This is a genomic window from Kitasatospora hibisci (genome assembly GCF_043950205.1).
GTDB classification, from domain to species: Bacteria; Actinomycetota; Actinomycetes; order Streptomycetales; family Streptomycetaceae; genus Kitasatospora; species Kitasatospora hibisci.
Map to the genome: position 1 here is coordinate 7807978 of NZ_CP171642.1, position 230686 is coordinate 8038663.

The 230686-nt window shown below is 73.4% G+C and carries 175 protein-coding genes and 7 pseudogenes (2 of these 182 running past the window's edge); 92 read left to right on the top strand and 90 right to left on the bottom strand.

Annotated features, from left to right (window positions below):
- Nucleotides 1-788 carry the 3' end of an MFS transporter gene (locus tag ACF9IK_RS33925; protein WP_395297897.1) on the top strand. 820 nt of this gene lie to the left of the window's left edge, so 788 of the gene's 1608 nt are visible here — the last part of the coding sequence; its start codon lies off the left edge, out of view; its stop codon occupies nt 786-788.
- Nucleotides 789-903: 115 nt separating this feature from the next.
- On the opposite strand, the gene ACF9IK_RS33930 is transcribed toward ACF9IK_RS33925, so the two are convergent.
- From ACF9IK_RS33930 to ACF9IK_RS33975, 10 genes are all read right to left on the bottom strand, one after another.
- On the bottom strand, nt 904-1773 hold the full coding sequence (locus ACF9IK_RS33930; protein ID WP_395297898.1) for a lysophospholipid acyltransferase family protein: 870 nt from the start codon (nt 1771-1773) through the stop codon (nt 904-906).
- Complete coding sequence (locus ACF9IK_RS33935) at nt 1770-2723, bottom strand: GNAT family N-acetyltransferase (RefSeq protein WP_395297899.1); 954 nt, start codon at nt 2721-2723, stop codon at nt 1770-1772. Before ACF9IK_RS33935 ends, ACF9IK_RS33930 begins: the two co-directional genes overlap by 4 nt.
- Before the next feature lie 425 nt (nt 2724-3148).
- Nucleotides 3149-4528: a serine hydrolase domain-containing protein gene (locus tag ACF9IK_RS33940; RefSeq protein WP_395297900.1), complete on the bottom strand. Its 1380-nt coding sequence runs from the start codon at nt 4526-4528 to the stop codon at nt 3149-3151.
- A gap of 56 nt (nt 4529-4584) precedes the next feature.
- The gene (locus ACF9IK_RS33945; RefSeq protein ID WP_395297901.1) at nt 4585-6975 is read right to left on the bottom strand and encodes a restriction endonuclease; all 2391 of its coding nucleotides are present in this window, start codon (nt 6973-6975) and stop codon (nt 4585-4587) included.
- Nucleotides 6976-7063: 88 nt separating this feature from the next.
- Nucleotides 7064-8392, bottom strand: a complete 1329-nt coding sequence (locus ACF9IK_RS33950; protein WP_395298760.1) for a M1 family metallopeptidase — start codon at nt 8390-8392, stop codon at nt 7064-7066.
- A 140-nt stretch (nt 8393-8532) separates the two neighbouring features.
- Nucleotides 8533-12549, bottom strand: a complete 4017-nt coding sequence (locus ACF9IK_RS33955; protein ID WP_395297902.1) for a Pls/PosA family non-ribosomal peptide synthetase — start codon at nt 12547-12549, stop codon at nt 8533-8535.
- Between the two features lie 394 nt (nt 12550-12943).
- Nucleotides 12944-13798 (bottom strand): NmrA family NAD(P)-binding protein, encoded by an 855-nt coding sequence (locus tag ACF9IK_RS33960; RefSeq protein ID WP_395297903.1) that lies wholly within the window; start codon nt 13796-13798, stop codon nt 12944-12946.
- Nucleotides 13799-13944: 146 nt separating this feature from the next.
- The gene (locus ACF9IK_RS33965) at nt 13945-14400 is read right to left on the bottom strand and encodes a hypothetical protein (RefSeq protein WP_395297904.1); all 456 of its coding nucleotides are present in this window, start codon (nt 14398-14400) and stop codon (nt 13945-13947) included.
- A 144-nt stretch (nt 14401-14544) separates the two neighbouring features.
- The gene (locus tag ACF9IK_RS33970) at nt 14545-15087 is read right to left on the bottom strand and encodes a MarR family winged helix-turn-helix transcriptional regulator (protein WP_395297905.1); all 543 of its coding nucleotides are present in this window, start codon (nt 15085-15087) and stop codon (nt 14545-14547) included.
- A gap of 106 nt (nt 15088-15193) precedes the next feature.
- A complete protein-coding gene (locus tag ACF9IK_RS33975; RefSeq protein ID WP_395297906.1) occupies nt 15194-16393 on the bottom strand; it encodes an FAD-dependent monooxygenase in 1200 nt (399 codons plus the stop codon).
- Nucleotides 16394-16523: 130 nt separating this feature from the next.
- On the opposite strand from ACF9IK_RS33975, the gene ACF9IK_RS33980 reads away from it, so the two are divergent.
- From ACF9IK_RS33980 to xdhC, 12 genes are all read left to right on the top strand, one after another.
- On the top strand, nt 16524-17183 hold the full coding sequence (locus ACF9IK_RS33980) for a TetR/AcrR family transcriptional regulator (protein ID WP_395298761.1): 660 nt from the start codon (nt 16524-16526) through the stop codon (nt 17181-17183).
- Nucleotides 17184-17576: 393 nt separating this feature from the next.
- The gene (locus tag ACF9IK_RS33985) at nt 17577-18293 is read left to right on the top strand and encodes a flavodoxin family protein (RefSeq protein WP_395297907.1); all 717 of its coding nucleotides are present in this window, start codon (nt 17577-17579) and stop codon (nt 18291-18293) included.
- 1162 nt (nt 18294-19455) lie between these two features.
- Nucleotides 19456-19761, top strand: coding sequence for an urease subunit gamma (locus ACF9IK_RS33990; protein ID WP_395297908.1), 306 nt, complete (start codon nt 19456-19458; stop codon nt 19759-19761).
- Between the two features lie 3 nt (nt 19762-19764).
- Nucleotides 19765-20478 (top strand): sirohydrochlorin chelatase, encoded by a 714-nt coding sequence (locus ACF9IK_RS33995; protein ID WP_395297909.1) that lies wholly within the window; start codon nt 19765-19767, stop codon nt 20476-20478.
- A 47-nt stretch (nt 20479-20525) separates the two neighbouring features.
- Entirely contained in the window at nt 20526-20960 is a 435-nt protein-coding gene (locus tag ACF9IK_RS34000) for an urease subunit beta (protein WP_395297910.1), read from the top strand.
- A complete protein-coding gene (ureC, locus tag ACF9IK_RS34005; protein WP_395297911.1) occupies nt 20960-22684 on the top strand; it encodes an urease subunit alpha in 1725 nt (574 codons plus the stop codon). Before ACF9IK_RS34000 ends, ureC begins: the two co-directional genes overlap by 1 nt.
- Nucleotides 22681-23373, top strand: a complete 693-nt coding sequence (locus ACF9IK_RS34010; protein ID WP_395297912.1) for an urease accessory protein UreF — start codon at nt 22681-22683, stop codon at nt 23371-23373. The genes ureC and ACF9IK_RS34010 overlap by 4 nt, the downstream gene beginning before the upstream one ends.
- Before the next feature lie 51 nt (nt 23374-23424).
- Nucleotides 23425-24045, top strand: coding sequence for an urease accessory protein UreG (ureG, locus tag ACF9IK_RS34015; protein ID WP_395297913.1), 621 nt, complete (start codon nt 23425-23427; stop codon nt 24043-24045).
- Nucleotides 24042-24986 carry an urease accessory protein UreD gene (locus ACF9IK_RS34020; RefSeq protein ID WP_395297914.1) on the top strand — a complete coding sequence of 315 codons (945 nt, stop codon included), beginning with the start codon at nt 24042-24044 and terminating at the stop codon, nt 24984-24986. Before ureG ends, ACF9IK_RS34020 begins: the two co-directional genes overlap by 4 nt.
- A 461-nt stretch (nt 24987-25447) precedes the next feature.
- Nucleotides 25448-26917, top strand: a complete 1470-nt coding sequence (locus tag ACF9IK_RS34025) for a xanthine dehydrogenase small subunit (RefSeq protein WP_395297915.1) — start codon at nt 25448-25450, stop codon at nt 26915-26917.
- Nucleotides 26914-29310 carry a xanthine dehydrogenase molybdopterin binding subunit gene (gene xdhB, locus ACF9IK_RS34030; protein ID WP_395297916.1) on the top strand — a complete coding sequence of 799 codons (2397 nt, stop codon included), beginning with the start codon at nt 26914-26916 and terminating at the stop codon, nt 29308-29310. The genes ACF9IK_RS34025 and xdhB overlap by 4 nt, the downstream gene beginning before the upstream one ends.
- A 1-nt stretch (nt 29311) precedes the next feature.
- Complete coding sequence (gene xdhC / locus ACF9IK_RS34035; RefSeq protein WP_395297917.1) at nt 29312-30121, top strand: xanthine dehydrogenase accessory protein XdhC; 810 nt, start codon at nt 29312-29314, stop codon at nt 30119-30121.
- Between the two features lie 144 nt (nt 30122-30265).
- On the opposite strand, the gene ACF9IK_RS34040 is transcribed toward xdhC, so the two are convergent.
- Nucleotides 30266-30982, bottom strand: coding sequence for an SDR family oxidoreductase (locus ACF9IK_RS34040; protein ID WP_395297918.1), 717 nt, complete (start codon nt 30980-30982; stop codon nt 30266-30268).
- A 144-nt stretch (nt 30983-31126) separates the two neighbouring features.
- Between ACF9IK_RS34040 and ACF9IK_RS34045 the strand changes: the two genes are divergently transcribed.
- Nucleotides 31127-32080 (top strand): AraC family transcriptional regulator, encoded by a 954-nt coding sequence (locus tag ACF9IK_RS34045; protein ID WP_395297919.1) that lies wholly within the window; start codon nt 31127-31129, stop codon nt 32078-32080.
- Between the two features lie 70 nt (nt 32081-32150).
- Here the strand turns inward: ACF9IK_RS34045 and ACF9IK_RS34050 are convergent, their stop codons facing one another.
- From ACF9IK_RS34050 to ACF9IK_RS34060, 3 genes are all read right to left on the bottom strand, one after another.
- The gene (locus tag ACF9IK_RS34050) at nt 32151-33395 is read right to left on the bottom strand and encodes an aspartate aminotransferase family protein (RefSeq protein ID WP_395297920.1); all 1245 of its coding nucleotides are present in this window, start codon (nt 33393-33395) and stop codon (nt 32151-32153) included.
- A 446-nt stretch (nt 33396-33841) separates the two neighbouring features.
- The gene (locus ACF9IK_RS34055; protein ID WP_395297921.1) at nt 33842-34519 is read right to left on the bottom strand and encodes an NUDIX domain-containing protein; all 678 of its coding nucleotides are present in this window, start codon (nt 34517-34519) and stop codon (nt 33842-33844) included.
- Complete coding sequence (locus ACF9IK_RS34060) at nt 34516-34899, bottom strand: DUF4406 domain-containing protein (protein ID WP_395297922.1); 384 nt, start codon at nt 34897-34899, stop codon at nt 34516-34518. The genes ACF9IK_RS34055 and ACF9IK_RS34060 overlap by 4 nt, the downstream gene beginning before the upstream one ends.
- Before the next feature lie 49 nt (nt 34900-34948).
- On the opposite strand from ACF9IK_RS34060, the gene ACF9IK_RS34065 reads away from it, so the two are divergent.
- On the top strand, nt 34949-35707 hold the full coding sequence (locus ACF9IK_RS34065; protein ID WP_395297923.1) for a DeoR/GlpR family DNA-binding transcription regulator: 759 nt from the start codon (nt 34949-34951) through the stop codon (nt 35705-35707).
- Nucleotides 35708-35899: 192 nt separating this feature from the next.
- Here ACF9IK_RS34065 and ACF9IK_RS34070 read toward each other — a convergent pair whose 3' ends face one another.
- Both ACF9IK_RS34070 and ACF9IK_RS34075 read right to left on the bottom strand, forming a co-directional pair.
- Nucleotides 35900-36697, bottom strand: a complete 798-nt coding sequence (locus ACF9IK_RS34070; protein WP_395297924.1) for an N-formylglutamate amidohydrolase — start codon at nt 36695-36697, stop codon at nt 35900-35902.
- 80 nt (nt 36698-36777) lie between these two features.
- On the bottom strand, nt 36778-37371 hold the full coding sequence (locus ACF9IK_RS34075) for an ester cyclase (RefSeq protein ID WP_395297925.1): 594 nt from the start codon (nt 37369-37371) through the stop codon (nt 36778-36780).
- A 117-nt stretch (nt 37372-37488) separates the two neighbouring features.
- Here ACF9IK_RS34075 and ACF9IK_RS34080 point away from each other — a divergent pair, with 117 nt between their 5' ends.
- Complete coding sequence (locus ACF9IK_RS34080; protein ID WP_395297926.1) at nt 37489-38103, top strand: TetR/AcrR family transcriptional regulator; 615 nt, start codon at nt 37489-37491, stop codon at nt 38101-38103.
- 228 nt (nt 38104-38331) lie between these two features.
- Here ACF9IK_RS34080 and ACF9IK_RS34085 read toward each other — a convergent pair whose 3' ends face one another.
- The 10 genes and pseudogenes from ACF9IK_RS34085 to ACF9IK_RS34130 form a co-directional block, all read right to left on the bottom strand.
- Nucleotides 38332-39585: an MFS transporter gene (locus tag ACF9IK_RS34085; RefSeq protein ID WP_395297927.1), complete on the bottom strand. Its 1254-nt coding sequence runs from the start codon at nt 39583-39585 to the stop codon at nt 38332-38334.
- Between the two features lie 94 nt (nt 39586-39679).
- Nucleotides 39680-40945: a KamA family radical SAM protein gene (locus ACF9IK_RS34090; protein ID WP_395297928.1), complete on the bottom strand. Its 1266-nt coding sequence runs from the start codon at nt 40943-40945 to the stop codon at nt 39680-39682.
- 124 nt (nt 40946-41069) lie between these two features.
- Nucleotides 41070-41285: an MbtH family protein gene (locus ACF9IK_RS34095; protein ID WP_395297929.1), complete on the bottom strand. Its 216-nt coding sequence runs from the start codon at nt 41283-41285 to the stop codon at nt 41070-41072.
- 96 nt (nt 41286-41381) lie between these two features.
- Nucleotides 41382-42608, bottom strand: a complete 1227-nt coding sequence (locus tag ACF9IK_RS34100) for a cytochrome P450 (protein WP_395297930.1) — start codon at nt 42606-42608, stop codon at nt 41382-41384.
- The gene (locus ACF9IK_RS34105) at nt 42605-49966 is read right to left on the bottom strand and encodes an amino acid adenylation domain-containing protein (RefSeq protein WP_395297931.1); all 7362 of its coding nucleotides are present in this window, start codon (nt 49964-49966) and stop codon (nt 42605-42607) included. The genes ACF9IK_RS34100 and ACF9IK_RS34105 overlap by 4 nt, the downstream gene beginning before the upstream one ends.
- Nucleotides 49963-57873 carry an amino acid adenylation domain-containing protein gene (locus ACF9IK_RS34110; RefSeq protein ID WP_395297932.1) on the bottom strand — a complete coding sequence of 2637 codons (7911 nt, stop codon included), beginning with the start codon at nt 57871-57873 and terminating at the stop codon, nt 49963-49965. The genes ACF9IK_RS34105 and ACF9IK_RS34110 overlap by 4 nt, the downstream gene beginning before the upstream one ends.
- Nucleotides 57870-64136, bottom strand: coding sequence for an amino acid adenylation domain-containing protein (locus ACF9IK_RS34115; RefSeq protein ID WP_395297933.1), 6267 nt, complete (start codon nt 64134-64136; stop codon nt 57870-57872). Before ACF9IK_RS34115 ends, ACF9IK_RS34110 begins: the two co-directional genes overlap by 4 nt.
- Before the next feature lie 710 nt (nt 64137-64846).
- A complete protein-coding gene (locus ACF9IK_RS34120) occupies nt 64847-69154 on the bottom strand; it encodes a trypsin-like peptidase domain-containing protein (protein ID WP_395297934.1) in 4308 nt (1435 codons plus the stop codon).
- Nucleotides 69155-69162: 8 nt separating this feature from the next.
- Nucleotides 69163-69498, bottom strand: a complete 336-nt coding sequence (locus tag ACF9IK_RS34125) for a CU044_2847 family protein (protein ID WP_395297935.1) — start codon at nt 69496-69498, stop codon at nt 69163-69165.
- 205 nt (nt 69499-69703) lie between these two features.
- Nucleotides 69704-70461, bottom strand: a pseudogene (locus ACF9IK_RS34130) (ISL3 family transposase); the annotation flags it as partial.
- Between the two features lie 222 nt (nt 70462-70683).
- On the opposite strand from ACF9IK_RS34130, the gene ACF9IK_RS34135 reads away from it, so the two are divergent.
- From ACF9IK_RS34135 to ACF9IK_RS34145, 3 genes are all read left to right on the top strand, one after another.
- A complete protein-coding gene (locus ACF9IK_RS34135) occupies nt 70684-71103 on the top strand; it encodes a helix-turn-helix domain-containing protein (RefSeq protein WP_238859328.1) in 420 nt (139 codons plus the stop codon).
- Between the two features lie 82 nt (nt 71104-71185).
- Nucleotides 71186-71734, top strand: a complete 549-nt coding sequence (locus ACF9IK_RS34140; RefSeq protein WP_395297936.1) for a ParH-like protein — start codon at nt 71186-71188, stop codon at nt 71732-71734.
- A complete protein-coding gene (locus ACF9IK_RS34145; protein ID WP_395297937.1) occupies nt 71727-72956 on the top strand; it encodes an MAB_1171c family putative transporter in 1230 nt (409 codons plus the stop codon). The genes ACF9IK_RS34140 and ACF9IK_RS34145 overlap by 8 nt, the downstream gene beginning before the upstream one ends.
- 111 nt (nt 72957-73067) lie before the next feature.
- On the opposite strand, the gene ACF9IK_RS34150 is transcribed toward ACF9IK_RS34145, so the two are convergent.
- On the bottom strand, nt 73068-75293 hold the full coding sequence (locus ACF9IK_RS34150) for a tetratricopeptide repeat protein (protein ID WP_395297938.1): 2226 nt from the start codon (nt 75291-75293) through the stop codon (nt 73068-73070).
- 89 nt (nt 75294-75382) lie between these two features.
- Nucleotides 75383-76588, bottom strand: coding sequence for a hypothetical protein (locus tag ACF9IK_RS34155; RefSeq protein ID WP_395297939.1), 1206 nt, complete (start codon nt 76586-76588; stop codon nt 75383-75385).
- A 645-nt stretch (nt 76589-77233) separates the two neighbouring features.
- On the opposite strand from ACF9IK_RS34155, the gene ACF9IK_RS34160 reads away from it, so the two are divergent.
- Nucleotides 77234-77812, top strand: a complete 579-nt coding sequence (locus ACF9IK_RS34160; protein ID WP_395297940.1) for a DUF3105 domain-containing protein — start codon at nt 77234-77236, stop codon at nt 77810-77812.
- A 153-nt stretch (nt 77813-77965) separates the two neighbouring features.
- Entirely contained in the window at nt 77966-78241 is a 276-nt protein-coding gene (locus ACF9IK_RS34165; protein WP_395297941.1) for a hypothetical protein, read from the top strand.
- Between the two features lie 109 nt (nt 78242-78350).
- On the opposite strand, the gene ACF9IK_RS34170 is transcribed toward ACF9IK_RS34165, so the two are convergent.
- Nucleotides 78351-79073 (bottom strand): ABC transporter ATP-binding protein, encoded by a 723-nt coding sequence (locus tag ACF9IK_RS34170; RefSeq protein WP_395297942.1) that lies wholly within the window; start codon nt 79071-79073, stop codon nt 78351-78353.
- A 361-nt stretch (nt 79074-79434) separates the two neighbouring features.
- On the opposite strand from ACF9IK_RS34170, the gene ACF9IK_RS34175 reads away from it, so the two are divergent.
- The 3 genes from ACF9IK_RS34175 to ACF9IK_RS34185 all read left to right on the top strand — a co-directional run bounded on the left by ACF9IK_RS34175 (nt 79435) and on the right by ACF9IK_RS34185 (nt 86844).
- Nucleotides 79435-82782, top strand: a complete 3348-nt coding sequence (locus ACF9IK_RS34175; RefSeq protein WP_395297943.1) for an FtsX-like permease family protein — start codon at nt 79435-79437, stop codon at nt 82780-82782.
- Nucleotides 82779-85748, top strand: a complete 2970-nt coding sequence (locus tag ACF9IK_RS34180; protein ID WP_395297944.1) for a hypothetical protein — start codon at nt 82779-82781, stop codon at nt 85746-85748. Before ACF9IK_RS34175 ends, ACF9IK_RS34180 begins: the two co-directional genes overlap by 4 nt.
- Before the next feature lie 109 nt (nt 85749-85857).
- Complete coding sequence (locus tag ACF9IK_RS34185) at nt 85858-86844, top strand: ABC transporter ATP-binding protein (protein WP_395297945.1); 987 nt, start codon at nt 85858-85860, stop codon at nt 86842-86844.
- A gap of 35 nt (nt 86845-86879) precedes the next feature.
- On the opposite strand, the gene ACF9IK_RS34190 is transcribed toward ACF9IK_RS34185, so the two are convergent.
- Nucleotides 86880-87104, bottom strand: coding sequence for a hypothetical protein (locus tag ACF9IK_RS34190; protein ID WP_395297946.1), 225 nt, complete (start codon nt 87102-87104; stop codon nt 86880-86882).
- Between the two features lie 220 nt (nt 87105-87324).
- The gene (locus ACF9IK_RS34195) at nt 87325-88869 is read right to left on the bottom strand and encodes an AMP-binding protein (RefSeq protein WP_395297947.1); all 1545 of its coding nucleotides are present in this window, start codon (nt 88867-88869) and stop codon (nt 87325-87327) included.
- A 192-nt stretch (nt 88870-89061) separates the two neighbouring features.
- Between ACF9IK_RS34195 and ACF9IK_RS34200 the strand changes: the two genes are divergently transcribed.
- From ACF9IK_RS34200 to ACF9IK_RS34210, 3 genes are all read left to right on the top strand, one after another.
- Nucleotides 89062-89754, top strand: a complete 693-nt coding sequence (locus ACF9IK_RS34200) for an AAA family ATPase (protein ID WP_395297948.1) — start codon at nt 89062-89064, stop codon at nt 89752-89754.
- 108 nt (nt 89755-89862) lie between these two features.
- Entirely contained in the window at nt 89863-90615 is a 753-nt protein-coding gene (locus tag ACF9IK_RS34205; protein ID WP_395297949.1) for a thioesterase II family protein, read from the top strand.
- Between the two features lie 317 nt (nt 90616-90932).
- A complete protein-coding gene (locus ACF9IK_RS34210) occupies nt 90933-92708 on the top strand; it encodes a S8 family peptidase (RefSeq protein ID WP_395298762.1) in 1776 nt (591 codons plus the stop codon).
- A gap of 115 nt (nt 92709-92823) precedes the next feature.
- Here ACF9IK_RS34210 and ACF9IK_RS34215 read toward each other — a convergent pair whose 3' ends face one another.
- A complete protein-coding gene (locus tag ACF9IK_RS34215; protein ID WP_395297950.1) occupies nt 92824-93309 on the bottom strand; it encodes an FBP domain-containing protein in 486 nt (161 codons plus the stop codon).
- Between the two features lie 71 nt (nt 93310-93380).
- Between ACF9IK_RS34215 and ACF9IK_RS34220 the strand changes: the two genes are divergently transcribed.
- Nucleotides 93381-93950 carry a TetR/AcrR family transcriptional regulator gene (locus ACF9IK_RS34220; protein ID WP_395297951.1) on the top strand — a complete coding sequence of 190 codons (570 nt, stop codon included), beginning with the start codon at nt 93381-93383 and terminating at the stop codon, nt 93948-93950.
- 33 nt (nt 93951-93983) lie between these two features.
- Here the strand turns inward: ACF9IK_RS34220 and ACF9IK_RS34225 are convergent, their stop codons facing one another.
- Nucleotides 93984-94445, bottom strand: coding sequence for a DUF1348 family protein (locus ACF9IK_RS34225; RefSeq protein ID WP_395297952.1), 462 nt, complete (start codon nt 94443-94445; stop codon nt 93984-93986).
- An 87-nt stretch (nt 94446-94532) separates the two neighbouring features.
- Between ACF9IK_RS34225 and ACF9IK_RS34230 the strand changes: the two genes are divergently transcribed.
- Nucleotides 94533-95099 (top strand): TetR/AcrR family transcriptional regulator, encoded by a 567-nt coding sequence (locus ACF9IK_RS34230; protein ID WP_395297953.1) that lies wholly within the window; start codon nt 94533-94535, stop codon nt 95097-95099.
- Between the two features lie 65 nt (nt 95100-95164).
- Here the strand turns inward: ACF9IK_RS34230 and ACF9IK_RS34235 are convergent, their stop codons facing one another.
- Nucleotides 95165-95734 (bottom strand): GNAT family N-acetyltransferase, encoded by a 570-nt coding sequence (locus ACF9IK_RS34235; protein ID WP_395297954.1) that lies wholly within the window; start codon nt 95732-95734, stop codon nt 95165-95167.
- Nucleotides 95735-96049: 315 nt separating this feature from the next.
- On the opposite strand from ACF9IK_RS34235, the gene ACF9IK_RS34240 reads away from it, so the two are divergent.
- The 3 genes from ACF9IK_RS34240 (at nt 96050) to ACF9IK_RS34250 (ending at nt 98454) form a co-directional block, all read left to right on the top strand.
- Nucleotides 96050-96535, top strand: a complete 486-nt coding sequence (locus tag ACF9IK_RS34240) for a hypothetical protein (RefSeq protein WP_395297955.1) — start codon at nt 96050-96052, stop codon at nt 96533-96535.
- 287 nt (nt 96536-96822) lie between these two features.
- Entirely contained in the window at nt 96823-97533 is a 711-nt protein-coding gene (locus ACF9IK_RS34245; RefSeq protein ID WP_395298763.1) for a 2OG-Fe(II) oxygenase, read from the top strand.
- 255 nt (nt 97534-97788) lie between these two features.
- On the top strand, nt 97789-98454 hold the full coding sequence (locus ACF9IK_RS34250) for a hypothetical protein (protein WP_395297956.1): 666 nt from the start codon (nt 97789-97791) through the stop codon (nt 98452-98454).
- Nucleotides 98455-98474: 20 nt separating this feature from the next.
- Here ACF9IK_RS34250 and ACF9IK_RS34255 read toward each other — a convergent pair whose 3' ends face one another.
- The 7 genes and pseudogenes from ACF9IK_RS34255 to ACF9IK_RS34285 form a co-directional block, all read right to left on the bottom strand.
- Nucleotides 98475-99305, bottom strand: a complete 831-nt coding sequence (locus ACF9IK_RS34255) for a DUF4389 domain-containing protein (protein ID WP_395297957.1) — start codon at nt 99303-99305, stop codon at nt 98475-98477.
- Nucleotides 99306-99525: 220 nt separating this feature from the next.
- Nucleotides 99526-99843, bottom strand: a pseudogene (locus ACF9IK_RS34260) (bile acid:sodium symporter); the annotation flags it as partial.
- Nucleotides 99844-100072: 229 nt separating this feature from the next.
- Entirely contained in the window at nt 100073-100984 is a 912-nt protein-coding gene (locus tag ACF9IK_RS34265; RefSeq protein WP_395297958.1) for an isocitrate lyase/PEP mutase family protein, read from the bottom strand.
- Nucleotides 100985-101226: 242 nt separating this feature from the next.
- Nucleotides 101227-102126, bottom strand: a complete 900-nt coding sequence (locus tag ACF9IK_RS34270; protein ID WP_395297959.1) for an acyltransferase domain-containing protein — start codon at nt 102124-102126, stop codon at nt 101227-101229.
- Nucleotides 102127-102277: 151 nt separating this feature from the next.
- Nucleotides 102278-102445, bottom strand: a complete 168-nt coding sequence (locus ACF9IK_RS34275; protein WP_395297960.1) for a hypothetical protein — start codon at nt 102443-102445, stop codon at nt 102278-102280.
- A gap of 17 nt (nt 102446-102462) precedes the next feature.
- Entirely contained in the window at nt 102463-103389 is a 927-nt protein-coding gene (locus ACF9IK_RS34280; protein ID WP_395297961.1) for a class I SAM-dependent methyltransferase, read from the bottom strand.
- A 328-nt stretch (nt 103390-103717) separates the two neighbouring features.
- Complete coding sequence (locus ACF9IK_RS34285; RefSeq protein WP_395297962.1) at nt 103718-104263, bottom strand: PadR family transcriptional regulator; 546 nt, start codon at nt 104261-104263, stop codon at nt 103718-103720.
- 134 nt (nt 104264-104397) lie between these two features.
- Between ACF9IK_RS34285 and ACF9IK_RS34290 the strand changes: the two genes are divergently transcribed.
- Entirely contained in the window at nt 104398-105759 is a 1362-nt protein-coding gene (locus tag ACF9IK_RS34290; RefSeq protein WP_395297963.1) for an MATE family efflux transporter, read from the top strand.
- Nucleotides 105760-105817: 58 nt separating this feature from the next.
- On the opposite strand, the gene ACF9IK_RS34295 is transcribed toward ACF9IK_RS34290, so the two are convergent.
- From ACF9IK_RS34295 to ACF9IK_RS34315, 5 genes are all read right to left on the bottom strand, one after another.
- Nucleotides 105818-107215, bottom strand: coding sequence for an MFS transporter (locus ACF9IK_RS34295; protein ID WP_395297964.1), 1398 nt, complete (start codon nt 107213-107215; stop codon nt 105818-105820).
- Nucleotides 107212-107826 carry a TetR/AcrR family transcriptional regulator gene (locus ACF9IK_RS34300; RefSeq protein ID WP_395297965.1) on the bottom strand — a complete coding sequence of 205 codons (615 nt, stop codon included), beginning with the start codon at nt 107824-107826 and terminating at the stop codon, nt 107212-107214. Before ACF9IK_RS34300 ends, ACF9IK_RS34295 begins: the two co-directional genes overlap by 4 nt.
- Nucleotides 107827-108123: 297 nt before the next feature.
- Entirely contained in the window at nt 108124-109479 is a 1356-nt protein-coding gene (locus tag ACF9IK_RS34305) for a cation:proton antiporter (RefSeq protein ID WP_395297966.1), read from the bottom strand.
- 4 nt (nt 109480-109483) lie between these two features.
- Complete coding sequence (locus tag ACF9IK_RS34310; RefSeq protein WP_395297967.1) at nt 109484-109999, bottom strand: cation:proton antiporter regulatory subunit; 516 nt, start codon at nt 109997-109999, stop codon at nt 109484-109486.
- A gap of 199 nt (nt 110000-110198) precedes the next feature.
- Entirely contained in the window at nt 110199-110375 is a 177-nt protein-coding gene (locus ACF9IK_RS34315) for an antitoxin (protein WP_395297968.1), read from the bottom strand.
- A gap of 266 nt (nt 110376-110641) precedes the next feature.
- Here ACF9IK_RS34315 and ACF9IK_RS34320 point away from each other — a divergent pair, with 266 nt between their 5' ends.
- The 5 genes from ACF9IK_RS34320 to thrS all read left to right on the top strand — a co-directional run bounded on the left by ACF9IK_RS34320 (nt 110642) and on the right by thrS (nt 117989).
- Entirely contained in the window at nt 110642-112147 is a 1506-nt protein-coding gene (locus ACF9IK_RS34320; RefSeq protein ID WP_395298764.1) for a M28 family metallopeptidase, read from the top strand.
- 232 nt (nt 112148-112379) lie between these two features.
- A complete protein-coding gene (gene lpdA, locus ACF9IK_RS34325; RefSeq protein WP_395297969.1) occupies nt 112380-113792 on the top strand; it encodes a dihydrolipoyl dehydrogenase in 1413 nt (470 codons plus the stop codon).
- 195 nt (nt 113793-113987) lie between these two features.
- Entirely contained in the window at nt 113988-114719 is a 732-nt protein-coding gene (locus tag ACF9IK_RS34330) for a leucine-rich repeat domain-containing protein (RefSeq protein ID WP_395298765.1), read from the top strand.
- Between the two features lie 259 nt (nt 114720-114978).
- Nucleotides 114979-116466, top strand: coding sequence for a rifampin monooxygenase (gene rox / locus ACF9IK_RS34335; protein WP_395298766.1), 1488 nt, complete (start codon nt 114979-114981; stop codon nt 116464-116466).
- Between the two features lie 203 nt (nt 116467-116669).
- Nucleotides 116670-117989, top strand: coding sequence for a threonine--tRNA ligase (gene thrS, locus ACF9IK_RS34340; RefSeq protein WP_395297970.1), 1320 nt, complete (start codon nt 116670-116672; stop codon nt 117987-117989).
- Nucleotides 117990-118212: 223 nt separating this feature from the next.
- Here thrS and ACF9IK_RS34345 read toward each other — a convergent pair whose 3' ends face one another.
- From ACF9IK_RS34345 to ACF9IK_RS34370, 6 genes are all read right to left on the bottom strand, one after another.
- Entirely contained in the window at nt 118213-119481 is a 1269-nt protein-coding gene (locus ACF9IK_RS34345) for a vWA domain-containing protein (RefSeq protein ID WP_395297971.1), read from the bottom strand.
- A 5-nt stretch (nt 119482-119486) separates the two neighbouring features.
- The gene (locus ACF9IK_RS34350; RefSeq protein WP_395297972.1) at nt 119487-120422 is read right to left on the bottom strand and encodes an AAA family ATPase; all 936 of its coding nucleotides are present in this window, start codon (nt 120420-120422) and stop codon (nt 119487-119489) included.
- Complete coding sequence (locus ACF9IK_RS34355) at nt 120419-121357, bottom strand: XdhC family protein (RefSeq protein ID WP_395297973.1); 939 nt, start codon at nt 121355-121357, stop codon at nt 120419-120421. Before ACF9IK_RS34355 ends, ACF9IK_RS34350 begins: the two co-directional genes overlap by 4 nt.
- Nucleotides 121358-121430: 73 nt before the next feature.
- Complete coding sequence (locus ACF9IK_RS34360) at nt 121431-123806, bottom strand: aerobic carbon-monoxide dehydrogenase large subunit (RefSeq protein WP_395297974.1); 2376 nt, start codon at nt 123804-123806, stop codon at nt 121431-121433.
- Nucleotides 123803-124306, bottom strand: coding sequence for a (2Fe-2S)-binding protein (locus ACF9IK_RS34365; RefSeq protein WP_395297975.1), 504 nt, complete (start codon nt 124304-124306; stop codon nt 123803-123805). The genes ACF9IK_RS34360 and ACF9IK_RS34365 overlap by 4 nt, the downstream gene beginning before the upstream one ends.
- A gap of 22 nt (nt 124307-124328) precedes the next feature.
- Nucleotides 124329-125210 carry an FAD binding domain-containing protein gene (locus ACF9IK_RS34370; protein ID WP_395297976.1) on the bottom strand — a complete coding sequence of 294 codons (882 nt, stop codon included), beginning with the start codon at nt 125208-125210 and terminating at the stop codon, nt 124329-124331.
- Between the two features lie 172 nt (nt 125211-125382).
- On the opposite strand from ACF9IK_RS34370, the gene ACF9IK_RS34375 reads away from it, so the two are divergent.
- The 3 genes from ACF9IK_RS34375 (at nt 125383) to ACF9IK_RS34385 (ending at nt 128434) form a co-directional block, all read left to right on the top strand.
- Nucleotides 125383-126390: a LysR family transcriptional regulator gene (locus ACF9IK_RS34375; RefSeq protein WP_395297977.1), complete on the top strand. Its 1008-nt coding sequence runs from the start codon at nt 125383-125385 to the stop codon at nt 126388-126390.
- Between the two features lie 120 nt (nt 126391-126510).
- The gene (locus ACF9IK_RS34380) at nt 126511-127254 is read left to right on the top strand and encodes an SRPBCC family protein (RefSeq protein ID WP_395297978.1); all 744 of its coding nucleotides are present in this window, start codon (nt 126511-126513) and stop codon (nt 127252-127254) included.
- Nucleotides 127247-128434 carry an XdhC family protein gene (locus ACF9IK_RS34385; RefSeq protein WP_395297979.1) on the top strand — a complete coding sequence of 396 codons (1188 nt, stop codon included), beginning with the start codon at nt 127247-127249 and terminating at the stop codon, nt 128432-128434. Before ACF9IK_RS34380 ends, ACF9IK_RS34385 begins: the two co-directional genes overlap by 8 nt.
- A 295-nt stretch (nt 128435-128729) precedes the next feature.
- Here the strand turns inward: ACF9IK_RS34385 and ACF9IK_RS34390 are convergent, their stop codons facing one another.
- Nucleotides 128730-129863 (bottom strand): FAD-dependent oxidoreductase, encoded by a 1134-nt coding sequence (locus ACF9IK_RS34390; protein WP_395297980.1) that lies wholly within the window; start codon nt 129861-129863, stop codon nt 128730-128732.
- A gap of 109 nt (nt 129864-129972) precedes the next feature.
- Here ACF9IK_RS34390 and ACF9IK_RS34395 point away from each other — a divergent pair, with 109 nt between their 5' ends.
- Complete coding sequence (locus tag ACF9IK_RS34395) at nt 129973-130701, top strand: TetR/AcrR family transcriptional regulator (protein WP_395297981.1); 729 nt, start codon at nt 129973-129975, stop codon at nt 130699-130701.
- 229 nt (nt 130702-130930) lie between these two features.
- Here the strand turns inward: ACF9IK_RS34395 and ACF9IK_RS34400 are convergent, their stop codons facing one another.
- Nucleotides 130931-131806 (bottom strand): LysR family transcriptional regulator, encoded by an 876-nt coding sequence (locus tag ACF9IK_RS34400; protein WP_395297982.1) that lies wholly within the window; start codon nt 131804-131806, stop codon nt 130931-130933.
- 122 nt (nt 131807-131928) lie between these two features.
- Here ACF9IK_RS34400 and ACF9IK_RS34405 point away from each other — a divergent pair, with 122 nt between their 5' ends.
- Nucleotides 131929-132927 (top strand): NADP-dependent oxidoreductase, encoded by a 999-nt coding sequence (locus tag ACF9IK_RS34405; RefSeq protein ID WP_395297983.1) that lies wholly within the window; start codon nt 131929-131931, stop codon nt 132925-132927.
- Between the two features lie 439 nt (nt 132928-133366).
- Here the strand turns inward: ACF9IK_RS34405 and ACF9IK_RS34410 are convergent, their stop codons facing one another.
- Complete coding sequence (locus tag ACF9IK_RS34410; protein ID WP_395297984.1) at nt 133367-134245, bottom strand: GNAT family N-acetyltransferase; 879 nt, start codon at nt 134243-134245, stop codon at nt 133367-133369.
- Between the two features lie 128 nt (nt 134246-134373).
- Complete coding sequence (tnpA, locus tag ACF9IK_RS34415; RefSeq protein WP_395297985.1) at nt 134374-134874, bottom strand: IS200/IS605 family transposase; 501 nt, start codon at nt 134872-134874, stop codon at nt 134374-134376.
- A 25-nt stretch (nt 134875-134899) separates the two neighbouring features.
- Between tnpA (ACF9IK_RS34415) and ACF9IK_RS34420 the strand changes: the two genes are divergently transcribed.
- Both ACF9IK_RS34420 and ACF9IK_RS34425 read left to right on the top strand, forming a co-directional pair.
- Nucleotides 134900-136114 (top strand): RNA-guided endonuclease InsQ/TnpB family protein, encoded by a 1215-nt coding sequence (locus ACF9IK_RS34420; RefSeq protein WP_395298428.1) that lies wholly within the window; start codon nt 134900-134902, stop codon nt 136112-136114.
- A gap of 163 nt (nt 136115-136277) precedes the next feature.
- The gene (locus ACF9IK_RS34425) at nt 136278-136631 is read left to right on the top strand and encodes a ribosomal protein L7/L12 (protein WP_395297986.1); all 354 of its coding nucleotides are present in this window, start codon (nt 136278-136280) and stop codon (nt 136629-136631) included.
- A 260-nt stretch (nt 136632-136891) separates the two neighbouring features.
- On the opposite strand, the gene ACF9IK_RS34430 is transcribed toward ACF9IK_RS34425, so the two are convergent.
- Entirely contained in the window at nt 136892-137485 is a 594-nt protein-coding gene (locus ACF9IK_RS34430) for a TetR/AcrR family transcriptional regulator (protein ID WP_395297987.1), read from the bottom strand.
- Nucleotides 137486-137606: 121 nt separating this feature from the next.
- Here ACF9IK_RS34430 and ACF9IK_RS34435 point away from each other — a divergent pair, with 121 nt between their 5' ends.
- Nucleotides 137607-138716: an FAD-dependent oxidoreductase gene (locus ACF9IK_RS34435; protein WP_395297988.1), complete on the top strand. Its 1110-nt coding sequence runs from the start codon at nt 137607-137609 to the stop codon at nt 138714-138716.
- A 232-nt stretch (nt 138717-138948) separates the two neighbouring features.
- On the opposite strand, the pseudogene ACF9IK_RS34440 reads toward ACF9IK_RS34435, so the two are convergent.
- Nucleotides 138949-140158: pseudogene (locus ACF9IK_RS34440) on the bottom strand (RNA-guided endonuclease InsQ/TnpB family protein).
- A 25-nt stretch (nt 140159-140183) separates the two neighbouring features.
- Between ACF9IK_RS34440 and tnpA (ACF9IK_RS34445) the strand changes: the two are divergent.
- The 4 genes from tnpA (ACF9IK_RS34445) to ACF9IK_RS34460 all read left to right on the top strand — a co-directional run bounded on the left by tnpA (ACF9IK_RS34445) (nt 140184) and on the right by ACF9IK_RS34460 (nt 145070).
- Nucleotides 140184-140600, top strand: coding sequence for an IS200/IS605 family transposase (gene tnpA / locus ACF9IK_RS34445; RefSeq protein ID WP_395292292.1), 417 nt, complete (start codon nt 140184-140186; stop codon nt 140598-140600).
- A gap of 175 nt (nt 140601-140775) precedes the next feature.
- A complete protein-coding gene (locus ACF9IK_RS34450) occupies nt 140776-142224 on the top strand; it encodes an IS1380 family transposase (RefSeq protein WP_395292754.1) in 1449 nt (482 codons plus the stop codon).
- A gap of 285 nt (nt 142225-142509) precedes the next feature.
- Nucleotides 142510-143958, top strand: a complete 1449-nt coding sequence (locus ACF9IK_RS34455) for an IS1380 family transposase (protein ID WP_395292486.1) — start codon at nt 142510-142512, stop codon at nt 143956-143958.
- Between the two features lie 299 nt (nt 143959-144257).
- Nucleotides 144258-145070: a DUF4037 domain-containing protein gene (locus ACF9IK_RS34460; protein ID WP_395297989.1), complete on the top strand. Its 813-nt coding sequence runs from the start codon at nt 144258-144260 to the stop codon at nt 145068-145070.
- 1040 nt (nt 145071-146110) lie between these two features.
- On the opposite strand, the gene ACF9IK_RS34465 is transcribed toward ACF9IK_RS34460, so the two are convergent.
- The gene (locus tag ACF9IK_RS34465) at nt 146111-146518 is read right to left on the bottom strand and encodes a glyoxalase/bleomycin resistance/extradiol dioxygenase family protein (RefSeq protein ID WP_395297990.1); all 408 of its coding nucleotides are present in this window, start codon (nt 146516-146518) and stop codon (nt 146111-146113) included.
- A 74-nt stretch (nt 146519-146592) separates the two neighbouring features.
- Here ACF9IK_RS34465 and ACF9IK_RS34470 point away from each other — a divergent pair, with 74 nt between their 5' ends.
- A complete protein-coding gene (locus ACF9IK_RS34470; protein ID WP_395297991.1) occupies nt 146593-147162 on the top strand; it encodes a MarR family winged helix-turn-helix transcriptional regulator in 570 nt (189 codons plus the stop codon).
- A gap of 94 nt (nt 147163-147256) precedes the next feature.
- A pseudogene (locus ACF9IK_RS34475) lies at nt 147257-148251 on the top strand (IS5 family transposase).
- Between the two features lie 19 nt (nt 148252-148270).
- Here ACF9IK_RS34475 and ACF9IK_RS34480 read toward each other — a convergent pair.
- Nucleotides 148271-148933 (bottom strand): C40 family peptidase, encoded by a 663-nt coding sequence (locus tag ACF9IK_RS34480; RefSeq protein ID WP_395297992.1) that lies wholly within the window; start codon nt 148931-148933, stop codon nt 148271-148273.
- Nucleotides 148934-149123: 190 nt separating this feature from the next.
- Between ACF9IK_RS34480 and ACF9IK_RS34485 the strand changes: the two genes are divergently transcribed.
- Nucleotides 149124-149528: a RidA family protein gene (locus tag ACF9IK_RS34485; RefSeq protein ID WP_395297993.1), complete on the top strand. Its 405-nt coding sequence runs from the start codon at nt 149124-149126 to the stop codon at nt 149526-149528.
- A gap of 80 nt (nt 149529-149608) precedes the next feature.
- Here ACF9IK_RS34485 and ACF9IK_RS34490 read toward each other — a convergent pair whose 3' ends face one another.
- The gene (locus tag ACF9IK_RS34490) at nt 149609-149851 is read right to left on the bottom strand and encodes a hypothetical protein (protein WP_395297994.1); all 243 of its coding nucleotides are present in this window, start codon (nt 149849-149851) and stop codon (nt 149609-149611) included.
- 121 nt (nt 149852-149972) lie between these two features.
- The gene (locus tag ACF9IK_RS34495; RefSeq protein WP_395297995.1) at nt 149973-150929 is read right to left on the bottom strand and encodes an acyl-ACP desaturase; all 957 of its coding nucleotides are present in this window, start codon (nt 150927-150929) and stop codon (nt 149973-149975) included.
- A 446-nt stretch (nt 150930-151375) separates the two neighbouring features.
- Between ACF9IK_RS34495 and ACF9IK_RS34500 the strand changes: the two genes are divergently transcribed.
- The 3 genes from ACF9IK_RS34500 to ACF9IK_RS34510 all read left to right on the top strand — a co-directional run bounded on the left by ACF9IK_RS34500 (nt 151376) and on the right by ACF9IK_RS34510 (nt 156734).
- Nucleotides 151376-152857: a class I adenylate-forming enzyme family protein gene (locus ACF9IK_RS34500; protein WP_395297996.1), complete on the top strand. Its 1482-nt coding sequence runs from the start codon at nt 151376-151378 to the stop codon at nt 152855-152857.
- Nucleotides 152858-153120: 263 nt separating this feature from the next.
- Nucleotides 153121-156375, top strand: a complete 3255-nt coding sequence (locus tag ACF9IK_RS34505; protein WP_395297997.1) for a non-ribosomal peptide synthetase — start codon at nt 153121-153123, stop codon at nt 156373-156375.
- A complete protein-coding gene (locus ACF9IK_RS34510; RefSeq protein ID WP_395297998.1) occupies nt 156372-156734 on the top strand; it encodes an acyl carrier protein in 363 nt (120 codons plus the stop codon). The genes ACF9IK_RS34505 and ACF9IK_RS34510 overlap by 4 nt, the downstream gene beginning before the upstream one ends.
- Nucleotides 156735-156825: 91 nt before the next feature.
- Here ACF9IK_RS34510 and ACF9IK_RS34515 read toward each other — a convergent pair whose 3' ends face one another.
- Nucleotides 156826-158289: a hypothetical protein gene (locus tag ACF9IK_RS34515; protein WP_395297999.1), complete on the bottom strand. Its 1464-nt coding sequence runs from the start codon at nt 158287-158289 to the stop codon at nt 156826-156828.
- A 161-nt stretch (nt 158290-158450) separates the two neighbouring features.
- Between ACF9IK_RS34515 and ACF9IK_RS34520 the strand changes: the two genes are divergently transcribed.
- Complete coding sequence (locus ACF9IK_RS34520; RefSeq protein ID WP_395298000.1) at nt 158451-159398, top strand: ornithine cyclodeaminase family protein; 948 nt, start codon at nt 158451-158453, stop codon at nt 159396-159398.
- 317 nt (nt 159399-159715) lie between these two features.
- Nucleotides 159716-161203 (top strand): annotated as a pseudogene (ligA, locus tag ACF9IK_RS34525) (NAD-dependent DNA ligase LigA); the annotation flags it as partial.
- A gap of 206 nt (nt 161204-161409) precedes the next feature.
- On the opposite strand, the gene ACF9IK_RS34530 reads toward ligA, so the two are convergent.
- Complete coding sequence (locus ACF9IK_RS34530) at nt 161410-162042, bottom strand: DJ-1/PfpI family protein (protein WP_395298001.1); 633 nt, start codon at nt 162040-162042, stop codon at nt 161410-161412.
- A gap of 635 nt (nt 162043-162677) precedes the next feature.
- On the opposite strand from ACF9IK_RS34530, the gene ACF9IK_RS34535 reads away from it, so the two are divergent.
- Complete coding sequence (locus ACF9IK_RS34535) at nt 162678-164519, top strand: histidine decarboxylase (RefSeq protein WP_395298002.1); 1842 nt, start codon at nt 162678-162680, stop codon at nt 164517-164519.
- A 314-nt stretch (nt 164520-164833) separates the two neighbouring features.
- Nucleotides 164834-165823 (top strand): DUF4238 domain-containing protein, encoded by a 990-nt coding sequence (locus ACF9IK_RS34540; RefSeq protein ID WP_395298003.1) that lies wholly within the window; start codon nt 164834-164836, stop codon nt 165821-165823.
- A 117-nt stretch (nt 165824-165940) separates the two neighbouring features.
- Here ACF9IK_RS34540 and ACF9IK_RS34545 read toward each other — a convergent pair whose 3' ends face one another.
- Complete coding sequence (locus ACF9IK_RS34545) at nt 165941-167134, bottom strand: ISAs1 family transposase (RefSeq protein WP_395292209.1); 1194 nt, start codon at nt 167132-167134, stop codon at nt 165941-165943.
- A 357-nt stretch (nt 167135-167491) separates the two neighbouring features.
- Between ACF9IK_RS34545 and ACF9IK_RS34550 the strand changes: the two genes are divergently transcribed.
- Complete coding sequence (locus tag ACF9IK_RS34550; RefSeq protein ID WP_395298004.1) at nt 167492-168883, top strand: S8 family serine peptidase; 1392 nt, start codon at nt 167492-167494, stop codon at nt 168881-168883.
- An 84-nt stretch (nt 168884-168967) separates the two neighbouring features.
- Nucleotides 168968-169225: a hypothetical protein gene (locus ACF9IK_RS34555; protein WP_395298803.1), complete on the top strand. Its 258-nt coding sequence runs from the start codon at nt 168968-168970 to the stop codon at nt 169223-169225.
- 150 nt (nt 169226-169375) lie between these two features.
- Here ACF9IK_RS34555 and ACF9IK_RS34560 read toward each other — a convergent pair.
- The 4 genes and pseudogenes from ACF9IK_RS34560 to ACF9IK_RS34575 form a co-directional block, all read right to left on the bottom strand.
- Nucleotides 169376-169528 (bottom strand): annotated as a pseudogene (locus ACF9IK_RS34560) (IS21-like element ISAau2 family helper ATPase IstB); the annotation flags it as partial.
- Complete coding sequence (locus tag ACF9IK_RS34565) at nt 169525-169995, bottom strand: Mu transposase domain-containing protein (RefSeq protein ID WP_395298005.1); 471 nt, start codon at nt 169993-169995, stop codon at nt 169525-169527. The gene ACF9IK_RS34565 and the pseudogene ACF9IK_RS34560, both read right to left, overlap by 4 nt.
- A 39-nt stretch (nt 169996-170034) precedes the next feature.
- Nucleotides 170035-170637 carry a hypothetical protein gene (locus ACF9IK_RS34570; protein WP_395298006.1) on the bottom strand — a complete coding sequence of 201 codons (603 nt, stop codon included), beginning with the start codon at nt 170635-170637 and terminating at the stop codon, nt 170035-170037.
- Complete coding sequence (locus tag ACF9IK_RS34575) at nt 170625-170849, bottom strand: hypothetical protein (RefSeq protein ID WP_395298007.1); 225 nt, start codon at nt 170847-170849, stop codon at nt 170625-170627. Before ACF9IK_RS34575 ends, ACF9IK_RS34570 begins: the two co-directional genes overlap by 13 nt.
- 283 nt (nt 170850-171132) lie before the next feature.
- Between ACF9IK_RS34575 and ACF9IK_RS34580 the strand changes: the two genes are divergently transcribed.
- Entirely contained in the window at nt 171133-171906 is a 774-nt protein-coding gene (locus tag ACF9IK_RS34580; RefSeq protein WP_395298008.1) for a hypothetical protein, read from the top strand.
- A 248-nt stretch (nt 171907-172154) separates the two neighbouring features.
- On the opposite strand, the gene ACF9IK_RS34585 is transcribed toward ACF9IK_RS34580, so the two are convergent.
- The 8 genes from ACF9IK_RS34585 to ACF9IK_RS34620 all read right to left on the bottom strand — a co-directional run bounded on the left by ACF9IK_RS34585 (nt 172155) and on the right by ACF9IK_RS34620 (nt 181946).
- Entirely contained in the window at nt 172155-172895 is a 741-nt protein-coding gene (locus tag ACF9IK_RS34585) for a hypothetical protein (protein WP_395298009.1), read from the bottom strand.
- Between the two features lie 39 nt (nt 172896-172934).
- The gene (locus tag ACF9IK_RS34590; protein ID WP_395292217.1) at nt 172935-173939 is read right to left on the bottom strand and encodes an IS3 family transposase; all 1005 of its coding nucleotides are present in this window, start codon (nt 173937-173939) and stop codon (nt 172935-172937) included.
- 20 nt (nt 173940-173959) lie between these two features.
- Nucleotides 173960-174343, bottom strand: coding sequence for a transposase (locus ACF9IK_RS34595; protein WP_395295430.1), 384 nt, complete (start codon nt 174341-174343; stop codon nt 173960-173962).
- Nucleotides 174344-174376: 33 nt separating this feature from the next.
- On the bottom strand, nt 174377-175516 hold the full coding sequence (locus ACF9IK_RS34600) for a TniQ family protein (RefSeq protein ID WP_395298010.1): 1140 nt from the start codon (nt 175514-175516) through the stop codon (nt 174377-174379).
- On the bottom strand, nt 175513-176772 hold the full coding sequence (locus tag ACF9IK_RS34605; protein ID WP_395298011.1) for an AAA family ATPase: 1260 nt from the start codon (nt 176770-176772) through the stop codon (nt 175513-175515). Before ACF9IK_RS34605 ends, ACF9IK_RS34600 begins: the two co-directional genes overlap by 4 nt.
- Nucleotides 176769-179045: a transposase gene (locus ACF9IK_RS34610; RefSeq protein WP_395298767.1), complete on the bottom strand. Its 2277-nt coding sequence runs from the start codon at nt 179043-179045 to the stop codon at nt 176769-176771. Before ACF9IK_RS34610 ends, ACF9IK_RS34605 begins: the two co-directional genes overlap by 4 nt.
- An 11-nt stretch (nt 179046-179056) precedes the next feature.
- Nucleotides 179057-179935: a TnsA-like heteromeric transposase endonuclease subunit gene (locus tag ACF9IK_RS34615; protein ID WP_395298012.1), complete on the bottom strand. Its 879-nt coding sequence runs from the start codon at nt 179933-179935 to the stop codon at nt 179057-179059.
- Nucleotides 179936-180215: 280 nt separating this feature from the next.
- The gene (locus tag ACF9IK_RS34620; protein ID WP_395297160.1) at nt 180216-181946 is read right to left on the bottom strand and encodes an IS1634 family transposase; all 1731 of its coding nucleotides are present in this window, start codon (nt 181944-181946) and stop codon (nt 180216-180218) included.
- A gap of 235 nt (nt 181947-182181) precedes the next feature.
- Between ACF9IK_RS34620 and ACF9IK_RS34625 the strand changes: the two are divergent.
- From ACF9IK_RS34625 to ACF9IK_RS34635, 3 genes and pseudogenes are all read left to right on the top strand, one after another.
- Nucleotides 182182-182793: pseudogene (locus ACF9IK_RS34625) on the top strand (helix-hairpin-helix domain-containing protein); the annotation flags it as partial.
- 432 nt (nt 182794-183225) lie between these two features.
- Nucleotides 183226-184017, top strand: a complete 792-nt coding sequence (locus tag ACF9IK_RS34630; protein WP_395298013.1) for a putative protein N(5)-glutamine methyltransferase — start codon at nt 183226-183228, stop codon at nt 184015-184017.
- A gap of 166 nt (nt 184018-184183) precedes the next feature.
- On the top strand, nt 184184-184993 hold the full coding sequence (locus ACF9IK_RS34635) for a GNAT family N-acetyltransferase (RefSeq protein ID WP_395298768.1): 810 nt from the start codon (nt 184184-184186) through the stop codon (nt 184991-184993).
- 105 nt (nt 184994-185098) lie between these two features.
- Here the strand turns inward: ACF9IK_RS34635 and ACF9IK_RS34640 are convergent, their stop codons facing one another.
- Nucleotides 185099-186217: a chitinase gene (locus tag ACF9IK_RS34640; protein WP_395298014.1), complete on the bottom strand. Its 1119-nt coding sequence runs from the start codon at nt 186215-186217 to the stop codon at nt 185099-185101.
- A 415-nt stretch (nt 186218-186632) separates the two neighbouring features.
- Here ACF9IK_RS34640 and ACF9IK_RS34645 point away from each other — a divergent pair, with 415 nt between their 5' ends.
- A complete protein-coding gene (locus ACF9IK_RS34645) occupies nt 186633-188081 on the top strand; it encodes an IS1380 family transposase (protein ID WP_395292754.1) in 1449 nt (482 codons plus the stop codon).
- A gap of 161 nt (nt 188082-188242) precedes the next feature.
- On the opposite strand, the gene ACF9IK_RS34650 is transcribed toward ACF9IK_RS34645, so the two are convergent.
- From ACF9IK_RS34650 to ACF9IK_RS34660, 3 genes are all read right to left on the bottom strand, one after another.
- The gene (locus ACF9IK_RS34650; protein WP_395298015.1) at nt 188243-189898 is read right to left on the bottom strand and encodes a TolB family protein; all 1656 of its coding nucleotides are present in this window, start codon (nt 189896-189898) and stop codon (nt 188243-188245) included.
- Between the two features lie 259 nt (nt 189899-190157).
- Nucleotides 190158-191207, bottom strand: a complete 1050-nt coding sequence (locus ACF9IK_RS34655) for a TIGR03617 family F420-dependent LLM class oxidoreductase (protein ID WP_395298016.1) — start codon at nt 191205-191207, stop codon at nt 190158-190160.
- 85 nt (nt 191208-191292) lie between these two features.
- The gene (locus ACF9IK_RS34660; protein WP_395298017.1) at nt 191293-192018 is read right to left on the bottom strand and encodes a TetR/AcrR family transcriptional regulator C-terminal ligand-binding domain-containing protein; all 726 of its coding nucleotides are present in this window, start codon (nt 192016-192018) and stop codon (nt 191293-191295) included.
- A 120-nt stretch (nt 192019-192138) separates the two neighbouring features.
- On the opposite strand from ACF9IK_RS34660, the gene ACF9IK_RS34665 reads away from it, so the two are divergent.
- The 3 genes from ACF9IK_RS34665 to ACF9IK_RS34675 all read left to right on the top strand — a co-directional run bounded on the left by ACF9IK_RS34665 (nt 192139) and on the right by ACF9IK_RS34675 (nt 194574).
- On the top strand, nt 192139-193056 hold the full coding sequence (locus ACF9IK_RS34665) for an alpha/beta fold hydrolase (protein WP_395298018.1): 918 nt from the start codon (nt 192139-192141) through the stop codon (nt 193054-193056).
- A gap of 107 nt (nt 193057-193163) precedes the next feature.
- A complete protein-coding gene (locus tag ACF9IK_RS34670) occupies nt 193164-193784 on the top strand; it encodes a flavodoxin family protein (RefSeq protein WP_395298019.1) in 621 nt (206 codons plus the stop codon).
- Between the two features lie 172 nt (nt 193785-193956).
- Nucleotides 193957-194574: a flavodoxin family protein gene (locus ACF9IK_RS34675; RefSeq protein WP_395298020.1), complete on the top strand. Its 618-nt coding sequence runs from the start codon at nt 193957-193959 to the stop codon at nt 194572-194574.
- 18 nt (nt 194575-194592) lie between these two features.
- Here the strand turns inward: ACF9IK_RS34675 and ACF9IK_RS34680 are convergent, their stop codons facing one another.
- Nucleotides 194593-195477: a universal stress protein gene (locus tag ACF9IK_RS34680; RefSeq protein WP_395298021.1), complete on the bottom strand. Its 885-nt coding sequence runs from the start codon at nt 195475-195477 to the stop codon at nt 194593-194595.
- A 400-nt stretch (nt 195478-195877) separates the two neighbouring features.
- Here ACF9IK_RS34680 and ACF9IK_RS34685 point away from each other — a divergent pair, with 400 nt between their 5' ends.
- From ACF9IK_RS34685 to ACF9IK_RS34700, 4 genes are all read left to right on the top strand, one after another.
- On the top strand, nt 195878-198637 hold the full coding sequence (locus tag ACF9IK_RS34685) for a LuxR C-terminal-related transcriptional regulator (protein ID WP_395298769.1): 2760 nt from the start codon (nt 195878-195880) through the stop codon (nt 198635-198637).
- A gap of 144 nt (nt 198638-198781) precedes the next feature.
- A complete protein-coding gene (locus tag ACF9IK_RS34690; RefSeq protein ID WP_395298022.1) occupies nt 198782-199633 on the top strand; it encodes an NAD(P)H-binding protein in 852 nt (283 codons plus the stop codon).
- An 85-nt stretch (nt 199634-199718) separates the two neighbouring features.
- On the top strand, nt 199719-200282 hold the full coding sequence (locus ACF9IK_RS34695) for a DUF1772 domain-containing protein (RefSeq protein WP_395298023.1): 564 nt from the start codon (nt 199719-199721) through the stop codon (nt 200280-200282).
- Between the two features lie 177 nt (nt 200283-200459).
- Nucleotides 200460-200918: a hypothetical protein gene (locus ACF9IK_RS34700; RefSeq protein WP_395298024.1), complete on the top strand. Its 459-nt coding sequence runs from the start codon at nt 200460-200462 to the stop codon at nt 200916-200918.
- 114 nt (nt 200919-201032) lie between these two features.
- Here ACF9IK_RS34700 and ACF9IK_RS34705 read toward each other — a convergent pair whose 3' ends face one another.
- Entirely contained in the window at nt 201033-201533 is a 501-nt protein-coding gene (locus ACF9IK_RS34705; protein ID WP_395298025.1) for a DUF1772 domain-containing protein, read from the bottom strand.
- A gap of 153 nt (nt 201534-201686) precedes the next feature.
- On the opposite strand from ACF9IK_RS34705, the gene ACF9IK_RS34710 reads away from it, so the two are divergent.
- Both ACF9IK_RS34710 and ACF9IK_RS34715 read left to right on the top strand, forming a co-directional pair.
- Nucleotides 201687-202691 carry an AraC family transcriptional regulator gene (locus ACF9IK_RS34710; RefSeq protein ID WP_395298026.1) on the top strand — a complete coding sequence of 335 codons (1005 nt, stop codon included), beginning with the start codon at nt 201687-201689 and terminating at the stop codon, nt 202689-202691.
- A 211-nt stretch (nt 202692-202902) separates the two neighbouring features.
- Nucleotides 202903-204438, top strand: coding sequence for a glutamate synthase subunit beta (locus tag ACF9IK_RS34715; protein ID WP_395298027.1), 1536 nt, complete (start codon nt 202903-202905; stop codon nt 204436-204438).
- Nucleotides 204439-204546: 108 nt separating this feature from the next.
- Here ACF9IK_RS34715 and ACF9IK_RS34720 read toward each other — a convergent pair whose 3' ends face one another.
- Nucleotides 204547-205557, bottom strand: a complete 1011-nt coding sequence (locus tag ACF9IK_RS34720) for an NADP-dependent oxidoreductase (protein WP_395298028.1) — start codon at nt 205555-205557, stop codon at nt 204547-204549.
- Between the two features lie 231 nt (nt 205558-205788).
- On the opposite strand from ACF9IK_RS34720, the gene ACF9IK_RS34725 reads away from it, so the two are divergent.
- The 10 genes from ACF9IK_RS34725 (at nt 205789) to bla (ending at nt 216538) form a co-directional block, all read left to right on the top strand.
- Complete coding sequence (locus ACF9IK_RS34725) at nt 205789-207102, top strand: DUF3533 domain-containing protein (RefSeq protein WP_395298029.1); 1314 nt, start codon at nt 205789-205791, stop codon at nt 207100-207102.
- A 65-nt stretch (nt 207103-207167) separates the two neighbouring features.
- A complete protein-coding gene (locus ACF9IK_RS34730) occupies nt 207168-208175 on the top strand; it encodes an MsnO8 family LLM class oxidoreductase (protein ID WP_395298770.1) in 1008 nt (335 codons plus the stop codon).
- Between the two features lie 222 nt (nt 208176-208397).
- On the top strand, nt 208398-208811 hold the full coding sequence (locus tag ACF9IK_RS34735; protein WP_395298030.1) for a cupin domain-containing protein: 414 nt from the start codon (nt 208398-208400) through the stop codon (nt 208809-208811).
- Between the two features lie 293 nt (nt 208812-209104).
- Nucleotides 209105-210061 carry a DUF4129 domain-containing protein gene (locus ACF9IK_RS34740; RefSeq protein ID WP_395298031.1) on the top strand — a complete coding sequence of 319 codons (957 nt, stop codon included), beginning with the start codon at nt 209105-209107 and terminating at the stop codon, nt 210059-210061.
- A complete protein-coding gene (locus ACF9IK_RS34745; RefSeq protein ID WP_395298032.1) occupies nt 210058-210603 on the top strand; it encodes a hypothetical protein in 546 nt (181 codons plus the stop codon). Before ACF9IK_RS34740 ends, ACF9IK_RS34745 begins: the two co-directional genes overlap by 4 nt.
- Nucleotides 210604-210751: 148 nt before the next feature.
- Nucleotides 210752-211825, top strand: a complete 1074-nt coding sequence (locus ACF9IK_RS34750) for an AAA family ATPase (RefSeq protein WP_395298033.1) — start codon at nt 210752-210754, stop codon at nt 211823-211825.
- Nucleotides 211822-213420: a DUF58 domain-containing protein gene (locus ACF9IK_RS34755; RefSeq protein WP_395298034.1), complete on the top strand. Its 1599-nt coding sequence runs from the start codon at nt 211822-211824 to the stop codon at nt 213418-213420. The genes ACF9IK_RS34750 and ACF9IK_RS34755 overlap by 4 nt, the downstream gene beginning before the upstream one ends.
- A complete protein-coding gene (locus ACF9IK_RS34760; protein ID WP_395298035.1) occupies nt 213417-214118 on the top strand; it encodes a hypothetical protein in 702 nt (233 codons plus the stop codon). Before ACF9IK_RS34755 ends, ACF9IK_RS34760 begins: the two co-directional genes overlap by 4 nt.
- Nucleotides 214119-214335: 217 nt before the next feature.
- On the top strand, nt 214336-215394 hold the full coding sequence (locus ACF9IK_RS34765; RefSeq protein WP_395298036.1) for a phosphatidylinositol-specific phospholipase C domain-containing protein: 1059 nt from the start codon (nt 214336-214338) through the stop codon (nt 215392-215394).
- A 190-nt stretch (nt 215395-215584) separates the two neighbouring features.
- Nucleotides 215585-216538: a class A beta-lactamase gene (gene bla / locus ACF9IK_RS34770; RefSeq protein WP_395298037.1), complete on the top strand. Its 954-nt coding sequence runs from the start codon at nt 215585-215587 to the stop codon at nt 216536-216538.
- 481 nt (nt 216539-217019) lie between these two features.
- Here bla and ACF9IK_RS34775 read toward each other — a convergent pair whose 3' ends face one another.
- Nucleotides 217020-217655: a TetR/AcrR family transcriptional regulator gene (locus tag ACF9IK_RS34775; RefSeq protein ID WP_395298038.1), complete on the bottom strand. Its 636-nt coding sequence runs from the start codon at nt 217653-217655 to the stop codon at nt 217020-217022.
- A 146-nt stretch (nt 217656-217801) separates the two neighbouring features.
- Here ACF9IK_RS34775 and ACF9IK_RS34780 point away from each other — a divergent pair, with 146 nt between their 5' ends.
- Nucleotides 217802-219109, top strand: coding sequence for a YncE family protein (locus tag ACF9IK_RS34780; RefSeq protein WP_395298039.1), 1308 nt, complete (start codon nt 217802-217804; stop codon nt 219107-219109).
- A gap of 69 nt (nt 219110-219178) precedes the next feature.
- Nucleotides 219179-219781: a dihydrofolate reductase gene (locus ACF9IK_RS34785; RefSeq protein ID WP_395298040.1), complete on the top strand. Its 603-nt coding sequence runs from the start codon at nt 219179-219181 to the stop codon at nt 219779-219781.
- 16 nt (nt 219782-219797) lie between these two features.
- Here ACF9IK_RS34785 and ACF9IK_RS34790 read toward each other — a convergent pair whose 3' ends face one another.
- From ACF9IK_RS34790 to ACF9IK_RS34800, 3 genes are all read right to left on the bottom strand, one after another.
- On the bottom strand, nt 219798-220685 hold the full coding sequence (locus ACF9IK_RS34790; RefSeq protein ID WP_395298041.1) for an MBL fold metallo-hydrolase: 888 nt from the start codon (nt 220683-220685) through the stop codon (nt 219798-219800).
- 234 nt (nt 220686-220919) lie between these two features.
- Entirely contained in the window at nt 220920-221558 is a 639-nt protein-coding gene (locus ACF9IK_RS34795; protein ID WP_395298042.1) for a hypothetical protein, read from the bottom strand.
- A 59-nt stretch (nt 221559-221617) separates the two neighbouring features.
- Nucleotides 221618-222388 carry a glycoside hydrolase family 25 protein gene (locus ACF9IK_RS34800; protein ID WP_395298043.1) on the bottom strand — a complete coding sequence of 257 codons (771 nt, stop codon included), beginning with the start codon at nt 222386-222388 and terminating at the stop codon, nt 221618-221620.
- 264 nt (nt 222389-222652) lie between these two features.
- Here ACF9IK_RS34800 and ACF9IK_RS34805 point away from each other — a divergent pair, with 264 nt between their 5' ends.
- Nucleotides 222653-226636 (top strand): helix-turn-helix domain-containing protein, encoded by a 3984-nt coding sequence (locus ACF9IK_RS34805; RefSeq protein ID WP_395298044.1) that lies wholly within the window; start codon nt 222653-222655, stop codon nt 226634-226636.
- A gap of 89 nt (nt 226637-226725) precedes the next feature.
- On the opposite strand, the gene ACF9IK_RS34810 is transcribed toward ACF9IK_RS34805, so the two are convergent.
- Nucleotides 226726-227532 (bottom strand): SDR family NAD(P)-dependent oxidoreductase, encoded by an 807-nt coding sequence (locus ACF9IK_RS34810; RefSeq protein WP_395298045.1) that lies wholly within the window; start codon nt 227530-227532, stop codon nt 226726-226728.
- Nucleotides 227533-227837: 305 nt separating this feature from the next.
- On the opposite strand from ACF9IK_RS34810, the gene ACF9IK_RS34815 reads away from it, so the two are divergent.
- The 3 genes from ACF9IK_RS34815 to ACF9IK_RS34825 all read left to right on the top strand — a co-directional run bounded on the left by ACF9IK_RS34815 (nt 227838) and on the right by ACF9IK_RS34825 (nt 230327).
- Nucleotides 227838-229019, top strand: a complete 1182-nt coding sequence (locus tag ACF9IK_RS34815) for a serine/threonine-protein kinase (protein ID WP_395298046.1) — start codon at nt 227838-227840, stop codon at nt 229017-229019.
- Nucleotides 229020-229118: 99 nt separating this feature from the next.
- Nucleotides 229119-229829 carry an SMI1/KNR4 family protein gene (locus tag ACF9IK_RS34820; protein ID WP_395298047.1) on the top strand — a complete coding sequence of 237 codons (711 nt, stop codon included), beginning with the start codon at nt 229119-229121 and terminating at the stop codon, nt 229827-229829.
- 195 nt (nt 229830-230024) lie between these two features.
- Complete coding sequence (locus tag ACF9IK_RS34825) at nt 230025-230327, top strand: hypothetical protein (RefSeq protein ID WP_395298048.1); 303 nt, start codon at nt 230025-230027, stop codon at nt 230325-230327.
- A gap of 56 nt (nt 230328-230383) precedes the next feature.
- Here ACF9IK_RS34825 and ACF9IK_RS34830 read toward each other — a convergent pair whose 3' ends face one another.
- Nucleotides 230384-230686, bottom strand: partial view of a VOC family protein gene (locus ACF9IK_RS34830; RefSeq protein WP_395298049.1) — the 3' portion only. Its footprint extends 108 nt past the window's final position; only the last 303 of its 411 coding nucleotides appear in the window; its start codon lies off the right edge, out of view; it ends in the stop codon at nt 230384-230386.

The following is a 230686-nucleotide window of genomic DNA, read 5'->3' on the forward strand; positions in this document are numbered from 1 at the left end:
GCGGGTTCATGATCAGCTTCGGGATGTTCGGCGCACTGTTCTTCCTGCCTCTGCTGATGCAGGGCGTCCTGGACTGGTCGCCGACCGCGGCGGGGATCGCCGGGCTGCCGATGACCGCGATGATCGTCGTGGCGGGTCCCGTCTCCGCCCGGCTGGCCGGTCGTCACGGCCCCGGACTGCCGGTGGTGCTGGGACTGGCGCTCTGCGCGGCCGGGCTCGGCGGCCTCTCCTGCTACGGCCAGGACGCCAGGTACCCCGCGTACGTGTGGACGCTGCTCACGCTGGGCCTCGGGATGGGGCTGACCTTCGCCCCGGTCTCCATCGCCGTGCTCCAGCGGGTCACGCCGGACCGGACCGGGATGGCCTCGGCGACCGTCAACACCCTGCGCGAGCTCGGCGGCGTGATCGGCATCGCCGTCCTCGGTGCCGTCCTCACCCACCGGATGACCGAGAGCCTGACCGGCTCCCTGGTGCGGCTCGGCCTCCCGGGCGGGACGGTCGGGCAGGTCACCGACTCGGTGACCGGCTCGCTCTCCGGACTCGGTGACGGCCGGGCCGTGGACGCACCGCTCCCGGTGCTGGTGGCCGTGGAGGGCGCCTTCACCGACGGGGTACAGCTCGCGCTGCGTTGCGGGTCCGGCGCCCTGGCCGTCACGGCGGTGGCGGTCGCCGTACTCCTGCGGTCCGTGGGCGGGCGGGCCCCGATCGCCGGGCCCTCGCCCGACGCCGGCACGTCCGCCGGGCCTGCGGCGCGCCCGGAGATCCTGGTCGACGCCCGGACGCGGTGACGACCCCGGCCGGCCGCCGACCACGACCGGGGCCGCCGAAGACCGTCGGATCCGTCGAAGGCCGCCCGAGGCTGCCGCCGGCCGGCACCACGCGGTGCCGGCGGCTCACCGGCCGTCAGCGCACCCCCTCGACGGCGGCCTGCGCGGCGCGCGCCAGCTCCCGGCGCGGGCCCCAGCGGGTGTCGTGCGAGGCGCGGACAGGGACCGGGATCGCAGGTGGGAAGGTCAGTTCGGCGACCAGCCCGCGTACCGCGACCACCCGGGAGAGCGAGGCGAGCAGGCCGTCCTCGCCGACGAACGCGGCCGCGCTGGTCGGCCGGCCGTCCGCCAGCCGGTAGCGGATCGTCGCCGGCTGGACGGGGGCCCCGGCCTGGACGGCGGCCTCGAAGAGCGCCGGGCGGAACCGCCCGCTCTCCCGCCCGCACCAGGTCGACCCCTCCGGGAAGACGATCATCGGCCGGCCCGCCCGGAGCTGGGCGGCGACGGCGCCGACCGTGTCCGGGAGGGCGCGGAGCCGGTCGCGGTCCAGGTAGACCGTGCCTCCCCAGGCCGTGACGGGCCCGAGCACGGGCCAGTGCCGCACCTCGGTCTTGGCGATCGAGCGGCCGGGCAGCGCGGTCGCGATCAGCGGGATGTCCAGCCAGGACACGTGGTTGGCGACCACCAGGACCCCGGGCTCCGGTTCCCCGGTCGCCCGGCCCGCGGTCGCGCCCGTCACGCCGCCCGCCGCACCGGCGGTGGGCGACGGCGTCGAGTGGACGGTCACGCCCAGCGCCCCGAGCAGCGTGCGGGTCCAGAACCGCACCAGCCGGGTGCGCGCCCGGCCGGGAAGGGCGCGCACCGGCAGGGCGAGGGCGATCCCGACCAGCAGGACCGTCAGGCAGGCGGTCAGCCGGAGGATCCGCCGGGGAAGGGCCACCACCGGGGCCTGCTCGGTCAGGCAGGCCTCCGGGGTGCAGGTCGCCGTCGGCAGCCAGACGCTCATGCCGACGGTTCCCGTGAGGCCGCGGCCGGGCCGCCGGCGGCGTTGCCCCCGGTGCCACCCGTGGCTCCACCGCCACCCGGGACCGCGTTCACCCCGGAGAGGAAGTGCCGCAGGTAGCGCGGGTCGGTGCGCTCCAGGGAGAGCAGTACGTACAGGTCGGCGGTGGCGAAGTCCGGGTCGTGCGCCGGGGCTCCGCAGACCCAGGCGCCGAGCCGCAGGTAGCCGCGGAGCAGGGCCGGCAGCGGGGCGCGGTCGGCCCGCCGGATCCCGGTGGCGTCCCAGAGCCGGTGCGGCGTGACCCGGTACTCCTCGGGGGCGAGGTGTTTGGCGCTGACGGTGTCCCAGACCCGGGCTGCGGTGGCGCCGCCGTCGTCCAGCGGGATGGAGCAGCATCCGCCCACCCAGGTGTTGCCGGTGTCGGCGAGGTAGCGGGCGATGCCTCCCCACATCAGGTTGATCACGGCGCCGTTGCCCCGGTGGTCGGGGTGGATGCAGGAGCGGCCCAGTTCGACCAGGCCGTCGCGCAGCGGCGTCAGGTTGCTCAGGTCGAACTCGCCGTCGGAGTAGAGCCGGCCGGCCCGCCGCGCGGCGTCCGGGGGCAGCAGCCGGTAGGTGCCGACCACCGGGCCGTCCTCGCCCTCGCGGACCAGCAGGTGGTCGCAGTGCTCGTCGAACGGGTCGACGTCCAGGCCCGCCGTCGGGCTGTGCAGGACGGCGCCGAGCTCGGCGGCGAACACCTCGTGGCGCAGCCGCTGGGCGGCGCGGACGTCGTCCTCGTCGCGGGCCAGCGCCACCGTGTACGTCTGGGCGGGCGCGGCGGCGGCCGGCCCGGAGCCGGGGCTCCGGGCCGGCCGGGCGGTGGACGCCGACCGGGCCGTGCGCGGGGCGGGGACCACGACGGCGTGGTCGGGGGCGACTGCGGGAGGAGCGTACGTGGGGACGACGGTCATGGCGGACCCTCCAGGGCAGCACGGACGACGGCGGCCACGTGGGCCGTGGCACCGACCGGTCCGCTCGGTCGTGGGTGCGAACCGGTCACCGTATGTCTGTCCGAGTCGGCTGGCGTCCACGTTGTCGTTCGGTGGAGCGCAGATGTGCACCTGCTGAATGGGGCCACCCGGTGTCTGCCGTCCACCTGCTCGGTGCCGGGGCGCCGCCGGATGCTCCGCCCCCGGGGGTGGAATCCGTCGCCGAGCCACCCGCCGCACCGGCGCACTCCGGGCGTGCGCGGCGGCTCGCACGAATCCGGACCGACGACCCGAACGTTCCGGCAACGCCCCGGCCCCCGGCGCCGAAGCGCCGGGGGCCGGGGGCCGGGTCCGTCATCGGGACGACCGCGCAGTACGGCCGAGGTCGGCGCCGGGCGCCCGGGGCGTCAGCCGGCCCGCCACCCCTGCGGGTCGATCCCGCCGGGGACGGCGTCCGTCGGTCCGTACGGCTCGCGGGTGAGGACGAAGGAGTTGAGGTCGAGGTGGCTGACGGAGCCGTCGGCGGCCCGTACCACCCGCAGCGTCTCGCCCGCGTAGTAGCCGTCCAGCCCCGTCCAGGTGCCGTCCGGCTCGGCGCGGAACCGGGAGGCGCGCGTACCGGCTGCCAGCGGGGCCAACTCCAGCCCGCGGTCGGCCCTCAGCCGCAGGACGTGGGCCGCGGCGCCCCAGTACCAGGGGCCGGTCAGCGCCAGCAGCTCCTCGTCGACGGACGGCAGCGGGTGCCAGGGCTCGGGCAGCCGAGGCTCGTGCTCGGCGGTGATCGCGATCAGGTCCGCCGCGACGAGCGGGGTGTTGGGGCCGCTGGTCGCGTTGGAGAGGGCGACGGCGGCCAGGCCGTCGTCCTCGCTGATCCAGAGCCCGGCGGTGAAGCCCGGCATCGAACCGCTGTGCCCGAACAGCACGCGGCCGTCGCGTCGCAGCAGTTGGAGGCCGAGCCCGTAGCCGCCGGACCAGTCTGCGTCGTCCGGGCCGACGGCCGGCCGGCGCATCTCGGCGAGGCTCGCTGCGGCGAGCACCTTCGCGTCGCCGCGGGCCAGGAAGGCGGCCCAGCGGGCGAGGTCGGCGGTGGTCGACCAGAGCTGGCCGGCCGGGCCCATCAGCCCGGTGTCGGTGAGCGGCTCCGGCAGCATGACGTCGGCCCACGGGTGGACGGCGAAACCGCCGGCGTGCGGATGTTGCGGGAGCAGGGTGGTGCGGTCCATCCCGAGCGGTTCCAGCAGCTCGCGGCGGAGGACCTCGCCCCACGGCTCACCACGCAGACGCCCGACCAGGGCGCCGAGCAGCGCGTAGCCGGGATTGGAGTAGTGGTGGCGGTGACCGGCCGGGTGCCGGAGCGGGCGGTCGTCCTCCAGGATGTCGGCGAGCTCCGGCCGCAGCGTCCCCTCGGTCCGTTCCCACCAGGGCCCCGGCGTCTCGGCGGTGAGCCCGGACGCGTGGGAGAGCAGCTGGGCGACGGTGGCCTCGTCGGCCGGGGTGCCGGGCAGGTGGCGCCCGAGCGGGTCGCCCAGGTCGAGCAGGCCCTCGTCGCGCAGTCGGAGCACCAGGACGGCGACGAAGGTCTTGGTGAGCGAACCGATCCGGTACTGCACGTCGGCGGTGGGCGCGTGGTCGGCGATCATGCTGCGGGCGCCGGTCCAGACCACCTTGCCGTCCCGCACCACCGCGGCGACGAACGAGGGGGTGCGGCCCTCTGCCTGGGCGACCGCGACACGGTGCAGCAGAGCGCGGCGGGTGGTGGGGAGGAGCTCGTCGTGCAGGTCGGTCATCTGAATCCTCTGAAAGAGTCGGACGGACCCGCGGTCGGGCGGGCGGTGCGCCCAACCTAGCCCGGCCGTCTGCTCGGATCCACCGAGAATTCAGGCCCGTGCCGAGAGGCCGTGGGCGTCCCGCCGGCCCTCGTCACGACCGGAGCGGTGACTCTCCCGGCGGGCGATCGGTCCACGGGAGGCGCCTGGTCCAGCCCGCGCATCAGTTCGGCCACCACGGCGTGATCGCGGGTGGCGTCACGCTCGCGCTGACTCAGCAACTGCCCGCTGCCGAGCGGTAGGACGGCGGCCGACCTGACGCGGCGCTCCTTCCGGGCGTCGGCGAGACGCCGAGCCATCGCCGTGACGCGCTCGAACTCCTCCGGCAGGTCGTCCTGCGCCTCGTGGTCGACCAGGAAGTCGAGCAGCTCGTCGATCACGTCGAGATGCCCGTCCGTGAGACGGTCCTCGGTGAGTCCGGCCAGTTCCCGCAGCTCGTCCAGGGCCCCCTCCAGCAGGCTCTCCTGCAGCGCCGGGTCGTCCAGCGTGTTCGTCGGCAGGTGTTCGGCGAGGTCCATGGCGTAGCCCCAGCCGCCGGCGGCGAGACGCTCCTCGACCGCTTCGCGGATGCGCTCGTCCACCATCGCGCTGAACTGCTCCGCATGCTCCAGGGGGATCAGCGAGCTGTGCTGCATCGCCTCGGCGAGCGCGGCGAGGCGCTCGTCGGGGCCGGTCCAGTACAGGTGGTCCCTCGTCTGTTCCAGCACGACCGCTGCGAGCGGGCCCGCGCCCAACAGCTCGGCCGTCTCCAACACCCACTGCAAGTGGGCCGCGAGGCCGTCGTCCTCGGGGGAGAGGGAGTCCTCGACGGTGTCCAGGGTGCTGCGCACGGCGTCGGCCAACGACTCCGGTGCCGCCCGGAGCTGTTCGCGGATGGCGCCGCCGTCGGGCAGCCGGGCCGCCTCGATGGTCCGGTAGAGCTGCCGCACGTCGACGAAGGCCGCGAGCAGCGCAGGGATCCGGGTCCGGCCGGCGTTGAGATGGAAACGCAGGTAGTCGGCGATCGACGGGTTGTGGAAGGCGGCGTTCCCGCCGTCCAGGGTCACCATCGTGCCCTCCAGGACCTGCAGCGCCCGCCGGAAGAGCCGGCCGTCGGCGTCCCGGTCCAGTTCCTTGCGGTACCACGACCACGACTCCTCCAGTTCGGACAGCGTGGCCGTCTGGAGGGTGAGGAGCACTTCGAGCAGGTGGACGGCCTCGTCGGTGAGTTCGTGCTCGACGATCCGCTCCCAGATCCGCTGCGGATCGTCGAGGTTCGCCACCATGGCCGCAGGAACGTCCTGCTCCCGCCGGGCGGCCAGCCGCAGCGTCTCCTCGATCAGCCGGGGATTGAAGTTCCGGTGCGTCACGACCGGCTGCCAGACGGCCCGGTCGGCGAAGCGGCGCTTCTGCGCCGCGGGTACCGCCGAGTGGTGAACGTGGTTGTGGAGGATCTGCCCGCGGATCCGGAGCCCCAGGTCGGTCAGGTGGATCACGCTCGCGGCCTCGGTGACGTCCGCCGCCGCCAGGCGGTCGTGCTTGAGCCGGGCGTGTTCCAGGATGTAGTCGCGGGTGGTCATGATGAGCGCTTTGCCCGGTGTCTCCCGGATCTCGCGGACGACGGCGAGCAGCCGGGAGTCCTCGTTCTTGTTCAGCTGCGACTCCAGCGTCGTCTGGCCGAGGAAGTCGTCGTAGAGGAAGACCTGCGGGGTGTCGTCGAGCCAGAGCGCGCCGACCTCGTCGATGTCCTGCGAGACCTCGTGCAGCTCGTAGCCGTTGCCCATGAGCCAGGCCGAGAGCATGAGCGCGACCGTGGTCTTCCCCACCCCCGGGATGCCGGCGACGACGCAGACCCGCTGCTCGTCCAGGACCTGCTTCGCCCGGTCGAAGCCCTCGTGCGGGACGAACGTCTCCGCGACCCGGGGCAGCCGCCTGCGGAGCCAGGAGGACCGCAGGTGCCGCTCCTGGTGGAGTACCGTCTGGAGGACGCTGGTGCTGCTCAGCCAGAGCCGGAAGTGCCGCCGGACCAGCGTCGGCCGGCTCCGCAGCTCGGCGACGATCTCGTCCACCCCGTGGATGTCGCCGGTGCTCCGGACGAAGGGGGCGAAGGCGTCGCGGAGCCGCTCCTTGCCGTCGACGCTCAGGCCCACCGTGGTGGCGATGACGTACCGGTCGGGCTTGAGCTGAGCGACCTTCGGCAGTTCCTCCCGGACCAGGCGCCGGATCAGTCCGTTCTGGTCGCCGCGCGGCCAGTGCTTGCACTGCACGATGGTGGACCTGCCGGCGGCGTCGGTGTGCCGGAGGTCGACCCCCCGGTCCCGGCCGCGCGGGAAGAGCTCCATCGGAACGCCGAGGAGTTCACCGAAGAGGTCGCGGCAGACCAGCTCGAAGTCGTGGTCCGTCAGCCGCCCAAGGTCGAAGGAGTCCATCCACCGCCTTCCCGAGGAGTCACCGCCGGGACGGGTCGTCCCGGTGGGTGGCATTCTCCACGAAGGGTCGGACAGCCGGTGGGAGGGCTCAGAGCACCGGCGGCCGCTGCGAGGACGGGAACGCGGGCAGCGCCGGGTCCTGCAGCCAGGCGGCGAACAGACCGTCCAGCGGGTCGCCCGCGTACCGGGCGCAGTGCGTGCGGAAGTCGGCGGTGGTGACCACGCCGTGCCGGTTGAGGACGGCCCAGTCCTTGAGCAGGCGGAAGAAGGCCCGGTCCCCGACGGCGCAGCGCACCGCGTGGACGGTGAGGCCGCCGCGCTGGTAGAGGCGGTCGTCGAACATCAGCTTGCGGCCCGGGTCGCCGAGCCGGAGGTCCTGCGGGAGCCCGGCGAGCAGGGCGTGGGCGGCGGCGGCGTGCTTCGCGGCGGACGGGCCTCCGCTGTACTCGGACCAGAGCCACTCGGCGTACTTGGCGAGGCCTTCGTTGAGCCAGATGTGGCTCCAGTCGGCGATCGACAGGCTGTTGCCGAACCACTGGTGGGCCAGCTCGTGGGCGATCAGGCGCTCGCGGCCCCAGCCGCCGCCCAGGTGGTTGGCGCCGAAGGTCGCGATGCCCTGGGCCTCCACCGGGACGTCCAGTTCCTCGTCCGCGACCACCACCGTGTACTCGCCGAACGGGTACGGCCCGAAGACCTCCTCGAAGAAGGCCATCATCTGCGGCTGGCGCCCGAAGTCCGCGGCGAAACCGCCGGCCAGCCGCTCCGGCACGTAGCCGGTCTGCGGCACCGCCGGGCGCTCGGCGAGCTGCACCGGCCGGTACTGGCCGATCGAGACGGTCACCAGGTACGTCGAGGTCGGCGCGCTCTGCTCGTACACCCAGGTCGTGCTGGACGCCCGGGTGGTGCGGGTGAGCAGCCGGCCGCCGATCACCACCGCGTACGGCGACGGCGTGGTCACGGCTATCTGGTAGGTGGCCTTGTCGGCCGGCCGGTCGTTGCACGGGAACCAGGACGGCGCGCCGACCGGCTGGCTCGCCACCAGCGCACCGTCGGTGAGCTCCTCCCAGCCGAGGCCGCCCCACGGGCTGCGCACCGGGCGCGGGTTCCCCGTGTAGTGCACCTCGACGGTGAAGGCGGCCCCCGCCGTGAGCGCCTTGGCCGGGCGCACCCGCAGCTTGCCGCCGCGATGGGTGTACCGGGCGGACTTGCCGTCCACCAGCACCCGGCCGATCCGGAACTCGGCCAGGTCGAGCGCGAACTCCGGCAGTGCGGTGCCCGCGACGGCGCTCAGCCGCGCGGTACCGCCGAGCCGGTTGGGCCCCGGCCGGTAGTCGAGCGCGAGCTCGTAGCGGTGCACCCGGTAGCGGGGATCACCGCTGTTCGGGAAGTACGGGTCCGGGCCGGCGATGGGGGACACCGGGGTGTGCTGGTGGTTCACCGGGCGGGATTTCACCGGGTCGTGCGCTCCCTGCGAGTACGGGTCGGGGACGGGCGGGACGTGGCGGGCATGGCGGGTCGGTGGGGCGGACGGGACGGACCCGGCGGGCACCGCGCCCGTCACGAGGTGGTCTGCCACACCTCGATCGGGTTGCCCAGCCACCGGGTGTCCGCGGGAACGGACTCGGCGCGCATCACCAGTGAGGCCGGGCCCAGCGTGCTGCGCGCACCCACCGTACTGCCGGGCAGCACGATGCCGCCCGGGCCCAGGGTGGCACCCTCGCGGAGGACCACAGTATCCATCCGCATGATCCGGTCGTGGAAGAGGTGGGTCTGCACCACACAGCCCCGGTTGATGCTGACGCCGTCGCCGAGGGTGACCAGGTCGGCCTCGGGCAGCCAGTAGCTCTCGCACCAGACGCCCCGGCCGACGTCGGCGCCGAGCGCCCGCAGCCAGAGGTTGAGCACCGGTGTGCCCGGCACCGCGCCGACCAGCCACGGCACGGCCAGCACCTCGACGAAGGTGTCGGCAAGCTCGTTGCGCCAGACGAAGCCGCTCCACAGCGGGTGCTCGACCGCCCGGAACCGTCCGACCAGCAGCCACTTCGCGGCCACCGCGACCAGGCAGGCCGCACCGCCGGCGGCCAGCAGCACGAGTCCGGAGAGCAGCACCGCCGCCAGCGGTGACCAGGCCGTCGTCAGCCAGCAGAGCGCCGTGAGGGTCAGCGCGCCGAGCGCGCCCGAGGCCAGCACCGGCACCAGTCGGCCGAGCTCCACCAGCCCGCGGGCCCAGAGCAGCCGCGCCGGCGGCTCGTAGGTGAGGCTCTGGTCGGCCTCGTCGGCCGCCCGCGGCAGCTTCATCGGCGGCATGCCCAGGTACGAGCTGCCCTTCTTGGCCTTCGCCGGTGTCGCGGAGAGCACGCCGACCAGGCCGCGCTTGGGCACCGAGCGGCCCGGCGCGGTCATCCCGGAGTTGCCGAGGAAGGCCCGCTCGCCGACCTTCGCCTCGCCGAGCCGCACCCAGCCGCCGCCCAGCTCGTACGGGGCGATCAGGGTGTCGTCGGCCAGGAAGGCGCCGTCGCCGACGGTGGTCAGGCTCGGCAGCGCCAGCACCGTGGAGACCTCGGCGCCGCGGCCGACCTTCATACCCAGCGCCCGCAGCCACGACGGCGTGACCAGACCGGCGTACAGCGGGAACAGGACCTCGCGGGCCTGGTCCATCAGCTGGGTCACCGTCCAGGCCTGCCAGCCGATCCGCCCGTGCAGCGGGTGCGTCCCCGGCGCCAGCCCGATGCTCAGCACCCGGACGGCCGCGACGAGCTGCGCCGCGTAGACCGCCCCGTAGGCCAGGGTGGCCGGCAGCAGACCGAGCAGGGCGCCGCCGAGCGCGGCGGCGAGCCCCTCGCCGGGGTGGACGAAGCGGCTCAGCACGGCCAGCCCGGCGATCGCCGGGAGCACGGGCAGCAGGCTCAGCACGGCGCCGCTGGCGCCGTAGAGCGCGGCCCAGCGGGCCCGGCGGTGCGGGCGGTCCTTGGGCCAGGTGCGCTCGGCGCGGCCCAGCTTGACGGCGGGCGCGCCGCCCCAGCGCTGTCCGGTCGGGACGTGCCCGGTGACGCTGGAGCCGGCCACGACCTGGGCCCGCTTGCCGATCCGGGCGCCGGGCAGCAGCGTCGACCGGGTGCCGACCACGGCGCCGGAGCCGACCTTGACCTGGCCGACCTCCAGCCGGTCGCCGTCCAGCCAGTAGCCGCAGAGGTCGACCTCGGCCTCCACCGCGCAGCCCCGGCCGAGCTTGAGCATGCCGGTCACCGGCGGCAGGGAGTGCAGGTCCACCTCCGGGCCGACCTTGGCGCCGAGCGCCCGGGCGTAGCGGGTCAGCCACGCCCCGGAGAGCGACGTGGCGCCGCTGGACTCGGCAAGCCGCTCGGCCGCCCAGAGCCGCAGGTGGGTGGAGCCGCCGCGCGGGTAGCTGCCGGGGCGCAGGCCGCGCAGCAGCAGCCGGGCGCCGCCGGCCCCGATCGCGAGGCGGCCCACGGGGCTGAAGAGCGCCAGCGCGCCGGCGCCGACCGCCCACCAGGAGGCGGTGGGCGCCCACGGGTAGTCGCCGAACCAGGACAGTACGTTGCCGAGGGTCAGCAGCGCGACGCTCCAGCGCAGTCCGACCACGGTGAAGAGCGGGATCAGCAGGAGCAACTGGAGCAGCTTGGCCCGGGTGGGCACCAGCGCGACCGTCCGCGACTCGCCGCCCTGCGCGGCGGTGCGTTCCAGGTGGCGGGCGAGCTTGCGCAGCGTCGGCTGCTGGTAGAGGTCCAGCACGGCGACGTTCGGGTAGCGGGTGCGCAGCAGGGTGGTCAGCCGGGCGGCGGTCAGGCTCCCGCCGCCGATGGCGAAGAAGTCCTCGCGCGGCCCGCTCACCGGCACCCCGAGGATCTCGGTCCACTGCTCGGCCAGCCAGGCCTCGGTGCCGTAGAGCTGCTCGGTCGGGCCGGCGGTGTCCAGATCGGGCAGCGGCCAGGGCAGGGCGTTGCGGTCGACCTTGCCCGAGGTGCGGGTGGGCAGCGAGTCGACCGGGGCGAGCAGCGGCACCAGGGCGGCGGGCAGTTCGGCGCGCAGCCGCTCGACGGCGGTCTCGCGGTCCCAGCCGTCCTGGGTGACCAGGTAGCCGACCAGCAGCTGGTTGCCGCCGCGCGCGGTCCGGACGGCGGCGGCCGCACCGGCGACGCCCGGTAGTGCCTGAAGGGCGGCGTCGACCTCGCCGAGTTCGATCCGGCGCCCGCCGAGCTTGATCTGCTCGTCGGCACGCCCGAGGAAGAGCAGGCCGGCCGGGTCGGCCTGGACGAGGTCGCCGCTGCGGTAGGCGCGTCCCCAGCCGAGCGACGGCAGCGGGGCGTACTTCTCGGCGTCCTTCTCCGGGTCCAGGTAACGGGCCAGACCGACGCCGCCGATCACGAGCTGGCCGGTGGCGCCTGCGGCGACCGGCTCGCCGGCCTCGTCGACCACGGCGAGGTCCCAGCCGTCCAGCGGCAGACCGATCCGCACCGGGCCGTCGCCGGTCAGCAGCGCCGCGCAGGCGACCACGGTGGCCTCGGTCGGCCCGTAGGTGTTCCAGACCTCGCGGCCCTCGGTGACCAGCCGCTGCACCAGCTCGGGCGGGCAGGCCTCGCCGCCGAAGATCAGCAGCCGGACCTCGTTCAGCGCCTCGGCCGGCCAGAGCGCGGCGAGCGTGGGCACGGTGGAGACGACGGTGATCTCCTGCTCGGCCAGCCACGGGCCGAGGTCGGCGCCGCTGCGCACCTGGGAGCGGGGGACGGGCACCAGACAGGCGCCGTAGCGCCACGCCAGCCACATCTCCTCGCAGGAGGCGTCGAAGGCGACGGAGAGGCCGGCCATGACGCGGTCGCCGGGGCCGATCGGCTCGTCCTGGAGGAAGAGCGCGGCCTCGGCGTCGACGAAGGCGGCCGCGTTGCGGTGGCTGACCGCGACGCCCTTGGGGCGGCCGGTGGAGCCGGAGGTGAAGATGATCCAGGCGTCGTCCGCCGGGGTCGGCCGGCCCGCGGTGGCGGAGGGGCGCGACGCTCCGGTGACGGTGAGTGCGCGGTCGGCGCCGAGCACGGCGGCGACGGCGGCCTCCTCGAAGACCAGCTGGGCGCGCTCGTCCGGGTCCTCGGCGTCCACCGGGACGTAGGCCGCGCCGGCGGCCAGCACGGCGAGGATGGCCACGTAGAGGTCGTTGGTGCCGGAGGGGACGCGGACGCCCACCCGGTCGCCGGTGCCGATCCCGGCGGCGGCGAGCCTGCGGCGCAGCTGCTCGACCTCGGCGGCGAGCGCCCGGTAGCTGAGCACGGTGCGGCCGTCGTCCAGTGCCGCCTCGTGGGGGTGGCTGCGGACGGTGGCGTCCAGGATGTCGACCAGGGTGCGCGCCCCGGGGGCCTGCCGGCCGGGGAACAGCGCCCGCGAGGGCCCGGCGGGCGCCTCGGCCCCGGCCGGGGCCGACGTGACTGCCGCGACGGCCGGGGGTGCGGTGACCGGCGCGACGGCCGGGGGTGCCGCTGACCCCGCCGGGGCCGGCCCGGCGTCGGGGGCCTGCGGTGCCTCCGGTGCCTGCTCTGTCTGGGTCTGGATCGGTTCAGCTGTCATGGCAGCCCGTGTGCTCCTCGTCCTAGCCCCTTGGATCCGACCGTTTCCGGCCCTTGGGGGCGGTGGGAGCACTCACCTGGTTCGCTCGGTCGGGTGATCCCACTCCGGGGCCGGAGCAGACAACCCAACCGATGGTACTCCGGGGCGGTGAACCGGGAGCTGCCCGACACTCCGCCCAACTCGCCCCGGGACAGCCTTATCTGACGACGTGTCAGGTAACAACTGAGCCTTCGTGAGTAGATGGTGACGGGGCGTCAGTCGTTTTGACGGATCGTCAGGCGCAATCTCCGATTGTGGTCCACGCCACACCGGATCGGTACTCCCTCCGGGTGGCGGCCGCCCGGACCGGCCCGGTCCGGGGCTCTCCGGGCGGCAGCCTTCGCGCCGCTGCGGATCAGCGGAAGCGGGCGAGGTGCTCGTTCAGGAACGCCTCCAGGGTACGCGGAGCGCGTCCGACGAGGTGGGTGACCGAGCCGTCGGGGCGCTCCGGGCGGTCCACCGCGAGCCGCTGGATCTCGACCACGTGGGCGGCCAGCCACGCGGGCATCCCGGCCCGGCTGACCAGGTGCGCGTGCAGCTCCGCGGGCGACAGGTCGATGTACCGGACCGGCCGCCCGAGCAGCGTGCCCAGCAGTGCGGCGAGCTCCGGGTGGCTGTACGCGCGCCCGCCGGTCAGCTCGTACGTCCGGCCGGCGTGCTCGGGTCGGGTCAGGACGGCGGCCGCGGCGTCTCCGATGTCCCGGCAGTCGATGTAGTTGCAGGGCGCGGTGCCCGTCGTGCCGTGGATCAGCCCGGCCGCGGCTATTCCCGGGGCGAGGAGCAGGAGCTTCTGCATGAACGCGTACGGCCGCAGCACGGTCGCGGTGACGCCGGAGGCGTGCAGGTGCTGCTCGACCAGGTGGTGGCCGCGCGAGACGGCGACCGGTGAGTCCGGCTCGGCGGCCGGTGCGGAGATCTTGGCGATGTGCTCGACGCCGGCGGCCGTGGCCGCGTCGATGGTGCGCAGCTCGTGTTCGACCTGCTGCGGACCGTTGGCCATGGTGAGGAGGAGCCCGCGGGCGCCGCGGAAGGCCGCCCGCAGCGAGTCCGGGTCGCCGGCGTCGGCGTACACCGGCTCGACCAGGGTGCGGGTGTGCTCGTCCAGGCCGGCCAGGAGCCGGCCGGGGTCGCGGCTGAGCGCGCGGGCCGGGACGCCGAGGCGGGTCAGGCTGTGGAGCGTGGCGCCGCCGGTGGCGCCGCTGGCTCCCATGATGGCGATCATGTCGTCTGCCTTTCGGGTTGCGGGTTTCGGTTGCTGGTGGACGGGCTTGGTGGGTGGGCCCGGTGTGTCGGGGCCGGCCGTCCGCTCCGGCCGTCGGTCTGGAGGTCGGATCCTGGGCGGAAGGCTCGGTCGGGTCAGTGCCGTCGGTGGTGGCGCTGACGGCTGCCGCGCCAGCGCCACGTGATCACGGTGGCGGCGATGGCCGCGGAGACCGGGAGGTCGATCCGGAGCCGGGCGGGCCACGGGCTGTCCGCCAGGGCCGGTATCCGCGGGAGCCAGTGCGCGCCGGACCAGCCGGCCAGCAGCGCGAGGGCGGCGGCGGCGATGCCGAAGCCGGTGGCCAGCAGAGCGCGCGGCGGGCGGAGCGTCCAGGAGCTGTCCGGGCGGCGGAGCAGCCGGGCGCCGAGCAGGGTGGCGACCGCGGCGGAGGTGCCGCCGATGGTGGTGGCCGCTGCGATCGCGAGCTCGGACCGCCCGGTCACGGCGCCGCCGATGCCGGCCGTGACGGCCGGCATCGCGTAGGCGGCCAGGGCCTCGCGCCAGAGGACGAACGGCGGTGGCTCGGAGGGGGAGGCGGGCTTCCTCGGCATGGGTGGCTCCTTCTGCTTTGATTAGGCAGCTAATCATTAGTGGTTAGCTAGCTAACTATGTGGACATGGTGAGGGGCTGGGGGGGCGGTTCGCCGGTGCGCTTGAGCGGTCCCGGTCCCGGTCCCGGTCTCGGTGGCGGGTCGGTCAGTCGGCGGTGAGGGCGGACATGCCCTCGACCAGCCGGGCCAGCAGATCCAGGAACGCCGTGCGCTCCTCGACCGTGAGGCCGCCGACCATGGCCTCCATGCGGGCGAAGTGCTCGGGCGCCAGCTCGCGCAGGCGCTCGGCGCCGGGCTCGGTCAGGACGACCACGTTGCCGCGGCCGTCCTCGACGGACGGCCGCCGGGCGACCAGGCCCTCGCGTTCGAGCCCGTCGACCAGGCCGGTCACGGTCGCCCGCGAGACCCCGAGGCTCGCCGCCAGCTGGGACGGTGACTTCTCGCCGCCGTGGTCCTCCAGATCGGCCAGCAGTCGGTAGCGGCCGGTGGAGAGTCCGAAGCGGGCGAAGTGTGCCTCCCCGGCCTGTCCGAGCCGTGTGCCGGCCGCCATCAGCCGCGCGGCGACCAGGACGGCCTGCGGGTCGGACGAGAGGCCGTACCGGTTGAGCTGACGGCGGGCCTGGTCGAGCGTGGGCGCGCCGTGGTCGGCGCCCTGGGTGGAGTCGTGGGCGGGGCGGTGCCGGGTCATGAAAGTAATATGGCGGCTAATCACTTCGCTCGTCAAGCGCGGCGGCCTCGGCCGCGGCCCCCGCCGGGATCGCGTGCCGGCGCTCGGCGATCGTCGGTGCGGACGATCAGGTCCGCCCGGTACCGGTGGTGATGCGCGGCGGGGTCCAGTCGGCGTGGCGGAGGGCCGTGCGGACCATCACGCCGGGTGGGGTCAGCCGGATCGCCGCGTTGCGGACGGCCACCGCCAGCGGATGCGCGAGCTGCTGGCCCATCCGGCCCGCGCGCCGGGCGTCGCGGGCCACCGCCTGGCTGCGCGGGCGCCGCTCGGCGTCGTACCGGTCGAGGGCGGCCTCGACGGTGGCTTCCGCCCCGACTGCGGCGGCCAGGGTCACCGCGTCCTCCAGGGCCTGGCACGCTCCCTGGCCGAGGTGCGGGGTCATCGCGTGCGCCGCGTCGCCGAGCAGGGCGATCCGGCCCGCGGTGAAGGAGGGCAGCGGGGTCGCCAGCTCGTGGACGTCGTGGTGCAGCACGGCCTCCGGGCGGGTCGCCGCCAGCAGCGCCGGGATCGGGTCGTGCCAGTCGGCGAAGCGCCGGCGCAGCTCCGCCAGCGGGTCCGGACGGCGGACCCCGGCCGGGGCGTTGAGCACCGCGTGCCACTCGGCGCGCCCGTCGGGGAACGCGATGTGGCCGAACTCGGCTCCATGCCCCCAGGTCAGCTCGAAGTCCGCGTCCAATCCCTCGACCGGATGGGCGGTGATCGCCCGGAGCACCGTCGAGCCGCTGTACGCCGGCCCCGGGTGGTCCGGGAACAGCCGGCGGCGCAGGGCGCTGCCGATCCCGTCGGCCCCCACCACCAGGTCGGCGTCGAGTGCGGCGCCGCCGTACTCGACGCGGACCCGCGAGCCGTGCGAGGTGTCCACCGCCGTGACGTCGGCACCGACGACCAGGGCCCCGGCGGGCAGCGCCGCGCGCAGGATCCGGTGCAGAGCGGCGCGCGGTATGCCGATGATCGGCGCGCCCAGCTCGCGTTCCAGCGCGGCGCCGTCCATCCGGGCCAGTCGCCGTCCGTCCGGGGTGCGGGTGCCGCCGGTGTACTGCCGGCGCGAGACGGCCTCCACCGCCTCGCCGACGCCGAGCGCCGTGAGTGCCCGCAGTCCGTTGGCGGCGAGCGAGATTCCGGCCCCCGCGTCGTCGAGCTCCGGCCTGCGCTCGACCACGGTGACCTCCCACCCTGCCAGCCGGAGCCCGACCGCGGCGGCCAGTCCGCCGATCCCTCCCCCGACGACGACCGCGGTCCCATCGCCCCTGCCGCTCGTGCCGCCCATGGCTGCCCTCCCTGCCTCGACGTGCCGACCCTTGCCGCGCCGGCCTTCTACAGCTGTAGAAGGACAGTACTCCGGCCTACTACGGGTGTAGAAAGAGGGGGTGCTTGAAGCGGAGAACCAGAGCCCGGGTGTGACGGCCGGCGGCGGGACGGGCGCGGGCGGCGCCGGACGCCCGGACCGCCGGACCGTCCTGGCGGACGCGGCGATCGGCGTGCTGGCCGACGCGGGCATGCGCGGGCTCACCCACCGGGCGGTCGACGCGGCGGCCGGGGTGCCCCTCGGCACCACCTCCGCGTACCTGCGCACGCGGCAGGCGCTGCTCACCGCGCTCGTCCGGCGGTTGGTCGAGCTGGACCAGGGTGAGCTGCAGGAGCTGGGCGAGCAGGTGCCCGCCCTCCGGACGGTCGGGGAGCTGGTCCACGGCATCGCGGCGTTGACCGACCGTCGTCTCACCGGTGAAGGGCGGCGGCGCTCGCTCGCGCGGTACGCCTGCGCGGTGGAGAGCGTGCGCGATCCGGAGCTGCGCGAGATCCTCGTCCCCCGGGAGAACGCCGGTCGGGCCGTCGTCCGCGCCTTCGTCGCCGCCCGGGGCGTGCCGGACCCCGAGGGACGCACCGACACCCTGCTGGCCTGCATCGACGGGTTGGTCTTCGACCGCCTGGTCTGCGGGGGCGGTGTCCGGCAGGACGAGATCGAAGGGCTGGTCGCGGCGGCCCTGCGCGGCCCCGGCGGCGCTCCGGAGCAGCCGTCCGCGCGACCTGCGGGGCCGTGGACGCCGCCGCCGGAGTGAACGGACGCGTCCGCGTAGTGGCTGTGACGGTACCGCGACGCCGGTTGCCCGGTCCCGGGTGAGGGCGCCGGCGGTGGGACAGGTGCCGTCCGCGGGCGTTTCGAGGCGCTCCGCCGCCGTCTGCCGCCAGGAGGGCGGGGCGGACGGCTCGCCCCGGTAGTCGGTCACCCGGACCGCCATCCCGTCTTCGAGCTCGGCGCTGGAGACGTTCCCGTACACACCCGGCCGTCGCCGCGGCCGGCGCTCCACCCCGAACCGGTCGATCGGTGCTCCGGCTGCTTCGTCCACCCGGTCGACGCCCGCCGCGTGTCGGCCGGTCTCCGCTCACGCGAGCCACCCCCGCCTGGTGGAGTGTGCAGGACCCGTGCCCGCCCGACAGCAGGAGGCGCACCCATGCCGGACACCGCGACGTCCTACTCCGACCTACGTGCCCTGATCTTCAACTGCACTCTCAAACGCTCACCCGAGCGCAGCCACACCCAGGGGCTGATCGACGTGAGCCGCGGCATCCTGGAGCGCCAGGGGGCCACGGTCGACGTCATCCGCGCCGTCGACCACGACATCGCCACCGGCGTCTGGCCCGACATGACCGAACACGGCTGGGAGACCGACGAATGGCCCGTCCTGTACCCCCAGGTGATGGCCGCGGACATCCTGATCATCGCCGGACCGATCTGGCTGGGAGACAACTCCTCCGTGACCAAGCGGGTCATCGAACGCCTCTACGCCTGCTCCTCGCTCCTCAACGACGCCGGCCAGTACGCCTACTACGGCAGGGCCGGCGGCTGCCTCATCACCGGCAACGAGGACGGCGTCAAGCACTGTGCCATGAACGTGCTCTACAGCCTCCAGCACCTGGGCTACACGATCCCGCCGCAGGCCGACGCGGGATGGATCGGCGAGGCCGGCCCGGGCCCGTCCTACCTCGACCCCGGATCCGGCGGGCCGGAGAACGAGTTCACCAACCGCAACACCACCTTCATGACCTGGAACCTGCTTCACCTGGCCCGGATGCTCAAGGACGCCGGCGGCATCCCCGCGCACGGCAACCAGCGCTCCGAGTGGGACGCGGGCTGCCGCTTCGACTTCGAGAACCCCGAGCACCGCTGACCACCCCGACCCGCCTCGCCCGTCTCGTCGCATCCTGGCGGCAGCAGGAACCGGACACTCCGCCCGTCACCCGGTGGTGATCCGGCGCCGACCGCGTCCAGGCGCAGCGCCCGCGCTGCGATGAACCGGTCCCGGGCTCCGGGCGCCCCGGTCACGGAGGGCGCGTGAGGCCTGCCAGGAGCGGCGTCCGGCGGATGCCGACGGCCGGGCCGTCTCCACCGGGGCGGCCCGGACCGGGCCACCGCGAACACCGGGCCGAGGGCCGGTCAGGGTGTGGCCCGACAAGGGCAGCGGATCGACCGGGGGGATCGTCAACGGCATCGACCGCACCACCCGCGACGTGCCGTCGAGACACCCGGGTAGGGGGACTCCCAGAAGTACGTCCGCGAGGACAGGGCCGTTGCCCGCCCGCACGACGCCGGGCAGCTCGGGAACGGCGGAGCCTGCTCCGCGCCGGCGGTCCCCGTGCCGGCGGGCAGGGCAGGCCCGGCGACGGATGAATGACGACCAGTCGGATTCCTCCCCGCCCCGCGCGCGTCGCCCGTGGCGGGTGTGACCGGCCGCGTGTGGCGCAGAAGCGCGTGCCGGAGGCCGCGGAGCACCGACCGGGCGCCGCGTGGCGCCCGGTCGACCTGGTCGAGCGGGGCGGACGTCGGGCCAGTGTTTCCGGACCCGCTCTGCAAGGACATCGGTACCCCCGGTTTCGTACACACGGAGGTGCCGTGCCGGGGTGGGCACGCGTGGTCGGCGCGCCGTCTCGCGGCTGCGGCACCAGGAACGGAAGACGTCGGGCGGCGGCCCGTCCGGGCGGTGACTCCGCCCCGGCCGTGGGTGCCGGCATCCGAATGCCGGGAGTCTAGGACGCCGGAGGGAGATCACCACAACTGTGCGATCGACCAGGGAACCGGGCCGCTCGGCGGCACCCGACTGTGGGGTCCGCCAGAACCGGGGGCCGGTCCGTCGGCCGTGACAACCCGAAAATCTCCACGAAACACAGTGGTGCTCCGATGTGCAGGACTCGACGGGCAGGGGCCCGACCGTGCTCCCGGAACGGGCACGGTCGAGCCCGGCCCAGTGGCGACGCCGCCGCTGGGCCGGCCCGCCGCCCCTGCCCGCCACGACGGCGCGTACCCGCACCTCGCGAACCACCCAGGAGCGTCCGATGAACCTCGCCCCACGAGAGATCGACAAGCTGTACGTCTACGTGGTGGCCGACCTCGCCCGCCGCCGGCGCGAGCGGGGTGTGAAGCTCAACTACAGCGAGGCCGTCGCCCTGATCAGCGAGGCGCTCCTGGAGGGGGCCCGGGACGGCCGCACGCTGGCCGAGTGCATGGAACTCGGCAGGACGGTCGTCAGCGCCGACCAGGTCCTGCCCGGGGTGCGCGAGATGCTCCCGCTGCTGCAGGTCGAGGCGGCGTTCGCGGACGGCACCAAGCTCGTCTCCTGCCACGACCCGATCGGTGCCTGAACCGTGCCGCCCACGCCCCGACCGCAGGGGCGTCCCGTAGCCACCCTCGTCCTGGTCGGCGGCCACGAGAGCCGTACCGCCCGCGACCTGACCGACCTCGCCGACCGGGCCGGCGCGCGCCGCGCCGTCCCGGTCGGGCGCGAGCTCACCCGGGTCGTCGCGGACGCCCTCGCATCCGGCACGGAGCCGGTGTGCGTGGTCCCGATGACCCTGGGCCGCGACCGCGCGCTCGTGGCGGACACGGCACGCGCGATGCAGTGGCTGACCCGGTCGGCCGTAGCCGGACGGGTCGCCCTCACCCAGCCGTTCGGCACGACGACGCATCTCGTCGGCTGGCTCCGTGCCGCCGCCGGCGCCCGCCGCGACGCGGACGCCCTGCTGGTCACCGCCCGCTCCGCCGGACCCGACGAGGATGCGGAGCTCTACCGGATCGGCCGGCTGGTGCGCCAGTACGGCACCCACCGCACGGTCGAGGTCGCCTTCGACGACGGTGATCCGGACGTCGCCGAGGGCATCGATCGCTGCCGCCGCCTCGGTGCCCGCCGCGTGGCCCGGGTTCGCGCCGGGTTCGACGGAGGGCTGCTCAGCACCCGGGCGGTGACAGAGGTGCTGCACGCCCGGACCGCCCGGGCCCTGCACCTGCTCGGACACGGCGACGACGGCATCGCGTCCGCGCTCGCCGGCGATCACGGCCACTCCCACCCCCATCCGCACTGACCCCCACCCCGCACATGTCGCAGACGCGCGACCGGAGGACGAACACCATGGCAGGAAGAGCCGCATACCTCTACGGCGACGGTCCGATCGAGATCAACGCCGGCCGGGCGAGAGCCGCGCTCACCGTGAGCAACACGGGGGACCGCGCCGTCCAGGTCGGCTCGCACTACCACTTCTTCGAGGTCAACCGGGCGCTGTCGTTCGACCGCTCCCAGGCCTACGGCATGCACCTGGACCTGCCGGCCGGGACCGGCCTCCGGTTCGAACCGGGCGACACCCGCGAGGTCGAGCTGGTGGCGTACGGCGGCCAGCGGCGGCTGGTCGGATTCAGCGCGCTGGTCGACGGGGGGCTCGGCGCGGCGGACACCAGAGCCTCGGCGCTGCGCCGCGCCGAGGCGCGCGGATTCCTCGGCGCCCGGAGCGAGGACCCGACGGCGACGACGGCACCGGTCCGCAACCAGGGCGAGGAGGACGGGGTCTGATGGCGATCATCTCCCGCAGGCAGTACACGGACCTCTTCGGACCCACCGTGGGCGACCGCTTCCACCTGGCCGACACCAACCTGGTCGTCGAGGTCGAGAAGGACTTCAACGAGGGCCACTACGGCGACGAGGCGGTCTACGGCGGCGGCAAGGCCATCCGCGACGGCATGGCGCAGGACCCGGCGGCCACCTCCGTGCAGGGCGCGCTCGACCTGGTCATCACCAACGTCGTCGTGCTCGACCCGGTGCTCGGCGTCGTCAAGGGCGACATCGGCGTCAAGGACGGCTTCATCACCGCCATCGGCAAGGCCGGCAACCCCCGCCTGCAGAACGGCGTGCACCCGAAGCTGGTGATCGGCCCCGGCACCGACGTGATCGCCGGCGAGCACCTGATCGCCACCGCCGGCGGCATCGACACCCACATCCACTTCATCGCCCCGCAGCAGGTCCAGGAGGCGCTGAGCAACGGCATCACCACCCTGATCGGCGGCGGCACCGGCCCGACCGACGGCACCAACGGCACCACCTGCACCCCCGGACCCTGGAACATCCACCGGATGTACCAGGCGGTGGACGACCTGCCGGTCAACGTCGGTCTGCTGGGCAAGGGCAACGCCTCGCTGCCGCAGGGACTGCGCGAGCAGGTCGAGGCCGGGGCCTGCGGGCTGAAGGTGCACGAGGACTGGGGCACCACGCCGGCCGCGATCGACACCGCGCTGCGCGTCGCCGACGACTACGACGTGCAGGTGGCCATCCACACCGACACCCTCAACGAGTCCGGCTTCTTCGAGGACACCCTCTCGGCGATCGACGGCCGCACCATCCACACCTTCCACACGGAGGGCGCCGGCGGCGGCCACGCCCCGGACATCATCCGGATCGCCGGAGAGCCCAACGTCCTCCCCTCCTCGACCAACCCGACGCTCCCGTACACGGTGAACTCGATCGACGAGCTGCTCGACATGGTGATGGTCTGCCACCACCTGAGCCACCACATTCCCGAGGACGTCTCGTTCGCCGAGTCCCGGGTGCGCGCCGAGACCGTGGCCGCCGAGACCGTCCTGCACGACGAGGGCGTCATCTCGATCTTCTCCTCCGACTCGCAGGCCATGGGCAGGGTCGGCGAGTCGTTCACCCGCGCCTTCCAGACCGCCCACCACTGCAAGGACCAGCGCGGCAGGCTCGCCGGCGACACCGAGCGCAACGACAACGCCCGCGTCCTGCGCTACCTCGCCAAGCTCACCATCAACCCGGCCGTCGCCGCCGGGATCGCCGACCACGTCGGCTCGCTGGAGCCCGGCAAGCTCGCGGACATCGTGCTCTGGCCGATCAACTCCTTCGCGGCCAAGCCGAAGTCGGTGGTCAAGGGCGGCATGCTCGTCTGGGCCCTGATGGGCGACCCGAACGCCTCGCTGCCCACCACCCAGCCGATGTACTACCGGCCCATGTTCGGCGCGTTCGGCCGAGCCCGGCAGGCCACCCGGGTGTCGTTCATGTCCCGGGCCGCCGTGGACCGCGGGGTCCCGGCCGAACTCGGCCTGGAGAGCCGGGTACTGCCGGTGCGGGGGTGCCGCACGGTCGGCAAGCAGCACATGGTGCGCAACGACGCCCTGCCGGACATCCAGGTGGACCCGGAGACCTACAAGGTCACCCTGGACGGTGCGCCCGCCACCATCGAGCCCGCCCGCGAACTGCCGCTCAACCACCTGTTCTACCTCGCGTGAGCGCGGACCTCGACACGCTGCTGGTCTGCCTGCAGCTCACGGACTCGGCCTTCCCCAGCGGCCTGTACACGCTCTCGCACGGGCTGGAGGGCTTCGCCCAGGCCCGGGCGGTGGACCAGGAAGGCCTGCCCGGCCTGCTCGCCGACCTGCTGCGCCACTCGGTCGGCCCGGCGGACGCCACCGCACTCGCCCTGGCCCACCGGGCGGCCGGCGAGGCGGACTGGGCGGCCGTGGCCGAGGTGGACCGACGGCTGTTCGCGAGCAAGCTCAACCGCGAGCAGCGACTGGCCGCCACCCGTACCGGTCGCCAGCTGCTGGACACCGCCCGGCTCACGCTCGGCGGTGAGGCGCTGGACGCCTACGCGGAGTTGATCGCCGACCGGCGGGCCCCGGGTTGCCATCCGGTGGCGGCCGCAGTGGCGTACGCCGCGGGCCGGGTGCCCACCGAACACGCCGTGGCGAGCGACCTGTTCGCCTTCGCCGTCAGCTTCGTCGGTGCCGGCCTCCGGCTGCGGCTGACCGACCACCGAAGGGCCCAGCGCACCCTGCGGGAGACCGCCCCGGTGATCGCCGAGGTCACCGCGGCCGCGCTGGAGCGGGACCTCGCGGACCTGGGCGGCTGCGTCCCGGTGGCGGACGTGATGGCGGGCCACCACGAACGGGCGCACGCCCGGTTGTTCGCGAGCTGACGCTCGTTTCGCGACGACACGACGACGACACGTCAAGGGAGTTGGACGGACATGACGGACGAGGTACTGCGCGTCGGGATCGCGGGCCCGGTGGGCTCCGGGAAGACGGCGCTGATCGAGGCCCTGGTGCCGGTGCTGATCGCCCGGGGACGGCGGCCCGCGGTGATCACCAACGACATCTACACCCAGGAGGACGCCCAGCACGTGCGCCGCAATCTGGCCGGGCTGCTCGACCCCGAACGCGTGGTCGGTGTGGAGACCGGGGCCTGTCCGCACACCGCGGTCCGGGACGACCCGACCATGAACCTGGCCGCCGGCGCCGAACTGCTGGAACGGTTCCCGGACATCGACACGCTGCTGTACGAGTCCGGTGGCGACAACCTCACCCTGACCTTCAGCCCGGTGCTGGTCGACATGTTCTTCTTCGTGCTGGACACCGCCGAGGGCGAGAAGATGCCCCGCAAGCGCGGCCCGGGCATCACCGACTCCGACGTGCTGGTGATCAACAAGATCGACATCGCCCAGTACGTCCGCACCGACCTCGCGGTGATGACCGGCGATGCCGACCGGGTGCGCGAGGGCCGCCCGGTGGTGCTGACCAACAGCCTGACCGGCGAAGGCCTGGACCGGGTCGCCGACCTGCTGGAGTCGTACCGCCGGGTGGCCGTGTGATCGGCGGAGACGGGCTCGACAGGCTCGCTCCGGCCCACTACGAGCCCGGGAGCGTCCCCCGTGCGGTGCGCCGCCACGCCGGGCGGCCGGACGCGCTGCCGGTGGGCCGGCCCGGCAAGATCGGCCTGCTGGAACTGGACTTCGAGCGGATCGGCGGGCGGACCGAACTGGTCCACCGGTACCAGAAGTCCCCGCTGCAGATCATGCGCCCGCTGCACTTCGACCCGGCACGCCCCGACCTCGCCGTCACCTTCCTGATGTCCACCGGCGGCGGCATCGTCCAGGCGGACCGGCTCCGGCTGGACCTGCGGTGCGGGGCGGACAGCGCCGTCCACCTCACCACCCAGGCCGCCACCAAGCTCCACCGGATGGACGCCGACTACGCCACCCAGCAGGTCCACCTCACGGCGGCGGACGGCAGCTTCGTCGAGTACCTGCCCGAACCGACCATCCCCTACCGCGATTCGCGCTTCTACCAGCGCACGGTGATCACCACCGCGCCCTCGGCCACCGTGCTGGCAGGGGAGACCGTGCTGGCCGGCCGGCTGGCCCGCGGCGAGCGCAACGCCTACCAGGTCTTCGCCACCGACCTCGAATGGCGACGACCCGACGGCCGGCTGTTCGCCCTGGACACCGTCCGCCTGGAGCCTGGTGGCAGCGGGGTCACCGGCCCCGCCGTGCTGGCCGGGCACGACCTGGTGTCGACCTTCTACGCCGTCAGCCCGGCGGCCTCGGCCCCGGAGATCGCCGACACCCTGTACCGGTCGCTGGCCGGCAGCGGTCTGCCGTACGGGGTCAGCGTCCTGCCCGAGGACAGCGGCGCGTGGCTCCGCGTACTCGGCAGTGACCCTCCCGCCGTCGCCGGGGCGGTCCACCGGGCCTGGGACGCCGTCCGCCGACTCCTGATCGGGGCGCCGGCCCCGGCGCTGCGCAAGTGCTGACCGGTGGCCGGAGCGCCGGCGCCGGGTTGATCGGCCGGCGGAGCACCCGCGCACCGGGCCGCGAGTCCACAACTGCGCGGCCGCTGTCCCGGCCCCGGACGATCGACCGAGGTCGACTCCTTGACCTCGGCGGCCCCGACCGCTAGCTTGCGACGAACGTGGATCCGTAGCGACCGAAGAGGGGGCGACCAGCAGATGCACACCGACTCTGATCTCGGTCGCCTCGCCCGCCGCACGGCCTGGGCTCCCGGTCGAATCGCGCACGGCTGCTGATCACGCCGTTCTGACGTGCCCGCCGTCCGTGGCACGTTCCGCAAGTCCCGTCACATCCCCTCGGCAGGTCGCTGTCGCCTGCCGTTCTGCGCGCGCTCTTCCCACACGGCGCGTCTGCACACAGAAAGCTGCCTGAAATTGGCGAACATGCCGAATCGACCGATCGCGCTCCGGAAAGAAGGCCCGTCATGGTAGCGGCGCGGATCACGGTCAACGGGAAAGAGACACCGATCCCACCGGTCGCGCCCCACACCACGACACTGGACTTCCTGCGTGAGCGTGGCCTCACCGGCACCAAGGAAGGCTGCGCCGAGGGTGAATGCGGCGCCTGTGCGGTCCTGGTGGCCCGCCCCGGGGTGCACAAGCCCACCGACTGGGTGGCGGTCAACGCCTGCCTGATCCCCGTCGCAGCGCTCGACGGTCAGGAACTCATCACCGCCGAAGGTCTCGCCACCCCGGGCGAACCCGGCAGACCGCCCACCCTGCACCCGGTACAGGAGGAGATGGCGGCCCGCGGCGGCTCCCAATGTGGCTACTGCACGCCGGGATTCATCTGCAGCATGGCCGCCGAGTACTACCGCCCCGACCGCTGTGCGCCCCCCGGCCCGGCCGGCATCGCCGATTCCGACGCCGAGCACGGCCCGAACGGCTTCGACCTGCACGCGCTGAGCGGGAACCTGTGCCGCTGCACCGGCTACCGCCCGATCCGCGATGCCGCGTTCGCCGTCGGTGCGCCCACCGACGAGGACCCGCTGGTGCGGCGTCGTGAGCAGTCCCCGCCCGTACCGGTCGCCACCGAGTGCATCCGGGAGGGCAGCGCGTTCCTGCGGAAGACGAGCCTGGCCGAGACGCTGAGGTTGCTGCGGGAGCGGCCCGACGCGGTGGTGGTCGCGGGCTGCACCGACTGGGGTGTGGAGGTGAACATCCGTTCCCGCCGGGCGGACTGCGTGGTCGCCGTCGACCGGATCCCCGAATTGCGGGAGCTGCGCGTCGAATCCGACCGCATCGGGATCGGGGCGGCGCTGACGCTCACCGAGATCGAACGCCGACTCGACGGAGGCGTCCCGCTCCTGGCAGAGCTGTTCCCGCAGTTCGCCTCCCGGCTCATCCGCAACGGTGCGACCCTCGGCGGCAACCTGGGCACCGGCTCCCCCATCGGCGACGGCTCGCCGGTCCTGCTCGCGTTGGAGGCGTCGGTGGTGCTCGCCGACGCCGACGGTGAGCGCGAGGTCCCGCTGGCGGACTACTTCATCGGCTACCGGCAGAGCGTGCGCCGCCCCGGCGAGCTGATCCGCACGGTGCGCATCCCGTTGCCGCTCGCACCGGTCACCGCCTTCCACAAGATCGCCAAACGGCGCTTCGACGACATCTCCAGCGTGGCGGTCGCCTTCGCGCTCGACGTCGAGGGCGGGATCGTCCGCAAGGCACGCATCGGCTTGGGGGGCGTGGCCGCCACCCCGATCCGTGCCCTCGCCACCGAGGCGGCCCTGGAGGGAGAGCCGTGGGCGGCGGAGACCGTCGAGGCCGCGGCCCGGGTGCTGCAGGCCGAAGGCACTCCGATGGACGACCACCGTGCGAGCGCCGACTACCGTTCCGCGATGCTCGGCCAGAGCCTGCTGAAGCTGTACGCACGGACCACCGGGGCGGTGTCGTCATGAGCCGGTTGTCCGAGCGCCCGGAAAGGCCCGTCGTCGGCCTCCCGGTGCCGCACGAGAGTGCCGTCCTGCACGTCACCGGCACCGCGCTCTACACCGACGACCTGATCCACCGCACCAAGGACGTGCTGCACGCCCACCCGGTCCAGGTCATGAAGGCCCACGGCAGGGTCACCGCCCTGCGCACCGGGCCCGCGCTCGCCGTGCCCGGTGTGGTCCGCGTGCTGACCGCCGCCGACGTACCCGGCGTCAACGACGCCGGGATGAAGCACGACGAACCGCTCTTCCCCGACGAGGTCATGTTCCACGGCCACGCGGTCGCCTGGGTGCTCGCCGAGACCCTGGAGGCGGCCCGGCTCGGTGCGGCGGCCGTCGAGGTGGACCTCGACGAACGGCCCTCCCTGATCACGCTTCAGGAGGCGATCGCGGCCGGCAGCCTCCACGGCGCTCGGCCCGTGATGCTGACCGGCGACGTCGACGCGGGCCTCGCGGACTCCGCGCACGTGTTCACCGGCGAGCTCCAGTTCTCCGACCAGGAGCACTTCTACCTCGAGACGCACGCCGCACTGGCCCACGTCGACGAGGCCGAGCAGGTGTTCGTCCAGAGCAGCACCCAGCACCCTTCGGAGACCCAGGAGATCGTCGCGCACGTCCTCGGCCTGCACAGCCACCAGGTGACCGTGCAGTGCCTGCGGATGGGTGGCGGCTTCGGCGGCAAGGAGATGCAGCCGCACGGGTTCGCGGCCGTCGCCGCGCTCGGCGCCAAGCTGACCGGTCGGCCGGTCCGGGTGCGGCTCAACCGGACCCAGGACCTGACCATGTCCGGCAAACGGCACGGGTTCCACGCCGAGTGGAAGATCGGCTTCGACGCGGACGGCCGCATCCAGGCCCTGGACGCCACCCTGACCGCGGACGGCGGCTGGAGCCTGGACCTGTCCGAGCCGGTGGTGGCCCGCGCGCTGTGCCACATCGACAACACCTACTGGATTCCCAACGCACGCATCACCGGTCGGATCGCCAGGACCAACAAGGTCTCGAACACCGCCTTCCGCGGCTTCGGCGGACCGCAGGGCATGCTGGTGATCGAGGACATCCTGGGCCGCTGCGCGCCGCTTCTCGGCCTGGACCCGACGGAGCTGCGGGAGCGCAACTTCTACCGGCAGGGCCAGTCGACGCCGTACGGACAGCCGGTCCTCCAGCCCGAACGGATCGCCGCCGTCTGGCGGCAGGTCAAGGACGACGCCGGCGTCGCGGATCGGCGGCGCGAGATCGAGGCCTTCAACGCCGCGCACCCCGACACCAAGCGGGCGCTCGCGATCACCGGCCTCAAGTTCGGAATCTCGTTCAACCTCACCGCCTTCAACCAGGGCGGCGCGCTGGTGCTGATCTACAAGGACGGCTCGGTCCTGATCAACCACGGCGGCACCGAGATGGGCCAGGGCCTGCACACCAAGATGCTGCAGGTGGCCGCGACCACGTTGGGCGTCCCGCTGCACAAGGTGCGGCTGGCCCCGACGCGGACCGACAAGGTGCCCAACACCTCCGCCACCGCCGCCAGTGCCGGGGCGGACCTCAACGGGGCGGCGGTGAAGAACGCCTGCGAGCAGCTGCGCGAGCGGCTGCTGCAGGTGGCCGCCACCCGGCTGGGTGCGAGCGCCCCGGACGTGCGCATCGTCGAGGGCGTCGCGCGCGTCCTGGGCGGCGACCAGGAGCTGGCCTGGGACGATCTGGTACGCACCGCGTACCTCCAGCGGGTCCAGTTGTCGGCGGCCGGCTTCTACCGGACCGAGGGGCTGCACTGGGACGCGAGGACGTTCAGGGGCTCGCCCTTCAAGTACTTCGCCCATGGCGCCGCCGCGGCCGAGGTGGAGGTGGACGGCTTCACCGGCGCGTACCGCATCCGGCGCGTGGACATCGTGCACGATGTCGGCGACAGCCTGTCCCCGATGATCGACATCGGTCAGGTCGAGGGCGGCTTCGTGCAGGGCGCGGGCTGGCTGACGCTGGAGGACCTGCGCTGGGACGTCGGTGACGGGCCGGGCCGCGGCCGACTGCTGACCCAGGCCGCGAGCACCTACAAGATCCCGAGCTTCTCGGAGATGCCGGAGGAGTTCAACGTCACTCTCCTGAAGAACGCCGGTGAGGAGGGTGCGGTGTACGGCTCCAAGGCGGTGGGTGAGCCTCCGCTGATGCTGGCGTTCTCGGTGCGCGAGGCGCTGCGGCAGGCCGCAGCCGCGTTCGGGCCGAGCGGGGTCAGCGTCGAGCTGGCCTCGCCCGCCACACCGGAGGCGGTGTACTGGGCGATCCAGGCGGCCCGCCGGGGCGGTGTGTCCCGGAGCGGTTCCGCCGCCGACGGTCGGATCCGAACCGACACGGGCGTGTCGAAGGGTGCCTGACATGACGTGGGTCACCGCGGTTGCACGGTTGCGAGCACGCCGGGAGCCCGGCGTGCTTGTGACCGTCGCGGCCGTGCGCGGCCACGCCCCGCGCGAGGCCGGTGCGAAACTCGTCGTCGGAGGGGTCGGCACGTGGGGCTCGATCGGCGGCGGCAACGTCGAGGCCGTCGCGATTGACCGGGCCCGGGAGATGATCGCCGCGTCCGCGCCGGAGCCGGAACTGATGGACTTCGCACTCAACGACAAGGTGACCAACCCGCACGGTGTGCAGTGCTGCGGCGGCACGGTCTCGGTGCTGCTCGAACCGCTGCCGGTGGTACGGGCGGTGGCGGTCTTCGGCGTCGGTCACGTCGGGCTGGAACTGGCACGCATCCTGGCACGCCAGGACCTCGACCTCCACCTGGTCGACACCCGTCCCGACATCCTCTCCGAGGAACGGCTCGACGTGCTGGCGGACGCGGTGGCGCAGGTGCACGTCCACCACACACCGCTGCTGCCCGAGGAGGTGCTGGAGGACCTGCCGCGCGGCACCCACATCCTGATCATGACCCACGACCACGCCGAGGACGCCGCCCTGTGCGACGCCGCCCTGCGCACCACCCACCTCGGCTCCATCGGGCTGATCGGTTCGGCGGCCAAGTGGACGCGGTTCCGCAGGCGCCTCGCCACCGAGGGCGGTCACGACGACGCCACCATCGGCCGGATCAAGACCCCGATCGGGCTGACCAACATCACCGGCAAGGCACCCGCGACCATCGCCCTGAGCGTCGCCGCCGACCTGCTGCGCACCTTCGAAGCCGACGGGAACTGACACCCCGACCGATCGTCACGGACCCCCGCGCCGATGCGAACCCGTCTGCGCGGGGGCCGGGGGCCGGGGGTCGTCGACCGCCGGGGCAGGGAACGCGTCGCGCCGGTGCGGCGCCGCTCCGTCGGCTGCCGTCCGGCACCCGTGTCACACCAGTGCCGCGCCGCCGTCCACCGCGAGCGTGGTGCCCGTGACGTAGGCGTTGGCCAGGACGAAGAGGTAGGCCGCCGCGGCTTCCTCGGCAGTTCCGACACGCCGCGTGAGCAACTCGGACCCGGCGTCCCGGAGGAACGCCTCCGGGTCCGGGACACTGCCGTCCCACAGCTCGGTGCGGATCACACCGGGCTGGACCACGTTGACGCGCAGAGGGGCGAGCTCGACGGCGAGTGCCCGGGACAGGGCCTCGACACCACCGGTGATGCCTGCCGTGAGCGCGGTTCCGGAAAGGGGCCGGACCGCGAGGACGCCTGAGCTGAAAGTGATCGAGCCGCCGTCACGCAGCCGCGGTGCAGCGTACTTGGCGGACAGGAACGCGCCCCAGAACCGGCGCTCGAAGACGGCCCTGGCCTCCTGCGGGGTGGTGTCGACCAACGACTTGATCAGCAGGGATTCGCCCGCGGTGTAGACGAGGTGGTCGAACTCCCCGACCTGCTCGAAGAACGCGGCGATGGCGTCGCCGTCGGCGACGTCCAGGCGGCGGCCTTCGGCGGGCCCGCCCAACCGCTTCGTCGCGGCGTCCACGCGGTCCTGACTGCTGGAGGCGACCACGACGTGCGCGCCGGCCGCCGCGGCCTGTCGGGCTACCGCGAAGCCGATGCCGGAGGTTCCGCCGATGATCACGATCTTCTTGCCGGCCAGGGACATGGGATCCGCTCCTTCGTCGATGCGGTGCCGGGGGTTCGGCAACCGTCATGACATGAACGTAAGCCTCCACGTTGAGACGGTGAATGGCTTGAAGTCTCGATTCCCTGTCATATCGTCTCGCCCGGCGGGCGCTAGGGTGTCGCCATGGACATCCTGAGCGACACCCTCGAAGTCCTGCGCACGGGACGCCCGATGGTGACCCGCACCGACGCGCACGCCCCGTGGGCCCTGAAGTTCCAACCCGTCTCAGGAGCCGGGTTCCACGTGGTCGTGGAAGGGCGCTGCCACCTGCTTCCACCGCACGGCCGCCCGCTCGCGCTCGGACCCGGCGACATCGTGTTCCTGCAGCGCGGCAGCGGACACACCCTGTGCGACGTGCCGGACCGCGATCCGGTGGACTTCGTGCCGGAGCGCGTGGACCGTTCCTCGCCCATCGGCCAGGTCACCGTGGACGGACCGGGGCCGCGCACGGTGCTGGTGTGCGGCGCGTACGCGATCGACGTCGACCGCCCGCATCCGCTGTTCGGCGATCTGCCGGAGGTCGTCCACCTCCCCGCGGTTCCCGGCCGCCACCCGGTGCTGCGCTCGGCGGTCGATCAGCTGTGCGCCGAGTTCCACGCGCCGCAGCCGGGCTCGGACGCGGTCGTCACGGCGCTCGTCGATCTGCTGCTGCTGTACATCCTCCGGTCGTGGTACGCCGAACTGCCGAAGGAGCGGACCCGGGGGTGGGCGGCCGCGCTGACCGACCCGGCAGTCGCCCCGGCCCTGAAGGCGATCCACGACGATCCCGGCCATGCCTGGACCGTGGAATCCCTGGGCACCTGTGCCGGGCTGTCCCGCGCGACGTTCGCCCGCCGCTTCGCCTCGGTGGTCGGTGAGCCGCCGCTGACCTACCTGACCAACTGGCGGATGGCCACCGCTGCGCGGTTGCTGCACCGATCGCCGACCCCGCTGAGCACGATCGCACAGCGCACGGGGTACACGTCGGAGTTCGCCTTCGCCAAAGCCTTCAAGCGACACTTCGGGACGCCACCGGGGGCCTACCGCAGGCAGGTCCGGACGGTAGGGGACGAACCGGGCGGACAGCGCGGACGGTGAGGGCCGGGACATCACGCGGCGGATCGGCAACCGGGGCGTCCGCGGCGTCCGCCGGCCGCACCGGGGGAGGTCAGCAGGCGGCCGCGAGCGAGTCGCGGAGGATGCCGAGTCCCTCCCCGGCCTCGTCCTCGGTCAGGGTGAGCGGGGGAGCCATCCGCAGGGTGTGGCCGTAGAGGCCGCCCTTGCCGATGAGCAGGCCGCGTTCCCTCGCGTGTTCCATCACCCGGGCGGCCAGCGACGGGCTCGGAGCTCCGGTGCCGGGGTCGATCAGGTCGACGGCGAACATCAGGCCCTTGCCGCGGACGTCCCGCGCGATCGGGAGCCGTCCCGCCGCGCTCCGCAGGCCGTCGACCAGCAGGCGGCCGAGCCGGTCCGCGTTGGCCTGGAGATCGTGGGCGAGCAGGTAGTCGAGGGTGGCCCCGGCGGCCGCCGTCGCGATGGGGTTGCCACCGAAGGTGGAGATGCCGTTCGCCGGAAGCGCGTCCATCAGCGTGCCCTCCGCGACGACACCGCCGATCGCGAAGCCGTTTCCCAGGCCCTTGGCGAAGGTCATGACGTGGGGTGTCACGCCGTGGGCCTGGATGCCCCAGAAGTGCTCTCCGGTACGGCCCCAGCCCGTCTGCACCTCGTCCGAGACCAGCAGGATCCCGTACCGGTCCAGGATCTCCCGGTATCGCGCGAGGAGTCCGTCCGGTGCGGCGGTGAAGCCTCCGACGCCCTGGACGGGCTCCACGATCAGGCAGGCGACGTCGGTGGCGGTGGCCGTGTCGAGGACGTGCTGCAGATCGTCCGCGCAGAAGGCCAGGAACTCCTCGTCCGACAGGTGCGGGAAGCGCGCGCGGTCGGTGCCGTGCAGGTAGTGCACGTTGACGGGCGAGAGCGAGGAGTTCTTCCAGCTCCGGTTGCCCGTGACGGCCGTGGCCGCGTACGAGCGTCCGTGGTAGCTGTTGCGCAGGGCGAGCACCTGGTCGGACCGGCGGGCATGGGTGGCGAGCAGCAGCGCTGTCTCGTTGGCCTCGGTGCCGGAGTTGGTGAAGAAGACCTTGGCGTTCGCGATGCCCGACAGCTCCGCGATCCTCTCGGCCAACTCCACCTGGGCGCGGATGAGGTACAGCGTCGAGGTGTGCGCGACCCCGGTGCGCAGCTGCCGCTCGACGGCCTCCCGGACCTCGGGCACGTCGTATCCGAGCATGTTGGTGAGGATGCCGCCGAAGAAGTCGAGATAGCTGCGCCCGTCGGAGTCGGTGACGCGACGCCCCTTGCCGCTCACGATCTCGATCGGGTCGTCGTAGTAGAGCGACACCCACCTCGGCATGACCGCACGATGGCGGCCGAGCAGGTTCGACATGCGCGGCTCACTCTCTGCGGCAGCACCGACCCGGCGGGTCCCGGGCGGCCCGGGACCCGCGGACGGCTTGCAGGCAAGCTACCCGACCCCCGGTGCGGAGGACGGGCAATCGGAGGGCGACACGGGCGGCGACCCTACGGGTGCGACCCGCAGCGCTTCCTCCTGGTGGTGCCGGCCCGCCGAACCCTCCTACAGGGGGACAGTGGGACGCGAGCCGGTTGCGGCCGGCACCGACGCCGCCGCCGGACTCGGACTCGCGGCGGGCACCGCCGAACCCTCCACGGCGAGCAGCTGTGCCTCCCGGGGCGCCGACCGAGCCGGCGCGGGTGCCCGGACCCGGGACGGTCCGGCCGGCGGTGTCGGCGGATGCGGCGGTGTCGGCGGATGCGGCGGTGTCAGCGGGTGCGGCGGTGTCAGCGGGTGCCCGCCGGGGCGGCGAAGGGCCCGTTCAGGGCGGCCCATTGCAGGAGCAGGATGGTCTTGCCGTCGGTGATGCGTCCGTCGTGGACCATGGCGAGGGCGTCGGCGAAGGGCAGTTCGAGCACTTCGATGTCCTCGCCGTCCTCCTCCAGGCCGCCGCCGTTGCCGGTCCGGTCGGCCGGGGTGTAGGGGGCGGCGTAGAAGTGCAGCCGCTCGGTGACCGAGCCGGGGCTCATGTAGGCGTCGAGGACGTGGGTGAGCGGGCCGAGCGTGACACCGAGTTCCTCGGCGCTCTCGCGCCGGACCGCGGCGAGCGGGTCGTCGCCGTCGAGCAGCCCGGCCGCGGCCTCGACGAGCATGCCGTCCGGGTGGTCGTTGACGTAGGCGGGGTAGCGGAACTGGCGGGTGAGCAGTACGCGGCGGCGTTCGGTGTCGTAGGGCAGGACGACGGCGCCGTTGCCGCGGTCGTAGGTCTCGCGCTGCTGGGTGACCCAGCGTCCGTCGCGGCGCCGGTAGTCGTAGGTGGTGCGGCGCAGGACGTGCCAGCCCTGGGAGGTGAGCTCGACGTCGCGGACCACGACGGCGGGGTTGCGGGCCAGGTCCCGGCCGACGCGGTCGAGGCCGGTGCGGCCGCGGTGGTCGGGGGTGTCGACGCCGGGGCGGGTGTTCACGCGCTCTCCTGCGGGGTGCGCCGCGGGATCTCGTCCACGGTGCGGTAGACGGGCAGGCCGCGACGGCGGGCGGTGGCGACGTCCTGATCGGCGCCGGCGGAGTCGCCGGGGAGCCGGAGCACGGCGTCGCAGTGGGCGAGCAGGCGCTCGGCGGCCGGATAGAGCACCTGCTCGGCGAGCGGGTCGGCGGGGCCCGCGCCGGCCGAGCGCAGGACGGGCAGGGCGATCCACTCCCCGATCACGGGGATGTGGCCGGCGGCGAACACGGGCCAGGCCGCGGCTTCGAGGCGGGCGAGGTTCGCGGCCATGGCCTGCGGATCGCCGTCGGTGCCGGAACGGTAGGGGCCGGCGATGAGGACGAGCATGGGCTTGTCGGTCATGGCGCGCTACACTACACGCAGAAACGTGCAAGAACAGGAGAGAGTGCGAATGCTGGCTGCCGAGAGGCGTGACCACCTGCTGGGTCTGCTCGCCCGCGAGGGCAAGATCGTCGCCAAGGACGTCGCCGCGGACCTCGGCATCTCCGAGGACAGCGTGCGCCGCGACCTGCGCGACCTCGCGGCCGAGGGGCTGTGCCAGAGGGTCTACGGCGGGGCCCTGCCCGTCTCCCCGGCCGTCGCGGACTACGCCGCCCGGCAGGCCGTCACCCCCGACGGCAAGCGGCAGGTCGCCGCGGCCGCCGCCGCGCTGGTCCGGCCGGGCAGCGCTCTGATCCTGGACGGCGGCACCACCGCCCTCGCCGTCGCCCGTGCGCTCGCGCCGGACCTGGCCTGCACCGTGATCACCCACAGCCCGACGATCGCGGCCGCCCTGCTCGACCACCCCCGGGCCGAGGTCTTCCTGCTCGGCGGCCGCATCTTCAAGCACTCGGCGGTCGCCTGCGGTGCGGCCGCGGTCGAGGCCGCCCAGAACGTCTCGGCCGACCTGTGCCTGCTCGGCGTCACCGGCGTCCACCCGCAGGCCGGACTGACCACCGGCGACGCCGAAGAGGCGGCGATGAAGCGGGCCCTGGCCGCGCGGGCCGCGGACACCTACGTCCTCGCCTCGTCCGAGAAGATCGGCACAGCCTCCCGGTTCCGCGTCCTGCCGTGGGAGGACATCAGCGGACTGGTCACCGATGCCGACCGCCGCCACCCGGTCGTCGAGGAACTCGCGGCGCGCGGCGTGGAGATCCTGGCGGCCGGCTGACGGCCGCGACGCGGGCCCGGGAGGGCAGCCGGGCGAGACGCCGATCGGTCGCTGTGGTCCAGCCGTCCACGGGAGTCGACGAACGCCCCGCCGGCCGGGGGCGGCCGTGGGTGACGGTGGCGATCCCGACGGCCGGCCTCACCGGGTTCCTCGCCGCGGTGTGCGGCCCGGCCCCGGCCGGCCGGAGTGCCGTCAGGCGGACACGCGGTCGACGAGGTCGGCCAGGGCGTCCGCCAGGGCGCCGAGGCCGGGGCCGGCCGGGCCGCCGGGCTCGGCCATGTAGAGGTCACGGCGGATCTCCACCATGAGCGCACTGACGTTCGCGGCCTTCCCGTAGTACCGCAGCGGCACGTAGGTTCCCGCGAACGGGCTGTCGAGGCCGGTGCCGCCGAAGCCCCCGAACGCCTGCTGCGCCGCGTCGAGCAGGGCGGCGGGCGTGTGGAAGGGGTCGGTGCCGAGGCAGATCGGCGGACGGGGGCCACCGCCGTGGAGCTCGTGCGGCAGGGCCTTCGTCGGGTACGAGTGGACGTCGACGATTACCGCGCGCCCGACCGCCTCGATGCGCTCCGCGACGGCTGCCGTCACCGCCTCGGCGTACGGGCGGAAGTAGCGATCCAGCAGTGACCGCCCGTCGAAGCCGGCCGGGCGGAGCTCCTCGCGGTGCGTGGTCCGGGTGTAGACCGCCCCCATTCCGGCGGCCAGCATCTCCTCGCGCTCGTCGGGGAACCGCTCGGGGTCGACGACCAGGCGGGAGAGCCGGTTGACGAACCGCCAGGGCGTGAGGCGTGCTGCTGCCGCCGCGCCGGCGGCGATCTCGGCCGTGTGCGCGTCGGTGATGCGGTCCAGCTCCAGCGCGAGCGCCCGGTCGTCGGGCACGATCCCCGCGCGGACGTCGGCGGGTATGGCGCGGGCGGAGTGCGGGACGTGCAGGATCACGGGGGAGTCCGGCGATCCGGGGTGGAGCCGGAAGGAGGCGGGGGTGTCGGTCATCTGTTCCTCGCTGTGTCGTGTGTCTTGATGAAGTGTCACCTTCCCGACCTCCGCCCCGCTCCCGGGGGATCGGGTGGTGATCACCCGGCCTGCCCGGTGTTTCCCGGGCCGGGTGCGTGCCCGCGGGCGGTGGCTGCCGCCTGTTCGGCTGCTTCGGCGATCTGGAGTGCGGCGCGGGCGGCGTGTCCGGTGTCGTGCCAGTCCTGGATGCGCGGGACGGCGGGGCCGTTGGGAAGGGCGCCGAGCTGCCCGAGCAGGGCGAGATCGTCGCGTACCGCCTCGTGCCGGACGACCTTGCCGTCGCGCAGGTGCAGGACGTGCACCTGCTCGGAGTCGATCCCGGCCCCGGTGGGCGGGATCGCCTGGAGGAGTTCGCCGTCGCGGTAGTGGACGAAGGGGCCGGTGTGCCGGCCCTGCATGTGCAGCCGTATCCACACCTGGTCGCCGTCGTGGGCGAGGTCGGTGACGGGGAAGCGCAGGTCGGAGAAGGCGGAGCGCAGCCACGCGCCCGAGGCCAGCACGCCGGCCGGTCCGGGGAGCGAGCAGGCGGCGGGGGAGACGACCGCCTCGCGGTTGGTGAAGTCCTCGTGCACGACCGCTGCGGCCAGTGCCACGTCTCCGGTCGCCAGGACCGTGAAGAGTCCGCGGGCCACGTCCTCGGCTGGCATTGCCATCGGAATCGGTTCCTCTCGCGCATGGGTGCGGGGCGGCCGGGTCGCCGCCCTGACAGATATTCAGGTTACACATCGCCTATTGAATAGGTCTAGCATTTCTGCGGCTAGGCTGGCCTCATGCCGACCAAACGCAGGTACGTCTCGCCCCGGCGGGAGGAAGCCGCTGCCCAGACACGTGTGCAGATCCTCCAGTCGGCGACCCGGCTGTTCGCCGAACGCGGCTACGGGCGGGTGACCGTCGCGGACATCGCGGCCGGGGCGGGCGTCTCCTCGAAGGCCGTCTTCGCGAGTGCCGGGAGCAAGGGCGACATCCTCAACGAGATCGTCGACACGGCCGTGCAGGCCTCCGGTCACGAGCAGGCGATGCGCACCGTGCTCGCCGAGCGGGACCCGGAGTGCGTGCTCCGGGCGCTGGCCCACGGCACCCGGGCGGGGAACGAAGGCATGTTCACCGTCCACGAGGCGATCCACAAGGCGCTGCCGTCGCACGAGGACGGCGAGGCCCTGTGGGAGCGTGCCACCGCCGACTACCGCGCCGCGCTCCGCGCCGCCGCGGGCCATCTGCACAGCCTGGCGCCGCTCGCCAGGTCGGAGGAGGAGACGGCGGACCTCCTGTGGTTCTGGTTCGGTCCGAGCGGCTGGCGCACCCTGGTCGCGGAGAACGGCTGGCCCTGGGACCGTGCCGAAGCCTTCCTCCTCCGCACCGCCCTCGCCACCCTGCGGATCTCGTGAGCCCCTGAGCCCCACCGCCTGCACGGCCTCGGCCGGCGCCTGCCGGTCGATCCGGTGCGGGAGCACCTCGTCGCCGGGGCGGTGCGCCGTCGCGGATGGCTGCCGATGACGGTTCGTGGGACTCCCGGACGGCGGTTCAGCCTGCCGGAAGCCTGGGGAACGCAGGCCGACGCGCTGCCGGGTGCCCGCAGGCCGGTGCGCCCGGCGCCGCGAGGGCCCGACGGGGGCTCAGGGCTCGGTGGACATCGACCTGATGCCGGTGCTGAAGGTGGCGGTGACGGCGCCGATGGAGACGATCAGGGCGAAGACCAGCATCGCCGCCGCGCTGGACAGGCGGTCCAGCAGGATGCCCGCCACGGCGGGGGCCAGGGCCGCGGCGGAGGTGGCGGCCAGGATGATGACGCTGAAGACGCGGCCCTGGAGGTGGTCCGGGGTGATGGCCGCCTGGTACCCGAAGAGGGCCGCGTTGGCGGTGGGACCGAGGAAGACGGCGGCGGCCAGCGGGACCGCGGCCAGCACGCTGGTGGAGAACAGTGCGCCGGCCGCCATCAGCGCGGCGGTGGCCCAGCTGAGGACCAGGATCAGGGTCGGCAGCCGCAGCCGGCGCTGGAGGGAGGGGGCGGCGAGGGCGCCGAGGAGGCCGCCCGCCGCGAAGATCGTGCTCGCCAGGCCGACCAGGTAGGACGAGGTCCCGGAGCGCTGGAGCGAGACGATGATCGCGAAGATCATGCCCGTGAACGCCATGTTGAGCGGGGCGGCGATCAGCAGCAGGGCGCGCAGGAAGGGGTTGGCCAGGACGAACCGCAGGCCCTCGGTGCCGGCCGCCGCGCCGGAGGACTCGGCCGTCTCCTTCCGGGGCTCCTGCATCGGCTCGCGGATCGCCAGCAGGGCGGCCAGCGAGAGCAGGTGGCTCAGCGCGTTGCCGAGGAACGGCAGCGACCGGCCCAGCCCGAACAGCAGGCCGCCCAGCGGCGGGCCGGCCAACTGCGTCCCGTACGAGCGCGCCTCGTTGCGGGCGACCGCGTCGGAGAGCTGGCCGGGACGGACCAGGTTGCGCACCGCCGCGTGCTCGGCGGTGCTGAACACGGCGTTGGCGGCGGCGCCGGCGACCACCAGCACCAGCACCATCGCCATACCGGCGGCGTCGGCGAGCACGGCGGCGCCGAGCGCGCCGTAGGCGGCGGTCCGCAGGACGTCGCAGATCACCATCAGCCGCCGCCGGTCGAAGCGGTCGGCCAGGACGCCGGCCGGCAGCCGGCAGACCATGCCGGCCACCAGGGCGGTGGTGCCGACCAGACCGGCCTCGGTGGGCGACCCGGTCAGCTGGAGCACCAGCAGCGGCAGGGCCAGGTTGGCCATGGCACTGCCGAGGTCCGAGAGGCACTGGCTGGTCCAGAGCAGGTTGAACGCGCGGTTGCGCCAGAGACCGGGTGGCGGCTCGGTTCCGGTGGCGGGGACGGTGCCTTCGGTGGTCGGCCGCACTACTGCCTCGCTTTCGGAGCACGTCGGGTACGGCGAGCGGATGCCTCTGGACGCGGGAGGGCCAGGGCGGACGGGGTGGGCGGCACGCGCGGCGTCACCGGGGCCACCAGGAGCCGAGGGCGGGGCGAAGGTCGTCGAACCACTCGGCGGCCGGGTCGTGGTGGGCGAAGAACTGGCGGCCCACCTGCCGTGCGTCACGGGCCTGGAGCAGTCGCAGTGAGAACACCTCGGTGCCGCCGATGTCCGTGACGGCGTCGATGAGCACCTTGCCGGGGGCGGCCGACATCACCGGCCCGCGGGCGCTGCGGGCCAGGCCGGAGACGCCCCGCACGGAGTCCGTGTAGATCCGCAGGGCCCGGGTCAGCGGGACGCCGAAGTAGTTGCGGGCACCCGTGTCGCGCTCGACGAACATGTAGTAGGGCACCACGCCGAGTTCGACGAGCCGCTGCCACATCGCGGACCAGTCCTCGGCCCGGTCGTTGACGTGCGCGATGACCGGCGCCTGGGCCCGGATCACCGCCCCGGTGGCCCGGATGCGCCGGATCGCCTCCCCGACCTCGGGGTGCTCCAGTTCGCGGACGTGGGAGAAGTGGGCCATCACCGCCACGTGCCGGCCGCCGGACACGATGCGGTCGAACAGCCGGAGCATGTCGTCGGCGTCCTGGTCGGTCGTGAAGCGGGCGGGCCAGTAGGACAGCGCCTTGGTGCCGAAGCGGATCGTCCGTACGTGCTCCAGCTCCGGGGCGAGCAGCGGGTTCACCCACCGCTCCAGCACGGTGGCGCTCATGATCATGGGGTCGCCGCCGGTGAAGAGGACGTCGGTGACCGAAGGGCTGGCGGCCAGGTAGGAGACCAGCCGGGAGACGTCGGACGCGGCCTGCCGGATGTCGGCGTTGCCGACGAACTGGGACCAGCGGAAGCAGTACCCGCAGTAGGAGTGGCAGGTCTGTCCCTGTGAGGGGAAGACCAGGACCGTCTCGGCGTACTTGTGCTGCACCCCCGCCAAGGGGATGCCCTCGTGGAACGGCACGTTCGCGTCCACCTGGGCGCCCGGGTTGGGGTTGAGCAGGGCGTGGGCCGCCCGGGCGGCCTTGCGGATGACGCCCGGGGAGGCGGCGGCCAGGTGGAGCGCCGACAGCGTCTCGAACACGTCCGGCGGCAGCATGTCCCGGTGCGGGAAGGTGAGCCGGAAGATCGGGTCGTCGGGGACGGCGGACCAGTCGACCAGCTCGTCCACGACGTACTGGTTGACCTTGAAGGGTAGGACCGAGGAGACCACCCGCAGTTCGTGCAGGTACTCCGCGGGCATGCCCCGCTCGGCGGCCAGCCGCTCCAGCCGCTCGTGGGAGTAGACCTTCATCACCACCACCTCACGCTCTGTCCTGCTTTCTCGTGGATGCCCGGAGCTCCCTCGGCCGCCGGGTGCCCGGGGCCGCCGCGTCGGCGCGGCGACCCCGGGTGCGGATGGGTCGGGTGCGGACGGGTCAGGGCCGCTCGGCCGCGGCCATCCGCAGCCGCAGGCTCAGCGGACGCATGTCCGTCCACACCTCGTCGATGTGGGCCAGGCAGGCGCTCTTGACGCCCTCGAAGCCGGTGGCCGTCCAGCCGGTGGGCAGCTCACGGCCGGCGGCCCATATGGAGTACTGCTCCTCGTGGTTCACCACGACCTGGTAGACGGTGCCGTCCTCGGTGTCGGACATCTCACGTGGTCCTTTCGGGTATCGGGTATCGGGTCTTGGGAAACTGGACTGGGTGTCTGTCGGTCCCGGGTCCCGGGTGGATCGGCGGCGGGGCGGTCAGAGCCGGACCGGCAGCGACCGGAGGCTGCGGTTGAGCAGCGAGGGCTGCCAGTTGACCTCGTGGCCGGCCAGGGCGAGGTGCGGCGAGGCCGCCAGCAGGTCGGTGAGCGCCGCCCCGGCGACCAGGCGGGCCAGCGGTGCGCCCAGGCAGAAGTGCTCGCCGTGGCCGAACCCGAGGTGCGGATTGGGGGAGCGGCCGATGTCCAGCTCGTCGGGGCGGTCGAACCTGGACGGGTCCCGGTTGGCGGCCGCGGTGACGAGGTAGAGCCGGTCGCCGGCCCGCAGGGTGCGGTCGCCCAGGGCGAAGTCGGCCGCGACCTGGCGGACCGACAGCTTGGAGGGCCCGTCGAAGCGCAGCAGCTCCTCCACGGCGCCGCGCGCCGACTCGGGATCGGCGCGCAGCAGTTCGAGCTGGTCCGGCCGGCGCAGCAGGTTCCACACGCCGACGGCGATCAGGTTGCTGGTGGTCTCGCCGCCCGCGAACGCGATGTGGGTGAGCATGGCGACGAACTCGTCCTCGCCGACCTCCTCGCCCACCAGGCCGCCGGCCAGGGCCGCGCTGATCAGGTCGGACCCCGGCTCCTCGCGGCGCCTGCGGACCAGTCGGCGGAGGTAGCCGAAGAGGTCCAGCAGGGCCCGGTGGGAGTTCTCGGTCTCCTCCGGCGACTGCACCGAGCCGAGGGCGAGGTCGCCCACCAGGATCGCCCAGCGCTGGAAGTCCGCGGTGTCCTCCGGCGGCACGCCCATCCAGGCCGCGGCGACGGTGGCGGGCAGCGGGCGGGCGAAGTCGGCCACCAGGTCGGTGACCGGTCCGCCGGCCGAGGCCCCGGCGGTCAGCCGGGCCACCGCCTCCTGCACCATCGGGCGGTTGCGCCGGACCTGCCCGGGGCCGAAGGCGCCCCGGAAGACGCTGCGCAGCCGGCGGTGCTCGGGCGGGTCGACGAAGACCATCCACCCGGCCATGATCTGGAAGGCGCGGGCGGCCTCCGGGCCGAGCAGGTGCAGGGGCGTCTGGGCCAGTACCGGGGTGATCCGGTCGGCGGACACCGCGGGCTCCGCGAAGCACGCGGCCACCTGGTCGTATCCGGTCACCAGCCAGGCCCGGTTGGCGGGGCTCCAGTGCACGGGCGCGGCCTCGCGCAGCCGGGCGAGGTGGGGGAACGGGTCGGCGACGACCTCGTCGTCCAGCAGGTAGGGGTCCAGGGCCCGGTCGGTCGCGGTCACGGCGTGTGCTCCATCAGGTCGGCGGCGATGGCGGCGACGGCGGCCACGTCCGGATCGGTGACCATGCTCCGGTGGGTGCCGGGCAGGTGGTGGACGGTCAGCGCGCCGGGGAACAGCTCCCGGCAGCGCCGCTCGTACGCGGGGTAGCTCTCGCCGGCGGCGACGGACCTGTGCTCCGGGGCGGCGTCGACGGCCTCGGCGCTGACCACCAGGTGCACCGGGCCCCGGTAGGGCTCGGGGCGGTAGCCGGCCGCGGCGCGCAGCAGGGCCGTCCACATCGCCACCGGCCAGTCGGCGCCCAGGCGGGCCTCCGCCTCGCCGACGCCGGCGGCGAGCAGGGTCGCCACCAGCTCCCGCTCCTGGCTGAGCCTGGCCGGGGTGCCGGGCGAGAGTCCCCGGACCGCCTCGCGCAGGGTGATCGCGCGGTCCAGCAGGTCGAGCGCCTCGGTGACGGCGAACATGCCGTCCTCGTCGGGCACGGCGGGCTCCAACAGCAGCAGCACCTCGACCCGCTCGCCCGCCGCCGTCAGCTGGACGGCCATCTCCTGGGCGATGTTGCCCCCCATCGACCAGCCGAGCAGTGCGTACGGACCCTGCGGCCGGTGGGCCCGTAGCTGCCGGACGTAGTCCTCGGCCAGGGCCTGCATCGTGTCGGCGTCGGTGCCGCCGTCGAGGCCCCGGGCCTGGAGGCCGATCACCGGTCTGCCGGGCGGCAGCGCCTTGGCGAGCGGGAGGTACCAGGCGACGCTGCCGCCGCTCGGGTGCACGCAGTACAGCGGGTTCCCGCTGCCCTCGCGGAGCACGACCAGCACCTCGCCCTCGCGGCGCCGCGCCGGGGCTGCGGCGTCCGCGAGCCCCGCCGCGCCGTCCGGGCCGGCCTGGGCCCGGGCGGTGACGGCGGCGGCCAGCGCGGCCACGGTGGGGTTCTCCAGCAGGTCGGCCACCCCGACCGGGAGGCCGAGGTCGCAGGCCCGGGCGGCGACCCGGACGGTAGCCAGCGAGTTGCCGCCGAGGTCGAAGAAGTCGTCGTGCACCCCGACCCGGTCCAGCCGCAGGACCTCGGCCCAGAGCTTGGCCAGCGTGGTCTCCGCCTCGGTGCGCGGTCCCACGTAGGGGTGCTCCGGCTCGACCAGCCCGTCCGGCGCGGGCAGGGCCGCGCGGTCGAGCTTGCCGTTCGCGGTCACCGGCAGCGAGGCCAGCGGCACCAGCGCCGTCGGCACCAGGTAGGCCGGGAGGCGGTCGCGCAGCCATCGGCGCAGCTCGGCGGTGCTGGGCAGGGCGGACCCGGCCGCCGGGACCAGGTACGCCACCAGGACGGCGTCGCCCGGCCGGTCGGTGCGGGCGAGCGCGGCGGCCGCCGCCACGCCCGGGTGCGAGGAGAGGACGGCCTCGATCTCCCCCGGTTCGATCCGGCGGCCGCGGATCTTCACCTGACCGTCCAGCCGACCGCCGAACTCCAGTTCGCCGTCGGCCCGCAGGCGCCCCCGGTCGCCGGTGCGGTAGAGCCGCCGGCCGTGGCCGGCCGGGTCGGGGAGGAACCGCTCCGCGGTCAGACCGGGCTGGCCGACGTATCCGAGGGCCAGGCAGTCGCCGCCGACGAAGATCTCCCCGGACACCCCGGCCGGGACGGGGCGCAGCGCCTCGTCGAGGACCAGGACGGTCGTCCGGGCCAGCGGCCGGCCGATCGGGACGGCGACCGCGTCGGGGGCGACGGAGCGCACTTCGTGCCGGGTGACGATGAAGGTGCACTCCACCGGGCCGTACCCGTTGATCAGGCGCAGGGTGCTCAGGCGGGTGCGCAGCTCGCGCAGATGGGCCGGGGAGGCGGCCTCGCCGCCGGTGATCAGCTGGCGCAGGCCGGACAGCGCGTCCGGGTCCTGTTCGACGACCAGGTTGAGCATCGTGGTCGTGAGGAAGGCGGTGGTGACGCCGTGCTGCCGCAGCGAGGCGGCGATGCCGGCCGGGGTGAGCGGTTCGGCCGGGTGGAGCGCGCAGGTGCCGCCGGTCAGCAGCGGTCCGAGGATCTCGAAGACGGCGGCGTCCCAGCTGAAGCTGCTCAGGTGCAGGACCGTCTCGTCCTCGTCCAGGCGCAGGAAGTCCTGGGCGACCAGGGAGTCGACGACCGCGCGGTGCGGCAGCGCGATGCCCTTGGGGCGGCCGGTGGAGCCGGAGGTGTAGAGCACGCAGGCCGCGCCGTCGGCGTCGGGCAGGGTGAGGACGTCGTCCGCGGGGCCGTCGCCCGCCGGGTGGTCCGCCTCGGGGACGTCCTCGGTGAGGTGCAGGACGGTGCCCACCCGCGCGGGCACGACCTCGCGCCACGCGGGCTGGACGAGCACCACGTCCGCGCCGGTCTCCGCGACCATCCGGTCGAGGCGCAGGGCCGGGTCGCGGGGGTCCAGCGGCAGGTACGCGGCGCCGGACCTGAGGATCCCGAGGATGCCGGCCACCAGCTCTGCGGAGCGTTCCGCGCACAACCCGACGACCCCGCCGGGTCCGGCGCCGTGCCGGCGCAGCCGCCGGGCGATCCGGTCGGCCCGCGCCCGCAGCCCGGCGTACGTGATCGCGCGGCCGTCGGCCGTGGCCAGCGCCACCCGGTCGGGGTGCGCGGCCGCCCGCTCCTCGAACACCGCCACCACGCTGCGGTCGTCCCGTGCCGCGGCGGCGTCCCGCACCGACCGGAGGTCCGGCGCCTCGACGGGCAGGCCGGGGGCCGCCTCGGGGTCGGCGACCATCGCGGCGAGCAGCGCGCAGTACGTGTCGGCGAGCCGTTCCACCTCGCTCCGGGACATCCGGCCGGCGTCGGCCTCGAAGGAGACGCCCGTCGGGCCGGTGGTGACCATCAGCCCGAAGTTGGTTCGGGCGATCTCCTCGATGTCCTCCTTGTGCTCGCTGCCCAGGCCGTGGAAGTGCACGTAGTTGAAGGCGGTGTCGACCAGCACCTCCCCGGCCCACCGGCCGCTCTGCAGCTCGGCCAGCGGGAAGCGGCGGTGGGGGATCACCTCCCGCTCGGCGGCGAAGACGTCCCGCAGCAGGCCGAGCCAGCTGGTCGCGGCGGAGTGCGCGCCGAAGGGCACCACGTTGAGGAAGACCCCGCGCATGCCGTCCGCCCCGGCCCGTTCGGGGCGGCCGTTGGTGGCCATCCCGGTCGAGTAGGCGTCGCCGTCGGCGAGCCGGCGCATCAGGTGGTGGTAGGCGGTGAACAGCACCGTCCGCCGGGGCACCCCGGCCCGGGCGGCGAGCGCGTCGATGCCGGCCCGCAGGTGTCCGTAGGAGCGCAGCGCCTCGCAGGTGGACTTGTCCGCGAGGTCGCCGCCGGCGGCGCGCGGAAGGCGCACCGGTGGGAAGGCCTCCACCATGGCGTCCCAGAACGCCCGGGCGGCCGGGTCGGCGACCGCGGCGCGCTCCAGTGCCACGTACTCGGCGAAGGCGGGCACCGGCGGCCCGTCCAGCGGGTCGGGGTCCGTTCCCGGTGCGCCGGGGGCGAGGTCGCCGCCGGTCGCAGGGGCTCCGCCCGTCGCGGGGGCGCCGCCGGTGGCGAGGTCGCCTCCGGTACGGGCCCGACGGTGCCGCTCGACCAGCTCGGCGATCAGCGACGTGAGGCTCCAGCCGTCCAGGACGGCATGGCAGTCGGTGATGGTGAGCCGGTACTCGGCCTCGTTGAGCACGTGTACGTGGAGCCGGATCAGCGGCGGTACCGCCAGCTCGAACCAGCGCCCGGCCTCGGCGCGCAGGTACGCGCGGACCCGCTCCGCCCCGGCGTCCTCGCCCAGGTCCCGCAGGTCGTCCACCCCCACGGGCAACTCGGCCGAGGGGTGGACCAGTTGCAGCGGCTCGTCGTAGCCGCTCCAGTCGAAGCCGGTCCGCAGGATCTCGTACCGGCGCACCACCGCCCGGGCGGCCTCGCGCATCGCCCCGGCGTCGAACCCGGCGGGCTCCTGGATCCGGAAGCTGGTCACGTTGTGGTAGGCGCCCTTGCCGGCGTCGGCGAGCAGCTCGTAGAGCATGCCCTGCTGCATCCGGGTCAGCGGATACGCGTCCACCAGCCCGGCGGGCAGCCGCTCACGGTCAGCCGCCGACACCAGGGCGAATGGCTCCACCGGTCCGGCCCCCGCCGGAACGTCCCGCCCGGCGGCGGCCGCCGCGAGTGCCCGCCCGGCGGCGTCGTCCACGGCGCCGGCCAGCTCGCCCAGCCCCTGGTGGGCGAAGACGTCGCGCAGCGCCACCGTCAGCCCGCGCTGCTCCGCCAGGCCCACCACGCGCAGTGCCAGGATCGAGTCCCCGCCGAGGTCGAAGAAGCGGTCGGTGACGCCGACCCGGTCGACACCGAGCGCCGCGCACCACACCCCGGCGAGCGCCCGCTCGGTCGGGGTGGCCGGCGGGACGTGCGCCCGGACGCTGTCCAGGCCGGCACCGTCGGCCGCCGGCAGCGCCCTCCGGTCGACCTTGCCGTTGGCGGTCAGCGGCATCGCCGCGAGCACCGTGAACGAGGCCGGCACCATCGGTTCGGGCAGCCGGTCGAGCAGCCGGCGCCGCAGTTCGTCGCGGTCCAGCGCCCCGCCCGGGACCAGGTAGGCGTGCAACCGGTGCTCGCCGCTGCGCGTCCCCCGGGCCACCACGGCGGCCTGCTCGACGGCCGGGTGGCCCAGCAGCGCGGCCTCCACCTCGCCGAGCTCGATCCGGTGGCCGCGGATCTTCACCTGGTCGTCGGCGCGGCCCCGGTACTCCAGGGTCCCGTCGGGCAGCCGGCGGGCACGGTCGCCCGTGCGGTAGAGCCGGGCCCCCGGCCGGGTGCCGAACGGGTCGGGGACGAAGCGCTCCGCGGTCAGCCCGGGCCGGCCGAGGTAGCCGCGGGCCGGACCGGCGCCGCCCACGTACAGCTCGCCGACCACACCGGGCGGGACCGGCCGCAGGTGCCGGTCCAGGACGTGGACGCTCAGGTCGCCCAGGGCCCGGCCGATGGGGGAGAGCGCCGCGCCCGAGAGGTCCGCCGAGGTGACGGTGTGGTGGGTGACGTGCACCGTGGTCTCGGTGATGCCGTACATGTTGACCAGCCGGACCCCGGCGCCCGGGCCGTCCAGCCAGCCGTCCAGCTCGGGCAGGTCCAGCTTCTCCCCGCCGAGCACCACGGTCCGCACGCCCAGCGCGGCCGGCGGCCGCCCGGCGAGGGCGGCACGCAGGTTGCGGAAGGCGCCGGGGGTCTGACTGAGCACCGAGACCCGCTCGGCCTCGACCAGGGCGGCGAACCGGTTCGGGTCGCGCGCGGTGTCCCGGTCGACCAGCACCACGCTGCCGCCCCGGGCCAGCGCGCCCCACAGCTCCCAGACCGAGAAGTCGAAGGCGTACGAGTGGAACAGGCTCCAGACCCCGCCCGGGGCCAGCTCCAGCGCCTCCTCGCAGGCGTCCAGCAGCCGGACCACCTGCCGGTGCGGGACGCAGACGCCCTTGGGGCGGCCGGTGGAGCCGGAGGTGTGGATGACGTACGCCAGCGCGTCCGCGTCGCCCAGCGGCTCCGGGTCCCGGTCCGGTTCGGCGTCCAGCGCCGGGTCGTCCAGCCGCAGCTGCGCGCCGACCGCGGCCGGGACCCGGTCGCCGAGGCCGGGAGAGACCACCGCCAGGGTGACGCCCGCGTCCGCCGCCACGTACGCCAGGCGCTCGCGCGGGTGCTCCGGGTCCAGCGGCAGGTACGCGCCGCCGGCCTTGAGGATGCCCAGGATCCCGACCGCCAGGTCGGCGTTGCGCTCCACGCAGAGCCCGACCACCGTCTCGGGGCCCACCCCGGCGGCGCGCAGCCGGTGGGCGAGCCGGTTGGCCCGCCGGTTCAGCGCCGCGTAGCCGAGCCGTTCGCCCCCGGCGACCACCGCGGGGCCGTCCGGCTGCGCCGCCGCGTGCCGCTCGAAGCGCCGGTGGAGCAGGTCGCCGCCGTCGTACGAACGTTCCGGGGCCGCCCAGGCGGCCAGCCGGCGCCGCTCCTCCTCCGGCAGCAGATCCAGCGCCGACAGCGGGGTGTCCGGGTGCGCGAGCGCCTGCTCCAGCAGGTGCGTGTACTGCTCGGCCCAGCGCCGTACGGTCTCCCTGCTCCACAGGTCCGCCCGGTGGAAGAAGGCGGCGACCACCCCCTCGGGCCGGCGGGCGGCCTGGAGCACCAGGTCGAACTTGACGGCGTCCAGGTCCAGGTCGTAGCGGGTGCCGGTCAGCCCGGCGAGCCGGACCGGGCGGTCGTCGGCGTCCTCGTCCAGGCTGAACATGGCCTGGAACAGCGGGGTCCGGTGCAGTTCGCGGTCGGGGGCGAGCTCGTCGACGATCCGCTCGAACGGGACGTCCTGGTCCTCGTACGCGTCGAGGGCGTCCGCGCGGACCCGGTCCAGCACCTCGCCGAAGGACGGGTCCCCGGACAGGTCGGCCCGCAGGACCGAGGTGTTGACGAAGAATCCGATCAGCTGCTCCACCTCGGGGCGGCTGCGTCCGGCGACCGGGGTGCCGACGGCGAAGTCGTCCTGGCCGCTCCAGCGGGACAGCAGGACCTCGAACCCGGCCAGCAGGGTCATGAACAGCGTCGCCCCGTGCCGGCGGCCGAGCCCTTCCAGGCCGGCCACCAGCTCCGGCGCCAGTGTGAACGCGCGGACCGCGCCCGCGGTGGAGCGCCCGGCCGGGCGGGAACGGTCGGTGGGCAGCTCCAGCGGCGGCAGCCCCGCAAGCCGTCCGCGCCAGCGGTCCGGCCGGTCGGCCTGCCGGTCCGTGGCCGCGGTACGGCGTTGCCAGGCGGCGAAGTCGGCGTACCGGACGGGTGGCTGGGGCAGTGTGCCGCCGGCGTAGCAGACCTCCAGCTCGCGCACCAGGACGCCCATCGACCAACCGTCGGCGGCGATGTGGTGCAGCGCCACCAGCACCACGTGCTCCTCCTCGGCGAGCCGCCAGAGGGTGACCCGCAGGACCGGGCCGGACGCCAGGTCGAAGGGCTCGTCGGCGGCCTCCCGGACGGCCCGGGCGAGCTCCCCGGCCGGGACCTCCCCGCGCCAGTCGACGCCGGGCCAGCCGGGGTCCACGTGCTGGCGGACGGCGCCGTCGGCCACGGTGAACCGGGTGCGCAGCGGCTCGTGCCGGGCCACCACCCGGTCGAAGGCGGCGGCCAGCCGCGCGCGGTCCAGGGGGCCGGTCAGCCGCCAGGCCACGGGGATGGTGTACGCCGGGCCCGGTCCCTCCAGCCGGTCCAGGAAGACCAGGCGCTCCTGACCGAACGAGACCGGGAGGTCCGCGGTGCCGGCGACCGGGGTCATCGCGTCCGCGTCCGGGCCGGGGCCCGCCAGTCCCGCCAGCCGTCGGCGGAGCAGCTCCCGCTGAACGGGGGAGAGGTCGTTCATCCGTTCTCCTCCAGCTTCCGGGCGAGCCCGGCGATGGTCCGGGCCTCGAAGAAGGCGCGGAGCGTGACCGTGGCGTCGAGTCGTGACCGCAGCCGGGAGATCACCCGCATGGCGGTCAGGGAGTGGCCGCCGAGGTCGAAGAAGTCGTCCTCGACCCCGATGTCCGGCCGGCGGAGCAGTTCGGCCCACACCTCGGCGAGGGCCTTCTCGGTGTCGGTGCGCGGGGCGACGTGCGCGGCACCGCCGGCGGCCACCGGCTCCGGCAGCGCGGCCCGGTCCACCTTGCCGTTGCCGAGCAGCGGCATGGCGTCCAGGACCACCAGCGCGGCGGGCACCATCGCGTACGGCAGGACGGCCTCCAGGTGGGCCCGCAGCGCGGAGACCGTCACCGGGGAGCCCGGCGCCTGCTGGGCGTAGCCGATGAGCCGCCAGCCGTTCGGGCCGTCGGGGCGGGCGACGACGGCCGCCGCGCCCACGCCGGGGTGCGCGGCCAGGGCCGCCTCCACCTCGGCCGGCTCGATCCGCACGCCCCGGACCTTCACCTGGCGGTCCAGGCGTCCGGCGAACTCCAGGGAGCCGTCGGCCAGCCAGCGGCCGCGGTCGCCGGTGCGGTACATCCGGGCACCGGGCGCGCCGAAGGGGTCGGGGACGAAGGCGGCCGCGGTCGGGCCGGGCCGGCCGTGATAGCCCCGGGTGGGGCCGGAGCCGCCGATGTACAGCTCGCCGAACACGCCGGTCGGCACCGGACGCAGCGCGCCGTCCAGCACCTGCACGCCGGTGCCCGGCATCGGCCGGCCGATGGACACGGTCCGGACCGGCACCGCGGGGTCGAGGTCCTCCACGGTGGTGGTCAGGGTGCACTCGGTCGGGCCGTAGTGGTTGACCACCCGGCGCAGCCCCGGCAGCGCGCGGTGCAGCCGGGCCAGCAGCTCCGGGGTGCAGGGCTCGCCGCTGAGCACCAGCAGGCGCAGCGCCGGCAGGTTCGCGGGGGTGAGGTCGCCGCCGTCGATCAGCTGGTGCAGCAGCGACGGCACCATGCTCAGCACGGCCGTCGGGACGGGCCGGCCCTCCCCGGAGAGGTCGTCCGCCAGCCCGGACAGGTCGGACTGGCCGGCCACCAGTACGGTCGCGCCGACGGTGAGCGGGCCGATGCAGTCGCGCAGGAAGGCGTCGAAGGAGGGCGAGGCCCGCTGCAGGACCACGTCCTCGGAGCTCAGCCGGTAGTGGGTGAGCACGGTGTCGAGGTAGGCGGTGACGGTGTCGAAGGAGGCCAGCACGCCCTTCGGCGTCCCGGAGGATCCCGAGGTGTAGACGACGTACGCGAGCCCGTCGGGCGCCGGGACGGTGTCGGGGGCGGTGTCCGGACGGCGCTCCAGCGCGGGGTCGGCCAGGGTGGCTCCGTCGACCACCAGCCGGATCCCGGCGTCCTCGGAGATCCTGGCCGTCCGGGCCTCGGGCAGGTCGGGGTCGAGCGCGACGAACGCGCCGCCCGCCTTCCAGACCCCGAGGACGGCGACGACCGTGTCGGCACCCCGGTGCAGCCGCAGCCCGACCCGGGTCTCCGGCCCGACGCCGAGGGCGATCAGGTGGTGGGCGAGCCGGTTGGCCCGCCGGTCCAGCTCGGCGTAGCCGATCCGGACGTCCCCGCTGACCACGGCCGTCGCGTCCGGGGTCGACCGGGCGTGGTCGGCGATCCGCTCCAGCAGCGGGCGGGCCGGTGCGGTCCGTGGCAGGGCGCCCGCCCGGGGCGGCGTCGGCAGCAGGTCGCCGATGCGGGTGGAGGGGGCGACGGCGGCCTCGCGCAGGATCGCGGTGTACGCCTGCGCCATCCGGCCGACCGTGGCCGCGTCGAGGATGTCGGTGGTGAAGTCGAGGGTGCCGGTCAGTCCGTCGGGTCCGTGCACGAGCTCCAGGGTGAGGTCCAGCTTGGCCGCCCCCCGGTCGACGGGCACGGCCGTGCCGGTGGCGGGGCCGAGCCGCAGTGCGTCCAGGTTCCAGTCGTTGAAGCTGAACATGGCCTGGAACAGCGGGGAGCGGTTGAGCTCCCGTTCCGGGTGGAGCTCCTCCACCAGGCGTCCGAACGGGACGTCCTGGTGCTCGTAGGCGCCGAGGGCGTCCTCGCGGACCCGGCCGAGCAACTCGGCGAAGGACGGGTCGCCGGCCAGGTCGGCCCGCAGGACGAGGGTGTTGAGGAAGAATCCCACCACGTCCCGGACCTCTGGCCGGCCGCGGCCGGCGACCGGGGTGCCGACGCCGAAGTCCCGTTGCCCGCTCCAGCGACCGAGCAGCACCTGATAGGCGGCCAGCAGGGTCATGAACAGGGTCGCGCCGTGCTCCCGTCCGAGCTCCTCCAGCCGGGCCGTCAGCTCGGGGCCGACGGTGAACCCGACCGAGCCGCCGGCGCCGGTGCGGACGGCCGGGCGGGGCCGGTCGGTGGGCAGCTCCAGGGCCGGCAGCCCGGCCAGCCGCTCCCGCCGGTGGGCGAGCTCCCGGGCCGGCCCCTCGCCGCCGAGCCGCTCGCGCTGCCAGCGCGCGAAGTCGGCGTAGCGCACCGCGGGGCGGGGCGGCTCCGCCCCGTCGTGGCAGGCCTGGAGGTCGCGGACCAGCAGCCCGGCGGACCAGCCGTCGGAGACGGTGTGGTGCATCGCCAGCAGCAGCACGTGTTCGTCGGCGCGGACGCGCCAGAGCACGGCCCGGAACAGCGGCCCGCCGACGACGTCGAAGGGCACCCGGGCCTCGTCCCGCAACGCCCGCTCTGCCTCGGCACCCGACCGGGCCGCCCGCAGGTCCAGCCCGGCCCAGCCGGGGCGGATGTTCTGCGACACCACGCCGTCGGCCAATGAGAACCGGGTGCGCAGCACCTCGTGCCGGTCCACCAGGGTGTCGAGGGCGGCGGCCAGCCGGCCGGGGTCCAGCGGCCCGGTCAGCCGCCAGGCCACCGGGACGGTGTAGGCGGCGCCGGCGCCCTCCAGGCGGTCCAGGAACACCAGGCGCTCCTGCCCGAAGGAGGCCGGCAGCCCGGCGTCGCCGGTGCCCCGGAGGATCGGGGCGTCCTCGGCGGGAGCGGTGCCGGCGAGCAGCCGGGCCAGCCCGGCGATGGTGCGGGCGGTGAAGAGGTCCCGGAAGGTCAGCTGCCGGCCGGTCCGTTCGGCCACCGCGCCGACCACCTTGACGGCGAGCAGCGAGTGCCCGCCGAGGGCGAAGAAGTCGTCGTCCGCGCCCGGGTCGTCGACGCCCAGCACCTCCGACCAGACCGCGGCGAGCTGCTGCTCCGGTCCGGGGGCCGGGCGGCGGCCGCGTACGGCCGGGGTGCGGGCCGGCGCCGGGAGGGCGGCCCGGTCCACCTTGCCGTTGCGGGTGAGGGGCAGTTCGTCGAGCACCACCACGGCGGAGGGCACCAGGTACGCCGGCAGGTGCTCGCCGAGGAACCCGGGCAGCCCGTCCAGCCCGGCGCGGTCGCCGACCACGTAGGCGACCAGGGCGAGGGCGCCGCTGCGGTCGGGACGGGCGACCACCACGGTGTCCCGGACCGCCGGGTGACGGCGCACCGCGCCCTCGACCTCGCCCGGCTCGACCCGGAAGCCGCGGATCTTGACCTGCCCGTCGGCCCGGCCGACGAACTCCAGCCGGCCCCTGGCGTCCCAGCGCACCAGGTCGCCGGTGCGGTAGACCCGGCCGCCGGGCGGCCCGAAGGGGTCGGGCAGGAACCGCTCGGCGGTGCGGCCCGGCGCCGCCGCGTACCCGCGGGCCAGTCCGGCGCCGCCGAGCAGCAGTTCCCCGACCACCCCGACGGGCACCGGCCGCAGCCGTTCGTCGACCACGTACGCGGTGGTGTTGTCCACCGGGCGGCCGATCGGCACCCCGCCGGCGCCGCGGTCGTGGCCGTCCACCCGGTGCCAGGTGGCGAAGGTGGTCGACTCGGCCGGACCGTACATGTGCAGCAGCCGGTCCGGGCCCGCCCCGCCGAGCAGGGCGCTCACCGCCGACGGGTCGGCGGCCTCGCCGCCGAAGAGCACCGTCCGCAGGGCCGCGAGCGCCCGCGGCCGCTCCCGGACGACCTGGTTGAACAGCGCGGTGGTGAGGAACAGGGTCGTGACCCCGTGCCGGTCCAGGTGCCCGGCCAGGGCGTCCGGCGACAGCACCACGTCGGGCGGGGTGATCACCAGGGCCGCCCCGGCGACCAGGGTGGCCCAGACCTCGAAGGTCGCCGCGTCGAACACCGGGCTGGCCGCGAAGGCCACCCGGTCGTCCGGGCCGAGGGCGAGGTGGCTGCCCGCGCGGACGGTGCGCACCAGCGCCCGGTGGCTGACGGCGACGCCCTTGGGCCGTCCGGTGGAGCCGGAGGTGTAGACGAGGAAGGCGAGGTTCTCCGGGTCGACCGCCTCCTCGGGTGCGGTGCCGGGCCGCCGACCGATCCCGCCCGCGTCGCGGGCGAGGTCGACCACCCGGCAGCCCAGGGCGTCGAGTTCGGGCCGCCGGCCGGAGGTGACGAGCAACCGTGCCCCGCTCTCCCCGGTCAGGTGGCGGCTGCGCTCCACCGGCTGGTCGGCGTCCAGCGGTAGGTAGGCGGCTCCGGCCTTGAGCACCGCGAGCTGCGCCGCCACCAGCTCCGCGCCTCGGGGCAGGCTGACCGCCACCACGGTCTCCGGGCCGGCGCCGAGGGCGATCAGGTGGTGGGCGAGCCGGTTGGCCCGCCGGTCCAGCTCGGCGTACGTCCAGACGGCGGCACCGTCCACCACGGCCGGGCGGTCGCCGTGGGCGGCGGCCCGGGCGGCGACCAGCCGGTGCAGGGCGAGCGGTTCGATCGGGGGAGTGGGGGCGGTGCCCGCCGCCACCAGCCGGGCCGCCTCCTCGGGGCCGAGCAGGTCCCAGTCGCCGAGCCGCCCGCCGGGGTCCGCGGCGAGCGCCAGCAGCAGCCGGTGGTAGCCGGCGGCGATCCGCTCCACCGTGGCGGGGTCGAACAGGTCCGTCGCGTACTCGATCAGACCGGTGCAGGTGCCGTCGGCGGCCCGGTCGACGAAGAGGGTGAGGTCGAACTTGGCGGTCCGCCAGCCGAGCGGGATCTCCGCGGCGGCGAGACCGGGCAGCCGCAGCTCCGCGGTGGCGTCGCGGAGCGCGAACATGGTCTGGAACACCGGGTTGCGGCTGAGGTCGCGGTCCGGCCGCAGCTCCTCCACCACGCGCTCGAACGGCACGTCCTGGTGGTCGTACGCGCCGAGGACGGCGTCCCGAACCCGGCGGAGCAGGTCGGGGAGGGTGGGATCGCCGTCGAGATCGGCCCGCACGGCAAGGGTGTTGGCGAAGAAGCCGACGACGTTCTCCACCTCGGCGTAGGAGCGGCCGGCGGCCGCCGTGCCGACGGCGAAGTCGCGCTGCCCGCTCCACCGGCCCAGCAGCACCTGGAACGCCGCCAGCAGCAGGGTGTGCAGGGTGGTGGAGCCGTCCCGGGCGTACCGGTCCAGGGCGCGCAGCGCCTGCTGCGGCAGGTCGAAGCGGTGGGTGGCCCCGTCGGTGCCCAGGACGGCCGGCCGGGGCCGGTCGGTGGGCAGCTCCAGGACCGGGACGCCGGCCAGCGCGCCGTGCCACCACTCCAGCAGGGCGGCCTGCCGCTCCGGCGTCAGGTCGGCGCGCTGGCGGCGGGCGAAGTCCGCGTAGCGCACCGGCGGCAGCGGCGGTGTGCCACCGGCGTACAGCTCGCCCAGCTCGCGCGCGACGACGCCCAGCGACCAGCCGTCGGCGACCAGGTGGTGCAGCACCAGCAGCAGGACGTCGTGCCCGGGGAGCCGGAGCAGCAGTGCCCGCCAGGCCGGCCCCGCGGCGAGGTCGAACGGCCGGCGCAGCTCGGCGGCGATCTCCTCCGCCCACCCCTCGGCGTCGGCCAGGCGCAGGTCCACGACGGGCTCGGGGGCGGTGACGGGCGGGTGGTCGCCGCCGGGGAAACGGGTGCGCAGGGCGTCGTGCCGGGCCGCCAGCCGCTCCAGCGCGCCGCGCAGGACGGCTGCGTCGAGCCGGCCGTCCACCCGCCAGGCGATCGGGATGACGTAGTTCGCGCCGTCGGCGTGCAGCCGGTGCAGGAACAGCAGCCGCTCCTGGCCGAACGAGGCGACCACCGGCTGGTCGTCGTCGCCCCGGGTGAGTGCGGGCCGTGCGGGGCCGGTGCCCGCCCGGTCGAGCACGGCCGCGAGTCCGGCGACGGTCGGCCCCTCGAAGAGGTCGCGCAGCGAGACGTCGGCGCCCAGCTCCTCGCGCAGCCGGGCGATCAGCCGCACCGCGAGCAGCGACTGGCCGCCGAGGGCGAAGAAGTCGTCGTCGGCCCCGATCCGTTCGAGGCTGAAGACCGAGGCCCAGACCGCCGCCAGCCGCTCCTGGAGCCCGCTCTCCGGCGCCCGGTACGCGGTGGCCAGCTCGGGCCGGTCCGGGACGGGCAGGGCCTTGCGGTCGAGCTTGCCACTGGGCGTCAGCGGCAGCGCGTCCAGCAGGACGAAGGCGGACGGGACCATGTAGCCGGGCAGCCGGGCCGCCAGCCGCTCGCGCAGGTCGGCGAGGTCGAGGCCGTCGCCGACGGCGTACGCGACGATCCGCCGCTCGGTGGCCGACCCGGCGGCCACCACCACGGCCGCGCGTACGCCCGGCTGGTCGTTCAGGACGGCCTGGATCTCGCCCAGTTCGACCCGGTTGCCGCCCAGCTTGAGCTGGTCGTCGGTCCGGCCCAGGTACTCGACCACGCCGGGCCGGTGCCAGCGCGCCAGGTCCCCGCTGCGGTACATCCGTCCGCCGGGCTCCCCGTACGGGTCGGGCAGGAAACGCTCCGCGGTGAGGCCCGGCTGCCCGAGGTAGCCCCGGGCGAGCTGGACGCCGGCCAGGAACAACTCGCCGGTGCCGTCGTCCGGGACGGGGCGCAGCTGCGGGTCGAGGACGTGCAGCCGGGTGTTCGCGACGGCCGCGCCGATCGGCACGGTCGGGCCCGGCCACTCGGGCCGGCACTGCCAGGCGCTGACCTCGATGGACGCCTCGGTGGGCCCGTACAGGTTGTGCAGCTCGACGTGGGGCAGCAGCCGCAGCACCCGGTTCTGGAGGTCGGTGGGCAACTCCTCGCCGCTGGTCAGGACGCGGCGCAGGCTGTGGCACTCCCCGGCCCCGCGCTCGCCGGCGAACAGGCCGAGCATGGTGGGGATGAAGTGGACGGTGGTGACGGCGCGGCGCCGGATCAGCTCGACCAGGTAGCCGCCGTCGCGGTGCCCGCCCGGCCGGGCGACGACCAGCCGGGCGCCGACGGTGAGCGGCCAGAACAGCTCCCACACCGACACGTCGAAGGCGTACGGGGTCTTCTGGAGGACCCGTTCGTCGGGAGTCATCCCGTACTCGTGCTGGCCCCAGCGCAGCCGGTTGCACACGCCGCGGTGCTCGACCACCACGCCCTTGGGCCGCCCGGTGGAGCCGGAGGTGTACATCACGTAGGCGGCGTTCCGCTCGTCGACGACCACGCCGCACGGGCCGTCGGCCGCGTCGGAGGCCTCCGGCCGCTCGGCGGCGTCGGCCAGGACGACCTCGGGCAGCTCCGGCCGGCCGAGGTCCAGCTCCATGCCGGGACCGCGGACCAGGGCGACCGGGCCGGCCCGGCCGACCATCGAGGCGAGCCGGTCGACCGGCAGCTCCAGGTCCAACGGCAGGTACGCCGCGCCGCTCTTGAGGATGCCGAGCAGGGCCACGACCAGCTCCGGGGAGCGCTGCGCCCCGACGGCGACCACCTTCTCCGGCCCCGCGCCGAGGGCGCGCAGCCGGTGGGCGAGCCGGTTGGCCAGGCGGTCCAGCTCCCGGTAGGACAGTTCCTCGCCCTCGAACTCCAGGGCGACCGCGTCGGGACTGCGCCGGGCCTGTGCCTCGACCAGTCCGTGCACCGTGCTCATGGCTGCTGCCCCTTCAGTGCCTCGGCGAGGTCCTCGCCGCTCATCCCCGCTATCTCCCGGGTCAGTTGCTCCTCCACGGCGACGGCGAGCCGCGCCACCGTCGGTCCGTCGAAGAGCGCGCGCACGCCGATGTCGGTGCCGAACGCGCTGCGCATCCGGATGGCGACCCTGGTGGCGAGGAGGGAGTGGCCGCCGAGGTCGAAGAAGTTGTCGTGGATGCCGATCCGGTCGAGTTGCAGTACTTCCTGCCAGACCTCGGCGATGGTTTGTTCGGTGGGGTTGCGTGGGGGTGTGTGGTCGTCGGACGGTTCGGGCCGGTGGTGGTCGGGGTCGGGCAGGCGTGTGCGGTCGGTCTTGCCGCCGGCGGTGCGGGGGAGTTCGTCGAGGGTGATGAGGGTGCTGGGGAGCATGTAGTCGGGCAGTCGTCGGGCGAGCCATTCGCGGATGTTCTGGGTGGTGGTGTCGGGGGTGGTGGTGAGGTAGGCGATGAGGCGGTCGTGGTGGGTGGTGACGGCGGCGTCGTGGATGTGGGGGTGTTCGCGGAGGCGGGTTTCGATTTCGCCGGTTTCGATGCGGTAGCCGCGGATCTTGATCTGGTGGTCGGTGCGGCCGTGGTAGGTGAGGTGGCCGTCGGTGGTCCAGCGGGTGAGGTCGCCGGTGCGGTAGAGGCGGGCGCCGGGTTGGTCGGTGTGGGGGTCGGGGCGGAAGTGGTCGGCGGTGAGGGCGGGTTGGCCGAGGTAGCCGCGGGCGAGTTGGGTGCCGCCGATGTGGAGTTCGGCGATGGCGCCGAGGGGGGCGGGGGTGAGGTGGTGGTCGAGGAGGTGGAGGTGGCGGTCGCCGAGGGGGCGGCCGATGGGGATGCCGTCGGGGTGGTGGGTGCTGTCGGGTGTGATCTCGAAGAGGGTGGTGGTGATCGTCGCCTCGGTCGGCCCGTAGGTGTTCACCACCGTCATGTCCGGGAACCGTTTGGTCCACCAGGCGAGATCGGCCGGCCGGGCGGTGTCGCCGCCGAGGACCAACAGCCGCAGCCGTGCGGGATCCCGGTGGGCGTGCGGGGAGTCCGGCGCTGTCAGCTCGGCGATCAGCTCCGTCAGGTACCCGGGAACCACCTCCAGCACCGTGACGCCGTGGTGGTCGAGGTCGGTGAGGAGGCGGGTGGGGGTGATGAGGCCGTGGTCGGGGAGGACGAGGGTGGCGCCGCAGGTGAGGGCGGGGAAGATCTGTTCTGCTGAGGCGTCGAAGGCGAGGGCGGCGAACTGGAGGACGCGGTCGGTGGGGCCGAGGGCGAAGCGGCGGCGTATGCGGGTGGTGTGGGCGGTGAGGGCGGCGCGGGGGATGCCGACGCCTTTGGGTCGTCCGGTGGAGCCGGAGGTGTAGATGATGTAGGCGAGTTGTTGGTCGTGGTGGTGGGGTGGGGGGTTGTCGTCGCGGTCGGTGGTGGGGAGGGGGCCGTCGAGGATGAGGTGGGCTCCGGCGTCGGTGCGGATGTGGTCGACGCGTTCGGTGGGCCAGGCGGGGTCGATGGGGATGTAGGCGCCGCCGGTTTTGAGGATGGCGAGGACGGCGGTGAGCATGTCGGTTCCGCGGGGGAGGCGGACGGCGACGGGTGTTTCGGTGGTGACGCCGTGGTCGTGGAGCCACCAGGCGAGGCGGTTGGCGCGGGTGTTGAGTTCGGCGTAGGTGAGGGTGGTGTCGCCGGTGCGGACGGCGACGGCGTTCGGGGTGCGGTGGGTCTGGTCCTCGAACTGGGTGATGGTGTCCTTTGCGGGGGTGGGGAGTTCGCCGGTGCCGAGTTGTCGTAGTGTTCGGGTCTCGTCGGCGGGCAGGTGCAGTCCGCTGAGGTGGGTGTCGGGGTCGGTGGCGACGGTGGTGAGCAGGGTGCGGCAGCCCTGGATCAGCCGGTCGATCGTCGCCGCGTCGAAGAGGTCGGTGCGGTAGACGAAGGTCATCGCCACCCCGTCGGCGCGCGGCTGGGCGAACAGGGACACCGCGAAGAGGGCCCGGGGCCGGTCGGTGCCGAAGTCGGTGAACCGCAGCGCCCCGGGGGACCGGGCGGCGTCCGGGCCGGCCGCCGGGTCCTCCGGCAGGTTCTGCATGGCGAACCAGGCGTCGATCAGGGAGTCCGTGTCCGGTCGCTCGGGCCGCAGCTCGCGGACGATCCGCTCGTAGGGCACGTCCTGGTGGTCGAGGGCGTCGAGGGTGTGGTCACGGACGCGGGTGAGGAGGTCGGTGAAGGTCGGGTCGCCGGTGAGGTCGGCGCGCATGACCAGGGTGTTGACGAAGAGGCCGATGAGGTGTTCGACCTCGGGGCGGCCGCGTCCGGCGACGGGGACGCCGATGCCGAAGTCGCGTTGTCCGCTCCATCGGCCGAGCAGGATCTGGAACGCGGTGAGCAGGGTCATGTAGAGGGTCGCGCCGTGGGCCCGGCCGAGGCGTTCCAGTCGGGCGACCAGCTCGGGTTCGAGGGTGAACTCGCGGGTGGCGCCGGCCCAGGAGGGCTCGGCGGGTCGGGGCCGGTCGGTGGGCAGTTCCAGGGCCGGCAGTGCCGCCAGCCGCTCGCGCCAGTAGCCCAGGCCCCGTTCCAGGGTCGCGCCGGTCAGCTCCCGGCGCTGCCAGTGCGCGAAGTCCGCGTACTGGACGGCGAGCTCCGGCAGCCCCCGGCCGTCGTACAGCGCGCCGAGCTCGCGGACCAGCACGCCCAGCGACCAGCCGTCCGAGACGATGTGGTGCAGAGCCAGGACGAGCAGATGGTCCTCGGGGCCGAGCCGCCAGGCCGTCACCCGGACCAGTGGGCCGGCCGCCAGGTCGAAGGGGCGGTGCAGCTCCTCGCCGGCCTGCCGGACCGCCTCGCCGTACGGGTCGTCGAGTCCGGCCAGATCGTGCCAGACGGCGGCGACGTCCGGTGCGGCGGCCACCCGCTGCACGGGCTCCGTGTCGACCAGCGGGAAGGTGGTGCGCAGCGACTCGTGGCGGGCGGCGAGCTGGCCCAGCGCCCGGTCCAGGCGTGCCCGGTCGAGTTCGCCCTCGACGCGCCAGGCCAGGGCCGCCGTGTAGTCGGGGGCTTCGGGGGTGAGCCGGTGGAGGAACCACAGGCCCTCCTGCGCGAAGGAGAGCGGGAAGTCGCCGCTGCGGACCATGCGGCCGATCTGCGGCGCGGGGCGCGACGGCGCGGTCGGCAGGGCGGCGGCGAACTCGGCGATCGTCGGCCGCTCGAAGAACAGGCGGACGTCGACGGGCCGCTCCAGTGCCTTCGTCAGGCGGGCCACGGCCAGGGTGGCGAGGAGGGAGTGGCCGCCGAGGTCGAAGAAGTTGTCGTGGATGCCGATTCGGTCGAGTTGCAGTACTTCCTGCCAGACCTCGGCGATGGTTTGTTCGGTGGGGTTGCGTGGGGGTGTGTGGTCGTCGGACGGTTCGGGCCGGTGGTGGTCGGGGTCGGGCAGGCGTGTGCGGTCGGTCTTGCCGCCGGCGGTGCGGGGGAGTTCGTCGAGGGTGATGAGGGTGCTGGGGAGCATGTAGTCGGGCAGTCGTCGGGCGAGCCATTCGCGGATGTTCTGGGTGGTGGTGTCGGGGGTGGTGGTGAGGTAGGCGATGAGGCGGTCGTGGTGGGTGGTGACGGCGGCGTCGTGGATGTGGGGGTGTTCGCGGAGGCGGGTTTCGATTTCGCCGGTTTCGATGCGGTAGCCGCGGATCTTGATCTGGTGGTCGGTGCGGCCGTGGTAGGTGAGGTGGCCGTCGGTGGTCCAGCGGGTGAGGTCGCCGGTGCGGTAGAGGCGGGCGCCGGGTTGGTCGGTGTGGGGGTCGGGGCGGAAGTGGTCGGCGGTGAGGGCGGGTTGGCCGAGGTAGCCGCGGGCGAGTTGGGTGCCGCCGATGTGGAGTTCGGCGATGGCGCCGAGGGGGGCGGGGGTGAGGTGGTGGTCGAGGAGGTGGAGGTGGCGGTCGCCGAGGGGGCGGCCGATGGGGATGCCGTCGGGGTGGTGGGTGCTGTCGGGTGTGATCTCGAAGAGGGTGGTGGTGATCGTCGCCTCGGTCGGCCCGTAGGTGTTCACCACCGTCATGTCCGGGAACCGTTTGGTCCACCAGGCGAGATCGGCCGGCCGGGCGGTGTCGCCGCCGAGGACCAACAGCCGCAGCCGTGCGGGATCCCGGTGGGCGTGCGGGGAGTCCGGCGCTGTCAGCTCGGCGATCAGCTCCGTCAGGTACCCGGGAACCACCTCCAGCACCGTGACGCCGTGGTGGTCGAGGTCGGTGAGGAGGCGGGTGGGGGTGATGAGGCCGTGGTCGGGGAGGACGAGGGTGGCGCCGCAGGTGAGGGCGGGGAAGATCTGTTCTGCTGAGGCGTCGAAGGCGAGGGCGGCGAACTGGAGGACGCGGTCGGTGGGGCCGAGGGCGAAGCGGCGGCGTATGCGGGTGGTGTGGGCGGTGAGGGCGGCGCGGGGGATGCCGACGCCTTTGGGTCGTCCGGTGGAGCCGGAGGTGTAGATGATGTAGGCGAGTTGTTGGTCGTGGTGGTGGGGTGGGGGGTTGTCGTCGCGGTCGGTGGTGGGGAGGGGGCCGTCGAGGATGAGGTGGGCTCCGGCGTCGGTGCGGATGTGGTCGACGCGTTCGGTGGGCCAGGCGGGGTCGATGGGGATGTAGGCGCCGCCGGTTTTGAGGATGGCGAGGACGGCGGTGAGCATGTCGGTTCCGCGGGGGAGGCGGACGGCGACGGGTGTTTCGGTGGTGACGCCGTGGTCGTGGAGCCACCAGGCGAGGCGGTTGGCGCGGGTGTTGAGTTCGGCGTAGGTGAGGGTGGTGTCGCCGGTGCGGACGGCGACGGCGTTCGGGGTGCGGTGGGTCTGGTCCTCGAACTGGGTGATGGTGTCCTTTGCGGGGGTGGGGAGTTCGCCGGTGCCGAGTTGTCGTAGTGTTCGGGTCTCGTCGGCGGGCAGGTGCAGTCCGCTGAGGTGGGTGTCGGGGTCGGTGGCGACGGTGGTGAGCAGGGTGCGGCAGCCCTGGATCAGCCGGTCGATCGTCGCCGCGTCGAAGAGGTCGGTGCGGTAGACGAAGGTCATCGCCACCCCGTCGGCGCGCGGCTGGGCGAACAGGGACACCGCGAAGAGGGCCCGGGGCCGGTCGGTGCCGAAGTCGGTGAACCGCAGCGCCCCGGGGGACCGGGCGGCGTCCGGGCCGGCCGCCGGGTCCTCCGGCAGGTTCTGCATGGCGAACCAGGCGTCGATCAGGGAGTCCGTGTCCGGTCGCTCGGGCCGCAGCTCGCGGACGATCCGCTCGTAGGGCACGTCCTGGTGGTCGAGGGCGTCGAGGGTGTGGTCGCGGACGCGGGTGAGGAGGTCGGTGAAGGTCGGGTCGCCGGTGAGGTCGGCGCGCATGACCAGGGTGTTGACGAAGAGGCCGATGAGGTGTTCGACCTCGGGGCGGCCGCGTCCGGCGACGGGGACGCCGATGCCGAAGTCGCGTTGTCCGCTCCATCGGCCGAGCAGGATCTGGAACGCGGTGAGCAGGGTCATGTAGAGGGTCGCGCCGTGGGCCCGGCCGAGGCGTTCCAGTCGGGCGACCAGCTCGGGTTCGAGGGTGAACTCGCGGGTGGCGCCGGCCCAGGAGGGCTCGGCGGGTCGGGGCCGGTCGGTGGGCAGTTCCAGGGCCGGCAGTGCCGCCAGCCGCTCGCGCCAGTAGCCCAGGCCCCGTTCCAGGGTCGCGCCGGTCAGCTCCCGGCGCTGCCAGTGCGCGAAGTCCGCGTACTGGACGGGGAGCGCGGGGAGCGCGTCACCCGCGTACAGCGCGGCCAGCTCGCGCAGCAGCACGCCCAGCGACCAGCCGTCCGAGACGATGTGGTGGACGGCGACCAGCAGGACGTGCTCGGTCGGACCCAGGCGCCAGACGACGACCCGGATCAGCGGCCCCGAGGCGAGGTCGAACGGCCGGTCCGCCACGGTCTCGGCCTGCCGCGCCACCTCGGCGTCGTCGGCGGCATCGCGCCACTCGATCCGCACGTCCGACCGGTCGGCGACCACGGCGCGTGGCACGCCGTCGCGTTCGACGAAGCGCGTGCGCAGCGACGCGTGCCGTTCCACCAGCCCGGCCAGTGCCCGCTCCAGCACCGGTCCCTCCAGCGGACCGTGGACGTACCACATCGGTGACGCGGTGTACTCGGCGCCTCGACCGCCCCCCAGCCGGTCGAGGAACCACATGCGGTGCTGCGCGAACGACGGTTCGTACTCGCCCTCGGCCCGTCCTTCCGGCCGGAGGTCCTGCGTTCCTGACTGCACGGTGGATGCCCCCCTCACGCCGATGCCCGATCTCTCGGCTGTCGTCTACGCATGCGTCGGTGATATCCCGGAGCGACGGGCGAGGTATAGAGAATGTGCAGGAGGTGTGGTGGCGTTGGGGGCGCATGGTGGAGTAAGGGGGCGCATTATGTGCACTTGCCTGACGGCAGGTGCGCTCTGTGCATGCACCTGGCGCCATTCGCCTCCTGTGGTGCATCGGACGGCCCTCCGTCCCCGGCAGCCCGCGCGACGCACGGGCGCGCGGCGTCCCACGCGACGCCGGTGGCAACCGGGCTGCCCCCAGCCGTCGCCGGACACCCGGGCGGGCTGCCCCCGGGTGACGAAGGAGCGGGTGAAGGACCACGGAGAGATGGGGCATCTCCCGGTTCTGCCCTGAGCACTCCAAGATCCTGAGGTCGCCGTCGAGGGCACGTATCTGCGGTGCCTCAAGTATCGCACCGACGACGCGCCTTCGCCTCAACGGTTCCAGCACGACGCGGCGCTCTATGCCGGGTAGCCCCCACGTCTCTGATCGAGCCGCAGTTCGACTCGTTCAACCATCGCAAGCAGCGTCGGACGAGCTGCCGAAACGGCCCGATGAACCGGCTGGCCCCGCTCGTAGCGTAGTCCTCGCCGCGAGTGGGGCCAGCCGGTGGGCGGTCCTGAGAGCAGGTCCTCTGCTGTACCGATCGCAAGGCTCGGCGTCGACTTCACCGGCTGATGGCGTCGCACGGTGGTTCGCCCGGTGTCCCCGTGGGGAGGAGTGCGCGCTCGGCGGGGGTGAAGTCCCTTGCCACGGTCGCGCACAGGGAACGGGCCATCTCCTCCGGGTGCAGGTCCAGGTCCTGGAACCAGCCGTCGCCTGCGACGAGCAGACGGTCGCCGACCACCAGGACTGCGAGTTGGTACGACAGCGGCAGAGTCGCGGACGGCGTGCCGGCCGGGAGCGTCCAGAACTGCAGTGCGTTCACGTTGTAGGTGATCAGCCGGCCGTCTGGGTCCAGGGCGAGCGGGACGCTGAGGTCCGCAGCGGCCGAGGTGATCGGCCGCTCCTTGAGCGTGCCGGAGTCCACGTCCCAGTGCCGTGTGGTGTGGTCCGGGTGGCTCGTGAAGAGTTCCTTGCCGTCCGGGGTGAAGAGCAGGTGCGGCCGCGCCCCGGCTGTGGTGCCGCCATACCCAAGCTTGCCCACGGCCAGTGTCCGGATGCGGGAGCCGGTCCGGATGTTCCACAGTTCCACGGTGCCGCCTGCCCGACCGGAGCCGGTGACCACCGCAATCTCGTCAGGGTGCCGGGGGCGTGCCCGGAGCTGGCCGTAGCTGGCAGAGGGGTTGGCGGTCTGTGAGGGGGTTTTGCGTTCCACCTGGATGGGGGGCGCGATCCGCCGCCCGGTGGCGGCGTCCATCAGCAGGAGCCTGCCGTCCGTGGTGAGGACGGCCATCTCGCTGCCCTGCAAGGCCTCGACAGACTCCACGCCCTTCTCGTGGGCGGGCGCATCACCGTCCTCCCAGTGGAGGTCAACCCGTCGGCCGGCGGGGTCGTCGGCCGCGAACGCCGTGAGCGTGCCGCCGGGTTGTGCCAGCAGGATCCACCGGGAGTCCGCCGACCAGAACGGCTCGGGTTGCTCCGAGGATCGCTCGGGCCGGTAGGTAACGGACTTCCTGGCGTTGGTAGCCGTGTCGGCGACGGTCAGGACGGTGTCCCCGGCCTCCGCGAGCCATCTACCGCTGGGAGCAAGTGCGCCACGGGTGTCGATGTCGTCCCGCAGCAGCCGGCTCGCCCCGTCGACCGGCACGGTCACCGCGGTCAGCAGGGTGTCGGAGGTGGGGAGTAGGAGCGAGACCGTACCGTCGGGCCGGGGCACCACCGCCACGGTCTGCCGCAGGCCGGGACCGTCGTCCGTGGCCGCCGGGATCCGGCTCCGGTAGACCCGGCCCGTGCGCACCTCGGTGGCGGAGATCTCGCGATAGCCCCCCTGCTTGTTCCCCTGGTCCAGGAGGACGAATCCGCCCGTCAGATCGAGTGCGTCGAGCCCGAAGGGCAGGGTGGTGACCTGGTCCGCTCCGGCGCGTGTGGAGAACGCCCGAGCAGGCCCCTCTGTGCCGTCGGTCACGACGATCCACTCGCCGTTGGCGGCGAGTGAGGTGACGCCCTCGGGCGAGACTTCGAAGGTACGGACGTCCTTGCCGGAGGCGATGTCGCGGACCACTCCCGGTTCGCCGGTGAGCGGCCGGCCTTCGAGAACGATGCGGTCTGCGTCGCCCGCGAACGCCAGGGCGACGAAGCGTCCACGCAGTAGGTCAGGAGCTGTCGGGACGGACTGCCCGTCGGCGGTCTCCCAGACGGAGACCCAGAGTGGCTCGGGGGCCCCGGTGGAATCGAACGTCACGTACGTCCGCAGCAGGCGGCTCCCGTCGCTGCTGAAGCTGAGCCCGAGGCTCTCGATCTTGGTATTGGGCTCCGGCAGCCCGTCGAAGACCCGTGGTGCGTCCGTGGTGTGCAGGTCCCAGAGCCGGACGCGGAGCTCGTTGTCGAGGGAGGCGAACCACCGCCCGTCCGGGCTCAGTGCGTTGGCGAAAGCATTCCGAATGTCCACGGGGATGTCGTTCAGCGGCCGTTGGCGGGGGGTGCCGTCGGCCAGCCCGGTCACCACCGTCACGCGGTACTCGTCCGTGCCCTCGATGGAGAACACCACGGCCGTCCTGGCGTCGGGGGTCACCTTCATGTCCTGGAAGCGCCCGGGCCACTGGCCCGGCCGGCTGGCCGAGAGCTGTTGCCCCCGGGTGTACTCGCGCAGAAGAGCGTTGTAGGCCTCCGGCGTCCGACCGGCGCTCCACGCCGCGAGCGCCAGCTGTAACGAGACCGCCGGCTCGTCCGCCGCGTGCTGGCCGGAGACGGTGGCGAGCAGCCGCGACGCCTGGATCCGCAGCTGCGCCCGGGCTTCCTGATTGCTTTGCCTGGCCCAGGCGGCCAGCCCCCCGGCCAGGAGGACCAGGGATGTGAGGCAGACGACGATCGAGCGCAACACCCGGACTTCACGTCTGCGGCGATGGTGGCTGACCCGAATGAACCTGGCCTCGTCTGCTGTGATGTCCTCAGGACGCTCGGCCAGCCGGTCCACGGCCATGGTCAGTGCCCCTCCGCGGAGGAGTTGACCGGGATCCCTCCGGTGCTTCTCCCAGCGCCCCAGTGCCGCGCGCAGTTCCTCCTGCCAAACGCGGAAGTCCCTGGAGTTCTCCAGCCACTCCTCAAGCCGGCGCCACAGGGTGACCAGGGCCTCATGAGCGAGGTCGACGATCTCCTCTCCGCCGGCGGTCCGGCTCAGCACGACGAGCCTGGTGGGAGCGAGCCGCAGGGCGAGGTCCCGTAGGGCCGGGTCGAGGGCTGCGAGCCTGGCGGGATGCCGGGTGAAGCCGCGCACGTTCGGCCGGGCGAGCTGCGTGAAGAGCCTTCGCGCCAGGTCCTCCTCGCCCGCACGCAGGCTGGTCCGCATGCACTCGTCGGCGAAGCCCACCAGAGCACCGGCCAAGCCCCCTAGCTCTTGGTAGGCCGCATGCGTGAGTGTCGATCCGTCCCGGAGATCCCACAGACGGGTCAGGGCGAACTGGACCAGCGGCATTCGCCCCGGTTCGTCGGCTGCTTCCGCGACGATGCGCGCGGGCAGTCCAGCTTCGAACGAGAGACCCGCCACTCCCGCTACCGGGATGGTGACGGCCTCCAGGAGCTGTTCCGGGGACAGCTGCGCCAGGTACTGGGTTGCCGAGCTCAGCAGGTCGGCGTTGGTCGCGTCTACCAGGACGTCCAGGGACTCCGGTCGCGCGGTGGCCACGATCTTGAGGGCGGGGAGTCGTCCGGTGCCTGCACCGGGCCCGCAGAGGGACATCAACAGGCACATCAGCTCCCGGGCCGCCGTGGGATCGGCGGTGACATACTCCTCCAGTTGGTCGATGAAGATGACGAGACCGTTCTCGCCGACCGCCTCCAGGACGTGACCGCGCAGCTCGGCCGTCAATTCGTCGAGCTCCAGGCCGGGTCTGTTCAGCCGGTCGGAGAACAGGTCGGTCAGTTCGGTGACGGCCCGGATCCGTTCGACGGTGGTCCGGTCCGCCGTTAACAGGGGAGCGAGTGTCTGAGCCACCACCGCAGGGGCGCGGACTCCCGGCACGGCGCGCAGTTCGGAGACCGCCAGGGCCGCGCGGGTCCGTAGTCGTGGTATCAGCCCGGCGCGGACGAGGGAGGACTTTCCGCAGCCCGAGGGGCCGACCACGAGGGTCAGCGGGCGTTGATGAACGGCCGCAAGAATGCGCTCCGTGTCCTCATGGCGGCCGTGGAACAGGTCCGCCTCGGCTTCCGTGAACGAGGCGAGGCCGGGGAACGGACACGGTGGCGGGAGTAGCTGCTCGTCGAGCAGGGCGCCGGAGGGGATCAGGTAGGCGGTGGTGGAGTCTGTGCCGCGTTGGACGGCGACCGTCATGCCGACGACGCCGCCCCGGGCTTCGTCCCAGACGGGGGAGCCGCTGAAGCCGCGGGCGATGCGCTGACCGGCCAGACCGGACTCCATCTGTAGCCATCCGGTGCCCTGGCGGCTGCGCAGGCTGCCCGACGCCCACACTCCGTCCTCGGCTCCGCGCGGGAAGCCTATGACCCGGAACGGGTGGTCCCAGACGTTGTCGCCGTCCACCAGCGGCACCGGTCGGGTGTCGGGAACGGGCCGCTCCAGCCGCAGCAGTGCGACGTCGTCGCGGTTCGTGGCGGTCACCGGTCGCCAGACCTCGACCGTGGCGGAGCATCCAGGCACCGCACCGTTCCCGCCACGGATGAGGGGGAACTCCACGAGGACCGGGGCCGCCGGTGCCCGTTCGGCGGATTCGGGTACTCCGACGGCCATGGCGACGACGTGGGCGCAGGTGCAGACGACGTCGGCGTCAATCAGGAACCCGGCGCCCACCACCTCGCCGGACCGGGAGCGGATGCGGACCAGACCGCCGGTCAGGGAGCCGTCGCCGGAAGCTGGTGTCATCGCCAGGCTCAAGTCTGGTCTCCGGTACGGGGCCGCCACTCCACGCTGACCGTGAAGTTGGCCTCCGAAGCGGCCTTGGCCACCACGACACCGGCTTCGGCGGACAACTTGATGCCGAAGTCGACGCGTACGGTGTCCGGAGTGTGGACCATCCCGCGCAGGCCGTCTGCGATGACGTCCAGCGCCGGTCGCAGGTGGCTCATCGCGTCCTGGAGTGTTTCGGAGGTCGCACGGGCCAACGAGGAGGCCCGCCCTACCCGGTCGAATCCCGAATCGTCCCCGTCGGAGACCTCCACCCAGATCCCGCTGCCATCCGCGAGCCGAAGCTCACCCGTGTGGGCCATGGTGCCATTCCCTCCCTAGTCGGCCCACTGATGGTAGTCGAACTCCGCTATTTCGCAGGCGACTTGTTTGACTTCCCTGGCTGACCGGCTCGGACTGCCCGAGGCGTGGTGTCACCGGGCCGGGAAGCCCGAACGGGTTGCGCTACGGCGGACTCCGGTCCGGCTGGAAGCTTGTTGAAGAACACCGCTGGCGCATCTCTCCTGTATGGGCGAGGACCTCGGCCGGGACCCGGTCGGACAGGTTCGACCAGAGGTGCCACCTGTCGCTGACCTGTGCCGCTTCGGGCTGGGCCCGGCGGATCGCCTCGCCGTAGCAGCCGGAGCCGTCGCGGCAGACATACTCGACGCCGGGGTGCTCGCGCAGTCACACGGTCAGCGCCGCGGCGGTGCGGCAGGGTAGGGCGTCGATCCGCTCGCCGGTCTCGGCGTCGATGATCGCGGTTGCGTAGCGGTGCCGGCGCTTGAGGGCGAAATCGCCGACGCCGATCACGCGAGGCACGCGTAGCGGCGTTGCTGCCAGGCGCATCAACAGGCGCAGAGCGGTCGAACGGGAGGTCGCGCAGGCCAGCGAGCGGGAGAGGCGGGCGCCCGTTCGGCCCGCTAACTCCTCGACTAACGAGCCGAGTTGGTCGGCCAGTCGTCGAGTTCGGCGCTGGTAGCGCTCAACGACGTCGGGGGCCTGTTCCCGGAACGTCTGCCGCGAGCAGCCGAGCACCGGGCACACCAGCCGCCGCAGCCTCACCGACAGCACGACCCGGCGTCCGTCGACCGGAACGTCCGCGACCCTCCGCCCGTGGAAGCCGTGCACCCGCCCCGTCGGGAGCCCGCATACCGGGCACGGCACCGGATCGTCCCGGGTCCGCGCCGACACCCGGATCAGCTCGCCTTCGTCCACCACGTCCTCGATGACCAGGGCCGACGGGCCCGAAACATCGCGCTCACAAGCTCGTTGACATCACGCACACCATGCCAACGACGGGCCGTCACACTTGGTCACCACCGATTACGGGACAGAGCCCAGCAGTCGGCGGCCGGGCCGGGCCGGTGCTCGCGGCGCTCGACGGCCGCTGCCGCGGCACGCCCGCACTCGTACGGACCCGATCGGGTCCCACTAGGATGAGGCACCGTCGCGAGTGATCCATCCGCGCACGAAGCGTGCGCACGGCGTGAGGGAAGAGGTGTGTCGTGCCCGAAGCGGAATCCGGTGCGTCCACGCTCGCAGCGAAGCTGGACCGGTTGTTCGACGTGGTCCGCCGTCCCGACCGTGAACAGTACAGTCACGAGGAGGTCGCCCGGGCCTGCCGCGAGGCGACCGGGGAGAGCTTCTCGGCCACCTACCTCTGGCAGCTCCGGACCGGTCGCCGGGACAACCCGACGAAGCGGCACCTGGAAGCGCTGGCACAGTTCTTCCAGGTGCCGCCCGTGTACTTCTTCGACGACCGGCAGAGCGCCAGGATCGCCGAGGAACTGGCGCTGCTCGGAGCGCTGCGCAACGCCGGGGTGCGGGACGTGGCCCTGCGTGCGGTGACCCTCTCGCCCGAAGGCCTCGGCACGATCAGCGACATGATCGAGGCCATCGCCCGCCGTGAGGCCGGGGGCAGGTAGCGGCCTTCGCGGTGCGGCGGATTCCCACGGCGTTTCCGCGTCCGTAGGATCGCCTCCCGATCGAACGCCAGGGGGGCGAATCGTGGGGTATTCGGGTGGGGTTGAGCACGGGCTCTGGCAGCGGTGCAGAGGGGTCGCGGAGTCGATTCCGCTTCCGGAACCGTTCGGCATACCGGCGCTGGCCGAGGAGCTCGCCCTGCGGCGCGGCCGCCCCATCGAACTGATGCCGCTCTCCGGCCCGGCGCCCGCACTCTGCGGGGTGCTGATCAGTACCGACCGGGCGGACTACATCGGCTATCCGGTCGCCACGACGGCACTGCATCAGCAGCACATCGTGCTGCACGAGATCGGGCACCTGCTCTGCGGGCACACCGGGGACTCCGGGACGGGCGGCCCGCCGTCGCACGCCTTGAAGGCCCGGCTGCCGGAGGAACTGCTGCGCAGGGTGCTCGGCCGGTCCGGATACACGGAGCGACAGGAGCAGGAGGCCGAGCTCGTCGCCTCGCTCGCACTGCACCGCGCACTGCACCGCCCCCGCTTCAGGGCGGTCGGCCAATTCGCCGACCAGGTGGCACGGTTGCGATACGTGTTCGGGCTGCCGTCGCGACGCGACGCAGCGCGCCGTGGGTGACCGGACGGCCGCCGTCGCCGGGTGCCTCGCCGGTGCCGTCGCGCTGCTGGGCACGCTCTTCAAGGCCCTGACGGACCGGGGCCGCCGGTCCGACCCGGCGCTTCACTACGGCTACGCCTGCGGGGCGCTGATCGGGGCGGGGATGGCGGCGAGTGCCCCGGCCGCGGCGCCGGCGCTGGTCACCGTGCTGTCCGACCCGAGCCATCTCACCCTGATGGCGGACCAGTTGAAGGTGGCCGCATCCGGAGCACTGGCCATGATGGCCTACTCCACCCGACCGGCCGCCACGGCGCGACGCGCCGTGCGGCGGCAGGCCGCCCTCACGGCCGCCTCCGTGGGGCTGGGCATCGCCGCCTTCCTGGCCGCCTCGCCCGTCCGGGAGGGGGCCACGGTCGTCGTCGGCGGCGCGGGCAGGCCGGTGCTGGCCGCGTACGTCGTGCTCTTCGCCGTCCACACCTCATGGTGTCTGGCGGTCTTCGGGTTCCTGATCGGGCGCTGCGCACGGTGCCTGCCGCCCGGGGCCCTCCGGCTGGGCCTGCGCCTGATGGCGCTCAGCGCGCTGGTGGGCCTGCTGTGGACGGCCGACAGCCTGCACGATCTGGCGAACATCCTCACCACGGGCCGTGAGAACGGTGCGGAGAGCAGGGTGTCCGCGGTGGCGGGCGCCGTCTGTCTCGCACTGGGTTTCGCCGGAGCGACCGCGTCGGCCTGGGCCGACTGGGCCGGCCGCGCGCGGGCGTGGCGCGACCACCGTCGGCTCGGTCCGCTCTGGGCGGCGATGCGGACGGCGCTTCCGGAGATCGAACTCGTCTCCCCGGAGCGGCTGTTCGGTGGACTGCCGGGCCGGCGGCGGGGCGATGTCCGGTTCGCACTGTACCGGCGGATCATCGAGATCCGGGACGGCCAGCTCGCCCTCCGCCCCCATCTCCACCCGGCGGTACCCGTCTGGGTGGGGGAGGTCGCCGGCCCCGCCGGAGCGGAGGAGCTCGCAGCCGTGGTGGAGGCGGCGGCCATCGCCGCCGGTCTGGAGGCGGCCCGGGCCGGGCACCGCTTTCCCGTCGGTCCGGGCGAGGGGTGCGTGCCGCACCCGGTGCCGGCGGACATCCACGAGGAGGCGGCGTGGCTCGTCAAGGTGGCCGCCGCGTACACCGGTTCGCCCGCCGTGACCCACGTCCGCAGCCTGGTGCGCGCTGAGCTGGGCCGCGCCGCGATGCGGCGCTGACCTCGGGGGTACCGCCCCGCCGCCCGGCGTCCAGGGCCGGGGGCGGGGGCGGGGCGGTGCCGATGGGCCGGCCGTGGACGCCGGGCGGGGCCCGATCAGGCTTGGGCCCGATCAGGCTTGGGCCAGCTCCGGCATCAGCGTGTACACCTGGTCGGCCGACTGCGGATCGGCTTCCAGGCAGGCGAGCAGTTCCTCCTTGGCGGTGTCCGTCCGGTCGAGCCCGATCAGGCAACGGGCCCGCTGCAGGCGGGCGTCCACGTCCTCGGCCGAGCCGGGTATCCCGTCGAGCAGCCGGAGCGCCTCGCCGTAGCGCCCGGCGTCGTGGTGGACCACGGCCAGGTTGAACCGCATGCCGGGGTCGCCCGAGAGCTCGACCGCCTGGGCCAGATCGGCGCTCGCGCCGTCCAGATCGCCCTGGCGGTAACGGAGTTCACCGCGCATGGCCCACGCCTGGGGGTATTCGGGGGCGACGGCGAGGGCGGCCTCCCAGGCTTGCGACGCCGCGGCCGTGTCGCCGTCGGCTGCCAGCAACTGGCCTTTGAGGCAGAGGAGTTGTGGGCTGGTCGGGGTGGCCGCGAGGCCGGCCCGGACCTCGCTCCAGGCAAGCCGGTGCTCCCCCGATTCGACGAGCAGCGCTGCCCGGTTGAGACGGGCGTCGGCGAACTGCGGGTCGAGCTGGAGGACGTAACCGAAGTCCGCAACCGCCGCGTCGGTGTCGCCGAGCTCGGCCCGGACGTCCGCGCGGTTGAAGAAGGCCTCGGGAAACGGCGGCGAGAGCCGGATGGCCCGGTCGTAGTCGGCCAGCGCCTGCTCCGGACGGCCCAGGTCGCGCCAGAGCATGCCCCGGTCGAAGTAGTACTCGGCGTAGTTCGGGTCGCACTCGATCACCGCGGTGTAGTCGGCCACGGCCTCGGTGTGGCGGCCGAGGCCCGCGTACACCTGCGCACGGTTGTAGCGCAGTACGGATCGGTGCAGCGCGTGCTCGTGGGGCTCCAGGGTCTCGTCGAGCCGGGCGATGCAGGCGTCCAGCAGTGACAGCGCCTCCTCCAGACGGCCCTGGTGGACCTCGATGAGCGCGAGCCCGTTGCGGTTGAACACCACGCGCGCCTCCCGCTCCTTCGGCTCGGGATGCCACTTGGCGAAGGCGATCGCCTGGTTCACCCAGCTCCGGGCCAGCTGGTGGTCGCGCCGCTCGGCGTCGAAGTGCCGGGTGTGGAGCATGGCCGTGGCGTACGCGGCCTGCATGTGGACCTCGGGTGAGCTGCTGAGCGCCCGGGCCTCGTCGTACAGGGGCAGTGCCAGCTCGGCGAGGCCCAGCGCGGCGTAGGAGGTGGTCATCTTGGTGGTGAAGGCCCACCAGTGGTCCGGGTTGCTCTCGTGGGTGACCAGCCGCCGGCCTCGCTCGCCGAGGTCGAGGACGGCGTGGTAGTAGCCGAGGTCCATGCAGTGGTCGAGGGCGTGCCGCAGGGTGTCGGCTCCGGTGCCGGACGGGTCGCCGCCGCGTTCCGCGTGCCAGGCGATGGCGCCCAGCCGGAGGGAGGACTCACCGGTCGTCTCCAGCTCCGCGCGCCGCAGATCGTGCAGCCTGGCGCGCTCGCTGGGCGGCAGACCCAGGTAGGCGGTGAGCTCGTCCGGGTCGTCGCCGACGCCGTCGCCGTCGATGTAGCGGCGGCCGAGTGCGGCGTCGGCCGGGGCGGTGGAGGGGCCCTCCGCCGGCCGGGCCCGGTCGGACCGGCTGCCGTGGTCCGGCGGCGCGAGCACCTCGCACCAGGTGGCGAGGGCGGTCGGGAGGTCCTCACCCCCGATGCCGGCCGGGCGCTCCGGCGGTTCGCTGCCGGTGCTGACGACCACGGTGAGCAGCACGGGGTCGATGCGGCGCAGCAGGACGGCGAGGAACTCGGCGTCGGTGGGGTCGGCCCGGTGCGCGTCGTCGATGATCAGTGAGCGCGGGCCGGACCCGAGCGAGCCCAGGTACGCCTCCAGGAACTCGACCAGGCCGTGGGCGATCCGCAGCGTGCGCAGCGCGGAGTAGAAGCGGGTGCGCTCCTTGGGCACCGCGAGGGACGTCAAGGTCTCGCGGGTGGCGGGCACCAGGTTCCGTAGCTCCGGCGTGGTGGAGAGGATTTCGATGTCGTGGCCGGTGACGGCCTCGGGGCAGCGCGCGAGCGCGTCCGGGACGATCGCCCGCAGGATCGAGCCGACGGCGGTGTAGGGCCCGCGCAGCCGGCGGTCGGCGTTCACCGCGGCCAGCACGGGCGGCAGGCCGAGCCGCTCGCGGACGTCGACGCGGGCGGGGCGCCCGGCGGCGCGGACCCAGTGGTGGCGGTGTTCGGCCATGACACGGCTGCCTTTCGTGCGGGTGGCGCGGGGGCGCGGGGGCGCAGGGGTGGAGGTGCGTAGGTGTGCGTAGGTGCGGCGTGCGGGGCTCAGGCCGACCGGGAGGAGCGCCGCTCGCGGGCGGCGAGGACGACGACGGCCGCGGTCTGCCCGAGGCTGAGCAGCATGAGGGCGAGCGAGTCGAGGCGGCCGGCCAGGGAGGCCTGGCCGGTCAGGCGCAGCCACATGTCGTGCAGCATCCGGTACGCCGTCGGTAGGACGACTCCGGCGAACATCGTGAGGGTGAACGCGTAGCCCACCAGCATCAGCCAGGCGTACCAGCGCGCAACCCTCCGGTCCGCCGGGTGGTGCGCGGAGAGGTCCAGCGGCGGCCTTCCGGTGGCCCGGCGAACGGCGTTGCGCAGGACGTCGGTTGCGGCGGCATGGAGGTCCACGCAGCCGAGGACCGTACTGAGCAGGACGTAGACGTCGGTCCGCAGGTAGAAGAATCCCTGCCAGGCGAGGCGCAGTGCCGTGGCGTAGGCCATCGCGAGACAGAGCGACGCGGCCGGTTCGCCGGCGTCGAGGGTCGCGTCGGCGACCAGGGTGAGCACGGCGATCACCAGGGCGTCGGCCAGCATCCCGGCCATGATGGGCAGATAGCGCTTCCGGCGCGGCACGCCGACCAGTCCGTCGAGGGAGGTCTCCAGCACCAGGTAGACGAGGCGGCGGCCGATGGAGAGCCGTGAGCGCAGGCCGAGCCGGCGGCCGGCCAGGGCGTGGAACGCCTCGTGCAGGGCGAGCAGTGGAACCTGACCGATGAACAGCATCAGCACGACGAGGGTGTAGGACGAGCTGAAGAACAGGTTGTCGATGCGTGGGACCAGCTCTGGCACCCGGACCATCTCCGCCACGGCGAAGGCTGCCACGAGCGCGTAGCCCACGAGTGCCGGTGGACTGAACACCAGGCGGCCCAGGCGCTGCCAGCGCACCGGCGCGGCCGCTCCGGCGGCCGGGTCGTCGCCGCCGGGGCGGACGAGGTCGAGATCCACGAGCGTCTCGACCAGGTCGGCGATGTCGACGCTCTCGCCGTGGGCCGTCCGGTGGTTCTCGGCAGCCTCGCGGGGAGTGAGGCCCTCGTCCAGCATCCGGACCAGCTCGGCGCCGTCGGCGGGGAAGACGGCGTAGGTGTCGGTCTCCGGGCTGCCGATGGTGACCTCGTCGGCCTCCGGCAGGTACACGAGTCGGCGGAGCGGTACCGGCTGGTCCAGATCGAAGCCGGGGGCGGTGGAGCCGCTGTCCGTGGGGGAGTGCACGGATCCTCCTGCGCGAGGTGGGCGGGGGCGGGGTGGAGCGGCGCGGTGCGGGCCGGACCTGGTGGCCCCCCCCCCGCGTTCCCCCTCTGCCCCGGGGGAGGGGGTCGGTCAGTTCTGCACGGCGCAGGACCACGGCAGGTACAGCGCGCGGGCCGCGCTGGTCAGGCGGACCGGGCCGGCCTTGCGGACGACGATCTTCTTCATCGCACACACCTCCTTCGGTGACTGGGGTTCAACGGCGCCGTCAGCTGGTGTGAATGCAAGCCATCGCTCAATTCACACCAGCTTTGGCGATGAGCCAAGGGTGATGAGCGTGTGATGATCGTGTCAATGGATCGGAATTCCCTGACCGGGAGCCCTTCTCGGCATTCGTCAGGAACTTCCAGCTCGCTGGCCGTGCGGAGGTCTCGGCGGCCCAAGGGCAACTAATAAACTGAAAGAAGTGGTCTGATTCACGCCATCCACATGAGTTGACCACGCGCCCCACGGGGCGCAGGAATGCGCGGTGAGGGCCCCGGGCGCCCTGCGGGCGCGACGGCGATACTGGAGCTGAACGCCGTGCGCCCGCGCGGCGGCGAGAGGGGCCCGGCCATGGCTGCTGCTCCCAGGAAACCCTCCGATGACCGGCGTGCCAGAACCGAGGCGATGCACCAGGAGGACCAGCGGCGCAAGCGCCGCCGGAAGATCGTGTACTCGGCAGTGGCCGGTCTCATCGTGGCCGGCGTGCTGGCGGGCGGCATCTGGGCCGTCACCACCGCCGACGACGGCGCGCCCACGGGCAAGGCCCCGATCGCCGGGGTGCAGACCTTCGGGATGCTCGGGCGCACGCACGTGCAGACGCCGGTGGCGTACCCGCAGACCCCACCCGTCGGGGGTGACCACAGTCCGGTCTGGCTCGACTGCAACGGAGACGTCTACACCGAGCCCGTCCCGAACGAGAACGCCGTCCACTCCCTGGAGCACGGCGCGGTCTGGATCACCTACAACGACCGGGCCTCCCCGGCCGACGTCGCCGCACTCGCGGCCAAGGTCCAGGGCAGGCCGTACACCTTCCTGAGCCCCTACCCGACGGAGCAGGGGAAGATCACCCTCACCGCTTGGGGCAACCAGCTGGTGGTGGACGGCCCGGCCGACCCCCGCGTGGATGCCTTCCTCGCCCAGTACGTGCAGGGGCCGCAGACGCCGGAGCCCGGCGCCCCGTGCACGGACGGGCTCGTGCCGTAGCCACCCGGGGCGCGTCCGGCACGTCGCCCCTGGGTGCTGCCGCCGCGTGCCGGCGCCCCCCCGTGCCTGCGGGTGCCGCCGGGTGCGGGCCGCGCCGGCCGCGCCGGCCGGGGCTGGGATGCGGCGGGCGCGGTCCGGGCGCAGGGTCGAGGTATGAGCGGAGTCATCGTGCTGGTCGAGCTGGAACCGTCGACCGAGGTGCTGGACGCGGGCGAGGTCGACGTGGGAGCCCGGATCCGGTGGGTGCACGCGGCGCCGTCCGATCCGGACGTGCCGGAGGACCCGGGGCCGGTCACCTTCTGCGGGATCGACACCCGGGATCTGGAGCGGGAGCCCTACCGGCCGGCCGGGCCGGGGGATCCGTGGTACCCGCCCTCGCAGCGGACCAGGCGCTGCCGCGAGTGCGAGGCCGCACTCAAGGCGCTCTGAGCCGGGCGGGGGCGCGTGCCCTGACCGCCCCTGGGCGGGGCGTGCGCGTGCCCGGGTGGGCGGGCCGGGGCCGCCCGTCCGGGCGGTGGGGCCTGCCCGTGCGGGCCGTTCAGGACGCCGCCTCGACGATGTGGCCGTCCTGGAGCTCGATCACCCGGTCGGCGAGCTCCATCAGGGTGGGGTCGTGCGTGGCGACCAGCGCGGTGACGCCCTCGCCGCGGACCACCGCGCGCAGCAGCTGCATGATCGCGCGGCCGGTCTCGGAGTCGAGCTGGCCGGTGGGTTCGTCGGCGATGATCAGATCGGGCTCGTTGGCCAGGGCGCGGGCGATGGCGACGCGTTGCTGCTGCCCGCCGGAGAGTTCGCCGGGGCGCTGGTCGGCGTGGTCGGCGAGCCCGACCATGGCCAGCAGCGTGCGGGCCCGCTCCTCGCGTCGGGCGCTCGGGACCTTGCGCAGCCGCATCGGCACGCCGACGTTCTCGGCCGCGGTGAGGACGGGGATCAGACCGAAGGACTGGAACACGAAGCCGATCCGGTCCCGGCGCATCGCCAGCCGGGCCTCCTCGTCCAGGCCGGCCAGCTCGGTGCCGTCCAGCGCGATGGTGCCGCCGGTGGGGTTGTCCAGGCCGCCGACCAGGTTGAGCAGGGTGGTCTTGCCGGAGCCCGACCGGCCCTTCAGCGCGGTCAGTTCGCCCCGGCCGATGGTGAAGGAGACGCCGCGCAGCGCGTGCACGGCCCGCTCGCCGGTGCCGAAGCTGTGGCGGAGGTCGGTGACGGCCACCATCGGCGCGGTCGTGGGTGTGGTCACGGTACCGACCGGTTGCTGTGTCATTCGGCGTCCCCCTGGCGGTCTGTCGCTTCTGCGGTTCTGCGGTTCTGCGGTCGGAGCGGCGTCCTCGGCCTGCCGTACGGGCCGCCGTGAACGTGAATTCGGTGACGTGTCCATGGCCTTTTGATGGCCCGTCACCTGGGCGTGCACGCTCAACGGGAAGAATTTGCTCACCGGTTACATGATTCGCGCAAGTCCCTTCCGTTCCGAGTACGAATCTGACAGCATCGTCCGCTATCCGGTGATCAAGTGCCGGTGATCATCACTCCGGCTCGTGACGGGCGCTCATCCCCGGCCGGACCCTGTCCGGGTCGGCCGGGCCGCTGCGCGGAAGCCGGGGCGATTCGTCAGGGGGAGGAACGGGATGCTCGGCTTCGTCGTGCGCCGGTTGCGCGGGCGACTGCCGCTGGCCGGCGCCGTCCTGCTCACCGTGCTGATCACCACGGCGGTGCTCACCGCACTGGTGGCGTTCAACCGTACGGTCGGGGAGGCCGGGCTGCGCCAGTCCCTGCAGGGGGGTGGTCACGCGCGGACCACGGTGCTGGTGACCGGCGAGCACGGTCTCGACAAGCGGGCGGCCGACGACGCGGCGGTCACCGCCTACGGCAGCGGCCTCTTCGGCGGCCTCGCCGTGCGGACGGACAGCGTCGCCCGCAGCCGCTCGTACGGTCTTCCGGCCGCGGGCCCCGTCGGTGATGCCACCGGTGCACCCACCCTCACATCCGCGGGCACGCCCACCGGCGCGAAGACCCCGGACCTCACGTTGCTCGCCTCCCTCGACCGCGGCCGCGTCCGACTGCTGGCCGGCGCCTGGCCCGCGCCCGTCGAGCGCCGCGCCCCGGGCGGCTCCGCCCAGGACGGCTCAACCCCGGGTGCCGCGACCCCGACGCCCGTCGAGGTCGGTGCCCCGCAGACCACGCTGGCGCGGCTCGGCCTCGACGCCGGGGCCCTGCCCGCCGAGGTCCGGCTCGACGACCGCCTCGACGGCCGGGCGCTCACCGTCCGCATCACCGGCGTCTACCGCGCCGAGGATCCCGCCGACCCCTACTGGCGGCTCGACACCCTGGGTGGCCGGGAGATCCAGACCGGCGGCTTCACCACCTTCGGCCCGCTGCTGGTCGACGACTCCGCCTTCACCACCGCCGCCGTCCCGCAGAGCAGCCGCGGCTGGCTGCTCGGCGCCGACTTCACCGGCATCCGGGACTCCGGGGCCGCCGCCGTCCGGGACCGCGCCCCCGGCCTGGCGAGCGACCTCACCGGTGCGACCGGGCTGCAGGTCCGGACCGAACTCCCGGCGGTCCTCCGGGAGGTGGAGTCCAGCGCCCTGGTCGCCCGCTCCACCCTGTTGATCGGCGCCCTCCAACTCGCCGTCCTGGCCGCCGCCGTGCTGCTGCTCGTGGTCCACCTGACGGCCGCCCGGCAGGAGGGGGAGAACGCCCTGCTGGCCGCTCGCGGCGCCTCCGGAGCCCGCCTCGGCGTCTTCTCCGCCACTGAGGCGCTGCTGCTCGCCCTGCCCGCCGCGCTCCTCGCGCCACTCTGCACGCCGCTGCTGCTCGGCGTGCTCGCCCGCCGGGGACCGCTCGCCCGGGTGCCGCTCGACACCGGGCCGAGTTGGACGCTCTGGCCGATCGCCGCCGTCTGTGCGCTCGCCTGCGTCCTCCTCACCACCGCGCCGACGCTGGTGCGCGGGGCCGGCGGCGCGGTGCTGCGCCGCGCGGGGCGGCGCCAGGCGCTGGTCGCCGGTGCGGCGCGCTCCGGCGCCGACCTCGCGGTGGTCGCCCTCGCCGCCCTCGCCTACTACCAACTGGCCCACTACGAGGGTGGACTGTCGGCGGGCGCGGACGGCCGGCTGAACCCCGACCCGGTCCTGATCGCCGCCCCCACCCTGGCGCTCGGCGCCGGCACCCTGCTCGTGCTGCGCCTGCTCCCGCTCGCCGCCCGTCTCGGCGGCCGGATCGCCGCCCGCGGCCGAGGCCTGGTGCCCGCCCTGGCCGGCTGGCAGCTCGCCCGCCGTCCCGGCCGGGCCGCCGGCCCGGTGCTGCTGCTGGTCCTGGCGGTCTCCACCGGCGTGCTGGCGCTCGGCCAGCAGAGCACCTGGTCCGCCTCCCAGCACGACCAGGCGGCCTTCGCCACCGCCGGCGGCCTGCGGATCACCGGGTCGCAGCTGCCCGCGATGGGCCAGGCCGGCCGGTACGGCGCGCTGCCCGGGGGCGACCGGCTGATCCCCGTGATCCGCCAGGAGCACTCGCTGGCGGACGGCTCCCCTGCCCAGGTGCTCGCCCTCGACGCCGCGGGCTTCGCGGCCCGCGTCCCGGTCCGCCCCGACCTGCTCGGCGGGCAGAACCGACGGGACCTCTACGCCCCGCTCGCCGCACCCGCGGCCGGGCCCGGCCCCGTGCCCGCCGGGGCCGCCCAGGGCGGTGTGCCGCTGCCGGGCGCGCCGGCCCGGATCGACCTCGACCTCAGCAACGGACCGTCGGCGGCGGGCGGCCTCCCGCCGGAGGCCTGGGTCCTGCTGCGGGACCGCTTCGGCGACACCTTCCGCGTCCCGCTGACCGGCGTCCCCGCCCGCGGCAGCGCGGTGGCCACCGCCGACCTCGCCGCCGTCGCCGGGGCCCCGGTCGGCACGCCCGCCGCCCCGCTCACCCTCGCCGGCCTGATCCTCGCCCTCGGCACGGAGCAGGGCCCGCCCCTCGTGGGGGAGCTGAGCGTCCGGGGGATCGCGGTCGCCGACAGTGCGGCCGGGCCGGCCACCGCCGTCCCCGCCCCGGCCGGCCCGGCCTGGAGGACGAGCACCGCCCCGGGCGAGGCCGGTTCCGGCTCCGAGGTCCTGCCGGACCGGCCCGGACGCCTGCTCGGGCTCCGGTACGCACCCGGGAGCAGCGGCGTCCGCCAGGCCGTCCTGGTGCCCTCCGGTCCGGAGACCCCGGCCGTGCTGCCAGGCCTCGCCACCCGCGCCTACCTCGCCGGCCTCGGCGCGGCCGTCGGCGACACCGTCCAGGTGACGCTCGGCGCCAACGGCCTGAAGGTCAGGATCACCGGGGTGGTCGACTCGGTGCCGGTCGCCGGCAGCACCGCCCTGGTCGTCGATCTCGCCGCCACCGGACGCCTCCTCGCCGCCGGCGGCCGCCAGCTGCCCGCCGTCACCGAGTGGTGGCTGCCCGCCACCGGGCCGGACGATCCGGTGCCCGCCCGAGCGGCGGCCGCGCTGCGCGACACCCCCGGTGGACAGCAGCTGCTGCTCGACGCCGAGGTCGCCGACGGCCTGCTCGCCGACCCGCTCAGCGCCGCCCCGCAGAGCGCGCTCGCCGCCATCGCCCTGGCCAGCACCGTGCTGGCCGCCATCGGCTTCGCCGCGGCCGCCGCGGCCTCCGCCCGCGAGCGCGCCGCCGAGTTCACCGTGCTGCTAGCCCTCGGCACCCCCAGGCGGTGGCTGCTCCGCACGGCCGCGGCCGAACAGGCCGTGCTGGTCCTGCTGGGCAGTCTCGTCGGCCTCGGCCTCGGCGCCCTGATCGTCCGCCTGATCGTGCCGCTCCTGGTGCTCACCCCGGCGGCCCGCCGGCCGGTCCCCGAGGTCCTGGTGGACCTGCCGCTCGGCTGGTCGCTGCTGCTCACGGCCGCGATCGCCGTCGTACCCCTGCTGTCGGCCTTCCTGATCGGGCACAGCCGTCGAGACGTGGCCGCCCGGCTGCGGCACGTGGAGGAGATGTGAGCACCCAGGCCGACACCCGCACCCCCCGCCCCGCCGGGGCCGGGCCGACGGCCGTCCACCGGCCCGCGCCCTGGGTCCGCACCCGGCTGCGGTCGGGGCGGCTCGCCGCCCTGCTCATGGCGGCGCTCGCGTTCGGCACCGTCCTCCTCGCCGCGGCCTTCCCGCGCGCCCTCGACCGTGGGACGGACGACGCGCTGCACCGCTTCCTGCAGGACCGCGGGCCGTCCTGGAACAGCCTGGTGGCCACCGCCGCCCACCGCAACGACGCCGCCGACCTCGACGAGGTGGCCCGCAGGCTCGCGGCCCGCCCCGGCACCACGTTCCACTACGGCGAGCCCGGCCCGGTGTACGGGGCGCGCGGCGACAAGCCCCGCCCGCTCGCCAACCACGGCTACGCCCGCCCCGACGGCCTCCCGCCGAAGATCGGCCTGACGTACCTGCACGGGATCGCCGACCGGGCCACCGTGGTGGCGGGCGTCTGGCCGACCGAAGCCGGCGGCCCGGACGGCCCGATCCCGATCGCGCTCAGCAGGAACGCGGCCGACAGCATCGGCATCCGCCTCGGCGACGTCCTGCTCGGCGGCGAGGAGGGCGGGGACACGGTCCGGGCGAAGGTGGTCGGCCTCTACACCGTCGACGACCCGCACGACCCGTACTGGGCCGACGCGGGCTGCCTCGACCGCGCCTGCGCGCAGGGCAACCCGCACGTCACCCTCGTCGCCGACGGCGTCGTCGCCGCCGGGGCGCTGGAGCGGATCGCCGAGTGGGGCGTCCGCACCACCGACTTCTGGCGGCTGCCGGTCGACTCCGGCGCCCTGCACGCCCGCAGCCTGCCCGAGACCGGCCGGGAGATCTCCGGCTACCTGAGCGGCCCCACCGCCGTCGCGCTGGCCGCCCACACCGGCCGGGACGACCTCAGCATCACCTCCCAGCTGCCCGCGGCGTTCAAGCAGGCCGCCGCCCGGCAGGACGCCGCGGCGCCGCTCGCCGCGATCGGTCCGGCCGGCCTGGCCGGAGTCGGCGCCCTGGTTCTCTTCCTGGCCGCCGGCCTCGCCACCGACCGCCGCACCACCGAACTGCGGCTGCTCCAGGCCCGCGGTGGCTCCCGCGGCGGCGTCCTGCTGCGTCTGCTCGGCGAGGGCGCGGTGACCGTGCTCCCCGCCGCCGTGGTGGCGACCGCACTCGCCCTCCGGCTGGTGCAGACCCCGCGCTGGACGGAGGCCGTGCTGGCCGCCCTCGCCGTCACCCTGATCGCCCTGCTGGGCTTCCCCGTCCGCGCGGCGACGTTCTGGTCCAAGCCGCGCCGGAGGAACGGCGGGCGCCGACTGGTCGGGGAACTCCTGGTACTGGTCGCCACCGCCGCGGCCGTGCTGGAGGTCCGCCGGCGCGGCGTGGCACCGGACGGCCAGGGGCTGGACCTGCTGCTCGTCACGGCCCCGCTGCTGCTCGCCGCCACCGGCGGCCTCGTGCTCGCCCGGCTCCAGCCCGTCGTGGTCGGAGCACTCGCCCGGGTGGCCGGCCGGCGCTCCGGACTGATCGGCTTCCTCGGCCTGGCCCGCGCCGCCCGCGGCTCCGGGGGCCGGGCCCGGCCCTCGCTGCTGCCCCTGCTCGCGCTGACCCTCGCCGTCACCACGGCGGGCTTCGGTGCCACCGTGCTGGACGCGGTCGACGGAGCCCGGCTGCGCGCCGCCCGCGGCGTGGTCGGCGGCGACGCGGCCGTGGGCACCCCCACCGGTGTCTCGCTGCCGTCGCAGTTCACCGAGGCCGCCGCCGCCATGCCCGGCGTCCGGCTCGCCACCAGCGTCTGGTGGGAGAGCGAGGTGTTCCTGCTCGGCAGCGACGCCGGGCCGGTCCGGGTCAGCGCCCTGGTCGTCGACCCGTGGTCCTACGCCGAGCTCTCCAGGAGCGTCGGCCGCGGGGCGTTCGACCCGGCCCTGCTCGCCGGCGGTGCGGGCGGTCCCGACGCGCCGCTGCCCGCCCTCTTCAGCACCGCGTTGGGCGAGCGGCTCGGCGGCGACGGCTACCGGCTGCGGCTGCCCAACGGCTGGGAGCTCAAGGCCGCGGTCGCCGGCCGGATCGGCGCCACGCCCGCGCTGGTCGGGGACGGGCGCAAGTTCGTCGTGCTGCCGTCCGGGCCCGCGGTCGCGCAGCGCTCCGAACTCGGGCAGCCCAACCTCTGGTTCGCGGTGGGCGACATCGACGAACGGCAGCTGAAGCGGCTGGTGCGGGAGCTGGCGCCGCCGGCGGCCTGGCGGGTCGCCTTCGGGGAGCACCCCGGGGCGGTGCTCCCCCCGGCGGCGACCGGGGTCGAGCCGTCGCCCGCCTCCGGAGCGGTCTCGGCGGGCGCTTCCGGGGCGGTCCGCGCGCCCGCTGCGCCGGCCTCCCCGCCCGCGTCCGGGACGGCCGCGCCGCCGGCGGGCGCCGGCCCGGGGGCCGCTGCCGCCGGCGCAGCCGCCGAGGCCGACACCGTGCCGAGCGGCTTCCAGGTGCGCACCGGCGGCACGCTGGCCGCCGAGTTCGCGGCCGACCCGCTCCAGCGCTCGGCCGGCCGGCTGTTCTGGGCCGCCGTGATCGGCGCCGCCGGCTTCGCGCTGCTCGCCGTCCTGCTGACGCTGGTCCGGACCGCACCCGAACGCGCCGCCCTGCTGGCCCGGCTGCGCACCATGGGCCTGCGCCCCCGGCAGGGCCTGGCCCTGATCCTCGCCGAGACCGTGCCGCAGACCCTCGTCGCCGCCGTCGGCGGCGGGTTGGTGGCACTGGCCGCGTCCGCCCTGCTCGGCCCGGCGTTCGACCTCTCCGTGCTGGTCGGCGCGGAGGTCCCGCCGGGGCTGGAGCCCGCGGTGCTGCCGGTGCTGCGCCAGGTGCTCGGACTGGTGGCCCTGGTCACCGCCGGCGTGCTCGCCGAGGCGCTGATCGCCGGACGGCGGCACATCGCCACCGAGCTGCGGGTGGGGGAGCAGCGTTGACGCACAGTGGACGGGCCCGGCCGTACGGCTGGGCGGACGGCAAGGGAATCGGTCCGCGGCGATCGCGGCCACAGGCGCGCCCCGGCGCGGCGGCGACAGGAGACCAGCGGTGAACAGCCTCCCCCAGAGCCGGACGGTCGAGCCGGCCCCCACCCTCCAGGAGCTCCAGGAGCGCGCGCTCGCCGCCGCCCGGCCCAAGGCCCCCGGTGTGGACGCGGCGATCGTCTGCGACCGCCTGGTGCGCATCTTCTCCGCCGGGGGAATCGAGGTGCAGGCTCTCCAGGGCCTGGAGCTGACCATCCGGCAGGGCGACCTGGTGGCTCTGGTGGGCGCCTCCGGCAGCGGCAAGTCCACCCTGCTCACCATCCTGGCCGGGCTCGACGTGCCGACCGCCGGCACCGCCACCGTCGCCGGCCGTGACCTGCTGGAGATGTCGGCCCGCGACCGGCTGCGCTACCGGCGCGAGGTCGTCGGCTTCATCTGGCAGCAGACCGCGCGGAACCTGCTGCCCTTCCTGACCGCCGCCGAGAACATCGCCCTGCCGATGCAGCTGCGTGGCCGCACGGCCGGACTCGGGGCCAGGCAGAAGGCCGCCCGGGTCGCCGAGCTGCTGGAGGCGCTGGAGATCGGCGACCTGGCCCACCGGCGCCCGCGCGAGATGTCCGGCGGCCAGCAGCAGCGCGTGGCCATCGCCGTGGCGATGGCCAACAACCCGCCGGTGCTGCTGGCCGACGAGCCCACCGGCGAGCTCGACTCGGAGACCGGCGCCGCGATCTTCGAGGCGTTCCGCACCGTCAACCGCGAACTCGGCGCCACCGTCGTCATCGTGACCCACGACCCGATGGTGGCGGGCGAGGTCCGCCGCACGGTCGCCATCCGCGACGGACGCACCAGCAGCGAGGTGCTGCGCAGGACGGTGACGGACGAGCACGGCGAGGAGTCGGTCAACGAGCGCGAGTACGTGATGCTGGACCGGACCGGCCGGGTGCAGCTGCCGGTGAAGTTCCTGGAGGCGCTCGGCATGGAGCACCGGGTCGCGGTGGACCTGGCCGCCGACCACATCGAGGTCCGCCCGGACGACATCCCCGGTCACTGACGTCACCCGGGCGGGGCGTCCGGGCTGCGGGTCGCTCAGCTCTCGCCGGGGCGGCGGAACAGACCGCTGCGTTCGGCGTCCTCGCGCAGGGTGTCCCGCGCGCCGCCCAGGCCTCTGCCGTCCTCCTCGTCGGCCGCGCCGCCGTCGCCGCGCGCGGTGCGGTCCCCGCGGGCGGCGGCCGTGCAGAGGGCGAAGACGAGCAGGGCGCTGGCCGCCACGGCGAGGATGCCGAGCGCGGTCAGGACGCGGAGCCAGGTCACGGAAGGTTCCTCCTGGGGACGGACGGTGCGAGAGGGGTATCGGCACGTCGGACCGGGAGGTCGAGCGGACACGGGCGGTTTCGCCGGACGCCCGCCGTACAGTCGGGCGCGCACGCGGGCGCCGGAGGCGTCCGGGCGCGCGCCTCCGTCCTTCGTGCGCCCCCGAACCGCCCGCACGCTGACCTGCGCGCCCGGCGCCCTGCCTTGGCCCCGCTCCCGCTCAGGCGCCAGGCCCGGCCTCCGGGAGCAGGGCCCGCAGCGCCGCGAGATCCGGCTTCCCCGTCTCGGCCAGCGGCAGCGCCGGAAGCACCAGGATCGTCGCCGGATCGCAGAGCGGACCGCCGTGCTCCTGCATCCACCGGTGCAACTGCCGCTCCGTCACCGGCGACCCGGGCACGGTGGTCACCGCGGCGTGCACCCGCTCCAGCCGGTCCCGGCCGGTGGTCGCGAACATCACCGCCTCCCGCACCGCCGGATGCGCCAGCAGCGGCGCCTCGACGTCCTGCGGGTAGATGTTGTGTGCGTCCACGATCGCCATCGCGTCCCGCCGCCCGGCCACGGTCAGGTAGCCGGACCGGTCCAGGCGGCCGAGGTCGCCGGTGTGCAGCCAGCCGTCCCGCAGCACCCGCGCGGTCAGCTCCGGGTCCCTCCAGTAGCCCGTCATCGCCGTCGGCGTCCGGACGCAGATCTCGCCGAGGGCGCCCACCGGGAGCTGCGTGCCCTCCTCGTCCACGATCCGCACCTCGGTGTCGGGCAGGGGCCGCCCGGCGGTGCGGAGCAGCCGCGGATCCAGGTGTTCGTCCGGCGTCAGCCTGGTCACCGGACCGGCCTCCGTCAGGCTGTAGGTCTGGTGCATCACCCGGCCCAGCCGGCGGGTGGCCTCGGCCAGACGCTCCGGCGCCGCCGCGCAGCCGGTGTAGGTGACGCGGCGCAGGCTCCCGGTGTCGGTGCCGGACAGCGCGGGGTGGTCGAGGACCTGGTAGAGCAGGTGCGGCGGCAGGTAGACCCGCGACACCCGGAACCGCTCGATCGCCTCCAGCACCGCCCCCGCCGAGAACCCGTCCTGCAGGACGACCGCGCCGCCCGCCGCCAGCGCCAGGTCGGCCGTGGTGCCGCCACCGTGGCCGAGCGCGGTGCAGAGCAGGAAGGTGGACGCGGCGATCAGCTCCGGTCGCGGCGGGCGGGCGAAGCGGCGCTGGACGCCTTTGGGCCGGCCGGTCGAGCCGGCGGTGAACCGCACCGCCATCACGTCGTCCGGCCGGTAGGCGGGGGCCAGCGGGGCGGGGGAGAGCGGGGCGGCCAGCTCCAGCAGGTCGGCGCCGAACGCGCTCGGACCGAGCGCCAGCACCGGCGCCCCCGGCAGCGTGGCGGAGATCCGGCGTGCCGCGTCGCCGCCTCGGGCCGGGTCGAAGACGAGCGCCGCCGTGCGCGCGACCTCGGCGAGGGCGATCCGGTCCGCCACCGGGCGGTCGGCCTGCAGCACCGCGACCCGGCAGCCGATCAGGTTCGCGGCCGTCCGTACCAGCAGCGCCTCGGGGGTGTTCCCGGCCAGCAGCGTGACCCCGTCACCGCGCCCCAGCCCGGCGGCGGCCAGCGCACGGGCCAGCCGGTACACCGTCTCCAGGCACTCCCGGGCGGTCACCGCCTCCTCTCCGTGGCGGATCGCCGCCCGCTCCGGTGCGCGGGCCAGCCCGTCCAGCACCATGGCGGTGTACGTCGCCACCCCGGGCCCGGCGCCCGCCCCTGCCACCAGCGTCCCCGTCACGTCCCGTCCTCCGCCGGTACCCGTCCGTCCGAATCGGCTGACAGTCCATCACATCCGCGGCGGGCGCCGACGCCGGGTGCGGGGTGGCGCACCCGCCGGGCCTCCGCAGGCGTGCACGCGGGACCGGGCGTGCCGGCGGCGGTCCGGTGTTGTTAAGGTTCCGGCTCGGGCAGAGACGGGGATGTGACCACCATGAACAGGCCGACCACGCCGACCACGCCGGGTGGGCAGACCGCGGGGCGGCAGGGGGCGCAGGCGACGATGGAACCGCGGGGCCTGGTCGACCTCCGGGGCGAGGCGGGCGCCGCGTTCGCCGTCCACTACCCGCCGGACGCCGTGGTGGTCGTCTCCGGCCTTCCCGGCAGCGGCAAGAGCACCCTGCTGCGCCGCTGGTCGGCGCAGGCCCCCGCAACCGTCACGGTCGACCCCCGCGCCGTCCACGAGGCCTGCGAGGCGCTGATGCCGGCGGCCCTGCCGTACGCCGTCTACCGGCCGTGGGCGCGGCTGGAGCACTTCCGACTGCTGCGCGCCTCGGTCCGCCGGGGTGGACCGCTGCTGGTGCACGACTGCGGCAGCCGGGCCTGGATGCGCCGGTGGCTCGCCCGCGAGGCCGCTCGCCAGGGCCGCGTCCTGCACCTCGTGCTGCTGGACGTGGGCGCCGTGACCGCCCTCGCCGGGCAGCGCGAGCGGGGCCGCTGGGCGCCGCGCAGGGCCTTCGCCCGGCACCGCCGCGGGCTCGACCGCCTGATCGCCGGGCTGACCCGGCACGCCCGGAGCGGGGCCCCGACCCCTGCTCCCGAGGCGGCCTCCGTCCTCCTGCTCGACCACGTCTCCCGCTCGCGGGCCGCCGTCGCCCGCTTCGGCCCGCCACCTGCCGGGCGGTAGCCGGCTCGGACGGACGGTCAGGAGGGCGCCGCAGTGGCGGGAGTGGGCGGGGGGGAGACTGGGGAGGAAGTGATCAACCGATCCCCGTTCGCAGAGAGGCCGCTCAGCATGCCCGGCAGCATCGCCACCACGAACTCCTGGTTCCGCCGCTTCCACCCCGCCGACACCGCGCCCGCGCGACTCGTCCTCTTCCCGCACGCGGGCGGCACGGCGACGTACTTCTTCGACTGGGCCGCCGAGCTGTCGCCGTACGCCGACGTGCTCGCCGTCCAGTACCCGGGCCGGCAGAACCGCTACCAGGAGCCGGTCGTGGACTCGGTCGCGGAGCTGGCCGACGGCATCCACCGGGCGCTGCTGCCGTGGGCCGACCGGCCGCTGACCCTCTTCGGGCACAGCATGGGTGCGGCGGTCTGCTTCGAGGTGGCCCGCCGGTTCGCCGCCGCCGGCGGGCCCGCGCCGGTCCGCCTCTTCGTCTCCGGCAGCCGGGCGCCCTCCCGGCCCCGGGAGGACGCCGTGCACAAGCTCTCCGACGAGGAACTGCTCTCGCGGGTGGCCGCGCTCGGCGGTACCGACCCGCGGGTGCTGGACGACCCGGAGCTGCGGGCGCTCGTCCTGCCGTCGCTGCGCGCGGACCACGCCGCGATCGAGACCTACCGCTGCGCGCCGGACGCCTCGGTGCCGCAGCCGATCACCGCGCTGACCGGTGATGCGGACCCGCGCGCCAGCCTGGAGGAGGTCCAGGACTGGGCCGGGCACACCACCGGCGGCTTCGAGATGCGGGTCTTCCCGGGCGGTCACTTCTATCTGGCGGAGCAGCGCCGCGCGGTGCTGGACGTGCTGGTGGAGCACCTGGCGGGGTGAGCGCGGGGCCCGGCCGGTCGCGGGCCGGTCCGGGCCCCGACCGGGGGGTTCCGGAGGGTCCCTGACGTGGCGGTCGGTGCACGCCCGGTGGCGGTCGGTGCGTAAAAGGGGTGGCTGGCCGTCATGACATCAAAAGTTGACACTGTTGTGACAAGTCGTCATGCGTAAAGCCTTCCCCAAGTGTGCACGGTTCTGGCATGTTGCGTTCAACACCTGCGTGATCCCCTCACATGCAGGCCGATCGGAGGACGCACTTGTCACCCCTGATATCCCGGCGGCTGGGCCGCCCGGCCGCCGCTCTCGCCGTGCTCTCGGCGATGGCGCTCGCCGCCCCCGCCACCGTGGCGACCGCCGCCCCCGCCGGCACCACCCCCACCCCCTCGGCCGGTGCCGACCGGGTTCCCGGCGCCCCCACCGCCGCCCCGGCCGCCCCGGCAGCCCCCGTCGCGGCCGGCTGGGCCGCCGGGACCCGCTCCTACCTGGTCATCAGCGCCCCTGCCGACATCGCCGCCGCCAAGGCCGCCGTGACCGCCAACGGGGGCACGGTCTTCGCGAGTTACGACGCCATCGGCGTCGTCGTCGCCCACTCGACCTCGGCCTCGTTCGCCACCGCCCTGCGCGGCGTCGCGGGTATCCAGAAGGTCGGCGCGACCCGCACCTCCGACGTGCCGGCCGACGCCTACGCCCCCGCCCTGCCGGCCAACCCCGCCCAGTCGACGACCACCCTCACCGAGTCCAACCGTTGGGACATGACCCAGATCAAGGCCGACCAGGCCTGGGCCGTGAGCACCGGTTCGCCCACCGTCAAGGTCGGCGTGCTGGACACCGGTGTGGACGACCGGCACCAGGACCTCGCGCCGAACTTCGACGCCGCCGACTCCGCCTCCTGCGCCTACGGCAAGGCCGACACCCGGACCGGCGCCTGGCGCGACGTCGACACCCACGGCACCCACGTCGCCGGCACCATCGCCGCCGCCAAGAACGGCAAGGGCGTCGTCGGCGTCGCTCCGGGCGTGAAGATCGCCTCGGTCCGGATCGCCGAGCCGAGCTCCACGCTGTTCTACGCCGAGAACACCGTCTGCGGCTTCGTCTGGGCCGGCGACCACGGCTTCAGGGTGACCAACAACAGCTACTACACCGACCCGTGGCAGTTCAACTGCCCCGACAACCTCGACCAGGCGGCCATCATCGAGGGCGTCAAGCGCGCCCAGGAGTACGCCGAGGGCAAGGGCTCGCTCCAGGTCGCCGCCGCCGGCAACTCCAACTACGACCTGGCGAACAAGACGACCGACTCGGAGAGCCCCAACGACTCCACCCCGGTCACCCGGACCATCACCAACGCCTGCATCGACATCCCGACCGAACTGCCCGGCGTGGTGACGGTCGCTGCCACGGGCAGCGGCAGCGGCAAGGCGTCCTACTCCAACTTCGGCCGGGGCGTCATCGACGTCGCGGCCCCGGGCGGCGACGGCTCGACCGGCGTCTACTCCACCCTGCCCGGCGGCAAGTACGGTTCGAAGAACGGCACTTCGATGGCGTCCCCGCACGTCGCCGGTGTGGCCGCGCTGATCGCGAGCGCCAACCCGGCGTTCACCCCGGCCGACATCCGGGCCGCGCTGGCCGCCCAGGCCAACGACCTCGCCTGCCCCTCGGACAGCCGCTGCACCGGCACCACCGCGAACAACGGCTTCTTCGGCGAGGGTCAGGTCGACGCGCTGAAGGCGGTCGGCGGGAGCATCCCCCCGACCGGCAAGTACTTCGAGAACCTCGCCGACGTGGCGATCAGCGACTACAGCACCGTGGAGAGCCCGATCGCCGTCACCGGCGTGACCGGCAACGCCCCCGCCGCCCTCAAGGTCGGCGTGGACATCAAGCACACCTACCGCGGTGACCTGGTGATCTCGCTGGTCGCCCCCGACGGCACGGTCTACCTCCTGGAGGACTTCCCGAACGGCGACAGCGCCGACAACGTGGCCAAGACGTACACCGTGAACGCCTCGGCGAGCGTGGCGAACGGCACCTGGAAGCTCCGGGTCACGGACGGCGCCTCGGGTGACGTCGGCACCATCGACGCCTGGAACCTGACCTTCTAGCCGACCCGGCAACACCACCCACCCGCGCTCCGCCGCCCCCTCGGGCGGCGGAGCGCACGCCGTTGCGGGCGCCTGCCCGGTCGTGGCGCGTGCCCGGTCGTGGCACCGGCCGCGGTCACGCGGTGACCCGGGCGACGAAGGCGGCGAGGTTGGCCTCCGTGCGCCGGATCTTCTCCTCGACGGTGAGCGACTCGTGCAGCCGGGTGCCGACCTCCCGCTTGCCGCGAACGTAGAGGGAGCAGGCGAGGTCGGAGCAGATGTACGCGCCGACGGAGTTGCCCTGCTTGCCGGCCCTTCCGGCCCGGGGCGCGACCAGCAGTGAGACGCCCCCGGTGTGGGTGGTCACGCAGAGCGAGCAGATGCTGCGCCGGGCCTGCCAGGCGGCGGCACCGGAGGAACGCAGCGCGACCGCCACCGTACGGCCGTCCAGCTCGGTCGCGAGGTAGGCGCGGTCGGGGGCCTGCGGGTCGCGCCAGCCGAGGAAGTCCAGGTCGTCCCACGGGCTCTCGGCCAGATCGCGGGGGACGTTCAGGCGTGACGCCTCGCCCTTGGTGCAGTTCACGAAGGCGGAGCGGATCTCCTGCTCGGTCAGCATCTTCATAGGTGGCAACGTAAATTACCTAGGAGCATTAGGCAAATGTATTATGACCTCAGGCGATCGAAGGGAAGGGCATGGCGCGGGTAGGGCTGAACGCGGAACGACTCACCAGAGCGGGCGCGGAGCTGGCCGACGAGGTCGGCTTCGACGGGGTGACGGTCTCCGCGCTGGCGCGGCGCTTCGGCGTCAGGGACGCGAGCCTCTACTCGCACGTCAAGAACTCGCAGGACCTCAAGACCAGGATCGCCCTGCTCGCGCTGGAGGAGCTCGCCGACCGCGTCGCCGTCGCCCTGGCCGGGCGGGCCGGCAAGGACGCCCTGACCGCCTTCGCCAACGCCTACCGCGACTACGCCCGCGAGCACCCGGGCCGCTACGCCGCCGCGCAGCTGCCGCTCGACCCGGAGGTGGCGCGCGCCGGCGCGGGCGTGCGGCACTCGCAGATGACGCGCGCGATCCTGCGCGGCTACGACCTCGCGGAGCCGGACGAGACCGACGCCGTCCGCCTGCTCGGAAGCACCTTCCACGGCTACGTGGCCCTGGAGCGCGCGGGGAGCTTCCGGCACACCCCGCGCGACACCGAGGACACCTGGTCGCGCATCCTGGACGCCCTCGACGCCCTGCTGCGCGCCTGGCCGAAGGCCTGACCGCCCGCCCCGCTCGCCGTCCGTCCGTGCGGGTCACCGGAGCGGGAAGTCGCCCCCGAACTCGTCCGCCGGCCGGGGGCCGTGGATGCGGCGCTCGGCTGCGGTGATGGCGACGTCGTCGATGCTCGCCTCGCGCCGCCGCATCAGGCCGTCCTCGTCGAACTCCCACAGCTCGTTGCCGTAGCTGCGCCACCACCGGCCGTCCGCGTCGTGCCACTCGTACTGGAAGCGGACGGCGATCCGGTTCCCGTCGAAGCTCCAGAGGCTCTTGCGCAGTGCGTAGTCCAGTTCGCGCTCCCACTTGCGGGTCAGGAACGCGACGATCTCCTCGCGCCCGTTGACGAACGCGTCCCGGTTCCGCCAGGCCGAGTCCGGCGTGTAGGCGAGGGCGACCCGCTCGGGGTCGCGGGAGTTCCAGGCGTCCTCGGCGGCCTGCACCTTCTGCAGCGCGGTCTCGTGCGTGAACGGCGGATAGGGCGGGCGGGCTTCGGTCATGACGGCCTCCTCGTGTCGAGAACGTACGTTCTCAATGGCTTGCGCCTACGATAGGAAACGATCGTTCTCAACGTCAAGGAGTCCCGCATGCCGGCCCCGATCACCGAGGAGCAGGCCCGTCTCGACCGCACGGCCCTGCTCGACGCCGCGGAGCGGCTCTACTACGAGAAGGGCATCCAGGCCGTCGGCATGGACGAGGTGCGCGCGGCCTCCGGCCTGCCGCTGAAGCGCATCTACCGGCTCTTCGCGGCGAAGGAGGACCTCGTGGTGGCGGTGCTCCGGCGCCGCGACGAGCGCTGGCGCGGTCAACTGGCCGCCCACGTGGAGCGGTTCGGCGATCCGCGCGAGCGGGTGCTCGCCGTCTTCGACTGGCTCGCCAAGTGGTTCGCGGAGCCCGGCTTCCGCGGCTGCGCCTGGATCAACGCCTTCGGCGAACTCGCCCCGTCCTCCGAGGCGGTCCTGGCCGAGGTCCGTTCGCACAAGCAGGCGTTCCGCGACCAGATAGCACTCTGGGTCCGTGCCACCGGCCGGCCGGTGGCCGAACCGGTCCACCTCCTCGCCGAGGGCGCCATCGTCACCGCCGCCATCACCGGTAGTTCCACCCCGGCCGCCCACGCCCGCGCGGCGGCGGCGGCACTGCTCGCGGCGCCCTGACCCGGGGGCGCACAGGCCTCCGATCCCGGGTCGGGGAGGTCCGGTGCGACGCAGGACAGGCCGGGTCAGGAGACCAGGTCGCTCGGGCGGATGCGGTAGACCTGCAGGTTGAGTCCGTAGTACTTGGTGGTCTCACCCACCCACTCCATGCCGAGCCGCCGCGCCATGGCGATGGCCCGGGTGTTGGTCGGCCGTGCGACGGCGAACAGCTCCTCGGCGTCCTGGGTGAACGCCCAGGCGATCAACGCGCGGCCGGCCTCGGTCGCGTAGCCCTTGCCCCACGCGTCGGGGGCCAGCTGCCAGCTCATCTCCAGATCGTCCTCGAACGGCGGCAGCAGCCGGATCCCGAGACCGCCGACGACCGCGCCGTCCTCCTTGCGCACCACCGCCCACCGCCCGCGGGGCGGCGGCAGGTTCGGCTGCGCCTCCTGCCAGGCCTGGAGGACGGACCGCATCGCGGCGACGTCCCCCACCCGGTCCATCGCCGGGGTGAGCCAGCGAGCCACGTCCGGCGAGCCGTAGATCGCCAGCGCCTGCTCGGCGTCGTCGACGGACCAGTTCCGGACGATGAGCCGGTCGGTGGTCAGCGAGACGTCCATGGTCCGCACCTCCTCGCACTCCCTGCTGGTCATCATGCCTTCGGCGCTCCGTGCCGGCGAGAGGAGAGGGCGGAGCCGACGGCGTCGGGCGCCGGCCGGTCCGGCGTGCACCGCGACACGCTGTGGCCGGGACGCCCCCTCGGCGACGGAGCGTGACTGTGCGGGCCGCACCGCCTCCGCAGGCCGCCCGTCGTGGATGACAGCGCCGCGCGGAGTGGTTGTTCCATCGGAGTGGTTGTTCCGGGGGCATCCGCCGTAAGCGGCTCGCCCGCCGGACCGGGCGGCGTCGCAGAGGGAGCCCCGGCGACGAGGGCCGCTGCCCAGGAGGCCGGGCGGCTCGTTGGAGTGGGCATGGTCGGTGATGGCGACGACGGCGCGGCCAGGGCGCCGATGGTGTGGGCGCTCGCGGTGCGCGAGGCCACGGACGGGCTGCCCTTCGCGGAGGTGATCGTCGAGGTGGGTCCCCGCCTCCATGGCGAGCTGCTGGAGAACGTCGTGGACAGCGGCTTCCTGCTCGCGGCCGGTGATCCGCCGGAGACCACCGCCGTGGTGGAGGTACGCGGGCCGTTGCTGGCCCGCCTGGTGCTGGTGGGCGGACGGCAGATCTGGGAGCCGGCCTCCCCGGTGGTGGCCTCCCCGGGCTGGCTGGCGGCCGCCGGGGAACGGCAGGCGGTGGCCGTGATCGTGGTGCCGCCGGGGACATGGCCGCCCGGGCTGATGTCCCTGCCGCCGCAGGAGCGGATCGACGCCTTCACCCGGAGCCTGGAGGAGGCCCGGGAGGACGGCCAGGCGCTGCACGGCGCGGCCCGCCTGGACGCCGGCCCGGTGGAGGACTGAGCAGGTCGGGCGGGGCCGGCCGGCGGTGCGGCCCGGTGCGGCCCTCCACAGCCGGAGCGCCAGGTCCGAATCCCGCCGGACTCGGGCCGCCCGGTGGCGCAGATTGGACGGTGCCGGGGGAGTGGAGCCGACCGGCCCACCCCGTGCCGGCCGTCCCGCCGCCCGTCGCAGTCGAAGGAACACCCACCGTGATCACCGACCGAGCCGCCGACCCGTCCGGCGGTCGTCCGACCGACCCCACGGCCGAGCCGAGGGCCGAGTGCGGCGCCGGCCGCATCGCCGACCGCATTGCCCAACGGCTCCGCCGGCGGGTAGACGCGACCGACTGGTCCGCCCTCGCCGCGGAGCTCGACGCCCACGGGTGCGCCCCCACTCCGCAGCTCCTCACCCCCGCCGAGTGCGGCGAACTGGCCGCGCTCTTCGACGACCCGGGGCACTTCCGCACCACGGTCGACATGGCCCGCCACCGCTTCGGATCCGGTCGCTACCGCTACTTCACCCACGAGCCTCCCGAGGCCGTCCGCGTGCTGCGCGAGGCCCTCTACCCACACCTGCTGACCGTCGCCCGCACGTGGGCCGACCGGCTCGGCCGCCCGGCGCCCTGGCCGGACACCCTCGACGAGTGGCTGGCGCGTTGCCATGCCGCCGGGCAGGGCAAGTCGTCGCAGATCCTCCTGCGCTACGAGGCCGGGGACTGGAACGCGCTGCACCGCGACCTCTTCGGAGACCTGGTCTTCCCGCTGCAGGTGGTGATCGGCCTCGACCGGTACGGCCGGGACTACACCGGCGGGGAGTTCCTGTTGGTCGAGCAGCGCCCCCGGGCCCAGTCGCGCGGTACGGCGGCCGTCCTCGCGCAGGGCCACGGGCTCGTCTTCACCACCCGTGACCGGCCGGTGCGCTCCGCGCGGGGCTGGTCCGCCGGTCCGGTCCGGCACGGCGTCAGCACGGTCCGGTCCGGTCGCCGCCACGCGCTCGGCCTCGTCTTCCACGACGCCTGAGGGCGGGCGTCGGTGACCGCCGCGACGGGCCGGGACCGCACGGCCCCGGTCGCTCGCCCGCCTTCCGGAGAGCGTGTGCCGGCCACCTGCGGCCGCCGCCCCCGCTGGGCGCGGACGGCCGTCCGTACCGCAGCGAGACGCGCGGTACCCGCACCGGCCACCGACGCGGCCGGCTCCACGGCCGTCCCGGCTGCCCGCGCACGGTGGTGGAAGGCGTCGAACCAGTCCCGGACATCCGTACCACAGGAGACTGTCGTGACCCGTACCCAGAGCCCCTTCACCGCCACCGCCGCCGCGAGCGGCCGGGGCCGGTCGCCGCTGATCCGCGGCGCCGAAACCACCGCCTACGGGTCGCTCCCGGCGCCTGCCCCGCACACCGGTGCCGAGACGGCGGCACTCGTCGGCCTGCTCGCGGCGCAGCGGCCGCGGGTCCGCACGGTCGTCCTCGGCCACAGCCGCGACGGCGCCTCCCGCACCGCCGCCGAGGCCTTCGCCGAGGCCTGGTGCGAGCAGGAGGGCCGGGAGGACGGGGACGCATCGGCCGGCGATGCGGTGCTCGCCGTCGTCGACTGGCCGGAACAGGCGGCCTCTTGGCTGCGTCCAGCCCGGCGCTTCACCGGCCCGGCACCGGACGCCTGGGTGGTCGCGGCCGCGCCGCTGGGCTGGGCCCAGCTGGCCCGCCGCCTCGCACAGAGCACCGACTGGGATCCGGCGCGGACCTTCGGCTTCGCCTCCCTGGCCGAACCGCGCACCATCGCCCTGGCGGGTGCCGCCGTCCTGGACGGCGTGCGGGGTGCCGCCGCGGACGGCGGCACCTGGGCGATCCGCGGCGGCTGGCTCAGCAGCGATCCGGCCGGTCCAGAGCTCCGGCGCCGACCGGGGGAGCGCCGGTCGCAGGAGGGCGTCCGCCACCGTCCCTGATCAGCGCCGGACGCCCGACCTCAGCGTGGCGCGTCCGGCGAGACGCGCCCGAACGGGTCGGGCACCAGCGGCTCCGGCACCAGGGGGCCGCTGACGTGCTTGTCGTCGTCCGAGTCGAGCGATGCGGTGATCGAGCCGGTGCCCCACGAGGCGATGCCGAGGATGATGAACAGCACCAGGAGCCCGCGCCCGGCGCCGCTCAGCACCAGCGGCCGGGTCGCCGAGACGGGACCGCCCTCCGCCTCGCCCGGCTCGTCGCCGAACAGCCGCTTCGGGTAGGCCGGGGTGAGCATCAGCAGGTACGCCATGTACCGCATCCGGTAGCGGAGGATCGCCGCGGTCGACTCGAACAGCGGCTCGGGCATCCGCCCGAGCACCAGGACCACGACCCAGCTGATCAACGCCACCGCCCACCACCCCGCCAAGACCAGCCCCTGGACGATGGCCGCCGGGATGACCAGGACGAGCCGGAAGAACACGGCAAGCCGGTTGAGCTCACCCGGCCGCAGCTCGACCTGGACGGGGTACTCCGGGGTGCGGAACCGGAACGGCGGGTAGCTGTCGTGGGTGAGCATCAGGTAGGTGGCCACCCGGGTCTCGTACGGGACGTAGCCGGAGAGGTAGTCCGCCGCGAACATCGGCAGCCGGCCGAGGAAGAGCGCCCCGAACCAGCCGATCACGGCGACGAAGAACGCCACCACGGACAGCACCCAGACCACGATGAACTGAGGGATCAGCAGCAGGATCCGGAACAGCACGGTCAGCCGGTTCTGAGGCCCGGACTTGGGCATGTCCAGCACCGGCAGCCACTCGGTCGCAAACGGTGGGGGTGCGGGGGGAGCCTGCCACATCCGGGCCTCCAGGTCTCGACACCAGGCGGGCGGCGGTCTGCCGCGACCTGCTCCGAAGATCGCAGCCATCCGGCGGTTCTGCTCGCCGCACTGCGCCGCCCGGGCGATCCGGACTCCGTCGGTGCGGCCCGTGCGGCGTCCGCTGACCCGGATGATTCGGACCGGATGCGTCGGCCGGACCGAGGAGCTGCCCGCAGCCCCCGCGCCGCCCGAGCCGCCTCACCGCCCGACCGAGCGTGGAGGGCACTAGGCAGAGGAACAGCACGCCGGTGTGCAGCTGCTCGGTCAGGGGAGCGGGCGTCAGGACGGCGGTGGCCAGCCCGAGCAGTGGGAAGAGGACGAACGTGCAGGTGAGGACGAGCCCGTGGAGCCGCGCCCGGCGGAGCCCGGCCAGCGTCTCGGGGGTGGACAGCCGGGCTCCGTAGAGGAAGAAGAGCAGGCCGACCGCGAGCTCGCAGGCGATCTCGGCCGCGTGGGCGGCCCGTCCGGTGGCGGGCAGCAGCGCGGCGAGCAGAATCGTTCCGACCAGCGCTGCCATGTACGGATCGAGCCAGCGCCGCTGCCGCTCCGAGCGCAGATCCGAGCGCAGGCCGGACCAGCGCGGCAGGGGAAACACGCGACGTCGGAGCTTTCCCGACTGCCCCGGTAGGCGTGGACCGCCGGTCTGCGTCGGCCGGTCCCGTACGGCCGGCGGAGCCCGGTGCCCGGGGCCGCCGCTCATCGCCGATCTCCTGTAGTCCGCCCGGCTCGCCGGACCGGTGCCGACCTCACGCCCGCACCGCCTCGCGCAGGAGCGGCTGGGCGATGTTCCGTTCCAACAGCTCGGTCGACTCCCGGACACCGATCGGTCGACTCCCGCCGACAGCGGCCGGCAGCCGGCCGTCGGCGACCTTCAGCCCGGCCAGCGCCTCGTCCATCGCGTGGTGGGCCGCGAACAGACAGGGCGTGCTGTAGATGGCGACATCCACGCCGAGCGAGGCCAGCTCGGAGAGCGACAACCGCGGCGACTTGCCGCCGGCGATCTGGTTGAAGAGGAGCGGTTTTCCACCGACGACCTCGCGGATGCGCCGGATCCACTTCTCGCTGCGCACGCCGTCCACCAGGACGACGTCCGCGTCCGTGGCGGCCAGCGCCTCGGCCCGGCGCAGGATGTCCTCCTCCTCGGTGGCGTCCGTCCGGGCGACGACCACCAGGTCGGTGCGGCTGGCGAGGACCTGGTCGAGCTTCTCCAGGTACTCGTCGAGCGGGAGCACCTGCTTGCCGTCGGCGTGGCCGCACCGGCGCGGGCGCTTCTGGTCCTCCAGGATCACGCCGGAGGCGCCGATCCGCTCCAGCCTGCGCACCACGTGGCAGGCGACCTCGGCGTCGACGTAGCCGTCGTCGATGTCGACGAGGAGGTGGTGACCGGGGAAGGCGCCGCGCAGCCGCTCGACGAAGGCGACCATGTCGGGCCAGGCGATGAATCCGATGTCGGGCAGGCCGTAGTAGGACGCCGCGAATCCGAAGCCGGATACGAACATGCCGTGGTAGTGCCCCGCCGCGATGGACGCCGAGTACATGTCGTAGACGCCGATGAGCGGCGTCGTCCCGGGGGCCGCGATCTCCTCCCGGAGCCGCTGTCCGTAGCCGCGGACCGGTTCCGTCCGTCCGTGAAGCAACGCCTTCTCCTCTGCTCGCAAGGGCAGGACTTTGCCTCGACTTGGCCGTTCCTATGGCCAACTGAGGTGTTATCACTATGCGACCTTTAATGTTCCGTGGGCAAATCTTTAAAGGAAGTTCGCTCGCGTGAGTGATATGCCGTCAGTTCATAGGAATGCCTTACCGGGTGGCGGATGCGGCGGATACGACGACGGCGCGGCCGGGCAGGCCCCCGCCCCACCGACCGACCGCCGACCGCCCACCGACCGGCCCGCCGTCCGTGTCAGAGCCGCAGCCAGCCTCCGACGACGTGCCAGTGGCCGCCCGCCCGTAGGTGGTCGACGACGGCCCGCTGGAGGACCGTGTCCCGCGGCAGATCCTCCAGCGGGCCCTCGGCGGTGCCGAACACGAACCGCAGCGGGTTGTCGTCCTCGGGCTCGCCGGGCGGGCCGAGCGGGGCGAACCGCCGCTGGAACCGGACGATGTTGGAGTCCGCCGGCAGGTAGTCGGCGAGTTGCGGGTCGAGCAGCCAGGAGAAGACGCAGGCGGTCGGGTACGGCTCGGTGGGGTGGTGGCGGGCGAAGAAGCCGCGGGCCCGGGCGAACGAACGCTCGCAGGCCTCGGGGGAGAGCGGGCCGCGGTGCGCGGGGACGTGCAGTTCGAGGGTCCACGGGCCGAATCCCGCGGCCGCGGCGGCCTCGGCGTCCGGACCGGTGAGCCGCTTGCGCTGGAACTGGAGCCGCCCGAGCTGGTAGAGCTCGCCGCGGAAGTGCAGGGTCAGCCAGGCGGGATTGTGGAGACCGCCGGGGCCGCCCCGCCGCCGGGCGAGGGCGAGGTGACGGCCCAGGTCGGCCAGGGTCGCCCGGGACACCTCGGGCCGGATCCCGAGCGCGCGGTGGTACGCCCGGGTGTGGGGCGCGAGCGCGACCAGGAGCAGGGTCGAGAGGTAGTCGCTGCCGTCCGAGCCCGCCGGCCACCCGCGCCAGAGCCCCGACGGCCGCCCGACCGTGCCGATCGCCGCGACCTGGGTGCGCAGCTCGCCGCCGAACTCGCCTCGGAGGCCCGGGTCGCGCGCCAGTCGGCGGTGCGCGGCGAGCAGGCCGTTCACGTCCTCGAAGGGCACGCCGAGGGCGAGCAGCGCCTCCGGCAGTGCCTCCGAGTCCGGCAGTCCCTTCGGCTCCAACCCGCCTCCTCCTGGCCTGCCGCGCTGTCGGCTGCCGCCCCGGTCGGCGGACCCGGCCGCCGACCCGGCCCCGTCGGCCTGCCGGTCCGCAGACCCTACCGGGGAACCCCGCCGCGCTGGAGGCCCGCGGCCGAGCGGGCGAGCGCGGGGCTCAGCGCAGAAGGGTGAGGAACAGCGCGCACACGCCCCCGAGCGCCGTTCCGGCGAGGACCTGCGCCAGCGTGTGGGCCTTGAGCACCAGCCGGGCCCGGCCCGCTGCCGGCGGAACGGCGGCCGCCGGTGGCAGCACGCCGGGCCCGAGCGCCGGCGCGGGGATCACGGCCGTGCCGCCGGTCGCTACGCCGACGGGACTCGGCTGCGCCCGCGCACCGCACGTGCCGTCCGCAGCGCCCGCCGGACGGCGCGGGTGGCGATCGGCGGCAGCAGGTCGAGCGCGAGCCGCCGCGGCGCGGAACGGGACGGCGCCGACGGTGCGGCTGCGGCGGGCCGGTTCAGGCGCACGACGCGGGCGCCCGCGATGGCGTCCTCGTCCACTGTGTAGCCCTCGGCCCGCCAGTCCCGGGCGAGCAGGGTCCGTTGGGCCGCCTCGGCGTCGCCCCACGTCCCGTAGAACTTCATCGGCGTGAGCAGGACCGGCTTCAGGCCGCCGGTGAAGACCGCCTGCCAGACCGCCGCGGAGACGCCGGGGGTGTGCTCCGAGCGGTAGTCGTCGAGGGCCACCAGCCCCTCGTCCGCCAGCGCCGCCCGGGCCACCTCGATGTCCCCGGCCACGTGCTCGTACAGGTGGGAGGCGTCGATGTGGACGAACCGGCAGCTTCCGGCGGGAATCCGGCCGTCCGCCAGGACGGAGGTGGGCGCCTGGACGATCTCCGGCAGCTCGGCGTGGAAGGCGAGGTAGTTCGCCTCGAAGGCCGTCCGGGTGAGGGTCTTCCGGTACGACATGGTCATCTCGGCGGCGTTCTCGGCGTCCCCGGCCTCGGAGTCGAAGAGGTCGCAGACGGTCAGGCGCTCGCCCGGTTGCAGGTGGTCGCCGAGCAGGACCGCGCTGCGGCCGAGGTAGGCGCCGAGTTCGAGGATGTCGCCGGTGCGGCCGGCCGCCGTCTGGGCGGCCAGGAGATGGCCGAAGGCCTCCTGGTCGACCCGGAAGAACCAGCCGGGGATGGCGTCCCGCGTGAGCGGTGCGGGGCGGACGGTTGCGGGATCGGCAACGGGCACGGCGGCCTCCAGGGGTGCGGGCAGTGCCCGGACGCGCAGACGGCTCACCCCGCGGGGTGCCGCGGGTGTGAGGCGGATCATCATAGCTACGGCGGGGCCGCGTTGCGCCAGACCCGGAACCCGGTTCACCGCACTGGATTTCGCGCGTTCCGGCAGGGTGCGCCGTGCGCGGTCCGCCCGGGACCGACCGCACCGCCGGCCCGGACCCCTTCGCAGGCCCGCCCCGTCCCGCGGACCGGGGCCCGTCCGCCCTCCGGGCCGTGGCCCGACGCCCCGGCCCGCACCCCCGAGCCCGGCGGCAGCGGCTTCACGCGACCGGGTGCCCGGCGACCGGCCGCGGGCGGGCCGCGGCGCGGCGGGGGAACCGCCCCCGTGGTCAGCGGGCCGTGGCGGCGCCGCCCTCCAGCTCCGCGATCGTGTCGGCCAGCCAGGCCCGCTCGGCCGTGCCGGAGGCCCGGGCGACCAGCAGCATGCCGCGCCGGAAGGGGTTCGGTTCCCGCTCGGCGGTGACGGGGCGGCCGTCGGCCTCGTAGAAGAAGCTGCTCGGCGCCTCCAGGAAGGCCAGCCGCCGGCGCAGCACCACGGCCTGACGGGCCGGGTCGGTCAGGCGGTCCAGGAAGGTCGCGACGGTGAAGAAGCGGATCTGGTCGGAGATCTCCACCTCCTCCGGATCGGAGAGCCGGCGCTCCAGTTCGGCCCGTCCCTCGGCGGTGAGTTCCAGGACCTGCCGGGCTGCGCCGCCGCTGCCCGGCTCGCTGTGCCGGACCAGCAGTCCGGCCTTCTCCAGGCGGGTGATGGCGGGGTAGAGCGCGCCGTCGCTGACCGGGCGCACGTGGCCGGTCAGGCCGGTGATGCGGGACTTCAACTCGTAGCCGTGCAGCGGCTCGTCGTACAGGAAGCCGAGGATCGCCAGGGTCAGCACAGTCGAGGCCCTTCCGTCGTCGCAGGCTCTGTCCGGGGCGTCATGATACCTCTTGCCGAGGTGCCTCGCTTAGAGGTATCTCTATTCGAGGCACTGACGGCGCCGGGCCGATCGGCCCGCCGAAGGGGGGAATCATGCGCGGACACCTGCCGCGACTGATCGGACTGGCCGGGCCGGTCTACGGGGAACTGCTGTCCGGGGTGGTGGCCTCCGTCATCGGCACCTTCTGGGTGGCCGGCCTCGGCGGCTCCGCCGTCGCCGCCGTCACCCTCGCGGGAACCGTGGAGAACCTGCTGCTCGGCCTCGTCCTCGTGGTCTCCTCCGGCACCACCGTCCGGCTCTCGCGGGCCCTCGGGGCCGGCGACCCCGCGGCCGCCGGCCGCACCGCGCGGGCGGCCTGGCGGCTCTGCGCGGTCGGCACCCTCCTGCTCGCCGTGCCCGGCTTCCTGCTCCGCGAGCACCTCGCCGGGGTCTTCCTGGACGGCGCGGCGGCCGGCCTCGCCGCGGACTACTTCGCGGTGGTCTTCCCCGCGTTCGGGCTCTTCTTCGGCCAGCGCGTCGCCGACGAGCTCTTCAAGGGCGCCGGCGACACCCGCACACCCATGCGCACGGCACTGCTCTCGAACGCCCTGCTGCTGCTCCTCGACCCGCTGCTGATCCTCGGCCCCGGTCCCCTCCCCGCCCTCGGCGTCACGGGGGCGGCCCTCGCGCTGACCCTGTCGCGGGCCGCCGCCTTCTCCGTCACCCTGCTGATCCGCCGCCGCCGGCGGATACCCGCCCCGTCCGGCGGGACGGGCTCGACGATGCGCGGGATCGTCGCCGCCGGGGCGCCGCTCGGCCTGGACTTCACCGCCCGGATGGGCGTGGGCACGGCCCAGCTCGGCCTGGTCGCGGCCTTCGGCGTCCCGGCCGTGGCGGGCTACGGCGTCGGCTACCGCGTCCTGCTGATCGTCACCATGTCCTTCTACGCCGTGCGGCAGGCCGCCGTGATCGAGTCCGCCCGGCTCGCCGGCGGGGGCGACACCGCGGCGCTGCGCACCCTCGGCCGGGACACCGCGCGGCTGGCCGCGGCGCTCGGCACCGGCGCCGCCGTGCTCTGCGCGGCGCTCGCCGTGCCGGTGACGGCGCTGTTCACGGACGACCCTGCGGTGGCCGGCGAGGCGGTCGGGTTCCTGCGGATGGCGGGCCTCTACCTGCTGCCGTACGCGATGGTGGTGGCGCTCGGCGGGGTGTACCAGGCCTCCGGCGCGGGCCGGCCGCTGGTGGCGGCCGTGCTGCTCGGCCTCGGCGCCCAGCTCGGCGCCGGTGTCGCCCTGTCCGGCCCGCTCGGTGTGGACGGGCTCTGGGCCGGCATGACGGTGGGCGCGGTTGCGCAACTCGTCCTGATGCGGCTGCTGGTCGGCCGCCGCCCGGCCGCGCCCGCAGGGGCCGGGGCGGAGTGGGCGGCCGGCGGGCCGGCGGTGCCGGCCGAGCGGGCGCCGGAGATGGCGGACTGACCGGGCGGGCGGCGCTCCCGACGCCGCATCGCACCCGTGCGGGGCCCGCGGCCCCGCGTTACGCCTCGACCGCGGCTCTGGCCGGCTCGGCCTCCGCGGTCCCTTCCGCCTTGGCGGCCGAGGCCGGGAGCCGCAGGGCGAGCAGGGCGCCGGCGGCCGCGGTGGCGGTGAGGGCCAGCAGGGCCGGGCCCATCGCCGTCGCGAGCGGCCGGCCCGCCGTCAGGGTGGTGGCGACGGCCACGCCGAGGACGGGGCCGACGTTCATCGCGGTCTGTTGCAGGCCTCCCGCCACGCCCGCGTCGGCCACCGACGCGTCGCGGACGAGGACGGCGGTGGCGGTGACCATCACCGTCCCGAACCCGGCGCCCAGCAACAGGAAGCAGCCGCAGATCACCGCCGTGTGCGAGCCCTCGTCGAGCCGGGAGGCCAGCAGGGCGCCCAGCGTGACGAGCAGTGTCCCGGCGACCACCGTGCGGCGCGGCCCGTGACGGCGCATCAGCGCGGCCGAGGCCGGGGCGGCCAGCACCATGGCCACCGCGAGCGGCAGCGCTCGGAGCGCGCTGCCGAGCGGGTCCAGGAGGCGTACCTCCTGCAGGTAGTACGTCCCCAGGAACAGGGTGCCGAAGATCGCCGCGGAGGTCGCGAGGAGGACTCCGAGCGCGGAGCCGACCGTCGCCGAGCCGAGCATGCGGGGCGGCAGCAGCGGGCGGGCCGTCCGGCGCTCGTGCCGGACGAAGGCGGCGCCGAGCAGGGCGGCGGCGAGGAGCCCGAGCCACGTGGCCGCGGACCAGCCGCGGTCGGGAACGCCGACCAGGGCGTGCACCAGGCAGACCAGCGCCGCCGCGAGCAGGCCCGCACCCGGCAGGTCGAGTCCGGCGGCGCGGTCGGCGGGCGGCTGCGGTAGCCGGACCAGCAGGGCGGCGACCCCGACCGCGACGGCGGGTGCGACGGTGAGGAAGAAGACGGCCCGCCAGCCCAGGTGGGCGGTCAGGGCCCCGCCGACCACGGGCCCGGCGGCGGCTGCCAGGCCGATGGCGCTGGTACGCAGCGCGATCGGCAGGGCGAGCCGGTCGGCGGGGTACGCTGCGCGCAGCATGCCGAGAGTGGCGGGTTGCAGCAGTGCCCCCGACACTCCCTGGACGGCGCGCAGGGCGACGACCCACCCGATGCCGGCCGCCAGGCCGATCCCGGCGGAGGAGGCGGCGAAGCCCAGCACGCCCACGGCGAAGACCCGTTGGTGGCCGTAGCGGTCGCCGAGGCGGCCGGCGAGGACCAGCAGGCCGGCCACCGCGATGAGGTAGGCCGTGCTGCTCCACTGCACCTGGGCGAAGGTGGCGTGCAGGTCGCGCTGCATGCTGGGCTGGGCGACGGTGAGCACGGTGCCGTCGAGGGCGACGATCGCCGCGCCGGTGATGCTCCCGGCCAGGGTGAGCCGGCGGCGCGCGGCCGGTGTCACCGGGGCTCCGGGCCGAGGTGGGCGGTGAGGGCGGCGTCCAGCAGCGGGCCGATGTCGTCGCTGCCGGAGGCGAGTCGGAGGCTGCCCCAGGTGCGCAGTTGGGCGAGCCCGTGCAGGTTGGCCCAGAACGCGGCGGTGGCGTCCGCCGGTCGGACGCCGGCGGGCGGGCCGACCTCCTCGATGAGCCGGACGAAGATCTCGAACAGCGGCAGCGTGGTGGCCCGCAGGCCGATGCCGCTTCCCTCCAGGACGTCGTGGCGGAACATCAGGTCGAACATGCCGGGCTGTTCGGCCGCGAAGTCGAGGTAGGCGCGGGCGAGCGCGGCGATCCTGGCGCGCGGGTCGCGGCCGGTGCGCCCGTTCCGGTCGCCCGGGTCGGTGACGGCGTCGTCGGCACGGGCCAGTGCGGCCGCCAGTTCGCCGAAGCCGCGTCGTGCGATGGCCGCCAGCAGCTCGACGTGGGTCGCGAAGTGGCGGCGGGGTGCGCCGTGCGAGACCCCGGCCCGCCGGGCGATCTCGCGCAGGGTGAGTGCGTGCACGCCTTCGAGGGTCACCAGCTCGACCCCGGCGGCCACCAGCCGGGCGCGCAGGCCCGTCTCTTGATCATTCATGGACACTGTCTACCAGCCTGCGTAGACAGTGTCTACTCGGTGGCTCGCGGCGGCCCGGGGACGGAATCTCCGCAGGGGCGAGGGTGGAGAGGCGGCGTGCCGGCCGGACCGGGTGTGCGAGGAGTGCGGCCGCCTGCGCGAGCGGTCGGCCCCGGGCCGTGCGGGCACTGCGGCGCGGCGGGCGGCGGGCGGCGACGGCGGCGACGGCCGGACCGGCCGCGGAGACCTCCGGGGCCGGTGCCGCCGGGTGCCCCTGGCCGGACCGGCGGTCCGCCCGGTGGCACCCGGCGATGGTGGTCAGCTCGCGACCCCGTTGACCGCCTCGTCCGGGGTTTCCGCGACCGTGCCGCCCCCGACCGTGGCGCTCGCGACCGTGGCGCCCGCCACCGCACTCGCCGCCGGCGCCGCGCCCGCGCCCGCCGTGCTGCCCGCGACGACCGCCGCGTCCGCCGAAGCCGCCGTCCCGGCGGGCGCCCACCGGGCGGCCCGCCTGCGCCCGGAGAGCGCGCCGAGCCGCTCCACCGCCGGCTGGGTGTAGCGTGCGGCGAGCGGCCCCGTGACCACCAGGATCAGCACGTACGCCGTGGCGAGCGGCCCGAGGGCCGGCTCGATGCCCGCCGTGACGGCGAGGCCCGCGATGACGATGGAGAACTCGCCGCGCGAGACCAGCGCGCCGCCGGCCCGCCAGCGCCCGCGTGCGGCGATCCCGGCCCGGCGGGCCGCCCAGTAGCCGGTGGCCACCTTGGTGAGCGCGGTGGCCACGGCGAGCAGCAGCGCGGGCAGCAGCACCGGCGGGATGCTGGTCGGATCGGTGCTCAGTCCGAAGAAGACGAAGAAGACCGCGGCGAAGAGGTCCCGCAGTGGGCTGAGCAGGATGTGCGCGCCCTCGGCGGCCTCACCGGACAGCGCGATGCCCACCAGGAAGGCGCCGACCGCGGCCGACACCTGGAGCTGCTGGGCGAGGCCGGCCACCAGCAGGGTCAGCCCGAGCACGACCAGCAGCAGCTTCTCCGGGTCGTCGTGCGAGACGAAACGGGAGATCAGGCGCCCGTAGCGGAGCGCGGCGAAGAGCACCGCGCCCGCCGTGGCCAGGGCGATCGCCAGGGTGATCGAGCCGGCGACCAGCCCGGCGCCGGCCAGGACGGCGGTGAGGATGGGCAGGTAGACCGCCATCGCGAGGTCCTCCAGCACCAGGATGCTCAGGATCACCGGGGTCTCGCGGTTGCCCAGCCGCCCGAGGTCGCCGAGCACCTTGGCGATGACTCCCGAGGAGGAGATCCAGGTGACGCCGGCCAGCACCACGGCGGCCACCGGGCCCCAGCCGAGCAGCAGGGCGGCCGCCGCACCGGGCAGCGCGTTGAGCAGGAAGTCGACGGCGCCGGCCGGGTACTGGGCCTTGAGGTTGGTCACCAGGTCGGCGGCGGTGTACTCCAGGCCCAGCATCAGCAGCAGCAGGACGACGCCGATCTCGGCGCCGGTGGCGACGAACTCCTCGCTGGCGCTGAGCGGCAGTAGCCCGCCCCTGCCGAAGGCCAGCCCGCCGAGCAGGTAGAGCGGGATGGGGGAGAGTCCGTACCGGCCGGCTATCCGTCCGAGCAGCCCGAGGACGAGGATGACCGAGCCGAGCTCGATGAAGACGCTCGCAGTGTGCACCCGATCACTCCCGGTCCAGGATCGCGGCGGCGGCGTCGACGCCTTCGCGGGTGCCGATGACGATCAGGGTGTCCCCGCCCGCCAACCGGAAGTCCGGCGCGGGGGACGGGACGGCGCCGGTGCGGCGCAGCACGGCGACGACCGAGGCGCCGGTCTCGGTCCGCATCCGGGTCTCGCCGAGCGTCCGGCCGTTCCAGTGCGAGGCGCCGTCGACGGGCAGCCGCTCGGCGACGAGGCCGAGGTCGGTGGTGTGAAGGAGGCCGGGGTGCGGCTGCCCGTCGGCCTGCTGACCGGGAGTCCGGTGAACGGGCGTCAGGGCGTCGACCAGGGCTGCGGACTCCTCGGAGGTCAGCCGGAAGGCCTGGGAACAGGCGTCGGGGTCGTCGGAGCGGTAGACGTTGAGGCTGCGCGAGCCGTCCCGGTGGGCGATGACCGACAGGTGCCGCCGTTCTCGTGTCGTCAGGTCGTACTGGACGCCCACTCCGGGCAGGGGGGTGGTCCGGACACGGGGGATCGACACGGCGGCTGTCCTCTCGTCAGGGGGCTTTCCGCAAGCGTGTCCATGGTAATGAATGTGCAAAGCCCCCTGCTCGGGGGTTGGTCGGGACGTCGCGGCAGCGCGCGGCACGCCGGTCCGGCACCGCCTTCCGACGGGAACCGGACCGGGGTGCGGGGCTCACCGGCGCGGGTCGGCGCACGGCGGGGCCACGGGCCGGCCGCTACTGCGGCGGCTGGTCCCGGAACTGGTCCTTGGCCTTCTCCTGGGCGGTGTCCACCTGTCCGGCGTACTTGCCCTGCGTCCGCTCGTCGACGGCGTCGCCCGCTCCGTCGACGGCCTTCTCGGCCTGCGCCTCGTGGCCCTTCAGCATCTGCCTGAGCCTATCCATCATGGACATGCGGTCACGCTCCCGGATGAGATGCCCCCACCTGTCCAGGATCACCGCCGGTGCCGGTGTCCGCATCCTGTCAGCTTGCGCGCCGGGGTTGGCAGCCCGGCGCCGAGCATGTCAAATCGGGAGTCCATCGTCTGCCGAAAGGACGCGCCTTGAACGCTCGGACACCCCGCCGGACCGCTCCGACCGCTCCGACCGCTCCGACCGCCTCGACCCCGCGGACCGGGCGCGCCCCGGCCCCTTCGGCCCGGCGGGTCGCGGGCACCTCGCTGGCGGTGGCCGCCCTGGTGGCCCCGTTGCTGCTGGTCGGCACCGGCAGCGCGTCGGCCGACCCGGACCCGGCCCACAAGGGGGCCAAGCTGGCCGCCCGACTGGTCGAGGAGAGCACTGCCGACGGTGCGTACCGGACCCTGCGGGAGTTCCAGCGGATCGCCGACCGCAACGGCGGCCACCGGGTGGCGGGCTCGCCCGGCCACGACCAGTCGGCCCGCTACGTGTACGAGCAGGCCCGCCGGGCGGGCCTGAAGGTGTCGCGGCAGGAGTTCGAGTACACGTTCTTCCAGGGGCTCGCGGAGCGGCTCAGCGTGGTCTCGCCACGGGCCGAGGAGATCAGGATCAAGGCCATGACCTACTCGGCCGGCGGCCCCGAGGGCGGCCTGACGGCCCAGCTGGCCGTGGTCCCGGTGGACGCCACCACCGGGTGCGAGGCGGCCGACTACGCGGCCGGCGCGTTCGCCGGGCGGGTCGCGCTGATCAAGCGCGGCGGCTGCAGCTTCGCCGTCAAGCAGGCCGCTGCGGCCGACGCCGGCGCGCTCGCCGCGGTCGTCTACAACAACGTCGACGGCGACCTCAACGGCACCCTCGGGGACCCGGGGTCCGGACGGATCCCGACGGCCGGCACCACCAAGGCGGCCGGCGAGTCGCTCGCCGCCGAGGCCGCCGCCGGCCCGGTCACCGTCACCCTGGACCTGCGCACCTTCATGGAGAAGCGCACCACCTGGAACGTCATCGCGGAGACCCGCGGCGGTGACGACGCCGACACCGTCGTGGTGGGCGCCCACCTGGACTCCGTGGTGGCGGGCCCGGGCATCAACGACAACGGCTCCGGCTCCGCCGGCATCCTGGAGGTCGCCAGGAACATCGCGAAGCGGCCGGTGAAGAACAAGGTCCGGTTCGCCTGGTGGTCCGCCGAGGAGTTCGGCCTCAAGGGTTCCGAGGCCTACGTGAAGTCACTCTCCGAGGCCGACAGGAAGAAGATCAGGCTCTACCTGAACTTCGACATGATCGCCTCGCCCAACTCCGCCCAGTTCGTCTACGACGGCGACGACTCCGACCACGTCGGCTCCGGCCCCGGCCCGGACGGCTCGGCCCAGCTGGAGCGGCGCATCACGGACTACCTGGACCGCCGCGGGCTCCCGCACGAGGGCACCGACTTCACCGGCCGCTCCGACTACGGACCGTTCATCGACGCCGGGATCCCGGCCGGTGGCACCGACACCGGCGCCGAGGTCATCAAGTCCGCCGCCCAGGCCGCCCGCTACGGCGGCACCGCGGGCGTGGCCTTCGACACGTGTTACCACCAGGCCTGCGACAACCTCGGAAACCTCGACCTCAAGGCCTTCGACGTCAACATCGACGTCATCGCCGACTCGGTCGGCACCTACGCCTGGGACCTCTCCTCGCTGCACGTGCCGGTGCCGCCGCAGCACACCGACGGCCAGGCCGGAAGCGGCGGCGGCCTGCACGAGGGCCACGCGCACGAGGTCGATGCCTGACGACCCGGCCTCACGCCCGGCCCGCGCGGTACGGGCGTGAGGCCGGGGCCCGTCCCCGCCCCGCCCCGTCCCCCCGCCTCGGCCCGGTACGGCCGCCGGCGGCCTCGCCCCAGGGGCCGCCGGCACCCGGTCGCGCGGCGCTCGTCCGGGGTCCGGTGGGTGCACGAAGCCGGGGCCTGACACCATGGCACCGAGATCACGTGACCGTGACACCCTCGGAGGAGCTAGCACCATGAGCAGCACGCACTACGACGTCGTCGTCCTCGGCGCGGGCCCCGGCGGCTACACGGCCGCCGTCCGCGCCGCGCAGCTGGGCCTGCGCACCGCCGTCATCGAGGCCAAGTACTGGGGCGGCGTCTGCCTGAACGTCGGCTGCATCCCCTCCAAGGCCCTGCTGCGCAACGCGGAACTGGCGCACATCTTCACCAAGGAGGCCAAGACCTTCGGCATCAAGGTCGAGGGCCAGGTCAGCTTCGACTTCGGTGAGGCCTTCCGTCGCAGCCGCTCGGTCGCCGACGGCCGGGTCAAGGGTGTCCACTACCTGATGAAGAAGAACGGCATCACCGAGTACGACGGCCGGGGAACCTTCGTCGACGACCACACGCTGCAGGTCGCGCTGACCGCCGGCGGTTTCGAGATGGTCACCTTCGACCACTGCATCATCGCCGCAGGCGCCACCACCCGGCTGCTCCCCGGCACCAGCCTGAGCGACCGCGTGGTCACCTACGAGGAGCAGATCCTCACCGAGGAGCTGCCCGGCAGCATCATCATCGCGGGCGCCGGCGCGATCGGCGTCGAGTTCGCCTACGTGCTGCACAACTACGGCGTCAAGGTGACCATCGTCGAGTTCCTGGACCGGATGGTGCCGCTGGAGGACGCCGAGGTCTCCGCCGAGCTGGCCAAGCAGTACCGCAAGCTCGGTATCGAGGTGCTCACCTCGACCCGCGTCGACTCGATCGACGACAAGGACCCGGCCGGCCCGGTCCGGGTCACCGTCACGGCGAAGGACGGCCAGCAGAAGGTCCTGGAGGCCGACAAGGTGCTCCAGGCGATCGGCTTCGCGCCGCGCGTGCACGGCTACGGCCTGGAGAACACCGGCGTCAAGCTCACCGAGCGCGGCGCGATCGCGGTCGACGGCCGCGGCCGTACCAACGTCGAGCACATCTTCGCGATCGGCGACGTCACCGCCAAGCTGATGCTCGCCCACGCGGCCGAGTCGATGGCCGTCATCGCGGCCGAGACCATCGGCGGGGCCGAGACGATGGAGCTCGACTTCGTGATGATCCCGCGCGCCACCTACTGCCAGCCGCAGATCGCCAGCTTCGGCTACACCGAGGCGCAGGCCCGCGAGCTCGGCTACGACGTCAAGGTCGCCAAGTTCCCGTTCACCGCCAACGGCAAGGCGCACGGCCTCGGCCACCCGACCGGCTTCGTCAAGGTGATCTGCGACGACAAGTACGGCGAGCTGCTCGGCGCCCACCTGATCGGCCCCGAGGTCACCGAGCTGCTGCCCGAACTGACCCTGGCGCAGCAGTGGGACCTCACCGTGCACGAGGTCGCCCGCAACGTCCACGCCCACCCGACCCTGGGCGAGGCCGTCAAGGAGGCCGTCCACGGCCTGGCCGGGCACATGATCAACATGTGACGCGGCCGCGGGCACACCCCGCCGCCGGGGCCCGGACGGCCGTACCCACCACCGGTGGCGCGGCCGTCCGGGCCCCGGCGGTCCGCGTTCGGGGAGCACCGGGTCGTCCGGAAGAATGCGGGCGTGACCGAAGCGACCGAAGCAAGCGAAGTGTCCGCCGAGAACGCCGCGACCGACACGGGCGACACAGGCGACATGGGTGACGTGACCGACGTGACCCTGAGCCTCTGGCGGCAGCGGCTCGGCGAGGTGCCCGCGACCGTCTGGGAGCGCACCGACCTGACCGTGCTCATCCTCGCCGACACCGGCCTGACCGAACTGCCGCCCGGCATCGGCCGGTTGCAGCGGCTGCGGACCCTCGACCTCGGGCACAACGCGCTCGCCGCCGTGCCCGAACAGCTCGGCGACCTCACCGGCCTGGCCGACTTCCTCTACCTGCACGACAACGCGCTGACCCGGCTCCCGGACGGGCTCGGCCGCCTCGCCGCCCTGCGCTACCTCAATGTCGGCGACAACCGGCTCACCGAACTCCCCGACTCGGTCGGCGACATGACCGCCCTGGTCGAGCTGCGGGCGCAGAACAACCGGCTCACCGCGCTGCCCGACACCCTCGGCCGGCTGACCCGTCTGCGAGAACTCTGGCTGCGCGGAAACGCGTTGACCGCGTTGCCGCCCTCCGCCGCCGGGCTGACCGAGCTGCGCGAGCTGGAGCTGCGGGACAACGCCCTCACCGAGATCCCGGACGTCCTGGCCGCACTGCCGCGACTGCGCCGACTTGACCTGCGGGGCAACCGGATCACCGCGCTGCCGGACTGGCTGGCCGAGCTGCCCGCCCTGGAGAAGCTCGACCTGCGCTGGAACGACGTGGTGCTCCCGCCCGCCCTCCGCACAGCCCTGACGAACCGCGGCTGCACGGTCCTGCACTGAGGCGGCGCCCAACGCCGGGCGGCGAGGAGCCGGAACCCGTCCGCAGCGGCCGGAGACGGTAGTGGCAAGGAGTCCTGAACTCCTTGCCACTACCAACCTATAGCGCACCGGGGGGCTTGTGGCAAGGCCCGGGTTGGGGCGCAGAATGGTCGGCCTCGGCCGGAACCTGCGGAATTGCCGGATTGGCCAGGTTTGCGTGCATCCGGGCTGCGCGCAAGGTGGTCGGCTGAGGACCGATCTCGTGGAACGGGGGCTTGTGATGATCGACGTCATCGTGGTCGGCGGAGGGCCGACCGGTTTGATGCTGGCATGCGAGTTGCGACTGCACGGCGTGCGCACGGTCGTGCTGGAGCGGCTCGCCGAGCGGTCCGCGCAGTCCCGCGGGCGAGGCCTGCACGCGCGCAGCGTCGAGCTGATGGACCAGCGCGGGCTGCTGGACCGGTTCCTCGCGGTCGGCGAGAGGTTCCAGGTCGGCGGCTTCTTCGGCGGCATCCACAAGCCGTGGCCGGAGACGCTGGACACCGCCCACCCGTACGGCCTCACCGTTCCGCAGGCGGTCACCGAGCGGCTGCTCTCCGAGCGGGCCCTCGAACTGGGTGCGGAGATCCGGCGCGGCTGCGACGTGGTCGGGGTGAACCAGGACGAGGACGGGGTGACCGTCGAGCTGGCGCGTACGGGTACCCCGGCAGGCGGGGGCGTGGCCGATGACGGCGGAGCCGGTGGGGGAGACGTGCGGCTGCGCGCGCGCTACCTCGTGGGCTGCGACGGCGGACGGAGTGGGGTGCGCAGGCAGGTCGGCATCGCGTTCCCAGGTGAGCCGTCCACGGTCGAGACGCTTCTGGGCGACATGGAGGCGACCGAGGACCCGGCGGTGATCGCGGCCGTCGTGGCGGAGGTCCGTCGGACCCAGCTGCGCTTCGGCGCCGTCCCGGACGTGGACGGGCAGGTGGGCGTGTACCGCATCGTGGTGCCCGCCGACGGGGTGGCCGAGGATCGCGCGGTCCCGCCGACCCTTGCGGAGTTCCGGCAGCAGCTGCGGACCGTCGCGGGCACCGATTTCGGCGTGCACACGCCGCGCTGGCTCTCCCGCTTCGGTGACGCCACCCGGCAGGCCGAGCGCTACCGGGTCGGCCGGGTGCTGCTCGCCGGCGACGCGGCTCACATTCACCCGCCGACCGGCGGGCAGGGCCTCAACCTGGGCGTCCAGGATGCGTTCAACCTCGGCTGGAAGCTGGCCGCAGAGGTCGACGGCTGGGCGCCGGAGGGGCTGCTGGACAGCTACCACACCGAGCGGCACCCGGTTGGCGCCCGCGTGCTGGACAACACCCGGGCGCAGATGACGTTGCTGGGCCCCGACCCGGGGCCGGCCGCGCTGCGGGAACTGTTGTCGCGGCTGATGGACATCGAGGAGGCGAACCGGTACGTGACCGAGATGATCACCGCGGTCGGGGTCCGCTACGACTTCGGCGGGGGCCACGAACTGCTGGGCCGGCGGATGCGGGACGTGCAGCTGAAGCGGGGTCGCCTCTACCAGCTGATGCACGGCGGCCGCGGACTCCTGCTCGACCGGACCGGCCGGCTCTCGGCGGAGGGCTGGGCCGACCGGGTCGACCACGTCGTCGACGTCGGAGCGGAACTGGACGTGCCTGCGGTGTTGTTGCGGCCGGACGGACACGTGGCCTGGGTCGGCGAGGACCAGGAGGACCTGGCCGGTGCGCTGCCCACATGGTTCGGCGCCGCCGTGTGAAAAGTGATCGCGGGGGACGCCGCCCGCCTGCTAGCGTGGGTGACATGAAGCGCGCTGCTGCCGTCCTCACGACGACGCCGGAGAGAGTCCCGGCGCGCTGACTGCTGACCAAGTCCGAAGCCCCGGGGCGAGTGCCCCGGGGCTTCGTCGTACCGGTCCCGCCACTCGCCCGCGGATCCCGACCCGAGTGGAGACCGACCGCCATGAACGACGCCGTCAACGCCGCCAGGAACGCCGCCGCCAACGCCGACGGGCAAGCCGTCGAAGCCGCCGCTGACGTCGCCTCGCGCGACCACCGCAGACTCGGCCGCGACCTCGACCTGTTCGACACCGACCCGCTGATGGGCTCCGGCCTGCCCTACTGGCTGCCGGACGGCGCCGCGATCCGGCACACCCTGGAGGAGTTCGTCCGCGGGCGCGAACGGCGGGCCGGCTACCGGCACGTGTACTCGCCCGTGCTCGGCAAACGCGAGCTCTACGAGATCTCCGGCCACTGGGCGCACTACCGGGAGGACATGTTCCCGCCGATGGACCTCGGCTCGGAGCAGGTCGTGCTGCGGCCGAGCCTCTGCCCGCACCACGCGCTGATCTACCGCTCCCGCGCCCGCAGCTACCGCGAGCTCCCACTGCGGATGGCCGAGCTGGGCGGCATGTACCGTTCCGAGCTGTCCGGGGTACTGGGCGGCCTGACCAGGGTGCGGGCGATCCAGCTGAACGACGCGCACGTCTTCTGCACCCCCGAGCAGGCCGCCGACGAGGCTGTGGCCGCACTGGAGCTGATCCGGGAGGCCCACCGTGCGCTCGGCATCAGGCCCGTCCGCTACCGCCTCTCGCTGCCCGGCGCGGGCGGCAAGTACGTGGCCGACCCGGTGCTCTGGGAGCGGGCCACCGCTCTGCTGGCCGGCGTCCTGGAGCGGTCCGGAGTGCCGTTCGAGGCCGCCGAGGGCGAGGCCGCGTTCTACGGCCCGAAGATCGACGTCCAGATCGCCGACGCCGCCGGCCGCGAGTCCACCCTCTCCACCGTGCAGGTCGACTTCCACCAGCCGGAGCGGTTCGGCCTGCAGTACGTCGGCGCGGACGGTGCCAAGCACCGCCCGGTGATGGTCCACCGCAGCGTCATCGGCAGCGTGGAACGGGTGGTCGCGCACCTGATCGAGCTCCACGGAGGCGCCTTCCCGGCCTGGCTCGCGCCCACCCAGCTGGTCCTGCTGCCGCTCTCCGAGGCCGAGGCGGCGCAGGCCGAACGGCTCCGGCAGCGATGTCTGGACCGGGGGCTCCGGGTGGAGGTCGCCGGACCCGAGCGCGGCAGCCTCGGTGCCCGGATCCGCGAGGCGCGGTTGGTGCCGTACCAGGGGGTCATCGGCCCCAGGGAGGCGGTCGACGACCGGGTGGCCCTGCGTCTGCGCGACGGCCGCCGCCTGGATCCGCTGCCCGCCGGGGAGGTGCTGGACGGGATCGGTGCGCTGGTGGGAGCGTGCAGTGCCGAGCTCTGGGCCGGCGGGCCGGTGGGCGCGGGTGCGTGACGGGCTCCGGGGCCCGGAGTCCATGCCGTCGTGGACGTACGACTGGCGGGGACGTGCGGTGCGTCAGGTCCGCCGGGGCGGGGTGCACGCCGTTCGAACGGGGCCCGGCGGCCCGGCCCCGGCGGATTGCCGAACTGGCTTTCGCGATGTGTGAGCGGTGGCGGATGCTCCGGAGCGCCCTGTTCGGTGCCGCATCCTTGCAGTGCAGTCGGAGCCGCCCATGTCACTCGCTGTCTCTCCGGGGCTGTGTGCCTGTCCGTAGTGGGTGGCGGCCGGCGATGGCGTCGAAGACGTCCGCCATCGCGGCGAGGGTGTGCCCGCTCACGAAGGCGTCGCAGTGCGGGAGCGCTGCCGCGATCCCGGCGGCGAGCGGGGCGTAACCGGGCGCAGCCTTGCGGGGGTTGACCCAGACGACGCGGTGGGCGAGTCGGCTGAGCCGGGCCGTCTCCCGGCCGACGGCTGACGGGTCCTCGCCCTCCCAGCCGTCGGAGAAGATCACTACCACCGCGCCGCGGGCCATGCCGCGCCGCCCGAAGCCGTTGTTGAACTCCGCTAGCGCCCGCCCGATCAGCGTGCCGCCGGACCAGTCGGGGGCGGCCCCGCTCGCCCGGCGCAGTGCGGCATCCGGAGCCGTGTGCCGCAGCGCCGGGGTCAGACGGGTCAACCGGGTGGCGAAGACGAAGATCTCCGCGGCCACCCCGGACCCCGCCCGTGCGCACAGCCGGGAGAAGAACCGCACGTAGACGCGGGTGTACGGCTCCATGGAGGCGGAGACGTCGCACAGCAGCACCAGCGGTCGGCGGCGCAGCCGGCCGTGCGAGCGTGCCAGCCGGACGGTCTCCCCGCCGGTTCGCAGGCTGCGCCGCAGGCTCCGGCGGAGGTCGATGTGGCGGCCCCGCCGGTCGGCCTGGCGGCGGCGCGTGCGGCGCAGTGGGACGCTGATCACGAGGTTGTCCAACAGTCGCTCCAGCTCTGCCAGTTCGCCCGGTCCGAAGGTGCCGAAGTCTTGCTGTGCGAACGCTTCGGCGGTGCTGCCGACCAGCCGTTCAATGCCGGTGCGGGTCGGTCGCTCACGCGCATCGTCGGGGGCGTCCCGGTGGAGCGGGCCACTCGGCGGGGTCGCGGCCGCGGGGCGAGGCGGTGCGGGGGCGGCCGCGTGGGTCGTGTCGGGTGTGCCGGGTCCGGGTTCGAGGCCCGGGAGGGGCGGGTTGTCGGGGGATCCCCGGCTGTCGGCCGGGTCCGCCTGTCCGCCGAAGAGCGCGGCGAAGACGCGGTTGAACGCCTCGATCTGTTCCCGGTCGGTGACGAAGGCCAGCCGGGCCGCCCAGTACAGCGTCGGCGGGTCCACGGGCGGCAGCAGGTGCAGTACGTCGAGGAATCGGCCCGAACGCTCGGGTGTCACCGGGACGCCCGCCCGGTGCAGCGCGGCACCGAGGTGTGCGGCGAAGGCGGGCCGGTCGAAGTGCGGGAGTCCGGCGGGCGGTGCGGCCATGCGGATCAGTTCTCGGGTCCGCCGACCAGCCAGGCGAGCCCGCGATCGCGTACCAGGTCGACGTCCTCCCGGTACTTGACGAGGACGCCGAGGGTCCGGTCGGCGGCGTCGGCGTCGAGTCGCTCCACGCCGAGCAGGGTGAGCGCGCCGACCCAGTCGATGCTCTCGGCGATGCCGGGCGGCTTCTGGACCTCCAGGGTGCGTATCCGGCGTACCGACGCTGCCACGTCGGCCGCGAGCGAGGGCGTGGTCCCGGGGACGCGGCGGCGCACGATCTCGACGACCCGTTCGGTGTCGGGGTAGTCGATCCAGTGGTAGAGACAGCGCCGTTTGAGGGCGTCGTGCAGGTCGCGGGTGCGGTTCGATGTGAGTACGACAACCGGTGTGACGGTGGCGCGCACGGTGCCCAGTTCCGGGATGGTGACGCTGGCCTCGGCCAGCACCTCCAGCAGGAAGGCCTCGAAGTCGTCGTCGGCGCGGTCGATCTCGTCGATCAGCAGCACCGCGGGCATGGGGCCCGGGTGGGTCAGCGCGGCGAGTACCGGGCGGCGCAGCAGGAAGGCATCGGTGAAGAGGTCGGCCTCGGCCAGCGCCACACCCTGGCTCTCGGCGAGCCGGATGCTCAACAGCTGGCGCGGATAGTTCCACTCGTACAGCGCCTCGGCGGCGTCGAGTCCGTCGTAGCACTGCAGCCGGATCAGCGGGCTGCCGAGGACGCCGGCCAGGGCGCGGGCGGCCTCGGTCTTGCCGACGCCGGGTTCGCCCTCCAGCAGCAACGGCTGGGGCAGGCGCAACGCGAGGTAGAGCGCGGTGGTCAGGCCCGGGTCGGCGAGGTAGCCGAGGGAGTCCAGCGAGGCGTGCAGGGTCGGCGGGTCCGGTACGGCCCGTGCGACTGCCGCCCGGGCCGACTCGGCCGTCCCGGACGGGGCGGCCTCGGTCACAGTACCTCCGCGGGCTGGGCGGTCTCGGCCTCGAAGCGGTCGCGGCAGCCGGTCGAGCAGAACCAGTGCCGGTGCCCGCGGGCGTCCGAGTAGGGGGTGTCGGCGGCGACGGCGACGGTCATACCGCAGACCGGGTCGAGCGCGGTGAGCGGCTCGTCGGAGGGCGGCGCGGGCCCGGCGGCGGCCTCCTCGGTGTGGACCGACAGGGCGTGCCGCGAGGCGACCAGCTCGGCCAGGATCGATACGGCGATCTCGCCGGGGGTGCGGGCGCCGATCCACAGCCCGGCCGGCGTGTGGATCCGGTCCCGCTGCGCGGTGGTGAGGTCGAGGCCGTCGAGCACGGCGGCGCCGCGACGGCGGCTCGCGACCAGAGCGACGTACGGCACCCCGGCCCGCGCGGCGCGGGTCAGCAGCCCCTCTTCCTGCCGTCCGTGGGAGGCGATGACCACGGCCGCCACGTCGGCGAGTTCCTCCGCGGTGACCTCCTCGGCGGCCGTCCGGATGTCGTATCCGAGCCCGGCACCGAGCGCGACCAGGCATCGGCCGATGGGGGTGTCGCCGAGCACGAGCACCATCGGGGCGGGCCGCACCGGCTCCAGGAAGATCTCCAACTCGCCGCCGGACAGACAGGGGTTGGCGACCAGCAGGGTGCCCGCCTCACCCTCCTCCTGCGGCTCCGCGGGAGCGTCGGGCGAGATCCGCAGCAGCAGCGACTCGCCGCTGCGCAGCAGCCTCAGTGCCTGCACGCGGACGGTCGCCTCGGCGCAGACCCCGCCGACGAAACCCTCGATCCGGCCGTCCTCCAGGACCAGCGCGGTGTCTCCCGGCTGCGCGCTGGTCGGGTGCAGCGCGCGCACCACGGTGGCCCTGACGAAAGGCACATGACTGTTGGTCAGGTCTGCCATCCGCCGCTCCAGGACCAGGCTTGCACTCATGCGGCCGCCTCGCACAACCCGGCAGGCGCTTCGCGCGCAGGCGCCATCCGATCGGTGGCCTCGCTTCGCTCACTCACTGCGGTGCCTCCACACCTCCGTGCATCGCCAGCCACACCCGCCCGGGGGTCAGCGGCATGTCGGCGTGCCGGACGCCGATGGCGTCCATCACCGCGTTGACGACCGCTGCGGGCGAGCCGACCGTCGCGGACTCTCCGACGCCCTTGGCGCCGATCGGGTGGTGCGGGGACGGTGTGACGGTGTAGCCGAGCTCCCAGGCCGGCACCTCGAGCGCGGTGGGCACGAGGTAGTCCATGAAGGAGCCGGACAGGCAGTTGCCGTCCTCGTCGAAGCTGATGATCTCGCTCAGCGCCATGCCGACGCCGTCGGCGAGGCCGCCGTGCACCTGTCCCTCGATGATCATCGGGTTGATCCGGGTGCCGCAGTCGTCGACCGCGACGAAGCGGCGCACCTTCACCACGCCGGTGCCCGGGTCGACGTCCACCACGCAGAGGTAAGCGCCGTACGGGAAGGTGAGGTTGGGCGGGTTGTAGACCGTGGTGGCCTCGAGATGGCCCTCCACCCCCTCGGGCAGCTCGAGCACGCCGTGCGCGGCGAGCGCGATCTCCTGGATCGTCTTCGCGGCCGTCGGGTCGCCCCTGACGAACCAGCGGCCCTTCTCCCATTCCAGGTCGTCGGGGGAGACCTCCATCATGGCGCCGGCGATGATCCGCGCCTTGTCGCGGACCTTGCGGGCCACCACCGCCGCCGCGGCGCCCGAGACCGGAGTCGAGCGGCTGCCGTAGGTGCCGAGCCCGAACGGTGTCTGGTCGGTGTCGCCGTGCACCACCTCGATGTCCTCCGGCGGGATGCCGAGCTCCTCGGCGACGATCTGGGCGAACGTCGTCTCGTGCCCCTGGCCCTGGCTCTGGACACTGAGCCGCACCACCGCCTTGCCGGTCGGGTGCACCCGCAGCTCGCAGCCGTCGGCCATCCCGAGGCCCAGGATGTCCATGTGCTTGCGGGGCCCGGCGCCGACGGTCTCGGTGAAGAACGACAGCCCGATGCCCATCAGCTCGCCGCGCGCCCGGCGCTCGGCCTGTTCGCGGCGCAGCGCCTCGTAGCCGGCCAGATCCAGCGCCTTGCGCAGGGTGGTCTGGTAGTCGCCCGAGTCGTACTCCCAGCCGGTCTTGCTCCGGTACGGGAACTGCTCGGGCCGGATCAGGTTCTTCATCCGCAACTCGGCCGGGTCGGCGTGCAGTTCGTCCGCCAGGCAGTCGACCAGCCGCTCGATCAGGAACGCCGCCTCGGTGACCCGGAACGAGCAGGCGTAGGCGACACCACCGGGAGCCTTGTTGGTGTAGACGCCGGTGACGGCGCAGTGGGCGGCCTCGATGTCGTACGAGCCGCTGAAGACGTGGAAGAAGCCGGCCGGGAACTTACTGGGCTGGGCCGTCCCGTTGAACGCGCCGTGGTCGGCGATCACCTTGACCCGGACGGCGAGGATCCGGCCCTCGCGGGTCGCCGCGATCTCGCCGTGCATGTGGTAGTCGCGGGCGAAGCCGGTGCTCATCAGGTTCTCGGAGCGGTCCTCGACCCACTTGACCGGCTTCTTGGTGAGGATCGAGCCCACGACCGCGCACACGTAGCCGGGGTAGATGGGGACCTTGTTGCCGAAGCCGCCGCCGATGTCGGGGGAGATCACCCGGATCTTGTGCTCGGGCAGGCCGGCGACCATCGCGTACAGGGTGCGGTGGGCGTGCGGCGCCTGGGTGGTGGACCAGAGGGTGAGTTTGCCGTCGACCGGGTCCATGTCGGCCACGCAGCCGCAGGTCTCCAGCGGGGCCGGGTGCACGCGCGGGTACAGCATGTGCTGGGCGACGACCACCTCGGCACGCGCGAACACCGCGTCGGTGGCCCCCTCGTCGCCCGCCTCCCAGTCGAAGATGCGGTTGTCGGTGCGGCCCTCCTGGTCGTCCCGGATCACCGGAGCGTCGGCGTCCAGTGCGTGCCGCGCGTCGACCACCGGGGGCAGCGGCTCGTACTCGACGTCGATCAGCTCGATGGCGTCGCGTGCCGCGTAGTGGTCGTCGGCGACGACGAACGCCACCTCCTGACCCTGGAAGCGGACCTTGTCGGTGGCCAGCACCGCCTGGGTGTCCATCGACAGGGTGGGCATCCAGGCCAGGCCCAGCCCCTCCAGGGTGGCACCGGTGATCACCGCCCGTACCTTGGGGTGCGACTCGGCTGCCGAGGTGTCGACGGACACGATCCGGGCGTGCGCCAGCGGGCTGCGCAGCACGGCGCCGTGCAGCATGCCGGGCAGTTGCACGTCGTCCACGTAGTGGCCCTTGCCGCGGACGAACCGCGGGTCCTCCTTGCGCTTCAGCCGCCCGTAGCCGATCGGGCGCTCCTCGGCGGGCGCCGACCCGGTCTCCTGAACGGCGGTCATGGCGTGCTCCCCGTGCTCGCATCGGCGGCGACGGCGGCCTCCGCCGGGTGGTGCGCGGCCCACCGGACCGCGCGGACGATGTTCAAGTAGCCGGTGCACCGGCACAGCTGGCCGGAGATCGCCTCGCGGATCTCCTGGTCGGTGGGGTCCGGATTGCGGTCCAGGAGTGCGCGGGCGGTCATCATCATGCCCGGCGTGCAGAATCCGCACTGCAACCCGTGCTGCTCGATGAACCCCTGCTGGACCGGGTCGAGGCCGTCCGCGGTCTCCAGGCTCTCCACGGTGCGCACCCGGTGTCCGGCCGCCATGGCCGCCAGCATCGTGCAGCTCTTGACCGGCTCGCCGTCGAACAGCACGACGCAGGTACCGCAGCTACTGGTGTCGCAGCCCCAGTGGGTGCCGGTGAGGCCCAGGTCGTCGCGAAGGAAGCGGACCAGCAGGTGCCGGGCCTCCACCTCGGCCGTGCGGTCCTCGCCGTTCACGTTGATGGTGACCTGCATCGCGAGTGTCCCTTCCGTCCGTTCACGCCGTGGTCGCGGCCTGCCGGGCCCGTTCGGCGGCCCTGCGAAGCGCGCGTTCGGTGAGCTCGCCGGCCAGGTGCCGCTTGTAGGCGGCGGTGCCGCGGGTGTCGGTGACCGGATCGCAGTCCTCGGCGGCGATCCGGCCGGCCTCGGCGAAGGCCTCCCCGGACGGCTCGCGCCCGACCAGGCTCTCCTCGGCGCGCCGGTAGCCGACGGCCGACACCCCGACCGCCGCGAGCCCGACGCCGGCCGTGCCGATCAGCCCGTCCGCCAGCGACAGGGCGGCGCCGGCCGCCGCGATGGCCCAGTCCCCGGTCTTGCGCTCCACCTTCTCGTAGGCGCTTCCGGCGTTCGGCAGGACCGGTACGCGGATCTCGACCAGCATCTCGCCGAGCCCCACGTCCGTCTCGTACGGCCCGCGGTAGAAGTCCGCCATCGGGACCGAGCGCCGCCCGCCGTGGCCGAGCACGACCGCCACCGCCCGGACCGCCGCGCAGACCGCCGACAGGTCCTCCGCCGGGTCGGCCTGGCAGAGCGAGCCGCCGATGGTGCCCCGGTTGCGCACCGGCGGGTCGGCGATCACCCGTTCGGCGTCGTGGAAGATCGGGAACAGCCGGCCGACCGGCTCGGACGCCAGCAGGTCGCGGTGGCGGGTGAGCGCGCCGATGCACAGCTCCGCGCCCTCCTGCCGAACGTAGTCCAGTTCGTGCAGGTCGTTGATGTCGACCAGAAGCCCCGGACGGGCCAGGCGCAGCTTCATCATCGGCAGCAGACTGTGCCCGCCGGCGATGACCCTGGCCTCCTCACCGAACCGCTCCAGCAGGGCGAGAGCGTCGTCCACGCTCTTTGCCCGCCGGTACTCGAATGACGCGGGAACCTGCACGACGGCCTCCTGGTGCAGCGCCTCTGACGACGGCGGGCCCGCGGCACGGACCGGACACCGCACGAGCGCACTGTCGCCCCGGCGGCCACCCGGGTCAACGGCGACTGAAGGGAATGGTTAAGAGCCGTCCACGGCTGACATACGGGGTGGCCTGTTATCGCGGGAGGCGGCGATGACCCTCACACAGCTCAGGGCGTTCGTCGCGGTGGCCCGGCTCGGCTCGGTCAAGGCCGCGGCGATCTCCCTCGGGGTCAGCGAGCCCGCGGTCTCGGGCGCGGTCGCAGTACTGCGCCGCGAGCTCGGCGACCGGCTCTTCGTCCGGGCGGCGGGCGGGATCACCCTGACGCCCGGCGGGCGGCTGCTGGCCGCGGGCGCGGCCGAGATCGTGGGCCTGGCCGAGGAGACCCGCAGGCAGGTCCGCCAGGCCGGCGCGGACAGCTCCTCGCTGCGGGTCGCCGCCACCGAGACGACCGCCGAGCAGATCATCCCGCCGCTGCTGGAGGCCTTCGTCCGGCGGCACCCGGGCACGGAGACCACCACTCTCGCGGTGCCGTCCACCGCGCTCGGCGAGCTGCTGTTGGACCGACGTGCGGATGTCGCGATCAGTCCGGTCGCCGCCGAGCCCGGAGCGGTCGCCGCACAGCCGAGGCCGGACACTCTGGAGCACGTCCCGTTCCTTCGCATCCAGCTCGTGGTGGTTGCCTCGCCGCACCACGCCGGCGCCCGGCTGGACCACATCGGCGCCACCCGGCTGTACCTGCCGATCGACCGACTGTCCCGGGAGCACTGGCTGCTCGGCCCGGGCGGGCTCGACCCCGGGACGCCCGGCGGCGCGTTCCTGACGCGGCACGGCGTCGGCGACGCCGATGCGTCGATCTTCCCCAGCGCCAGCGCGGCGCTGGGCGCGACCGTCGCCGGCGACGGGCTGTCGCTCGCCGTGCTCCACCTCGTCCGAGACGAGCTGCGCCGCGGCACCCTCACCGTGGTCGCCGTCCCCGGTACCCCGGTCAACGGCGTGCTGCGGGCGGCGGCCCTGCAAGGCGACCGGCGCTCACCGGCCGCGTCCGCGCTGTTCCGGTTCGTGACCACGCCCGCCGCCGTGCAGAGCCTGCTGGCACGGGCCACCGGTGTGCCGGTGGACCACTATCGGCCCACCGTCCGGGTGAGCCTGTGGAGCTGACCGGAGACGGGTCCGGCGGGAATCGCCGGGCGGCCGGTCATCGTTGGAACGTACGTTGACGGCCGGAATTTCGGGGCACCGGGCAGATCCGGGCAGATCCGGGCAAGGAGGCCCGTCCACATGGAGTTCACCAACGAGTTCCGCGTGAGCCTGCCGACGGAAGCGGCCTGGGAGCTCTTCACCGACGTCGAGCGGATCGCCCCGTGCATGCCGGGGGCGCAGCTCACCGAGGTCGACGGCGACCGGTTCCACGGCACGGTCAAGGTGCGGGTCGGCGCGGTGACCGTGCAGTACCGGGGCACCGCAGCGTTCGACGAGTTGGACGAGGCGAACCACACTGTGCGGCTCACCGCCTCCGGGCGCGACACGCACGGCCAGGGCAACGCCGAAGCGCACATCACCGCACGGCTGGCCCCGGACGGCGACGGCACCCGGGTGACCGTCGAGACCCGGCTCAGCATCACCGGGAAGGTGGCCCAGTTCGGCAAGGGGGTCATGACGGACATCAGCCGGAAGCTGCTGGACCAGTTCACCGCCTGTCTGGAGGAGCGACTGGCCACCGAGCAGGAGACCGGGGGCGAGATCGTGCCGGCCACCGAGACCGTGCCGGCCACCGAGACCGTGTCGGCCACGCAGCCGGCGGCCGGCCCGGCGGCTGCCGAACCCGCCGCCGGGCCGGCCGCACCCGTGAGGGAGCCACCGGCCGCCCCGTCGGAGAGCGAGCCGCTGGACCTGCTCGCTGCGGCCCGCGGACCGGTGGCCAAGCGCCTGCTGCCGATCGTCCTCGCCGGGTTGATCCTGCTCGGGGTCGCGCGTCGGCTGCGCCGGGCCTGCCGGCGTTCGCAAGGGGGACACCGTGCGTGACATCCTGGACGAGGTGTACCCGTGGTTCCGCGCGGGCGAGAGCTTCGGGCTCGCCACGGTGGTCAGCACCTTCCGGAGCGCGCCCCGCCGGCCGGGTGCGGCGATGGCGGTGTCGGCCTCCGGCACCGTGGTCGGCAGTGTCTCGGGCGGCTGCGTCGAGGGCGCGGTGTACGAAGAGGCCGAGGAGGCCCGGATCTCGGGACGCCCGGTGCTGCGGTCGTACGGGGTGAGCGACGGCGACGCCTTCGAGGTGGGGCTGACCTGCGGCGGCACCATCCAGATCTTCGTCGAACCCGTGTCCAGCCGAACCTTCCCCGAACTTCCGGACGTGGTGACGTCGTTGGGTGCCGGTGAGCCGGTCGCGGTCGCCACCGTGGTGACCGGACCGGACGCCGGCCCCGGAGCGCTCGGGAGCCGCCTGGTCGTCTGGCCGGACCGCGCCTCCGGTACCCTCGGCTCCGCCGTGCTGGACCGAGCGGTGGGCCTCGACGTCCGCGGCCTGCTCGTTCACGGCACGACAACGCTTCGCCACTATGACGCCGCGGGCCGCTGCCTGGACGGTGAGCAGTTCGCCGAGCTCGGCGAACTGCTCGTGTTCGTGGGGTCATTCGTCCCACCGCCGCGCATGCTGGTGTTCGGCGCGATCGACTTCGCCGCCGCGGTCGCCGAGTTGGGGTCCTTCCTCGGCTACCGCGTCACGGTGTGCGACGCGCGGGCGGTGTTCGCCACCGCCTCACGCTTCCCGCACGCGGACGAGGTCGTGGTGCGATGGCCGCACGAGTACCTGGCCGAGGAAGCTGCGGAGGGCCGGATCGACGGCCGTACGGTGGTGGCCGTCCTCACCCATGACCACAAGTTCGACGTGCCGTTGCTGACCATCGCGCTCCGGTTGCCGCAACTCGCGTACGTCGGTGCGCTCGGCTCGCGCCGAACGCACCGCGATCGGCTGGCCCGTCTGCGCGAAGCCGGCCTGGAGGACGAGGAGTTGGCTCGGATGTCGGCACCCGCCGGGCTCGACCTCGGCGCCCGCACGCCGCAGGAGACGGCAGTCTCCGTCGCCGCCGAGATCATCGCCGCCCGCTGGGGCGGCACCGGTCGGCCGCTCACCCGGACCGAAGGCCCGATCCACACCGCCACCGCGGCCGACGAGCAGCCGCCGTCCCCCGTGGAGGCCGGCTGAAAACGGGTCCGACCGACTGTCTCGCCACGCCTCAGGGAGGATGGCGGCCCGCTCGATGAGCCGAGGGCCACCACCAGCGCCTTGGTCCGGTCCACGTCGACTGCGGGACGCAGGCGCGCACTCCGAGGGCGTCGTACGCCTGGTGCGGCGACCTGACTGCCGCCCATCGCGTCGGGCGCGGGCGGTAGTCCGGGGGGATCTGCTCGAACAAGGCTGCGTTCGTCGTGTCCGGCTGCTCGTCGACGATCTCTCCGGCTTCGGCTCGCCGGCTTCCCCTCCGCTCCGGAGATCGCGCTCACTCGGTCGGCCCCGGGCCGGTGAGCAGGTCGAGCAGGCCGGCGGGGGCGTTGTCGTCGAAGATCAGCCGGTGGTTCCTGGCGGATTCGGCCGCGAACCGGGCGCTGCGGGGAAAGAGGGCCTGCTCGTACGCCGCAAGGGCGGCTTCGACGTCGTCGGGATGTGCGGCGATGGCTTCGCCGAGTTCGGCGCCGTCCAACATGGCGAGGTTGGCGCCCTCCCCGGCGAACGGTGACATGAGGTGGGCGGCGTCGCCCAGCAGCGTCACTCCGGGAACGCGGTCCCAGCGGTGGCCGGTCGGCAGGGCGCTGATCGGGCGCGGGGCGAGGGCTGTTTGCCCGTCAGTGATGAGGGCGGTGAGTTCAGGCGCCCATTCGGCGAACTCCGCCGCGACCCGGGCCGCCGCGGTCTCGGGGCTGGCGGCAATGGCGGCGATCCACTCCTGCGGCTTGTCGAGCGCGACGTAGGTGTGAAGAACGGCGCCGGCCTCTCGGTGGCCGAGGATCCCCTTGCCGGCGGTGACGGCGAACAGGGAACCGTCGCCGACGGCCTCGGCCGCTTCGGGGTGGCGCTGGTCGGCGTCGTACAGGTGGGTCTCGATGAACGACGTACCGACGTACTCGGGCCTCGCGCCGGAGACCAGTGGCCGGATCCTCGACCAGGCGCCGTCCGCGCCGACGAGGAGGCCGGTCGTCACGGTCGGACCGTCGGCGAAGGTCAGCTCGTGCTCCCCGTCTCCGAGGGGACGGACGCCGGTGACCTTGTGTCCCCACCGGATCGTCTTGTCGGGCAGCGAGTTGATCAGGATCCGGCGCAGGTCTCCGCGGAGCACCTCAGGGCGACCGCCTGTGCCGTCGTCGGGCCGGTCGAGCAGTACCGCGCCGTGCCGGTCGAGCACGCGCAGGGCCTCGCCGCCTTCGTGGATGATCGCGCGGAACTCGTCGGCCAGGCCGGCCGCCTCCAGGGCGAGCTGCCCGTTGTACTCGTGGATGTCGAGCTGACCGCCCTGCGTGCGGGCGTCCGCCGACATGTCGGCTTCGTAGACGGTCGCGGGGACGCCGTGCAGGTGCAGGACCCGTGCGAGAGTCAGGCCGCCGAGGCCGGCACCGACGATCGTGACGGGAGTGGTCATCGTGGTTCCCCTTCGCTTGGACACCGCTCTACTGCGATCAGTGTTCGCAGTAATGGCGCCACGATAGCATTACTGCGAACAGTGAGCGCAATAGCGAGGAGGAGGGCCGATGGGAGACGCCCACGCGGTGATCTGGAACCGGCCGGAGCGGGCCGCGAAAGGCCCCGCGCCGTCCCGTACCCGGGCCGAGATCACCGGCGCCGCTATCGCGATCGCCGACGCGGAGGGTATCGAGGCGCTGTCCATGCGGCGCGTCGCCAAGGAACTGGGAACGGGCACGGCCTCGCTCTACCGCTACCTGACGTCCAAGGACGACCTGCTCGACCTCATGCTCGATGCCGTAGCGGCCGAAGACGGCGGCCCGCCCGCCCCGACCGGCGACTGGCGCGGCGACCTGCGAGGCCTGGCTCGTCGTTCCCGGACCGCCTTCCACCGGCACCCCTGGATGACCTCCCTCGCGGCAGGGCGCCCGTCGCTTGGACCGAACTCCCTCGACGTCGTCGAGCACGCACTCGCCGCCCTCGATCCCCTCGGCTTCGACATCGACGTCATGATCACCATCGTCGACACGCTGCAGGCCTTCGTCCGCGGCTACGCCATCGGCGAGCTCGCCCAGCAGGAAGCCGTCCGACGCTCCGGAGTCGGCATGCAGCAGTGGATGGACGCCCATGCGCCCTACCTCGACAAAGTCGTCGAGGGCGGGCGCCACCCACTCCTCGCACGGGTCATCCGTGATGCCGAGCTTCCCCATGCGGCCGACAGCGCCGAGCGCGGGTTCGAACTGGGTCTCGAACGGCTTCTCGACGGATGGGAGGCCAACCTCCCGGTCCGGCCCTGACCATCCGGCGATGTCGCCTGGCGGTTGATCGGGGAGCTCCGCGCCCCGATGCCGGCCTCCGCGCGCCGAATCCCCCGACGAACGCTATTCCCGCGGGGCGTCCTGGGCGATGCCGGTGACGGTCTGTTCCTGCGACGGCGTCCACGGCGCCGGATGGGCCGGGCCCTTGCGCAGGATGCGCACCCCCGGCCCGCACGCATCGCCTTGCTGCGGAAGAAGGCGAGCCCGGTCAGCCTGCCGGGGCGGTCAGGACGGCCTCGGCCACCAGCCGGAGATTCCTGATCATCGGATTCGGGTCGCCCCTCCGGCTGACCAGGACGACCTGGCTGGAAGGAGCGCCCTCGATCGGGACGGTGACGAGGTCGGGGCGCAGCGAGCTACGCCGGTCGCCGACCGGTAGCACGGCGATCGCCCTGCCACTCGCGACGAGTTCGAGCTTGTCCTCGTAGCTCTCGACTGGCGGCACGTCGGCCCCGAGGATCCGGTAGGAAGTCCAGTCCGCGGTCTCGAACAGGCACGGTGCCGCCTCCTCGCCGGCCAGTTCGTCCGCGGTCACCGACGGGCGGCCGGCCAAGGGGTGGCCGCTCGGGACCACGAGCATCCGGGGCTCCTCGTACAGGACGGTGGTGAGGAAGTCGTCGGCGGCGAGCGGCAGCGGGGCCCGCGCGATCAGGGCGTCGATGCGTTTGTCGGACAGCGCCCCGACGTCGCGGCAGCTCAGGTGCCGGGTGGTGATCTCGGCGTCCGGGTGGCGGCGCCGAAGTTCCCCTGCCGCGGCAGTGATCCTCAGGTCTTCGACGTAGCCGATGGCGATCCGTTCGATCTCGCCGCGTTCACGCACGGCCAGTTCGGCCTGACGGGCGGCCTGCAGCAGGGCTTGGGCCCGGGGGAGGAACCTCTCGCCGGCCGGACTGAGCCGGGTGCCCTGGGGGGTGCGGTCCAGCAGCCGGGCGCCGAGATGCCTCTCAAGCCGCTGGATCTGACGGCTCAGCGCAGGCTGGGCCACGTGCAGGTCGGCGGCGGCCCGGCCGAAGTGACGGTGCGCCGCCACCACGGTGAAGTAGCGCACGAGCCGCAGTTCCAGGTCCTGTCCGAGATCGTTCACCCTCCCAGCCTACGCGTCATGCCGTTTCGGAATGAGCGGGTTGCCGGACAGGTCTTGGACGGCGATGCCGTGCTGGGCGTTGACTCAAGGAGCAACGATTCCCCAGGAAGGCGACAGGTGTGATGAAGGCGATCCAGTTCCAAGAGGCGGGCGGGCCGGAGGTTCTGCGGTACGACGAGGTGCCGGTTCCCGAGATCGGCCCGGGTGAAGTGCTCGTCCGGGTGCACGCGGCGGGCATCAACCCGCCGGACTGGTACCTGCGTGAGGGGATGAAGGTCATGCCGGCCGAGATGAGGCCGGCCCTGGAGTTCCCCCTGATCCCTGGAACGGACATGTCGGGAGTGGTCCAGGCGGTCGCTCCGGACGTGCTGGGGTTCGCCGTCGGCGACGAGGTCTTCGGCATGCTGCGGTTCCCTGGATTCGACGGCCGGGCCTACGCCGAGTACGTGGCCGCGCCGGCTTCGGACCTGGCTCACAAGCCGGCCGGTATCGACCACGTACAGGCGGCCGGGGCTCCGATGGCCGCGCTGACGGCCTGGCAGTACCTGGTTGATCTCGGCCACGACATGCCGTCCGTCTTCACCGGTCGGGTGCACCGGCCGGTGCCGATCACGCCGGGGATGACCGTGCTGGTCAACGGGGCCGCCGGTGGGGTGGGCCACTTCGCGGTGCAGCTGGCGAAATGGAAGGGGGCGCGCGTCATCGCGGTGGCCTCCGGGCGGCACGAGCAGTTCCTGCGCAAGCTCGGCGCCGACGAGTTCATCGACTACACCAGGACACCGGCCGCGGACGTGGTGAGCGGTGTCGACCTGGTGGTCGACACCGTCGGTGGCCCGGACAGCTCACGCTTCCTGACCGTGCTCAAGCGCGGCGGCACCATGCTTCCGGTGTTCTTCGCCCAGTACGACCCGGAAGAGACGGCGCGTCTCGGCATCACGGTCTCGAACATTCAGGTGCGTTCCAACGGACTCCAGCTCGCCGAGATCGGGCGCCTGTTCGACGCGGGGAGGCTGAAGGTGGGGGTGGACAGCACCTACCCGCTGCCCGAGGCCGGCCAGGCGCACGCGCGGGCCGCGCAGGGCCACATCCAAGGCAAGATCGTTTTGACGGTGGTCTCGTGACAGCCGGACTCCGGCAGCCGGTGGCGCACTACACCCACGCCCTGGACGGGCCGAACGCCGAGCTGTAAGCGGGAGGAGCGCCCCGCCCCGCCCGGGTGGCGGGCCCCTGCCTCCCCGGCTGATCTGTTTGCGATCAGCCAGGGAGGTTCCTCAACCACCCCGAGGACGGTCGGCGTTGTACGTCGTCCGGCACGGCCGGCGGCTCGCGGCGGCGATGATTCGATCAGCTATCCGTCGCCCGCGCGCCGCACCGGAGAGATCGCCGTCCACTTCTGGACCGAGCGGATCGGTGATACCGGCGTCCATTGCGGCCGCGAGCTCGCCGCCGTCCTGGTCAGGCCCTGACAGCAGACCCGCGCTCGGACCCCCTGCGCCGTGCATCGAAAGCGCGGACAGGCCGGACGGGGGTGATGCCCCGGTCCGGCCCGCCCGCTCCCTTCTAGAGGTCGAGCTGGTGCCGGTGCGTCGTGTGCGTGGGGGTGTAGCCGAGATCGTCGTTGATCCGTCTCATGTGCGTGTTGCTCCCGGCGGTGTCGGTCAGGAGGCCGCCGAGGTCCGGATAGTCCCCGTGGGCCTGTCGGATCGAAGCGGCTTTCATCCATCGGCCGAGGCCGTGTCCACGGTGCTCGGGCAGCACGCCGGTGCCGTAGTGCTGTCCGTCGCCCGCGCCGTTGCCGGGGATGACGAGTTCGGTGAACCCGGCGATCGAGCCGTCGGAGGCGTCGATGGCGACGACGGTGTGCAGGTGGTCGCCGCGCTGCTCGACGGCCTTCGCCGCGGCCCGCAGGCGGTCCGCGTCCCAGGTCACGGTGCCGTGGTCGGTGTCGTCCATGGGCATGTCGTCCATGGCGCGGCGTGAGGCGGCGAACCTCTGGGCGAGGCCGTCGGGGACGGTTCCCTGCCACGACATCAGCCGGTAGCCGGGATGCGGACGCTCGATGATCTCTCCGAGGACGGCGGTATCCACGTCGGTCAGTGGCAAGCGGGTGAACCTCAAGGTGAGGACCTTCCGGAAACCGCGCGCTGCCAGGAAGCGGTCGCCGGGCGATCCGGCTTCCGCCTGCGCGACGACGCAGCGTCGGGCGTTGTCCCGGGCGGTGGCCACCGCGGTGTCGAGGAGCCGGGAGCCGATGCCCTTGCGGTGCTCCGCGGGATGAACGCGGAGGTCGAGCTCGGCCAGGTGCTCCTGTCCGCCGTCGAACAGGCGCAGAAAGGCCGTCCCGGCAGGAATGGAATCCGCGTCCGACGCCAACCAGGCAAGACGCCGGCCGTGCGGCCCGTGAGCGGGGTCGGTCAGTGGGGTGATGCGAAGGGACAAGGTGTCTCCGTCGTGAGGAGGTGGCAAGGGTCAGTACGCGAGCTCGACTCCCGGGCGCTCCTGCGCATGTGCTCCACACCTCCTCGTCGACGGCGCCGGCCTGCACCGATGCAGGCGGCCGGGTGAACCTAGCCGGCCGATCGGCTCCTGGGCAACTGGTTAACGACAAGGCGGTGGGCGTGTGTGGTCACAGCCGCTACCTGGACTAATCGCAGTGCACCGGGCTTCAGCCCGGTGGTGTACTGCCGGACTATCGACAGCGGCGCGCCGCCGACTGATCCGGCGAAGTACGAACCGGACCACAGACGCTGTGCCCGCCAGTAGTGCTTGACCAGCTCGGGGTACTCCTGCCGCAGCCGGCGCGAGCTGACGCCTTTGAGCGAGTTGACCAGCTTGGACAGGGCGACCTTCGGCGGGAAGTTCACCAGCAGGTGGACGTGGTTGTTCTCGCCGTTGAACTCGACCAACTCCACCTCGAAGTCGGCGCACACGTCCCGCATGATCTCTTCGAGCCGGGTCAGATGCCGCTCGGCGAATACCTTGTGACGGTACTTCGTCACGAAAACCAAGTGCGCATGCAGGGCGAAAGCGCAGTGCCGACCAGTGCGGATGTTCTGATACTCAGCCATAAACCAAAATGGTACGGTGCTGACCGTGCAGCTCAGGTACAGCTTCCGCGTGTACCCGAACGGGCCTCAGCGTTCCGCGCTGGCCAGGGCGTTCGGGTGTGCACGGGTGGCCTTCAATGATGCCCTCCGGGCACGTGAGACCGCCCGCGCCGCCGGGCTGCCGTTCATCCCGTCCGGCGAGCTGTCCAAGCAGCTCACGGCCGCGAAGAACACCCCCGAACGGGCATGGCTCGGCGAGGTGTCCGCCGTGGTGCTGCAACAGTCCCTCCGGGACCTGGACACCGCCTACCGGAACTTCTTCGACGGCCTCAAGGGCATGCGCCCGAAGATGGGACCGCCCCGGTTCAAGTCCCGCAAGGACACCCGGCAGGCGATCCGCTTCACCGCGAACGCCCGATGGAAGATCACACCGGGCGGCGACCTATCGCTGCCGAAGATCGGCGACGTGCGGGTGAAGTGGTCCCGCGCCTTGCCGTCCGTGCCATCCTCGGTGACGGTGATCAAGGACAGCGCAGGCCGGTACTTCGCCAGCTTCGTTGTCGAGACGGACCCCGAGATCCTTCCCGAGACCGAACCGGTCACCGGTCTCGATCTCGGCCTCGGACACTTCGCCGTCCTCTCGGACGGGCGGAAGATCGACGCCCCGAAGTTCCTCCGGCGCGCAGAGAAGAAGCTCAAACGCGCACAGCAAGCCCTGTCCCGTAAGGCCAAGGGCAGCAAGAACCGCGAGAAGGCCCGTCACAAGGTCGCTCGCAACCACGCACGGGTGGCCGACGCCCGGCGCGAGTTCCACCACCAGGTCTCCACCGGACTGATTCGCGAGAACCAAGCAATCGCGGTGGAAGACCTGGCGGTCAAGGGACTCGCCCGCACACGGCTCGCCAAGTCCGTGCACGACGCCGGATGGTCGGCGTTCGTCACCATGCTGGAGTACAAGGCCGCGAAGTACGGCCGGAACCTGATCAAGATCGGCCGCTTCGAGCCGACCTCCCAGGTGTGCTCCCACTGCGGCGTCAAGGACGGCCCCAAGCCGCTGAACATCCGCGTCTGGCAGTGCCAGGCGTGCGGCGTCTGGCTGGACCGGGACGTCAACGCCGCCGTCAACATAGCCACGGCCGCCGGACTGGCGGTGTCAGCCTGTCGAGCGCGGGTAAGCCGGGGACCCGTCCCCGCACAGCGCGAAGAAGCAGGAACCCACCGAGACGGTCAGACGACCGTGGTAGGAATCCCCGCCCTTTAGGGCGGGGAGCGGAAGTCAACGCACCCAACAGCCTGCGAGTCATCCGGAGGAGACACCCCGACAAGATCTGCACCCATCCGATATTCCCTTGGGCCTGCTGCCTCCTCGCTGTTGACTGGAGTCCGGCACCGGCGAGCCGCCCGGCGATTGCGGAGGGGGATCTGTGGAGGATCCGGCGTTCACCGTTCTGCTGACCGGCCCCTCGGGCGGCGGGCCGGCGGCCCTCGGAGCGGTCCGCTCGGCCACCGGCCTGAGCCTGTGGCGCAGCAGACGACTCATCGACGGCGCACCCGCCGTCGTCTGCAGCGACGTGCCGTTCGACGCCGCCACGCGCACCGCGAAGAACCTGCGTCGAGCCGGCGTGGCGGCCGCCGTCCGGTGCGGCTGGTGCCGGCGTACCGTGCCCGACGACGGGACCCTGGTGGACCCCGGACCGTGCACCTCCCCGATCTGGCCGGCCGCCCGCTGCCAGGCCAACTCGCTCAGCACCTGCGACTGCGCGTTCTGTGCCGTTTAGGGCCGGCTCGCCGTGACCGACCGGCCGTCGACGGCACCGGGCCGGTACGGGCAGCCGCCCCGCCGCGCCGGACACCGATCGCCGGGCCGAACGCCCGCCGACGCCTGCACCGAATCCGCGGGCCGCCTGCCCGGGAGCCGGGCGACCCTGATGGCGGCCGCGCAGTGAAACGGAGGCAGCACGCATCACCCGTCCCGTGCCGCCTGTGGACCTCGTCGGCCAGCAGTCGCGGAGCCGTGTCGGCCCGTCCAGAAGACGGGTCAACTGCCCGGGTGGGACGCCGCCCAGCCGTTTTCGAGCAGCGCGAAGACCTCGCCGGCGGCTCGGCGCGGTTCGGAGTGCCGCAGGACGAGGCTGCGGGCCTCAAGGGCGAAGCGGGCCAGGGCGGCGCAGCTGACGTCGTCCTCGGGCGCGCCGACGGCCACGGCGATGGCCCGCGCCAGGGCCGCCTCGTGGCGCGTCCACATGCGGTGGGCGTAGTCGCGCAGTGCAGGGGTCTCCTGCACCATGCGCGTGAAGTCGGCGAACCGCGGGTCCGCGGCGTGGATGGCGAGCTGGGTCTGCTTCAGCAGGAGGTGCTCGCGCAACGCCTGCGGGATCGACTGGCCCGGGGGGCGCTCGCGCACGGCCGCGACGAGTGCCGCCTCCAGGTCGTCGTCCTGGTCGAAGACCAGGGCCTCCTTGCCGGAGAAGTGCTTGAACAGGGTGGTGACCGAGACGTCGGCGGCGTCGGCGACGTCCTTGACGCCGACCCGGTCGTAGCCGCGTTCGAGGAACAGCTTGAGTGCGGCGTCAGCCAGGGACTGACGGGTCTGGGCCTTCTTGCGCTCGCGGCGCCCGCTCGGTTCGGTCACGCGTCCACCGTACCGCTAAGTACATCCACTATAAAAGTGGAGTCATTGCACTTATTGATCGGATGTGTTTTCTTGGTGGCGCCAGGCCTCCCGGCACCACCCACTTCCCGAAGGACGCTCCATGAACCCTGCTCGTGATCCCCGCATCGCGATCGTCGGCGCCGGACTCGGCGGCCTCACCTGCGCCCGGATCCTCCGGCAACACGGCCGCTCCGTCACCGTCTTCGAACGCGAGGCGGACGCCGACGCCCGCCCGCAGGGCGGCACCCTCGACATGCACGCCGACACCGGCCAGGCCGCCCTGGACGCGGCGGGGCTCCTCGACCGGTTCCGCACCCTCGCCCGCCCCGAGGGGGACGAGTGGCGCGTGCTCGACTTCGCCACCGCGGCCCTCCTGGCGCAGCAGGGGCCCTCCCCCGACGGCGGCCGGCCGGAGATCGACCGAGGCCACCTACGCGGACTCCTCCTGGACTCGCTCGCCGAGGACACGGTGCGGTGGGACCGCGCCGTCACCGGTGTCACCCCGCTGCCGGACGGCACCTGCCGGCTGCTCTTCGGCGACGGTGCCGCCGAGGACTTCGACCTGGTGGTCGGCGCCGACGGCGCCTGGTCGCGTGTCCGCCCGGCCCTGTCGCACGCCGCACCCCGCTACACCGGCGTCACCTTCGTCGAGGCCGGATTCGACCACTGCGACACCCGCCATCCCGACCTCGCCCGGCTGGTCGGCAACGGATCGATGCTGGCGAAGGGCGCAGGCAGGTCCCTGGTCGCCCAGCGCAACAGCAACGGCCACATCCGCGCCTACATCGCGCTCCGCGCGCCGGAGAACTGGCACGTGGCCGCCGGTATCGAGCTCGGCGACCAACGAGCCGTGCGGACGCACCTGCTGCGGATGTTCGACGGCTGGGACGAGAGCCTGCGCTACATCCTGAGCAACAGCGACAGCGGGTTCGTCCACCGGTCCCTGTTCGTTCTGCCCGCGCCGCACACCTGGGAGCACGTTTCCGGCGTCACGCTGCTCGGCGACGCCGCGCACCTCATGCCCCCGGTCGGGCTGGGCGCCAATCTCGCCATGCTCGACGGCGCCGACCTCGCCCACGCCCTCGTTACCGAATCCAGCGTCGACGACGCCGTCCGCGCCTACGAGAGCATCATGCTGCCGCGCTCGGCCGAGGCCGCGACGAGCAGTGCGCAGGGCCTCGACCATCTCGTTCCCGTGACGGCCACCTGAACCGACCCATCGCCCCCGGCCCCGCGGCCGATCCCGCGTCGATGACGCGGACGCTCGACGGCGGTGGCATCCGCCCCAGGGCGGCATCGCTCGGCCTGGGGCGGCTCCAGGCCGTGTGTCGGAAGTGGATCTCGAGACGTGAACGATCTCGGCTCATGGCGCGGGGAGATCTCACGGACGATCAGTGGGCGGCGCTGGAGCCGTTTTGACTTCCGCTCCCCGCCCTAAAGGGCTAAAGGGCGGGGATTCCTACCACGGTCGTCTGACCGTCTCGGTGGGTTCCTGCTTCTTCGCGCTGTGCGGGGACGGGGCCCCGGCTTACCCGCGCTCGACAGGCTGACACCGCCAGTCCGGCGGCCGTGGCTATGTTGACGGCGGCGTTGACGTCCCGGTCCAGCCAGACGCCGCACGCCTGGCACTGCCAGACGCGGATGTTCAGCGGCTTGGGGCCGTCCTTGACGCCGCAGTGGGAGCACACCTGGGAGGTCGGCTCGAAGCGGCCGATCTTGATCAGGTTCCGGCCGTACTTCGCGGCCTTGTACTCCAGCATGGTGACGAACGCCGACCATCCGGCGTCGTGCACGGACTTGGCGAGCCGTGTGCGGGCGAGTCCTTGACCGCCAGGTCTTCCACCGCGATTGCTTGGTTCTCGCGAATCAGTCCGGTGGAGACCTGGTGGAACTCGCGCCGGGCGTCGGCCACCCGTGCGTGGTTGCGAGCGACCTTGTGACGGGCCTTCTCGCGGTTCTTGCTGCCCTTGGCCTTACGGGACAGGGCTTGCTGTGCGCGTTTGAGCTTCTTCTGCGCGCCGGAGGAACTTCGGGGCGTCGATCTTCCGCCCGTCGTCCGAGGACGGCGAAGTGTCCGAGGCCGAGATCGAGACCGGTGACCGGTTCGGTCTCGGGAAGGATCTCGGGGTCCGTCTCGACAACGAAGCTGGCGAAGTACCGGCCTGCGCTGTCCTTGATCACCGTCACCGAGGATGGCACGGACGGCAAGGCGCGGGACCACTTCACCCGCACGTCGCCGATCTTCGGCAGCGATAGGTCGCCGCCCGGTGTGATCTTCCATCGGGCGTTCGCGGTGAAGCGGATCGCCTGCCGGGTGTCCTTGCGGGACTTGAACCGGGGCGGTCCCATCTTCGGGCGCATGCCCTTGAGGCCGTCGAAGAAGTTCCGGTAGGCGGTGTCCAGGTCCCGGAGGGACTGTTGCAGCACCACGGCGGACACCTCGCCGAGCCATGCCCGTTCGGGGGTGTTCTTCGCGGCCGTGAGCTGCTTGGACAGCTCGCCGGACGGGATGAACGGCAGCCCGGCGGCGCGGGCGGTCTCACGTGCCCGGAGGGCATCATTGAAGGCCACCCGTGCACACCCGAACGCCCTGGCCAGCGCGGAACGCTGAGGCCCGTTCGGGTACACGCGGAAGCTGTACCTGAGCTGCACGGTCAGCACCGTACCATTTTGGTTTATGGCCGAGTATCAGAACATCCGCACTGGTCGGCACTGCGCTTTCGCCCTGCATGCGCACTTGGTTTTCGTGACGAAGTACCGTCACAAGGTGTTCGCCGAGCGGCATCTGACCCGGCTCGAAGAGATCATGCGGGACGTGTGCGCCGACTTCGAGGTGGAGTTGGTCGAGTTCAACGGCGAGAACAACCACGTCCACCTGCTGGTGAACTTCCCGCCGAAGGTCGCCCTGTCCAAGCTGGTCAACTCGCTCAAAGGCGTCAGCTCGCGCCGGCTGCGGCAGGAGTACCCCGAGCTGGTCAAGCACTACTGGCGGGCACAGCGCCTGTGGTCCGGTTCGTACTTCGCCGGATCAGTCGGCGGCGCGCCGCTGTCGATAGTCCGGCAGTACATCGAGCAGCAGAACCGTCCGGCTTGACGGTCTGCGGTGGGCACCGTCCACAGTGCGGGAGGGTGCCCACCGCACAGGTCAGACCCGAATCCGCAGGTAGTGCGGCGTACGTCGGGCTGATACGGCGACAGGTGCCCGTGCTGGTTTGAGATGATCGAGGTTCTCTACGCCTAACCACTCAACCTGCAAGGACACCTGTCTGGTGAAGAAGATATCGCGTCGTCGTACCGCCTCCCGCACCTCCGGCGGGCGCTGGACCAGGTTGGACGCTCGGGTGGGTGGGGTGGACGGGTCGCTGACCGAGAACGGCGGCCTGGTGCTGGTGGCCGAGCTGGACCGGGTGCTGGGGGTCACGGCCGCTCTTGACGCCGGGATCGGGCCGGTCAAGGTACGTGATCGGGGCCTGTCGGGTGGGGAGTTTGCGCTGGCAACGGCGGTGGTTCAGCTGACCGGCGAGGACCACCTGGTCGGCTTCGACCGGCTGCGCGCGGACGTGGTGGGCGAGGGGCTGCTGCCCGCGCCACTCCCGGCCGCGACCACCGCCGCCACCTTGGCGGCACGCTTCGGCCAGGTGCAGCGCGAGGGCATCGAGACCGCGTGCGCCAAGGTCACCGCCCGCGCGCTCGCCGCGCTGCCGGCCAGGGATCGGGCCCCGATCCTGTCCGGGTCGGTCACTATCGACCTGGACGCCAAGGACGTCGAGGTGTTCTCCACCCGCAAGGAACGGGTCGTCCGCTCCTACAAGGGCGAGGTCTCGGGGCGGGTGCACGCCGCGCACTGGGCCCAGGCCGGCACCGTCCTGGCCGCCGATCTCCTCGACGGCCGCTCGGACGGCCGCACCGTCGCCCCTGCCCAGATCGACCGGGCCGTGGACGCCGTGCGCACGGCCGGAGCCACCGGGCAGATCCTGATCCAGGGCGATACGGGCTACTACGCGGGGAGGGTCGCCGAGAAGATCGTCGCCCGCCGGGCGCTGTTCAGGCTTGCCGTACCGCGAAGCCGACCGCTGTGGCGGGCGGTGGCCGCCGTGCACGTCGACGACTGGATCGACGCCCTGGACTACCCGGCCGCGCAGGTCGCACTGTTGGACTACGCGCCACCCGGCTGGCCCGAAGGCACCCGGGTGATCGCGCGACGGGTGCGCTACGACGCCGCCGAACTGTCCGCCGACCCGCGCTCGCGCCGCTCGCGCACCGTCGGCAAGGACCAGCTCGCCCTGGTCCTGGAAGGCCTGGAGGAACAGGCATACGCCTACTCGTTCATCGCCACCAACGAGCCGTTGGACCTGGACGAGGAGGTCGCGGTGGCGGAGTGGGAGTTCCGCCGCCGCACCAGGATCGAGGAACTGTTCCGCGACACCGCGCACGGAGCCGGACTCAACCACCTGCCGTCCGGCTCCCACGCCGTCAACAGCATGTGGATGTGGGGCGCGCTGCTGGCCTACAACCTCACCGCCTGGCTGCAGACGCTCGCCCCGATCGGCCGGGCCCGCCGCCGCATCGCCACCGTGCGACGGCTGCTGATCCGCCGCGCCGCCCGCTGGACCACGACCGCCCGCCGCCACGAACTCCACTTCACCGCCGAAGCCCGCGAGCTGATCGCCAACACGCTGGCCCGGATTCGAGCCCACCGGCACCTGACGGCCACCTGACCTACCGCCCCTACCGGCCCGAACCACCCATCCCCGCCCTGGAAAGCCGTCCACCCGGCACGACAGCCGGACCGTCGGCCTACCCGGAAACCCTGAACCCGGGCCAACGGCCAGCACAGAGATCAACTGACGGACCGTCGGCCACTACCTGCGGATTCGGGTCTGACCCGAATCCGCAGGTAGTGGCGGAGGCTGGTAGCTGATACGACGACAGGTGCGCTTTCGGTTTGAGAAGATTGAGGTTCCTACGCCTAATCGACTCGAACGTGAAAGTGCACCTGTCTGGTGAAGACGATATCGCGTCGCCGTACCGCCTCCCGTACTCCCGGTGGTCGCTGGACCCGTCTGAACGCCCAGGTGGGCGGGGTGGACGGGTCGCTGACCGAGAACGGCGGCCTGCTGCTGGTTGCCGAGCTGGACCGGGTGCTGGGGGTCACCGCCGCGCTGGACGCGGGGATCGGCCCGGTCAAGGAGCGCGACCGGGGCCTGTCCGGGGGCGAGTTCGCGCTGGCCTGCGCGGTGGTGCAGCTGACCGGAGAGGACCACCTGGTCGGCTTCGACCGTCTGCGCGCGGATGCGGTCGGCGAAGGGCTGCTGCCCGCACCGGTCCCGGCTGCTACCACAGCCGCCACGCTCGCGGCCCGGTTCGGGCAGCCGCAGCGGGAGGGCGTGGAGACCGCGTGCGCGAAGCTGACCGGGCGGGCGCTGGCAGCGCTGCCGGTCACCGAGCGGGCCCGGATCCTGTCCGGGCGGGTGACCATCGACCTGGACGCGAAGGACGTCGAGGTGTTCTCCACCCGCAAGGAACAGGTGGTCCGCTCCTACAAGGGCGAGATCTCCGCACGGGTGCACGCCGCGCACTGGGCCCAGGCCGGCGTGGTACTGGTCGCGGACCTGCTGGACGGCCGCTCCGACGGCCGCACCCACGCCCTCGGCCAGATCGACCGGGCCGTGGACGCCGTCCGCGCGGCCAACGCCACAGGACAGGTCCTGTTCCAGGGGGACACCGGCTACTTCGCGGGCAGGGTCGCCGAGAAGATCGTGGCCCGTGGCGCGTTGTTCCGGCTCGGCGTCCCACGCAGCACGGCGCTGTGGCGAGCGGTCGCCCGCGTGCACGAGGACGACTGGATCGACGCCCTCGACTATCCCGACGCGCAGGCCGCCCTGCTGGACCACGCACCGGCCGGCTGGCCGGAAGGCACCCGGGTGATCGCCCGACGAGTCCGCTACGACGCGGCCGACCTCTCGGCCGACGCGCGCTCGCGTCGCTCGCGGACCGTCGGCAGGGACCAGCTCGCCCTGGTGCTGGACGGCATCGCCGATCAGGCGTTCGCCTACTCGTTCTTCACGACCAACGAGGTGCTGGACCTGGACGAGGAGATCGCGCTCGCGGAGTGGGAGTTCCGTCGCCGCACCGAGGTCGAGGAACTGTTCCGCGACACCGCCCACGGCGCCGGCCTGAACCACCTGCCCTCCGCGTCCCACGCCGTCAACGCCATGTGGATGTGGGGCGCGCTGCTGGCCTACAACCTCTCCGCCTGGCTGCAGATGCTCGCACCCATCGGCACCGCACGCCGTCGCATCGCCACCGTCCGTCGCCTGCTCATCGCCCGCGCCGCCCGGTTGACCAGCACCGGTCGCCGCCGTCGGCTCCGGTTCACCGCCGCAGCGGCCAGCCTGATCGGCCAGACACTGGCCCGCATCCGAGCCCACCGCCGCCTCCAGTCCGCCTGACCGACCGCCCCGACCGGTCCAGAACCACCCGCCACCGCCTTGGAAAGCCGCCCACCCGACGCGCCAGCCGGGCCATTGGCCTACCCACATACCCCACACTCCAGCCGACGACCAGCCAAAGAGATCAACTGACAGGCCGTCGGCCACTACCTGCGGATTCGGGTCAGAGCAGGGTTCAGAATCGCTTCACCACCGGGCTGAAGCCCCGTGCACTGCGATTAGTCCAGGTAGCCACCGGGCGGTGATCGCCCGCCGTGGACGGGATGGTCGGACGCGTCGGCAAGTGCCAGACTCACGCTATGCGGATGATCATCGAGGACATGGCTCGCGACTTGGCGCAGGTGCCGGGCGTGGTCGGGGTGCTGCTCGGCGGCAGCCGGGCGCGCGGAGAGCACCGGCCCGAGTCGGACTGGGATCTCGGCGTCTACTACCGTGGCGAGCTTGACGTCGCCGCGTTGCGCGCGCTGGCCGGGCCTGGCGTGGACGTGGCCGCTCCAGGCGGCTGGGGGCCCTGGGTGAACGGTGGCGCCTGGCTGCGGGTCGACGGGGTCGCGGTGGACTGGATCCTTCGGGACCTGGACCGGGTCGAGCAGGTATGGGCCGACTGCTGCGAGGGCCGGTACGAGGTGGGGGTGCAGGCGGGTCATCCGCTCGGATTCTGGTCGCCCTGCTATGCGGGCGAGGTGGCACTCGGGCAGGTACTGGCCGACCCCGGTGGAGAGCTGACCGACCTTCGGCGGCGGACCACGAGGTATCCGGAGCAGTTGCGGGAAGCGCTGACGGCGGGTGCCTGGGAGGCGGAGTTCCTGGCCGGTGCAGCGGCGAAAGGCGCTGCACGGGCCGACATCCTCTACGTCTCCCTGTGCCTGTCGCGAGCGGTCGGCGTGCTGGTGCAGGCGTTGTACGCCGCGGACCGGCGCTGGTGCCTGAACGAGAAGGGCGCCCTGGCCGTCGCCGAGACGCTGCCGACAGCACCACCGGACTTCGGTGCGCGCGTCCGCAGCATGCTGCGGTGCCCCGGAGAGACCCCTGAGGAACTGAGCACGACGGTGGCCCGGACCCAGGCACTGATCCGGGAAGCCCTCACGATCCTGAGAACGCCCACTGCGTAGGCCGCGGATCCGACCAGGAGCCGTGTTGGTCAGGCGGCGAGCCTGGGTCGATCGCGGTAGCGTGCCTGGTCGTTGCGGGTGAACTCCTGTTGCTCGTGCCATCTCCGGTAGGCGTCGAAGTGGCCGTTGCCGCGCAGGTAGCCAATGGCGTCGTCGATGCCCTTGCGGCGGTTCTTCTGCAGCCGGGCGGTGCGGGCAGCGTGTGGAGTTGGTCGGCGACCTGCTCGGCCCCGCCCCCGAGGAGGGGGCGTGCATGGCGGCGACCCGCGCTTCGGCGGTCCGATCACCGGGAGCGTGCGGGCACCAGGGCGCGTCCCACAGGTGGGCGAGAACGTGGATGAGGCCGGTGACGATATGGACGGTCACGTCGCGGCGTTCGGCTTCGGCGGTGATGACGTCGAGTTGGTGCCGGGCTCCGTCCACGAGCACGACCCAGGGCCGGCGGTGCCCGGGGTCGCGGTGCTCGGCCTGGTCGAGAGCGGCGGCCACGACCTCGGCGGCGGTGTCGTTCACCGGGCCGGTCAGCCACTTGGAGCGGGCCTTCGGCCCGGCCCGGGCCGTCGTTCCGGTTCCGGTCCGGGGCCCGGGTCCGTGTCGGGGTTGCGGACGACGTCGTCGAGGTCCCCAACCCAACCGCCTCGGACGCGTCCTCGCGCCGCAGCGGGCCCGCCGCCTCGGCGATCGCCACCAGGATCAGGCGGGAGGCCTGGGAGGTCACCACCGTGTGCCCGGATTCCTCGGCCCTCAACATCACCGGGGCCGGCTCCGCCAGCGGGACCACCACCGACTCCTGCTCAAAACAGGCCAGTTCCCGGCACACCTCCGCGATCCGCTCACGAAGACCGTCAGCGCGACCACGCGCGTCCGCTTCCCGAGCCTCCAACGCCTCGAACAACGACGGCACCACACCGCCCCCGGTCGACGCCCGGCCCAGCGGCGGGCTCCTCGCCCGACGGCCCGGGGCGGTGTCGGCGGGGGTCGCCGTGCGGCCGCCGGGTCCGTCCCGGGCCGCGGTGTCCGCGGGCGGCGCGGATCGCGGATCAGTAGGACTGAAGCTCAATCAGGCGGCCGTCGGGGTCGCGCAGGTGGGCGCTGCGCAGGTTTGGTCCCCACTCGGGGCGGTTGGTGGGTTCGACCGCGAGCGTGCCCCCGTGGCGCAGGCAGAGGGCGAGCGATTCGTCCACGTCGGTGACGCGGAAGACCAGCATGCTCGCGTCCTGGACCGGCGGAGCCTCGACCGGGAGCTCGGAGGTGCCGACGGTGAAGGCCATCAAGCCGCGGTCGAAGAGCGAGAGGAGGGCCTGGTCGGCGACGTCCCAGTTGGCGTACGGGCCCGCGGACGAGCCCTTGACCAGGACGGCGCCCGTCAGCGGGGGAAGGACGGCCTCGTAGAAGTCGAAGCACTCGGCGAAGCGCGAGACGAGCAGGCGGTTGTACAGGGCGTCCACGGCGGGCTCCTGGGATCGACGGCCAATATTAGTGGGTCTTCACCCACTATAGGGTCGCACCATAGACTTCTGCCATGACCTCAGAGATTCCCGAGAACGCCGAGAACGCCGGAACGGGTGGGACTGCTGGAATTGCCGGAACCGTCAGGGGCGCCGGTGGGGCCGGGGCCGCCGGCCCGGCCGCGGTCTCGGGCACCGATGAGCGGGCCACCCCGCCCACGCTGCTCGACCTCAGCACTTACCTCCTCTCCCGGACCGGCAAGGCCGCCCGTGGCCGGCTCGCGGAGCGGCTGGCCGGCCGGGGCCTGCGGCTCTGGGACATGGCCGTGCTCGCCGCGCTCGCCGACTTCGGGCCGCACGCCCAGCGCGACCTGGTCCGGCGGCTCGGTGTGGACGCGAGCGACATGGCGAAGGTCGCCGACCACCTCGCCTCCGCGGGCTACGTCGAGCGGATCCGCGACACCGCCGACCGCCGACGCGTCTCGGTCAGCATCACCGGGGCCGGCCGGGCCGTCCTGGCCGAGCTGGACGAGGCGGCCCGCGCCGTCCAGGACGAGGTGCTCGCGCCGCTCACCCCGGAGGAGCGCCTGACACTCCACGAGCTGCTGCGCCGCGTCCACGGAGGCGTGCAGGGCGCGCCCTGACGGAGGGTCGGCCGGCTAGGGCCTGTTTCAAGTTCAGATCTTCGGTTTCGCCGTTTCCGGACGCTCGGCGGTTGCGTCCTGGTAGAAGTTCGGCGTGACGCGTGGTGATCTGACTGATGCCGAGTGGGAGTTGGTGGAGCCGTTTCTGCCGTTGGGCGAGCGCGGCCCGATCCCGGACCTGCGCAGGCACTTCAACGCGGTGATGTGGCGGTTTCGGACCGGGAGTCCGTGGCGTGACATCCCTGAACGCTACGGCTCCTGGTCGACCGTCTATGGCCGGTTCCAGCTCTGGGCGCTGTCGGGCACCTTCCAGACGCTGATGGACGGGATGATCGCCGAGGCCGCCGCTCGGGGGCAGGTCGATCTCAGCCTGGTCAGCGTGGACTCCACAGTCGCCCGCGCACACCACCACGCGGCCGGTATGGTCGTCGACTCCGCGCTCCTGGAGGAGCTGGAGAAGGCCGTCGCGGAGGAAAAGGGGCTTCGCGAAAGGGGCAAAATGCCTCGTTAGCGGAGGCGGCACCCCCTGTCGACGACCCGGCACGTGAGGAACGCCGCCGTGTCCGCCGGCGCCGTAGAGCCCGGCTACGGGCGGCCGAACTGGGCCGCTCGCGCGGTGGGCTGACCACCAAGACCCACCTCGCGGCCGAGCGCCGCTGCCGGCCACTGTCGTTCGTCCTCACGCCCGGACAGTCTGCTGACAGCCCGCGCTTCATCGAGGTGGTCGAGCGAATCAAGGTCCGCGTCCCGGTCGGCCGACCCCGCACCCGACCCGACGCGATAGCCGGCGACAAGGCCTACTCCTCCCGCGCCAACCGCAACTACCTGCGCCGCCGCCGGATCAGGGCGGTCATCCCGGAGAAGGCCGACCAGGCCGCCAATCGTAAGAAGCGGGGTTCACGCGGCGGTCGCCCCGTTGCCCACGATCAGGAGCTCTACAAGGAGCGCAGCACCGTCGAACGCTGCATCAACAAGATCAAGGAGTGGCGGGGCCTGGCCACGCGCTATGACAAGACCCCCGCCAGCTACCTCGCCGGACTCCACCTGCGCGGTGCCGTCATCTGGCTCCGCAGCCTCAAACCCGAATGATCCGAACTTGGAACAGGCCCTAGGTCGGCCGGGCGAGCGGAAGGGGGCGCCGGGCGCCGGCGAACTCGGGCGCCCAGCGCGGGTCCTCAAGCACGTCCGAGAGCCGGGCGACGAGTGTGCCGGTGTGCTCCGCGTGGATCATGGCGCCGCCGCCCGCGCAGACGCCGACGTGGTGCAGCGGGGCGTCCCGGCGGGAGAAGAAGAGCAGGTCGCCGGGGAGCAGGTCGCGGACGGCGACCGGGGCGGAGCGGTGGTACTGCGCGACGGTGTAGTGGGCGAGGTCCACCGCCCCGCCGCTGGCCTGGTACCAGCAGAACAGTGCAAGGCCGCTGCAGTCGAAGCCGACGGTGTTCTCGCCGAGGCACTGGCCGTTCAGGTAGCCGTTCTCCTCGTCGCAGAATCCGATGCTCGCGCCGAGCCGGTCGCCGCCGCCCCAGGCGTAGGGGACACCGATCTGCGCGGCGGCGACGGTGGCGGCCCGGCGCCCCCAGGCTGCGACCGCGTCCGGCGTGGGCGTGTCCGGTGCAGGCGTGTCGGGCGCGCCCGGCGCGCCGGAGGTCGACGAGGTGGCGGCGGACGCGGGAGCGATCCCCAGGGCCGGCGTGACGCCGGCGCCCAGGGCCAGTCCGAACCCCAACAGTCGGCGGCGGCCGACACTCCGGCCCGATGGCGAGCAGCGCATGGCGAACCCCTTGTAGCGGTGGACCACCAGGATCCCGGGCGGTGCCGGGGGCCGCCATCACCCGCACCGGTGAACCCGCGGTGGCGTCCCCCAAGTGTCGTACGGCGGTCGCCGGTAAATGGTTTGACGGGTGGTCGCGGGGTGCCGACGATGAGGCGCAAACACCTGTTCGACCCATCCGGAGCCCCAGATGAGCAGTGCCGTTCGGCTGATCCGAAACCACCGGCTCACCCAGGCCGTCGACTACGCCTACGGCGCGGCCGTGGACGCACCGGTCCGCTCGCTCTGGCTGGCCGGTGCCTGCCCGCTCGACACGGAGGGGCGGACGGTCGCGGTCGGCGACTACGCGGGGCAGGCGCACCAGGTCATGCGGAACCTGATAGCCGTCCTGGAGGACGAGGGCGCCGCGCTGACCGACCTCGTCCGGACCACGGTGTACGTGGCCTCCTCCGACCAGGCCGACCTGGTGAAGGTCTGGGAGGTCTACCGCTCGTACCTGGGGAGCCACGACGTCCCGAGCACCCTGCTCGGAGTCTCGGTGCTCGGGTACAACGACCAGCTCGTCGAGGTGGAGGCGGTCGCGGTGCTGTCGTGAGGCTGTCGTGCCGCGGCGGGGTGTGGCGGGGCGCGGCGGCGTCCCGGGTCCGGCGCGAGTTCCGGGTGGTGGCCGAGGCCTCAGCCGGCGGTGAGGGGGTCGTCCAGCCGCTCGGAGCCCTCGACGACGTCGCGTTCCATACCGCCGGCGATGAACGCGTCGCGGGCCTCGACCGGGTCGGGCGGCGAGAGCGCGGAGAGCCTGCTGCGTCCCGTCCCGCCCCGGTCGGCTCGAAGAGCACGGTCAGGGGCGACGAACGCTCGGGAGAGCTGGTCGACGGCTATCGTGTACCCCTTCCCCTTCTGTCCCGTCTGCCCCTTCACGGCCGTTCGGTTGAGAACAACGCGATGCCCCTCCGCCGACGTGTTCAACCAAGAGGTTGAGAGCGGACCGTCGCGGTCGCGGACGTCGCTCGGGTGCCGGGGGAGGGGCAGCGGTGGGCGGTCAGCCCTTGGCTGCGGCTCGCCGGGCGAGGATCGCCGCCTGCCGTTCGTCGAACCGGGCCGCCTGGACGGTCAGGGTGTCGAGCAGCAGCCCCAACTGTTCCTGCGCCTCGCGACCGTCCGGCCCCAGCCCGCCGACCTGCGCCACCTTGAGGTGGCGCAGGACGGGCAGTAGGACGTCGTCGAGGTGGACGCGTAGGTTGTACACGCCGTCGACGGCGATCCGCGCGGCGGCGCGCTCGAAGCCGGGCATGCCGTGGCCCGGCATGCGGAAGTTCGTCACCACCTCGGTGACGGCCTGCATCGCCTGGTCCGGGGCGAGTTCGAACGCGGCCCCGAGCAGGTTTCGGTAGAAGATCATGTGCAGGTTCTCGTCGTTGGCGACCTGGGCCAGCATCCGGTCGCAGACCGGGTCGCCCGAGGCGTGCCCGGTGTTGCGGTGCGAGATGCGGGTGGCCAGCTCCTGGAAGGCGACGTACGCGACCGTGTGGAGCGGGGAGTGCCGGTTGTCAGAGACGAACCCGTTGCGCATGTGGGTCATGCGGGCGCGTTCCAGCTCCGCCGGGTCGACTGCGCGGGATGCGACGAGGTAGTCGCGCAGGACGATGGAGTGCCGGGCCTCCTCGCTGGTCCACTGGTGCACCCAGGTGCCCCAGGCCCCGTCGCGGCCGAACAGGGTTGCGATCTCGTGGTGGTAGCTGGGCAGGTTGTCCTCGGTCAGCAGGTTCACCACGAGCGAGACCCGGCCGACCTCGGTGAGCGGCGACTGCTCGGCCGACCACGGCTCGCCGCCGAGCGGTCCGTCGAAGTCCCGCCCCCGGCTCCAGGGCACGTACTCGTGCGGCATCCACTCCTTGAAGACCCGCAGGTGGCGGTCGAGCTCCCGTTCGACCACCTCCTCCAGGGCCTGCAGCAGTCGGACATCGGTCCACCCGGTGCGGGTAGAGGTGCTGCTCACGGGTTCAACTCTCGATCGACGGGAAACCTACGGTTCCGTAGGTAGCGTCACCGTAGGTCGCCCGCGCCGGTGGCGTCTGGGGCCCTTGGACCCCATTTGCAGCGGAATGCGTCGCGCGGAACGGCCGCGGCCGACGAGGCGCTCCGGCGGTGCGGGCGCGGCGACCTGCGAGGGTGCCGGCGGGAGATGTCCGGGAATCCTTGACCCCATAGGTGGTCTATGCCAATCTCTCAGCCAGGTCTGGACCAATACCCCTGGAGGAGTTGCCCGGGGGGCGGCCTGAAGGAACCACGGGGAGAGTGTCGAGTTCCATGCGCAGAGGCACCGTTGGCGAGACCGCAGGAGCGCCTGAGCCGTTCCGGACGCCCGGGTCGTCCGGGTCCGGGTCCGGGTCCGGGTCCGGGGCCGATGCCGATGCCGGGGTCGGGGTCGGGGTCGGGCGCACGGTGCACGGGCTGCTGGAGCTCAGGGCGGCGGTGCAGCCCGACCGGACGGCGATCAGCACCGACGACGGCCGGAGCCTGACCTTCGCCCAGTGGCACGACGCCTCCACCGCCGTGGCGGTCGCCCTGGTCCGCCGCGGCATCCGGCCCGGCGACCGGGTCGGCCTGCTGTTCGGCCTGCGCGACTGGCCCGACTTCGCCGTCCACTACTGCGCGGTGACCCGCGCCGGCGCCACGGCCGTGCCGATCTCGGACCGGCAGCCGGCCGAGGCGGTCGCCTTCGTGCTCGGCCACTGCGAGGCAGCCGGGCTGGTCGCGGGCCCTGCCGCCCAGGTGCCGACCGGTCCGTGGTGGACCGCCTCGCCGGCCGAACTCGTGGCCGAGACGGGCGTTTCGGCCGCCGTGGCCGCCGAGCTGGAGCGGCTGCCGGCGGTCGGACCGGACGCGCCCGCCCAGGTCCTCTACACCTCCGGCACCACCGGCCGTCCCAAGGGCGTGCTGGCCACGCACGGCAACGTCGTGCACGGCACCCGGCCCCACGCCCGGCACCGACCGCTGACCCACTCCGAGGAGTTCCTGCACTGCTTCGCGGTGGGCACCAACGCGGGCCAGACCATGCTGCTGAACGCGCTGGACGCACACCCGGCGGCGCTGGTCGCCACCCGGTTCACCCCGGGCCGGTTCGCCCGGCTGATCGAGCAGCGGGCGGTCGGCAGCGTCTTCCTCGTCCCGGCGATGGCCGCCGAACTGCTCAACGCCCGTGTGCAGGAACGCTTCGACCTCTCCTCGGTCCGGCTGCTCGGCTCGACCGCCGCCGCTCTGCCGCCCACCGTGGCGACGGCGCTCACCGAGGCGTTCCCCCGCGCCGCCGTGGTCAACTACTACACCTCCACGGAGGCCGCGCCGGCACAGACCGCGATGGTCTACGACCCGCAGCGGCCGACGGCGCTCGGCCTGGCGGCGCGCGGCAGTGTGATGGTGGCCGGACCCGACGGCCGCCCGCTGCCGGCCGGCGAGACCGGCGACGTCCACCTGAGGTCTCCCGGTGCCCAACGCGCGTACTACCGCGACGCGGAGGCCGGGGCGGGCGTCTTCCGGGCCGGCTGGGTCCGGATGGGCGACGTCGGCTTCCTCGACGCGGACGGCTACCTGCACCTGGTGGACCGCGAGTCCGACGTCATCAAGTCCGGTGCGTACAAGGTCTCGACGCTGCAGGTGGAAGCGGCCGCGCTGGAGCACCCGGCGGTCGCCGAGGTGGCCGTCGTCGGCCTTCCGCACCCCGTGCTCGGGATGAGCGTCGGTGCCGCCGTCGTCGCCGCTCCGGGCGCCGAGTTCGATCCGGCCGAGCTGCGCTCCTTCCTGGCCGGGCGGCTGGCCGCCCACGAGATCCCCGGCCGGATCACCATCCTGGAGGCGCTGCCGCGCAACGAGGGCGGCAAGCCGCTCAAGCGGGCGGTACGGGAACTGCTCGCCGCCCCGGCCTGACCCGGCCCACGTCCGCTGCGGGGGCGGATGCCGGATCCAACCTCCACCTCCGGCCCCACCGGAGGTGGTTCGGCCGTGCCGCCGTCCATCCTCCGCGCGTGCCGCCACCCCGTCGTCGTCCGCTGCAGTGCCCTCCACCGTCCTTCGTGTCCGTCGTCCTTCGCGTTCGCCGTCGTACGCGACTGCCTCACCGCGCCCCGCCGGGGCGCCCCGCCCTGCCCCGCCTCGTCCGTGGCACCTCCGATCCCCGAAGCGAGTTGTCGATGCCTGAGCCGATCCCCGACCACACCACGGAATCCGCGCCGGAAGCGGCTGTTCCCGCGACGCCCGCCCAGCAGGGCGTCTGGCTCACCGAGCGCCTGGGCGCCGCCGGTGCCGGCTACCACATGCCGCTGCTGATCTCCTTCGACCGCGTGGACGCCGCCGCCCTGACCGCTGCCTGCGCCGCCATCGCCGATCGCCACCCGGCCCTGCGCGTCGCCCTCGTGGAGCAGGACGGCTCGCTGCAACTCCGCCCGTCCGAAGCCGCGTTCAGTGTCACAGAGGTCGACGCCACCGGCGTCGGGCCGGAAGGGCCGGACAGGCTGCTGGCCGACGAGACATCCCGCCCGTTCGACCTGGCCGCCGGCCCGCTCACGCGCTTCACGCTCGTCCACCGCGCCGACGGCCGCACCGACCTGCTGGTCGTCGCGCACCACGCCGTCTTCGACGGCATCTCCAAGGACGTCCTGGTCGCCGACCTCGCCGCGGCCTACAACGTCCTCGTGGCGGAGTCGGACACCCCCGGCCCGGCGCTGCCCGGCGGTCCGGTCGTGCTCCACCACCACGCCGTGCCCGCGCCGGACGCGATCCTGGTCCGCGAGGCCGCCGACCGGTTCGGCCCGCGCTGGTCCGATCCGGCCGAGGTGCTGCTGCCCGGCGTCCGGCGCACCTCGCACGGCGCCGGCCCCGGTGAGGCCGTCACCCGGACGCTCGACCCGGCCGCCCTCCGCACGGCCGCCGACTCCTGCGGCGTGACCACCTTCGAGTTCCTGCTCTCCGCCGTGCACGCCCTGCTCCGCCGGTACGGCAACACCGATGCCCCGGTGGCTCTGGCCCTCTCCACCCGGACGCCCGAACTGGCCAGCGAGATCGGTCTGTTCGTCAACGAGCTGCCGCACTTCGCGCCGCCCGCCGGCGAACCGGCCCGGACCTTCGCCGAGTTCGCCGCGGCCGTCCGGTCCGACCTGCGCGAGCTGTACCGCTTCCGCACCGTCCCGCTGGGCGCCGCGGTCGGCGGCCTCACTCCCCGCCTCGGCCTCACCCCGGTCTCCTTCGGCTACCGGCGGCGCGCGCCCGAGCCGGTCTTCACCGGCACGCACGCCCGCGTCGACTGGATGGTGTTCAACGGCACCGCCCGCAACACCCTCCACCTCCAGGTGGTCGAGGCCGAGGACGCGTGCCGCCTGAGCCTCCAGTACGACCCCGCCGTGCTCGTCCCCGAGGCGGCCCACCGGATCGCCGGGCACCTCGAAACCCTGCTCGGGACGGCGATCGCCGCCCCGGGCACCCCCGTCGACCGGCTGCCGCTGCTCGACGCGGCGGAGCTTCGGCTGGTCACCGAGGAGTGGAACGACACCACCCGCCCGTATCCGTTCGACCGCACCGTCCTCGACCTCTTCGACGCGCAGGCCGCGGCGGCCCCCGAAGCCGTCGCCGTCACCGCCGCCGACGCCACACTCGACTATCGCGAACTGCGCGAGCAGTCCGCCGACCTGGCCGGGCGGCTGGCCGCCCTCGGGGTCGGCCCCGGCTCGCTGGTCGCGCTGCACCTGGAGCGGACCTCGCTGCTGCCGGTGGCCCTGCTCGCCGTGCTCCGCACCGGTGCCGGGTACCTGCCGCTCGACCCCGGCCACCCCGCCGACCGGCTCGCCTTCGTCCTCGCCGACTCCGGCGCCGCACTGGTGCTCGCCGACGGGGAGTTGAGCGCCGACGTCGCGGCGGCCGCTCCGGTGGTGCTGCGGCTCGACCGGCCGGTCGGGTCGCACGCGACGGCGGGGGAGACCGGCGGGCCCGCCGGGCCCGCCGCCCCCGGCCCGGACGACCGCGCCTACGTGCTCTACACCTCCGGCTCGACCGGGCGGCCGAAGGGCGTGGCGATCGGGCACCGGGCCCTGGTCAACCTCCTCACCTCCTTCGCCGACCGGCTGGGCTCGGGCCCGGCCGACGTCTGGCTCGGTCTGACCTCGCTCTCCTTCGACATCGCCGGTCTGGAGTTCCACCTGCCGCTGATCACCGGTGGCCGCCTGGTCCTCGCGGAGGACGGGCTCGCCCTGGACGGGCCGGGCCTGAACGCACTGATCCGGCGCGAGGGCGTCACCCACGTGCAGGCCACGCCGTCCGGTTGGCGGGTGATCCTGTCAGGCGCGGACGACTCCGTCGGGGACGCCGCCCACGCGACTCCGTCCGCCCCCGTCGGCCCGCCCGCTCCCGTCGGCCCGGGTGCCCACGCCGGTCTGGAGGCCGTCACCGGGCTGGTCGGCGGCGAGGCGCTGCCGCTGCCGCTCGCGCGCGAGCTGCGCGCGCGGATCGCCCGTCTGTTCAACGTCTACGGGCCCACCGAGACCACGATCTGGTCCACCTGCGCGGAGGTCCCCGCCGAGCCGGCGGCGGTCGGCATCGGTCGTCCCATCGCCAACACCCGCGCCTACGTGCTCGACCACCACCGCCGGCCGCTGCCCGTCGGCGTCGTCGGCGAGCTGTACCTGGGCGGCGACGGCGTCGCCGAGGGCTACCTCGGGCGGCCCGAACTGACCGCCGAGCGCTTCGTCGAGGACCCGTACGGCCCGCCCGGCGCCCGCCTCTACCGGACCGGCGACCTCGCAGCCTGGACGGCCGAGGGCGAGCTGGACTTCCTCGGCCGGATCGACGACCAGGTGAAGATCCGCGGGCACCGGATCGAGCTCGGAGAGATCGAGGCCCGGCTGCTGGAGCACCCGGCGGTCGCGGAGGCGGCCGTCGCCGTCGACCTGGACGCCGCCGGCGAGCCGCGCCTGGTCGGCTACCTGGTGGCCGCCGACCGGGCCGGGGATGCGCCGGCCGGCCAGGCTCCGACGGCGGCAGCGCTGCGCGAGTACCTGCGCCGCAGCCTGCCGGGCTTCATGGTGCCGCAGTTGTTCGTACCGCTGGCTGCGATGCCGCTGACGCCCAACGGCAAGCTGGACCGGCGCGCCCTGCCCCCGGCGGGCGCCGTGGAGGTGCCGACGGAGGTGCAGGACGACGGTACTGCCGGGGTCGAGCCGACGGTTCCCGCCGACCCGCTGGTGGCCGAGCTGGCCGCGATCTGCTCCGAGGTGCTCGGCATCCCCGACATCGGCCCGGACGAGGACCTGTTCGACCTCGGCGCCCACTCGCTGATGTTCATCCAGATCGGCGCCCGGATCCGCAAGTCCTTCGGCGCGGAGCTCGACCTCGACGTCTTCTTCGACACCCCGACTGCGGCCGAGATCGCCGAGGCCGTGAAGGAGCTGCTGCCGTGACCGCACACCCGGACCACCGCCGGGAGGGCCTGCTGGCCGCCCTCGCCGACATCGTGGCCGACGCCACCGACGGCGAACTGGCCGCGGCCGACCTGCTGGCCGCCGCGGCCACCCCGTTCGTCGCCCTCGGGATCGGCTCGCTCGCCCAGCTCCGCCTCGTCGACGCGGTGGAGACCCGGTACGAGGTCCTCCTCGACCTCGACGGCGACGGCGACTTCCTGCGCAGCCTCGCCGCGCTCGCAGATCACCTGGTCGCCGTCCACGGCGTGGCGGAGAGCAGCGTGGCGGAGATCGATGTGGCGGAGAGCAGCGTGGCGCGGAACAGCGAGGCCCAGAGCAGGGCCGCCGCCTCAGCCTGAGCACCGTTCCCACGCCACCGCGCCCACGCGCCACCGCCACCGCCCCCGGCCCGCCCCGTGCGGGCCGGGGAGCCGCCGTGCCGGCCCCGGCTCAGCCCGCAGCCGCGGCCGTCACCCGCTCCTCGACGGCGCGCAGGAAGGGTTCCACCTCGGCGGCCGGGAAGTACCGGGTGTCCACCAGCAGCGTGGCGATCGGCTCGCCCTCGCGGTGCGCCAGCCCGAAGAAGAACCTGCTGTCCTGCCGCACCCACCGCGGCCGCCACGAGAACCGCCCGGCCGGCAGCCCGCCCGGGGCCACGGGCCCGCAGGGAGCGGCCTCGCCGCCGGGGGAGCGGTCCGGCGGTCGGTGGTCGTTGAAGAACGCGTTCAGGTCCAGCGCGGTGCCGCGCCGCAGCTCCTCCGCCGCCACCGTCTCCGCGAGTGCGGCGGGGTCGTAGTGACCGTGCCGGGAGGTCTGCAGCTGGGCGCGCCAGGCCTGTCGGGCGAGCTCGTCGAACGGGCCAGCCGTCCCCAGCACGACGAGCCCGTTCTGGGCGAAGGCTCCGACGGCCGTGCGCTGCGCCTCGGTGACCCGGTTGCCCAGGATCACCTTCAGCGGCACCGACGCCGCACCCGTGCGTGCGCCCAGCTCCAGTCCGACGGCCGCCAGCACCACGGCGCTCGGGGACGTACCGGTGCGCAGCGCGGCGACCCGGCCGGCGGCGTCCAGCCGGGGGCAGACGAGCTGCCCCTCCCACCACCGCTCGGCCGCGCCGGCAGGCTCGGGCCGGTCCGCCGTCGAGCCCACCGCCTCGGGCCCGACCGCCTCGGGCCACAACGAGTTCGGGATCCCGGCCAGTTGGCGGGTCCACAGGGCGGCGGCCGCCGCGCTCCGGGCGGCCGCCGGCGGGCTCGCCTCGTACGCGGCCTGCTCCCGCGGCTGCCGGCCCGGCACCGGCGGCGGGAGGGTGCCCGGGCGGCGGCGCTGCTGCGCGAGCAGCCGGCGCAGGTCGTCCCGGACCACCAGGGCGCCGGTGCCGTCGGCGGCGATGTGGGCCATGGTCAGCACCGCCCCGGTGACCAGTCCGTCCACCAGCACGGCGCTGACCCGCAGCGGCGGCGGGGCGCCGAGGCGCCCGTCCCGGTCCGGGCCGGTCGCCGACAGCTCGAAGCGGACGGCCTTGTCCCGGGCGGCGACGCGCTGCAGGACGACCGCCAGGGGCCAGCCCGCCGGGGCCACGACGAGTCGAACGTCCAACGTGCCGGTTCCTGCGAGCAGTTGCTCCAGGCCCCCGTCGGACGTCGTGCGGTACAGCGTGCGCAGTGACTCGTGCCGCTCCAGCAGTGCCCGTACGGCCGAGCCGAGTGCCGCCGGCTCGACGGGGTGCCGCAGCTCCACGGGCAGGGCGATGTTGAAGTAGTGGTCGTCCGGTGCGTACCAGGAGATGGGAGCCCAGATCGTCCGCTGCCCCCACGTCGCCGGGCCCGTCGCGTGCGCGAGCCCCTCGAAGCGGACCTCCAGGTGCCCGCCGTCCACCAGCGGTACGCCGCCGTCGTGCTCGTTCTCGTCGTCCACCTGGATCCCCCGGTTCGTCTCTGCCCACAATGGTTCAGACCAATACGTGGCACCGGATCCTAGGCCCCCGCCTCCCGCGGGGCCAGGAGTGTCCGGACGTCGGCCGCCCCGGTGCCCGGGCCGGGCTGCCGCCGGCCGGGCGGGTCGGGGATCATGGGGGCGTGACACGCATCCTGACCCGCAGTGACCTGGAGGCCGTGCTGGAGCCGGCGGCCTGCCTGGCGGCCCTGGCGGACGGCTTTCGAAACGCCGACGAGTGGTCGGCGTCCGGGCAGCGGGTCCGGGCGGACCTGCCGTTCCCCGGAACGGCCACCGCTCTGATCCCCGGGCTGCTGCCCGGCGTGGACGGCTACACGGTGAAGGTGAACGCCAAGTTCCCCGGCGCCCGCCCGGCGCTGCGCGGGGTGATCTGCCTGCACCACGGCCGCGACGGGGAACTCCTCGCGCTGCTGGACTCCGCCACCGTCACGGCCTGGCGCACCGGCCTGGCGGCGGCCCTGGGGACGCACGTCCTCGCGGAGGCCGACCCGGACGGGAAGGCGGTGCTGGGTGTGATCGGCGCGGGCGCACAGGCGGAGCTGACGGTGCGTGGGCTCCGCAGCCTGCGGACCTTCCGTGACCTCGTGGTGCACGACACCGATCCGGCGCGGAGCGCGGCCTTCGGCGTCCGGCACGGCGGGCGGACCGTCGGCTCCGCCGCGGAGGTCGCCGCGGCCGCGGACGTCCTGCTGCTGGCCACCTGGTCGCGGGAGCCCCTGTTGCACCTCGCCGACACCCGGCCCGGCCAGCACCTGACGTCGCTCGGGGCCGACGAGCCCGGTAAGCAGGAGCTCTCCGCGGATCTGCTCGCCGCTTCGCTCCTGGTGGTCGACGACCGGGAGCCGGCGGCCGCTGCCGGGGCGCTCGCGGCAGCCGGCATGCCCGCCTCGGCCGCCGCGGCGACCCTGGGCGAGGTCCTTCGCGGCGAGCACCCGGGTCGTACGGACGGCGCGGCGCGGACCGTCTACGCCCCCGTCGGGCTGCCCTGGCAGGACCTCGCCCTCGCCGGCCTCGCCCTCCGGCGGGCCGAGGCGTGCGACATCGGGGCGAGGATCGACCTGCTCTCCTGACCCGGTGCCTGCCCCTCCGGCGTCCGGCGGCCAGACGGGAGGCCGCCCCGGAGCCACCCTCAGCCCACCCCGCAGGTCGCCCCGGAGCCGGAGGCCGCTCCGAGACCGGACGCCGCCCCGGAGCCGGAGGCCGCCCGGGCCCTGTGGGGAAGCGCCTCGTGCGGATGCCCGACCGACATGGATCGAACGGGGTCCGACTTCGGCGGTGCCGGCGCGATGAGGTGGCCGGATCTTCGCCCGACGTGACCGGATGTCGCTCCCGTCGTCCGCCTCCGCGCCCCGCTTCGCATGTCAGTGCGGCGCGACATGATGGGCTCATGAAGGACGCAGCCACCTCGGCCTCCCCCGCTTCCCTGGCGTCTCCCGACGCCTACGTCGGCGCCGTCGCGACGGCCGTCCGGGCCGCCGCGGCGTACTACGCCGACGGTTCCACCCCGCTCGGCGACGACGAGTACGACGCCCTGGTGCGCGCCATCGGGGCCTACGAGGCAGAGCACCCGGACGAGGTGCTGCCGGACTCGCCGACCGGCAAGGTGGCCGGCGGCGCGGCGGTCGGCGACGTTCCCCACTCCGTGCCGATGCTCTCGCTCGACAACGTCTTCTCCGCCGAGGAACTGGAGTCCTGGGCCGCCGGGCTGGAGCGCCGGCTCGGCCGGCCGGTCGCCGCCTGGTGCGTGGAGCCCAAGCTGGACGGCCTCGCCGTCGCCGCCCGCTACCGGGCCGGCCGCCTCGCCCGGGTGCTGACCCGGGGCGACGGCCTGGCCGGCGAGGACATCACGCACGCCGCCGACGCCGTGCTCGGCCTGCCCGAGCGGCTGGCCGAGCCGGTCGACATCGAGCTGCGCGGCGAGGTCCTGCTCACCCAGGAGCAGTTCGACCACGCCAACGCCGTCCGTACCGCGCACGGTGCCACCCCGTTCGCCCACCCGCGCAGCGGCGCCGCCGGCACCCTGCGGGCGAAGGACCGGCCCTACCGCGTCGAGCTCACGTTCTTCGCCTACGGCGCGGTCGGTCTGCCCGGCGCCGACCACGGCGACCTCGACCACGGCGACCTGCTCGCCCGGCTCGCCGAGCTCGGGGCCAACACCGCGGCCAGCACGGCCGCCGATCCGCGCCGCTGCGCCACGCTGGCGGAGGTCGCGCAGCGGATCGAGGAGATCGCCGCCCTGCGCGCCGCGCTGCCGTTCGGCATCGACGGGGTCGTGGTCAAGGCCGACGCGGTGGCCGACCAGCAGGAGGCCGGCTCCGGCTCGCGCGCCCCGCGCTGGGCGGTGGCCCGCAAGCTCCAGGCGCAGCACAAGGTCACCCGGCTTCTCGGCGTCGAGTGGAACGTCGGCCGGACGGGCATCATCGCGCCCCGCGCCGTCCTGGAGCCGGTGGTCATCGACGGCGTCACCGTCACCTACGCCACCCTGCACAACCCGGCCGACATCGAGCGGCGCGGCCTGATGATCGGCGACCAGGTCTTCGTCTACCGCGCCGGTGACGTCATCCCGCGGGTGGAGGCGCCGCTGGTGGACGAGCGCACCGGGGCCGAGCAGCCGGTCGAGTTCCCCGCGGTCTGCCCGCGCTGCGGCGACGCCGTCGACACCTCGGAGCAGCGGTGGCGCTGCGTGCGCGGCCGGGGCTGCCAGGCGGTCGCGTCGATCGTCTACGCCGCCGGGCGGGACCAGCTGGACATCGAGGGCCTCGGCGGCACCCGGGCCGTCCAGCTCGTCGAGGCCGGGCTGGTCGCAGACCTCGCCGATCTCTTCACCCTCACCAAGGAGCAGCTCCTCACCCTGGAGCGGATGGGCGACACCAGTGCGACTACTGCCTTTAGTTGACACATACTGACGATATCTGTCATCAAGATCATGGGCGTGCTGTTACGTTCTGTGATTCAAGATCCTAAATGTCGTTTCAGGGCGAAGTCAGCACGGAACCGACCTGGATGGGATTCGCTCATGCCGAGCCAGCACCACCTGACAGGTTCCAATGACGATCAGCTATCGATCAATTGCCTGACGACTCAGACCGGTGGCTGTGGGTCGTATTGGATGACCCGACGGACCTGACGCGCACGCTCCGGCGACGCCAGTCGACTAACCAAGTAGAGTGCCATATCGATGCCGGCTGAGACGCCAGCGGAGGTGATCACGTCGCCCTCGTCGACGAACCGGGCGTCGGCACGCACATTGATGGTCGGGTCGATCTCCTTGAGTAGATCAAGCGATCCCCAGTGTGTGGTGGCTGAGCGATCACGCAGCAGTCCGGCCGCGGCGAAGACCAACGAGCCGGTGCACACGCTGGTCATCAATGGTACAACTCGGCGCTGCTGGCGAATCCATTCCAGGTGCTGGGTGTCCTTGAGCTGGGGACGGGTTCCCAGACCGCCAGGATGCAGCAGCACATCCAGTCTCGGCATTTCGGCCACCGAGAGGTGTGCCTGGACGGCCAAACCATTTGCGCAGGCGGTGGGGCCGCCGTCGAAAGAAGTGCAGAATACGGCCCAGCCGTCCTCGGGGTAGTTGCGTGTCCAGAACGACAGGACCTCCCAAGGGCCAATTGCGTCCAGCTCCTCGACACCGGGGAACAGGAAGATCCCGATCTGACGCACATCTCTATCGCTCATACGCACATCCAAGCAGCTCAGATCCTCCACAGCCACGCGACTTCTTTCCCGCACCGGTCCTCTCCGACCACGATGGCCCGGCGCATGTAAACGTGGTATGGAACCCCCTTTTAATGAACGCGACATCGGCCATCCGCGCTGCGCAGACACACCCCGGATCCCGTTGAGTCTTACAAATGCTGGAGCACTCCCCAGGCGTAGGCATTCAGGATTGCTCCGCTCATGACAGCCAGGCGCTCAAGCCTCCTTTGCGTGGGCTGCCGACCGCTGAGTTCACCCGGGGACCGTCTCGCCGGCGCGCAGGGGTTGCGAGGACAGGGGATCTCCACCGCCGACACGTTCCTTGGTTGCGGTAGTGCGGGATCACCTCGCATTGCCCACCCGGGGCGGACGCCTTGGAGGCGCGGCCACCATTGATCGACGATCGAACGTACCCTCGCCTAGCGCTTCGTCTGTCGCTGCCAGGCGCTGCAGTGTCAGTGCCTTGAGTGGCCTGGTACTTCGTGCACCATAACATGACGCCCGCCGGCCTGATGCGGGTACTCCATTCGGAATTGCTTCCATTGGCTGAAATTGGCGTGTCGCGGAGCACTGGCAGGACAGCGCCATGGTGACATGTAAGTACCCCTGCATCACCGCCGTTACCGATTTCACCGAAGGATGACATGACAGACTCGCACTGCCTGACCTGCGCGTTTACTCCCGATGGGAGAACCTGGCCCGCCTCCCTGGAGGCCGCAGGCCTCGCCGTGGATGGTCACGAAGCATTGGTCAGCGCACCCGTGAGAGATCCGTCGGTTACCTACGCCCAAATGAACGACACTGGACTGGTTTCCCTGGCCTACCGACTTCCTCCGGATGGCCTCAGCAATGACCAGCGAAGCCACGCACTGGATGCCCTTGAGACGTATCTGACTGACAAGCGGGCACACATGTTGGGCTACCAGGTTAACCAAGATATGAACCACTATCGGGAGACTTTGTCCCGATTCATGATCAACCACCTGAACAACATTGGCGACCCCTTTCAAAGTGGCTGCTATAAACCAAACACGAAGCTGGTGGAGCGGGCGGTACTGGACTACTATGCGTCACTCTGGAGAGCCCGCTGGCCGCATGACCCGAGCGACCGGGAGTCGTATTGGGGCTACATGCTTTCGATGGGCTCCACTGAGGGCAACATGTACGGATTGTGGAACGCTCGTGACTACCTCTCCGGTCGGGCACTGATCAATGACCCTCGCTTGGAAGAAGATAGCGGCCTATCCGTTCAGGTCAAGCAGGATGGGGCCAACCGAAACGCCTACCGGCCTGTGGCATTCTTTTCCGAGGATACTCACTACTCCCTGACCAAAGCTGTCCGAGTGCTGAATATCGAGACATTCCACGCCGTAGGCGAGGCGGAATATCCTGACGACTGCCCGCTGCGCGACCGAAACAATAATCGGCTGAGCAGATGGCCGACAGAAGTTCCCTCCAAGCCGGGCATGTCTGGCTCCTCTGCTGACGGACCGGGTGATATCGATCCCGACGCCCTGGCGACCCTGGTGGACTTCTTTGCAAGTAAGGGCCACCCGATCCTGGTGAGTCTCAATTTTGGCAGCACATTCAAAGGTGCTCACGACGACGTGCGCACTGTTTGCGAGAGACTGCTGCCGATTTTCCATAGATATGACATGCTTGAGCGTGAATTGCATTACGGGAATCACGCTGAACGTCGCCGAGGATTCTGGATTCACGTGGACGGTGCCCTGGGTGCGGGCTATGCACCATTCATGCGCATGGCGGCGTCTAATCCAGACTACGGCTACACACCAGAGGTTCCTATCCCTGAATTCGACTTCGGGCTACGCGTACCCCTCGAGGGGCATGGCGAAATTGATATGGTTTCCTCTATCGCAATGAGCGGCCACAAATGGCCTGGCACCCCATGGCCGTGCGGCATTTTCATGACTAAGGTCAAGTATCAGGTGCGTCCTCCAACGAGTCCGGAATACATCGGCTCTCCGGATACTACCTTCGCGGGGTCCCGTAATGGCTTCTCTCCATTGTTGCTCTGGGATTACCTCTCGCGCCATCCTTACCGCGCACAGGTGAAATCGATCGAGAGGGCACAGAAACTAGCACAGTATCTGAAGGAGCAACTGGAGACATTGGAGGACCCCCCGGGAAGCATGTGGGTGGCGCGCACCCCGGGGGCGCTAACTGTCCGGTTCCGGCGCCCCGTCGATCAGCTCATCTCCAAATGGTCATTGTCTCCGGAGACGGTATACATTACCTCGGGCGGCAGAAAGATCGGGCGTGACTATGCGCACGCTTTCGTGATGGCCGGCACCACTAGGCAGCAGATCGACGAACTGATCGAAGACCTTCGCGCCACCGGCTACCCAGAGCCACTCAAGCGGGCATTTGCCACGCAGGCCCCTACACCCGAGCCTGCTCCGGAGGTATTGGACAATGCCGCACGTCTCGCTGCTGTGCCGTGGAGCGGTCGGGGCTTCGAGTGATCGATGTCGGTGTGAACCGAGATTTCGGTTGCCGATGCCCAGTCTGGGATCGGTCCGGGATTAACTAGCGGGATCGGCCAGGCGCCACGGTTTCCGATGCCCGGTGGCGGACCACGTCTGAACCGTGCTGGGCGGTCTCTGGCCAGTTCTGGCGCTGTCGCCAACGCACCCGCCTCATCGGTGTTTGAGGGGACCTGGCACCCGATCAGGTGCGCCCGGTCGGGACGGCCTAACCCTCGAATTTCGCGGGCCGGTTGCCACCTCCGCGGCAGGGCCAAGGCGTCATGACAAGGTCGCGGACTACCCTCGACCACATGTCGCCCCCCAAGCGCCATCACTTCGTCCCGCAGTCCTACCTGGCACGCTTCGGTCTCGATGACCAGGTCCGGGTCAGGCGGCGCGGCAGCGCGGACCCCTACACGACCAATGTCATCAACGTCGCCGTCCGAGGCGGCTTCTACACCACCGTCTCGTCGGACGGCACCACTTCCACCTCCGTCGAGGAGAAGCTCTCTCACCTGGACGATGCCGGAGTCCAGGTCATGCGCGAGATCGACCGCACCGGTCGGCTGCCGACTCCGGGGAGCGACGATCGGGAGGTGCTGTGCCTTTATCTCGCTGTCCAGATGAACCGGACGCCGGAAAAGCGCACGGTAGTGCTCTTCCCCGAGGCCGTGAAAGCGTACGCGGGAGACCGGCCTCTCGATCGCACCCTGGTCGCGGAGTATCTCGAGCGTGACCACCTCGGTTTCGCTCCGCAGCCCACCGAGGTCGAAGGCGCGTTGAGTTGGCTTCAAGGGGTGAGCGCGTACGGCGTCCCCTCCCAGAACGACGCGATCTCTGCGACTTTGGGGACGGTCGCCGAGCTTGTGCCGCATTTCCGCGGCAGGCATTGGCAACTAGAGATCTCCCACAACGCCGACTTCCTCACCTCAGACTCCCCTCTCGTCCTGTGGAAGCCGAACTCCAAGGAGGACGCCTACAAGGGCTTCGGACTCATGGACGCCCATCAGATCAGGTTCCCTCTGGACCCGCGCAAGCAACTGGTACTCACCCGCGGCACGGGCACATCGGTGGCAGATGTCAGCCCGAGGCGGGTTGAAAGGTGCAACGCAGACCTGGCCGACACCTGCGAGCAGGTCATCGTCGGACATCCCCACCGGCCTATCTGGCAAGACAAGGTGGACCTCAGGGAACGCGGCCCAAGACTGCGCTTCAACCAGGCACCGGGCTTCCAAGTCGGCCCGAACGGCCGTCGCGAACCGATGGGCGACATAATCCACCACTGGACCAGCCGTCGCTGATGCGGGCCCCCAGTCGCCTCCTTCCTCCTGGAGGATGGTCAACCACTGTCAAACGGCCTCACAGCGTGCCCTGGGGCGACGCTTGGTGGCTGTCGCCCACGCAGGGCATGAGCTTTCTCAGGTTGTGGGCTTGATCAGGTCGAGTGCGTGGTCGGGGCGTGACCTGTAGTGATCGACTGCCGCGGCGTGGTTGTGCCAGCCGGCGAGCTCGGCGAGCGCGAGGGCGGTGTTGCGCAGACCGGCCATGATGCGGGGTGCGCTGCCGGTGCGGATCTTGGAGGCGTCCTCGCGGAGGGTGACGTCACGCAGGTGGTGCAGGGCCTCGACGCCCCAGTGTTCGCGTACGTGTTCGGCGAGGTGGGCGGCCGTGGCCTCGTGCATCGTCAGGTCGGTGAGCGCGTAGATGCGTTCGACGGTGAGTTTGCCGGTGCTCAGGACGCGACGGCGGCGCACGATCTGCAGGACCTGGTCGGCGTGGGGGAAGGGAAGGTCGGGGACGGTGGCGGCCTTCAGGCGGCGGATCTCGTCGCGGCCGTGAGCGATGGCGCGGGTCTTGTCCATGAGCGGGACCTCACTCCAGGGGAGCTTCTTCAACTGGGCGTGCAGGGTGGGGTGGTTGCCCTTGATCAGGGCGATGTAGTGCGCGTTCTTCTCCTCGACCAGGAAGCGGGCGTGGTCGTGCTGGGTGAGCAGGGCATCGAAGGTGACGACCTTGTCCGCCAGGTCGAGGGGTCCGAGGAGCGGGCGGAACGCGGTGATCTCGTTGCTCTTGGAGTCGACCTGCCGCTGGGCGATGACGGCGCGGGTGCCGTGGATCGACGCGGCGAGCAGGTGGACGGCCCGGCGCTCGCGGGTTCGCGAGCCGCGCAAGGTCTTGCCGTCGACCGAGACCGCGTCCCGTTTGACCGGTGCGTCTGCCGGGACTGGGCCGGTGAGTGGGTCGGTGTGCTGCAGTTGCAGCCAGGCGCCCAGTGCCGCGTCGAGCGCGTCGCCGTCGAGGCGGGCGAGGAGGCGGGCCAGTGTGCTGGTGCGCGGGATGCCGCGGACCAGGCCGATGCGCTCGCGCAGCACCGGGTCGAGGCCGGCGGCGAAGCGGACGATGGCGGCCCAGGTGGACGCCCCGGCCATTACCGCGGTGGCGCACAGCACGAGCAGGGCGCCCAGTCGGTAGCGGCGCCCCCGCGTGCGGCGCGGGTCCGGCAGGCGGTCCAGGACCTCGGCCAGGGTGATCAGGCGCTCGGCGTCGCCGGTCAGATCGCCCGGCATGTGGTCCTGGTGGCGGGTGACGGTGGAGATCAGGGAGGATGGCATGCAGACGCGGCTTCGGTTGTGATCAACGGCTTCGACACCTTGATCATCCGGAGCCGCGTCCCGTTTCACCACACCGGCGAAGCGGACAACCCTCCTACTTCGTCACAACTGTGACGTCTCGTCACCCGAGAACGCTCGCGCCCTGGTCGCCCACGGAACTTCATCTCGGGCGGCAGGCTCTGGATCTCCCGGCCAGCACCCCGCGTGCGGGGTCTGCCATGCTCCGTTAGCGTTGATCAGGGGACCAAGAGCGGTAGCCGAGCCCGCCCGCTTCCTGCAAAAGCGGCCGGAATGTCGCGTTCGAACACGCCCGCACAGGGCTCTCTGTTCCGACGAGCATCTCTAGGGGGATTTGCCATGGAATCTGAGCGACGTGGGCCGCCAGACAAGTCAGCGAAGCGCTTCTCGATCTTCGGTCCAAACGATGACAGCCGCGTTCCGGGCGAGGCGCTGGTCGAGCTGAAGCCTGAAGCGGCACGCAGAGTAACGGTGTCCATTCCCGACGCGTCGATGCTGGAAGGGACTGGGGTCAAGCAGCTGGGCCTGCCTGATCTTGATGAGGCCCTTCAAGACATCCACGTGCGATCAATCTCTCACCTGTATCTTCCGTCCCCGCCGACACTGGCCGGACATACGTTCGTGGCTGAAGTTGGAGAGGAATCTCACTTTCGCATCCAATACGACCCCGCCACCTCCATTGACGAAGCCCTGGCCACTTTGACCAAAAAGGGTAACCGGGACGTTCTCTCGGCTGAACCGAACCACTGGCGCCAGGGCATGACGGCTGGCAGTCGCCACGGTTCCCACCACCCGCGCCAGTGGGGACTACCAAAGATCGACTGTCCCACGGCCTGGCAACGGACCATCGGTGATGCCAACGTCGTGGTGGCTGTGCTCGATACCGGCGTGGACCTCAATCATCCGGACTTGCGACCCCATCTCGTGGCGGGGAAGAACTGCGTCGCTTTCGACGTGCGCCCGACACCGCCAGACGGTTACGTGCTTTTGGGTAACTACACAGGTGCCTCCGGTCCGCCGGAGGACGAAGTGGGTCACGGTACCCATGTGGCTGGGACGATCTCCTGTGAGCGCACCAGCATGGATGGCGTGGCAGGCGTGACGTGGAGGTGCGGCCTAATGCCCGTGCGCGTGCTTGCCCGCGCGTACGAGCAGAGCACGCGCGAAGTGGTACCTCTAGGCACCGGCGCCGACACCGCCCGGGGCATCAGGTGGGCGGTAAATAACGGCGCCAAGATCGTGAACATGAGTCTGGGGGACTACGACGTGAACCCCAGCGAACGCAGCTCAATCGAATACGCAGTGCAGCGCAATGTCGTCGTGGTCGCGGCAGTCGGGAACGATGGAAGGTCTGACCCTACGTATCCGGCAGCGCTACCCGGTGTCATCGCGGTGGCAGCAACGGAACCACAAAGCCAACTGGCATCGTTCTCCAACTTCGGTGACCATGTAAGCGTCTGTGCGCCCGGCGTCAAGATCCGGAGCACGTACTGGGGAGGCGGTTCATACACTGAACTAAGTGGTACATCGACGGCATCACCTCACGTCACCGGAGTAGCCGCGTTGCTCCTGTCACTCAACCTAGGCTTGACGGCATCAGACGTAACCCAGATCATCCTGGGGACGGCAACACCGTTGCGCAAGCAACCCGCCGATCCGGTCCCAAACCCGACCTTTGGGCGGGGACTGGTCAACGCTGAAGCGGCACTGCAACGAGCGCTGGGGCTTTAGACGCTCCATCTGCTGGGCAAAAGCGCCCTGTAAGTCCGAGCTGTGTCGCGGCAAGCACTACCAGCGACTGGTCAGGAGCATCCCATGGCTGTGCGTATCGTCGTCGAACTGACGGCCGGAGCTGACTGGCAGGAAACCGCAGAACGACTGCGGAGTGCAGCAGGCACGGACGGGGTGCTCCCCCCAACCGAGGAGATGACCGAGAGCATGATCGCGCTCTTCCCAGCGGAGACGGACCCCAGCGAAGCGGCCGAACGAGCTCGCGCTGTTCCAGGCATCGACGCCGCCTATCCCGACACCTGGAAGTTTGCGCACACCCTGAGTGTTCCCGCCGACCAGTAGTGCGCCGGTCTCGTTCTCCGAGGCCTCGGCTGGCTGGATGGTCGACACGAAGGGGCGGGGGCGTCGCGCGTTTTTGTTCCCAGAAGTGCGAGGCAGCCCGCGCAGGTGGGCGAGGTCGAGGTCCTCGATGGTCTTGATGGCGGGGAAACGGGCGGCCCGGATGCGGCCCTCTCCGCCGTGGCTGTCGCGGGCGGCGACCTCGCGCTGCAGGCAGGCGACGAGGTATTCGAGGTGGGGCCAGGACTCGGCCTGGGCGCGTTCGGCCAGGCGCTCGGCGGCATCCAGCAGGGCGGGTGCCTTCATTGCGCGGGCGAGGAAGACGAGGTCGGCGGTGGTCTGCCGACCGGTGCGGGCGGTGCGTGCCTCGTGGTGGACGGTCGCTCTTGGCGGTGGTGGTGTTCTGACTGGTGGGGGCGGTGGTTGGGGTCATCGGGGGGTCCTCTTTCCGGCTCCGCCCTCGATGAGGGTGAAGATACGGTCGTAGGTGGCCAGCTCGCGCTGTTCGACCTCGACGCCGAGGCCGTCGGGTGCCAGGAGCGCGGCCTGGGCGATGCGTGCGTGGGCGGTCCGTTGCTGCCAGACCTCTCGCGCAGGTGCCGGGCCGCGATGACATGCTCGGGGCCGGTGATCGACTGGTGGCGGGCCCAGCAGCGGGCATGGCGGGCCGCCACGTCCTCGCCGCAGGTCACGGTGATCTCCTCGGTGACCGCCCGGACGGTGATCAGGCGGCTGATCGCATGGGGGTGGACGGAGTAGTCGTTGGTGTCCACGCGGATGTAGTGGTCGCGGCCCAGACAGGTGCGAAGCGGCTACCAGGTCGGCGGGTCGACGGGCGGGATGGCCAGCATGGCCGCCCGGTCTGCCTCCCACCGGTCGAGGGGCCGGGCGTCGATCATGCGGTCCCGACGACGGTTGGCGTTCTGCAGCCAGGCCAGCTGGGTGTTGAAGTCGCCCGGGCCGGCGAAGGTCCGGCCGGGCAGGAAGCTGGTCTCCATGTAGCCGTTGGCCCGCTCCACCGGGCCCTTCGCCTCGGGATCATCCCGGGGCCGGCAGAAGTGGATCCTGGTGGCGAGCAGGCCCGCGAGGGCGGCGGACTCGCTGGTCGGCCAGCCCCTGCCGACGCCCGGCTCGTTATCCCAGACCAGCGTCTTCGGGACGGCGCCCCAGCCGGTCAGCAGCCGCCAGTGCCCGTCGATCAGATCGTTGGTCTGCCGCGAGGGCAGCATCCTGGCGGTGATCATCCCGGAGTAACCGGAGACGATGACCAGCACCGGCGGACGGCCACCCTGGCCGTAGCCGAGCGGGATGTCCGCCTCCGGGAACCACAGATCGCACTGGGCCAGCCCGCCGGGCTCGTAGACCGTCCGCGAGACCAGGTCAACGGGAAGGTAGGTTGGTCTCAGCTCGCGCACCCGCTCCCGCAGGTCGTTAGCCGCCGCTCCCAGCCGATTCGCTCGGCGATCACCGTGACCGGCATCGTCGGGGTCTGCTGCAGCAGCTCGCGCACCGCCGGCTCCACCGCGTCCACCGCCGAGCCCTTCAACGGCCGCTGGTAGACCGGCCGCCGGTCCGAGCCCAGGGCCCGCGCCACCGTGCCCTGGGATATCCCCAGCTGCCGGGCCACAGCCCGTGCCGACAACCCCTCGGCCCGATGCCAGACCATCCGTGCCGCGACAAGGCTTGAGCGTCTGGCCACCGCCCCGTGTGACCTGCAGGGCCGACGGTCCGCACCTTGAAGTTGTCCGAGTCCGGGATGAGAGCACCATCGTCCAGCGTTGCCCGATGCGGGGGAATCGGGGCCCTCGTGTTGACCAATCGGAGTAGTCTCGGCGAGCCAGATACGTCGCGCCGACCGCTGACGCCGCCGGCTTAGGGCTCCCCCCTGCCAAGGAGATGTGTCGCTCACGATGGAGAAGTTCGACCACGAGGACGAGGCCCTGCAGGATCTTATCGCGGCTCTGGCTGCAGGCGGCCGCCATGCTGCCCTGACGGCGCATCCCGACCGCGATGCGTCTCATCCGCTGACGGTGGATGGGATCCTGCTGGTCGACGGCGTCGAGTGGGCTGTCGATCACTGCCTTCTGTCTCAGGACAGCCGGCTCATCCCAGCCATCGACTCGATCGACGAGAAGCTGAGGGCGGGCCTGGAGGCCGTCGTACAGGAGTACAAGTGCGCGTTGGTGGTCTCCGTCCAGCCGCAGGACGGCAAGCTTGGGCGAGCCCGAAGTGACGCCTACGTCCAGTCGGTCATTGACCAGGCCCGGAACGCGGCCAAAACTGGTCAGGACCAGTACGGCGACGACGGCTTCACCTCAACGCAGATCATCGCTGACGCTCCGGTGGGGATCGACCTGATCCCCTTCATGAACATCACCAGCAACGCGCGCCTTGACTCTCAGATCGCTCAGGGAATCGGGGCGGCCCTAGAGAAGAAGCTGACCAAGCAGCTCAAGAACGCCAAGGATGCGGGCTTCCCAGTGATGCTCCTCCTGGACCAGCGCCCCCGTCCGGGGGCCAGAAACGGGACCGTCTGGCAGGTTGGACACGGCAACACGGTTCTCGCGGCGGTGCAGCCCGTGCTGGACTTGCACCCAGGTGTCGTTGACCTGCTCTGGTATCGCCCCTTGGGTGGTGGTCCGGTCGAACTCTTGGTGGGGGAACTTCCCTCGACGAGTGTGTGACGAGGGCTGCGCGACCTGTAACGGGCTCCGCGCAGTGTCACGATGTCCTTCAGCAGACCGGCGCCGCCGGGTAGCTGCGGGCTGGAACCCACCGCCCCGAGCGCGAGGGTCGGGACGAGTTGATGTGTTGTCACTGCGATGTGCTGCAGCTGGCGAAGGCTTCGCTCTCTTCGCGGAGCACCTCGTCGACAGAGACACCTAGCCCCAGGTCGCGGTCGCAGGCCGTGGCCAGGCGGGTGGCGTACCGGTCAATCCGTCGGGCGGAGTCTCAGGCTTCCACCTACCGGGGAAGTCGGCCTGACGAGCCGATGGATACTTAGAGTCAGACTCCTTCCCCCTCCTTCCGCGCTGAGGCGCAGGGCCCTCAGGATTGGGGAGTGGAGGTACTCAGCCTCCGTGACTGCGCTCCACACGAGGACCTCTATGGGCGAGGGATTGCTTTGCTCCCGCAACGTACGGAGCTTGCGGAGGTCCTGGCACATCGCGTAGTGGTGATCTGCGGGTAGGTGCCACTGGGCCATCAGTCGTCGGCGCTTGACGTAGTCGACGCGGGCGTCGCTTTCATCCAGTTCCTGGGCGATGTGGTCCACGACGTTTTCGAAGATGGGCCACAGGCTGTCCGGGGCGAATGCGCGACCCAGGACGTTGAGGGTCTGCCTGGCACTGTTTTCGGGAATGGCCAGGGCTGTTGCACACTGACGCCAGGTTCCGCCGGAGATCAGCTCCGCGAGCCGGAGCGATGCGGCACGGCGCAAGTAGCGTTGCATCTCGTAGGTGACGGATGGCAGCCGCTCGGTGAGTGGCGCGAAGTGGGTGTCGAAGAGAGCTCGGGGCAGGGCCGGTGGGACCTCTTCGACACGGTACCTGTGAGAGGTCGGCACTGCGCGAGGGTTCGTCCTGTTGGAGTGGCCGTAGACTCGGCGAGCTGCGGCTCGCGCGAGGGTTACGGAGATGTCAGGGGCACCGAGCATCTTGCTGACGTAGTTCATGTGTCGGAAGATTTCAAGTCCAGTGAGACGGTCGTGATGCTATGAGGTTTGTGGTGCGGGTTGGCTGCGCTTGGCGGGGTCGTTGATCCATGCCGTCTTCGGGATCTCGGGTGGTCTGGGGCGGCGGCCGAAGCGTTCGGGGTGGCGCGCGTAGGCCTCGGAGAGGGTGATGGCCCGCTGGTCGCGGATCTCCTCGGCGGTGCCGAAGTGGACGCTGGCGGGTGTGTGAAGTCCGATGCCCGAGTGCCGGTGTTCGTGGTTGTAGTACGCGATGAAGGCGTCGAACCATTCGCGGGCGTGGGCGAGGGAGTCGAATCGCTCGGGGTAGTCGGACATGTACTTGGTGGTCTTGAACTGGGCCTCGCTGTAGGGGTTGTCGTTGGAGACCTTGGGGCGCGAGTGGCTCCTGGTGACGCCGAGGTCGATCAGCAGCTGGGAGACTTTCTTGGAGGTCATCGAGGTGCCCCGGTCGGCGTGCACGGTCTCGGGGACGATGCCGTTGCGTGCGATGGTCTCGCGGATCAGCTCCTCGGCTCGTTCGGCTGATTCGGCCGCCTCGACGGTGTGGCCGACGATGTAGCGGCTGAAGATGTCGATGATGACGTAGGCGTGGTACCAGATGCCCTTGCGGGGGCCGGCCGCTTTGGTGATGTCCCAGGTGAAGACCTGGGAGGGGCCGTCGGCGACCAGTTCGGGCACCGTCTTGGCCGGGTGGGTGGCCTGGCGGCGGCGCTCACCGGACTGGCCGCGCTCGCGCAGGATCCGGTACATCGTGGAGACCGAGCAGTGGTAGCGCCCGGTGTCCAGTTCGCGGGCCCAGATCTGCGCGGGTGGCAGTTCGGCGTACTCGGGGCTGTTCATCAACTTCAGGACCGCGTCACGCTCTTCGGCCGTCAGGGCGGAGGGTTGGACCTGCGGGGACCTGGGCTTGCGCGGGGGTGGCGGTTTCAGTCTGCGGTAGTGGGTGGCCCGGGAGCGGCCGGTCAGCCGGCACGCGGCCGTGGTGCCCAACTGGTGTTCGATGGCGGTGAACGCCTCGTCCACGACGGGGTCGGCGGCGTGCGTCAGTCCGCGCTCTCGGAGATCATTTCCAAGAGCGCCGACGCTTTTCCCAGGACCTCCAGCGCGGCCTTGTTCCGGGCGAGCTCCCTCTCCAGCCGTTCCACCTGGCGGCGCAGCTTCTCGTTCTCCGCCTCGGTGGCGGACTTCTTCGGGCGGGCCGGGCTCGTGCGGCGGTCGACCAGGTTCTCCAGGGCCCCGGCGTCGCGCGCGGCCCGCCACTCGGTGACGTGGGAGTGGTAGAGGCGCTCGCGGCGCAGGACCGCGCCCTTCTCGCCCTCGGGCGCGGCGTCGTACTCGGCGACGATCCGCAGCTTGTACTCGGGCGTGAAGGTGCGGCGCTTCGGCCGGGGAGCCGGGTCGGACGCGGACGGCTTGGTGCTGGTCATCAGGGGTGGAACTCCTACTCGGGCCCTCTCAGGCTAACCCGACAAAGCGGGACGTCTCACCCAAGGCTGACAGAGAGGGTGTCGCCCGTATGCCTCGCGGGCCAGTGGCTGGACGCGCTCGTGCAGCGAGGTGAGGTCCCGATCGCCGAGCAGATTGTGGGCCGCGAGGAGGAGTGCTCCGCATTGAGCGGAGTCGGTAGGGGCGGGCCTGGTCTCGATATGCCTGCTGTCGGCTGATGCGCCCCGCTGTGTCGTGGCGAGCTCTGTGATGGGTGCGCAGTGCTCGTCGACCAAAGCGGTCAGAGCCGCTGACGGTAGAAGCGATGCACCGGCAGGCCAGCTGAGTTTGATCAGATGCGTTGCCATGACCGGGTCGGGGAAGAACGAAGGGTCAGCAGGCTGGCAGTCCCCGACAGGCTGGTCGGTTGCAGTCAAAAGCTGGTCCAAGCGCTGCTGGAGGGCAAGTAACCGGTCGAGGTCCTCGGAGCCCAGGGCACTGTCGCGGTCGGGATTCTCATCGAGTCGCGCACCGCATGCGGCTTCCGCTCTGAAGGTGCGCTTGCGAATCTGGTCGGCGACAAGGATGTGGCGGCACTGCAGCGGGTGGAGACCCGCAAGACGCGGGCGCTTGATCAGTCCAATTCCCCCAGAACCTTTCGTGTTGACCGGGTTCGAGCAGGATGGGCACACGGATCGCAGGAGGCTATGGTGCTGCGGGCAGGCGAAGACGACCGGCAGGTGCCAGCGGGTCTTCCAAGCGCCACCGAAAGCAGCCTGAACAGGGCTGCCGTCACCTCGAAGACATGCGGGACAGAACCTGCTGGAAGGGTTCATAGCCCAGTTCACCAGTGCCCTGCGTCCCGTGACTGCGGCGTCCGTCCGGACCCGCTGTAGCAGAGGGTAGGACGACGCGAACCGGCGCATGGTCAGGGCGTCGACCTCCTGCGAGCTGAGCCGTGCAGCATGCGAGAACCGCACGGCCACCTCGTCGGGCAGGTCACGCAAATACCCGTACCCAATGCTTGTTCGACGGCTGCCCAGTCCGCACAGATCGGCTACGCGCCAGGGCGAGCGCTCCAGGCGGTGCGCGAGGCGGAGCAGGAAGCCGACCAACGACTCCTCATGAAGCGGAGCCAGACTGCGGGGGAGCCCCGGCGATGTCAAATGGGTCATCCGGCGGACTCCGCAGCGGGGCCATCGTCGTCGAAGACGGTGTTGCGGCCCTTCTTCCTCCGTTTCGGCGGGACTGGAGGTATCAGTGGCTGCTCGCCCGATCCGGCGTCCAGGTCGGGCAGGTCGGTGGGACTGAGCGTGCACTGGCCGAGCCCGTCGATGGTGAGATGCTCTACACCGCTTTGGATAGCTTGACGGCATCCGGTCTGGATGAGTTTCTCCAGCAGTCCGACCACGCCGTTGGTGCGCCGGAACAGGTACTCGGGCATGCCACCTGTGGTGAGCATTCCATCGGTGTCGCTCAGCAGCCGCAGACAGCCTTCCAAACTCCTCAGGTGAGCGGTCCAAGCGGCAATCTGCTCGGGGGTGTCGTAGCTGAAGGGGGCGAGGTCGATCAGCTCGAAGCGGCGTTCGTGCTGGGTCGCGGCATGTGCGTTGGGGCTGCGGCCTCGGTCCTTGACTGGCGGGAAGAGCCATTGCTTGGTGACCGGGTCCCGCCGGCCGTCACGTAGCAGCCCGGAGGTGGGAATGCCGACGCCAACGAGGATCAAGGTGACGGGCATGCTCATCATCTCGCGGATGAGGTCGAGGACGTCCTGATCGGCCTCGCGGTGGAGCTTCAGCCTCGTGATGTCGTCGATGACAAGCGCCTTGGTGGCGTGGTCGACGATCGCGCTGTTCACTGTGCGGACCAGGTCCTCAAGGCGCATACCCTTGTGGTCCTCGCCGTAGAAGTCGAGGATGCGCTGGCAGGTGGAGATCGGGGTTGCCTTGACTGGGCAGCGCACATAGGCCACCGGAGCGAGGAGGTCTCGCGTGCCGGGCATCGCGTCCGGGTTGATCTGCTGGTTCAGCGTCAGCCACTCGTCCTCGAAGCCCGCCAGGGCCTCGCACACTGTCTCGGTCTTTCCCTGGGCACCACCGCCGTTGACCATCACACCGGTGCGTGTGCCGGACTTGTGACTGAAGGCGCCGTCCTCGATCCGCGCGCGGACCAGCCAGGCCACGGCCTCGCTCATCGGGGTGGCTTGCACCGGCAGGCTGCTGTGGGTCGCCAAGCGGTGCAGGTCGTAGATGCGGCGCTGACGCGGGCTCATCCGGGCGTAGTCGGCCGGCAAAAGTATCGGAGCGGGAACGAAGCTGTCCCGGGTCCGGCGCCATCGCTGCCAGCTCTCCCAGCGGGTGCGGTCCAGCGGCGGCCCGGGCAGGAATGACGCCCCGTTCGACGATGGTGGTGTGCTCTCGCTCCGGCTCACAGCTTCCCCTCGGCGTCATCGCTGTCCTCTTCGTCCGGCAGGGTGAGCAGGCTGCGTTCGCGCAGCCGCTGGGCGAGCGCGGGGGACGGGGCAGGCCGTCCCCGCACGGTGTCCTCGCGCCGTCGGCGGCGCTCGTCGTCCACCGCGCTCTGCCCCTGCCGAGCCCGCTCGCGCCACCGCAGTGGCACCACGTTGTCCTCCTCAACCGGTCGCTTCGACTCTTCGCCGGTCGTGGCCGGAGCGCTCACGGCGTCGGCCGGGCGGTCGGCCGCCGCAGCGGCGGCCTGGGCCATCTCGCGGGCATGCTCGACGCGTTGGGTCTTCGTCAGCCGCGTCGGCCACTGCTCGACCGGAATGTTGCCGCCGACGAGTTCCAGCAGCAGCGGCAGCAGTTCGGCATCCGACTTCGGGGCCAGCCCACGGCTGCGGACCTCGCGCAGCACCTCGCGCACCCGCGCGTCGCTGAACGCGGGCACCTGCCCCTCGTCCGGAAGGCCAGTCCAACGCAGGGTGTGCCAGTCGTGGGTGCGTGGGTCTTGGAAGAACACGAAGCATGGATCGCGCGGGTCACGGTGGAAGACGTACTTGTTCTTGGCCACCCCACCGCGCCGAGAGAGCTGATGCCGGTAGTCCTCCAGGGCGTCGCCGTCGTACCAGAGATTCTTGATCTTCACTCCGCGCCTGCCGTGGATCATCACCCGGTGCGTGGGCAGCAGCTGGTAATACAGCTCGGCCGGCGGGATTTGCAGCGCGAACCCGCCCTGGGCCATCGACGCCGCGAACAGGCTGTTTGGGCTGTGGTCCCCGGCGGGATCCCAGCTGGGCGCGTACGCCCCGAAGCGTCTGTTCTGCCAGATCCGGACGACCCAGGTGGCGATCAGGTGCTCCATCTGCGCCACCGTCAGGCACGCGTCCGCCTCCGGGTCCACGCCGCGGTCAGCGGCGTCCACCCCTTGGTAGCCGGGCAGGATGCGGAACAGCAATGACTGTATGGCGCCAAATGCCCGCTCCACGGCCTGCTTGTCGGTAGGGCGAAGGACGCGGGCGGGCCGGATGTTCGCCCCGATCACCCGCTGGACCTCGATCAGATGGTGATTCTTGTAGACCGAGCCGTGGTCCGTGGTGACGGTCTCGGGGGCGAAGAAGGGCAGACCGGCGACCTTGTGCCCGGCGAAGTCGGCCACCAGGGTGGCCGGGACGCCGGGGTAAGCCCACTCCATCTCCTCGCCCCAATCCGGCCGCATCGGCAGGGGCATCATCACGTCCCGCAGCACCATTGCTACGTCGATCGAGGTGTCGGAGACCAGCGTGAGCCGGAACGCCACGATCGAATGTGTGTACACGTCCAAGGCCAGAGTCAGATGGACAGACACCGGGTCACCGAAGACGTCCTCGCGCACCTTGACCGGTAGGATCGTGGTGTCCAGCGCCACCACCTGGCCCGGCCGGTGCACCACGACGTGCCTGCCGGTCGCCACCTCCTGTGCGCGGGCGGCCGAGCGCACGTAACGTTGGCGCGCTCCCGTGGAGCCGAACCACTCGCGCCACACCACCCGCAGCGTCTCGTAGCTGGGGACCGGCTCGTCGGGGCCGAAGGTCTCCCGGACGTACTGGTGGATCAGGCGCTCGCGGTCCTTCGCGCTGAGTTTGGAGCGGTGCAGCGTCTCCGCGCGGACGGCGAACAGCGCCTCTCGGACCGCCGGCGAGATCCGGCGTCCGGTCGCCTCGCGTAGCCACCGGTCGTCCGCGCAGCCGATCGGACCGAACCGGCGGCGGTCCATGTCCCAGCGGATCAGCGTCCGGTAGCCCGCCTGCTTCAGGCTCAGCGCGGCGGCCTGGTCCGGGTCTTGGGCTGCCGTCTGTCGCAGTTCCTCCGCCTTGGCCTGTCGGCGCTGTGTCAAGGTCGTAGTGTCCGGGTCGTACTGCGGACGTGGTTCGCCCGGCGCCGACAGGTGCGGGTCGCCGCTCCGGTAGCCGGTCTCGGCCTCTCGCAGGTGCGCGAGCCGAAGCAGAGTCAATCTTTGCTTCTCCGGCGTCAGGTCTGTCATGGCCTTGGGCTGTCGACCCCGGCTCGCGGCCGGCAAGTCCTTGCGTGTCCGGGTGGAGGGTCGGCAACTGGGGTGATGCATCAACTGCCGTACCGATGTGAGCCATGGGGTTCCCTCGGGCCGGACCAGGACGACTTTGCCCACCTGGGGCTCGAATGCCTCCACCGTCCACTCGGCGCCGTTAACAATGAGCTCGCTCCCGGGCGACAGGTCCCAGGAGAGCATGGCAGGTGTCGTCACCACTGACCTCCGCGCTGGTCACTTCCCGGTGCCAGATGGACTAGGCTCGCGTCCGCGAACGGCACTGACATGTCGACACCGAGGCGGCGATGCCACAGCAGGTGCAGTGCGTGGGCCCGGGCCACAGCCGGAATGCTGCACCGCTCCACCAGCTCGCCGAACGGCAATGGGCCCGACTCGCTGGCCCGTAGCAGTTGGTCGTGGAGACCGAGGGGATCGCTCAACTGCCGCCGGCCCGCCGAAAGGCTGTCGACGATCGTCACCACGTGCTCTCGCCAGCCGGTGACCACGCTGTAGTTCCACCCGACCGCTAGCGCGGCCTCGGCCGACGCCGCGAACTTCACTTCGTCCTCCGCGTGAATGCGTCCCGCGGGGCGGACATCGATGAGCCATGGCCCGGACTCGGTCAGCAACAGGAAGTCTGGAGTGTGCTCGATCGCTCCGCCCGAGGTCAGAAATTGGAGGCGAAACGGCTGAGCCAGCGCCTCCACCAGGTCGGCCGCGAAGTCGGCTACCAGGAGCAGCAGTTCCTCCTCGAAGCTCTCAAAACCGTGATGCCGGTCGGTGCTGGCCAGATACTCCAGCCCGGGCCGGTGCCACTGGCCCGTCCGCCAGGTGAAGCGGCGCACCGGCTGGCTCCGCGCCACCTCGACCTCATCCAAATTCCGCACCGAGCAGGCCACCGGAGTCCGGCCGAAGCGCCAGGTCGCGGACCAGCGGTCACTCCACCCCGCCTCAAGGTTCAGCGACTCCCTGTAGCGGGCAAATCCGACATGGAGGCGGGCGAGATCACCGAGGCCGCAGGCATCGGACCACAAAGCGGTCGATTCAACTGCCCCCGCCCCAGGAAGCCCGCCCAAAGCCGTTGAGGCCATGCACATCGCCCTCCGTAGTGGCCTGATCACGTGGGATGAACCTATGACGGGAGATCGCTGTTCGGGGTGCGTTTTCGATAATCAAGCGCACGGGAGTTCGCTTGGCTTGACTGCGAGCCTGTACCTAAGTGACAACAAAGCTCGGCAGTCTGGATCCCGACTTCATCAGTAGGCGGGCACACGTGGTGGGCGGATTCGCGGGTTGACCTGCGGGAACGGCATGCGGGACTGCTGGAGGCGTGTGTCCACGGCTCTGGTGGATGTTTTCCCAGCTCAGGGGCTATTCGGTGGTCTGGATGCCGCTCATCTTTGGTGGCATCGGTACTCCACAGTCCTTGAAGAGCCGGGCTTGGGTGTCGGTGATGCGGGTGGTCTGCTGCAGGCGTCCGGCCGGCCCGGCGAGGGTGACCTGGTGGATCCGTCCGAGTTCGTTCCTGATGGTGCGCCAGGTGGTGCCGGTGCGGCGTTCGGCGACGCGGATCAGCAGCAGGGCCAGCCAGCACAGCAGCACATGGGCGCGTATCCGCTCGTCCAGGCGGTGGAAGACCGGCCGTAGGTAGAGCGTGGACTTCATCGTGCGGAAGGAACGTTCGGCTTCCAGCAGGTTCTTGTAGCCGAGCGCGACATCCTCGGCGGACAGGTCCGGGTCGGAGGTGGCCAGCAGGTACTTGCCGTCGAGTCGGGACTCGGCGGCGACCTTGGCCCGGTCGATCGACAGGCGTGCGGTGGTGGGGTGCTGCTTGAGCCACCGCCCGAGGCTGGGATGGTCGCGAAGCGCGCACTCGGCCTTGCGGTGGACGGCGTCGTTCGGCTTCACTGGGCGCTTGCCGGTCTTGGCCGCCTTGTCTTTGGCCTTCTTCGCGTCGGCGGTGCGGGCCTGGGCGATTCGCTCCAACTCATCGCTGATAGCGGTGAGTTGTTGCTCGCGTCGCTCGGCGTCGCGGGCGGCCTCGGCAGGGTTGTGGCAGACGACCCAGCGGCGGCCCGGGTCGCCGTCCAAGCGGACCTCCTTGACCCGCAGGTTGTCGCGGACCTCCTGGTAGCGGCCCTGGCGGGCGAGTGCGGCGTCGGCCTTCTTGCTGGTCTCGCGCATCTTGACGCCGGTGATGTAGTGGCCGCCGGCGCGGGTGAGGTAGGCCAGGTTGGCCTCGGAGGAGAATCCGGAGTCGGCGACGGTGACCACCCGGCCCAGCCGCCAGGTGCGCAGGTCGTCCTTGACCTGGGTGATCACGGTGGTGTCGGAGGTGTTGCCGGGCCAGACCCAGCAGCGGACCGGGATGCCCTCGCGGGTGACCGCGAGCCCGATGACGATCTGCGGCAGGTCCTTGCGGTGGTCCTTGGAGTGTCCGAACCGCCGCAGGGCCTCGTCGGATTCTTCGTCCTCGCCGTCGCGTTCGAAGTAGGTGCTGGTGGTGTCGAAGAAGATCAGGTCGACTTCGAGGTTGAGCAGGTGGGCGGCGGCGAAGAACACCGTCTCCTGCACGGCGCCGGTCGCGTCGCCCTCGATGAGCAGGTCCATCGCGCGCAGGGCCTGGTTGTTGCCGTCCAGTTCGGGCAGGCCCGGGATCACCACGTCGCGGGTGGCCCACTCGCCTGCGGCGAGCTTGGAGCCGGGGGCGACGGCGCGGTTGGCGACCAGGGCGAACAGCACCCGCTCGACGTCGGTGCGGAAACGGCGCCCGTCCAGGTGCCGGGCCAGGGCGGTGTCGATGCCGAGCAGCTTCCACAGCTGGTCCAGTAGCCAGATCGTGCCGATCGGGCGGGAGGATTCCACCTGCAGCGGACCGGCCTGGGTCCCGAGCGGGGCCGTGACGTCGTCGTCCTCGCCGAGGTAGCGGTTGATCGAGGCGACCAGGCGGCGCAGCGCGTCCAGGTCGAGCCTGTCCTCACGGCCCAGGTTGACCAGCACTTCGGCCTGCGTCTGCCCGTCCACCCGCCGGTTGTTGGCGAGCTGGACGTACCGCACGGCACTGCCGTCCTTGTTCCGGCGCTGGGTCTTCCGCAAGTACATGCCCGCATGATCACACGACAGGCCAGTACAGAGGAAGATCCTCCCTGAAATCGTGTGCCCACACTTTCGCGGCCCTTCGCCGAGTCACACCGCGCTGACCTGCTACGACACCAGCCCGACCTGGCTCATGTGCCCATCAACTGATGAACTCGGGTGGATGCTGCTATGCCAAACCGAACTGACACCAGCGCAGGTCAGCGCGCCACCCGAATGACAGGTAGCTCAGGGAGTCGCAACCAGCGCCGACAACCTGCTCGCCGCCATCGAGACGGCCCGCTCCCGGCCGCTCGGCCGGGTGTTCTGCGCGCTCGGCATCCGCGGCACCGGGCGGACGATGTCGCGCCGGATCGCCGCGCACTTCGGCGGCATGGCGGCCATCCGGGCCGCCGACGCCGAGACACTGGCCGGGGTGGACGGCATCGGTGTGGAGAAGGCGGCCGTCATCGTCACCGAACTGGCCGATTTGGCAGGCCTGTTGGACAAGCTTGCAGAGCAGGGTGTGGGCGCCTCGGTAACTGCGCCCACCGGAGCCTCCGCGGCCGCCGGCGCGGCCGCGGAGGCGGGGGAGGAGGGCGCGGAGCCGACGGCCGGTCCGCTGGCGGGCGCGAGCGTCGTCGTCACCGGTGCCATGACCGGCCCGCTGGCCGACCTCTCCCGCAACGGCGTGAACGAGCTGATCGAGCGTGCCGGCGGCAAGGCGTCCTCCTCGGTCTCCGGGCGGACGACGCTGCTGGTCGCGGGCGAGAAGGCCGGCTCCAAGCGTGCCAAGGCCGAGGAGCTGGGTATCCGGATCGTCACCCCGGACGAGTTCGCCGAGCTGGTAGCGGAGTACCTGGCCCAGGACTGACCGACGGCCGCGCGGTGCCGTCGGACGCGGCTACGGCAGGCTCCACCCGTCCCGGGCGATCCGCCCCGCCGGAGCCATCCGGCGCGCCGCCCACGTCCCCACCGACGAGGAACACGTCCACCGACAGGCTCACGGGTCCCGGTCGAGCACGTCCGCGCACCGCACCTCAACCGGGTTCCGCAGGCCGGGACGGTGTCCGGGGCTCACGGTTCCCGGGTGCGGAGCCGGTGGTGCGATAGGGTGGCCGCGCCGAATGTGAACGTGATCCAGGGGAGGTGAGACCCATCAACCGTGTGTCGGAGCGGGTGCTCCCCGGGAACGGCCGTGATGGCGTGGCGCCGCAGCTGTAGTGGTGCCGGGCCGGTTCGGTGACGGCCCTTCGGGGGAGCCCGGGCGGATGACTCCGCCCGTTCACTTCCTTGGGACTACTCCTTGTCTGTCTTCTCCTCCTCCCTGCTGCGTTCGTCGGTGGCTTCCCGCCTGCGGGCGGCCGGGTGCGTCTTCGCCGAGGACGAGGCGCGCATCGTGCTCGCCGCCGCGGCCACGCCCGCCGAACTCGCGGCGATGGTCCGCTCCCGCGCGGACGGGCGTCCGCTGGAGCACGTGGTCGGCTGGGCCGAGTTCGGCGGTCTGCGGATCGCCGTCGACCCGGGGGTCTTCGTGCCCCGGCGCCGAAGTGAGTTCCTGGTCCGGACGGCGGCCGGGCTGACGCCCGGGGGCGCCCTGGTCGTCGATCTCTGCTGCGGCAGCGGCGCACTGGCCGCCGCACTGGCGGCCGAGGTCGGCCATCCGGTCCAGGTGTACGCGTCGGACGTCGACGCCGCCGCCGTCGACTGCGCCCGCCGCAACCTGGCCGGCATCGGCGGACGGGTCCTCCGGAGCGACCTGTTCGCGGAGCTGCCCGCCGAGCTGCGCGGCCGGGTGGACGTGCTGCTGGCCAACGTCCCGTACGTGCCCACGGCGGACATCGCGCTGCTCCCGGCCGAGGCCCGGCTGCACGAGGCGCTGCCCGCGCTCGACGGCGGTGCGGACGGCCTGGACGTGCTGCGCCGGGTGGCCGGCGAGGCGCCGCAGTGGCTGGCGCCGAGGGGATCACTGCTGTTCGAGACCAGCGAGCGCCAGGCGCCCGAGGCGCTCGCCGTCGTGGCCGCCGCCGGTCTGGACGCCGCCCTGTCCTCGTGCGAGGACCTCGACGCGACCGTGGTGACGGCGACCCTGCGGTGACGCCGCGGTGCTCCCGGGCCGCCCGCGGGGAGCGGTGGCGCGGGCGCACCGTCCTCCCGTCGGCCGTCCTCCCGTCGGCCGTCCTCCCGTCGGCCGTCCTCCCGGCCACGGTGCGGATTCCGGTTGCCGCGCCCGTCGTGGGCGTGGTGGAGTACGCGCAATGGATATGGATCATGACGAGCTGCTCGCCCTCCTCGACGCCCGGATGCGCCGCGGTGCCGGGCCCGAGACCCCCGCCGCCCGGGTCGAACACGTGTCGGGTGTGGTGCGCCAGAGCGGGCCGGAGAGCGTCTGGAACGGCGTGCTCTGGTCGGACCTCGACGCCGGCACCGCCGACGACGTGATCGCCGAGCAGGTGCGCCACTACACGGCGCTGGGCCAGGACTTCGAGTGGACGCTCTACACCCACGACCGCCCGGCCGACCTCGCCGCGCGCCTGGTGGCGGCCGGCTTCACCCCGGAGGAGCCGGAGACCCTGATGGTGGCCGAACCGGCCGGCGTCGTCCGACGGGCGGAGGGCGCCGGGGCGCCGGGCATCGAGCTGCGCGAGGTCACCGACGAGGCCGGCGTGGCCCAGGTGGTCGCCGTGCACGAGCAGGCGTTCGGTACGGACGGCACCCGGTTGGGGCGCCGCATCCTGGCCCAGCTGGCCGAGCGCCCGGACACCTTCAAGGTCCACCTGGCCGTCGCCCACGAGGACGGTCGCGAGATCCCGGTGAGCGCGGCGCGGATGGAGCTGCACCCGGGTACGGGTTTCGCCGGCCTCTGGGGCGGCGGGACGCTGGCCGGCTGGCGCGGCCGCGGCATCTACCGCGCCCTGGTCGCGCACCGGGCCCGGATCGCCGTCGAACTCGGCTACGAGTACCTGAGGGTGGACGCGTCCGACCAGAGCCGACCGATCCTGGAGCGGCTCGGCTTCGCCGTCCTCGCCACCATGACGCCCTTCCAGTACGACCCGGCCCGGGCGCAGCGCTGACGAAGGGCCCTCGGCGGCGCCGCACGGCCGGAGCGGAGACCCCGGCCGTGCGGCCGGGGGCGGGGCCCCCGGGGCCCGGTGCCCGGGCTGTGTCCGGTCAGGCGGTCAGCGGCCCTGGAGCGCCTTGACGTTGTCGCCGAAGGTCCAGCTCTTCGAGCCGTCCCAGTTCAACGACCACGTCATCAGGCCCTTGAGCCTGCTGTTCGCGCCGGTGCCGTAGCTGTTCCACGCCTGGGCGACCTGGCCGGTGGTCAGGTGGCCGCCGCCGGCGCCGGGCTGGGCCGGCAGGCCGGGGACCTGCTTGTCGAACGGGACCCGCACGGTGGTGCCCTGGACGGTCAGGCCCTTGTCGAGGCAGGTCGTCTGGGCGGTGAAGCCCTGGACGGTGCCCGCGGAGTAGGAGTCGCCGGAACAGCCGTACATGCTGCCGTTGTAGTACTGCATGTTGAGCCACCAGAGCCGGCCGTTGTCGGCGTACTTCTTGATGATCGGCAGGTAGGCGCCCCAGATGGAGCCGTAGACGATGCTGGCGCCGGTGACGTAGGCGGTCTCGGGTGCCATCGTCAGGCCGAAGCCGGCGGGCATCCGGGCCAGGATGCCGTCGATGATCCGGATCAGGTTGGCCTGGGACGGGGAGGGGCTGGTGATGCTGCCCGTGCCGACCAGGCCGGTCTCGATGTCGATGTCGATGCCGTCGAAGTTGTTGGACTTGAGGATCGGCACGATGGTGGCCACGAACCGGTCGGCGACGGCGGTGCTGTTGAGGTCGATGCCGGCCGCGGCGCCGCCGATGGACATCAGGACGGTCAGCCCGGAGGCCTTGGCCTGGCAGACCTCGGCGGGGGTGGGCACCTTGACGGTGCTGTCCATGCCGTCCTGCCAGAGCGCGGTGCCGTCGGAGAGGATCACCGGGAACGCCGTGGTGACCACGTTGTAGCCGTGGGCGGGGATCCGGCTGTCGGTGATCGGGATCCAGCCGAGCGGTGGGTGGACGCCGTTGGCGGCGCCGTCCCAGTTCTCCCAGTAGCCCTGCAGCACCTTGCCGGTGGGGCGGGGCTTGGTCGCGCAGGTGGCGCCGGCGGCCGCGGTGCCGGCCGGGACCGCGGCCGGGACCGCGGTCCCGGGGGTGGCGGGCGCGGCGTCGGCGGCGGTGGCCGCGCTCACGGGCGCGGCGAGGGCCAGCGCCAGGGCGACGCCGAGCAGCTGGACGGTCCGTTGGATCATGACGTGTGCTCCCTTCCGGCCATGGCCCGGTGGGCCCGCGCGGGGCCGGTGTGGGGGAGGCCATGGCGAGTGACGGTGGGGGTGTTCGGCGGGAAGCCCGATCGCGGATGTCGCGCCCCTGACGGACGGGGGGCGTCCGGGGCGCGCGACGCGATCGCAGGGAAGCGTAGGAGCGGCCTGACGCAGCGTCAAGAGGTCTGGACCAATATGTCGAGAACCTTCCCGGCCGGGCTCCGTGACCGATCGTCACCGAGCCCGGCCCGGGCCGGGGCGGAGCAGCGTGGACGGGGCTCAGACCCGAATCCGCAGGTAGTGCGGCGTACGTCGGGCTGATACGGCGACAGGTGCCCGTGCTGGTTTGAGATGATCGAGGTTCTCTACGCCTAACCACTCAACCTGCAAGGACACCTGTCTGGTGAAGAAGATATCGCGTCGTCGTACCGCCTCCCGCACCTCCGGCGGGCGCTGGACCAGGTTGGACGCTCGGGTGGGTGGGGTGGACGGGTCGCTGACCGAGAACGGCGGCCTGGTGCTGGTGGCCGAGCTGGACCGGGTGCTGGGGGTCACGGCCGCTCTTGACGCCGGGATCGGGCCGGTCAAGGTACGTGATCGGGGCCTGTCGGGTGGGGAGTTTGCGCTGGCAACGGCGGTGGTTCAGCTGACCGGCGAGGACCACCTGGTCGGCTTCGACCGGCTGCGCGCGGACGTGGTGGGCGAGGGGCTGCTGCCCGCGCCACTCCCGGCCGCGACCACCGCCGCCACCTTGGCGGCACGCTTCGGCCAGGTGCAGCGCGAGGGCATCGAGACCGCGTGCGCCAAGGTCACCGCCCGCGCGCTCGCCGCGCTGCCGGCCAGGGATCGGGCCCCGATCCTGTCCGGGTCGGTCACTATCGACCTGGACGCCAAGGACGTCGAGGTGTTCTCCACCCGCAAGGAACGGGTCGTCCGCTCCTACAAGGGCGAGGTCTCGGGGCGGGTGCACGCCGCGCACTGGGCCCAGGCCGGCACCGTCCTGGCCGCCGATCTCCTCGACGGCCGCTCGGACGGCCGCACCGTCGCCCCTGCCCAGATCGACCGGGCCGTGGACGCCGTGCGCACGGCCGGAGCCACCGGGCAGATCCTGATCCAGGGCGATACGGGCTACTACGCGGGGAGGGTCGCCGAGAAGATCGTCGCCCGCCGGGCGCTGTTCAGGCTTGCCGTACCGCGAAGCCGACCGCTGTGGCGGGCGGTGGCCGCCGTGCACGTCGACGACTGGATCGACGCCCTGGACTACCCGGCCGCGCAGGTCGCACTGTTGGACTACGCGCCACCCGGCTGGCCCGAAGGCACCCGGGTGATCGCGCGACGGGTGCGCTACGACGCCGCCGAACTGTCCGCCGACCCGCGCTCGCGCCGCTCGCGCACCGTCGGCAAGGACCAGCTCGCCCTGGTCCTGGAAGGCCTGGAGGAACAGGCATACGCCTACTCGTTCATCGCCACCAACGAGCCGTTGGACCTGGACGAGGAGGTCGCGGTGGCGGAGTGGGAGTTCCGCCGCCGCACCAGGATCGAGGAACTGTTCCGCGACACCGCGCACGGAGCCGGACTCAACCACCTGCCGTCCGGCTCCCACGCCGTCAACAGCATGTGGATGTGGGGCGCGCTGCTGGCCTACAACCTCACCGCCTGGCTGCAGACGCTCGCCCCGATCGGCCGGGCCCGCCGCCGCATCGCCACCGTGCGACGGCTGCTGATCCGCCGCGCCGCCCGCTGGACCACGACCGCCCGCCGCCACGAACTCCACTTCACCGCCGAAGCCCGCGAGCTGATCGCCAACACGCTGGCCCGGATTCGAGCCCACCGGCACCTGACGGCCACCTGACCTACCGCCCCTACCGGCCCGAACCACCCATCCCCGCCCTGGAAAGCCGTCCACCCGGCACGACAGCCGGACCGTCGGCCTACCCGGAAACCCTGAACCCGGGCCAACGGCCAGCACAGAGATCAACTGACGGACCGTCGGCCACTACCTGCGGATTCGGGTCAGAGCGGCGGGAGCCGCCGGGCGAAGGCGTCGGAGGCGCCGTTGGTGTCCGGCACGACGAGCGTGCCGTCCTCCGAGGTGAACAGGGCGGTGGTGCCGAGCGCGTCGACGAACGGGAGGTAGGACGAGCCCGCCGTCTGCGCTCCGTCCGAGGAGACGCTGACCCGCTCGGTGCGGCCCGTCCGCAGGTCGTGGCGGAAGACGTCCTCGACCTGGTTGGTGTCGTCGGCCACCAGGTTGTCGGCGGACGACGTGAAGTAGACCCAGCGGTTGCCGGCCGCCATCACGGCGTCGTAGGAGGAACCGGTGAGTGCGGCGCCGCCGAGGCCGGTGCCGATCGGGCGGACGGTGCCCTGGCGCAGGTCGCGGACGAAGACCTGGAAGTGCCAGCCGAGGCCGCCCTCCGGCTGCGCCGGCTCCGTCACCGGCAGCGAGAACAGGGCGTAGCGGGCGTCCGGGCTGATCGAGCCGCCGGCGGCGCCGCGCAGCGCGCCGTCGGTGCCGATGCTCCCGCCGCTGGTCCGTCCGGTCCGCAGGTCGTGGAGGTAGAACGGGTACTGGCGCGGCTTGAGGATCTCTGCGTGTGCTCCCGTCGGCGCCGCGACGCCCGGCCCGGAGGCCGGCCGGCCGGCCCCGGACGGCACGCCCGGACGGTGGTCGGGGACCGCGTCCTCGGCGGCGGCCTCCGCCGCGCTCGGCTGCGCGAAGGCCGGCTGCGGGGTCGCGTGCGGGGTCACCTCCTGCGGGCCGGGCGTCCGCGGGGCCGTCGACTTCGGGGCCGTCGACTGCGGGGCGGGGGCGGGCGTGCCACCGCCGTCCGACGGCAGGAGGTTGGTGGCCTTCGAGATGAATCCGACGGTGCTGCCGTCCGCGCTGATCACCGGTTCGGCGGAGGGGCGGTCGGCCGGCGTCCCGTTCGCGCCGACGGTGATCAGCCGGGTGGTGCCGTTCCACCGGTCGGTGACGAAGATGTTGGCGAGGCCGGGGGTGCCCTCCGGCACCAGGTCGGTCCGGGTGGAGGCGAAGGCGACGTAGCGGCCGTCCAGGCTCACCGACGGGCGGTAGGAGTTGCGGTCCGTCTGGTCCCGGGTGGGGTCGCCGGTGGTCAGCCGCTCGGTGCGGCCGGTCCAGCGGTCGCGGACGTAGATGTCCTCGACGCCGTTGGTGTCACCGGCGGCCAGCGCGGCGGTCGAGGTGAAGACGACGTAGCGCCCGTTGCCGCTGATCGCGCCGTCGTAGGAGCCGGAGGCGCCCTGAGCGCCGTCCTCGGCCAGGCTGATCCGCTCGATCCGGCCGGTCCAGCTGTCCCGTACGAAGACGTCCGTCTGGCCGTTGGTGTCGCCCGGCACCAGGTTGCCGGCGTTCGAGCTGAACACGGCGTACCGGCCGTCGGCGCTCAGCCCGTTGGCCCACGACGCACCGTCGGGCTGCGCGCCGGCCTGGCCGGTGCTCACCCGGCTGGTGGACGTCCAGGGCGACCGGGCCGGACCGGCCGCGGCGGGCGCCGCCGTCCCGGCCAGCGCGGCCGCCACCAGCGCGGCGACGACCGCGGTCGCCCGCCGGCGCCCCGGCGCCAGGCCCCGCGCGGGCCCTCCAGCCTTCCCCGGCGCCGTGTCATGAGCCTTGTCCGTGCGGGTCGTCGGTGAATTCGCCACGGGTTGGTCCCCTCCTTCGGTCGTGCCGTCGCCGCGCGCGGCTTCGCGCCTCGTCCGCGCGGTCCGCCCCCGGCGGCCGGCTGCGGGGTGTGGTGTCCACGCCCCTGGGGCGAGCCAACCGTCCGCCTTGCTCCGCGGTCAACGCCCGGCTTCGGAGAGTGACGACATCGCGCCAAGAATCCTGCCGCGCGCGGCGGCCGGCTCCGGTGGCCGTCCGGTCGGCGGGAGGGGGCGCGGGCGGCGCACCCGCCGGGCCGGGTCAGCCCAGATCGCGGACGGCGGCCAGCACCTCCAGACCGAGCTCGGGGTCCGCGTCCTCGGGCAGGCTGACCGAGACCCGGGTGGTCAGGCCGGCGTAGCGGCGGCGGATCTCCCGGGCGACCTCCCCGACCGTCCCGGCCACGGCGAAGGTGTCGAACACCCGGTCGTCGACCAGGGCGGCCATCTCCTCCCAGCGGCCGCGCACCGACAGGCGGTGCAGCTCCTCCTGGAGGTCCTCCCAGCCGTGCTGGGCGAGCACCGGCCGGTAGGCGGGGGTGGACGCGTAGAAGGCGAGCCGCTCGCGCACCTTGGCGAGGTTGGCCCGCAACTCCTCCTCGGTGCGGCCGGTCGCGGTGAGCACGCTGCCGGAGATCTCGAAGGGTCGGTCGGTCCAGGCGGCGCCCTCGGCCTCGGCGCGCCCGCGTGCCTCGGCCAGCCGGGGCAGCACCTGCTCGGTGAGGTAGGCGACGGAGGTGAACGGGTGGCTCAGGAAGCCGTCCGCCACCTCGCCGGCCGTGCGGACCATCAGCGGGCCGACCCCCGCCAGCAGGATCCGGGGTACGCCGGCCGGGACCGGGTCGGGGGAGAAGACCGGGGTCATCACCGTGTGGGTGTAGAAGTCGCCGCGGAAGCGCAGCCGGTCGCCGGTCTGCCAGCTCTGCCAGATCGCCCGCACCGCGTGGACGTACTCGTGCATCCGGGCCGCCGGGCGGTCCCAGGGCATGCCGAACCGCTTCTCGATGTGTGGCTTCACCTGCGAGCCGAGGCCGATGACGGCCCGTCCGCCGGAGGCCGCGTGCAGACCCCAGGCCTGGTAGGCCAGCGTCATCGGGGTCCGGGCGAGGGCGACGGCGACTCCGGTGGCCAGTTCGACGGTGCTGGTCCGGTCGGCGGCGCGGGCGAGCTGCAGGAACGGGTCGTAGGCGGTCTCGGACACCACCAGCCGGTCCATGCCGCGGCGTTCGGCCTGCTCGGCGGCGTCGAGGATGCCCGCCGGGTGTCCGGAGGCGATGGCGTCGAGGCGGAGGGCGGCGGTCGGGCGGTCCAAGGTGTCGGCTCCTCGTGGGGCGGAACGGGTGCGCCCCAGCCTCCCACGCCGGGGTGCGGCCCTCCGCGCCGCCGCCGGTCGGCCTTCAGCCGGTGCGCGGGCCGTCGGTGCGCGGGCCGTCGCGGCCTTCCCCGTCGCCGTGCTCTCCGTCGTCGCCCTCTGCGCCGGCCGGCGCCGCGAGCAGCAGGCCGGCCCGGGCGGAGTGTGCGGCGACGGCCGCCGCTCGGTCCGCGACGGCCTCGGTCAGCGGTTCACCGGTGATGAACATGCGGTAGTAGAAGGCGCCGGACATGGTGCGGACGACTTCCAGCCGGCAGGTGCCGGGCGGGACCTCGCCCCGCTCGATGGCGCGGTCGACCAGCTCGGCGGTGGTGGCGAGGCGCTGCCGGAAGAAGGCGCTGAGCGCCTCGCGCGCCGCGGGGTGGTGGACGGCGGTGGCGACGATCGCACGGAACATCGTCATGTCGGGTTCGGTCCGCATCAGCTCCAGCAGCCGCCGGGCGACCAGCTGCAGGTCCTCGTCGAGCGAGCCGGTGTCGGGCAGTGGCACGCGGGTGGTGGAGAGGTCGGCGAGCAGGTCGACGACCAGGCCGGGGAGGTCCCGCCACCGGGCGTAGACCGTGGTCTTGGCGACACCCGCCCTCCGGGCGACCTTCTCCACCGTGACCTGGGCGAAGCCGGTCTCGACCAGCTCCTCCCGCACGGCCGCGAGTACGGCGGCCCGGGTCCGGGCGGTCCGGCCGCCGGGCCGCCGGGTGCCCGGCCGGTCGTCCGGCCGGTCGTCCGTGGAACCGGTCGGGGGACCGTCCACGGTTCCTTCCGAGAGTCCTTCCGGGGCCTGAGGCAAACTGAACTCCTGTTGTGTTTGGGGCCTGCGCCCTGTCATTATCGCGCTAACCCAACTCGGGTCCAGTTTAGGGGGAGTGTCCTCATGGCTGATCCAGCCGCCAACGAACCGTCGCCCGCCGTCACCCCGCCGCTGCCGGTGCCGCCGGCCGTCCGCCACCGCTTCGTCGACGTCGGTGGCCTGCGCGTCTTCTACCGCGAGGCCGGCCCGGCGGACGCGCCCGTGCTCCTGCTGCTGCACGGCTTCCCGTCCGCCTCGCACCAGTTCCGCCGGCTCTTCGACGTGCTCGGCACCCGCTACCGCCTGGTCGCGCCGGACTACCCCGGCTTCGGGCACACCGACAGCCCGGCGCCCGGCGACTTCGACTACCGCTTCGACACCCTCGCCGACGTCGCCGAGGGCTTCTGCAAGGCCCTCGGTCTGGACCGGTTCGCGCTCTACGTCTTCGACTTCGGAGCCCCGGTGGGCCTGCGGCTGGCCACCCGGCACCCGGAGTGGATCACCGGCCTGGTGGTCCAGAACGGCAACGCCTACGAGGAGGGGCTCTCCGACCTCGCCCGGGAGTTCATCGCCAACCGGCACGGCGTCGAGGGCGCGGCCGACAGGGTCCGTGCCATCCTCACCGCGGAGATGACCCGCAGTCAGTACGAGGGCGGAACCGCCGACCCGGAGCTGGTGGCCCCCGACGGCTGGACGCTGGACCAGCACTTCCTCGACCTGCCCGGCCGCAAGGACATCCAGGTCGAACTGGCCCTCGACTACCACTCCAACGTCGAGCTCTACCCGGCCTGGCAGGAGTGGCTGCGCACCCACCGGCCGCCGGCGCTGATCGTGTGGGGCCGCAACGACGCCTTCTTCACCGAGCCCGGGGCCCGTGCGTACCTGCGCGACCTGCCCGACGCGGAGCTGCACGTGTTCGACACCGGGCACTTCGCGCTGGAGGAGAAGCTCCCGGAGATCGCCCGGCTGATCGACGCCTTCCTCGCGCGCGGCCGGGACTGACGGCACGTCGCCGGTCGCCCGGTCCGCGCCGGCGGCGAAGCCACCAGGACCGTCCGGCCGCGTGCGGCCACCACACCCGGCACCACCACCACTCAGGGGGAATCCACATGTCCAACGAGCCCGCCGCCGGACTGCGCGGCGTCACCGTCGCCGTCGCCTACCACGGCCGCTTCGGCCACACCGCCCGCCAGGCCGAGGCCGTCCGCCGGGGCGCCGCGTCCGTGCCCGGCACCGACGCGCGGCTGATCGCCGTCGACACCGTCACCGAGGAGGACTGGGAGGTGCTCGACGGCGCGGACGCGATCGTCTTCGGCTCCGCCACCTACCTGGGCGACGTCTCGGCAGCCTTCCGGACCTTCGCCGAGTCCACCAGCAAGCGCTGGGCGGCCCAGGCCTGGCAGGACAAGCTGGCCGCCGGCTTCGTCAACTCCGGTGCGATGAGCGGGGACAAGCTCAACGCCCTGCAGTCGCTGTCGGTCTTCGCGGCCCAGCACGGCATGACCTGGGTGAGTCTGGGCCTGCTGCCGGGCTGGAACCGCAGCACCGGCACCGCCCAGGACCTCAACCGGCTCGGCTTCTGGCTCGGCGCCGCCGCCCAGTCGAACGGCGACCAGGGGCCGGAGGACATGAACCCCGCCGATCTGGCCACGGCCGAGCACCTGGGCCGCCGGGTCGCCGAGCAGGCCCGCCGCCTGGCCGCCGCCGACGCCGCGCTCGCCGCGGCCTGACGGGCGGTCCGCCACACGGCCCGTCCCGCAGCGGACCGCCGCACCCCGCCCCGACCGGAATACCGGTCGGGGCGGGGTGGGTTGCAGGTGGTGAGACCGTACCGCCTCCCGGCGCTGCGGGCGGGGGCCGGTCCCGCCGCCTGCCGTGGCCGGGCCCGAGACAGGACCCCGGATGACCAACGACACCGCCGCCGGCACCGACCGCTCGTTCCTCTTCGTCCTGGCCAGCTCGCGCTCGGACGGCAACACCGAGATCCTCGCGCGCGCCGCCGCCGAGCAGCTTCCGTCCGGCGTGTCCCGGCGCTGGGTGGACCTGAACCGGATCCCGCTGGCCGACTTCCAGGACGGGCGGCACGACGAGGGCACCTGGCCGGTCGGGGACGGCGAGGAGGAGCTGCTGACGGCCACGCTGGCGGCGACCGACGTCGTGATCGTCTCGCCGCTGTACTGGTACACGGTCTCGGCCCAGGCCAAGCGCTACCTCGACCACTGGTCGCGCTGGCTGCGCCTGCCCGGCGCGGACTTCAGGGCCCGGATGGCCGGCCGGACGCTCTGGGGCGTGACGGTCATGGCCCACACCGAGGAGGAGGTCGCCGACGGGATGGTCACCACCCTCAACAACTCCGCGGCCTACATGCGGATGCGGTTCGGCGGTGTGCTGTTCGGCAACGGCTCCGCCCCCGGCCAGGTGCGCGACGACGCGCGGGCCCTGGAGCGTGCCAAGACCTTCTTCCACCGCGACGCCCCACTCGCCCGGTTCCCCCACGAGCCGGTGGTCGACGTGAAGTAGCCGCGAACCGGGCGCGGGCTAGCCGGGCCGCTCGCGCGTGCCCTCCGGGGGCGGGACGACGACCACCGGGCAGTGCGCGTGGTGGAGCAGGCCGTGCGGGACGGAGCCGAGCCGCATGCCGGTGAACCCGCCGTGGCCGCGCCGCCCCACCACGACCGCCAGCGCCCGCTCGGAGGCCTTGACGAGTTCCTCCACCGGGTGCCCGGGGACGGTCTCGTGGCTGAGCATCTGCGCCGGATGGTCGGCGGCCCGCGCGGCGAGGGCCTCGGCGAGCACCCGGTCGAGCTCGGCCAGGTGCCGCTCCTGGTCGCCGGAGCGCAGCAGCGGCGGGCTCCACACCTGGACGACCCGCAGCCGCGCGCCGCGCCGGGCGGCCAGGTCGGCGGCGACGTCGAGGGCCGCCCGGGACTCGGGGCTGGCGTCGAACCCGGCCACCACGACCGGCCGGTCGGTGTCGTGCCCGGACTCGCGGACCACCACCACCGGGCAGTCGCTCTGGGCGGCGAGCGGCACCGCGACCGAGTAGGAGCTCAGCAACTCGTCCAGCCGGCTCATCCGGCGCGAGCCGAGGACGACGAGCTCGGCGTGCTGCGACTCCTCGCACAGCGCCGGCGCCGGGAGGTCGTCGGCGAGGACGGCGGCCGCGTCCACGTCCGGCTGCCGGTCGCGGACCAGCGCCAGCGCCTTGGCCAGCGCCTCGTCGCCCCGCTCGCGCAGCCTTCGGTGGCGGTGGCTCTCGTCGAAGCCGCGCAGGTTCACCTCCATCGGCTCCACGGCGTGCACCAGCCGCAGCGGCAGCCCGCGAACCGCGGCCTCGTCGGCGGCCCAGACGACCGCGGCCGATTCGGGCGCGGTCGCGTCCACGCCCAGGACGACGGGACGTCGCCCACCGTCGGCTGCCATGACTCCTCCAGCTGGGCTCGGGACGGGCGGTCGGAACTCCGCTGCCACCGCCCCGCTTTCCACCGTAGGACTCCGGCCGGGCACCGCAACGCCGACGGCGGGTCGCGCCCCGGCCCGCTGCGCGGCGCCCGGCGACTTCGCGGCCGCCGCGCCCCGCCACGGGCCACCCCCGTTGCGGGCGGGCCGGCGCCGCCAGAAGATCGAAAGGAGGCGTCTCCCACCGCACCCCCCCCGGGCAAAGGGAGCCCCGATACGTCCACGGTTGGAGGCCAGCATGCCGTCACCGCCCCGCCGCGGCCCGGCCGGTGACCCCGGTCTCCCACCGTCCCCGAGGGAGACGGCCCCGAGGGAGACGGCCCCGAGGGAGACGGCCCCGAGGGAGACGGACCCGTTGGAGACGGTGCTCGCCACCCGCCTGCGCGTACCGCCCGTCCCCCCGACGTTCGTCCGCCGTCCCCGTCTGGTCGCTCCCCTCACCGACGGACTGCCGCACCACCCGCTGACCCTGGTCACCGGCCCCGCCGGCGCGGGGAAGACCCTGCTCGCCGGCGACTGGGTCCGCACCGGCCGGCTGCCCGGCCCCGTCGCCTGGCTCACCGCCGACGCCCGCGACAACCTCCCCGGCGCCTTCCGGAGCAGCCTCGTCCGGGCCCTCCACCACGCCGGCGCCGTGCGCGGCGACCAGCTGACCGGGCTGATCGGTGCCGCACCCGCCGACCCGGACCTCCCCGTCCGCCTCGCCGGGATCCTCGCCGTCCGCCCGGACCCCCTCGTCCTCGTCCTGGACGCCTGCGAACAGCTCACCGACCCCGGCCCGGCCGCCGACCTGCACGCCCTCTCCCGGCACGCCGGCGCCGGGCTGCGGCTCGTCCTGCTGAGCCGCACCGAACCGCTCCTGCCGCTGCACCGCTACCGCGCCGCGGACCTCGTCACCGAGCTCCGGGCCGCCGACCTCGCGTTCACCTGCGAGGAGGCCGCCGTCCTGCTGCGCCACCACGGCCTGCAGCTGTCCCCGGACGGCGTGCGGGCGCTGACCGGGCGCACCGAGGGCTGGGCCGCGGGCCTGCGGCTGTCCGCCCTGGCGGCCGAGCACGCGCCGGACCGCGAGCAGTACCTCAAGGAGTTCGAGGCCGGGCACAGCACCATCGCCGACTTCCTGCTCGCCGAGGTCCTCGGCACCCAGCCCGCCGCCACCCGCGACCTCCTGCTGCGTACCAGCGTGCTGGAGCGCGTCCACCCCGGCCTGGCCGACGCGCTCACCGGCCGTCGGGACGCCGAGCGGATCCTGGACGAGCTCGCGCAGGCCAACGCGTTCGTCACCCCCGTCGGCGGCTCCTGGTACCGGCACCACCCGCTGTTCGCGGAGATCCTGCGGGTGCAGCTGCGGGCCCGGCGGCCCGCGCTGCCGGGGGAGCTGCACGCGCGGGCGGCCCGCTGGCTGCACGGGGCCGGCCTGCTGGACGAGGCCGTGCGGCAGGCCGCCGCCGCCGAGCAGTGGGGTCTCGCCGCCGGGTGGCTGGTGGAGCACCTCGCCATCGGGTCGTTCCTCGCCGACCGCGGCCCGACCGCTCCGGCCGACGTGTTCGCCGCGATGCCGCCCGCCACCGGCGGCGGCGCCGCCGACCTGGTCCGCGCCGCGCGTGCGCTGGCCGCCCGCGAGGTGACCGCCGCCGCCGGGCACCTGGCGAGCGCGGCCCGCGGCGCCGACCGTGCGGGCGCCGACGAGGTCGCCTTCCGGAGCACCGAGGCGTTCCTGCACGCGGTCGTGGCCCGCGCGACCGGAGCCTGCGGCGAGCAGGCCGCGGACGCCCTGGAACGCCTCGGTCCGCGCCTGTCGGTCCGGCGCCGGCGCGAGCATCCGGAGTTCCCCGTCCTGCTCGCCACCGCTCTGGCCGCCGTCCGGCTCGGACAGGGCCGTCCCGCCGCCGCCCGTACCGCCCTGGAACCCGTGCTCCGGACGCCGCAGGAGCCGACCCGGCCGGTCCCGCGGTGCGAGGCACTCGCCCTGCTCGCCCTCGCCGAGCTCTGGGAGGGGGCCACCGGGCGCGCCGAGGAGCACGCCCGCCGGGCGGTCGAGGACGCCGGGGGCCGGGGCGCACCGGTCGACGCCGGCTGCGCCCTCGCCCACCTGGTCCTCGCCGAAACCGCCGCGGAGCGGGACGATCTCGCGGCAGCCCGGCTCAGCCTGCACCGGGCCGAGGCGGCGGCCGACGACAGGGCGGACCTGCTGTGGTCCGTGCTGCTCCGGCTCACCCGGGCCCGCCTCGCGCTGCTCCACGGGGATCCGCGTCGGGCCCTGGCGGTCCTGGCGGAGGCGGGCGGCCCGCCGGCGGACCCGCCGTGGGCGGTGCGGCGGGCGGCCGCCGTCACGGCCGAGGCGAGGCTCCGCTCGGGCGACCCCGCGGCCGCGCTGGCCGGGCTGGCGGCCGCGGGCGTCCGGACCGGTCAGGGCGGCGCGGAGCGTGCGGACGCGGAGCAGGTCGGGGCGGGGGCGGTACAGGTGGGCGGCAGGGAGCCGGCGGACCTCCCGGACCGGGCCGAGGCCGGTACGGCTTCGGCCGGATCCACCCCGTCCCGCCCCGCGGCACGGGGCGCCTTCGGCGAGTACGAGGCGGTGCTCGCCGCCCGCGCCCACCTTGCCGCCGGCGACCCCCGGGCGGCACTCGCGGCCCTCCCCCCGGAGGCCTGCCGGGCGGCGGGCCCGGCGATCGGCGCCCTGCTGGTGCGGGCCGAGCTGAGCGCCGCGGCCGGGCGTGAGGAGGCCGCGCACCGGTTGGCGGCCCGCGCCCTGGTCCTGGCCCGGCCGGACCGGCTCTGCCGCCCGTTCGTGGACGCGGGGCCCTGGGCGGCGGCCTTCCTCCGGGCCAGGCCCGCCCTCACCGCCCCGCACGGCTGGCTGCCGGACGGCCTGCGCGGCCCGGCCGGTCCGGTGGACGGCCCGGACGCTCCGGCGGACGAACCGCCGGTCGATCCGCTGACGGTCCGTGAGCGGGAGGTGCTGGAGCGGGTGGCCGAGCTGATGTCCACTGAGGAGGTCGCGGAGGACCTCCACCTGTCGGCCAACACCGTGAAGACGCACCTGAAGAGCATCAACCGCAAGCTGCGGACCACCCGCCGGGCGGACGCCGTCCGGCAGGCCCGCCGGCTGCATCTCCTGTAGGTCCCGGCCACAGCCCTGCCCGTTCCCCGCCGGCCGAGCGACGGCGGGCCCCCGCCTCGCCCGGAGACGGAGGTAGACGCACGCGTATGGAGCTGAGCTCGGCGACCATGGTCGCCGTCCGCCCGGCCGGGTTGACTGGGGGGCATGACGAACGACACGCAGAACTCCTCCCAGAACGAACCGACTTCGAGCCCCCTCGTCCTCGTGACCGGTGGGACCGGCAAGACCGGCCGCCGCGTCGCCGAGCGGCTGGCCGACCGCGGCCGCGCGGTCCGGATCGGCTCGCGCAGCGCCGCGATCCCGTTCGACTGGAACGACGGGAGCACCTGGGCGCCCGCCCTGGACGGCGTCACCGCCGTCTACCTCTCCTACTACCCTGATCTCGCCTTCCCGGGGGCCGTCGAGACGGTCGGCGCCTTCGCCCGGCTCGCCGCCGCGGCCGGGGTGGAGCGGCTGGTCCTGCTCTCCGGCCGGGGTGAGGAGGCGGCCCGGGCCGCCGAGGCCGGGGTGCGCGACGCGGGTACCGGCTGGACCGTCGTGCGTTGCGCCTGGTTCAATCAGAACTTCGACGAGAGCTTCTTCCTGGAGCCCGTCCTGTCGGGCGAGTTGGCGCTGCCGACCGGCGCCGCCGTCGAGCCCTTCGTGGACGCGGACGACATCGCCGACGTGGCGGTTGCGGCGCTGACCGAAGAGGGCCACCATGGCGAGGTGTACGAGCTGACCGGGCCGCGCCTGCTCTCCTTCGCCGATGTCGCCGCCGAGTTGACGGCGGCCACCGGCCGCGAGATCCGCTTCACTCCGGTCGGCGTCGAGGAGTACCGGGCGGTGCTGGCCGCGGCCGGTCTGCCGGGCGACTTCGCCGACCTCTTCACCCTGATCCTGGACGGCCGCAACGCCCACCTGTCGGACGGCGTCCGGCGGGCGCTGGGCCGCGAGCCCCGGGACTTCACGGAGTTCGCCCAGGCGGCCGCCGCCCGCGGCGCCTGGAACGCCTGATCCACCGCTTCCGGCCCGGGCCCGATGACGCCCGGGCCGGCGTCCGTTCCACCCGACCGTGCCCCGCCCACCGAAGGACGACCCGATGAGCCTCGACCGGACCGCCCCGGCCGCCCCTGCCGCTTCCCTCACTCCCGCCGCCGCGGCCCCGGGCCGGGCGGCCGGGCCGCTCCTCGGCGCCGCCACCGTCGCCATGGGCCTGATGGCGGGCCTCTTCTTCGCCTTCGACGTGTCCGTGATGCCGGGCCTGGCCCGCGGCGACGACCGGACGTACGTCACCGCGATGCAGAACGTCAACAAGGCGATAGAGAACGGTGTCTTCGGCCTCGTCTTCGTCGCCGCGCTCGTCGTCACGGGTGGCGCGGCCTTCGTCCAGTACCAGGGCGGCCGCCGCGGCGCCGCGCTCTGGGCCGCCGCCGCGACCGCCCTCTACCTCGTCGCCCTGGTGGTCACCATGGCGGTGAACGTCCCGCTGAACAACGAGCTGGCCGGGGCCGGCGACCCGGCGCTGATCCAGGACCTCGGGGCCGTCCGCGACCGCTTCGAGTCCACCTGGGTGACCGCCAACGTGGTGCGGACGCTGCTCTGTACGGCGGGCCTGGCCGCCCTGGTGCGCGCCCTGCTCCTGCACGCCCGCGCCGCGCGCTGACGCGGCACCGCCTCCGCCGTCGGCCGACAGCCCGGTGCGCACCCTGTGCGCTCTCTGTGCTGTCGGCCAAGTCCGTTGTGGTACCGGTGACTTGGATGCATCGTGGGGGTCTAGAATCATGGCTGCGAACAGCGACCGCCGGGGGTGTGCAACCCCTGGGGAAGGGGCGGCAGCCACGTGAGTCCCGCACTGCGACCGTTCCGTGTGGAGGGCAGGGCGATCCAACTCGCCAAGTACCTGGCCGAGGAGCGGATCGACGACCTGGTCAGGTGCTCCTGCATCGGCAACGAGGTCTCGATCGACCAGTCCGACACCCACTTCCTGATCGGCCTCGGCGGCCTCGACGGAACGGTGCGGCTGAACTTCCAGATGACCCACGACGGGCCCGCCCACGCCCGCTCCTGGAACCGCTACCTCCCGGCGGGCTCCGGCCCGGAGGACATCGCCCACCGCATCGCGCTGGACATCGCCACCCTCGGCCGCGAACTGGCGCCCCTCCGGGAGAACCCCCCGGTCCCGCGGGCGGCGGCGCAGCCGCGCACCCCGGCGCAGCCGCGGAAGCCGCCGCAGCCCCGCACCCCGGCGCAGCCGCGGAAGGTCGCACCGCCGCAGCCGCGGACACCCCCGTCGGACTGACGCGAAACGCCCGGGGCCGCCGGGGCGGGCGGACCCGCCCCCGGTGTCGGGGGCGGGTCGCCCACCCGGCGGCCCCGGGTCGTAACAGGGGTGCTCCGGCGGCGGTGCCGACGGTCAGCCGACGGTGTCGCAGTGCAGGACCAGCGCCCAGCAGAGGAAGCCCAGGGCGGCCGTGCAGAGCAGGGCGCGGGCGACGTTCCACCGCACCCAGCGGGTCTCGAACCGGCCGCGCACGTCAGCCGGGTCCGCGATCCGGCTGGGGTCGCCCGCCGCGGCGAGCGCGTCGTTCAGCGGGATGTTGATCCGTCTGGTCACCACCAGCGAGGCCGTGTAGCAGACCAGCGCCGCCACCGTCGCCGGCAGTCCCCGGTGGCCGTCGGCGGGCAGGTGCAGGACCAACGCCACCGCCGTGGTCACCAGGGCGCCGACGAAGCCCAGCAGGAACCAGCCGTTCAGGATCGCCACGTTGATCCGCTGCATCACCTCGATGAACGTCCGGTCCTCCGTTCCGCGCAGCCCCGGCATCACCGAGCAGGCGTACGCGTAGAACAGCCCTGCGCTCAGTCCGGTGGTCATCGTGGCGGCCACGAGCGCGATCACGCGCGACACTTCCATCGGGCACATCCCTCCTCTCCGTCCGCGGCAGTGCTGCTGCCGACGGGTCTGGCCGACCGGGACGCCCCGGCCTGCCGAGCTCTGCCCGCCCGGCGTTCAGACTCTCTCAAATGACGGAACGTCAATCCATGTCCAAGCGTCTAGGATTACCCCATGGACACGCTCACCGGACTGCTCGACGGGCCGAAAGCCCGGGGTGCCTTCCTGCTGCGCTCGATCCTCACCCCGCCGTGGTCGCTGCGGATCGAGGACGGCGCGCCGCTCTCGGTGCTCACCACGGTCCGCGGGGAGGCCTGGATCGTGCCCGAGGGCGGTACGCCGGTGCTGCTGAGTCCGGGCGACGTGGCGATCGTGCGCGGCCCCGAGCCGTACACCGTCGCGGACACACCGCACAGCCCCGTCCAGGTGGTGATCGGCCCGGGGCAGATCTGCACGCGCGACGGGGCCGACGTGTCCCGGTCGATGGCGCTGGGTGTGCGGACCTGGGGTGAGGCCCGGCCGGGCGAGCAGCACACCGTCATGCTCTCCGGCACCTACCAGGCCGAGCACGAGATCGGCCGCCGGCTGCTGGACCACCTGCCGACCCTGCTGGTCCGCCCGGCCGGCGACGGTACCGCCACCGAGGACACCCTGGTCCGGCTGCTGACCACCGAGCTCACCCGGGACGATCCGGGCCAGGAGGTCGTCCTGGACCGCCTGCTGGACCTGCTGGTGGTCGGCGTGCTGCGCAGCTGGCTGGCCGTCCCGGACGGTGGCGCGCCCGCCTGGTACCGGGCCCAGCACGACGAGGTGGTCGGCCCGGTGCTCCGACTGATGCACGACGACCCGGCGCGGCCCTGGACGGTGGCCGGGCTGGCGGCGAGGGTCGGCGTCTCGCGGGCGGGGCTGGCCCGCCGCTTCACCTCGCTGGTCGGCGAGCCGCCGATGGCCTACCTGGCCGCCTGGCGGCTGGCGCTGGCCGCCGATCTGCTCCGCCACCCGGAGCACACCGTGGCCTGGGTGGCGCACCAGGTCGGTTACAGCAACGCCTTCGCGCTCAGCGCGGCGTTCAAGCGGGTGCGCGGGATCACCCCGCAGGAGCACCGCTGGCTGGCCGCCGAGGCCCCGGCCGCCACCGGACCGGTCCACGCCGCGACCACGGTCGTCCTGGCGGGTTGACCGCGGGCGATCGGCCCCCCGCGGGCCCGGTGCCCGCCCCCGGCCCTGCGCCCGCCGCGTCGGGGCGGGCACAGGCCGGCCACCCCCTGTCGCCCGGCGGTTCGCAGGCGTACGGTGGCCACACGGTGGCGCGCGACCCGGCGGCGCGCCCGGCGGGTGCGGTCACGGCGGTGCCACCGACCCGCGTTGGCACGCCCCGCCGGAGGCCGCGATGGCTGATTCCCAGGCCGACCGCCCACCCGACCGCATGGCCTTCCTCACCTCACCGCGCCGGCCGCGCGAGCGGCGGGACCCGCGCGAGCGGCTGGGGGACCGGCACGAGGTCTACCGCCCCGGCACCCTGCTGCCGATCATCGGCACCCAGGCCGCCCGCTGCATGGACTGCGGCCTGCCGTTCTGCCACCGGGCCTGCCCGCTGGGGAACCTCGTCCCGGACTGGAACACGCTGGTCTCCCACCGCGACTGGCGCTCGGCCGCGGCGCGCCTGCTGGCGACCAACAACTTCCCCGAGTTCACCGGCCGGCTCTGCCCGGCGCCGTGCGAGAGCGCCTGCGTGCTGGCCATCGACGGCGAGGCCGTGACGATCAAGAACGTGGAGCTGGCGATCGCCGACCAGGCCTGGGAGCAGGGGTTCGACCGGCCGCAGCCACCCGACCGGCTGACCGGGCTGCGGGTGGCCGTGGTCGGTTCGGGCCCCGCGGGGCTTGCCGCCGCACAGCAGCTGACCCGGGCCGGCCACACCACGACGGTGTACGAGCGGGCCGACCGGATCGGCGGGCTGCTCCGTTACGGCATCCCGCCGTTCCGGCTGGAGAAGCACCGCCTGGACCGGCGGATCGACCAGATGCGGGAGGAGGGCACCCGGTTCCGGCCCGGCGTCACGGTCGGCGGGCACGACCTGCCGGCGGACCGGCTGCGGGCACGGCACGACGCGCTGGTCGTCGCGGTCGGCGCCACGGCCTGCCGGGAGCTCGATGTTCCCGGCCGCCGGATGCCCGGCGTGCACCAGGCGATGACCTACCTGACGCTGGCCAACCGGGTGGACGAGGGCGACCTGCCGGCCTCCCCGCTGTCCGCCGAGGGCCGCCGGGTGGTGATCGTCGGCGGCGGCGACACGGCCGCCGACTGCCTCGGGACGGCCCTGCGGCAGCGCGCGGCCGCGGTCACCCAGCTCGACATCAACCCGCGCCCGCCGGCCCGGCGCGCGTCCGCCCAGCCCTGGCCCGTCCACCCCAAGGTGTACCGGGTGACCACCTCGCACGAGGAGGCCGGTGGGGAGGAGGCCGAGCCCAGGGTCTTCTCGGCGACCACGGTGGGCTTCGAGGCCGGTGCGGACGGGCGGCTGGCCGGCGTGCGGTTCGCCGAGGCGGAGCCGGGCGACCGCCGGCCCCGGCCCGGTACGGCCCGGACCCTCCCGGCCGAGCTGGCCCTGCTGGCGCTCGGCTTCTCCGGCGCCGGCTTCTCGGGCCGCCGCCGCAGCCACGGCCTGGCCGCCCAGCTGGGCCTGGCGGTGGACGGGCACGGCAACCTCGCCCGTGGCGGGGACTTCGCGGCCGCGGCGTCCGGCGCGCCCGGCAGCGGGGCGGACGGGGTCTTCGTCGCGGGCGACGCCGGGCGCGGCCAGTCGCTGATCGTCTGGGCGATCGCGGAGGGCCGGGCCGCGGCCGCCGCGGTCGACCGCTACCTGCGGGGAGCCACCGAGCTCCCCGCGCCGATCGCGCCCTTCGACGGCCCGCTCACGGCCTGACCGGCGCGCACCGGCCGGGGGTCGTGCCGCGGCGGTCGGACCGTGGGCGGGCCGTCAGCGGAGGGCCGGGTCCTCGTGCGCCCCGACCCGCCGCCGCAGCCGGCGTCCTCAGAGCAGTTCGAGGACGAGCTTGCCGGTGTTCTCGCCGCGGAACAGCATCTGCAGCGTCCGCGGGAAGTCGTCCACCGTGCCGCGGACCACGTGCTCCAGCACCTTGATCCGTCCGGCGGCGATCCAGTTGCCGATCTCCCGGGCCGCCTCGCGGTAGCGCGGCGCGTAGTCGAAGACCACGAAGCCCTCCATCCGGGCCCGGCGGACCAGCAGGTTCAGGTAGTTGGAAGGCCCCTGCACGCCGGTCGCCGAGTTGTACTGGCTGATCGCGCCGCAGACCACCACGCGGGCGTGCATGGCCAGGTTGGCCAGGGCCGCGTCCAGGACCTCGCCGCCGACGTTGTCGAAGTACACGTCGATGCCGTCCGGCGCGTGGGCGCGCAGCGCCTTGCGGACGTCCTCGCTCCGGTAGTCGATCGCGGCGTCGAAGCCGAGCTCCTCCGTCAGCAGCGCGCACTTGTCGGCGCCGCCGGCGATGCCGACGACCCGGCAGCCCCTGGCCTTGGCGATCTGGCCGGCCATCGTGCCCACCGCGCCGGCGGCGCCGGAGACCACCACCGTCTCGCCCTCCTTGAGCGCGCCGACGTCCAGCAGGCCGAAGTACGCCGTCATGCCCGGCATGCCGAGCGCGCCGAGGTAGGCCGAGGGCGCGGCGGCGGTCGGGTCGATCCGGAACGCGCCCCGGCCGTCGGAGACCACGTGCTCCTGGACGCCGAAGGTGCCGACGACCAGGTCGCCGATCCGGAAGTCGGGGTGGTTGGACTCGGTGACCTCGACGACCGGCCCGGCCCGCATCACCTCGCCGATGCCGACCGGCGGCAGGTAGGAGCGGCGGTCGTCCAGCCAGCCGCGCATCGCGGGGTCCAGCGAGACGAAGCGGGTCCGCCCGGCGAACTGGCCCTCGCCGGGGGCCGCGGCCGCCTCGGTGACGTGCTCCCAGTCCTCGGCGGCGATCTCGCCCTGCGGACGGCGGGCGAGGCGGATCTGACGGTTCGTGGCGGACAGCATGGGGGGCTCCCGATGGGTGGGCTCGTGCTGCTGCGCGGGGTCCCGCGCGCGACGGAGGAGAGTCTAAGCAAGCGCTTAGTCATCTGGCCAGGCCTGGACGGCGGACCGTCCGTCGCCCGCCGACCGGGTCGGGCGCCGCGTCGTCCGGGCGAGGCGCGGCGACCCGCGGCGCGGGGCCGGTTAGGTTCGGCCGAAAAGGGCGGGGGACCGACCGACGCGCACGGGAGAACCATGACGACGAACCGGCCTCAGGGCGGAGTGCGGGCCCGGGAGGTGCTGGCCGATCCCAAGGTCTGGGCGGTCCCGGCCGTCACCGTCGGCCTGGTGGCCTTCCTGCTGACCCTGCTCTACATGGGCGGCATCCTCAACCCCTCCGATGAACTGCACCGTCTCCCGATCGGCCTGGTCAACTCCGACCGGGGCGCCACCGTGGCCGGACGGCAGGAGAACCTCGGCGCCCAGGTCACCGCCGGCATCGCCGGCGCACCGGACCCGGACGAGCACGTCTCCTGGCGCCTGCTCGACCGGGCCGGGGCGGACGAACAGCTCGCCTCCGGCAAGCTGGCCGGCGCACTGGAGGTCCCGCCCGACTTCAGCGCCGCGATCGTGGCCCTCGGGGAGCTGCCGCAGAAGGCGCCGCCGCGCCCGACCATGACCGTCCTGACCAACCCCGGCGTGGGCAGCCTGGAGTCCTCGCTGGCCTCGAACATCTCCCAGACGGCGGCCCACCAGGCCTCGCAGGAGCTCGGCAAGAGGCTCACGGCCCAGGCCCAGGCCATGGCCCAGTCCCAGCCCCCGGCCCAGGGCGGCACGCCGACCAACGCCGAACTGCTCCAGCTCGCCGACCCGGTGACCGTCGAGGTCATGGCAGGCCACCCGATCGGCCCGCGCAGCGGCCTCGGCCTCACCGCGTTCTACTACACCCTGCTGGTGGTGCTCAGCGGATTCCTCGGGGCCAACGTCATCAGCAGCGGCGTCGACATCGCCCTCGGCTACCAGGCCAGCGAGCTGGGCCCGCTGCGCATGCAGCGGCCGCTGGTGCCGATCAGCCGCACCCGGGCCCTGATCGTCAACGACGTGATGTCCTGCGGGCTCGCCGTGCTGACGTCGAGCCTGATCATGCTGGCGAGCGTGGTGATCCTGGACATGGACGCCTCGCACCTGCCGCTGCTCTGGATCTTCTCGGTCTGTGCCACGATCGCGGTCGGGCTCGGGGCGCAGGCGCTGATCGCGGCGTTCGGCGCGATCGGGCAACTGGTCGGCATGTTCGTCTTCATCGCCCTGGCGCTGCCGTCCTCCGGGGCGACCATCCCGCTGCAGGCGCTGCCGGACTTCTACCGGGGGCTGGCCGTCTTCGAGCCGATGCGCCAGATCACCGACGGCGTCCGCGCGATCCTGTACTTCGGGGCGCAGGCCGAAGCCGGGCTGGCCCGGGCCTGGATCATGATCGCGGTCGGCACGGTCGCGGCGCTGCTCTTCGGCTTCGGGATGACCGTCTACTACGACCGCCGTGGCCTGCACCGCTTCCACCCCGAGGCGGGCTGATCCGGGCCGGGCGGCCGGCGTCTCCGGCGCGGAATGCGGGCGGAGCCGTCGTGGTTGACGGCGAGGTGACCACGACCGCGCCTCCGCTCCGCCTCTCCGTCCTGGACCGGTCCCGGACCAGGCAGGGGCAGGAGCCCGCACAGGCGCTGCGGGACACGGTGGCGTTCGCCCGGGAGGCGGAGCGGCTCGGTTACCACCGGTTCTGGGTGTCGGAGCACCACGGAGTGCCCGGGGTGGCGGGCTCGGCGCCCACCGTGCTCGCCGCGGCGGTGGCGGCGGCCACCACGCGGATCCGGGTCGGCACCGGCGGGGTGATGCTCCCCAACCACCAGCCGCTGGTCGTCGCCGAGCAGTTCGGCGTACTGGCCGCGCTCTTCCCCGACCGGATCGACATGGGCCTCGGACGCTCGGTGGCGTTCACCGACGGCGTGCGCCGCGCGCTCGGCCGCGGGAAGGACGCCGCCGACCGCTTCCCGGAGCAACTCGCCGAGCTGATCGGTTACTTCGACGGTGCCGGGCGTAGCAGTCGGGACGTCCACGCCCGGCCCGCGGAGGGCCTGCACGTTCCGGCGTTCGTGCTGGCCACCGGTGCCGGAGCGGACCTCGCCGCCGACGCCGGCCTGCCGCTGGTGATCGCGGCCGCGCGGGGCGAGGAGCGGATGCAGGCCGCCGTCGACCGCTACCGCGAGCGGTTCCGCCCCTCGACTCAGGCCGCGGCGCCGTACGTGGTGGTCTCGGGCACCGTGGCGGTCGCCGCGAGCACCGAGCAGGCCGAGCGGCTGCTCGTCCCCGAGGCCTGGGCGAGCGCCCACGCCCGCACCCACGGCGAGTTCCCGCCGCTCGCCCCCGCCGAGGAGATCCTGGAGCGGGCGATGACGCCGCGTGAGCGTTCCGCCTACCAGGAGGCCCTGCGCGGGCACATCGCCGGAACCCCCGCCCGGGCGGCGGCCGAGCTCGCCGCGCTGGTCGAGCGGACGCGGGCCGACGAGTACCTGGTGACCACCAGCACCTACGACCGCGCGGCGCTGCTCGACTCCTACCGGCTCCTGGCGGAGGCGGCCGGCCTGGCGTGAGGGGTACGGGCCAGGCGCCCCGGAGCGGCGGCCGCTCGCGCGGATCCGCCGCCCCGGATGCACCGTTGACCCCACGGGCCCTGCAGGACACGATCTCCCGTGAGGACCGCGTCGCGCACCGGCCGCCAGCCGCCGGCGTCCCCGCCCGCAGGAGTACCGCCTTCCAGGAGCACCGCCTCCGTGGTCGCCGCCACGGAGCCCCGCCGACCAGGACGGACCCGCATGGCCCACCAGCCCTTCGACACCGCCCGCTCCGCCGACGCCGCCGCGGTCACCGCGCCCGACGGCGCGATCGTCCGCCCGCTGCTGGTCCTGGACGGCGCGGGGAGCATGGCCGTCTTCGAACTCGCCCCCGGCGAGGTGACCCGCGCCGTCTCCCACGCCACCGTCCAGGAGCTGTGGCACGTCACCGGCGGACGCGGCCTGCTCTGGCGCCGTCAGGGCGAGCGGGAGGAGACCGTGCGGCTGCACCCCGGCACGGTGGTGTCCGTGCCGCTGGGCACGGTGTTCCAGTTCCGGGCCGACGCGGACGCCGCCGAGGCGCTGCGGATCGTCGCGGTGACCATGCCGCCGTGGCCGGGCGACCCCGAGGAGGCCCGCCGGGAGGACGGGCCCTGGCTCCCGACCGTCGCCTGACCGACGGCCCGGCCGGGCCACGACCCGGGGCAGAGTGGCCCCGGCCGCACCGCCCGACTCCCCGGTACGTCCGACCGAACAGGCAGCTCGACCGGCGCGGCCCGACCACGCCGGCGGAAGGTGACAGTGGGACGGTCGGTGTGCGACGCTGCACGAGCGCGTGATCAAGCGCTGCTGGTGGGCCGGGGGGATGACGCATGACTGACGTGCCACCAGGCAGGCCTCGGCCCGACCGGGAGGCAGGGGGAGCCCCGGACACCGGGCCCGCGCGGCCGCCTGCCTCGTGGGGGCGGATGCCCGCGCTGCTGCTGGTCCTCGCCGGCCTGCTGCTCGCCGCGGCGTCGCTGCGCCCGGACGGCGGCCTGCTGGGTACGGTCGGGGACCCGTTCGTGCGCGCCATCGGCTTCGTCGTGCTGATCGCCGGCGGCTGGGCCGTGCTGGTCGGCCGTTTCGCCGTCCGCTTCCGCGAGGAGGTCCGCCACCTCGACGGGCCGACACCGCGGGCCGAGCGGTTGCGCGAGGCCACCGTGTGGCTGCTGGGCGGGGCCACCGTTCTGGTACCGGTGCTGCTCTTCGTCTTCCACAACCGCACCGAGGGGCCGCCCGCGAAGCCCCTGCCCGTCGGGGTCGAGCTGCCGTCGCTGCCGACCCCGCCGGCGTTCACCGCACTGCCGAAGCCCTCCGAGCCGCCCGACGGCGCGCGAGTGCTGTTCGTCGTGCTGTACGTGCTGGCGGTCGTCGCGGCGGTCGTCGCGCTGGTGGTCCTGGTCCGGGTGCTGCTGGGTCTTCACCACTCCCGGCGCCGGCCGGAGCCGCTGCCGGCCGTCGGGGAGGTCGAGCCCGAGGACGCGCTCGCGGCCGCCGTCGCCACCGGGCGCCGTGCCCTGCACGGCGTCGACGCCCGGGCCGCGGTGATCGCCTGCTACGCCGCGATGGAACGGTCCCTCGCGGCGTCCGGGGTGCAGCGGCGGATCTGCGACAGCCCGACGGAGCTGCTGGAGCGGGCCGTGGCGGACGAGCGCGTCGACCGCGCCCAGGCGCACGCGCTCACCGAGCTGTTCCGCGAGGCGCGGTACTCCACCCACCCGATGGACGACGGCCACGTCCGCCGGGCCCGGGAGGCCCTCGACACCATCGCGGCCCGCCTGGCGGAGCAGGCCGCCCCGGCCGGCAGCGGGGCCGCAGCCGACGCCGCAGCCGGTCGTACCGCCCCGACCGACCACGCCACCGCTCCGGGAGGCCGCCGATGAGCACCCGTCCGGGCCGCCGGGCCGCCGTACCGACCGACGGCGAGGCGGAGCTGGCCGCCCCCGGCTCGGTCCGGCACAGCCTGATCGAGCTGGCGGTCGCGGCCGTCCTGGCCGAGGTCCTGTTCGGCCTGGTCGGCGGGCTGCCGGCGGCGGCCGCCGGTGCGGTGCTGTTCGCCCTGGCCGCCCTACCGACCGCACGCTACGTGGCCGGTGCCGGCATCGTGGACGCGGGCCTGCGCCGCCGGTCGCGGTTGGTGGACTCGCACGAGCCCGGCCTCGGCGACTGGCGCTGGACCGTGCGCCAGGGACTGACCCCGGACGGCGACGTCCAGCCGCTGCGCGGCAGGCTCCAGCGGCTGTTCGCCGCCCGCCTGTCGGAGGCCCACAACCTCTCGCTCGCCGACGACCGGGACCGCGACGGGGCGGCCGAGCTGATCGGCGCCGGGCTCTGGCCGTGGATCGACCCGGCGGCCCAGGCACCGGCTCCCACCGTCCCACCGGACGTCCTGCTCGCCCTCGTCGACCGGCTCGAATCCCTGTAGCGGCCCGGCCCCTACGTCTCCTCCGGCACGGGCCGTCCCGCACCGGCCGTCCAGCACCTGTCCCCCCCCGCAGCCCGCCCCGCCGGCCCACCCGGCGCCGCACCGCCGCCCGCAGCCGCCGGGCCCCTACCGTCCCGTCAGGAGAGCCATGACCGCCGTTCCCCAGGCCCCCGCCGACCCGAGCGCCGCCCCGGCGGCCCCGGACGGCTCCGGCGCGTCCGCCGAGCTGACGCCCCAGCAGGCCGGCGAGTGCGCCCGCACGGTGCTCAAGGAGATCGAACGCGCCGTCGTCGGCAAGCCCGAGGCGCTGCGCCTGGTGATGCTGGGCGTCCTCGCGGGCGGGCACGTGCTGATCGAGGACCTGCCCGGGCTCGGCAAGACCCTGCTCGCCCGCTCCTTCGCCACCACCCTCGGCCTGGACTTCCGCCGGATCCAGTTCACCCCCGACCTGCTGCCCTCCGACGTCACCGGCGCACCCTTCTACGACCAGCGCAGCGGCGAGATGGTCTTCCGGCCCGGCCCGCTCTTCACCCAGCTGCTGCTCGCCGACGAGATCAACCGCACGCCGCCGAAGACCCAGGCCGCACTGCTGGAGGCGATGGCCGAGGGGCAGGTCTCCGTCGACGGGGCGACCCGCCGGCTGCCTCAGCCGTTCGCGGTGATCGCCACCGCCAACCCGATCGAGTACGAGGGCACCTACTCCCTGCCCGAGGCCCAGCTGGACCGCTTCCTGCTCCGAGTGCGGATGGGCTACCTGTCCACCGGTCTGGAGGCCGCGATGCTGCGGTCCCGGTTGGACCGGTCGGCGCCCGAGACGGTCCTGGACACCGTCAGCAGCCCCGCCGAACTGCTCGCCATGCGTTCGGCGGTGGAGCGCGTCGAGGTGGACGACGACCTCGTCGACTACGTGATCGCCCTGGTCGACGCCACCCGCAACGACCCGCAGATCCAGGTCGGCGCCTCGCCCCGCGGCGGCCTCGCGCTGGTGCAGCTGGCTCGCGCCCGCGCGATGCTGGAGGGCCGCGACTTCCTCACGCCGGAGGACGTCAAGGCGCTCGCCGTCCCCGCCCTGGCCCACCGCATCACCCTCAAGCCGGAGCTGTGGGTGCGCCAGATCGACGCGGACGAGGTGCTGGCCCGGGTGGTCGCCGCCGTCCCGGCCCCGCAGACCCTGCCGCGGGCCTCCGATGCCGCCGGCTCGGGCGCGGGCGCCGCGCGGTGACCGCCGAACGACCCGCCGGCGCCGGTGCGGCCGGTACCCCGGCGGCCGCACCGCCCGTACAGCGGGCGGGCCGGCTCGCCGCCCAGACCGGGGAACCGGGGCGGCGCCCGGTCCGCCGCCTCGCCACGGCCACGGCCACGGTGGGCGCCGGCGACGCGGTGGCCGCGCCGACGGGCGGCGCGGCTATGACCACGGCCGGCGCCGCTTCGGGCCGGCCGGCGCCGGGATCGCGCCGGCGGGGGGCCCGGCGCTTCGCCGGCGCCGCGCCGGGCGACCCGGTCACCGCCCGCATCCTCGCCCGGAGCGCCCGCGCCACCGCGGAAGGCCTGCCCACCACCCCGCCCTCGCCGCACTGGCGGCCCGCCGAGCAGACCGTGCGCCTGCTCACCGTCGCCACGGCCGCCGCGGCGGCCGCCCTGGCCACCGGCCACGCCTGGCTGCTCGCCCTGGCCGCGGGCCCCGCCGTCCTGCTCGTGCTGGCCGCCCCCGGCGGCAGCCGGCCCACCACGCTGGCCACGACCGCCACCGTCGCGCCGCGCCGCTGCTTCGAGGGCGAGCGCATCACCGCGCGCATCGAGGTGGAGCACGACGGCCGGATCGGGCCGCTCGACCCCACCGTGATCCTCGGGCCCGGCCTCGCCCTGGAGGCGCTGACCGTGCGGCCCACCGGGGTGGACCTCGCCCTGCGCGCCGACAGCTGGGGCCGCTGGAGCCTTGGCACCGTCGACCTCGACGTCTACGACGCCGGCTCGCTGGCCCGCCGCACCGTGCGCACCGACCTCGGCACCGCCGACGTCTTCCCGGTGCCCAGCGCGGCCGGTCTCACCCCGATCCCGGTCCGGCTGCCCGAACGGCTCGGCGAGCACACCACCGGCCACGACGGCAGCGGCGTCGAGGTGATCGGCGTGCGCCCCTACGTCCACGGCGAGCGGCAGCGGCGCATCCACTGGCCCTCCACCACCCGCCGCGGCAGCATCCAGATCAACCAGTTCGCCGCGGAGCGGGCCGCCGACGCCGTCGTCCTGCTCGACACCCTCGGCGACATCCACGACCCGGCCACCGGGGTGTCCAGCCTGGACGAGAGCCTGCGCGCGGCCGCCGGCCTCACCCGCGCCTACCTGCGCCGGCACGACCGGATCGGCCTGGTCGCGGTGGGCGGCCAGCTCCGCTGGCTCACCGCGGCCACCGGTGACCGGCAGTTCTACCGGATGGTCGAGAGCGTGCTGGAGGTCCGTCAGGACCGCGCCCACCGCGGGCCCGTCCTGCCGCAGCTGCCGCTGCCCGCCCTGCCGCGCCACGCCCTGGTCTACGCGTTCACCACGCTCGCCGACCAGCGGATCCTGGGGGCGCTGGGCGGCATCGCCGACCGCGGCAACCCGCTCGTCGTGGTGGAGATCCCGGTCGGCGAGCCGTCCGTGGAACCGGGCGACGAGGTCGGCGCCCTCGCCCTGCGGCTCTGGCGGGCCGAGCGCGAGGCGATGCGCGCGGCCCTGCGCGCCCGCGGCGTCCCGGTCGCCCGGCACACCGCCGGCGAGGCACTCGACCTCGCCCTCGCACCACTGCTGCGCCGCCGGATCGGGGGAGGAGTCCGATGAACGACCCGACGAGCGGGACCTCCACGACGGCCGGGCCGGCCGGTCCGACTGGCCCGGCCCCAGGGCCGACGGGCCGGACCTCGGCGCCTGCGGGGACCCGTGAAGCGCCGGCCGGAGCGCCGGCGGCGGCGCCGCCGCGCTGGGCACCGTGGGCCGAGCGGGCGGCCCTCTGCGTCGTCGGCGACGCCCTGGTGCTGGCCTCCTTCGGAGCCGGCGGCGAGGGCGGCGCAGCCCGGTCGGGCCCGACCGGCCTGGTGGCCGCACTGGCCCTCGCGACCTGGGCCGCCCCGCCGCCGCCCCTGCCGGCCCGCCGTCCGGCCACCTGGCCGGCCCGGCTCGCCGCACAGCGGACCACGGTCCTCGCCGGCGGCAGCGTGGTGCTCGCGGCGCTGGGCGAGCCGTCCTTCTGGCAGGGTGCGGCCGTGGCCGTCCTGCTGATCGGCTATCTGCTGCTCGTCGACGCCCTCGGGCCGGACCGCCGGCGCCCGCGCCCCGCGCACGCGCTCGCCGCCCTCGCGGCGTCCGCGCTGGTCCTGCCGCCGGCGTTCGCCTCGACCGGGGCGCAGGACTGGTCGCGCCCGGTCGCGGTGCTCGGCGTCGTGGTGGCCGCGGTCGGCGTCGGCCTGGCCCTGCACACCCGCCGCCACCTCGACGGGGAGGCGGACGCGGTCGGAGCGGGGCCGAAGCGCGGGAGCTGAACGGCCGCCGATCCGGCGCCGGCCGGGCGCCTGCTGACGGGCGGTGAGGTGCCCGATCGGCCGTCCGGCCGTCGTCCGAACAGGGTTGCACCGGCTGCGCCGGTCCGGCGGCGAGCCGTCACCATCTTGTCGTGTCTTCTTCATCTGAAGCATGCTCAGGCAGCCGATCCTTCGGGTCGGCAGCACAGCCCCAGCTTCCGACGAGGAGACAGCAACCGTGACCGCACGCCGCACCATCACCGGCGCACTCGCCACCGGCCTGCTCACCGCAGCCGCCGCCCTGCTCCCGCTGCAGCCCGCGACGGCGGCCGGCGACGGCGGCCTCCCCTTCGGCTCGGCCACCACGGTCGGTCTGCACAACACCTACGACCCGGCCGCGTTCGGCTACCTCGCCCAGAGCCTGGACACCGGAACCGGCATGATCGAGCTGGACGCCTGGACGGACACCATCACCAAGGAGTGGAAGGTCAGCCACTCCAACCCGCTCGGCAACTCCAACAACTGCGTCACCGCGAGCACCCCGGCCCAGCTCTACACCGGCGGGGCCAACAAGAACCTCGAGACCTGCCTGGACGACGTCCGGGTCTGGCTCGGGGCCCACCCGGCCGCCGGGCCGCTGGTGGTCAAGCTCGAACTCAAGGGCGGCTTCGCCGCCAACCGCGGCATGGGCCCCGCCCAGCTGGACACGCTGATCGCCGGCCACCTCGGCTCCGCGGTCTTCCGGCCCGCCGACCTGCTGGCCAAGGCCGGCGGCGGCTCGTACGCGAACGCCGACGAGGCGGCCCGGGCGGGCAACTGGCCGACCCGGTCGGCTCTCGCCGGGCGGGTGCTGGTGTACGTCATCCCCGGCGCGTTCGAGGAGAACAACCCCTTCGACACCCTCCACACCGACGTCGAGTACGGCCGCCACCTGCGCGACCTCGCGTCGGCCGGCCGGATCGGCGACGCGCAGGTCTTCCCCGCCGTGCACGGCGCCAGGGCCGGCGACCCGCGCACCGGGTACGGGGACGCGGCGATCCGCCCGTGGTTCGTGGTCTTCGACGGCGACGCCGCGGCCTACACGGGTGGCGTCGACACCTCCTGGTACGACAGCCGGCACTACCTCCTCGTGATGACGGACGCCCAGAACGTCGCCCCCGCCATCAGTGCCACCGACCCGACCGCCGACCAGGCCCGCGCCCGCACCGAACAGCTGGCCCGGGCGCACGCCAGCATCGTCTCCAGCGACTGGCGCCGCCTGCCCGCCGTCCAGTCCCTCGTCCTGCCGCGCGGCTGACGGCCGCCGGCGGCCCCGCCGGTTGCCGCGCACGCCCCGTACGGTCCCGGGGCGTGCGCGGCCCTCGACGATCACGGCCGCCCGGGTGAGCGGCAGGGGTCGGGGCGGTCGGAGATCCGCGTGGAACGTATCCCCTCGTCGAGGCGTGGTGATCAGTGACGTGTCGTGATCACTCATGGAGGAGACGGTGATGGAAACCACTGGAGCGCGCCGGTCCCGCCGGGCGGTCCTGGCCCTCGGAGCGGGGACGGCGCTGGCCGCCGGCCTCGCCTCGACGGGGCGGGCGTACGCGGCCCCGGCCCCTGCCGCTGTCCCGGCCACCGCCGGCGCGGCGGCCGGACCGGACGGTGCCCTGTGCGCGGAGCTGGCCGGCCTGGAAGGCGAGTACGCCGCCAGGATCGGGCTGTTCGCCCACGACACCGGCACCGGGCGGACACTGGCGTACCGGGCGGACGAGCTGTTCCCGATCTGCTCGGTCTTCAAGCCGCTGGCCGTGGCGGCCGTGCTGCGGGACCTCGATCGGGACGGCGAGTTCCTGGCCAGGCGGATCCACTACACGGAGCAGGACGTCGAGGACGCGGGCTACGCCCCGGTGACCAAGGAGCACCTCACGACCGGCATGACGGTCGAGGAGCTGTGTGCCGCCGCCGTCGGTCAGAGCGACAACGCCGCCGCGAACCTGCTGCTCCGCGAGTTGGGCGGCCCGACGGCCGTCACCCGCTTCTGCCGCTCCGTGGGGGACGGGCGGACCAGGCTCGACCGCTGGGAGCCGGAGCTCAACTCGGCCGAGCCGTGGCGCCGCACCGACACCACCAGCCCCCGCGCCGTCGCGCGGACGTACGCGCAGGTGCTCCTGGGTGACGTGCTCGAACCCCGTGACCGGGCCCGGCTGACCGCCTGGATGATCGCCAACACCACCAACACCGACCGGTTCCGGGCCGGCTTCCCGGCGGACTGGGTCCTCGCCGACAAGACCGGCGGCGGGTCTGCCTACGGCGTGGCGAACGACGTGGGCGTCGTCCGGCCGCCGAACCGGAGGCCGATCGTGGTGGCCGTGCACACGACCGCCCTGGCGGCCGCGGGCCCCCAGCACAACGAGATGGTCAAGCGGGCCGCCGAGCTGGTCGCGGAGACCCTGAGCTGAGGCCACCCGGCGGAGGGCGGCGGCCCAGGGACCCCCGGCTTCCGGGGCCGCCGCCCTCGGCCGGACCGCGCGCCGCACGACCGCCGGGGGCAACCGGCAGCCCGGTCGTTCGGCCGGCCGGGCCCGGCCCTCGTCCTCCGGTACGGGCCGGGGCGGTTCAGCACTGCGGCCGACGGCCGTGGTTGGCCTTGCTCCGGCTGCGTGCCTTCTTCTTCCGGCGCCGCTTCGACGACATCGCCGCTCCTCTCCCGGTCGGTCGGCACCGGCCCTCGGGGAAGTGGTGCCGCGCGGGCGGCGAGGGCGGTGCTCCGCGGTCGGGCCCGCCGAGGGCGGGGCCCGACCTCCATGGTCCGCCGCCGGGGCCGGGAGCGAAAGGCGGGCAGGACGGCGCGTGCGCAGGCCGCCCCCGCGTTGCGCTCCGGTACCGCACCGCGGTATCCGTCCCGATGCGGGAAGCCGGGCCCCGCCCTCAGCGCCGTCCTCAGGCGGGCGGCCGTACCACCCCCAGGAGGAGCGCGACCAGCTCGTCCACCACCTGGTCCATGGAGGCCTCGAACTGGCCGGCCGTCCAGTCGTGCAGCAGCCCGTTGACGGCGCCGATGAACGCCGTCGCCGCGATCCGGTAGTCCCGCTCCGCGGCCTCGCCGCGCTCCGCGGCGGCCCGGGCCTCGGCGAGGATGAGCTCCACCCAGCGGGAGCGCCGGACCAGCCGCTGGCGCTCCAGCTCCGCACTGACACCGATGATCTCGACGAAGGCGATCCGCAGCCGGCGCGGGTCGTCGGTCGCCGCCGCGACGTAGGCGCCCAGCACCGCCCTGATCCGCGCCTCGAAGGTGAGGCCTGCGGAGTCGCCGAGGGCGGCCAGGACCGCCTGCTCCGTCCAGTCGTTGACCGCCAGATGCAGCTGGGCGAGGACGTCCTCCAGGTTGCGGAACTCCTCGTAGAACTGGCGGGTGGACAGGCCGGCCGCCTCGCAGAGCGCCGTCACCGAGGCGGCCCGGTAGCCCGGCCGGCCGCCGAACTGGTCCAGGGCGGCCCGGAGGAAGCGGTCGCGCCGCTCGGACCGGCGCTCCTGCGCGGACCGTCCGCCGTACGTGCCCGTGGGCCCACCTGCCACTGCCGCCGCCCCCGATCGCCGCTGATGATCCTTCAATTGTTCCTCGCCGACGTCTTGTCAGGGTCGGCAGGTCGTCCCTACCGTCGAGTAACGCAATCTGACAAACCTCCTTTTCAGACTCTGCGCGTTCGCGTGAAGGAGTGGCGATGACAGCCCCCGCACACCCCGGCTCCCCCCGTCCGTCCCGGATCTCCCGGCGCACCAGGGTCTTCGGCGGCCTCGCGGCCGTCCTCGGCCTGGCGCTCACGGCCTCGGCCACCGCGCCTGCCGGAGCCGCCGCCGCGTCCGCGCCCAGCGCGGGCCAGGGGCTGCGCGAGGTGATGTTCGTCGGCAACAACTGGGACGGTACGGCGGACGTCATCCGCTCCACCGGTGACCTCGCCCGGATCGGGCGCGTCAACGTGATCCCGGACAAGGACCGGCGGCTCGCCGAGATCTACCTCAACCCCGTCAAGCTCGCCTACTTCCTGGGCATCCGGCTCGGCCCGGGGGAGGGCCACGACCAGTTCGTCGACGACATGTACTCCACCCCGGACGGCAGTGCCGTGGTCGTCTCCCGGCCGAGCTTCGCCGACGTGGTCTCCATCGACCTCGCCACCGGGCGGATCAACTGGCGCTTCCCGGTCTCCGGCTACCGCTCCGACCACATGGCGCTCTCCCCGGACGGCGCCCGGGTGGCGGTCTCCGCCTCGACCTCCAACACGGTCCACGTGCTGGACGTCCGCACCGGTGCGCAGCTCGGTTCCTTCCGGACCGGGGACAAGCCGCACGAGAACCTGTTCACCGACGGTGGCCGGCGGATCTGGAACATGTCGATCGGCGAGGTGAACACCGCCCTCGACGCTCCGTGGCTGGACTGGACGAAGGGCGACCGCCGGATCACCGTGGTGGACGCGGACACCTTCGCGCAGACCAGGGTGATCGACATGCGTGAACGGCTCGACGCTTTCGGCCGCCCGGACCTCTCCGACGCGATCCGCCCGGCCGCCTTCACCCCCGACGAGTCGAAGCTCTACTTCCAGGTGTCGTTCTTCAACGGCTTCGTGGAGTACGACGTGGCCGGCGACCGGATCACCCGGATCAAGACCCTTCCGAAGAACTCGGCGACCAGCGAGGACCGCACCACCTGGGTCAACGACTCGCGCCACCACGGCCTCTCGATGAGCCCCGCCGGCGACAAGCTGTGCGTCGCCGGGACGATGGACGACTACGCGACGGTCGTCGACCGCGCCACCTTGCAGGAGGGCCCGCTGGTGCCCGCCTCGAAGCCGTACTGGGCCACCGTGAGCGGTGACGGCAAGTCCTGCGTCATCTCGGAGAGCGGCGCGGACCGGGTGACCGCGATCGATTTCACGACCGGGCTCAGGACCGCCTCCGTGCCGGTCGGCGACCACCCGCAGCGCGTCCGCCTCGGCCACGTCGCGGCCGACTGGACCGGCCCGTCGGGCGGCTGAGGGCCGGAGCGGCTGCGGACGACCGCCGCGGTGGGGGCGCACCGCCGGTGACCGGTAGTATCGCCGGTCATGGCGGACCCCCAGGACGACGATCCGTGCCGACGCGGCGGCCGGCCGCCCGCACCGCCCGTGGGTTCCGGCACGGGTCACGGCACCGGTCGCGGTGCGACGGTCGGACTGATCTGGGCGCAGACCCTCGACGGTGTGATCGGGGCCGACGGCGACATGCCGTGGCGGTTGCCCGAGGACCTGGAGCACTTCCGGACCACCACGCTCGGCCACCCGGTGGTCATGGGCCGTCGGACCTGGGACGCGCTCCCGCCGCGGTTCCGCCCGTTGCCCGGCCGGCGCAACATCGTGGTGACCCGCAATCCGGGGTGGACGGCCGACGGCGCCGAACGGGCCGGTTCCGTCGGCGAGGCCCTGGAGCTGGCCGCAGGCTCGTCGGCGTCGGCCGCCGCGCAGGTCTGGGTGATCGGCGGGGGGCAGATCTACCGCGCTGCCCTGGAGCACGCCGTGACGCTGTCGGTGACCGAGATCGACCTGTCGGTGGCAGGGGACACCTACGCCCCCACCCTGGACGCGGGTTGGAGCGTGGCCGAGGAGCAGGGCTGGCGCTCCTCGACCACCGGACTGCGCTATCGGATCCTCAGGTACGAGCGCCGCCGGTAGCCCGGTGCACGGCCGCTCAGGACGTGCCGTAGACGATCACGAAGTCGTCGTGGACGTGCCGGCCGGCCCGGCCGTCCGCCTTCTCCAGGGCGTCGCGGACGGCCTGCAGTCGGTCGACGCCCAGCTGCAGCGGCGGTTCGTCCGGCTGGTAGGTGTACCGGATCGGGTAGTCGACGCCCGGCTCGCTGCTCATCTCGATGTGGCAGCCGAGCACGTGGCTCACCGGGTGCGCGGCCGCGAAGGCGATCAGCCGGTCGATGGTCGCGGTGTAGGCGTCCCAGTCGGAGACGTACAGCCGGCCCGGGTAGACGGTGTCACCGGTGAGCAGGAAGCCGGTGAACGGGTCGTAGTAGGAGATCGCCGCCGGGTGGTGGCCGGGGCCGGGCAGGCAGGTCAGCACCCGGCCGCCGAGGTCCAGCAGGGCCGGCCGGTCGAGGTCGTCGTCCAGACCGAGGAAGGCCCGGACGGTGGCGAGCTCCGCGCCCACCACCACCGTGTCGGGGCGGTCGGCGAACTGCGCGTCCCCCGCGACGTGGTCCCCGTGCCCGTGGCTGTGCAGGACCACCAGCCGGTATCCGGGGCGCGGGTGTCGGTCGAGCCAGCTCGCCACCAGCTCGTCGACGACGCGGCGGAGCGGGAACAGCTCGGGGGCCGCGGTGGCGCCGGTGTCCAGCAGCACGGCGCGGTCGTTGCCGAAGAGCAGGAACAGGAACGGCGCCTCGTAGTTCACCGCCATGTTCTGCCGCAGGATCACGGTGTGCGCGTCGTAGTGGTGGACCTGCAGCTCGGGGTCGGCGTTGTGCTTGGCGGACTCGGAGCCGTGGATCCACCGGACGTCGAGCGAGCGGCCCGCGAGGTGTGCGGACACGTCCGTGAAGTCGATCGGGTGCGGGTCGGGGGTCATGCCGCCTCCTGGTTCCGGTGAGCGCGTCGACGGCCCGTCTGCCCCCCGGCGGACGGGCGCGGCACCCCCTGAGGGAGCCACCGGATGCGAACCTACCAGGCGCCTGTGACACTGCCCGTTCGGGATGTTCGAGGCCGCAAGCCCCCGTGCCCTGTGCCGCCCCTGCCCCCTGCCACCCCTGCCCCGTGCCACCCGGGACGGCGGGTGGCACGGGGCGAGCGGCCGGCGCGGGCGTCAGTCGACCAGGTTGACCGGGCGGTAGGCGTGGTAGCCGTCACCGGACTTCAGGCCGTAGCCGTGCGTGGCGTGCCGGGTGCCGACCTTGCCGGCCTGCTCGTAGGACCGGTAGGAGGTGTGCTTGCCGTCCGCCCAGCTGTCGAAGATGACGACGTGCCGGTGGTTCGGGTCGTTGCCGTCGGCCTTGATGACCAGGTCGCCCTGGCGCAGATCCTTCATCGCGATCGGCTTGGTCCAGCCGTCGTTCTTCAGCGACACCGTGTTCGGGCCCGACTTGGGGAGCTTGAGGGCCATCGAGGCGTAGCCGGAGCAGTCCTGGCGGTAGCCGTCCTTCCAGGTCTTCTTCTGGCTGTACGGCGCGGCCCTGCCCGCGTTGTCCGTCAGCCAGACCTTCGCGCGCCGGATCTCCTCGGCCCGGGAGATCTTCGCGGCCGCGGCCCGCTCGGTCCCCGAGCCGGCGTCGAGGGCCTCGCCGCCCTCGTCCTCGGTGTCGAGGACCGGATCGGCGACGGCCTCGGCGACCGAGGCGGGGGACGGGGCGTCGACCGGCAGCGCGACGGCCGGCCCGGTGAGGGCGAGCGGGCCGAGCACCGCGGCGGCGAGGGCGGCGACGGTCGAACGGCGGATGTGCTTCATGGTGGTGCCTCCTGCGGCAGGTGGTGCGGGAAAGGGGGGACGGGATCTCGGACGGGGCGTCAGCCCTGGTGGGCCAGGCGGCGCAGGGCCGCTCGGTCGGCGTGGAAGACACTGGCGTCGACCTTGCCGGGCGTGCCCGGCACCGACTCGCGGTCGCTGTACTGCCAGAAGTCCCAGCCCTTGGCGCCGGGCAGCGGCTCGGGCGGGGTGGTGCCGTAGCGGGCGAGCCAGAGCGGGTGGCCGCTCAGTTCCCCGGTCCCGCCGAGGCACTCGTCGACGAAGTTCCTGCGGGTGTAGACGATCGCCGTGGCGCCGGTGGCCTGCTGCACCCGCTGGAGGAAGGCCTTCACCTGGCCGAGCCGGAGCCGGTGACCGTCGCTCCGGCACTGTTCGAGGTCCAGCACCGGCGGCAGCTCGCCCGGCCGGGTGCCGGAGAAGCCCTCGCGGTGCAGCACGTCGAGGAAGTGGTCGGCCTGGGCGGTGCCGTCCTGGTCGGCGGTGAAGTAGTGGTAGCCGGTGCGGACCAGGTCCACCGAACGGGCGCCGGCGAGGTCCCGGCCGAACCAGCCGTCGGTGAAGCCGGTGCCCTGAGTGGCCTTGAGCATCACGAAGGACAGGCCGCCGCGGGCGATCGCGGGCCAGTCGAAGGCCTGGTCCTCCTGCGGACCGTGGTCGCCGTGGTAGCTGTCGATGCCGCGCACCGCGAAGGCGTCCGGACCGGTACCCGCGGCGCCGGCCGGTGAGGCCGGCCCCAGGGCGGCCGCCACGACGACGGCGACGGCGGCCGCCCGGACGGCCCGGTGGGGCTTGCTGCGGGGGCGGGGCTTCACGTCGGGTTCTCCTCTCCTGTGCTTCCGGGGGGTGACGGGGCATCGGTTCCGGCGCCGTGCCGGTCGGCGGTTCCGTTGCCCGGTGAGAGCTTCGCCCAGCGGCGGCCCGGCCTGCACCTGTTGCCTGTTGTCGTCCGGCCGGGACATCTCGACAACCCTTCTGACCTGCTGTTATCGCTCATGAGAGGGGGGTGTCGGACATCGCGTGACCCACCCGGCTCCCACTCGTTGACGGGTCGGGAGCGAGCGGAGCGGGGGCCGGCGGTGAGCACGGAGAGCGACACGAGGCAGCCGGACGGGGCCGGATTCGGAACGGTCCTGCGGACGCTGCGCCGAGAGGCCGGGCTCTCGCAGGCCGACCTCGCCGGCCGGGTGCACTACGACAAGAGCCACATCAGCAAGGTGGAGAACGGGGACAAGCCGGCCACCGCCGAGTTCGCCCGGGCCTGCGACCGGGCACTGCGGGCCGGCGGCTCCCTGGTCGCGCTGGCGACGCGCGGCCACTGCCCCTACCCGGGCCTCGCGTCCTTCCGGGCGGAGGACGAGCGCTGGTTCCACGGCCGTGACCGGGCCCGCGCCGCGCTGCTGGGCCTGCTCGCCGAGCGCCACGCCGACCGCGGCGGTCCCGTCCTGGTGGTCGGTCCGTCCGGCGCCGGGAAGTCCTCGCTGCTGCGGGCCGGCCTGGTGCCCGCCCTGCGGCGCGGCGGCCTGGCCGGCCCCGGCCCCGCCTCCGCCGCCGTCCTCACGCCGACCGGCCACCCGCTCGACCGCCTCGCCGAACTCGCCGACGGCCCGGACGCCGTGTGGATCGTCGACCAGGCCGAGGAGCTCTTCACCCTCTGCGCCGACCCCGAGCAGCGGCGGGCGTTCCTGGACGCGCTCTGCCGCGAGGCCGGCCCCGAGGGCGGCCGACTGGTGGTACTGGGGCTCCGCGCCGACCTGTACGGGCACTGCCTGGCGCACGACGGCCTGCTGAAGGCCGTCCGGCGTGGCCAGCTGGCCCTCGGGCCGATGAACGCCGCCGAGCTGGCCGAGGCGATCACCGGCCCGGCCCGCACCGCCCGGCTGGAGCTCGAACCCGGCCTGCTGGAACTGATGGTCACCGACCTCGGCCTGGAGGGCGCCGGCACCGCCGGCGCCTACGACCCCGGTGCCCTGCCGCTGCTCGCCCACACCCTGCGCGCCGTCTGGCAGCAGCGCGCCGGACGCTCCCTCACCCTGGCGGGCTACCGGGCGATCGGCGGGCTGCACGGCTCGGTCGCCGCGACGGCCGAGCGCGCCTGGGCCCGGCTGGAGGACGACGCGGCCCGGTCCGCCGCCCGCAGGGTGCTGCTCCGGCTGGTCCACCTGGGGCCGGACGGCCAGGCCTCGCGCCGCCGGGCGGACCGCGCCGCCCTGGCGGGCAGGTCCGTCTCCGATCCCGGCGCGCCGGGTGTCGGCGCGTCCGCCCCCCGCCCCGGCCTCGGCCCTGCCTCGGAGGACCGGGTGCTCCACCAGGTGCTCGCCTCCTTCGCCGACGACCGCCTGCTCACCGTCGACGCGGCCGGCGTGACGCTCTCCCACGAAGCCCTGCTGCGCGCCTGGCCGCGCCTGCGTGACTGGGTCGACCAGGGGCGGGCCGGCCTGCGCCTGCACCAGCAGCTCACCCAGGACGCCGAGCACTGGGCCGAGTCCGGCCGTGACGAGGCACTGCTCTACCGGGGCAGCCGGCTGGAGCTGGCGCGCGAACGGGCCGCCGAGCCCGCCGGCGAGGAACTGCTCACCCCCGTCGAGCGGGAGTTCCTGGGCGCCGCGGCGGCCCGTGCCGAGCAGGACCACCGTGCCGAGCGGCGCCGGGTGCGGACGCTTCGCCACCTCGTGGCGGGACTCGCCCTGTTGTCGGTGTCGGCACTGCTCGCGGGCGGCTTCGCCTGGCAGCAGTGGGGCCGCGCTACCGTCGCCAACCGCACCAACCTCGCCCGCGCGCTGCTCTCCGCCGCCGAACGCAACGCCGGCCGGGACCCGTACGCGGCGATGTTGGAGTCGGTCGAGGCCCACAGGGTCACGCTGTCCGGCGGGACCGGCCTGCGTCGGCCGGCCGAGGACGCGGTGCTGAGCACCCAGTCCGAACGTCTGACCGGAAGGATCCCCGGCTTCACCCTGGGCGTCAACGGGCTCGCGATCAGCCCCGACGGGCGGCTGGTGGCCACCGGCGACTCCCAGGGGCAGGTGGCGCTCTGGGACGCGCACACCACCGCCCGGGTGGCCGAGTTGCAGGGCCACGACGTGGGCGCCCCGGTGCAGGACGTCAGGTTCAGCCCCGACGGGTCGCTGCTCGCCGTGACGGTCACCAGGAAGGAGGGCCTGCGCATCCTGCTCTGGCGGGTCGGCGACCGGCAGCGGTTGCCGTCCCCGGTGATGCCGCAGAGCTCCCCGACCGGTACCTCGGCCGCCAAGCGGTTGGCCTTCAGCCGGGACGGCGCCCTGCTCGCGGCCGCCAGCAGCGACGCCGCCCCGCCCGGACACGGGTGCGTCTGGGTGTGGCGCACGGACGCGGGCGCCGCGCCCCCGGTGCGGACGCTGACCGGCCACACGGGGGTGGTCCAGGGCGTCGCCTTCGGGCCCGGGCACCTGCTCGCCTCCGCGTCCACGGACGGCGACGTGCTGGTCCGGGACCTGGGGGACGTGGACGGCCTCCGGAACACCGATCCGTCCCGGGCCCCGGAGGGAGGGGCGAGGACGGTGTTCGCCGGGCAGGCCCCGGCGCCGAAGTCGGTGGCCTTCGCCGCGGACGGGCGACTGCTGGCGGTCGGCGGCGACCGCGGGCACATCCGGCTCTGGCGGCCTCCGACGGACGGCGTCCCGGTGCCGTCCCCTCCGGTGCCGTCCCTCCCGCAGGCGGGACCTTCGGCCGCGGACGAGGACGAGCCGCAGACCTCCCCCCGGCTCCGCCGGGTGCCCGGACCCGTGGCCGACCACCTCGCCGAGTGGCCGTCCACCGACCTGCCGCCGGTCCATCAGGGCCCCGTCAACGCCCTGGCCCTCACCCCGGACGGAACCACCCTGCTCTCGGCGGGCGCCGACCAGAGCACCCGAGTCTGGGACCTGCCCACCGGCCGGGTCGCGGCCGAACTGCGCGGCCACTCGACCTTCGTCCTCAACGTCGCCGTCGCCGGTGACAGCCGGACGGTCGTCACCTCGGCGGGCATCAGCTCCCCGCCCGGCGACGTCCTGCTCTGGGACCTGCACCGCGGCACCGACCTCGCGCCGGGCCCCGACCGACCGGCCGTCACCGCCGTCGCCTCGGCCGGCGACCGCGCGGCGGTCGGCACCGCCGACGGCCGGATCGCCCTCTGGGACGTCGGCGGCCCCGTGCCGCGCCCGGTCGCGGTCACCCCGCCCGACGGGCGTCGCGTCATCGCCCTCGCGTTCGACCGCCGCGGCCGCACCCTGGCGGCCGCCCGCGAGGGCGGCGCCGTCCAGTTCCTCGGCGCGGAGGACGGCACGCCGGCGACCGCCGTCGACGTGGGCACGTCCCCGACCGCACTCGCGCTCAGCCCCGACGGCACGGTGCTGGCGGTGGGCACGGCCGACGGCCGGTTGTTCACGGGGCCGCCGGACGGCACGCCGCTGCGCGCCCGCCCGCCCGACCCGTGCGGTCCCGTGTACGCGGCGGTGTTCCTCGGCGACGGCGCCGATCTGGCCTTCGCCTGCGACTCGCAGTTCGTCCACCTGCTCGCGGTCGCCGACCCGGAGGCGGCTCCGCGGAAGAGCGGCATCCACCACAAGGACCACCTGCGCCGCCTCGCGGTCAGCCCGGACGGCCGCCTCCTGGCGGCGGCCGGCAACGACCGCCTGGTCGTGGTCTGGGACGTCCGCGCCGGCCGGCCGCTGGGCGCCGACCCGACCGACGCGATGACCCCCGGAGAGACGCGCACGGTGGGTTCCGACACCGTCCACGCCCTCGCCTTCGCCCCGGACGGCCGCACCGTCGCCGACGTCGGCCACCAAGGCGTGCTGCGGCTCTGGGATCTCGACTCCCCGGCCCCGACGGCCACCCTCACCGGTCCGGGCCTGCCGCTCAACGGACTCGCCTTCCTCCCCGGCGGCCGCGTCCTGACGGGGGGTGACAGCGGCGCCGCCCCCGTCTGGAGCCTCGACCCGGCCACTGCCGCCGCCGAGGCCTGCGCCGTCGTGCGCCCACCCCTGCCGAGCCACGACTGGCTCCGCCTCGCCCCCGGCGCCCCCTACCGCCCCACCTGCCCCTGACCCGACGGGGCCCGGGCACCGAGGAGCGGCAGGGCGGCCCGGTGCCGTCCTCGGCGGCGCGGGTCCGTGCGTCCGTCGACGGCGGGGCGTCAGTGGCGCGGCTCGATCCGGAAGTCGAAGGCCGTGGTGCCCGGGTCGATCGCGGTGATCCCGCCGTCGACCGTCAGAGCGGCGCCGTTGACGTAGCCCGCCGCGGGGGAGAGCAGCCAGCCGATGGCCGCGGCGACCTCCTCCGGCTCGCCGGGCCGGGCGGCCGGGGAGAGCCGGGTGGCCTGCCGGTAGGCCTCGTCCACGCCGCCGGGCAGCTGCTCGGCGTCCGCGAAGCGCGTCATCCGGCGATCTGCCATCTCCGTGCGCACCCAGCCCGGGCAGACGGTGTTGGCCCGCAGGCCGAGGTGGCCGTAGTCGACGGTGAGCGAGCGGCAGAGCTGGAGCAGCGCGGCCTTGGAGGTGGCGTAGGCGGCGCTCCCCGGGCCGTTGCGCAGCGCGGAGACCGAGGCCACCGCCACGACCGAGCCCCGCGACCGCAGCAGGTGCGGCAGCGCGGCCCGCAGCATCAGGAACGGCCCGGTGAGGTTGGTGCGCATCACCAACTCCCAGTCCTCCAGGGCGACATCGCCCACCGCGCCGCCGCGCCCGACGCCGGCGTTGAGGACCAGTCCGTCGAGCCGGCCGAACGCGGACAGGGCCGCCTCCACCAGCGCCTCGACGTCGGCCGGCTCGGTGGTGTCGGACACGTGCGCCACCGCGCCGGTCTCCTCGGCGATCCGCTCCAGCGGCTCGGCGCGCCGCCCGGAGACGACCACGTGGTGGCCCTCGGCCCGCAGCAGCCGGGCGGTCGCGGCGCCGATGCCGGTACCGCCGCCGGTGACGATGACAACGCGCTGGTCGGACATGGGTTCCAGCCTCCGGGAGGGAATCGGTGATCTGTGGACTGACCATCGGATCCTATGCTCACGGCCCGTCAGGTCCGGCTGTGGCGCAGGCCGCTCTCCAGGCTGCCCTCCCGGCCGCCCGTCACCCCGCCGGGGCGGTGCCCTCGCGACCGCCGAACCGCCCCGGGGGCGAGGGCCGGCCTGCCCGACCTGTCCGCCCCCGGACCTGTCCGCCCCCTGCGAGGTCCGCGCCTCGAAAATCGTGCAGGTGTTCCCAAATGACTTCTTCCTGGCGGGAATTGACGGCCGCACCCTAGGGTGGGCGCATGCAAGCCTCCGTTGTGACGCCCATCGGCCTGATCGTCGTCATCGTCGTCGGCCTGGTCGTCGTCATCGTGGCCCTAGCGGTCCTCGCGGGAAGGAGGCGGAGGCGCCTCGTCGCCGCCTCGGTTCCGCCCGTCCCTCCGTCCGCGGCCCGCCCCCGGGCCTGGACGTACGTCCAGCCGCAGGCCGACCGCGGTGCGGCCGCCGCGCCGACCGCCCCGGCCGGGGCGGCCGTACCCGCGGCTCCGGGCGCACCGGCCACGCCGTCCGTGTCATCGGCGCCCGCCCCGACCGTCGCGCACCAGCCGATGCACCAGGGCGAGCCGCGGATGATCGGCGGGTACCACCTGCTGGGCCGGATCGGCTCCGGTGGGATGGGCACGGTGTACCTGGCCCGGCGGGAGGGCGCGGCGACGCAGGTGGCGTTGAAGACCATCAACCTCGAACTGATCGACAACGCCGAGCTGTTGCGCCGGTTCGAGCGCGAGGCGGAGGTGCTGGGCATGGTCTCCGGGGCCTACACCGCGCGCGTCCTCGACGGCGGGGTGGACGGCGGACGGCCGTACCTGGTGATGGAACTGCTGGACGGCCGGCCCTTGGACGCCCATCTGCGCGAGCAGGGTCCGATCCGCTCCCCTGAGGCGCTGCGGGCCCTGGCGCTCGCGCTGGCCGTGGCCCTGTCCGGGGTGCACCGGCTCGGTCTGATCCACCGGGACCTCAAACCGGCCAACATCATGCTGACCACCGCCGGGCCGCGCCTGCTGGACTTCGGCATCGCCGCGCTGGTGGACGGCACCAGGCTCACCATGGCCGGCGGCGGTCCCGGCACGCTCACCTACATGGCGCCCGAGCAGTTCGGCGACGAGCGGGTCGGCACGGCCGCCGACGTCTGGGCCTGGGCCTGCTGCGTGGTCTGCGCCGCGCACGGTGCCAGCCCGTTCGCGGCGACCAGCACCGGCGCGGTGATCCGGCGGATCATCGAGACCGGCCCGGAGCCCGCCGCGCTCGCGGCCGTACAGGACCTGGACCCCGCGCTCGCCGCCGCCGTGGCGCGGGCGCTCACCGCCGACCCGTCCGGCCGGCCCGCCGACGGCGCGGCCCTGCTGGAACTGCTGACCGCTCACCCCGCCCCGGTCCCCGTGCAGGACCAGATTACCCAGGGCTGGCGCACCCTCGCACTCTGAACCGCCACCGTGCGCTACCGCCCCCGCCTGCCGCCCTCGCCTGCCGCCCTCGCCTGCCGCCCCCGCCTGCGGCGCGGCGACTGGGCTAGCGTGACCGCCGTGATCACCGCCGACTCCCTGCTCGCCCGTCTGCACGCGCTCGCCGGCCGGGTGCCGTTCGACCTCGCGCTGCGCCCGGGCGTAGCGCCCCGGGAACCCGGGGCGCCCACGGGCCCGCCGTCGCCCCTGCCCGTGCCCGCCGCCGAGCGTGAACTGCTCGGCAGGCTGGGCGGGTTCGCCGTTCCGCCGGTCGAGTTCGTGCTGAGCGGGCACCCGCGCCAGGGGGGCGGGCAGGGCCTGCCCGAACGGCGGTGGGTGGTGTCGGACGACGGCTGCGGCGGGCTCACCTGGGTCGACATCGCGGCCGACGGAGGATGGGGCCAGGTGCTCATGCAGTACCGGGAGGGCGGGCTGTACGTCCAGGCCGGTTCGCTGGCCGAGTGGCTGGACCGACTGGTCGCCACCGCCGAGGAGTTGGTGGAGGGCACCGGCTTCGACGAGGGCCTCCAGCCCTACGCCGACGACTTCTGGGACGCCCTCTACCCGGACGGCCCCGACCTGCCCCTGTCCGGTGCGGCGGAGCTCCGTGCCGCCGACGCGGACCCGGTGGTCGCAGAACTGGCCCGCCGGGTACCGGACGCCGCACCGGTGGCGGACCTGCGCGGTGCCCCGCCGGGGAGCCGGGCCCGCTTCGACCGGGTGTGCGGACCGTACCGCCTGGAACGTGCGTCCGGCGGGGCCGTGTTCGCCGCCGTGCTTCGGCAGGACTGACTGCACGGGCGCGGCCGTGAGGGGCGTGCGACGGCCTGGCGCACGCCCCGCCGAGCTCCCCAGTGCCCCAGCCCCCCGCGATGCCGAACCGTCCCTGCGTGGCGCTCGCGTGAACGGACCTTCTTCACGGGCACACTGACCCGGAGTCATCGGACCGACCGGTCTTTGGAGCGCGTCACCGGCGAGGGGACTGACATGGACGACGGACTGAAGGCGATCGTCGACGCGGTTCGCGAGGTGGAGAAGCTGGCGCGCGAGACCGTCGTGACCCCGGCGCGCGGTGATCGTGGGGACGTGCGGCGCGAGCACGAGGCGACGGTCCTCGACGCGGCCGCGACGCTGGTGGAGGTCGCCCGGGAGTTCGTCGACCTCTACTACCCGTACCGGATGACCACCGCCGACGCCCGCGGCACTGTCCACGACGTCCGGAAGGGGCTCGCCGCCCTGACCGAACGGCTCCGTACGGCAGGCGAACGGCCCGGCGCCACCGTGGCCTGAGAGCCGCGGGTGGTGCGGGGGTCGACACGCGGGCAAGGGGCAGCGCGGCCGCCTCGTCAGGCCGGGGCCTTCTGCTGGATCCGCACCATGTTGCCCGAGGGGTCGCGGAACGCGCAGTCGCGCGGCCCCCAGGCCTGGTCGATCGGCTCCTGGAGGACCTCGGCGCCGGAGGCCCGGACCCGCTCGAAGGCCGCGTCGACGTCGTCGGTGCTGAAGACGGTCATCGACAGGACGCCCTTGGTGAGCAACTCCTGGAGGGCGTCGCCGTCGGCCGGGGAGCGGCCGGCGTGCGGATCGGAGAGCACGATGTCGAGGTCGGGCTGGTCCGGGCTGCCGAGGGTGACCCAGCGGTGCGCGCC

Excerpts from the sequence above, each read along its gene's own strand:
- ACF9IK_RS34750 (WP_395298033.1), top strand. The coding sequence starts at position 210,752 with ATGACCGCCGTTCCCCAGGCCCCCGCCGACCCGAGCGCCGCCCCGGCG.
- ACF9IK_RS34690 (WP_395298022.1), top strand. The coding sequence starts at position 198,782 with ATGACGAACGACACGCAGAACTCCTCCCAGAACGAACCGACTTCGAGC.
- ACF9IK_RS34580 (WP_395298008.1), top strand. The coding sequence starts at position 171,133 with ATGGAGAAGTTCGACCACGAGGACGAGGCCCTGCAGGATCTTATCGCG.
- ACF9IK_RS34640 (WP_395298014.1), bottom strand. The coding sequence starts at position 186,217 with ATGATCCAACGGACCGTCCAGCTGCTCGGCGTCGCCCTGGCGCTGGCC.
- ACF9IK_RS34815 (WP_395298046.1), top strand. The coding sequence starts at position 227,838 with ATGCAAGCCTCCGTTGTGACGCCCATCGGCCTGATCGTCGTCATCGTC.
- ACF9IK_RS34485 (WP_395297993.1), top strand. The coding sequence starts at position 149,124 with ATGAGCAGTGCCGTTCGGCTGATCCGAAACCACCGGCTCACCCAGGCC.
- ACF9IK_RS34705 (WP_395298025.1), bottom strand. The coding sequence starts at position 201,533 with ATGGAAGTGTCGCGCGTGATCGCGCTCGTGGCCGCCACGATGACCACC.
- ACF9IK_RS33990 (WP_395297908.1), top strand. The coding sequence starts at position 19,456 with ATGAACCTCGCCCCACGAGAGATCGACAAGCTGTACGTCTACGTGGTG.
- ACF9IK_RS34050 (WP_395297920.1), bottom strand. The coding sequence starts at position 33,395 with ATGCCGAGGTGGGTGTCGCTCTACTACGACGACCCGATCGAGATCGTG.
- ACF9IK_RS33975 (WP_395297906.1), bottom strand. The coding sequence starts at position 16,393 with ATGGGCGGCACGAGCGGCAGGGGCGATGGGACCGCGGTCGTCGTCGGG.
- ACF9IK_RS34635 (WP_395298768.1), top strand. The coding sequence starts at position 184,184 with ATGGATCATGACGAGCTGCTCGCCCTCCTCGACGCCCGGATGCGCCGC.
- ACF9IK_RS34300 (WP_395297965.1), bottom strand. The coding sequence starts at position 107,826 with ATGAATGATCAAGAGACGGGCCTGCGCGCCCGGCTGGTGGCCGCCGGG.
- ACF9IK_RS34210 (WP_395298762.1), top strand. The coding sequence starts at position 90,933 with ATGGCGCTCGCCGCCCCCGCCACCGTGGCGACCGCCGCCCCCGCCGGC.
- xdhB (WP_395297916.1), top strand. The coding sequence starts at position 26,914 with ATGAGCCGGTTGTCCGAGCGCCCGGAAAGGCCCGTCGTCGGCCTCCCG.
- tnpA (WP_395292292.1), top strand. The coding sequence starts at position 140,184 with ATGGCCGAGTATCAGAACATCCGCACTGGTCGGCACTGCGCTTTCGCC.
- ACF9IK_RS34000 (WP_395297910.1), top strand. The coding sequence starts at position 20,526 with ATGGCAGGAAGAGCCGCATACCTCTACGGCGACGGTCCGATCGAGATC.
- ACF9IK_RS34600 (WP_395298010.1), bottom strand. The coding sequence starts at position 175,516 with ATGACCCATTTGACATCGCCGGGGCTCCCCCGCAGTCTGGCTCCGCTT.
- ACF9IK_RS33930 (WP_395297898.1), bottom strand. The coding sequence starts at position 1,773 with ATGAGCGTCTGGCTGCCGACGGCGACCTGCACCCCGGAGGCCTGCCTG.
- ACF9IK_RS34045 (WP_395297919.1), top strand. The coding sequence starts at position 31,127 with ATGGACATCCTGAGCGACACCCTCGAAGTCCTGCGCACGGGACGCCCG.
- ACF9IK_RS34360 (WP_395297974.1), bottom strand. The coding sequence starts at position 123,806 with ATGACCGCCGTTCAGGAGACCGGGTCGGCGCCCGCCGAGGAGCGCCCG.
- ACF9IK_RS34160 (WP_395297940.1), top strand. The coding sequence starts at position 77,234 with ATGCACCAGGAGGACCAGCGGCGCAAGCGCCGCCGGAAGATCGTGTAC.
- ACF9IK_RS34480 (WP_395297992.1), bottom strand. The coding sequence starts at position 148,933 with ATGCGCTGCTCGCCATCGGGCCGGAGTGTCGGCCGCCGCCGACTGTTG.
- ACF9IK_RS33955 (WP_395297902.1), bottom strand. The coding sequence starts at position 12,549 with ATGACAGCTGAACCGATCCAGACCCAGACAGAGCAGGCACCGGAGGCA.
- ACF9IK_RS34235 (WP_395297954.1), bottom strand. The coding sequence starts at position 95,734 with ATGATGACCAGCAGGGAGTGCGAGGAGGTGCGGACCATGGACGTCTCG.
- ureC (WP_395297911.1), top strand. The coding sequence starts at position 20,960 with ATGGCGATCATCTCCCGCAGGCAGTACACGGACCTCTTCGGACCCACC.
- lpdA (WP_395297969.1), top strand. The coding sequence starts at position 112,380 with ATGAGCAGCACGCACTACGACGTCGTCGTCCTCGGCGCGGGCCCCGGC.
- ACF9IK_RS34740 (WP_395298031.1), top strand. The coding sequence starts at position 209,105 with ATGCCCGCGCTGCTGCTGGTCCTCGCCGGCCTGCTGCTCGCCGCGGCG.
- ACF9IK_RS34620 (WP_395297160.1), bottom strand. The coding sequence starts at position 181,946 with ATGTACTTGCGGAAGACCCAGCGCCGGAACAAGGACGGCAGTGCCGTG.
- ACF9IK_RS34355 (WP_395297973.1), bottom strand. The coding sequence starts at position 121,357 with ATGAGTGCAAGCCTGGTCCTGGAGCGGCGGATGGCAGACCTGACCAAC.
- ACF9IK_RS34595 (WP_395295430.1), bottom strand. The coding sequence starts at position 174,343 with ATGACCAGCACCAAGCCGTCCGCGTCCGACCCGGCTCCCCGGCCGAAG.
- ACF9IK_RS34365 (WP_395297975.1), bottom strand. The coding sequence starts at position 124,306 with ATGCAGGTCACCATCAACGTGAACGGCGAGGACCGCACGGCCGAGGTG.
- ACF9IK_RS34380 (WP_395297978.1), top strand. The coding sequence starts at position 126,511 with ATGGAGTTCACCAACGAGTTCCGCGTGAGCCTGCCGACGGAAGCGGCC.
- ACF9IK_RS33985 (WP_395297907.1), top strand. The coding sequence starts at position 17,577 with ATGCCGGACACCGCGACGTCCTACTCCGACCTACGTGCCCTGATCTTC.
- ACF9IK_RS34165 (WP_395297941.1), top strand. The coding sequence starts at position 77,966 with ATGAGCGGAGTCATCGTGCTGGTCGAGCTGGAACCGTCGACCGAGGTG.
- thrS (WP_395297970.1), top strand. The coding sequence starts at position 116,670 with ATGAACGACGCCGTCAACGCCGCCAGGAACGCCGCCGCCAACGCCGAC.
- ACF9IK_RS34555 (WP_395298803.1), top strand. The coding sequence starts at position 168,968 with ATGGCTGTGCGTATCGTCGTCGAACTGACGGCCGGAGCTGACTGGCAG.
- ACF9IK_RS34095 (WP_395297929.1), bottom strand. The coding sequence starts at position 41,285 with ATGTCCGACACCGAGGACGGCACCGTCTACCAGGTCGTGGTGAACCAC.
- ACF9IK_RS34435 (WP_395297988.1), top strand. The coding sequence starts at position 137,607 with ATGAACCCTGCTCGTGATCCCCGCATCGCGATCGTCGGCGCCGGACTC.
- ACF9IK_RS34735 (WP_395298030.1), top strand. The coding sequence starts at position 208,398 with ATGGCCCACCAGCCCTTCGACACCGCCCGCTCCGCCGACGCCGCCGCG.
- ACF9IK_RS34205 (WP_395297949.1), top strand. The coding sequence starts at position 89,863 with ATGCCCGGCAGCATCGCCACCACGAACTCCTGGTTCCGCCGCTTCCAC.
- ACF9IK_RS33965 (WP_395297904.1), bottom strand. The coding sequence starts at position 14,400 with ATGCCGAGGAAGCCCGCCTCCCCCTCCGAGCCACCGCCGTTCGTCCTC.
- ACF9IK_RS34405 (WP_395297983.1), top strand. The coding sequence starts at position 131,929 with ATGAAGGCGATCCAGTTCCAAGAGGCGGGCGGGCCGGAGGTTCTGCGG.
- ureG (WP_395297913.1), top strand. The coding sequence starts at position 23,425 with ATGACGGACGAGGTACTGCGCGTCGGGATCGCGGGCCCGGTGGGCTCC.
- ACF9IK_RS34545 (WP_395292209.1), bottom strand. The coding sequence starts at position 167,134 with ATGCCATCCTCCCTGATCTCCACCGTCACCCGCCACCAGGACCACATG.
- rox (WP_395298766.1), top strand. The coding sequence starts at position 114,979 with ATGATCGACGTCATCGTGGTCGGCGGAGGGCCGACCGGTTTGATGCTG.
- ACF9IK_RS34550 (WP_395298004.1), top strand. The coding sequence starts at position 167,492 with ATGGAATCTGAGCGACGTGGGCCGCCAGACAAGTCAGCGAAGCGCTTC.
- ACF9IK_RS34330 (WP_395298765.1), top strand. The coding sequence starts at position 113,988 with ATGGGTGACGTGACCGACGTGACCCTGAGCCTCTGGCGGCAGCGGCTC.
- ACF9IK_RS34220 (WP_395297951.1), top strand. The coding sequence starts at position 93,381 with ATGGCGCGGGTAGGGCTGAACGCGGAACGACTCACCAGAGCGGGCGCG.
- ACF9IK_RS34120 (WP_395297934.1), bottom strand. The coding sequence starts at position 69,154 with ATGACACCAGCTTCCGGCGACGGCTCCCTGACCGGCGGTCTGGTCCGC.
- ACF9IK_RS33970 (WP_395297905.1), bottom strand. The coding sequence starts at position 15,087 with ATGACCCGGCACCGCCCCGCCCACGACTCCACCCAGGGCGCCGACCAC.
- ACF9IK_RS34585 (WP_395298009.1), bottom strand. The coding sequence starts at position 172,895 with ATGAACTACGTCAGCAAGATGCTCGGTGCCCCTGACATCTCCGTAACC.
- ACF9IK_RS34670 (WP_395298019.1), top strand. The coding sequence starts at position 193,164 with ATGTCCAACGAGCCCGCCGCCGGACTGCGCGGCGTCACCGTCGCCGTC.
- ACF9IK_RS34240 (WP_395297955.1), top strand. The coding sequence starts at position 96,050 with ATGGTCGGTGATGGCGACGACGGCGCGGCCAGGGCGCCGATGGTGTGG.
- ACF9IK_RS33945 (WP_395297901.1), bottom strand. The coding sequence starts at position 6,975 with ATGGACTCCTTCGACCTTGGGCGGCTGACGGACCACGACTTCGAGCTG.
- ACF9IK_RS34675 (WP_395298020.1), top strand. The coding sequence starts at position 193,957 with ATGACCAACGACACCGCCGCCGGCACCGACCGCTCGTTCCTCTTCGTC.
- ACF9IK_RS34150 (WP_395297938.1), bottom strand. The coding sequence starts at position 75,293 with ATGGCCGAACACCGCCACCACTGGGTCCGCGCCGCCGGGCGCCCCGCC.
- ACF9IK_RS34175 (WP_395297943.1), top strand. The coding sequence starts at position 79,435 with ATGCTCGGCTTCGTCGTGCGCCGGTTGCGCGGGCGACTGCCGCTGGCC.
- ACF9IK_RS34345 (WP_395297971.1), bottom strand. The coding sequence starts at position 119,481 with ATGGCCGCACCGCCCGCCGGACTCCCGCACTTCGACCGGCCCGCCTTC.
- ACF9IK_RS34745 (WP_395298032.1), top strand. The coding sequence starts at position 210,058 with ATGAGCACCCGTCCGGGCCGCCGGGCCGCCGTACCGACCGACGGCGAG.
- ACF9IK_RS34535 (WP_395298002.1), top strand. The coding sequence starts at position 162,678 with ATGACAGACTCGCACTGCCTGACCTGCGCGTTTACTCCCGATGGGAGA.
- ACF9IK_RS34075 (WP_395297925.1), bottom strand. The coding sequence starts at position 37,371 with ATGGCAATGCCAGCCGAGGACGTGGCCCGCGGACTCTTCACGGTCCTG.
- ACF9IK_RS34255 (WP_395297957.1), bottom strand. The coding sequence starts at position 99,305 with ATGTGGCAGGCTCCCCCCGCACCCCCACCGTTTGCGACCGAGTGGCTG.
- ACF9IK_RS34810 (WP_395298045.1), bottom strand. The coding sequence starts at position 227,532 with ATGTCCGACCAGCGCGTTGTCATCGTCACCGGCGGCGGTACCGGCATC.
- ACF9IK_RS34615 (WP_395298012.1), bottom strand. The coding sequence starts at position 179,935 with ATGGCCTCAACGGCTTTGGGCGGGCTTCCTGGGGCGGGGGCAGTTGAA.
- ACF9IK_RS34060 (WP_395297922.1), bottom strand. The coding sequence starts at position 34,899 with ATGACCGACAAGCCCATGCTCGTCCTCATCGCCGGCCCCTACCGTTCC.
- tnpA (WP_395297985.1), bottom strand. The coding sequence starts at position 134,874 with ATGGCTGAGTATCAGAACATCCGCACTGGTCGGCACTGCGCTTTCGCC.
- ACF9IK_RS34025 (WP_395297915.1), top strand. The coding sequence starts at position 25,448 with ATGGTAGCGGCGCGGATCACGGTCAACGGGAAAGAGACACCGATCCCA.
- ACF9IK_RS34080 (WP_395297926.1), top strand. The coding sequence starts at position 37,489 with ATGCCGACCAAACGCAGGTACGTCTCGCCCCGGCGGGAGGAAGCCGCT.
- ACF9IK_RS34315 (WP_395297968.1), bottom strand. The coding sequence starts at position 110,375 with ATGTCCATGATGGATAGGCTCAGGCAGATGCTGAAGGGCCACGAGGCG.
- ACF9IK_RS34710 (WP_395298026.1), top strand. The coding sequence starts at position 201,687 with ATGGACACGCTCACCGGACTGCTCGACGGGCCGAAAGCCCGGGGTGCC.
- ACF9IK_RS34720 (WP_395298028.1), bottom strand. The coding sequence starts at position 205,557 with ATGCTGTCCGCCACGAACCGTCAGATCCGCCTCGCCCGCCGTCCGCAG.
- ACF9IK_RS34110 (WP_395297932.1), bottom strand. The coding sequence starts at position 57,873 with ATGAGCACGGTGCACGGACTGGTCGAGGCACAGGCCCGGCGCAGTCCC.
- ACF9IK_RS34665 (WP_395298018.1), top strand. The coding sequence starts at position 192,139 with ATGGCTGATCCAGCCGCCAACGAACCGTCGCCCGCCGTCACCCCGCCG.
- ACF9IK_RS34460 (WP_395297989.1), top strand. The coding sequence starts at position 144,258 with ATGCGGATGATCATCGAGGACATGGCTCGCGACTTGGCGCAGGTGCCG.
- ACF9IK_RS34695 (WP_395298023.1), top strand. The coding sequence starts at position 199,719 with ATGAGCCTCGACCGGACCGCCCCGGCCGCCCCTGCCGCTTCCCTCACT.
- ACF9IK_RS34790 (WP_395298041.1), bottom strand. The coding sequence starts at position 220,685 with ATGACCCCCGACCCGCACCCGATCGACTTCACGGACGTGTCCGCACAC.
- ACF9IK_RS34065 (WP_395297923.1), top strand. The coding sequence starts at position 34,949 with ATGCTGGCTGCCGAGAGGCGTGACCACCTGCTGGGTCTGCTCGCCCGC.
- ACF9IK_RS34125 (WP_395297935.1), bottom strand. The coding sequence starts at position 69,498 with ATGGCCCACACGGGTGAGCTTCGGCTCGCGGATGGCAGCGGGATCTGG.
- ACF9IK_RS34715 (WP_395298027.1), top strand. The coding sequence starts at position 202,903 with ATGGCTGATTCCCAGGCCGACCGCCCACCCGACCGCATGGCCTTCCTC.
- ACF9IK_RS34070 (WP_395297924.1), bottom strand. The coding sequence starts at position 36,697 with ATGACCGACACCCCCGCCTCCTTCCGGCTCCACCCCGGATCGCCGGAC.
- ACF9IK_RS34200 (WP_395297948.1), top strand. The coding sequence starts at position 89,062 with ATGAACAGGCCGACCACGCCGACCACGCCGGGTGGGCAGACCGCGGGG.
- ACF9IK_RS34680 (WP_395298021.1), bottom strand. The coding sequence starts at position 195,477 with ATGGCAGCCGACGGTGGGCGACGTCCCGTCGTCCTGGGCGTGGACGCG.
- ACF9IK_RS34505 (WP_395297997.1), top strand. The coding sequence starts at position 153,121 with ATGCCTGAGCCGATCCCCGACCACACCACGGAATCCGCGCCGGAAGCG.
- bla (WP_395298037.1), top strand. The coding sequence starts at position 215,585 with ATGGAAACCACTGGAGCGCGCCGGTCCCGCCGGGCGGTCCTGGCCCTC.
- ACF9IK_RS34825 (WP_395298048.1), top strand. The coding sequence starts at position 230,025 with ATGGACGACGGACTGAAGGCGATCGTCGACGCGGTTCGCGAGGTGGAG.
- ACF9IK_RS34225 (WP_395297952.1), bottom strand. The coding sequence starts at position 94,445 with ATGACCGAAGCCCGCCCGCCCTATCCGCCGTTCACGCACGAGACCGCG.
- ACF9IK_RS33935 (WP_395297899.1), bottom strand. The coding sequence starts at position 2,723 with ATGACCGTCGTCCCCACGTACGCTCCTCCCGCAGTCGCCCCCGACCAC.
- ACF9IK_RS34230 (WP_395297953.1), top strand. The coding sequence starts at position 94,533 with ATGCCGGCCCCGATCACCGAGGAGCAGGCCCGTCTCGACCGCACGGCC.
- ACF9IK_RS34395 (WP_395297981.1), top strand. The coding sequence starts at position 129,973 with ATGGGAGACGCCCACGCGGTGATCTGGAACCGGCCGGAGCGGGCCGCG.
- ACF9IK_RS34090 (WP_395297928.1), bottom strand. The coding sequence starts at position 40,945 with ATGAAGGTCTACTCCCACGAGCGGCTGGAGCGGCTGGCCGCCGAGCGG.
- ACF9IK_RS34610 (WP_395298767.1), bottom strand. The coding sequence starts at position 179,045 with ATGCTCTCCTGGGACCTGTCGCCCGGGAGCGAGCTCATTGTTAACGGC.
- ACF9IK_RS34725 (WP_395298029.1), top strand. The coding sequence starts at position 205,789 with ATGACGACGAACCGGCCTCAGGGCGGAGTGCGGGCCCGGGAGGTGCTG.
- ACF9IK_RS34105 (WP_395297931.1), bottom strand. The coding sequence starts at position 49,966 with ATGAACGACCTCTCCCCCGTTCAGCGGGAGCTGCTCCGCCGACGGCTG.
- ACF9IK_RS34215 (WP_395297950.1), bottom strand. The coding sequence starts at position 93,309 with ATGAAGATGCTGACCGAGCAGGAGATCCGCTCCGCCTTCGTGAACTGC.
- ACF9IK_RS34040 (WP_395297918.1), bottom strand. The coding sequence starts at position 30,982 with ATGTCCCTGGCCGGCAAGAAGATCGTGATCATCGGCGGAACCTCCGGC.
- xdhC (WP_395297917.1), top strand. The coding sequence starts at position 29,312 with ATGACGTGGGTCACCGCGGTTGCACGGTTGCGAGCACGCCGGGAGCCC.
- ACF9IK_RS34795 (WP_395298042.1), bottom strand. The coding sequence starts at position 221,558 with ATGAAGCACATCCGCCGTTCGACCGTCGCCGCCCTCGCCGCCGCGGTG.
- ACF9IK_RS34780 (WP_395298039.1), top strand. The coding sequence starts at position 217,802 with ATGACAGCCCCCGCACACCCCGGCTCCCCCCGTCCGTCCCGGATCTCC.
- ACF9IK_RS34540 (WP_395298003.1), top strand. The coding sequence starts at position 164,834 with ATGTCGCCCCCCAAGCGCCATCACTTCGTCCCGCAGTCCTACCTGGCA.
- ACF9IK_RS34170 (WP_395297942.1), bottom strand. The coding sequence starts at position 79,073 with ATGACACAGCAACCGGTCGGTACCGTGACCACACCCACGACCGCGCCG.
- ACF9IK_RS34290 (WP_395297963.1), top strand. The coding sequence starts at position 104,398 with ATGCGCGGACACCTGCCGCGACTGATCGGACTGGCCGGGCCGGTCTAC.
- ACF9IK_RS34470 (WP_395297991.1), top strand. The coding sequence starts at position 146,593 with ATGACCTCAGAGATTCCCGAGAACGCCGAGAACGCCGGAACGGGTGGG.
- ACF9IK_RS34375 (WP_395297977.1), top strand. The coding sequence starts at position 125,383 with ATGACCCTCACACAGCTCAGGGCGTTCGTCGCGGTGGCCCGGCTCGGC.
- ACF9IK_RS34390 (WP_395297980.1), bottom strand. The coding sequence starts at position 129,863 with ATGACCACTCCCGTCACGATCGTCGGTGCCGGCCTCGGCGGCCTGACT.
- ACF9IK_RS34785 (WP_395298040.1), top strand. The coding sequence starts at position 219,179 with ATGGCGGACCCCCAGGACGACGATCCGTGCCGACGCGGCGGCCGGCCG.
- ACF9IK_RS33940 (WP_395297900.1), bottom strand. The coding sequence starts at position 4,528 with ATGACCGACCTGCACGACGAGCTCCTCCCCACCACCCGCCGCGCTCTG.
- ACF9IK_RS33960 (WP_395297903.1), bottom strand. The coding sequence starts at position 13,798 with ATGGGAGCCAGCGGCGCCACCGGCGGCGCCACGCTCCACAGCCTGACC.
- ACF9IK_RS34760 (WP_395298035.1), top strand. The coding sequence starts at position 213,417 with ATGAACGACCCGACGAGCGGGACCTCCACGACGGCCGGGCCGGCCGGT.